The sequence below is a fragment of the Paenibacillus sp. MT124 genome (genome assembly GCF_058792755.1).
Genome location: NZ_CM179500.1, coordinates 5696954 through 5927639 on the forward strand (window position 1 = coordinate 5696954; position 230686 = coordinate 5927639).

Below are 230686 nucleotides of genomic sequence, written 5' to 3' on the forward strand. Positions count from 1 at the left end.
TCTACCGGATTATGGGAAGCCGAAATCATGACTCCTGCGTCGGCTTTAAGCAAACGAGTAATATAGGCCACTCCCGGAGTGGATACAACGCCCAGACGGATGACATCTGCACCGATGGACAATAGACCTGCAACCAGCGCAGATTCCAGCATCAGTCCCGAGATCCGGGTATCCATCCCGATAACCACTTTGGGTCTCTCTACGCCGCCAGCAAGCACGTAACCGCCACATCGACCGATGCTGTAAGCCAGCTCCGCCGTTAATTCTTTATTGGCAACACCTCTTACACCGTCTGTACCAAAATATTTCCCCATGATCTAACTCCTTTTATTCGCATCATATAAGAGCATCAAATATTTATTTTATCAAATCAATCTGAATCATTACGGATTTGAGCCATTGGTACCGCCGCTACCGCTGCTGTTACCCGAGTTCCCTTTATTCGTTGCATTACCTTGCTGGGTTTGCTGCTCCTGATTGTCCGTATTCGATTCTGTCGTTTCCCCTTCATCAGGTGCAGGATCCGTTTCCCCGTTCTCCACTTCTGCAGGCGAAGGCTCCGGGCCGGCATTGCCTTCATCCGTGGGCTCTTCGCTTGGGGGAACCGTCGTGTCCTCTGCTTTTTCACTGATCTTGACTGTAGCGCTCAATGGAGTAGAGTTACCATCCAGCTCAGCAAATCGGGGCAATTCAGCATCCAGCTTCACATCATGTGTCCCGGCGGTAAGCCCCTGAAGATCTGCCGTCAGCTTGATATCCTCTCCACTCAGACCTTCGAGCATACTCGGAGAACCCTTCAGTGTAAGATTTACACCGCCGCTCTTTGGCGTGACCAGTGCAGCTTCCAAACCGTTCCCCACACCCGTAATGGTTATGGGGACATTGGGAAAGACCTTTGTTGTCTCCTCTGTCTCATCATAAGGTGACACAGTAACCTTGATCTGAATCGAACTAGGCTCGATTTTCTCAAAACCCGGAGGCGGCGTCAAGTCCACGTTAACTGTCGATGTACCTGCCTCTTCAAATTGTGTCAGATCCAAGGTAACTTGGTCGTAGGCCTGTATACCCGCAAGCGCCTCATCCGTACCGTAAACCGAGACTTCTTTCACGTTTGGTTCCACACTGGACAGTACCAATCCCTCCGGCAGCTGTCCTGAATATTTGATTCTTAAGGGTACTGATTTATAGGGCTGATTAACCGGAATGCGAACTTCAACGGTCTGTGGCGTAATGACTGCATTTTCAATTACTTTGCCTTCTGCATCATATGCCTGCAGTTTCACCCTTTTCTGCGTCACATCATCCTTTGCATCCTTCACACTCACACTGCCCTGTACCTTCGCTACAGCATCCAACTGCCCTTCCGGCAGAGTTACCTTAACCGGGCCTGTTGGCTCAACGACAGGCGTCCCAAGGCTGTAACCAGCGGATGGATCTCCTTCGGGTACAATATTCACATTGAAGGATTTGGTGCCCAATTTTTCAACATTGACTGTAACCATGGAAGGCTCCATGCTAACCACCTCGACACCAGAAGGCAGATCGGGAACGAGCGGCAGCGTATTGGAGCCATCTTTGACCTGGCTCAGGTCAACGAGTACCTTATAATCATCATTTGTAAATATGGAAGTTAACATGGAACGCTGTCCTTTGATCTCCAGTCGTACCTCGTCCGTACTTAATGAAGTGAGCACATACGAGTTGCTGTCAAGGCCATAAGGCTGAACGGGTACGGTACGCTCTACCACCTTGTTGGTTGTTCCAGTAGCAATCGTTGGCGTGGTAGGAACTTCATCCAGATGAATCATAAACCAGAGCAGCAAACTGACTGCAAGCGCAAGGATCTTGGCAAAGTTATTATTGTTGAACCATTTATCCATTACTTCGTTCCCCCCTTCCGTTTCCAGAAAGAAGTCCAGTTATTCTTCTTGTTTAGATTGGATGTTGGACGAAGCTCTTCATATAACTTGGCAATCAGCGACTCTTCCTTAATGTCACGAACGACCTGTCCATTCATCGCCAGCGATACTTGTCCAGTCTCCTCCGAGACAACCAGACAGATCGCATCAGCTACCTCCGTAATACCAATTGCGGCACGGTGGCGTGTTCCAAGTTCCTTGCTAATAAACGGATTCTCGGATAAAGGCAAATAACATGCCGCTGCAGAGATCTGTTTGCCTTGGATAATAACAGCCCCATCATGGAGCGGTGTATTCGGGATAAAGATATTGATCATCAGCTCCGAGCTAACCAACGATTGCATCTGAATCCCGGATTCCGTGTAATCGTTCAAACCCGTTTCCCGTTCGAAGACAACAAGCGCACCAATTTTACGACGAGACAAATAATTGACAGACTTAATAATCTCGCCAATTAACACCGTTAATTCTTCATCGCTGGCTGCTGTGGAGCGTCCGAACAATTTACCACGTCCCAGCTGCTCCAGACCGCGGCGCAGTTCCGGTTGAAATATAATAAAGACGGCTACTACACCAAATGTAAACATTTGGTTCATGAGCCATTTGAGTGTATACAGGTTTAGCCACGTGCTTAGTGCCCAGATCACCACAAGGAACAGAATGCCCTTGAGCAACTGTACTGCACGTGTACCCCGTACAAGCAAAATCAGTTTGTACATAATATAGGTAACAATCAATATATCGATAACGTCCTTAATGGACTCTTTCCACGTTAAGTCAGCAAAATAGTTCATAAGCTAGCCCCCGCTATCCCCATTGATGAGTAAACCCTGATCTCATATTAACCCATTAGGATTTTATATAATCCCTGGTCTTAGCTTTTGCACATCCCACACAGACAAGCTTCCGGCCGTATTAGTTGGAGGGAAAGAGTGTTCCCCCGTAACAACAATGTATAGACGAATATAACCAGTTCATTCTATATCTTGCCGCTTGGAAGACCGCCCTTGGATAGATGCAAAATGCTTTTCTATATGTAGTAGTATGTTCTCTTTAGTATCTAGGTTATAACGATAACGTTCAGGTTGCAAGTTACGGTGGTCACAAACTGCGCAGAAACAACACAAATACCATAAATTACAATCTCACCAATAAAAAAAGAGTACCCCATGCAAACTGGAGGTACCCTGCTTGGTATATACCATTGAAGAATTCACCCTGTGCTAGCGGTAAGCCACTTCATTCACCATATTGGTTATTTTGTACCAGAACCAGTCCAGCGCCTGATCAATGCTTTTCACCTGACCGGAAATATGCGCCGTCGAAGCTTGATACAGTTGTCCGTCGATCACCGTCAGATTGCCATCTACATCACCATATACCTGGGCGGTACCATTCTCTATCGTAAGATCGCCCGCAATTGACTTGCCTTGAGGAACAATTACCGTGTTTCCTTCAATGACGATCTGGTCCAGATTATTCCCCTTAACGACCATTTCGTTATTCTGATCCCAGAAGCTCCAAGCGCTAAAGAGCATCACGACCAAAAAGAAGGCTGCCGCCGTCAGCGCGGGATGTCCTTTGACCCATTTGAGCCATACCTGTTGTCTCTTGGGCTGGGGCAGAGCATTCATAATACGATTGGTCAGCTCATCCGAGGCAGACGGTGAATAATGTTTCATGGCAAAGAGCAGCATTTCCGTCTGTTCCAACTCTTTAAAGCGCATGCGACACTCCGGACAGGTAACAAGGTGACCTTTCAGTTCTACCTTCTGGGCCGGGGACAACGACTCATCCAAACATTCATGCATTAAAGAGACGGCCGAGTTGCAATCCATATGAGAGCCAATCCTTTCTTAGATCACTTAGTCCATGCATCTTCAAATACCACGCATAAGACTTGCATACATTACATACGCATCCGTTTCAGATATGTTTCAAATAATTTCGCCTAAAAAAATTGAAATCGATTTACAGCTTATATTCCAGTTTTTTACGCAAAAAGTCACGGCCCCTGTGCACACGTGTTTTGATCGTTGTTACGGGCATGCCTGTGACATCACTGATTTCCTGCAGCGACAAGTCCTGTAAATATCTCAAAATCATGACGGACTTATACTTGGCCGGCAGACTGTCAATTGCCTCACGAATGAGCGTCTGTGTTTCTGACAATAGTGCTTCGCTCTCTGGTGTACGATCATCACTGGGAAGCATGGCATAACCATCGGATCCTTCCTGATCATTCAACTCGGCATCCAAAGAGTAAGATGGTTTCTTCCTCCGTAAACGGTCGATACACAAGTTGGTTGCAATCCGGTAGATCCAGGTTGAAAACTTCTGGTTCGGATCATATTTCTCCATATTACGAAACACACGCAAAAACGTCTCCTGTACAACGTCTTCAGCTTCATGACGATTGTTCAGCATCCGGTATGCCAAATGAAATAGTTTGTCTTTGTATAGTTCTACGATTTCTGCAAAGGCCCGCTGATCACCCTTTAGGACCAGCTTAACCAGCCTGTTCTCCAAATTGTCCACCTTTATTCCCCCAGACATGCTGATGGGTCTTCCGCCTTCTGATACCCGTCCACACTTGTAATTCACCAATCAAATCGTAAATCAACTTTGGTCAAAAATCAAGACTGTGCCGGAAAATATCCACCAAAAACAGTAAAAACGGGAACTCCTACTGGAGTCCCGTTTCATCTCTCACACAATACTGCGGAGAGAACCGTGCATTTTAATGTCCAATTCCATTAACTATTCACTACATGAATCATATGGGCCAGGTAATGCATCAGCCTGTATTGCGAAGTCCTGCAGCAATACCGTTAATCGTCAGCAGCACTTCACGCAGCAACTCGGTATCATCTTCCCCGCGCTCACGCATGTCTCTCAGCTCGCTAAGCAGCTGCACCTGCATATAGGACAATGGATCAACGTAAGGATTACGCAAACGAATCGATTCCTGAATTACCGGTACATCATCCAAAATCTCTTCTTCTCCGGTAATTTTCAGAATCAGCTCTTTTGTCAGTTTGAATTCAGACTCAATCTGACCATAGATACGATCACGGGCTTCCTTGTTGGAGGCCATTGCGGAATATTCTTTGGCAATTACAAGATCTGCCTTGGCAATAGCCATCTGTACCGTATCAATAAGTGTACGGAAGAATGGGAAGTTCGCATACATGTCTTTGAGGACAGCCAAATTTTCCTCTTTATTCTGGTAATAGCTTTGCAATCCTGTTCCAGCTGCATACCATGCAGGGAGAAGATAGCGGCTTTGAGTCCAGGCAAATACCCATGGAATTGCTCTCAGGTCTTCGAATTTATCACTGTTTTTCCGTTTGGATGGTCTTGAACCAATGTTGAGCTCTCCGACCTCCGGCAGCGGTGTTGATTCCTTGAAGAATTTGAAGAAGTCCGGATCACGAAAGATCAAATCTTGATACTTCGTGAGAGATACCTCGGAAATATCCTTGATGATGCTATCCCAGTGTTGTTCAGAGACTGATTCTTGCGGCTCCATTCCGTTCAGTGCAGCTGTGAGCAATGCCGATGTCGCTTGCTCCAGACTGCGGTAAGCAATACCTTGAAGGGAATAACGGGATGAAATGACTTCGCCCTGCTCGGTAATCTTGATACCCCCACCAATGGTATGAGGTGGTTGTGCAAGAATACTGCGGTTAAGCGGCATACCTCCACGTCCCAATGCACCGCCACGACCATGGAAAAACTTCAGCTTGACGCCATGCTTATTACCCACAGCAGTAATGGCGTTCATGGCTACCCGAAGCTCCCAGTTAGCCGTTACCACTCCGCCATCCTTGTTGCTGTCTGAATAACCAAGCATGATTTCATGCAGCTCATTCCGGGCAGCTACGCTTGCGCGGTATACCGGAAGATTGAAGAGCTTTTGCATGATGTCAGAAGCTGCATGAAGGTCATCAATCGTTTCAAACAGCGGCACAGCCTGAAGTGTCGAAATAATCTCTCCACCCTGCCCTTTACGGAACAATCCTACTTCCTTGGCAAATACCATGACTTCCAGCAGATCACTTGCTCCCTGCGTCATACTGATCAGATAACTTGTTATACATCCTGTACCAAACTCGCTCTGTGCACGTTTGATTGTACGGAATACATCCAGACATTCTTTTGTTCCCTCACTGTACTGGTGATATGGAGAAGTCAATGGACGTGGATCCTCGAGCAGGCGGGCCAGCAAATCAATTTTACCGTCCTCTGTCAGACGAGCATAATCTTCAACAATGTTCATCTTGGCCAAAATTTCAGCCATCGCATTCTCATGTTCCTGACTATGCTGACGAACATCCAGCGCAGCCGTGTGGAATCCGAAAAGCTCCACTTGGCGAATCATTTTGCGAACCGTCGTATCCGCTACATAATCTGCAAAATGATGGCGCAGGCTGCGGTCAATAATCATCAGATCATCGATCAATTCCTGAGCGCTGTCATAACGGTCCGGCTGTCCGACTTTATTTTCATCAAGTACATTATTCATTTTGGCAATCATGTATGCCAGTTTGATCCGATAAGGTTCTTTCTCATTGCGCCAAATGTCTACTTTTCTCAAAGTGACACAGCTGCGGTCCTGCTCAATGGATTGAGCCAATTCATCCGACACGTGGATGATGTTCGTACTGAAGCTGAGATGCCCCATGAGCTCAATCATAATCCGCTGATATTCACGCAATGCGAGCTTGCGCTGCATTAACAGCGTCTGCCACGTTACATCTGAAGTTACCGAAGGATTTCCGTCCCGGTCTCCACCGATCCAGGAACCGAAGCGCAAATACGTCGGCACATGCCAGTCGTGGTCAGGATAAAATTTATTCAGACAGCGTTCAAGCTCCTGATATACATCCGGAAGTACGTGGAACAACGTTTCGTGAAAATAATACATCCCGTTCCGTACTTCATCGAGTACAGTCGGTTTGCGGTCACGAAGTTCATCTGTTTGCCAGAGTGTAATAACTTCGTTCAGCAGCTTTTCCCGCAATTGTTCACGTTCACGCAACGTCAGCGTAGGATTATCAAGCAGCATGACATCTTCAGATATCCGTTTGTGGATATCCAGAATAACCCGGCGCATAGCCTCGGTTGGGTGAGCTGTCATAACCAGTTCCAGCGACAATTCGTCCAGAATCTGCTCTACTTCGGTATGAGACAAACCGCGTTCCTTCAGATCCTGTACGGCCTTCTCGATCGAACCAGGCTGTACTGCATCCCCTGCAGATCGTTCATAATCCCGTTTACGCCGGATCCGATGGTTTTGTTCAGCAATATTAACTAATTGAAAATAAATTGCAAAAGCTCGAATGACCTGGTGACGATTTTCAGAATCTAATTCCTGGATCATCGTTTTGAACTCTGTATACAGTTCAGGCAAAAATTCTGCACGCAACGATTTGCTCGTTTCCCGAATTTTCTCAACGATATCGAGAAGCTCCGTGCCCCCTTGATGGACAAGAACTTCTCCGAGTATATTGCCCAGGAACCGCACGTCTCGCCGGAGCAGGTTGTTAGATTGGCTTTTGCTGGCGGTTACCATAGTTTCAGTCATGCTTATCCTCCCATCTGATCGTTCACATTCGTACACGTAAATTTGACACCTTCATAACATCATACAATAAAATGGTACGAAAATCTTTATTTTTCTATTAGTAAAAAAGGGGATTATCCCCGATTTTCCGCACAAAAACGCACTTTATTATTCATTTTCTTAATTTGCTTCATTTAATGAGCAAAAGCTTGTCGCATGATACCTTTTTCACATGCTATATATAAACAAATATATTATACATATTCGTTTTAATTTATAAATATACAGCAGCGTTAAATTTACTCAAACAGAAGAGCATAATATCATTTCCATGATTTAAGCAGTTCAATCTCCATGCAAAAACATGACCGGCAAAGCAAGCTTTTGTATACTTTACCACAGTGATGTAATAAATTAAAGTATCAATTTAAAAATTATTATCATTTGCTACCTCCCCTTATGGAAACGACAAGTTGGAGGCTTTAAGCGAAGATGATTTGTGATGTAACCAAGCCAGAATTGATGCCTGATTATGTGCTTCAATGCGTTTCAATGATCAGAATAGTTTCTTTAAGCTGTTTAAAATGATTCTTCAATAAAGTTCATTCAGGATTTCGAAAGGTTTGAGGGTAAATCGAATTCTTGGCTAACTAATATTAGTGGCTTTTTATGTAACATGATCACTTATGCCAGAGGGATATTTTAACGTAAGAACAATTACATAAATTCATTTAGTAAAAGGCAGATTAGATATAGTTCAAACAAAAAGGAGGCGACATCTGATGAAGAAAAAGGTATCTACACTTATTGCTTCTACACTTCTAGTGGCAGCATTGGCTGGTCCTGCCGCGGCGAATGGTTCTGCAACCCAAGGTATGGATCAAAACCGTGGTACACAAATGAACAGCACAAACTACAACACGGGTGACTACCGTACGAACAATGTTCGTGCAAATGCTGCAACTGACCGAGACAATGATATGGACTGGGGCTGGCTCGGTTTGCTCGGACTTCTTGGCTTAGCAGGTATGCGTAGAAAAGTTTCTGACCGTCACGAACGTTAATAGCTATCCGAAGGTCCCTAAACGCAACTAAAGTGTTTAGAAGCCCTTTAAGGCTGTCTCGTTGGATGTATTAAGTGATGCACAGAGCATAACACAAGAAGTCAAGACCTTCTACACATGGAGGCCTTGGCTTCTTTTTACGTTTTTTATATTTCCCTAAACGTTGCCGTATAGAAAAAACAGTCTCTACATGATGTAGAGACTGCTCTTAAAATCATATAAGCGGGTGATGGGAATCGAACCCACGCTATTAGCTTGGAAGGCTAAAGTTCTACCATTGAACTACACCCGCGTAATCATAAAATCGGGATGACACGATTTGAACATGCGACCCCCTGGTCCCAAACCAGGTGCTCTACCAAGCTGAGCTACATCCCGATATTGATGAAAAAATGGCGCGCCCTGAGAGATTCGAACTCCCGGCCTTTTGATTCGTAGTCAAACGCTCTATCCAGCTGAGCTAAGGGCGCATATATATTGGAGCGGACGACGGGAATCGAACCCGCGACCCTCGCCTTGGCAAGGCGATGCTCTACCGCTGAGCCACGTCCGCTTATAAAGGATGCGCGTGGAGGGACTTGAACCCCCACGTCAAAGACGCTAGATCCTAAGTCTAGTGCGTCTGCCAATTCCGCCACACGCGCATATAACAAGTGAGCCATGAAGGGCTCGAACCTTCGACACCCTGATTAAAAGTCAGGTGCTCTACCAACTGAGCTAATGGCTCTTAATAAATGGCTGGGGATATAGGATTTGAACCTATGCATGACGGAGTCAAAGTCCGTTGCCTTACCGCTTGGCTAATCCCCAATAATCAAGATGGTGGAGGCTGAGGGGCTCGAACCCCCGACCCTCTGCTTGTAAGGCAGATGCTCTCCCAGCTGAGCTAAGCCTCCATCCTATGACCCGTAGGGGATTCGAACCCCTGTTACCTCCGTGAAAGGGAGGTGTCTTAACCCCTTGACCAACGGGCCCCATTTCCAAAGCTCTCAACCGGGATCGAACCGGTGACCTCATCCTTACCATGGATGCACTCTACCTACTGAGCTATGAGAGCAAATGGCTCCCCGAACAGGACTCGAACCTGTGACAACTCGATTAACAGTCGAGTGCTCTACCAACTGAGCTATCAGGGAATAATATGCATTTGCAGGGCAAATGCAATTCATCGTACAACGCTAACATGCAGAGCCTGTTTTCTATGTATGATGAAAGAGTTCGCTTGGCAGCGTCCTACTCTCCCAGGACCCTTCGGTCCAAGTACCATCGGCGCTAGAGGGCTTAACGGTCGTGTTCGGGATGGGTACGTGTGGAACCCCTCCGCCATCGCCACCAAACGTGATTTGTCGAAGCATGTGCTTCTTAAAATCAAAAGTGGAACTGAAAATCATACACACACTAGAGTGTTGTACCAATTTTCATTTCAGAGATTATTCTCTGAAAACTAGATCCGAAACGAAACTTGCGATCAGAACCTGCAATTTGGATAAGCCCTCGACCGATTAGTACTGGTCAGCTCCATGCATTACTGCACTTCCACCCCCAGCCTATCTACCTCGTCGTCTTCAAGGGGTCTTACATACTGGGAAATCTCATCTTGAGGGGGGCTTCACGCTTAGATGCTTTCAGCGCTTATCCCGTCCGTACATAGCTACCCAGCGGTGCTCCTGGCGGAACAACTGGTACACCAGCGGTACGTCCATCCCGGTCCTCTCGTACTAAGGACAGCTCCTCTCAAATTTCCTACGCCCACGACAGATAGGGACCGAACTGTCTCACGACGTTCTGAACCCAGCTCGCGTACCGCTTTAATGGGCGAACAGCCCAACCCTTGGGACCTACTTCAGCCCCAGGATGCGATGAGCCGACATCGAGGTGCCAAACCTCCCCGTCGATGTGGACTCTTGGGGGAGATAAGCCTGTTATCCCCAGGGTAGCTTTTATCCGTTGAGCGATGGCCCTTCCATGCGGTACCACCGGATCACTAAGCCCGACTTTCGTCCCTGCTCGACTTGTAGGTCTCGCAGTCAAGCTCCCTTATGCCTTTGCACTCTTCGAATGATTTCCAACCATTCTGAGGGAACCTTTGGGCGCCTCCGTTACTCTTTAGGAGGCGACCGCCCCAGTCAAACTGCCCACCTGACACTGTCCCCGTACCCGCTAAGGGCACCAGGTTAGAACCTAGATACGATCAGGGTGGTATCCCAACGGTGCCTCCACACAAGCTGGCGCTCATGCTTCAAAGGCTCCCACCTATCCTGTACAGATCGTACCCAAATTCAATATCAAGCTGCAGTAAAGCTCCATGGGGTCTTTCCGTCTTGTCGCGGGTAACCTGCATCTTCACAGGTATTAAAATTTCACCGGATCTCTCGTTGAGACAGCGCCCAAGTCGTTACGCCATTCGTGCGGGTCAGAATTTACCTGACAAGGAATTTCGCTACCTTAGGACCGTTATAGTTACGGCCGCCGTTTACTGGGGCTTCGGTTCACAGCTTCGGGATTACTCCCTAACCGCTCCCCTTAACCTTCCAGCACCGGGCAGGCGTCAGCCCGTATACTTCGCCTTACGGCTTCGCACAGACCTGTGTTTTTGCTAAACAGTCGCTTGGGCCTTTTCACTGCGGCCCCCTCGTGCTATTCACACTACCGGGGCACCCCTTCTCCCGAAGTTACGGGGTCATTTTGCCGAGTTCCTTAACGAGAGTTCTTCCGCGCGCCTTAGAATTCTCTTCTCGCCTACCTGTGTCGGTTTGCGGTACGGGCACCTTCATCTGGCTAGAGGCTTTTCTTGGCAGTGTGAGATCATGACCTTCGCTACTGTAATTTTCACTCCCCATCACAGCTCAGCCTTACGATGTGCGGATTTGCCTACACATCAGCCTTACTGCTTGGACAGGCATCCATCAGCCTGCGTCACTACCCTACTGCGTCCCCCCATCGCTCGTAACGATTTACGGTGGTACAGGAATTTCGACCTGTTGTCCTTCGACTACGCCTTTCGGCCTCGCCTTAGGTCCCGACTTACCCTGAGCGGACGAGCCTTCCTCAGGAACCCTTAGGCTTTCGGCGGATCAGATTCTCACTGATCTTTTCGTTACTCATACCGGCATTCTCACTTGTATAATGTCCAGCGCTCCTTACGGTACACCTTCAACCCTTATACAACGCTCCCCTACCCCTGATGCAAGCATCAAGCCATAGCTTCGGTGGTGTGTTTAGCCCCGTTACATTTTCGGCGCAGAGTCACTCGACCAGTGAGCTATTACGCACTCTTTCAATGGTGGCTGCTTCTAAGCCAACATCCTGGTTGTCTGTGCAACTCCACATCCTTTCCCACTTAACACACACTTGGGGACCTTAGCTGATGGTCTGGGCTGTTTCCCTTTTGACAATGGATCTTAGCACTCACTGTCTGACTCCCGGAAGTAAGTCTATGGCATTCGGAGTTTGACTGAGCTTGGTAACCCTTGCGGGCCCCGCACCCAATCAGTGCTCTACCTCCACGACTCTGTTTTCCGAGGCTAGCCCTAAAGCTATTTCGGGGAGAACCAGCTATCTCCGAGTTCGATTGGAATTTCTCCGCTACCCCCACCTCATCCCCGCACTTTTCAACGTGCGTGGGTTCGGGCCTCCAGTGCGTGTTACCGCACCTTCACCCTGGACAGGGGTAGATCACCCGGTTTCGGGTCTACGTCCACGTACTATGTCGCCCTATTCAGACTCGCTTTCGCTGCGGCTCCGGCTCTTCACCTTAACCTTGCACGGGAACGTAACTCGCCGGTTCATTCTACAAAAGGCACGCCATCACCCCTAAAATGGGCTCTGACTTCTTGTAAGCACACGGTTTCAGGTTCTATTTCACTCCCCTTCCGGGGTGCTTTTCACCTTTCCCTCACGGTACTGCTTCACTATCGGTCGCTAGGAAGTATTTAGCCTTGGCAGATGGTCCTGCCGGATTCATACGGGGTTTCACGTGCCCCGCACTACTCGGGATCCGTCTCGGAGGGAACAGACTTTCAATTACAGGGCTTTTACCTTCTTTGGCGGGCCTTTCCAGACCTCTTCGTTTAACCGGTTCCTTTGTAACTCCATGTGAGACGTCCCACAACCCCAGAGAGCAAGCTCTCTGGTTTGGGCTGTTCCGCGTTCGCTCGCCGCTACTGACGGAATCACTATTGTTTTCTCTTCCTCAAGGTACTTAGATGTTTCAGTTCCCCTGGTATGCCTCTACACAACCTATGTATTCAGTTGTGAGTAACTGGATATTACCCCAGCTGGGTTTCCCCATTCGGACATCCCCGGATCAAAGCTTGCTTACAGCTCCCCGAGGCAGTATCGTTGTTCGCCACGTCCTTCATCGGCTCCTAGCGCCTAGGCATCCTCCGTGTGCTCTTAGTAGCTTAACCAATTGCTCAAGTTGAGCAATGCAGTATCACTATTATTTGAAACTTGTTTGTACACAAGTTCAGCTAAAAGGAATGTTCTAATTCGCAATTTTCGTTTCGATATCTAGTTTTCAAAGAACAAGCTTGAAATCTTGTTGGTGGAGCCAAGCGGGATCGAACCGCTGACCTCCTGCTTGCAAGGCAGGCGCTCTCCCAGCTGAGCTATGGCCCCATATCAAATTATGAAAGTGTAAATGGTGGGCCCTGGTGGACTCGAACCACCGACCTCACCCTTATCAGAGGTGCGCTCTAACCAACTGAGCTAAGGGCCCGTATATTAATATTGAAACCCAATAGGGTTTACGCTTGGCGGCGTTCTACTCTCCCAGGACCCTGCGGTCCAAGTACCATCGACGCTGAAGGGCTTAACGGTCGTGTTCGGGATGGGAACGTGTGGAACCCCTTCGCTATCGCCACCAAACGTTTGAGAGTTTGAGCTCTCAAAACTGAGCAACGAGTGAGTTAAAAGCTTTACGAAGTAAAGCTCGCTTCGGAAGCATGCTTCCTGAAGACTTTTTGAATGTTTCCGCTACGGGAAACGATTCTCCATAGAAAGGAGGTGATCCAGCCGCACCTTCCGATACGGCTACCTTGTTACGACTTCACCCCAATCATCTATCCCACCTTCGGCGGCTGGCTCCTTGCGGTTACCCCACCGACTTCGGGTGTTATAAACTCTCGTGGTGTGACGGGCGGTGTGTACAAGACCCGGGAACGTATTCACCGCGGCATGCTGATCCGCGATTACTAGCAATTCCGACTTCATGCAGGCGAGTTGCAGCCTGCAATCCGAACTGAGACCGGCTTTTTAGGATTCGTTCCACCTCGCGGCTTCACTGCCCGTTGTACCGGCCATTGTAGTACGTGTGTAGCCCAGGTCATAAGGGGCATGATGATTTGACGTCATCCCCACCTTCCTCCGGTTTGTCACCGGCAGTCACCTTAGAGTGCCCATCCGAAATGCTGGCAACTAAGATCAAGGGTTGCGCTCGTTGCGGGACTTAACCCAACATCTCACGACACGAGCTGACGACAACCATGCACCACCTGTCTCCTCTGTCCCGAAGGAAAGCCCTATCTCTAGGACGGTCAGAGGGATGTCAAGACCTGGTAAGGTTCTTCGCGTTGCTTCGAATTAAACCACATACTCCACTGCTTGTGCGGGTCCCCGTCAATTCCTTTGAGTTTCAGTCTTGCGACCGTACTCCCCAGGCGGAATGCTTAATGTGTTAACTTCGGCACCAAGGGTATCGAAACCCCTAACACCTAGCATTCATCGTTTACGGCGTGGACTACCAGGGTATCTAATCCTGTTTGCTCCCCACGCTTTCGCGCCTCAGCGTCAGTTACAGCCCAGAGAGTCGCCTTCGCCACTGGTGTTCCTCCACATCTCTACGCATTTCACCGCTACACGTGGAATTCCACTCTCCTCTTCTGCACTCAAGTCACCCAGTTTCCAGTGCGATCCGGGGTTGAGCCCCGGGATTAAACACCAGACTTAAATGACCGCCTGCGCGCGCTTTACGCCCAATAATTCCGGACAACGCTTGCCCCCTACGTATTACCGCGGCTGCTGGCACGTAGTTAGCCGGGGCTTTCTTCTCAGGTACCGTCACTCCTTGAGCAGTTACTCTCAAGGACGTTCTTCCCTGGCAACAGAGCTTTACGATCCGAAAACCTTCATCACTCACGCGGCATTGCTCCGTCAGGCTTTCGCCCATTGCGGAAGATTCCCTACTGCTGCCTCCCGTAGGAGTCTGGGCCGTGTCTCAGTCCCAGTGTGGCCGATCACCCTCTCAGGTCGGCTACGCATCGTCGCCTTGGTGAGCCGTTACCTCACCAACTAGCTAATGCGCCGCAGGCCCATCCTCAAGTGACAGATTGCTCCGTCTTTCCAGCTTCCTTCAGGCGAAGAAAGCACATATTCGGTATTAGCTACCGTTTCCGGTAGTTGTCCCAAGCTTGAGGGCAGGTTGCCTACGTGTTACTCACCCGTCCGCCGCTAACCATCAGAGAAGCAAGCTTCTCATCAAGTCCGCTCGACTTGCATGTATTAGGCATGCCGCCAGCGTTCGTCCTGAGCCAGGATCAAACTCTCCAATAAAGTATTGAAAAGAGCGATTAGCTCATTTTGAATCTGACGAGATTAAAAATCTCATTTTGCTTCGAAATCATACAGTCAGATGACTTGTACCGATTTCTCAGCTTTTCGATCTTGCAAGCAAGATCGTTACTCACTCGTTGTTCAGTTTTCAAAGATCAAACATTCAATTTATCGCTGTTTTTCATGTTGTCGTCGTTTTCAGCGGCGACTTTTATAATATATCATGTTCAGTTCCACTTTGCAAGTACTTTTTTTCAGAAATGTTATTCGTTCCTTTTGCTGCAGGTACTTGTTTTGGTGGTTTGTCCTAAAAAGGAACGAAAATTAATTTATCATATCTAAACCAATAGGTCAACCCTTTTTCGACAATTTGTTATCATTCACGTTATTCCATTCATAGATTCGTCCTAAGTAGTTATGGAGGTACAGCGTTGGCTGTAGCGGGCCGCACCTCGCTCATCAATTAATACTGCATGTTTGTAGCTCTGTACCATGCTTCTTACGGTTTAGACTTTTTGAGTTTGCCACTTCTTGCGTATTTGGACAGCTCCTTCGGCGGAGCGAATCGAGCATACATGCGGAATACTGTTTTGTATCTACTCGCTATAGCGTATTTGATCTCCTGGTCGAGGCGATTATCACTGAGGTCAAACAACATCTCATCCAGCTCTTTACGTAACACATAATCGAGTTCCTTACATTCCTTCTCGTTAAACAGCATACCCAGCATTAAGAGTTCTCCTTTTTCTGCATATGGATAAGGCGCGCCTTTATATTTGTATATTGAATCCCACACTCTCTAAAGTCAGGGTTATATTAGTCGCGCCGATTTCAGCCCCTATGGGTTATAAAATTCTCTTACCTAAGGGGTTGCTGAAACCCGTTTTATTGTTATGGTCAACTTTCTGAAAATTTATGAATGTCATTCCATACAAATTTATCCACGCACAATACTGAAGGTAATCGTACTTTCGATAATGGCTGCAATAAACAATAGGATAATAACCCAGAACGACGCAGTTAATGTCCTCTTCAAAAAAGTCTCCCACTGTTTTCCTAACCCCTGACGTTTCGCACTTCCAAGTTCAATGAGGCTTCTGGATGCCAGTCCCCCAAACTTGAGACCAAAAGCACAGGCAATGATAATGACGGGAATTTCTATAATTCCGTGCGGTAAAAGTCCCTTTACCACGATATCAAAAAGGCTTGATCCATTATCTGTGGTGATATGCACTAGAAAACCAATAACCATTCCGTTAATTACTAGAAAAATAACAGGCAATATTCCAAAGAAAATTCCTGCATAGATCACGAGCACACTCTTGATGGCATTATTAAAAAAGATAAAGATAAAGAAATTCCATTGCACATTTCCGCTCTGTTCGAGCTGTCTGCTTACCTCTTGAAGTCCGCCTATCTGGTTCAATAATATGTCCTGCAGTGGCCCTGTACTTACCCATCCAGCTCCTATCCCTGCAACAAACAATATGACCGACCAGATTAATGCATTACGAATGGATCCCAGATCCCTTAGAAATGTACTGAATTTTAACATGATAACCTCCTAATGACTGAAGTTGATGGACAAACAAATTTCTCATGCGAATAACTGCGCTGTACGAGCATACATTGGAGAGTAAACAAGCATTTCTTATGGGAGAGGGGCGCTTATTGAAATGAACTCGTTCTATGTATTTAGCGGCAAAAAGATTAAACGTTTCCTGATTGTGCTGGCTGCTGCCGTCTTTGCTATCGGGATTATTTATCTGGAAAGCGGCAATGTTTCAGTATTCTCGGAGGATGCACCGTCGGCTGTCTACAACGTACCCACAGAGAAAAAAGTAATTGCACTCACATTTGATATTAGCTGGGGCGATAAGCGCACGGAACCCATCCTTAAAGTGCTGCAGGATAACAAAGTAGAGAAGGCTACCTTCTTCTTATCCTCCCCTTGGAGTAAGACACACCCCGAGATTGTAACCTCGATCAAGGAAGCGGGATACGAAATTGGCAGCCACGGACATAAGCACGATAATTACAGCACCATGACTGAAGAAGAAATTCGCAAGGAAATTTCGACAGCTCATAGCATTTTAACCGATTTAACGGGAAAAGAACCGAATCTGCTTCGTCTGCCCAATGGGGATTTTGACAAACGCGTACTTCAAGTAGCCAGCAGTCTTAACTACCAGGTCGTTCAATGGGATACCGACTCACAGGATTGGAAGAATCCAGGTGTACAAACCATCGTAGATCGGGTAGTCAGCAAAGCTCACCCTGGAGATATCGTACTTCTACATGCGAGTGATTCTTCCAAACAAACTCATGAAGCACTGCCAGTCATTATCGATAAATTAAGAAATCAGGGGTATGAATTCGTAACCGTCTCCGAACTGCTGAATCATTCCAGTGCCAAGGGTACAGAAGTCCGGGATCAAGCCAGTGCTCAATAACACTAGCAAGATTTACTGCATCACATTGGCAGCATAAATGAAAAGAGCTAACCAGGTTAGCTCTTTTTCGCGTTTTATTAAAAGATCCTCAATAGCGGTCTTCCTTATGCTTGCTCCGTTCTCCCGCTCACGGCCTGCTCTGCAGAACCATCCACCAGCTTATGTAATATTAGCATTTGATATGCATTACATGCCAGCAACGGGACCACAATAAAGGTGGTAGCGGCATTTACATCAATTCGGAGCACACCGATCGTCTCCACCACGGTTACTGCAATCATGAAAAAGAGCGTTGGGACCATTGCCGAAATATGTGTCTTTTTCACTTTCACGTAAGCGGTAACAATTGCAGCTGCCAAAATAATGATGCCAAGTACGATATCGGACAGACGCTCTCGTCCGCCTCCGACGAACAAACGCAAAAACATGACGTCAAGCAAAGCGAGCACGGTTAAAACAAGCTGAACGATCTGCCATCCGCGTTTCGGAAATACACCTTTGCCCATGTAATTCAGTATCAAGTAAGCGAAAAAACCCATCTGAGAATACACACTAATCATCACCCCTGAACCAAATAAAATCAGGAGATACAGCAGAAAATCGATAATTCCGTTCGTTCTCTCCCCGTTCACCAGCATCATAATGAGACCTGTTACTAGCGATCCGGCTGCTCCGATAAGTAAGGCTGTCCAAAATAGGAAAAACCATTTACGTAAATTCAAATGTTTTCCACCCCCGAGAGTTTATTTTACCAACCTTCTCAGCAAAAAACCATCACCATTCAACATATTTAGTGCTTGCCCATCACATACTACATGCAGTATCTAATCAAGGAGGGGTTATGCACATGAAACGGCCTTTGTGGCAGCTAAGCTGCGCCGTATTGGGGCTATCCGTCATGCTTGCCGGCTGCGGTTCAGATCAAAATTCTTCGCCTCCTCAGGGCAGTTATAAAGAGATGAAAACGATGGTCGTGGATATTCTGAAAAGTGATGAAGGCAAGAAGGCTGTAGAAGAAGCTCTAACTGGCCAAAGTTCCTCCGGGGGTGGCGGCGAAGGTGGAGATTCCGAACAAAGTGGCGGCGGATCGGGTGGCGGGTCTGGAACCATCGGTATGAAAATGTTAATGCCCATGCAATCTTCAGAACAAATACGTATTGCTGTTAAAGATACCATCACGGCTCCCGAGTACCAAAAGGAATTCGAGAAAATCATGACAGATCCACAATTTGCAAGTGAATTTGCCAAAGCCATTAACTCGCAAAGCAAGCAGCTGCATATGCAGTTGATCAAAGATCCCACTTATCAAAAATCGGTTGGGGATATCATGAAATCACCGGAAGTGTCCAAAATGTTTATGGACATGACCAAAACTCCAGAGTATCGTAAACAGACCATGACCGTAATGCAAGAAGTCATGCAGAATCCGCTATTTCGGATGGAAGTGCTCACGCTGCTCAAAAAAGTAGTACAGGAAGAACTACAACCAAAAGTTGAATCCGGCGGTCAAGAACAAGGCGGACAGCAGGAGGGCGGCGGCGGCCAAGAAGGCGAAGGTGGTGGCGGCGGCGACAGTGGAGATGGCGGAAGTGGTGGTGACTCCGGAAGTGGCGGAGGATCATAATCCCTGTCGAGACAGTTAATCCTGATTTCAGGAACGGAACCATGTTATACGTTATAAAAGCCCGCATCCGATGGATGCAGGCTTTTTGATGTTGTGCTAATTGTTTCAATATGCTAAAACTTAGTCTCAATTGTCTGCGCTACTTCATCGTATATGGCACCGATGCGTGTATCAGCCTTATATACAGATGGCGAGAAATCAGGCTCCGATGGATGATTGTCCGGTGAACCGAGAGGAATCTGTGCGAGCAGCTCTGTGTGCAGGCTTTCCGCAAGACGTCCACCGCCCCCACGACCAAAGACATAGTCTTTCTCTCCACATTTGCCACATTCGTAATAAGCCATGTTCTCTACAACACCCAGCAGCTCATGCTCGGTCTGAATCGCCATTGCACCCGCTCTCGCGGCTACAAATGCTGCTGTTGCATGCGGCGTTGTCACGATGATCTCCTTGCTCTGTGGCAGCATTTGATGCACATCCAGGGCTATGTCACCTGTGCCTGGAGGCAAATCAAGCAGCATGTAGTCCAGTTCTCCCCAATTTACATCTGTAAAGAACTGACGCAGCATACGACCCAGCATAGGACCACGCCAGATTACAGGGTTATTTTCACGAATGAAAAATCCCATCGACATCACTTTCACACCGAAACGCTCGACCGGCTGAATGATTCCATCCTCTACAACTGGGTATTCTTCAATCCCCATCATATCAGGTACACTGAAACCATAGATGTCCGCATCAATTAATCCAACTTTTTTACCTTGCCGAGCGAGGGCAGCAGCCAGATTCACTGTGACTGTAGATTTACCTACCCCACCTTTGCCACTTGCTACTGCAATATAGCGAACACCCGATTCAGGGCTTAATAACTCATGACCATCCAGACCTGCTGCGTGGCCTTTTACAAGCACTTCTTCGTCATTCTGCTCATTCCCAGGTTGTCCTGCATTCACAATCTCTCGTTCATGTTCTGATGCTGCACGCAGGCGTATATGTACATCCTGAATCCCATGTTGAGACAATAGGTTACGTGCGGCATCACTAAGAGCAGTTGTATCCTCAGTCTGATTGTCCAATGTAACAATGGTCAATGCCACATGATTTTCTTTTACCATGACATCACGAATCCATTGAAGCTCGGTCAGACTCACTCCCAATTGTGGTTCCTGTAAAGGTTGCAATAGTTCAAGTATCTGTTCTTTTGATATCATCAGACAGCACCTCAGCTTTATCTATTGGCATGTAATTAGGTATGCTGTGTTAATTATAACATTCTCCTTCTCTTTGTAACTAACTTTTGGGACGTTCCCCTGAGGAATACCTCAATATTCCATTATAGATGGAAGCGGCTACTTTACGCTGATATGCTTCATCGGCAAGAAGACGTGCCTCATCCGGATGAGATAAGAAACCAACTTCTACGAGAGCAGACGGAATTTTCAATGCTTGAAGCAGATATACGGTATTTACCGTTTTTGCAATTCGATCTGTATTTTCAAGATTACGAATCATCTCTTGCTGCAACAGATTGGCCAAGCCTTCATTGTCGGGGTGGTTGGGTGTATAAAAGACCTGTGCGCCACTCCAGCGGTTCGAAGGGACACTGTTCATGTGAATGCTGATAAACAGATCTGCCTGCTTGTCTTCAATTCTTCTTACTCTTTGCTTAAGATCTTCTGTCTTCCGTTTGGAATATCCTCTGGTATCTGCCTCTGCAAGATCTGTGTCAATCTCTCGTGTCATGACCACCAGTGCTCCAGCTTGCTGCAGATAGTCCCGTACATACAAAGCAATCGACAAGTTGATATCCTTCTCGATGACCCCCTGCTTGCTCACAGCCCCCCCGTCTGGTCCACCATGCCCTGCATCAATCGCGATGACTTTACCTGCTAACGGCAGCCCCCAATATCCGGACGTCTTCGATGAAGGAAGTTCATACGTCACCACAGCTACCAACATCGCAAGAAGACATAGGCTTAGCAGCACACGCTTTACTGTACGCAACCGGATCCATACCACAAAATGCTTCTCCATATTTTTACGCATAAAAAAACCACCTCGTCCCTATAAATGACTCTAATCATCTATATGGGACAAGATGGACAAATATACCGTTAGGAGCGGACTTGCTCCGCCATTCCCTCAATCAGCACTTCAGCTACCTCAGGACGAGTAATTCTGGTGGCGGGTACTCCTCCATCACGGAGCTGACCACGCACTTTTATACCGAATAACGTCATAGAGGCAGAAGCGATGTCATTTTGTCAGCTCCCTAAATTCTCTTCATAGTGGAGGTTCGATAGAGAAATGTTCAAAGCTAAGATGTAAGGGCTAAGGATGTTCCCGCTATTTCGAACACTTTATTTATGAAGTCCGCATTCTGTTTTATCATTACCGGACCATCGTCCTGCACGCGGATCTTCACCTGGCATAACTTGACGGGTGCAATATTCACAACCAATGCTCGGATAGTTCTGATCATGGAGAGGGTTATATACAACGTTATTGGCCCGAATATAGTCCCACACATCCTCAGAAGTCCAATGAGCGATCGGGTTAAATTTCATAAGTCCAAACTTCGTATCGTATTCCACCTTCTTCGCATTAGCACGAGTCGGTGCTTGATCTCTGCGAATTCCCGTGATCCAAGCATCATACTTGGAAAGAATACGTGTCAGCGGCTCAACCTTGCGAATATTGCAGCAAGCATTAGGATCCGATTTCCACAATTCCTCTCCATGTTGGGCCGCCTGTTCTTCAGGCGTAATTTTGGGAGAGACACGCACAAAATCCATATTGTATTTCTCTTTCATAAGATCACGAGTCTCATACGTTTCCTTGAAGTGAAAATCAGTGTCGAGATAAAAAACATCCGTAGATGGACTTACCTTCTGCAGCATATCTACAAGTACAACATCTTCCGCACCAAAGCTGCATGCAAAAGTGATATTTGGGAATGTCTCAACAGCGTAACGGATAATATCCTCAGGGCTTGCGTTTTCCAATTCTTCTGCTTTCGTCCGAGCAAGGTTTTCTTTTTCCAACAAGTTCATTCTGAATTTCCCCCATTCTGCTTTTCCCGAAAACTTTAATGCCGACCAATCTAATAAGAATTATGTATAGTATAAATCTTTCAGGGGGGATGTCAATGCCTGCCACATGGTAAAATGATTCATTTGCAGCCCATTTTTGTGAGTGGATTACCAAGCATTTTGTGAATACTTAGATTCTCTTTAGGTTCTCTTCAAATAAGTCCATTGCAATTAACTTAAGCAGGAAAGAAGGTATTAGAGTCCAATTTGCTGTGCTAATCGTGAAATCCTTTGTCCCTACAAGGTTATCAGGATTAAACTGCACTAAAATCCAGAATGATAATGCTTGTGCTAAGACCAAATATGAAATGCAAAGGAACCAAGCGTGCATGAAAAAATTTGAATTCTCTGTGCATACATGTAAGTGACTTTTATTGAATTCATAAGAAAAACTGATGATTGGGGTCTCGCGTAACCCTGTCCGAAATGATCTATCTTCATCCAAATCTAAGATGAGAAATAAGGCATGTTAGATCATATACATATGACAAACTGTTTGCGCAATCCTTGGAACAACTAATCCACGTTTTATAGACAACAAAAAACCTCTGGCCGAGGCCAGAGGCTTGTAATACATATTAACGTTTGGAGAACTGAGGAGCGCGACGAGCGGCTTTGAGACCGTATTTTTTACGTTCTTTCATCCGTGGGTCACGAGTCAGGAATCCTGCTTTTTTCAGGGAAGCACGGTATTCCGGATCTGCTTTGAGCAGAGCACGGGAGATACCATGACGGATTGCTCCAGCTTGACCGGAGATTCCGCCACCATGAGCGATAACCAAAACGTCATAGTTGCTAAGCGTTTCTGTCAAAGTCAGTGGTTGTTTTACGATCAGTTTGAGTGTTTCCAAACCGAAGTATTCATTAATATCACGTTTGTTGATGACAATGCGTCCTTCACCCGGTACAAGGCGAACACGAGCTACCGAATGTTTACGACGACCTGTCCCATAGTATTGTACTTGTGCCATGAAACTGTCCTCCTTTTAATTAACCGCGAAGTTCGTAAACTTCTGGTTTTTGTGCTGCATGTGGATGCTCAGTGCCTCTGTACGCTTTAAGTCTCAGCTTCATTTTTTCGCCCATGCGAGTTTTAGGAAGCATACCGCGAACAGCCAATTCCAACATACGTTCCGGTTTGTTTTTAACCATATCTTCTGCAGAAGTTACTTTCAAACCACCTGGGTGCATCGAGTGACGGTAGTATTTCTTGTCTTGCATTTTTTTACCAGTCAATACGATTTTCTCAGCATTGATGATAACTACGAAATCGCCAGTGTCCACATGTGGAGTGAATTGTGGCTTGTGTTTGCCGCGGATCAAAGCAGCTGCTTCGCTCGCCAAACGTCCGAGCGTTTTGCCTTCGGCATCAATGATGTGCCATTGGCGCTCAACTTCGTTAGGCTTCGCCATGTACGTTGTACGCATGAAAAGTTCCTCCTTAAAATGTTCAAAATCTCATTTTCATTTATCTTCGTTCATTAAGTGATAACTTTAGGTGTTGATGGATAGTTGTTGCGATGTGACCCTCTTAATTGGGGCTGTGGGAAAGCCATTAAGAAAACACAACTTTTATATTACATGATAGGAGGTTAAATCGCAAGTGTTAATTAAGCTTTTCACTCACCAAATTTAATCTTTTTTGTATTCAAGATCCCAGAGCATTAAACCGCAACTTACCGCAGTTGGTCCTGCAGCAGAGCGATTACATGCGGCAATCATATTCGGTACATCAGAGGCTTTCCGTTTGCCCTCTCCGATCTCCAGCAGTGTACCTACAATAATGCGAACCATATGCTGCAAAAAGCCGTTGCCGCTCACATAAATATGAATGACTCCCTGATCGCGCGGATGATCTCTGCACATTGAACGGTCAACCTCTATCCATGCGTCGTATACCGAACGTATATGATTGTCTTTCTGAGACTTGCGAGAAGCAAAGGAGGTGAAATCATACGTACCAATAAAATGACGAAGCCCCTCCTGCATTGCAGTTACGTCTAACCTAGCATGATGATGATATTGCAGCCTTCTGTTGAATACATCCGGAAATTGATTTGCATTGATCGTATAGCGGTACGTCTTCGTTTTCGCTGCATAGCGAGAATGAAACTCAAGCGGTACCTCTATCGCATCAATAACAACAATATCAGAGGGTAATCTAGAATTAAGTGCAATACACCACCGTTCAATCGGGATTTGAGATTCGGTAGCAAAGTTGAAGATCTGCCTGCGAGCATGAACACCCGCGTCAGTTCTACCTGACCCCGTTATCTTGACCGTCTCACCTGTCAATGCACGAATGGCATCTTCAAGATGATCCTGAATCGTATTCCCCCCCGGCTGTACCTGGAAGCCATAATAAGCAGTGCCATCATAAGCAAGCGTCATGCACAAGTTGCGCATCATTACCACACCTTTGTTCCATACTATACATACCCTACCCCGAACAGCAAAAGAAGCCCCTTCCGGAGCTTCTATTACAGCACGAATTCCGAAATGAAGTGAAAAAAAGGGTTAATCCAGAATCAACGACTCTGTCCCCTTTCCTCATCTCATCTGTTTTACGCGCGGTCAACCAGTTCCAAGTAAACCATAGGCGCTGCGTCACCACGACGAGGTCCCAGTTTAAGGATACGAGTGTATCCACCTGGACGCTCAGCGTAACGACCGGACAATTCGCTAAACAGTTTTTGGATTGCATCTTGCTCACCATCGATAGTTTCGCGGCGAACATAAGCTGCCACTTGGCGACGGGCATGAAGATCTCCCTTTTTCGCTTTAGTGATCAGTTTTTCAGCAATAGAGCGAACCTCTTTTGCTTTCGCTTCAGTTGTCTGAATGCGCTCGTACAAGAACAGGTCGGTTACCAGGTCACGGAACAAAGCTTTACGCGCGCTGGAATTACGGCCCAACTTTTGGTATGCCATTGTTTTCCCTCCTTCACTTCAAGCACTCAGCTGTCTATTCTTCTGTACGGAGTCCCAGACCCAATTCTTCGAGCTTCTCTTGAACTTCTTCCAAAGACTTGCGTCCGAGGTTACGGACTTTCATCATGTCTTCTTCCGTTTTCGTAGTCAGCTCTTGCACGGTATTAATACCGGCACGTTTCAGGCAGTTGTAGGAACGAACAGAGAGATCCAGCTCTTCGATCGTCATTTCGAGTACTTTTTCTTTTTTGTCTTCTTCTTTTTCGACCATGATCTCAGCATCTTTCGCTTCGTCTGTAAGACCCACGAAGAGCATCAAATGCTCGGTCAAAATTTTAGCGCCGAGGCTTACAGCCTCTTCAGGACGAATACTTCCGTCTGTCCAAACTTCCAACGTGAGCTTGTCATAGTTGGTTACTTGGCCAACACGCGTATTTTCCACAGCGTAGTTAACGCGACTGATCGGGGTGAAGATGGAATCGACTGGGATGACGCCGATCGGCTGGTCATCGCGTTTATTCCGATCTGCCTGGACGTAGCCGCGACCGCGATTGGCAAAAATACGCATGTGAAGTCTCGAACCTGGTCCGAGCGTAGCAATGTGCAGATCCGGGTTAAGGATTTCCACATCGGAATCAGCACGGATATCTCCAGCCGTGATTGCTCCTTCGCCTTCAGCATCAATCTCGAGCACTTTCTCCTCATCCGAATGAATTTTAAGCGACAAAGCTTTCAGGTTAAGAATAATCTCCGTTACATCTTCCATTACGCCAGGAACTGTAGCAAATTCATGCAGAACGCCATCGATTTGAACCGAAGACACTGCCGCACCCGGCAGTGACGAGAGCAAGATTCGGCGAAGCGAGTTTCCAAGCGTCGTTCCGTATCCGCGCTCCAGCGGTTCTACTACGAATTTCCCATAGGTGCCATCATCGTTGACGTCAACCGTCTCAATTTTCGGCTTTTCGATTTCAATCACTGCAATACCCCTCCTTCAAAACGTCGGTCCTCTATGAAACATTTACCTTCTCTTGCGAAAACATGTAGTAGTATGCCTAAACAACCATTATTAGCAGATTGTGCTGGATTTATACCACACGCAGGGGCAAATCTCATTAGACACGACGACGTTTTGGAGGACGGCATCCGTTGTGTGGGACTGGAGTTACGTCTTTGATCAGGTTAACTTCCAGACCTGCAGCTTGCAAAGAGCGGATCGCTGCTTCACGGCCTGCGCCTGGTCCTTTAACCATAACCTCAACGGCTTTCATCCCATGTTCCATTGCAGCTTTGGCAGCAGTCTCAGCAGCCATTTGTGCAGCAAACGGAGTCGATTTACGGGAACCTCTGAATCCGAGGCCGCCGGAGCTTGCCCACGAAATTGCGTTTCCGTGAGGATCCGTAATGGTAACGATAGTGTTATTGAAAGTGGAACGGATATGTGCCACGCCAGATTCAATATTTTTACGGTCACGACGTTTAGTACGTACGACTTTTTTCGGTTTAGCCATTTTCTCTTATCCCCCCTTATTATTTCTTCTTGTTCGCTACTGTACGACGAGGACCTTTACGAGTACGAGCATTCGTTTTCGTACGTTGTCCACGAACAGGCAGACCACGACGATGACGAACTCCACGGTAACAACCGATCTCCGTCAAACGTTTAATATTCAAAGAGATTTCACGACGCAGGTCACCTTCTACTTTGACCTCTTTGTCGATACTTTCACGCAATTTGCTGACTTCATCTTCCGTCAAATCACGAACACGAGTGTCCGGATTGATGCCTGTAGAGCTCAGAATTTTCTGGGAAGTCGTTTTACCGATTCCGAAAATATAAGTCAAGGCGATCTCAACGCGCTTATCACGTGGCAAATCCACACCAGCTATACGTGCCATTTTACGCTACACCCCCTTCATTAACCTTGTTTTTGTTTGTGTTTCGGATTTTCACAGATAACCATAACATTCCCTTTGCGGCGAATGACTTTGCATTTTTCGCAAATCGGTTTGACCGAAGGTCTTACCTTCATGTGAATTACCTCCTCAAAGTTCTGCTTAGCAAAACTCTCTTCGTAAGCATTGACCTCGTTTTACCATTGTAAAACCGGCTTCGAAGCTTTCGCAAGTTTTGCCGGGCAAAACCCGCTTCAAGCTTCACAGTTCATTGCAACTGTCTACTACTATTTACGGTAAGTTATACGTCCTTTTGTCAGATCATAAGGCGATAACTGAACAACTACTTTGTCACCAGTCAGGATACGGATAAAGTGCATCCGCAGCTTGCCGGAAACGTGAGCGAGAATTTGATGACCGTTCTCAAGCTCAACCTTGAATGTTGCATTCGGCAGCGGTTCAAGAACCGTGCCTTCCACTTCAATGACATCTTCCTTGGCCATTAGTCAGTCTCCTTTCTCTTCAGCTTGAATGTTGGTGGATTCCAGAAACGAATGAACCGCATAGCGGAGCTTTCCGTTTGTCACCCGACCACTCTCGTTTAAACTGTTTACAACCTCGCTGCTGATCATCGGCTGGAGCTCCAGATGAAGAATATTCTTCTTCTTGGGTTGATCAAACTTACGTTTGTCTCCATCCGCTATATACACGAACCTACTGTCCGCTATAGCAACAATTACCGCGGCTTGGTCCGCATTGCGGCCTTTACGGATCTTCACAAGTTGACCGAGCTGCGGATTAGACTGATTATTCATGCCTCATCACCTACGCATTCAGTTTTGTGAAAATTTCCATGCCATCTGGTGTAACTGCTACGGTGTGTTCAAAGTGGGCACATAACGATCCGTCAACAGTAACGACAGTCCAGTTATCTTCCAACGTTTTCACATACCGGCTACCTACGTTAACCATCGGCTCTATGGCCAGCACCATGCCCGCTTTAAGCCGTGGTCCCCGATCAGGAAGACCATAGTTCGGAATTTGGGGTTCTTCGTGCAGATCCGCTCCTATGCCGTGACCGACATATTCCCGAACTACCGAAAAACCGGCATCCTCAATATATTTCTGAATCGCATGAGATATAGTAAACAAGCGAATGTCCGGTTTAACCAGCGCCAGACCTGCGTATAACGAAGCCTCGGTAACGTCCAGAAGACGACGGGCTTCTTCGGAAATACGGCCGACCGGATAAGTCCAGGCAGAATCTCCATGATACCCCTGGTACTGCGCGCCAATGTCAAACGTAACGATATCGCCCTCGTTCAACTTGCGTTTGCCGGGAAATCCATGCACCAACTCTTCATTTACTGAAGCGCACACACTGGCAGGAAAACCGTTATAACCTTTGAAAGACGGCACAGCTCCTTGACTGCGGATGTATTGATCGGCCATATGGTCAAGTTCTCCAGTCGTAATACCGGGAGCGATATGCTCTGCCAAGAGACGATGCGTTTCCGCAACGATTCTCCCTGCTTCCCTCATCAAGCCCAGTTCCGTTTCGGACTTACCAATGATCATTCAATTAACCTCGCAGTAAGGACACGATCTCTTGAGAGACTTGATCAATATCCTGTTCTCCGTTCATTTGACGAAGAAGACCTTTGTTCTCATAAAACGTGAGGAGTGGTGCTGTTTTGTTGATATATTCGTCAAGACGGGTTCCTACGCTCTCTTCGTTATCATCCGAGCGCTGGTACAACTCGCCGCCGCATTTATCACAAATACCTTCCTGCTTAGGCGGATTGAATACGACATGATAAGTGGCACCACAGTTTTTGCAAATACGACGACCCGTCAAACGAGCCAGCAATTTGTCGCGGTCCACTTTCAGGTTGATTACATGATCGAGACCTGAGTTCAGTCGGTCCAGGATGCCATCAAGCGCTTCTGCTTGAGACAGGGTTCTTGGAAAACCATCCAAGAGGAATCCTTCTCTGCAGTCAGGCTGCTGCAACCGTTCTTCAACGATGCCGATGGTTACATCATCTGGTACAAGCAATCCTTGATCCATATATTCCTTGGCTTTCAGGCCAATGGGAGTTCCCTGCTTAATCGCCAGACGAAATGCATCGCCTGTTGAAATGTGGGGAATACCGAACTCTTTCACGATGACGTCTGCTTGTGTTCCTTTTCCTGCCCCCGGAGGGCCCATGAATAGGATGTTCACGTTATGTCACTCCCTCCAAGACTACCCTACATCAACAAACAGCACAATAGGTGCCGGCAAGTAAATCTTAGCTTGACCGGTACCTATTGCCTATTTATTGATAAAACCTTTGTAGTGGCGTTTGATCAATTGGCTTTCGATTTGCTTCATGGTATCGAGCGCAACACCGATAACGATCAGGAGAGACGTTCCTCCAATTTGCGCCGATTGAGGCAAACCAGAAAGTGCCCCTAAGAATACAGGCAGAACGGAAATGACTGCCAAGAAGATGGCTCCGGCCATTGTCAAACGAGTCATGACACGGGTCAGATATTTCTCGGTTGCTTTACCCGGGCGAATGCCTGGGATGTAACCGCCGTTCTTTTTCATATTATCAGCCATCTGCTGTGGATTCATCTGTACAAAAGTATAGAAGAAAGTGAAACCGAAGATCATCACGACATACAATAACATACCCAGAGGTTTGTGAGTAGTCAGATTTTGTCCGATCCACTGTGCCCATAAACGATCAGCCCAGAAGTTGGCGATAATCGTTGGGAACATCAACAGAGATGAAGCAAAGATGACAGGGATAACACCTGCTGCGTTAATCTTCAGCGGGATATGTGTATTCTGTCCACCGTACATTTTGTTACCTACGACGCGTTTCGCGTACTGCACAGGAATTTTCCGAATCGCCTGCTGAATGTAAATGACACCGATGATAATCAACACAATAACAATCGCGACGATTACACCTTTAAGGATGTTCATGAACAACTGATCAGGTTGAATGAAGTCGGACTCGATTGTCTGTTTGATAATGTTAGGCACCGTTGAGAGGATACCCGCAAAGATCAAAATCGAAATCCCGTTTCCTATGCCCTTCTCGGTGATCTGCTCACCAAGCCACATCAGGAATGAAGTACCGGCCGTAAGTACAATCGCGATCAAGATATAATCAGCAAAAGTGGCGTTAGGCACCATCTCTGTATTGTACAAGCGGTTGAATCCGATCGACGTACCAAACGCTTGAATTAATGCCAGACCGATCGTTAAATAACGAGTCAGCTGAGCTGATTTTTTCTTACCTTGTTCACCTTGCTTAGCCCATTCCGCTAACTTAGGGATAACGTCCATGGAAAGCAACTGTACTATGATAGACGCAGTGATGTAAGGTACGATCCCGAGTGCAAAGATCGAGAACTGGAACAGTGCTCCACCCGAGAACGTATTGAGAAGTCCAAAAACTTCTTTACCCGCAGAATTTGTCGCTTCGAAAACCTCTTTGTTTACTCCAGGTACTGGAACGAAGGATCCGATGCGGTAAATGATCAGTACAAAAAGGGTAAATAATACCCTTTTGCGCAGATCTTCAACCCGCCAGATATTCTTTAGGGTCTTGAACATTAAATCACCTCGGTTGTACCGCCGGCAGCTTCAATTTTCTCCACCGCAGATTGAGAAAACTTGTTAGCTTTAACAGTCAGCTTCACAGTGACTTCACCGTTACCCAGGATCTTGATTCCGGATTTAGCGTTTTTAACTACGCCGTTCGTCATCAAGAATTCTGGAGTTACTTCAGTACCCGCAGCAAAACTGTTCAGGTCTTCAATATTCACAACCGCATATTCCTTGCGAGTTGGGTTTACGAAACCACGTTTTGGCAAGCGACGATACAATGGATTTTGTCCACCTTCGAAGCCCGGACGTACACCACCGCCGGAACGAGCGTTTTGTCCTTTGTGACCGCGACCTGATGTTTTACCCGTACCACTACTTGGACCGCGACCAAGACGTTTACGCTCTTTGCGGGATCCAGGAGCTGGGGAAAGCTCATGTAACTTCATCGTTCGTTGCACCTCCTTAAAGATTTATGGGAATATCCCGTATTAAGCTTCTACTTCTTTAACAGCTACCAAGTGACTTACTTTGTTAATCATACCACGAATGGCTGGATTATCGTTTTGAACCACTTTGCTGTTGATTTTGCGCAAGCCCAATGTTTTCACAGTTGTTCTTTGCGTCTCCGGACGTCCGATCAAGCTGCGGACGAGGGTAATTTCCAATTTAGCCATGAGATTCCCTCCTTAACCCAGAAGCTCTTCGACGGATTTTCCGCGCAGTTTAGCCACGTCTTCAGCACGCTTCAAACGGGACAAACCTTCCAAAGTCGCATTGACCATGTTCATGGAATTCGAAGAACCCAGAGATTTTGTCAAAATGTCACCTACACCAGCAAGTTCGAGAACCGCACGTACAGGACCACCAGCGATAACACCAGTACCTTCAGATGCTGGTTTCAACAGAACGCGTCCTGCGCCGAACTTACCTGTTACCAAGTGAGGAATCGATGTTCCTACGAGTGGAACGTGTACAAGGTTTTTCTTAGCATCTTCAATACCTTTGCGAATTGCATCAGGTACTTCGCCCGCTTTACCGATACCAGCTCCAACCCAGCCGTTGCCGTCGCCGACTACAACCAGTGCGCTAAAGCTGAAACGGCGTCCGCCTTTTACTACTTTAGCTACGCGATTAATATTTACAACTCTTTCAGTCAGTTCCAAAGTATTCGGATCTACACGCAAGTCGTTAACCTCCTTTTGAAAAATATCTTAAAACTCAAGTCCTGCTTCACGAGCCGCTTCAGCCAATGCTGCGATACGACCATGGTACAGATATCCGCTACGGTCAAATACGATGTTAGAAACGCCTTTGTCTTTCGCACGTTTTGCAACGAGTTCGCCAACTTTACGAGCTGACTCAACAGAGGCGCCGTTTTTGATGTCGCTGCTCAGTTCTTTGTCTACAGTAGACGCGGAAGCGATCGTTACACCAGCTACGTCATCGATAATTTGAGCGTACATATGTTTACCAGAACGGAATACGTTCAAACGAGGACGTGCTGCCGTTCCTTGGATTTTCTTACGAACACGCAGGTGTCTTTTCAGACGAGCCTTGTTTTTATCTTGTTTCGTAATCATCTCAGGGATTCACTCCTTTCAGGTTACCTCGCTGGCTTCAAACCGGAAGCCACGGGGTATATTAGAAACACACGAAGCAAGCAAGCCGAAAGCCGCGCAAAGGCGGTAAGAGAAATCTTATTTCTTCTTACCGGCTTTACCTTCCTTACGGATGATACGCTCGCCTTCATATTTAATACCTTTACCTTTGTACGGCTCAGGTTCACGAACGGAACGGATTTTAGCAGCGTAAGCACCTACGCGCTCTTTGTCGATCCCGCGAACGATGATTTTTGTATTCGAAGGAACTTCGAATTCAATTCCCGCTTCCGGTGTAATTTCAACCGGGTGAGAGTATCCAACGTTCAGAACGATTTTATCTCCGGATTTGCTTGCACGATATCCGACCCCAACCAACTCCAGAGATTTTGCGAATCCTTCAGTAACGCCGCTCACCATGTTGCTTACAACGCTGCGCGTTGTGCCGTGCAAAGAACGGTGAGTTTTGTTATCGGAAGGACGCACAACTGTAATTTCGTTGTTCTCAACTGTAACCTTCATGTCTTTATGAAGTTCACGAGTCAGAGTTCCTTTTGGTCCTTTTACCGTAATAACGGTGTTGTCCAGTGTGATGTCCACACCACTTGGTACTGTAATTGGTTTGCGACCAATACGAGACATATGTTGCACCTCCTATCTTGTGACGTTATATTACCAAACGTAGCAAACGACTTCTCCGCCGGATTTCGATTGACGAGCTTCTTTGTCCGTCATAACACCTTTGGATGTCGAGATGATCGCGATACCCAGGCCACCAAGTACACGAGGTACTTCGTTGCTTTTCGTGTAAACACGAAGACCAGGTTTACTGATTCTTTTCAGACCAGTGATAACGCGCTCGTTATTTTGACCGTATTTCAGGAAAACACGGATAATCCCTTGTTTGTTATCATCGATAACTTCAGCGTCACGGATGAAACCTTCACGCTTCAGGATATCGGCGATTTGTTTTTTCATTGTCGAAGCAGGCATTTCTACTGTTTCGTGACGAACAGTGTTCGCGTTACGAATACGAGTAAGCATATCTGCAATTGGATCAGACATAGTCATTGTGAGTTAACCTCCTTCCCGTTCAGGACTTTTTACCAGCTTGCTTTTTTCACGCCAGGAATCTGGCCTTTATAAGCTAATTCACGGAAGCAAATTCTGCAAATTTTGAACTTTTGCAGCACCGAATGTGGACGTCCGCAACGCTCACAGCGTGTATAAGAACGCACTTTAAACTTTGGTGTACGTTGTTGTTTAACTTTCATCGAAGTTTTTGCCACTTTAGCCTGACACCTCCTAAATAATTTCGGAGAAAAGGGAGTCCTTCCAGACACCCGGAAACGTTATGCCAACTTTATTTTACGAAAGGCATTCCCAGTTGCGTGAGCAACTCACGGGACTCTTCGTCTGTTTTCGCCGTTGTTACAATAACAATGTCCATACCGCGGACTTTGTCTACTTTATCATACTCGATCTCTGGGAAGATCAATTGTTCTTTCAGACCCAGTGTGTAGTTACCACGTCCGTCGAACGCTTTGCTCGATACACCGCGGAAGTCGCGGACACGAGGCAATGTAACGTTGAACAATTTATCGAGGAAGTAGTACATACGCTCGCCGCGCAATGTAACTTTCACACCGATAGGCATGTTCTCACGCAGTTTGAAACCTGCGATAGATTTTTTAGCACGAGTGATTACAGGTTTTTGACCTGCGATCAGTTGCAAATCGTTTACTGCGGAATCCAACACTTTGGAGTTTTGGACAGCGTCGCCCACACCCATGTTGATAACGATTTTCTCGATTTTAGGCACTTGCATTACCGTTGTATAGTTAAACTTCTGCATCAAACCAGGAGCGATTTCTTGCAGGTAACGTTCTTTCATTCTTGATGCCATGAATCATAGCCCTCCTTTCTCATTCGGTTCAATTAGTCGATAATTTCTCCGGAACGTTTAGCAACGCGCACTTTCTTTCCGTTATCCAACACTTTGTAACCAACACGGGTTACTTTTCCGCTCTTTGGATCGATGTGCATCACGTTGGAAACGTGAATCGGAGCTTCCTTCTCGATAATGCCGCCTTGCGGATTTTGCTGGTTAGGCTTCTGGTGTTTTTTAATCATGTTAACACCTTCCACAAGGACGCGGTTCTCACGAGGATAAGCAGCGATGACACGGCCTTTTTTACCTTTGTCTTTACCGCTGATCACCATAACCGTATCTTCTTTTTTAACGTGAAGTTTGTTGTTATGGGATTCCAGAACTTTTTTCACTCTTGGCATTTCGTACACCTCCTGTTTCTAAACATCACGAGCTTAATCTATTAGATAACCTCTGGGGCCAAGGAAACGATTTTCATGAAGTCTTTCTCGCGAAGTTCACGAGCAACAGGTCCGAAAATACGTGTTCCACGTGGGCTTCTGTCGTCTTTTACAACAACAGCTGCATTTTCATCAAAACCGATGTAGGAACCGTCTTTACGACGTACAGAACGTTTCGTACGAACGACAACCGCTCTAACTACATCACCTTTTTTGACAACGCCGCCTGGTGTTGCTTGTTTTACAGAACAAACGATCAGATCACCGATTTGTGCTGTACGACGTCCCGTACCGCCGAGTACGCGGATACACATCAGTTCCTTCGCACCGGAGTTGTCGGCTACAGCCAAACGTGTAAATGGTTGAATCATTTAGTATTCCTCCTTCCAGCTATGCTGATAATGCATTAGATGATAACCGCTTTTTCTACGATTTCAGTAAGTCTCCAGCGTTTATCTTTCGAAAGCGGACGAGTCTCCATGATTTTCACCGTGTCACCGATTTTCGCAGTGTTTTCTTCGTCATGCGCTTTGAACTTTTTAGTAACCTTGATGCGTTTATGGTACAATTTATGGTTTTTGTAAGTTTCTACAGCAACAACAATCGTTTTATCCATTTTATCGCTAACAACTTTACCAGTTTGCACTTTACGTGCGTTACGTTCTTCGCTCATTGTTGGCCTCCTTCCTGATTACGGACGGAATGTATATCCGACCTCTAATTAACCGATACCCAGTTCTCTTTCACGGATGATGGTTTTAGCACGAGCTATTTCTTTCCGCACATCACGGATTCGAGTCGGGTTATCCAGCTGACCGGTAGCGAGTTGAAAGCGGAGGTTAAAGAGTTCTTCTTTAAATCCGGCAATCTTTTGCTCGATTTCAGCAGAGGTAAGGTTGCGAAATTCACTAGCTTTCATTTGCTTCACCACCCAATTCTTCACGTTTCACAAACTTCGTTTTGATTGGCAGTTTGTGAGCGGCAAGACGCATCGCTTCGCGTGCGATCTCCTCCGGTACACCAGCAAGTTCAAACATGATCTTACCTGGTTTCACAACTGCAACCCATTTTTCTACGTTACCTTTACCGCTACCCATCCGAACCTCGAGAGGCTTTTGAGTGATTGGTTTGTCAGGAAAAATTTTAATCCAGACTTTACCACCACGTTTGATGTAACGAGTCATCGCAATACGAGCCGCTTCGATTTGACGGTTCGTAATCCAAGCCGGTTCCGTAGCTTGCAGACCGTATTCGCCAAAGTTCAGCGTAGTTCCGCCTTTTGCTTGGCCTTTCATATGTCCACGTTGTTGCTTACGGTGTTTTACACGTTTTGGTACCAACATGATTAGTTGCCTCCTTCCTTAGCAGCTTGTTTCTTAGCCGTAGGAAGAACCTCTCCACGATAGATCCATACTTTTACGCCGATACGGCCGTAAGTTGTATGAGCCTCTGCTGTACCGTAGTCGATGTCGGCACGAAGCGTGTGCAGTGGAACAGTTCCTTCGCTGTAGCCTTCCGAACGTGCGATCTCAGCTCCGCCAAGACGTCCGCCCACTTGAGTTTTAATACCTTTTGCACCAGAGCGCATAGTTCTTTGAATAGCTTGTTTCAGAGCACGACGGAAAGAAACGCGACGTTCCAGTTGTTGTGCAATGCTTTCTGCTACCAGGATTGCGTCCAGGTCTTGGTTCTTAATTTCAGAGATGTTGATGTGTACTTTTTTACCGCCAGCAATTTTCGTAATTTGGTTACGAAGATTCTCAACTTCAGATCCACCTTTACCGATTACCATACCTGGTTTCGCTGTGTGAATCGTTACGTTCACGCGGTTAGCCGCTCTCTCGATTTCAACACGAGACATAGCGGAGTCTTTCAATTTATTTTTCAGGAATTCACGAATTTTCACGTCTTCCATCAAAAGATCACCGAAGTCTTTGCCTGCATACCATTTAGATTCCCAGTCACGGATAACTCCGACACGGAGTCCGACCGGATTTACCTTTTGGCCCACACGTTTTCCCTCCTTCTACTTTTCAGATACCACCAAAGTGATGTGGCTAGTACGTTTGTTAATACGACTTGCACGTCCCATTGCACGAGGGCGGAAACGTTTCATTGTCGGTCCTTGGTTCACGTAAGCTTGCGAAATGACCAAGTTATTAACATCCATAGAATAGTTATGTTCCGCATTCGCAATAGCGGAGTTAAGCAACTTCTCAACGATTGGAGAAGCGGATTTCGGAGTGTGACGGAGAATGGCAACCGCCTCACCAACTTGCTTGCCGCGAATCAAGTCAACAACGAGTTGAACTTTACGAGGAGCAATCCGGATAAACTTAGCATGTGCTTTTGCTTCCATTGTGTAACCTCCTCTCAAACATTAAAGATGTTCATTTATCTTCTTGTTTTCTTGTCATCATCAGTATGGCCTTTGTACGTACGGGTTGGAGCGAACTCACCCAATTTGTGTCCGACCATGTCCTCAGTCACGTATACTGGCACGTGTTTACGTCCGTCATATACGCCGAATGTGTGTCCGATGAATTGTGGGAAAATTGTAGAGCGACGGGACCAGGTTTTGATAACGTTCTTTTTACCGGAAGCGTCCATCTCTTCTACCTTTTTCAGCATGTAGCCATCAATGAATGGCCCTTTTTTCAAACTGCGACCCATGTGGAGATCCTCCCTTCAAACGTAGCGTTTATGCATCCGCAGATGCCTCACGAAGTTATGCACAGTGTGTATTACTTCGTGCGGCGGCGAATGATGTATTTATCAGAAGCTTTATTTTTCTTACGCGTTTTGTAACCAAGAGTAGGTTTACCCCATGGTGACATTGGCGATTTACGTCCGATTGGAGCACGACCTTCACCACCACCGTGTGGGTGATCGTTAGGGTTCATTACTACACCACGAACTTCAGGACGTTGTCCCAACCAACGGCTACGACCGGCTTTACCGATTTTGATGAGCTCGTGGTCTTGGTTACCAACAGACCCGATTGTTGCACGGCAAACTTTCAGAATACGACGAACTTCTCCGGAAGAGAGACGAACGGAAACGTATTTTTCTTCTTTACCAAGCAATTGAGCTTCTGTACCAGCAGCACGAACCAATTGTCCGCCTTTACCTGGTTTCAACTCGATGTTGTGGATAACGGTACCTACTGGAATGTTTTCAAGTGGCAGTGCGTTACCGATTTTGATGTCGGATTCAGGACCGGAGAAGATTTGATCTCCAACTTTCAATCCTTTAGGAGCGATGATGTAACGTTTCTCACCATCAGCATAGTGGATCAGGGCGATGTTCGATGTACGGTTCGGGTCATACTCGATCGTAGCAACGCGGCCCGGTATTCCATCTTTAGTACGTTTGAAGTCAATGATACGGTATTTACGTTTATGTCCACCACCGTGGTGACGAACTGTAATTTTACCTTGGTTGTTGCGGCCAGCCTTTTTGCTCAGTGGGGCCAACAACGATTTCTCCGGCTGATCTGTGGTGATTTCCTCAAATGTAGATACGGACATGTTCCGTCTTGCCGGGGATGTCGGTTTATACTTTTTGATTGGCACTGGGTTTCCCTCCTTACTTCAACAATTTCAATTATACAGTTTCAAAGAACTCAAGCGTTTTGCTGTCTTGTGTCAGTGTTACAAACGCTTTTTTCCATTCGCTAGTATATCCGGAATAACGTCCGTACCGTTTAGGCTTAGCTGGAACACGAAGAGTGTTCACGTTTTTCACTTTTACGTTGAAAATAGCTTCCACGGCTTTTTTGATCTCGGTTTTGTTTGCACGGATATCGACTTCAAATACATATTTCAAGTCATTCATCATGTCAGCAGTACGTTCCGTAATAATCGGACGTTTAACAATATCACGAGGATCCTTCATTACGCGAGCACCTCCTCTACCTTCTGAACTGCTTCTTTCGTAATGATCAGTTTGTCGTGCGCAAGCACGTCAAGAACATTAATGCCGTCAGCTGCTACGAATTTCACGCCAGGAATATTCCGTGCGGAAAGAGCCACATTATCATCATAGCTAGGAGCTACGATCAAAGCTTTGCGTCCAACTTTCAAGTTGTTCAAGATGGCTGCAAATTCTTTTGTTTTAGGTGTGCTCAACGAAAGAGCGTCCAAAACGATAATGTCATTGTCGAGCACTTTGGATGAAAGAGCTGATTTGATCGCCAGACGGCGAACTTTCTTAGGCAGTTTGTACGCATAGCTCCGTGGTGTCGGACCAAATACGATACCGCCGCCTTTCCATTGTGGAGAACGAATCGAACCTTGACGAGCGCGACCTGTACCTTTTTGTTTCCAAGGCTTACGTCCACCGCCACGTACTTCAGAACGTCCTTTTACTTTGTGGGTACCTTGACGAAGGGAAGCGCGTTGCATAAGCACTGCATCGTACAGAACGGAAGTGTTCGGCTCTACTCCGAATACTGCATCGTTCAGTTCAACTTCGCCCACTTGGCTACCATCTACATTGTAAACTGATACTTTTGGCATTTTGTGTTCCTCCTTTCTTCAGTGGTTATTTTTTCACCGTTTCTTTAACTTTTACAAGACTGTTTTTCGGTCCAGGAATGGAACCCTTCACGAGCAACACGTTACGCTCAGCGTCTACTTTAACAACTTCAAGACGTTGGATTGTAACAGTCTCATGACCCATGTGTCCTGGCAAGTGTTTGCCTTTAGGAACGCGGTTAGCTTGGATCGAACCCATCGAACCCGGGCCACGGTGATAACGAGAACCGTGAGACATAGGTCCAGTGCTTTGTCCCCAACGTTTGATTACGCCGGCAAAACCTTTACCTTTAGAAATACCCGTTACGTCAACGAATTCGCCTTCTGCGAAAATGTCAGCTTTCAACTCTTGGCCAACTTCATATTCCGCGATGTTGATGCCGCGAAGTTCACGAACGTAGCGCTTAGGGGCAGTATTCGCTTTTTTAGCGTGTCCTGCTTCTGGCTTATTGGCATTTTTCTCTTTCTTATCGGAGTAACCGATTTGAACTGCTTCGTAGCCATCGTTCTCAAGATCTTTCTTTTGCAAAACAACACAAGGTCCTGCTTCGATAACTGTTACTGGTACTACGTTACCTTCAGCGGTAAACACTTGAGTCATTCCAAGTTTTTTTCCTAAGATACCTTTCATGTTGACACCTCTTTTCCTTTATACATGGTCTTGTTGATTTATATTACAGTTTGATTTCGATATCTACACCGGACGGCAGATCCAAGCGCATCAAGGCATCCACAGTTTGTGGAGTCGGGTTAACGATGTCGATCAAACGCTTATGTGTGCGTTGCTCGAATTGCTCCCGAGAATCCTTGTACTTGTGTACCGCACGAAGAATAGTAATGATTTGTTTTTCAGTTGGAAGCGGAATCGGACCAGATACACCAGCACCCGAACGTTTTGCTGTTTCAACAATTTTCTCCGCGGATTGATCAAGAATTCTGTGGTCGTAAGCTTTCAAACGAATACGAATTTTTTGCTTTGCCATTTTAGTCCCTCCTTCTATCGCCCAATTTATTATCGGACATACTCCGTGAAAATTTTCCGACATCCCTCCCATGGCAAAGGGGCCGGGTGTGTCAGTAACCTCTCACATCATCGCAACGTCTCAGAACAACATTCATTATTATATAGAAAAAATGGGCGTATTGCAAGCATATTTAAGAAAAACATTTAAACTAATCTTTTCATATCGAAATGACGTTGTTTAATGTGTTGTTCCCTTGTTATGCAAGCTGCCTTAACCGATCTTTTATATACATCTGATTGCTATTCACAGTATGACGCAGGTTCCGAATCTCTTACACATAATAAAAGAGTTCTTTATCCGATGTCGGATAAAGAACTCTTCCGAAGCTTCGTTACAGTACAATGTTACTCGTTCCAGTACACTGTTGCATATGCTTACTCAGCAGAAAGCTGAATTATTTTTGGATGGATGCTACTGCACCGGCACCAACTGTACGTCCACCTTCGCGGATCGCGAAGCGTGTACCTTCTTCAATCGCAATTGGATTGATCAGTTGTACAGTTACTGTGATGTTGTCGCCTGGCATTACCATTTCAGTACCTTCTGGCAGGTTGATGATACCTGTTACGTCAGTTGTACGGAAATAGAATTGTGGACGGTATCCTGTGAAGAAAGGTTTGTGACGTCCACCCTCTTCTTTAGTCAGAACGTATACTTGAGCTGTAAATTCTGTGTGTGGTTTAACAGAACCTGGTTTAGCAAGTACTTGTCCACGCTCGATGCTTTCACGGTCAACACCACGCAGCAATGCGCCGATGTTGTCACCCGCTTGAGCGGAATCCAGCAATTTACGGAACATTTCAACGCCCGTAACTACGGATTTTTTAGTTTCTTCGTGGATACCCACGATTTCGATCTCTTCACCGACTTTAACAGTACCACGCTCTACACGACCTGTAGCAACTGTACCACGACCAGTGATGGAGAATACGTCCTCAACTGGCATCAAGAAAGGTTTGTCAGTGTCGCGCTCTGGAGTTGGGATGTAAGTATCGATTTCTTTGAACATCTCAACGATTTTTTGAGCCCACTCACCATCAGGATTTTGCAGAGCTTCACGAGCGGATCCACGAGTGATTGGAGTATCGTCACCTGGGAACTCATATTCGTTGAGCAAGTCGCGAACTTCCATTTCAACCAGTTCCAACAACTCTTCGTCTTCAACCATGTCGCATTTGTTCAAGAATACAACGATGTAAGGTACGCCTACTTGACGGGAGAGCAAGATGTGCTCACGAGTTTGTGGCATTGGGCCGTCAGCTGCGGATACTACCAAGATAGCTCCGTCCATTTGTGCCGCGCCAGTGATCATGTTTTTAACATAGTCGGCGTGACCTGGGCAGTCAACGTGAGCGTAGTGACGAGCGTCAGTTTCGTACTCAACGTGAGCTGTGGAGATTGTGATACCGCGTTCGCGCTCTTCTGGAGCTTTGTCGATTTGATCGAAAGCGATCGCTGCGCCACCGTAAGTTTTGGACAATACAGTAGTGATTGCAGCAGTCAGAGTTGTTTTACCATGGTCGACGTGACCGATAGTACCAATGTTAACGTGTGGTTTATTACGTTCGTATTTAGCCTTTGCCATTTGAACGTGGCCTCCTTAAAATGTTAAATTTTATGTTTTCACTGGACGTTAGCATCTAGAAGATTATATCCCTATGCACTAGCGTCCAGTGTGAGAAAACTACTCGGTGCCTTTTGTTTTGGCAACGATCTCTTCAGCGATGCTCTTAGGAACTTCTTCATAGTGAGAAAGCTCCATGGAGAATACGCCGCGTCCTTGAGTACCGGAACGAAGAGTTGTAGAGTATCCGAACATTTCGGACAAAGGTACTTTAGCACGAATGATTTGAGCTCCACTACGGGAATCCATACCTTCAATGCGGCCACGACGGGAGTTCAACATACCCATAACGTCACCCATGTACTCTTCCGGAACGGTTACTTCTACTTTCATGATTGGCTCAAGCAGAACTGGACTACATTTGTCTTTTGCTGCTTTCAGCGCCATCGATCCGGCAATTTTAAATGCCATCTCGTTGGAATCGACATCATGGTAAGATCCGTCTACAATTGTAGCCTTAACGTCTACAAGCGGGAAGCCTGCAATAACGCCGTTTTTCATTTGCTCTTCAATCCCTGACAGTGCTGGTTGAATGTATTCTCTCGGAACCGAACCACCGACAATCTTACTTTCGAACTGACTGCCTGTACCTGGCTCGAGTGGTTCGAACTCAACCCATACGTGACCGTATTGACCACGACCACCGGATTGACGAACGAATTTACCTTCAACACGCGCTGGAGCACGGAATGTTTCGCGGTAAGCTACTTGTGGTTTACCCACAGTAGTTTCAACCTTGAACTCACGACGCATACGGTCGATGATGATATCAAGGTGAAGCTCACCCATACCTGCCAAGATTGTTTGACCTGTTTCTTCGTCAGTGTGAGCGCGAAGAGTTGGATCCTCTTCTGTCAACTTACCGAGAGCAACACCCATTTTATCTTGGTCAGCTTTGGTTTTAGGTTCAACGGCGATTTCGATAACCGGATCAGGGAAGTTCATCGATTCCAAGATAACCGGGTTTTTCTCATCACATAGTGTATCACCTGTACCTGTATCTTTCAAACCTACGGCAGCTGCAATGTCACCGGAGTAAACTTCAGTGATCTCTTGACGGCTGTTCGCGTGCATTTGAAGGATACGACCGATACGCTCACGTTTGTTTTTAGTGGCATTCAATACGTAAGAACCGGATTGAAGAATACCGGAGTATACGCGGAAGAATGTCAATTTACCAACGTAAGGGTCAGTCATGATTTTGAAGGCCAATGCAGAGAATGGCTCTTCATCGGAAGACTTGCGAACTGCTTCTGTTCCGTCTTCAAGGAGACCCTTGATTGCTGGAACGTCAACTGGAGCTGGCAAGTAGTCGATAACAGCGTCCAACATCAGTTGAACACCTTTGTTACGATAAGAGGATCCACAGATTACTGGGAAGATCTTAACTTCTACTACACCTTTACGGAGAGCGGATTTGATCTCTTCAACAGTGATCTCTTCGCCTTCCAGGTATTTCATAGTCAATTCTTCGTCCAGTTCTGCAACCCGCTCAATCAATTCGTTGCGGAGTTCTTCAACTTGATCAGCAAATTCCGCAGGAATTTCGGTTTCTTCGATATTTTGTCCAAGGTCATCTTTGTACATATGAGCCTTTTGTTCAACGATATCGATGATACCTACAAAATCATTTTCAGCGCCGATTGGCAGTTGAATCGCAACTGCGTTCGCTTGAAGGCGATCACGCATGTCAGCGACAACGTTCAAAAAGTCAGCACCGATGATATCCATTTTATTTACGTAAGCGATACGAGGTACGCCGTAACGGTCAGCCTGTCTCCATACAGTTTCAGACTGAGGCTCAACGCCTTCTTTCGCACTGAATACACCAACTGCTCCGTCCAATACACGAAGGGAACGTTCAACTTCAACAGTGAAGTCAACGTGTCCCGGGGTATCAATGATATTAACGCGGTGGCCTTTCCAAGCAGCGGTAGTCGCAGCGGAAGTAATCGTAATTCCGCGCTCCTGTTCCTGTTCCATCCAGTCCATTGTCGCAGCGCCTTCGTGAACTTCACCGATTTTGTGCGTACGGCCTGTGTAGAACAAGATCCGCTCAGTTGTCGTGGTTTTACCCGCATCAATATGAGCCATGATCCCGATATTACGTGTATTTTTCAAGGAGAACTCTCTTGCCATGAAATGGGTCTCCCTTCAAAATTGAAGTTTTTATTGTGAACTGAATCCTACCAACGGTAGTGAGCAAACGCTTTGTTCGCTTCAGCCATTTTGTGCGTATCTTCACGTTTCTTAACGGAAGCGCCTGTGTTGTTGGAAGCGTCGATGATCTCAGCCGCCAAACGCTCTTCCATTGTTTTCTCACCGCGGTTGCGGGAGTAGTTCACGAGCCAACGTAAACCCAAAGCAGTACGTCTCTCTGGTTTTACCTCGATTGGTACTTGGTAGTTGGCACCGCCGACACGGCGAGCTTTAACTTCCAGGACTGGCATGATATTCTTGATTGCTGTCTCAAATACTTCCATCGGGTCATTACCCGTGCGTTCTTGGATCAACTTGAACGCATTATACAGAATGCTTTGAGCAACACCGCGTTTTCCGTCGAGCATGATGCGGTTGATCAAACGAGTAACCAACTTGGAGTTGTATACCGGATCTGGCAACACGTCTCTTTTCGTAACTGGACCTTTGCGTGGCATGGATATCCCCCTTTCTTTCTTGCTAAGCTGATCCTGTACCCTGGACATTAAGCCAGAGAATATTCAGGATCGCTTCTTATAATGTGTTAGGCTTTTTTAGCTTTAGGACGTTTAGCACCGTATTTAGAACGAGCTTGCATACGGTTGTTCACGCCTGCAGTATCGAGTGCTCCACGAACGATGTGGTAACGAACCCCTGCAAGGTCCTTAACTTTACCTCCGCGAATCAATACAACACTGTGCTCTTGCAAGTTATGTCCGATACCCGGGATATAAGCAGTTACCTCGAGACGGTTCGTCAAACGAACACGGGCATATTTACGAAGTGCAGAGTTCGGTTTACGTGGAGTCATTGTACCTACACGAGTGCAGACACCACGTTTTTGTGGGGCACTGATGTTAGTAGATTCACGTTTCAAAGCGTTGAACCCTTTTTGCAATGCTGGTGATTTGGACTTTTCAACTTTAGCTTGACGTCCTTTGCGTACCAGTTGGTTAATAGTTGGCATGTGATTGCCACCCCCTTCCTCAATTGTTCATGTTTCTTTATAAACCTCTTATCGCTAAGTCCACAGACCCAGGCGGTTCATAAAAAGACAAATGAAAAGTTTTTGCCTTGGAGAATCCCTAAAAAGTTCTCGGACAAAAACGTTCCTTACCCTATCATTTTGCGACAGCAGCCATTGCTGCTCCCACTCCAATCCCGCAAGCTTTGCCGAGATTTTTCATTGTGTCCACTTTCGTGTACTTCACATTGTGTTGTTCACACAAGGCAATGATTTTGGAAGTGAGCTGCGGATCACTATCTTCGGCCACATAGACCTCAGCAGCCATTCCTGACTGGACCATCCGCATGGTCTGTTTTGTACCTATTTTGACATGAGCATCTTGCAGGCCTTTTTCATTAGACATTGTTCATTCCTCCGAATAGGACATATACAATCAGCTGCTCACGCACCTTTGATATATTAGCATCTAGCGCAAGCAATGTCAATGCTAATCGTAAAACATTTTTTCATAGTTTTCGCACATCAGGAAATGTCCGTCTGCATTAAACAGACGTCCATCCCCTGACATACAAAACTTTATATTCACCCTAAACAGGGGGAATCTATTTAATCAACGGAAACGGGCTCAAGTTCTTCAACTGAAGACTGACCATCTTCCGGCTCAGCAAATTTGATACTGCGGTAACGGTTCATACCTGTACCTGCAGGGATCAGTTTACCGATGATTACATTTTCCTTCAGACCGAGCAACTGATCGACTTTACCTTTGATCGCTGCATCTGTCAGTACACGCGTAGTCTCTTGGAACGATGCCGCAGAGAGGAAGGAGTCTGTTTCGAGAGATGCTTTTGTGATACCGAGCAAGATTGGTTTCGCAACCGCTGGCTCTTTATCACTAAGAATCGCTGTTTTGTTAGCTCTTTCGTACTCATGCGTATCCACGAACGATCCTGGCAGCAGCGTTGTATCTCCTGCATCAACGATGCGGATTTTACGCAGCATTTGACGGATCATAACTTCAACGTGTTTATCATTAATTTCTACGCCCTGGTTACGGTATACGCGTTGTACTTCCTGCAGAATGTAGTTCTGTACACCACGTACGCCTTTGATGCGCAGCATTTCTTTTGGATCGATGGAACCATCAGTCAGCTCGTCGCCTGCTTCGATCTCCATGCCTTCGCTTACGCGAACACGGGAACCGTAGGTAACGGAGTAAACTTTGGATTCCGCTTCACCTTGAATTTCGATTTCGCGACGGTCTTTTGCTTCGCGAATCTCTTTGACAATACCGTCAATCTCACTGATCGTTGCTTGACCCTTAGGATTACGAGCCTCAAACAACTCCTGGATACGCGGCAAACCTTGCGTGATATCGTCTCCGGCTACACCACCGGTGTGGAACGTACGCATTGTCAGCTGTGTTCCTGGCTCACCAATGGATTGTGCAGCGATGATACCAACTGCTTCACCGATCTCCACGTGTTTACCAGTCGCCAGGTTGCGACCGTAACATTTTTTGCAGACACCATGACGAGCACGGCAGCTGAGTACGGAGCGGATTTGCAATTTGGTTACACCTGCTTTGATGATTGCCTCTGCTTTGTCGGAGTCAATCAGCTCATTGCGATGTGCAATAATTTCTTTTGTTTCCGGATGACGAACTGTTTCGAAGCAGTATCTTCCTTCGATACGGTCGTAGAGATCTTCAATAACCTCTTTACCATCCTGGATACGGCTAACCGTAAATCCTTTATCTGTACCACAATCATCTTCACGCACGATCACATCTTGTGCCACGTCTACGAGACGACGAGTCAGGTAACCTGAGTCGGCTGTACGCAAGGCCGTATCGGCCAAACCTTTACGGGCACCGTGTGTCGAGATGAAGTATTCGAGTACCGTCAGACCTTCACGGAAGTTCGATTTGATTGGGAGTTCGATGATACGACCAGACGGGTTGGCCATCAGACCACGCATACCGCCCAATTGGGTGATTTGCGATTTGTTACCCCGTGCTTTGGAGTCAACCATCATCATGATGGAGTTGTAACGATCCATCGACTTCATCAGAATCTCGGTGATATCATCTTTCGATTTAGACCAGATATCAATGATGCGGTCATAGCGCTCTTCATTCGTAATCAGACCACGACGGTACTGGTTCGTAACGATTTGTGCTTTTTCTTCGGATTGTCTGAGGATCTCTGTTTTCTCATCTGGTACCACAACGTCCGAAACCGCAACCGTAATACCGGCACGAGTCGAGTACGTGAAACCAAGCTGTTTGATTTTATCCAGAATAACGGCTGTTTCCGTTGTATGGTAAATTTCAAAACAACGAGCGATGATTGTACCCAGATATTCCTTACCAACACCACCTGCTTGAGGTGCGTTCATGATTGCTTCTCTCAGGTCAGTCCCCTTCTCATACACAAAGAAATGCTCTGCAGTACCTTGATAAAGGTTTGCACGAGTTGCATCGTTAATGTAAGGGAAACTTGCTGGGAAGATTTCATTAAAGATGATTTTACCGACAGTTGTCAGCAACATTGCATCTTGTTGTTTTTCAGTAAAGCTAGTTTTACCCAGAGCTTTAACCGGAATCGCTACGCGTGCATGCAAGCCGGCAGTACCACGTTGATACGCAGATACAGCCTCGTTCACTGTACGCAGGATCATGCCAGTACCCTTTTCTTCCTTGTTGTCCATAGTCAGGTAGTATGAACCTAGGACCATATCCTGGGAAGGGGTAACAACTGGTTTACCGTCTTTCGGGTTCAAAATGTTACCAGATGCAAGCATCAGGATACGCGCTTCCGCTTGTGCCTCAGCAGACAACGGAACGTGCACGGCCATTTGGTCACCGTCAAAGTCGGCATTGTATGCCGTACATACGAGTGGGTGAAGACGAATGGCTTTACCTTCAACCAGAATTGGTTCGAACGCTTGAATACCGAGACGGTGAAGCGTAGGGGCACGGTTGAGTAGAACCGGATGCTCCTTAATTACTTCTTCAAGAACATCCCATACTTCAGGACTTACACGCTCAACTTTACGTTTTGCGCTCTTGATATTGTGGGCAAGCCCTTTATTCACAAGTTCTTTCATTACGAAAGGCTTGAACAGTTCAAGTGCCATATCTTTTGGCAGACCACACTGATACATCTTCAGGTAAGGTCCGACAACGATAACAGAACGACCAGAATAGTCAACACGTTTACCGAGCAAGTTTTGACGGAAACGTCCTTGTTTACCTTTCAGCATGTGGCTGAGAGATTTCAATGGACGGTTACCAGGCCCCGTTACCGGGCGTCCGCGACGACCGTTGTCGATCAATGCGTCAACAGCTTCCTGCAGCATCCGTTTTTCGTTCTGCACGATGATGTCTGGTGCGCCCAGATCAAGCAAGCGTTTCAGACGGTTGTTCCGGTTAATTACACGGCGGTACAGATCATTCAAGTCAGACGTTGCAAAACGTCCACCATCCAATTGTACCATTGGACGAAGCTCCGGCGGGATAACAGGAAGTACATCCATGATCATCCACTCAGGTTTGTTACCTGAGTTGCGGAAAGCTTCAATAACTTCCAAACGTTTGATTGCACGGTTACGACGTTGTCCTTGTGCAGTGCGGAGCTCTTCCTTCAGGAATTCAAGCTCTTTGTCTACATCAAGGTCTTGAAGCAGTTTTTTAACCGCTTCTGCACCCATGCCAGCTTGGAAACCATATCCGTATTTTTCACGGTAGCTGCGGTATTCTTTCTCGGACAACAGCTGTTTTTTCTCCAGTGGAGTTTCTCCTGGATCAGTTACTACATAAGATGCAAAATAGATAATCTCCTCAAGTGATCTTGGAGACATATCCAAAGCGAGACCCATGCGGCTCGGAATACCTTTGAAGTACCAGATGTGCGATACCGGAGCAGCGAGCTCAATATGGCCCATCCGTTCACGGCGTACTTTGGCACGTGTTACTTCAACACCACAGCGGTCACAGACAACGCCTTTATAACGAACGCGTTTGTATTTACCACAGTGACATTCCCAGTCTTTCGTAGGGCCAAAAATCTTTTCGCAGAACAGCCCTTCTTTTTCCGGTTTCAACGTACGATAGTTGATCGTTTCCGGTTTTTTCACTTCTCCGCGGGACCAAGAACGAATTTTTTCTGGGGAAGCAAGCCCGATCTTCATGTATTCGAAATTGTTGACGTCCAACAAGGAGCAACCCTCCTTAACCAATTCCTGTATTCTAGGTTACGCCTTCTCCGGCCGAAGCCGGAGCAAGACGCGAGCCTGATGAAAAACGCCGGTCATCATGCGCCCGAAGTGGTTACTCCACTCCGACCTCTGAACCCTCAAGGTTGAGGCTGAGCTTATCGCTCGCAGCGTCATCTTCATCGTCCATTTCTTTCATTTCAATCTCTTGTTCATCTTCACTCAAAATCTTAACGTCCATACCCAAGCTTTGCAGCTCTTTGATCAATACTTTGAACGATTCAGGAACACCCGGCTCCGGAACATTCTCACCTTTGACAATGGACTCATATGTTTTCACCCGACCAACAACATCATCGGACTTAACAGTCAAGATTTCTTGCAGAGTATAGGCAGCGCCGTATGCTTCAAGCGCCCAAACCTCCATCTCCCCGAAACGCTGTCCACCGAATTGGGCTTTACCACCCAGCGGCTGTTGCGTAACGAGTGAGTAAGGACCTGTGGAACGGGCATGGATTTTATCATCAACCATGTGCGCCAGCTTGATCATGTGCATGACGCCGACAGTTACTTCACGTTCAAACTCTTCACCCGTACGGCCATCGTACAGAACGGTTTTACCATTACGCTGCATGCCTGCTTCTTCCATCGTATCGAAGACGTCATACTCTTTCGCTCCGTCGAATACAGGAGTAGCTACGTGGATACCGAGCTGCATAGCAGCCATACCCAAGTGAACTTCGAGCACTTGACCGATGTTCATCCGGGAAGGTACGCCCAGCGGGTTAAGAACGATTTGAACCGGTGTTCCGTCCGGCAGGAATGGCATATCTTCTTCCGGCAGGATACGAGCTACGACCCCTTTGTTACCGTGACGTCCGGCCATTTTATCACCCTCGGAGATTTTCCGTTTTTGAGCGATATAGACACGAACGAGTTGGTTAACACCTGGAGGCAGTTCATCACCGTTTTCACGGGTAAATACTTTCACGTCTACGACGATCCCGTCAGTACCGTGAGGCACACGCAAGGATGTATCACGAACTTCGCGTGCTTTCTCACCGAAGATTGCATGCAGGAGACGTTCTTCCGCAGTCAGTTCAGTTACACCTTTAGGCGTTACTTTACCAACCAGGATATCGCCAGCAGCGATTTCGGCACCAATCCGGATAATACCACGCTCATCGAGGTTACGCAGCGCTTCTTCCCCTACGTTAGGGATGTCACGTGTGATCTCTTCAGGTCCGAGCTTGGTATCACGCGCTTCTGACTCATACTCCTCGATGTGGATGGATGTGTAGACATCTTCCTTCACGAGTTTTTCACTAAGTAGAATCGCATCCTCGTAGTTGTAACCTTCCCAAGTCATGAAGGCAACAACGACGTTGCGTCCCAAAGCCAATTCTCCCATTTCCGTCGAAGGACCGTCAGCGAGGATGTCGCCAGCTTTGACAACAGCACCACGTTTGACAATCGGACGTTGGTTAATGCATGTTCCTTGGTTCGAACGCATAAATTTGTGTAATTTATATTTAACGATATCGCCTTTAACTTCTTGGCCATCTACCTCTTCCACACGACGGAGCCAGATTTCATTCGCAGAAGAACGTTCAATAATCCCGTCATATTTGGAGACAATACATACACCGGAATCTTTTGCAGCTTTGTGTTCCATACCTGTTCCTACAAGCGGAGCTTTAGGAATCAAGAGAGGAACCGCCTGCCGCTGCATGTTGGATCCCATCAGTGCGCGGTTGGAGTCATCGTTCTCAAGGAACGGAATGAGCGCCGTAGCGACGGATACAACTTGTTTAGGAGATACGTCCATGTAGTCAACGCGCTCGCTCGGCATCGTAAGGATGTTATCCGATTGTTTGTTGTAACGTACAATGATCGCTTCTTCTGCAAATGTTCCATCTTCATTCAGTTTCGCGTTCGCTTGAGCGACAACGTAGTTGTCCTCTTCGTCTGCTGTCAGATAATCGATTTGCTCGGTTACGACACCAGTCTTCGGATCGACCCAGCGATATGGAGCTTCGATGAAACCATATTCGTTCACACGGGCAAATGTAGACAAGGAGTTGATCAAACCAATGTTTGGTCCCTCTGGAGTCTCGATTGGACACATCCGGCCATAGTGGGATGGATGGACGTCACGGACTTCCATGCCTGCACGCTCACGTGTCAAACCGCCCGGTCCGAGTGCGGACAGACGACGTTTATGCGTCAACTCACCCAGAGGGTTCGTTTGATCCATAAACTGTGACAATTGGGAGCTACCGAAGAACTCTTTAATAGATGCAATTACAGGACGTATGTTAATCAATGCCTGTGGCGTGATCACGTTAGCATCCTGAATGGACATTCTCTCACGAACAACACGTTCCATACGGGACAAACCGATACGGAACTGGTTTTGCAAGAGTTCACCAACCGAACGCAGACGACGGTTACCCAGGTGATCGATATCATCTGTGCTTCCGATGCCGTGCAGAAGGTTAATGAAATAACTGATTGAAGAAATGATATCTGCCGGTGTTACGTTCTTCACTGATTTATCAATGTTAGCATTGGCAATCAGTTTAACGACTTTACCATCTTCAATCGGCGAGAACACATCAATTGTTTGCATTGGAATATCATTCGCATCCAGAACTCCGTTAGCTACGTGATACGTACGGAAGCCAACACTCTTCTCCAGATATGGCATGATTTCATCGAGCAAACGACGGTCAACCATTTGACCTGCTTCGGCGATAATTTCGCCAGTTTCAGTATCAACGAGAGACTCAGCCAAACGTTGATTGAACAAACGGTTTTTGATGTGGAGCTTTTTGTTGATTTTGTAACGACCTACGTTAGCCAGGTCATAGCGTTTTGGATCAAAGAAACGAGCTACGAGCAAGCTTTTCGCGTTATCCAGCGTTGGTGGCTCGCCCGGACGAAGACGCTCATAAATTTCAATCAGCGCTTTCTCCGTGGAATCCGTATTGTCTTTGTCCAGCGTGTTGCGAATATATTCGTCATTACCGAGCAGATCCAGAATCTCAGCGTCTGTGCCAAAACCAAGAGCACGCAGTAGAACCGTAACTGGAATTTTACGTGTACGGTCGATCCGGACGTATACAACATCCTTCGCGTCCATCTCCAGTTCGAGCCAAGCGCCGCGGTTAGGAATAACTGTAGCGGTATACGTTTTTTTGGCGTTCTTATCTACTTTGGTACTGAAGTAAACGCTAGGAGAGCGAACCAACTGGCTGACAATAACCCGTTCCGCACCATTAATAATAAATGTGCCGGTTTCGGTCATCAGCGGGAAATCTCCCATGAATACTTCCTGCTCTTTGACTTCGCCGGTTTCCTTATTAATGAGCCGGACTTTGACCCGAAGCGGTGCTGCATAAGTAACGTCACGCTCTTTCGCGTCGTCTACTGTATACTTCGGTTCACCGAGACTGTAATCGATAAATTCCAAAATCAAGTTGCCTGTAAAATCCTGGATCGGCGAGATATCCTGGAACATTTCGCGCAACCCTTCCTCCAAAAACCAATCGTAAGATTTTTGTTGGATCTCAATCAGGTTCGGAACTTCGAGTATCTCGTTAATTCGTGCATAACTGCGCCGAGTGCGTCGACCATATTGAACAAGATGTCCTGCCAACTTAAACTCACCCCTCAATGTCTACTCACTTTAAAAATTTCGTTGCGAACCTCTGTTTGTAACCTTATAATGGTACACATACAGAGCAAAGCAATGCATCCACAAATAAAGAAAAGCCCTTACTCGAATGTCGTTCGAAAAAAGAGCAACTTTGATCGGCGGATGTCTTCCAAAATCATACTTATCCCCAGTTTGCCCAAAATGTACATATTATACGCCAAACGTAGGCATAATAAGCCCGTTCGGCGTAAAAAAAGATTGACATTTTTAGTTAGCTAAAGCCAAGTAGGGCATCTTAATACTGACATTTTACAATAATACCACGACCTGAATTTCAAGTCAATAGTCCTATTGCAAAAAAAATGCTCCCCTGCTTACTTTACAAATCGGAAACTAGCCTTCGGACGAGTCCTCCGTTTTCACCGCTTTGAAAATCCGGTAGCCTTTATCTTTCGTTACTTCTTCCACTCTGCCAAACAAGGATTCCAGCTTCGCTTTTGCCGAAGGAGCCCCTTGCTTTTTCTGAATGACAATCCACAACGAACCACCTACCTTCAGATGCTGATACGCCTGCTCAAAAATGGTATGAACGGTTTCCTTCCCTGCTCGAATCGGCGGGTTGGTTAGAACTGCGTCAAAATCCTTCTGGTTCACTTCAGAAAGTAGATTACTTTGCATTACCGTTACATTCGTGATTCCATTTGCTTTTGCATTCTCTCTGGAAAGCTCAACCGCTCTCTCGTTGATATCAATCATGGTGACATGTCCCTCGGGTACAAGCTTGGCTGCCGTAAGACCAATTGGTCCATACCCGCAACCCACATCCAGAACATGAGCCCCAGCAGTTAACTCTATTGCATCAATCAGTACTCTGCTGCCGTAATCGATTCCGCTCTTGGAAAATACACCTGCATCGGTAACGAATCGCAATTTCCATCCACGAAGCTCCGCTTCCGTTGCCCGTCTGTCATGTGCGACCTGCGGTTTGTCCGAATAATAATGATTGGACATGTCCTCACTCACTTTCCATATACAATTACAGCAACAAACCCCTTGATATAAGTCAAGGGGTTTGTTGTTTTGTTCATTCAGCTTGTAAAAGCCAAATTATTTAACTTCGATTGTAGCGCCTGCTTCTTCCAATTTAGCTTTGATGGATTCAGCTTCTTCTTTGCTAACTTTTTCTTTCAATGCTTTTGGAGCATTGTCAACTACTTCTTTAGCTTCTTTCAGGCCAAGACCTGTGATTTCGCGAACTGCTTTGATAACGTTGATTTTGGAAGCGCCAGCGCTTGCCAAGATTACGTCGAACTCGGATTGCTCAGCTTCTGCAGCTGCAGCGCCGCCACCTGCAACAGCTACTGGAGCTGCAGCAGTTACGCCGAATTCTTCTTCGATTGCTTTAACAAGATCGTTCAGTTCCAGTACAGTCATGCCTTTGATTGCTTCCAAGATTTGCTCTTTACTCATGATTGAACCTCCATATATAATTTTATTTTTTTGTCATTCAATGCTGCCTAAGCAGCTATCAGATCAAGTAGCTTACGCGCCTTGTTCTTCTTTTTCCGCAACAGCTTTAACCGCAAGCGCGAAGTTGCGCACTGGCGCTTGAAGCACGCTGAGGAGCATGGAGAGGAGACCTTCGCGGGATGGCAGTTCTGCCAATGCCTTAACTTCTTCTACTCCGATTACACGACCTTCAACAACTGCACCTTTCAATTCCAGTGCGTCGTTCTTTTTAGCGAAGTCGTTCAGAATTTTGGCTGGAGCCACAGCATCTTCGGCGCTGAATGCAATTGCAGTAGGACCTGTAAGAACGCTATCGAGTTCTGTCAGTTCTGCTGCAGCAGTCGCACGGCGAAGCAATGTGTTTTTCAGCACTTGGAATTCGATTCCGGCTTCACGAAGCTGCTTACGCAGCTCAGTTACTTGGGCAACGTTCAGACCGCGATAGTCAACAACAACTGTCGTAGCGCTCTCGCGCAATTTCGCTGTTACTGCATCAACGGACTCTTGTTTTGCTTGAATCACTTTTGCGTTTGCCAAACTGTACACCTCCTGATCAAATTTATCCCATTAAGAAAAGCCTCCGTAGAATCACGAAGGCTTGATATATACTCATAATCGATTTACATCGTTCTAAGTTCTATAATCATACCTCGGTAGGAAATTAAGCCTGATGGCACCTACTGTCTACGGCAAGCATATTCAAATGTCAACGGTCAGTCACTCGGACTCACAACTTTTATATCATATCAAAACAGAACAAGTCTGTCAATAGATATTATCTAAAAGATGCTGCGTTCACGCGTGCGCCAGGGCCCATCGTGGAAGAAAGAGAAACATTCTTCAGATAAACACCTTTTGCTGCCGCCGGTTTAGCACGGTTCAGAGCGTCCATGAGAGCTTTCAAGTTCTCGTTCAGTTGCTCTGCAGAGAAAGATGCTTTACCGATCGGTGCATGAATTTGACCTGCACGATCCAGACGATATTCGATTTTACCGGCTTTAATTTCTTGAACAGCCTTGGATACATCGAAAGTTACCGTTCCGGCTTTAGGGTTAGGCATCAGACCTTTACCGCCGAGCAGTCGGCCCAATTTACCTACTTCACTCATCATATCTGGTGTCGCTACGCAGACGTCGAATTCGAACCAGCCTTGTTGGATTTTGTTGATCATGTCTGCATCACCAACATAGTCCGCGCCAGCCGCTTCCGCTTCTTTCGCTTTGTCACCTTTTGCAAATACCAATACGCGTTGTGTTTTACCTGTGCCGTGTGGCAAGACAACTACACCACGTACAGCCTGGTCTTGCTTACGAGGGTCAACGCCCAAGCGTACTGCTGCTTCGATCGTTTCATCGAATTTTGCAGTGGCTGCCTTTTTCACAAGCTCTACAGCTTCTGAAGGCTCGTAAGTTGCTTCGCTGTCGATCAGCTTAGCAGCTTCCAGGTATTTTTTACCGTGTTTAGCCATGTTATATTCCTCCTTTGTGGTTTTAGCGGATATACCTCCCACATCAACCGGCCGCGAATCGGCCGGCTTTACGAAGCCATGTTTCAGATGAAAAATTAGTCTTCGATGGTGATACCCATGCTACGGGCAGTACCTTCGACCATACGCATTGCGGACTCAACGTTCGCTGCATTCAGGTCAGGCATTTTTTGTTCTGCGATTTGACGTACCGCATCACGTTTAACAGTAGCAACTTTTTTCTTGTTCGGTTCGCCGGATCCTTTTTCCACTTTAGCTGCCACTTTCAACAGAACTGCTGCTGGTGGAGTTTTAGTGATGAAAGTAAAGGAACGGTCCTCGAATACTGTGATTTCAACAGGAATAATCAATCCCGCTTGATCGGCTGTACGAGCGTTGAACTCTTTACAGAATGCCATGATGTTGACACCTGCTTGACCCAAAGCTGGACCTACCGGAGGCGCTGGATTCGCTTTACCTGCTGGAATTTGCAGTTTTACCATTTTGATTACCTTTTTTGCCATGATTGACACCTCCTTGCAAAATAGTGGTTAACGAACCTTTCGGTCCTCCCACAAGAAACTTGAAGAGACTATATCTTCTCCACTTGTGTATATTCCAACTCAAGCGGCGTTTCCCGTCCAAACATGTTCACATGCACTTTCAACTTGCTTTTGTCTACCAAAATTTCTTCCACGGAGCCCACAAAATTCGCAAAAGGACCAACTTTAATTCGTACGGATTCCTTAATGTCGAATTCAATTTTCGGCTTCGGCTCAACCATACCCATATGCTTCAGAATTTGTTCCACTTCTTCAGGCAACAGAGCAGTTGGTTTGGACCCGGAACCTGTCGAACCGACAAATCCCGTAACACCCGGTGTATTGCGAACAACATACCAAGAGTCATCCGTTTGGATCATTTCCACCAAGACATAGCCGGGGTAAACTTTACGCATAACGGTCTTTTTCTTACCGTCCTTGTTTACCACTTCTTCTTCCATAGGAACAAGAACGCGGAATATCTTGTCTTCCATGCCCATGGACTCTACGCGTTTTTCCAAATTGGCTTTGACCTTATTCTCATACCCTGAGTAGGTATGAACGACGTACCATCTTTTTTCCATATCAAGCCACCTGGGACCCTTCTTAAATAATCGCTTCGATCACAGCGGAGATGCCGATATCAACGACCCAAAAAAACAGCGTCATAACCACAACAGTACCAAGAACGATCAATGTGTAGTTGGTCAGCTCTTTACGATTAGGCCAGCGAACTTTTTTAAGTTCAGCCCAGCTTTCTGAGAAAAAGGAAATCAGAGATTTGAAACTACGTTTCACGCCGACTACACCTCCCAAAAACTATCTGGTTTCGCGATGAGAAGTCTGCTCGTTACAAAACTTGCAAAATTTCTTCATCTCCATGCGGTCGGGGTGATTACGCTTGTTTTTTGTCGTAGTGTAATTTCTTTGTTTGCAGTTTGTACAAGCCAAAGTAATAATTACCCGCATGATGTACACCTCCCGAAGACTTCCACTTTAAAGCAGAGTCTCTAAATTGATCCTAAAAAAAAGCCGCGAATTTAGGCCTACCTAAAACACTTTATCATAAGGGTATAACCATGTCAATGAAAGAATAGCCTTTCATCACTGGTAAAAGTTCCGTTCGAAAAACGTGTAGTTCGGGCGTCTCTGATTTTTCTCTTCTCCTGCTTGGACCAAGCGATTACTAGTATTATCAAACTTTTGACTTATAAACTTAGAGCAGCAAAAAAAGACTCAAACTCCGAGCCTTTTCCGTCAACAGCAACATTGTTCAATTATCTCGAACTTCCAGGTACTTTTCAAGTTTGCGCTTCACGCGCTGCAGTGCATTATCAATGGACTTCACATGCCGGTCCAAATCTACTGCAATCTCTTGATAAGATCTCCCGTCCAGATACAACATCAATACTTTTCGTTCCAAGTCACTTAGAATCTCCGACATCTTATCTTCCAGACCCACAAACTCTTCCTGGTTGATGATAAGCTCTTCCGGATCACTGACCTGGGTTCCACAAATCACATCGAGTAACGTACGATCGGATTCTTCATCATAGATTGGCTTGTCCAACGATACATAGGAATTAAGCGGAATATGTTTCTGACGTGTTGCCGTCTTGATTGCCGTAATAATCTGTCTGGTGATACACAGCTCGGCAAAAGCTTTAAACGAAGCCAGCTTGTCTCCCTTAAAATCGCGAATGGATTTGTAGAGACCAATCATTCCTTCCTGAATGATATCTTCCCGGTCTGCCCCAATCAGAAAATAAGATCTTGCCTTGGCGCGTACAAAGTTGCGATATTTGTTAATCAAAAACTCCAGCGCTTCGCTCTCACCTTCACGGACCGCTTCGACAATGTCTTCGTCACTTTGGTAATCATACTTTGATAACATGATATCTTTGAGGTCGACACTCACAGACAATCCCTCCGGCTGCAACGCAAGGTACACCGTTACTCTACTCTATGAAATATACGAACAGTATATATGATGGCACCTCACACAGTCAACCACGCTATCCCTAAAAAAGAACATCAATAACATAATTGTCAAGACTTTCAAGATTGAAATATTTGTAAAACAGTTTCCCTATTCACGCCGCCAGCGCTCGAATTGCTTCAACACATCCGGGCTAAGCTTGGCTCCCAGTGTATTGCGTGTGGACTTGGCCTGATCCTCCTCCAGACGTTTCTGCAATTCTTTCTCATTCTGCTCCACTTCGATCAGCAGTTCCCTGGCAGATACACGTAATGCTCCCTGTCCAAAAATGACATGCTGTTCTACCATATCGCTTGTGGCTACATAGATTTGGCGTCTCCGCGAGCTTAGTTCCCGTACGAGTCTCTCAATGCATTCGTCAGCCGTCTCTTTTTCCTTAGTAAAATAGATCTGTACCTTGCTCTGTGTGTATGTTTTACCAAGTCCGGGTACGAGATAGGCATCAAAAACAACGATGACCTTGCGACCGGAGAACGCCTGATAGTCGGCAAGACGGAAGAGAAGACGATTCCGCGCCTCCTCGAGCCCACTCTCTGCCAGTCTGGACAGTTCTGGCCAGTCACCAATCATGTTATACCCGTCTACCAGAAGCACATCCCGGGAATCAGCCATACCATCTATCCCTGTGCTTGGCGCGAACGAAGCACTTCGTACATGACAACACCCGCTGCCACGGAAGCATTCAGGGAGTTAATCTGTCCCTGCATCGGCAATTTGACCAGTACATCACACTTCTCACGAATCAGTCGGCCCATACCTTTGTTTTCGTTCCCGATAACCAGGGCTACCGGTCCTGTGAATACACCATTGCCAAATACCGGCTCACGTGCAGTCACATCCGTACCCACAACCCACACGCCCTCTTCCTTGAGACGATCAATCGTCTGAGCCAGGTTGCTAACCCTAGCAACCGGTACATATTCAGCCGCACCTGCAGAAGTTTTTGACACCGTTGCAGTCACTGATGCTGAACGCCGCTTAGGGACAATAACACCGTGAGCCCCCGTGCAGTCAGCTGTCCGCAGAATGGAACCCAGGTTATGCGGATCTTCAATTTCGTCCAGTAAAATCAAAAACGGATGCTCATTCTTCGATTTTGCCGCTTCCAAAATATCCTCTACCTCAGCATAAGCATAAGGGGCCGCTTGCGCGACAACACCCTGATGCTGAATGCCCGGCACAGTTTGATCCAATTTGCGCTTGTCCACATGCTGAATTACGATACCCAGTTTTTTGGCTTCCGCGATAATTGGTTGGGTCAAGTGTTTCTGTGCTGTATCAGCGATCCATATTTTGTTGATGGTACGTCCTGAACGCAGCGCCTCCGTCACGGAGTGCTTACCAGCAATCCATTCTTCTTCCATATTGCTTCGGTCCTCTCTATTACGTCCTGCATATACCTCCTAGTTGGCTTGTACCACAGGAACGACTAAGTTGTTATTTTTATTTTTTGTTTGGTGGCGGTGATTGCTGTTCTGCATGCTCAATTCCCTGCGTAATCAGTTGGATCATGCGCTCATGCCGACCACTACTGTACAGGTAACCTACAAGGCACTCTAAAGCAGTGGCATGTCTGTATTCCAGCACATCGGCGTTCTTGGGAATACTGCCCGACTTCGCATTCCGCCCCTGTCTTACAACGTCGCGCTCTTCTTCGGTCAATTGTTCCTCGATCCCTGTAAGGATACGACTCTGTGCCTTGGCTGATACGAGACCCGTCGCACTGCGATGCAAGTGATTCGGACGCATATTGGCTTTGGACAACAGATACTGCCTTACCGCTACCTCATACACTGCATCACCGATATAGGCAAGTGCAATCGGAGGAATCAATCTTGCAGGCCGGGAAGGCGGGTACGGAAACCACCCTCCCTGTGACACAGCCTCTGTCTGTTCTTCAGCAGGCCGTTCCCCCTGCTCCGAATGATCGACAGAATCAGACAAATTCTTCAACTGGTCCTCGTTCATTTGCGCCGCCATCTCATCCCTTGAGCCGTATCTTCAAGCAGGATGCCCTGCGCTGACAATTCGTCTCTAATTTCATCAGCCCGTGCCCAGTTCTTGGACTTGCGCGCTTCCGTACGCTCTTCAATCAGGCGTTCAATCTCTTCATCCAGGAGCTCCGGTTCTGCTTCCGTATAAATGCGAAGCACCGCATTCAACTCACCAAACAGCTCAAGCAATGCACGAATTTCCGCAGCGTTTACGACTTCCTTTTGCAGCAGCTGGTTTGCTTCCGCAGCCCATTCGAACAATGCAGTAATGGCATCCGGAGTATTGAAATCATCCTGCATTTTCTCGTGATACTGCTGGCGAATCTGCTCCAGTTTAGCAGCGAACTCCGCTGTAATATCCTGATCTACTGTTACTGACTTCAAACGATGCTTCAGATTGCCAACGGCATTCGCGATCCGATCCACACTGTTTTGTGCTTGCTCCATTGTATCTTCGGTAAAGTTAAGCGGATTGCGGTAATGTGTCGACAGCATGAAATAACGAATGGCTTCACGTTTGTACTGGGTTCGAAGGTCTTTTACAAGCACTCCGTTACCGAGTGATTTCGACATTTTTTCGTTATCGATACGGATAAATCCGTTATGCATCCAGTAGTTGGCAAGCGGTTTGCCCGTCAGCACCTCGGATTGTGCGCATTCGCACTCATGGTGAGGGAACTGCAGATCCTGTCCACCTCCATGGATATCAAGCGTATCTCCCAAGTATTCACGAGCCATAGCAGAGCATTCGATATGCCAGCCCGGACGACCATTGCCCCAAGGACTGGACCAGTAGATCTCACCTGGTTTAGCTGCTTTCCAGAGCACGAAATCTTCGGGATGTTCTTTGCGCTCATCTACACCAATCCGGATACCGAACTGCAATTCCTGCAGATTCTGCTTCGACAGCTTGCCATACTCTTCGAATTTGCCTGTGCGGTAATATACGTCCCCACCATTTTCATAAGCAAAGCCCTTTTCAACCAACTCACGGATAAAATCGATAATGAGCGGCATATTCTCTGTAACTCTCGGGTTGCTGCTGGCTTTGGGAATCCCCAATCCCTCAAGATCCTCGTAGTACGCAGCAATAAACTTCTCGGCAACATGAGGAACGTCAGTACCCAGCTGTTCGGCTTTGCGAATCAATTTATCATCAACATCCGTGAAGTTTACAACGTAGTTCACTTCATGTCCTGTCTGTTCCAAGTAGCCGCGAACGGTGTCGAAAAAAATAACCGGACGTGCATTCCCGATATGAATGTAATCATACACTGTCGGTCCGCACACATACATTTTTACCTTCCCCGGTTCTTGGGGAACGAAATTCTCTTTGGTACGACTCATCGTATTGTAAATTTGAAGCGTCATGGTCACTTTCCTTTCATTCATACTTCCCTATTTATTTATTGTATCACGCGAAGTCTCATTCTTACGGCTATCCTGTAGTGTACGCACTTCTTCACGCAATCGTTCGATCTCTTGCTGCATACTGCGCAGAGAGTCAATGACCGGATCGGGCAGCTGCTGATTCAGACGATCCACCCGGCGTCCGTCCTGCTTGACGATTCTTCCCGGTATGCCTACAACTGTACTGTTGGATGGCACTTCTTTCAATACGACCGAGTTGGCTCCAATGTTACTTTGATCACCAACGCTGAATGAACCGAGCACTTTGGCTCCCGATGAGATAACCACATTATTGCCAATCGTCGGGTGCCTCTTTCCTTTTTCTTTCCCTGTTCCGCCAAGTGTAACCCCCTGGTAAATAACAACATCATCGCCAATCTCACAGGTTTCACCAATAACTACACCCATTCCGTGGTCAATAAACAGCCGATTCCCTATGGTCGCTCCAGGGTGAATCTCGATTCCTGTCATAAAACGGCTGATCTGCGAGATGAACCGGGCAACCGAGAACCATTTGCGTTTATAGAAAAAGTGCGCGATCCGATGAGCCCATATCGCATGCAGCCCCGAATAGGTAAATACAACCTCGAACCATCCCCTGGCAGCCGGATCGTTTTCAAACACCGCCTGGATATCTGATCTGATCTTCTTGAACATGCTCGTTCCCCTCTTGTTCAGGTCTTCGTCCTCCGGCATACCGGACGGCGCAGCCCTCTTGGTAGTGTACTGCTGACTCGCCCCAAACAAAAAACGCCTCTGCAGCATAATGCTGCAGAGGCGTTAATCGCGGTCCCACTCTGCTCGGCCCAGCCTTACGTATCAGAATTAGACAGTCAGCAAATGGCTGCCACCTGTTCTGACAAAATAAGAATGAACCCTCAAGCGGTTCGGTAACGGAAACCAACCGTCACAACCTATCCTGACGTTTTCCTCTCCTACACGTACAAGAGGCGGGGCCGGATTCGGCTATGCAGCTCACGGGCGCATTTCGACCGACGGACAGTGGATGGCTCACAGCCACCGCAGCATAAGAAATTTATTCTTCGTTGCGGGACCATCCTCTCTGGAACTGTCCAATTCGGTTTACTCCTCCCGGTCTTTGCTGTTCTATGATGAATGCTGAAACATGTCATTTAACCTTTGTGTTGCTATTATAGCGAAAAGGTACTGGACTGACAACAACCTTGCAATAACTTCATCCCCAGGCGATAACGACCCTCACCGGCGGCAGTACCAGGATGTACAGCGTTCCTGGATTACGCGCCTTTCACCTGTGCATGCAGACGCTCAACAACCGTATCCCGGCCGAGCAGTACAATGGTTTGATTCAGGTCACGTCCATGGGTCTGTCCAGTCAGTGCTACACGGATAGGCATAAAGAGCTGCTTGCCTTTAAATCCGGTTTCCTTCTGTACTTCCTTGATCAATGCGGCCATTTTACTTGGGGTAAACTCTTCACTCGCCTGCACTTTGTCGGCAAAGGCCTTCAGAACAGTTGGCACCTGCTCTTCTCCAAGCACGGCAGTCGCTTCTGCATCCAGCTCCAGATGGGAGCGGAAGAACACTTCAGACAGTTCCACAATGTCGGAGGCTGCAGTCATTTGCTCCTGGTACAGATGAACGAGTGTATACGCCCATTCCTTCTGCTCAGGGGACAGCTCAGCTGCAATGCGTCCTGCCTTTTGCAGATGCGGAATCGCCATTTCAGCAATACGTTCCGGGTCTGCATGTTTAATATAGTGATTGTTCAAATGCGCCAGCTTATGCGTATCAAATACAGCCGGGCTCTTGGACAAACGTTTGGTATCAAAGATGGAGATCAACTGTTCCTGCGAGAAGATCTCTTCTTCCCCTTCCGGTGACCAGCCAAGCAGGGAAATAAAGTTGAACATCGCCTCTGGCAAGTAGCCGAGCTGATCATATTGTTCGATAAACTGAATGACGGACTCATCACGTTTACTCAGCTTCTTGTGATTTTCATTCACAATCAGGGTCATATGACCGAATTGCGGCGGCTCCCAGCCGAGCGCTTCATAGATCATCAGCTGACGCGGCGTGTTGGAGATATGATCTTCCCCGCGAAGAACGTGAGAGATTTTCATGAGGTGATCATCCACTGCAACGGCATAGTTGTACGTGGGAATGCCGTCTTTTTTCACAATGACGAAGTCCCCGGATTCCTTGCTGTTAAATGAAATGGTGCCTTTAACCATGTCATCGAACGTATATGTGCGCTCTTCCGGTACACGGAAACGAATGCTCGCAACGCGGCCTTCCGCTTCAAAAGCACTGATCTGCTCTGGCGTCAGGTCACGGTGTTTGCCCGAATAACGCGGCGTTTCTCCACGTGCCGTTTGCTCCTCGCGCTCTTGCTCCAGCTCTTCTTCCGTGCAGAAGCAGCGGTAAGCCAGACCTTTGTCCAGCAGCTCCTGGGTGTATTTGCGGTAAATATCCAAACGTTCCGTCTGACGGTAAGGTCCGTATTCCCCGCCTACATCAATGCTCTCATCCCACTCGATTCCGAGCCATTTCAAATATTTAAGCTGGCTTTCCTCGCCACCCGCAATGTTCCGTTTTACGTCAGTATCCTCAATACGAATGATGAATTTCCCGTTATTATGCTTGGCATACAAGTAGTTAAAGAGCGCCGTACGGGCATTCCCGATATGCAGGTGTCCCGTTGGACTCGGTGCGTAACGCACACGAACTTCTGTGCTCATAAAAGATCCCCTCCGTATACTAGTTGGTTGATAATATCACACACGAACAAGGCAAACAACCGATTGGGCCGCAATCCCCTCTCCCCGTCCAGGGAATCCGAGCTGCTCCGTAGTCGTTGCTTTGACATTGACCTGATCAACATCCGCTTCCAGCGCCTTGGCAATAACCTCGGCCATCTGTGGAATGTAAGGTGCCATTTTCGGTTTCTGCGCAATAATGGTGGAATCAATGTTGCCCAAACGATATCCGCGATCTTTCACGAGCTGCCATACATGCTCCAGCAGTTTGAGGCTATCCGCGTCCTTGAACTCCGGATCGGTGTCCGGAAAGTGTTTCCCAATGTCCCCAAGTGCAAGTGCACCCAGAATGGCATCACTGATGGCATGCAGCAGCACATCTGCATCCGAGTGACCAAGCAGTCCTTTTTCATAAGGAATCGTTACCCCGCCAATGATGCACGGACGTCCCTCCACCAATTGGTGTACATCAAATCCCTGTCCTACACGTATCATCGCTTCTTCTCTCCCCCAAGCAAAAACGCGGCATATTCCAAATCTTCCGGCGTCGTTAATTTGATGTTGGTATAACTTCCTTCCACAACCTGGACGGACATACCCTGGCGCTCAGCCAGCATGGCGTCATCCGTCCCCAGAAATCCGTCCCTTGCGGCCGACTCGTAAGCAAGCAGCAGTGAAGAAAGACGAAAAGCCTGCGGGGTTTGAATACTCCACAGACTGCTGCGGTCAGGCGTCGCCGTAACGATTCCTTCCGCATTCACTTGTTTAATCGTATCTTTAACGGGAACGGCAAGTACAGCGGCTCCCCCCGACATCGCGGCCTCCATGCAACCTGTAATCTGCTTACGGTCAACAAAAGGACGTACCCCGTCGTGAACGAGAACCCAATCCGTCTGTAAAGCCTTCAGGCCTTCATGCACAGAATGCTGTCTCTCTTTCCCTCCGGGGATGACACGGACACGCGACTCCAGTCGGTATTCTTTTACCCAATCCAGGCAGCGTTCAACATCTGCGGCTCCGGTTACCAGCACGATCTCGCTGATCTCGTCCAGAGCGGCAAACACTTCAAGCGTATGTATGAAAACGGGCTTGTCCTGCAGCAGCAGAAACTGCTTGCTCTCGGTTGTTCCCATTCGGGTTCCCCGACCTGCTGCCACAATGACGACACCCCACCCTTTATCCATGCCGTAATCCCTGCCTTGTCTGTCAGTTTATCGTTCTACGATACTGAATATCTTCAAGCGATATAAATATCGGTGAACGATACACTACCCATCATACCCCTTTATTGGGCTTTTTCCAACAGTTTAGGCTTGGCAAAAATCATTCTTCCCGCGGAAGTCTGCAGCACACTGGTCACCAGCACTTCCATCATCATGCCGATATACTCCCGTCCGCCTTCCACGACAATCATCGTACCGTCATCCAGATAAGCTACACCTTGGCCATGCTCCTTGCCATCCTTGATGATCTGCACCATGATCTCTTCACCAGGCAGCACCACAGGCTTCACCGCATTCGCCAGATCGTTGATGTTCAGTACAGATACACCCTGGAGCTCGCAAACCTTGTTCAGGTTAAAGTCATTGGTAACGACCTTGCCCTGAAGCACTTTGGCAAGTTTGACCAGCTTGCTGTCCACTTCCGATATTTCTTCGAAATCCCCTTCGTAAATGAGTACCTTCACGTCGAGTTCTTTTTGGATTTTATTCAAAATGTCGAGTCCGCGCCGTCCTCTATTCCGCTTCAGCAGATCCGAGGAATCTGCAATATGCTGAAGTTCTTCCAGGACGAATTCCGGAATTACGATTGTACCTTCGATAAACCCGGTCTTGCATATATCTGCAATACGGCCATCAATAATGACACTGGTATCCAAAATCTTGTGTTCTTCCATCCGTCTGTCTTCATCCAGCTCGGGGTGCCCCCATCGCCCAGACATCCAGAATGCAGCGAGGTCGTCTTTCTTCGCCATGGCTAGCATGTACCCTGAATAACCGCTCACGGCCGTCAGAGCCACCTGAAGCACCTCTCCTGCTGCTCCCAGCCAAGTCAGACATGGATAGAGCAGCAAGGCTACCAGTAACCCTGCAACGGTACCTGCTGCACCAGCAGCCAGTTCGTTCATCGGTATTTTAGCCAAAGCATCAATCCCATTTTGCAGTCTGCTTGCCAGCAAGGTTCCACCAATATTACATACAGCCATAAACAATACAGCGCCCAGTGCCGTTGCTACTCCTGCCCCCAGCAGCCCTGCTGACTGAATCCATTCAGCCATCCACGGGACGGATTTTCCTGCCAGATGATATGCCGTGTAGCCAAACCATGCACCGCACAATCCTGTAAAAGTTAAAATGCCTTTTTTCCACATATGTCCCTGCACCTCCTTTAATTGTCCTTCATCTTCATATCCAGTATGATCCAATTGTTGGATTGCTAATCCCGGTTGCAAGAACTTTTTGGAAATGTTTGCAATCGTCAGTTGAAAGAAGGTAAATTATTGGCATATAATGAATTCAATTCATATCCCGAGGTGAGTAGCAAAATGAGTACGCTAAGTTTACAGGCTTTTCAGGATCAGGTTTCCGAGCTGTTGCTGCGTCATCGAAGTCTGATTGACGTACTGTCCAAAACAGGACAAGCCGGAGCTTCTGTCAATCGTGCCGTGTCCAAGGCCATTACCGAATGCGGCTGCATTGAGCTGCACGCCACCAAGCAGAAATATGCCCCCGAGAGCGGTATGGCTCAAACCAAGGGCCTGCTGGAAACGCATGTGGAAGGTGAATTGTGCGAGAATTGCAAAGAGGTCATCAGCTCCGAATTGGGGCGGAACCTGTTTTATATGTCAGCTCTCTGCAATCTGCTGGATATCAACATGGAAGAAGTCGTGAATCACGAGTCACAGAAATGTTCGACGTTAGGGATGTTCAATTTGTCGTAAATGATTGGCGAAGTTGCCGTACAAGAGCAGGTACCGTATAGATTCGAATCAACAAAAAAAGCACGTACGCTCCTAAAAGGAGAATGCGTGCTTTTTCTTATTCATCCAAGGCAAGTATGCCAATCAATAAACCATTACCGATCGGAAGGACGAGAAGACTTCTCTTCCTTGCGCTTCTTCGCCCGATTGCGGGAGGCTGCCGTTCGCATATTATGCTTCATTCCATATAGAGCGTACAGTACCAGTGGAATAAAGATTAGCTTCGACAGCTGTTCCGGAAAAATGACAGCAACCGCTACAGCGAATACAACAACCCAAGGGGCGATCCAGATCGCTTTTCGCGGCAAACCGACCTTTTTGAAATTCGGATATTTAAGCGAGCTGACCATCAGATAGGATAATAACAATGTAGCTATCATCATGCTCACGGGACCAATATCCTTGTTAAACAACGTCAGCGTTGCAAGCACACCTCCAGCTGCCGGAATGGGCAGGCCTGTAAAGTATCCGGGAATTCCGGGTCTTACATTAAAGCGTGCCAGCCGAATGGCTCCGCAAATGGGGAAGCTTGCCGTAGCGATCCAGGCGAGAACCGGTGATGCATCCTGGAAGGAAACCATAAACATAATGAGTGCCGGGGCTGCACCAAACGAAACCATGTCAGACAAAGAGTCAAGCTCCTTGCCAAATTCACTTTGGGCATTGAGTGCACGCGCTACCCGGCCATCCAACCCATCCAGCAGCATCGCCACAATCACCATAATCGCAGCCAGGCTATAATTCCCATCAATTGCAAGCAGTATCGCCATCATTCCAAGAAACAGATTACCCAAGGTAAAGAGGTTCGGAATGAATCTGGTTAACATGGTTGTTTCACCTCATCATCTTCAGGGCCGTTATAGGCTAGGCAAACCTATACTGATAGCTCTGGATTACATTTGTCTGTCGATAAACATTTGCTCCTGCAGACGCTTCAGCCCTTCTTTAATGGTCCGGGCGCGTACCTCACCAATACCGTCGACTTCATCCAGCTCTTCAATCGTTGCCATGATCACATGCGGCAATTGTTCAAATTGGTCCACAAGGTTATGAATAATGACATTCGGAAGGCGTGGTATCTTATTCAATACCCGATATCCGCGCGGTGCAACCGAATCTTCCGATGTAGCAGCCGATGAAGGATAGCCGAGCAGACGGACGATGTGATGTGCATCCAGCAATTCATCATCCGACAGTCGCTTGAGGCCCACGATAATTTCGCGAATCTTCTCGTCACTATCGTCTCGTGCATAGTCCTTGTACAGCAACCACGCTTCTTCTTCCGTTGTTCCAACCAGTTCCTCCATTTGCATGGAGATCAGTCGTCCTTCATTCCCAAGTTCATGGATGTAGCGCTTGATTTCCGTTTTGATGCGCATCACCATTTCCGTACGCTGAATGACATTTACCACTTCAGGGATCGTGACAAGTTCTTCGAACTCCGAGGCACTTAGATTCGTAAGGGATTGGGTAAGTACAGCTTTGTACTTCTCCAGCGTTTGAATCGCCTGGTTAGCCTTCGTCAGAATAACTCCAATTTCCTTGAGCGAATATCTAAGCGTTCCCTGATATAAGGTAATAATATTCCGGCGCTGCGAGATGGATACGACCAATTTGCCTGTTTGCTTGGCTACACGTTCTGCTGTCCGGTGACGAATCCCTGTCTCAGAGGAAGAGATGGAGGAATCCGGAATAAGCTGGGTGTTGGCATACAGAATACGCTTTAAATCCTCGCTAAGAATGATGGCACCATCCATCTTGGCAAGTTCATATAGATAGTTGGGGGAGAAATCGCAATTGATCGAGAACCCCCCGTCGACCACTTCCATTACTTCAGGGCTGTATCCTACAACAAGCAGTGCCCCCGTCTTGGCGCGCAGCACGTTCTCCAGACCTTCGCGGAAAGGTGTACCTGGTGCGATCAGCCTCAACAATTCATTCATATTATCCAGTTGGCTCGAATCTTTCATCTTGTTATGCCCCCTAATCTAAAGCAACCGCTAGTGCATCTGCCACGGTATTCACACCGATCAGTTGTATCCCGCGAGGATGTTTCCAGCCCTTTAAGCTTTTCTCCGGTAAAATGACTCGTTTGAAGCCCAGTTTCTCGGCTTCCTTCACACGTTGTTCAGCCCGTGATACGGCCCGAACCTCACCTGTCAAACCAATTTCGCCAAATATTACGTCATCTGGCTTGGTCGGCACATCCCTCAGACTGGATGCAATGCTGACGGCAACCGCCAAATCCACCGCCGGTTCATCGAGCCGAACTCCCCCGGCCACATTCAGGTACGCATCCTGCGTTTGCAAAAACATGCCCATCCGCTTCTCAAGCACGGCAATAATCAGGTTCAGCCTGTGATGATCTATCCCTGTTGCCATACGGCGGGGAGACGGGAAATGTGTTGCAGAGATGAGTGCCTGCAGCTCAACCAGCATCGGTCTAGTGCCTTCCATACTTGCAACTACTGTAGAACCCGCTACACCGAGCGGTCGTTCCGACAAAAAGAGTTCGGAAGGATTGCCCACTTCACGCAAGCCATCTTCGCCCATTTCGAAAATACCAATTTCATTGGTTGAACCGAAACGGTTTTTAACCGCACGTAACAGTCTATACGTATGATGACGTTCCCCTTCAAAGTAAAGAACACAGTCCACCATATGTTCAAGCATACGGGGACCAGCAATAGCCCCTTCTTTCGTAACATGCCCCACAAGCACGGTTGCAATGCCTCGGCCTTTGGCGATCCGCATAAACCGGGAAGTACATTCCCTTACCTGTGCTACGCTACCGGGTGCACTGGTGACTTCTGGAAGATAAACCGTCTGAATAGAGTCGATGACAAGAAAATGCGGCTGGATCTGCTCCACCGCTTCCTCAACACGTTCCATATTTGTTTCACACAGCACATACAGTTCAGGAGAGAGTGCATCCAGACGATCAGCCCGCAATTTGGTCTGTTTCACCGATTCTTCACCCGAAACATATAACACGCGCAGACCCGAATGCGTTAGAGCATGCGAGGTTTGCAGCATCAGCGTTGATTTTCCGATTCCTGGATCTCCGCCTACCAGCACGAGAGAACCCGGAACAATTCCACCGCCCAATACCCGGTTCAGCTCTCCGATTCCAGTCTGCACTCGCGGTTCCTGACCGCTATCTATATCTATGATGGGAAGCGGTTTATCTTTACTGTCAAAGAGGGGGGAATTTCTCCCTTGTGTTTTGACAACCGTTTCAGTTTCTTCCACCATGGAATTCCATGACTGACACCCCGGACATTTGCCGTACCATTTGGGGGCTTCATAACCACATTCCGTACATTGAAACTTGGTTTTAACTTTGGCCACTTCAGCACTCCTAGGATTTATTTTATAACAGCATTTTGCATTTTTCGACGAATTTTGCCCTGAATTTCTGACGTGCAGGGTTAATAAAAGTTTACCATTGTTTGAGATTTTTCGTAAAGGATTATCGTAAACTTTACAGATGTTCCTTGAACAACAATAAAATAAAAAATCCTCTCCGGCCGAAGCCGGAAAGGATCATAAACCATTTCTCAGGTTTGAAATTTGCTTATTTGGTTTCGATTTCCTCATTGGAAGGAACAACAGCTTCCTTTTTGGTTACAGACAGTGCACCATTCTCTTCGTCGATCAACAACGAATCGCCTTTGGTTACCGTACCTGTAAGCAATTCTTCAGACAATTTGTCTTCGATATGCTTCTGGATTGCCCGGCGAAGCGGACGAGCACCGTAAGCTGGATCGAAGCCAGCTTTGGCCAGGAAGGCCTTGGCGTTGTCTGTAAGCTCGAAGTCGACTTCGTATTCACGCAGACGTTTCCGGAGCTCCTCGCTCATGAGGGAGACAATCTCAGCAATGTGTTTCTCTTCAAGAGAGTGGAATACGATGATCTCATCAATCCGGTTAAGGAACTCTGGACGGAAGCTTTTCTTCAGCTCATCCATGACTTTACCCTTCATGTTATCGTAATCCGCACCTGCATCTACAACTGCTGTGAAGCCGAGTGTAGAGTTACGTTTAATCGCTTCGGCACCCACGTTGGATGTCAGAATGATCAATGTGTTGCGGAAGTCCACGACACGACCTTTGGAGTCTGTCAGACGACCATCCTCAAGCACTTGCAGCAAGATGTTGAATACTTCCGGATGTGCTTTCTCGATCTCGTCGAGCAGGACTACGGAATACGGTTTGCGACGAACTTTCTCTGTCAACTGACCGCCTTCTTCGTAACCAACATATCCTGGAGGCGCTCCAACGAGTCTTGAAGTCGAGTGCTTCTCACCATACTCGGACATGTCGATCCGGATCACTGCATTTTCATCGCCGAACATCGCTTCGGCAAGCGCACGAGCCAGCTCCGTTTTACCTACCCCTGTAGGACCGAGGAAGATGAAGGATCCCATTGGACGTTTTGGATCTTTCAATCCAGCACGAGCACGGCGAACCGCACGGCTGACTGATTTCACGGCTTCATCCTGACCGATGACACGTTCATGCAGGATAGATTCCAGATTCATCAGGCGTTGAGTCTCTTCTTCTTTCAGCTTGTTTACCGGAATTCCTGTCCAGTTGGCTACCACTTGTGCGATATCCTCAGGCGTTACTTCGGAATCGGTACGACCTTGTTTTTCTTTCCATTGGTTCTTCGTTACATCCAGCTCTTCACGGATTTTTTGTTCCGTATCACGCAGAGCTGCTGCTTTTTCGAACTCCTGGCTTTGGACCGCTGCGTCTTTTTCCTTACGGATATCTTCGAGACGGCTTTCCAGTTGTTTAAGGTTCGGCGGAATGGTGTATGAGTTCAATCTTACTTTGGAACCCGCTTCATCAATCAGGTCAATCGCTTTGTCTGGCAGGAAACGATCTGTGATGTAACGGTCAGACAATTTAACCGCCTGTACAATCGCTTCATCCGTAATTTTCACACGGTGGTGAGCTTCATAACGATCACGCAATCCGTGCAAAATTTGAATGGCTTCTTCCGGAGAAGGCTGATCTACGGTAATCGGTTGGAAACGACGCTCAAGCGCTGCATCCTTCTCGATATATTTGCGGTATTCATCCAAGGTAGTTGCACCGATGCATTGCAATTCTCCACGAGCCAGAGCCGGTTTCAAAATGTTTGAAGCATCAATGGCGCCCTCAGCTCCGCCTGCACCGATCAGGGTGTGCAATTCGTCGATGAACAGGACAATGTTACCTGCCTGACGAATCTCATCCATGATTTTTTTCAAGCGATCCTCAAACTCACCACGGTACTTCGTTCCGGCAACAACAGAGCCCATATCCAGGGTCATGACACGTTTGTCGCGCAATGTCTCCGGAATTTCGTTGGCGATGATTTTCTGTGCAAGACCTTCAGCAATCGCTGTTTTACCTACACCAGGTTCACCGATCAATACCGGGTTGTTCTTGGTACGACGGCTCAATACTTGAATGACACGCTCAATTTCTTTACTGCGGCCGATAACCGGATCCAGGTTGTTCTCCTTCGCATATGCGGTAAGATCACGTGCCAGACTGTCCAGTGTTGGTGTGCTTACATTAGCAGGCGTTCCATTATGACTGGATACAGCCTCACTGCTGCCAAGCAATTGCAGCACTTGTTGACGTGCTTTGTTCAAACTAATACCAAGGTTGTTCAGCACGCGTGCTGCAACGCCCTCGCCTTCTCGAATCAATCCGAGCAGGATATGCTCTGTTCCTACATAGGTGTGGCCTAATTTGCGAGCCTCATCCATGGACAGTTCAATTACTTTTTTCGCACGTGGCGTATATGCAATGTTCGTAGGTTGCTCTTGGCCGCGGCCAATCAGCGTTTCTACTTCATCTTGAATTTTTTCCAATCCGAGTCCCAGGCCGATCAGCGCTTTGGCTGCGATGCCTTCGCCTTCACGAATGAGGCCGAGCAAAATGTGCTCTGTACCGATGTTATTATGACCGAGACGGACAGCTTCTTCCTGCGCGAGTGCGAGCACCTTTTGGGCCCGTTCCGTAAATCTTCCAAACATCATATCTCCTGCACCTCCATGGTTTTGGATAAAACGTGGGCCTTGATCAAGATCCCGCCGTATAATTCATATCATTCTTGTTTGCAGCCATGCTGCGAATAAAGTCATTTGGCATTTAGTCCAATGCCCGTTTTATATAAAGCCGCAGATGCGGCATGAAACCTTTAATATTAAATCTGAAGAAAACAATTACTAGGATTGATTGGCTGCATTGATCGTATCACGAATCAACTGAGCCCGGTAGATGTCACGCTCATCTGTGCGCATATCTTCTCCGAATGTTTTCTGCAAAAAGCCTGGTTGTGTCATCACGTTTAACTCGTTCATTACCGTAATGGACAATCCATTCAACAGCCCCAGATCTACACCTAAGCGAACATCCGAGAGACGCTGCGCAGCTTCCTTGGAATCCATAATGGCGGCGTGGGACAAAATCCCATATGAACGCATCACTCTATCGGTAATCCGTAGTCTGGAGTCGGAAATCAACCGCTCTCTGGCATTACGTTCATGCCCAATCATCTGAAGCACTACGCTATGCAGATTATCGATAACCTCTTGTTCCGTCTGTCCAAGCGTAATCTGATTGGAGATTTGGAAAAGGTTGCCCATCGCTTCGCTGCCTTCGCCATATATCCCACGCACGGTTAACCCCACTTGAGAAACAGCTGTCAAAATGCGTCCAATCTGCTGTGTCATCACGAGAGCAGGCAGATGCATCATTACAGATGCTCTTACCCCTGTACCTACATTGGTAGGACAGCTGGTCAGGTAACCTCTGCGATCATCAAAAGCATAATCCACATGCGCTTCAAAAGCATCGTCTATGGCGGAAGCTTTCTCCCAGGCTTCTTTTACCTGAAACCCCGGATAGAGGCATTGGATACGAAGATGGTCTTCTTCGTTAATCATAATACTGACGGATTCATCCTCACTAAGAATAACCGCACCATTTTTTGATTCGTTCGCAAGACTGGGGCTAATCAGATGTTTCTCCACCAACACCCGCTTATCGAGATCATCAATATCCATCAGGTCCAAGGTGTGGAAATCTCCAAAGGCATGAACGTCATCATATTGAAGTACTTCGCTCAGCTTATTCAGCACTTCTTCCGATTGCTCATTGGAAGCAAGCATTGGAAATGGGTAATGCTGAAGATTACGTGCGATCCGGACACGGCTGCTAATGACGATTTCGGAATCAGCCGCTTCACTGCGCATCCAGTCGCTGAGCGCCTTCTCTGTAAAGCGCAGATTAGGCATTACGCGTCCCTCCTACTCATGACAAACTCTACTCCTGAGCTATTTCTTTTTCAAGTTCCCTGATCTGGTCACGGATCTGAGCTGCCTCTTCAAATTCTTCCTGGGCGATACTCTCCTGAAGATCGCGCTTCAGGTCGGCAATCTGCCGCTTCACTTTAATGCGACCACCAGCTCGTGCAGGCACTTTGCCCACATGGGTTGTGCTGCCATGAACCCGTTTGAATAACGGATCCAGACGACTGTCAAAATATTTATAACAAGAACTGCAGCCGAATCGGCCGATTTTGCTAAACTGTGAGTAAGTCATGCCGCACTCTTCACAGCGAAGAGTCTGAGCAGGGGGAGCCCCGGCATTTCCATTCTTAGGTTCGAAATCAAGCAACCCGGACAACAGATTGTGAATGGAAAATCCATTCGATGTTCCCGGAATCATTTCTCCCTTTTCACGGGCACATGTCTCACAAATATGGAATTCCGTCTTTTCTCCATTCACGATTTTGGTGAAATGAAGAGTTGCCGGACGTTTGTCGCATTCTTGGCACAGCATTTAGGATGTACCTCCTTGATCCCGATAGGTTTTCATTTACCGAGCAAAGATATTAACATCGCCTTTAACATTCTGGCACGAATTTGATCCCGGTAAGGAAGTTTGACCAATAAAATTTCTCTTGATACAGCTGCACGCATCAACCCGGCTTCCCTTTTACTCAGGAAACGTGCTTCTTCCAGTTGATATATCAAGCCTTCGGCAGCTGTCTGTCCAATCTCATCCCCGATGCTATGGTGCAGATGATTATGCAGAGCAGAGTGGGCCGGCAATTCGATCCGCTGTATACGAACATAACCGCCGCCACCACGTTTACTCTCGACCAAATATCCTTTTTCAAGAGTAAAGCGTGTGCTTATTACATAGTTGATCTGGGATGGTACGCATGAGAATTGATCTGCAAGATCATTGCGCTGAATTTCAACCATTCCTTCGGGACTTTCATGCAAAATACTCTTCAGATATTGTTCGATAATATCAGAGATATTACGCATCCACTCATCCTCCACTGTCTGAAACGTTAAGTCAATAAGGACCCACACGCCCCCACAGAGTACACCTTCTCAACCCATTTAACCAAACAGGGAAACGACGAATCTTGATTTCCACTGGCTTATTCGGGAGAGCAAGGACGCACGAAGGTCCTCTTGGTACTGCCTCTTTCCGATGATATGCATCGTTCATGAAATGTGTCTCATCACCGGAATGTAGAAAGAAAGCTACGTAAGTATTTAACCTTCAGTTGACTTTGACTTTCTTTGACTTTATATACATTATAGCATATTTTGTGGTTTTGCCAAGTGGGGGCACTATTCATTTTTTACGATTTTACACGAAATATTCCCCGGACACAAAAAAACCTCTCCAAAAAAGCCGGAGAAGTTCGTTTGTCTCACTGTAGCACTGTTTTTCTGAAAATATTGAAAGAAACAACAAGCTAATTAAAATTGACGTTAGATATAAGCAATTCAAGCAACTCAGAAAAAATCAAGCAGATAAGTTTCCCGTTCAGGGATTGCCTTCTCCAATGCATGAATTACTTCTGCCGGGCCATGGATTCGACCTATCTGGGCCATCTCCGATGGTCGGCGATATCCCATAAGCATTGCTGTAAGTGCTTGAATGCTGACCTTAAGTGTCTGATCTTCCAAGACGGCTTCGGATGTTTTCCAAATGGAGGCTGTCCCATTCATCGCAACATTCAGCTGCCAAACGCCTTCATTCCAAGGAGCATGGGCATCTTCCACCTGAAGATTAATCTGTACCGGTGAATCCTGGCTTGCAAAAGGATATTGCGAAATAAATTGCTCCACACTTACAATCCGCGCCATAAAATACGGTACGATCTCCTGCTGTATTCGTGGATTATCCAGTTGAAAGGCAAGTGTATCACTCGCTGGTGCCTGCAGCGTCACCTCTTCAATCATTGAATCATGATTTGCAATAAAGGTCCAAAGTGCTTGTCTGGCTTCTTCATTGAGATATACGATCTCATCTATGGCAAACTTGCGTTCCTTAACCTCATACAGAAGATACCCCTGAGCTTGTCCCGACCCATCAAGATATACAGCCTTCTGGCTGGTTCCATCCGTGAGCACCGAGTTCTCCCACCAAGAATCATCACGGACGAGGGTTCCGTTATAACGTTCCGCATAGGCGCTGTATACTTCTTTCAATATTGCAAGACCAGGATTACCACGCCGGATGGTACCTGGTGTAGTTTTTTTCGCAGGCAAGTGAGCGGTAGGAACTTTATATTTTTTAAATTCAATGTACGTTTCCCATCCATACTTCCGGTAAAAGGCAAATGAGAATGGATGCAAAAACGAAATGCTTTGTTTATTCCGGTTCATCTCTTCCAGCGCATGATTTAAAAGCCCAGCAACCCAACCCTTGCGTCGATACTCTGGCCAAGTCGCCACCCCAGCAATCCCACCCATCTCAAAGGCTCTGCCATGAATGTAGGTTTGAAAAGGGATGATATGCAGCTTGGCACCAAGCTCGGCTTCCTCATATACGCCCCAGATATCCTGTGAAGCGAATCGATGCCGCTGTCTTTCTTTGCGTTCCTCACTTAATACATACTGAAAAGCATACTGGGAGAGGGCAATACTGGATTCAAAATCCTCTGCGGTCAACTTGCGAATGTCCATGTTAATTCTGCACCCCGTTCTCTAGAATAGTAAGTGGCTCCAATCGTATCCTGAAGTGTGATGTATGTATCTTCTATGAGTGTGTCAGAGGTATGATACAAAGTCAAATAAGAGATGCGCATGCATCTCCCGGAAAGAAACTATGTAATTAAATCTATTAAAGTAAAAGCACCAAAGAAAAACAAAAATAAAAACCACCACCGAATTTCATCGGCAGTGGTTCTTTGCTTGGCAGCGTCCTACTCTCCCAGGACCCTTCGGTCCAAGTACCATCGGCGCTAGAGGGCTTAACGGTCGTGTTCGGGATGGGTACGTGTGGAACCCCTCCGCCATCGCCACCAAACGAGCATTTGTCTACCAAATGCGTTCGCGTTCCATTCGGTCCTACACATCGGTGTGGATGAATGGTTCAGCGTCTGTGGAACTGAAAATCATACACACATTGGAGTGTTGTACCGATTTTCATTTCAGAGATTATTCTCTGAAAACTAGATCCGAAACAAAACTTGCGATCAAAACCTGCATATTTGGATAAGCCCTCGACCGATTAGTACTGGTCAGCTCCATGCATTACTGCACTTCCACCCCCAGCCTATCTACCTCGTCGTCTTCAAGGGGTCTTACATACTGGGAAATCTCATCTTGAGGGGGGCTTCACGCTTAGATGCTTTCAGCGCTTATCCCGTCCGTACATAGCTACCCAGCGGTGCTCCTGGCGGAACAACTGGTACACCAGCGGTACGTCCATCCCGGTCCTCTCGTACTAAGGACAGCTCCTCTCAAATTTCCTACGCCCACGACAGATAGGGACCGAACTGTCTCACGACGTTCTGAACCCAGCTCGCGTACCGCTTTAATGGGCGAACAGCCCAACCCTTGGGACCTACTTCAGCCCCAGGATGCGATGAGCCGACATCGAGGTGCCAAACCTCCCCGTCGATGTGGACTCTTGGGGGAGATAAGCCTGTTATCCCCAGGGTAGCTTTTATCCGTTGAGCGATGGCCCTTCCATGCGGTACCACCGGATCACTAAGCCCGACTTTCGTCCCTGCTCGACTTGTAGGTCTCGCAGTCAAGCTCCCTTATGCCTTTGCACTCTTCGAATGATTTCCAACCATTCTGAGGGAACCTTTGGGCGCCTCCGTTACTCTTTAGGAGGCGACCGCCCCAGTCAAACTGCCCACCTGACACTGTCCCCGTACCCGCTAAGGGCACCAGGTTAGAACCTAGATACGATCAGGGTGGTATCCCAACGGTGCCTCCACACAAGCTGGCGCTCATGCTTCAAAGGCTCCCACCTATCCTGTACAGATCGTACCCAAATTCAATATCAAGCTGCAGTAAAGCTCCATGGGGTCTTTCCGTCTTGTCGCGGGTAACCTGCATCTTCACAGGTATTAAAATTTCACCGGATCTCTCGTTGAGACAGCGCCCAAGTCGTTACGCCATTCGTGCGGGTCAGAATTTACCTGACAAGGAATTTCGCTACCTTAGGACCGTTATAGTTACGGCCGCCGTTTACTGGGGCTTCGGTTCACAGCTTCGGGATTACTCCCTAACCGCTCCCCTTAACCTTCCAGCACCGGGCAGGCGTCAGCCCGTATACTTCGCCTTACGGCTTCGCACAGACCTGTGTTTTTGCTAAACAGTCGCTTGGGCCTTTTCACTGCGGCCCCCTCGTGCTATTCACACTACCGGGGCACCCCTTCTCCCGAAGTTACGGGGTCATTTTGCCGAGTTCCTTAACGAGAGTTCTTCCGCGCGCCTTAGAATTCTCTTCTCGCCTACCTGTGTCGGTTTGCGGTACGGGCACCTTCATCTGGCTAGAGGCTTTTCTTGGCAGTGTGAGATCATGACCTTCGCTACTGTAATTTTCACTCCCCATCACAGCTCAGCCTTACGATGTGCGGATTTGCCTACACATCAGCCTTACTGCTTGGACAGGCATCCATCAGCCTGCGTCACTACCCTACTGCGTCCCCCCATCGCTCGTAACGATTTACGGTGGTACAGGAATTTCGACCTGTTGTCCTTCGACTACGCCTTTCGGCCTCGCCTTAGGTCCCGACTTACCCTGAGCGGACGAGCCTTCCTCAGGAACCCTTAGGCTTTCGGCGGATCAGATTCTCACTGATCTTTTCGTTACTCATACCGGCATTCTCACTTGTATAATGTCCAGCGCTCCTTACGGTACACCTTCAACCCTTATACAACGCTCCCCTACCCCTGATGCAAGCATCAAGCCATAGCTTCGGTGGTGTGTTTAGCCCCGTTACATTTTCGGCGCAGAGTCACTCGACCAGTGAGCTATTACGCACTCTTTCAATGGTGGCTGCTTCTAAGCCAACATCCTGGTTGTCTGTGCAACTCCACATCCTTTCCCACTTAACACACACTTGGGGACCTTAGCTGATGGTCTGGGCTGTTTCCCTTTTGACAATGGATCTTAGCACTCACTGTCTGACTCCCGGAAGTAAGTCTATGGCATTCGGAGTTTGACTGAGCTTGGTAACCCTTGCGGGCCCCGCACCCAATCAGTGCTCTACCTCCACGACTCTGTTTTCCGAGGCTAGCCCTAAAGCTATTTCGGGGAGAACCAGCTATCTCCGAGTTCGATTGGAATTTCTCCGCTACCCCCACCTCATCCCCGCACTTTTCAACGTGCGTGGGTTCGGGCCTCCAGTGCGTGTTACCGCACCTTCACCCTGGACAGGGGTAGATCACCCGGTTTCGGGTCTACGTCCACGTACTATGTCGCCCTATTCAGACTCGCTTTCGCTGCGGCTCCGGCTCTTCACCTTAACCTTGCACGGGAACGTAACTCGCCGGTTCATTCTACAAAAGGCACGCCATCACCCCTAAAATGGGCTCTGACTTCTTGTAAGCACACGGTTTCAGGTTCTATTTCACTCCCCTTCCGGGGTGCTTTTCACCTTTCCCTCACGGTACTGCTTCACTATCGGTCGCTAGGAAGTATTTAGCCTTGGCAGATGGTCCTGCCGGATTCATACGGGGTTTCACGTGCCCCGCACTACTCGGGATCCGTCTCGGAGGGAACAGACTTTCAATTACAGGGCTTTTACCTTCTTTGGCGGGCCTTTCCAGACCTCTTCGTTTAACCGGTTCCTTTGTAACTCCATGTGAGACGTCCCACAACCCCAGAGAGCAAGCTCTCTGGTTTGGGCTGTTCCGCGTTCGCTCGCCGCTACTGACGGAATCACTATTGTTTTCTCTTCCTCAAGGTACTTAGATGTTTCAGTTCCCCTGGTATGCCTCTACACAACCTATGTATTCAGTTGTGAGTAACTGGATATTACCCCAGCTGGGTTTCCCCATTCGGACATCCCCGGATCAAAGCTTGCTTACAGCTCCCCGAGGCAGTATCGTTGTTCGCCACGTCCTTCATCGGCTCCTAGCGCCTAGGCATCCTCCGTGTGCTCTTAGTAGCTTAACCAATTCGCTCGTGTTCGAGCTGTCTCTTCCCTTGGTTTGCTGGCGCAAATCCAAAAGTCGTTCCATTCGATCACTCGCTCATACAGTATCACTAATATTTGAAACTTGTTTAACACAAGTTCAGCTAAAAGGAATGTTCTAATTCGCAATTTTCGTTTCGATATCTAGTTTTCAAAGAACAAGCTAAATAGACGAAATCTTTGGTGGAGCCAAGCGGGATCGAACCGCTGACCTCCTGCTTGCAAGGCAGGCGCTCTCCCAGCTGAGCTATGGCCCCTCAAATTCCATCAAAACTGAACAAATGGATAAGTAACGATGCTGCTGTCGCAGGTTCAATGAACCTGCGTATTTGAATGTCTTCGTTACAGAAGACGATTCTCCATAGAAAGGAGGTGATCCAGCCGCACCTTCCGATACGGCTACCTTGTTACGACTTCACCCCAATCATCTATCCCACCTTCGGCGGCTGGCTCCTTGCGGTTACCCCACCGACTTCGGGTGTTATAAACTCTCGTGGTGTGACGGGCGGTGTGTACAAGACCCGGGAACGTATTCACCGCGGCATGCTGATCCGCGATTACTAGCAATTCCGACTTCATGCAGGCGAGTTGCAGCCTGCAATCCGAACTGAGACCGGCTTTTTAGGATTCGTTCCACCTCGCGGCTTCACTGCCCGTTGTACCGGCCATTGTAGTACGTGTGTAGCCCAGGTCATAAGGGGCATGATGATTTGACGTCATCCCCACCTTCCTCCGGTTTGTCACCGGCAGTCACCTTAGAGTGCCCATCCGAAATGCTGGCAACTAAGATCAAGGGTTGCGCTCGTTGCGGGACTTAACCCAACATCTCACGACACGAGCTGACGACAACCATGCACCACCTGTCTCCTCTGTCCCGAAGGAAAGCCCTATCTCTAGGACGGTCAGAGGGATGTCAAGACCTGGTAAGGTTCTTCGCGTTGCTTCGAATTAAACCACATACTCCACTGCTTGTGCGGGTCCCCGTCAATTCCTTTGAGTTTCAGTCTTGCGACCGTACTCCCCAGGCGGAATGCTTAATGTGTTAACTTCGGCACCAAGGGTATCGAAACCCCTAACACCTAGCATTCATCGTTTACGGCGTGGACTACCAGGGTATCTAATCCTGTTTGCTCCCCACGCTTTCGCGCCTCAGCGTCAGTTACAGCCCAGAGAGTCGCCTTCGCCACTGGTGTTCCTCCACATCTCTACGCATTTCACCGCTACACGTGGAATTCCACTCTCCTCTTCTGCACTCAAGTCACCCAGTTTCCAGTGCGATCCGGGGTTGAGCCCCGGGATTAAACACCAGACTTAAATGACCGCCTGCGCGCGCTTTACGCCCAATAATTCCGGACAACGCTTGCCCCCTACGTATTACCGCGGCTGCTGGCACGTAGTTAGCCGGGGCTTTCTTCTCAGGTACCGTCACTCCTTGAGCAGTTACTCTCAAGGACGTTCTTCCCTGGCAACAGAGCTTTACGATCCGAAAACCTTCATCACTCACGCGGCATTGCTCCGTCAGGCTTTCGCCCATTGCGGAAGATTCCCTACTGCTGCCTCCCGTAGGAGTCTGGGCCGTGTCTCAGTCCCAGTGTGGCCGATCACCCTCTCAGGTCGGCTACGCATCGTCGCCTTGGTGAGCCGTTACCTCACCAACTAGCTAATGCGCCGCAGGCCCATCCTCAAGTGACAGATTGCTCCGTCTTTCCAGCTTCCTTCAGGCGAAGAAAGCACGTATTCAGTATTAGCTACCGTTTCCGGTAGTTGTCCCAAGCTTGAGGGCAGGTTGCCTACGTGTTACTCACCCGTCCGCCGCTAACCATCAGAGAAGCAAGCTTCTCTTCAAGTCCGCTCGACTTGCATGTATTAGGCATGCCGCCAGCGTTCGTCCTGAGCCAGGATCAAACTCTCCAATAAAGATGAATTTCAGCAGCGCGATTAGACACTATGAAAATCAACTGAGGTATTGAAAAGAGCGATTAGCTCATTTTGAATCTGACGATTCATTGTAAATCATAAGTTACTTTCCATTTGTTCAGTTTTCAAGGAACTTGTTGTCCGTTTTTGTTGATCGATGTCAACCGGACAGGATATTTATCTTATCATGTTAACCAACTAACTGTCAACACTCTTTTTTCGTCATCATTCAAACTCTTTCGACAATCACTCGTTTTAAGCGACAAGAAATAATATACCATGTCTGAATTTAGATAGCAAGCATTTTTTAATCTTTTTTTCAAAGAGCATTTAATATATATAAGCAGCCATAAACCTTTCTTCTCATTTTTAATTGGATGGGCATTACCTTTATAACGTACTCTAATGGAGCTGTTTGATGTGAGTGATCCAAAGATTCTATAATGAGGTATATACAATAAAGAGAAAGCAATGACATAGCATCATTTAATACGTTCTTTATTTTCACCGCTTACTACATAAGGAAGATTTACTGCTTATAACTTTATTTGAGGTGATCACTCTTGGAACAGTGGCTAAAAAAACTTCGTAAAGGGTACGGCAAGAAACTCGTGTCTCTCCACTTCTGGAATGCCTGGATCGTGGTGATCCTCGCTGTAACGGGACTAATGCTAGTCGGTGGATTCTGGCGTGAACTACTCGGTATTGGGCGGGTATGGCTAAAATGGCTGCATATTATTGTCGGGTTGGCTATGCTAGCACCTGTTGTTTATTACTTGATACTAGCGAGTAAACACTGGAAACAGCTCCGGAACAGACCTTGGCAAAAAGTGAATACAATCATCGTGCTTGTTCTGCTGGTTGGCTGGTTAATCTCTGGCATTGTATTGTGGCAATTTAAACTAGCAGGACCGAGATGGTCAAATGCTGCACTTTTGACTCATGATTTGTTGACCTGGGTGGGTCTGCCTTATATTATCTACCACTCCATTACCCGTACCAAATGGTTGAAAGATTCGACACGCCGCACGGTGAGTGCTGCCACATCGACGAAAGACTCCAGCGGCACAGCCGATTCATTGGGTACATCTGGAGAAAATACTGCTGCTGCAATTGCAACTCCTAGATCGGATCGTGCTGCTGCGACAAAATTACCTGACCAACCCCAGAAACCCGAACCCGTGTATACACGGCGTGCGTTTATTCGGTCTGCTGTAGGTGTGGGGTTAGCCGTTACACTCGGCCCTACCTTTGTCTCCTGGGTTGGACGTAATCTCAGGATCGATAACAGCATCGACAGTATGCTGGAGAACGACCCCAATCGGATGAGTCCGTTGCCGCAACCTGCGGCTGCCTCTTCCCCTCCCATTGGAGGAGGAGCTGAAGGTCATTTCCGAGTATACACGGTTACGCCCATCCCTTCCTTTTCGAATGAGAATTGGTCATTCCGGATTGATGGGCTTGTCGAACGCGCACAGGTCTGGAATTGGGAACAGTTCGTTAAGCTCGCGCGTACTGTACAGGTTAGTGATTTCCATTGTGTAACTGGCTGGTCCGTATACAAAAACACCTGGGAAGGTATTCCCCTTAAACAGCTGCTGACCCAAGCCGGAGTTAAGCCTGGTGCACACAGTGTCAAATTTTACTCTGGAGACGGGGTATATACGGATGCCATTACGATGGATCAAGCACAGATGGATGATATTATTGTCGCTGTCATGCATGATGGCAAACCCATCCCAGCAGATCTCGGTGGTCCCGTACGACTTGTCATCCCCCAGATGTATGCCTATAAGTCAGTTAAATGGTTGAATCGCATTGAACTCATCGACAGCGAACATATCGGTTACTGGGAGGAAAGAGGATATGACAAGGATGCATGGCTTACAGGCGCAGCTCAGCGTATTCCCAATATCAGTTCCTAACGTTTCACCTCCAACCCATGTGGAGAATATGAATTGAAAAACATCCTACAGATGCATAGCAAAAACCCCCGATCCACCTAATGTGGCTAATCGGGGGTTTCTTCATTTCCTAGCTTATAGGTCAGCCCTACTGATTCAAAAGACGAACGAGTTCATCCTCATCCTCAATGGTTGGGATGCCCAGATCATGCGCTTTGGCCAGCTTGCTGCCTGCCTTCTCTCCGGCAATGACAAGGTCGGTCTTTTTCGAGACACTGCCTGTGACTTTTGCTCCAAGTGCTTCCAGTCTTTGCGTAGCCTCGTCACGCGTCAGTTGATGCAATGTTCCTGTCAGCACGACCGTTTTACCACTAAAGAAGGAATCTTCGACTACCACTGCTGGTGCCTCAGGTGCCTGTGCTTTCACGCCCAAGTCCAGCATTTTTTCGATCGCAGCCTGGGTAAACGGATCTGCGAAGAATGTTACAATACTCTCGGCCACAATGCCGCCAACGTCAGGAAGTTCAACAAGTTCCTCTACGGTTGCATTCATGATGGCATGCAGATCACGATAATGGTCGGCGAGCATACGTGTCGTTGATTTACCTGTATTCGGGATGCCCAGCGCGTACAGGAACGATGCAAGGTCACGATCCTTACTATGCTCCAGCGCAGCGAGAAGGTTGTTAGCTTTCTTTTCACCAAACCGTTCCAGCTTCACCAGATCATCAAATTGCAATGTATACAGATCAGCAGGCTCACGCACACTGAGCTCATCATACAGCTGAATCGCTGTCTTCTCACTGAACGTCTCAATATCCATGGCATCACGGGAAGCAAAATGGGAGATTCGGGCCACAGTCTGCGGTTTACAAGCCAATTTGTTATTACAGAACAGATGCGCTCCCCGCTGCTCCAGTGGGAATCCGCAAGCCGGACACTGCTCTGGATATATGATCTCCTCGCCATCGCTCTCTTCCGTCACTTTACCCAGGATTTCAGGGATGACGTCATTGGAACGGCGGATAAAGACACGTGTGCCCAAGGCAAACTTCAGATTTTTACGCTCAATATCGCCCACATTGTTCAATGTACAGTTCGAAACCGTTACTCCCGCCAGTTCAACCGGTTCTACACGTGCCAGCGGAGTTACTTTGCCGGTACGGCCCACATTCCAATCAACGGATTTGAGCACAGTTGTGGTCTCTTCTGCTTCGAACTTATAGGCTACAGCCCAGCGTGGGAACTTGTCCGTATAACCCAGCACTTCACGTGTGCGCATGTCGGTGATTTTGATAACGGCCCCATCAATCAGGTAGTCCAGCTGTCCCCGATTCTCCTGAATGGCGGCAAGCTGTTCCATCACATCATCAAATTCATGGAAGTACGTAATCGACGGGTTCACTTTGAAACGGTTCTCACGCAGAAAATCCATCATCTCTTGATGATTGGCGAACTGAATGTCGTCCGAGTACCCTACATTGTAAAAATAGGCATTGAGCCTGCGCTCTGCCGTCGTTTTCGGATTCAGGTTGCGCAGTGCTCCGGCAGCTGCGTTACGGGCATTTTTGAGTGGCTCTGCTGCTGTTTCATTGTACCGGTTCAGAACGGACAGATTCATGATACCTTCGCCTTGTACTTCAATCGTACCGTCGGTATACGGAATTCGGAGCGGTACGGATTTGATCGTTCTAACCTGAGCCAAAATCCCTTCGCCAACCGTTCCGTTCCCGCGAGTAGAAGCCTGTACCAATTCACCATTAGTGTATGTCAGGTTCAAGGTGAGCCCATCAAACTTCAACTCAATAACGTAGCCAGGTTCCGGTAAAGGGTTGCCTGGATTTTTACTGTTGTAGTCATTCACGAGCTTCAGTACACGAGTATTCCAGCTCCGCAGCTGCTCGATGTTTTGGGCTTTGTCCAAGCTCCACAATGGAGACAGATGGCGATGCGGGGTAAACCCCTTCAGCAGTTCGCCACCGACACGCTGGGTTGGAGAATCAGGCAAAACCATCCCGCTCTCCTGTTCCAGGGTAACCAGTTCGTCATACAGGAGATCATATTCCTTGTCACTGATCTGCGGCTGATCCATCGTGTAGTACTGATAATTATGCTGGTTCAGCTCGGTAACGAGTTGCTCCATCCGGTGCATCGGGTCCATACAGGGCCATCCCTCCGTTAATTTAATCTATGTAGAACGAACACTCAAATCGCAATTGAACTAAGCTGACAGAACAACTTTCCGATCGCTGTTATCCCCGGATTTCTTTATTTACTTACTTTTTAAAGGGGGAAATCCGAGGATGAAAGGCTAACGGTATGCTTTCGAAGCAGCTTTCCTTAGGAAAGCTTTTAACTTCGTTTCTTCAAGTTATTTCTGCCCTCTTAGTTATTTTGCAGTATTGAAGTTTCGTTCTTAATCTATTCTACTTTGGTTATAGGGGCAAAGCCGGCAAGCAGGCGTTTCACACCGACCGGAGCCGGGAAGGCAATTTGCAGTTCCGTGTCATTGCCGGAACCTTTTACCGCTACAATGGTACCCGTACCCCATTTGCCATGCTGCACTTTATCTCCTGCTTTGAAGCCTGCTTCACTATTCGAAGCTGCGGGCTTGGAGGCAGATGATGGGGTAGCATATGTTGGACGCGAGGTACTTGTGGTCACACGGGAAGTTGGCGTGGACGAAGTAGCCGAGGAGCCACCTCTGCTCTGCTGTTCAAAGAGCTTGGCCGCACTTCCACCACCAAAGTTACTTCCTCCACTGGAGCCAAGTCCACGTCCTCCATAGGAACCTCCTGCATTGGCACCACGACGGTAACGGTCACGGGCAATGGATGTATCTTCTTTTAGCTCATCCGGAATTTCATCCAGGAAGCGCGAAGGTGGGTTCGCCGTTGTGCGTCCGAACAAGGTACGCATCTGGGCACAAGACAGGAAGAGCTGTTCTTCTGCACGGGTAATCCCTACATAAGCAAGTCTGCGTTCTTCCTCCAGCTCTTCATTATCCATAAAGGCCCGGCTGTGCGGGAAGACGCCTTCCTCCATACCCACGATGAACACCACAGGGAATTCCAGACCTTTGGCACTGTGCATCGTCATCAGGGTAACCGCGTCGCTCTGATCCTCTTCATCATCGTTCATGCTGTCGATATCTGCAATGAGTGCCAGATCGGTGAGGAACGAGACGAGCGTTTTGTCTTCATTATTTTTCTCAAATTCCATGGTCACGGAAAGGAACTCTTCAATGTTTTCCAGACGTGCACGGGATTCAAGTGTATTTTCGTTCTGCATCTCAAGCCGATATTGACTCATCTCCAGAATCTTCTCGGTCAGCTCTGTTACAGACAGATACTCCACCATCTGATGCAGTGCAGCAATCATGTCGTAGAACTCCACCAGCGCGTTCCGCGTGCGGCCCGCAAAGCCGAGATCGTCCACAACCTGAAGCACACGGAATATGGATACTCCACGTTCTCCTGCTGCAGCTGCCAGCTTCGCCACCGTTGTATCACCGATGCTGCGCTTAGGCACATTAATGATCCGGGTGAGGCTAATATCGTCGTCAGGGTTAGACAGCAGGCGCAGATACGCCAGAATGTCCTTGATCTCTTTACGATCATAGAACTTGATGCCGCCGACAATCTGATACGGAATATCAGACTTGATCAGAATTTCCTCTATAACCCGCGACTGGGCGTTCGTACGGTACAAGATGGCATGGTTTTGATAGGATTTGCCGTTCTTCACGTTTTTACTAATCTCGGAGGTAACAAAATACCCCTCATCATGCTCGGAGTCCGCACGGTATACCTTGATCTTCGAACCGCCTTCCTTATCCGTCCACAGCTTCTTCGGCTTACGTCCGGAGTTGAGGCCAATGACCTCATTCGCTGCATTCAGGATGTTGGACGTCGAACGGTAATTCTGTTCCAGCAAGATGGTCTGTGCCTCTGGATAGTCTTTTTCAAAGTTCAGGATGTTGCTGATATCCGCTCCACGCCAGCGATAGATCGACTGGTCACTATCCCCTACGACGCAGATCCGGTGATGACTGTCAGCCAGCATGCGGCACAGCATATACTGCGCACGGTTCGTATCCTGATACTCATCGACGTGGATGTATTGGAATTTCTTTTGGTAAAAGTCGAGGACTTCCGGCACTTCTTTGAACAGTTGAATGGTTGCCATAATGAGATCGTCGAAGTCGAGCGAATTGTTGGCTCTCAGACGTTTCTGGTACATTTTATATACCTTCGCCACAATGCCTTCGAAATAGTCTCCAGCCTGCTTCTCATACTGGTCAGGACCGATCAATTCATTTTTCGCAGTACTCATCATGGCCTGAACGGCTTTTGGTTCGAATTTCTTGGTGTCGATATTCTGGTCTTTCATACAACTGCGAATAACGGATAACTGATCGGATGAGTCCAAGATACTGAAGTTCGAAGTAAAACCAATGCGTTCAATGTCACGTCGCAGGATGCGCACACACATGGAGTGGAACGTGGATACCCAAATGTCGCGGCCCTGTGAGCCACCAACGAGCTGGGATACCCGGTCCTGCATCTCACGAGCGGCTTTGTTCGTAAACGTAATCGCCAAAATGCCCCATGGAGGTGTCTTGCGTGTTGCGATAAGGTAAGCAATCCGGTGTGTCAGCACCCGGGTCTTACCACTGCCCGCTCCGGCCATAATCAGTAACGGTCCATCGGTTGCCTCGACGGCTTGCCGCTGGGGGGTGTTAAGCCGTGCCACGGCATCATGTATATTTACAGGTTGCATGCATGCATGCTCCTTTCGTTGGTTGATCGATTAAGCAAAATCAGAAGGTTACACTTGTCACTCCGATGGCAGTACCATCTTCCGATCGTTGTTATCCCCGGATTTTTTTGATTCCCTTCTTCAAAGGGAAAATCCTGTGATAAACACGAACACTTCGTTTCTTCAGATTGGTTCTGCCCTCTCCGTTGTTGTGTAAACGTAATTGTGCTTAATATAAATTTTATATTTATATTAGTAGGGCAAAGTTCTATTTTAACAGATCATAAGGGGAAATTGGGGGAATGGTAAACTAAACCGATTAAACGGTTCCTTTTACAGCTTGTACCGTCTCAAGTGCCTTCTTCAAATCGCTGTACACAATGTTACCCACGACGACGGTGTCTGCAACTTCAGAGGCTTGTGCTGCTTTCTCGGAATTGTCGATTCCCCCTCCATAAATGAGATGTGCGCGATCCAGTTGTCTATGTGTCTCGCCGACCAGCTCCATATCTCCAAACGCTCCGCTGTACTCCATATATACAATAGGAAGATTGAGCAGCCGCTCTGCAGCTTGGGCATACGCCACCGCCGCACCCGTCGTCAGCTCTGTATCTGCTCCGGTCAAACGCGCTACGGTGGAGTCAGCATTCAGCACGATATACCCCTCGGCAATTAGCAGATCCCACGGTATGAGGTAACCAAATCGTTCGATGGCCTGTTGGTGGTGCCCAATCATCCATTTGCTATCCGTGGCATTCAGCACCATCGGGATCAGATATCCGTCAAAACCAGGGACAACCGCCTCCAGATCGGATACTTCCAGCACACAGGGCAGCTCGTAGCGACGCACGCGGGACATCAGGTCTACCGTGTTGTCATAGGTGATTCCCGAAGATCCTCCAACGATAATCGCATCGGTCCCCGACATACATACCAGATCGAGTGCTTCATCCGTGATTTCCCGGTCCGGGTCGAGCTTAAATACGTGTCTCCACTGCTTAATCATGTCTATCAACGAACATTCCTCCAGAGGTTCTTCTGCATCCTAAAAAGCTTGTAAACTAAGTCTAAGTCAGTAGGCAGTGAGTGTCAATGTTCGCATAAAAAGGGGAACAAAAAATCACAGACTTTTCCCTGTAAAGTGTAGGGATCGGTCTGTGATTTTGGGAGGAATGAGTATATCGAATTAATTAAATCATGGCTCGAGTAATAATGAAGGGCTACTTTTCTAAGGTGTGATTTTCCACTTATAAGTATTATGGCTTCCAGGCAAAACGTGTATTCATCTGATCCAGCTCTTCTTCCGTCAACACATCTGAATAGACGCCATATACGCCCCACTTTTCATAGTTGGCCACCTGGTCGGTGTCATTGATGGTATGCACGTAAGTAACAGCGCCCGCCTTCTTCAGTTTGGCGACGAAATTTTGATTCACCTTATATTCCGGCATGGTTACAGCATCAATATCATTCTTTTCCACAAAATCAACGACCTGTGCTTCCGTATCCTGCGTTGCATAGAGGGTATATATAACGGACGGGAACGCATAGATTTCTTTCACAGTTTCCAGCATGGGCTCATTATAAATCTGCACGACGATGCGACTCAGTACAGATGGATCTTTCTTTTTGGCAGCGTTGACGAGAGAAGATAGCACCTGCTGAATATCCTCATCTTTCTGCTCCTTCGTATCCGTTACGATATACATATCGGGATATTGCGACAGCACATTAATGATGCCATCCGCGTCCATGGGTTGGTAGATGCCCAAAATTGGGGTGTTCATAAATTCATCGTGCGTAAGTGCACCAGCCTGTTTGTCTTCAGGAAGTTCCTCTTCCTGGCCCAGCAGTTTGCTCATATTGGCAGTCCATTCATGTCTGGCTACAGCTACGCGATCGGAGGTGAGCATGAAGTCGATCTCAAACACTCTTGTGCCCTTCTCGTAATTGGCGATCATCGCTTCATAGGCATTGGTATAAGGCTGATCACGGATACTGCCCATGGCGTGGGCAATCAGTCGGTAGGCTGTAAATCCATCACGCTGTTCCTCACTTTGACTCTCATAGGCAAAAAAGAGGGTACCCACGGTAACGATCAATAGTGTAATGACGGCAGCGATTCGTTTCATATGATGTTCACATCCTTTAGGAGTGATATTGGAGGTAGGAAGTGTATAGCTAATAAGATATGACAGTGTATGTGCGGGATTTCCTTTTTGATAGCTAACTACCCGAATTGATGAGGTGTAAAACAAAAAAGCCGCCCGGAGGCAGCTGTTAAATGGTGGTACGGTTGATTAGTTTGTATCATGTTGTATTCTTATCGCTCTGGCTCAACTCTTTTAAGAAGGCGATGAGCGCCTCTCTCCACGGCCTTAAGGGCACTAAGCCATTTATACGAATGGCCATATGATCCATCACAGAATACTGAGGACGTGGTGCAGGACGAGGGAACTGTTCTGTTGTGCATGGAACGAGTACAGCAGTCGGTGTGAAGACTGTCTGTTTTATTCCTTCTTCAGCGATAGCGTGGGCAAACTCATACCATGTACACATCTCTGAATTGGAAGCGTGGTATATGCCATACTTTTCACTCAGGGATAGTTTACTAATGAAGTGAGCGAGGTCTACTGTATACGTGGGTGATCCCTTTTGATCATCGACTACCTGCAGTGTCGGACGGCTCTTTAACAAATGAATCATCGTTTTCACAAAATTTTCTCCATTTATACCAAAAACCCAAGACGTTCTTACAATAAACCACTGTGAACATAAACTCTGAACCAGAAGCTCTCCGGCCAATTTCGACTCGCCATACACAGTTTTGGGATTAGTCACATGATATTCGTTATAGGGTTGATCAGCAGTACCATCAAATACATAATCCGTACTGATGTATATGAGCTTAGCCTTCACCTTCTCTGCAGCAACTGCAATATTCCGTGTACCTATTGCATTCACTGCATAAGCGGCGTCTACTTCAATCTCCGCTCGATCCACTGCTGTATAAGCAGCACAATGAATAATGATATGCGGCTTAAACGAGAGAATAATTTTATTACATTCATGCTGATTTGTAATATCCAGCTGTTCCCTGTCACAAGCCATCACATCATGGCCATTTCGCCTGAATGTCCTTACTACATCCATTCCAAGCTGCCCAGCTGCTCCAGTAACGATCACCCTATACTTCATTTCTTTGATTCACCCAATCGGTTGCCGTACTGGAGCTGGACATAATCTTTATAGACTCCGGACTGTATACGTGCCCACCACTCCTCGTGATTTAGATACCACTGGATGGTTTCGCGTATCCCTGTTTCGAAATTATGAGCCGGTTTCCAGCCCAGTTCTGTTTGGAGCTTAGAAGAGTCAATGCCGTAACGGCGGTCATGTCCCAAACGGTCCTGGACATATTGGATCAAGCTGGTAGGTTTATTGAGATGTTCAAGAATAGTTTCTACGATATATAGATTGGTCCGTTCGTTATTTCCCCCAATATTGTACACTTCCCCGAGTCGTCCATTATGGATGACCAGATCAATGGCGCTGCAGTGGTCTTCTACATAAAGCCAATCACGGATGTTAAGTCCGTCTCCGTAAATAGGAATAGCTTCATCGTTTAAAGCTCGTGAAATAATAAGCGGGATGAGCTTCTCTGGAAACTGATACGGTCCATAGTTGTTTGAACAGCGTGTAATGTTTACAGGAAACCCATAGGTTTCATAGTACGCTCTTACGAGCAGATCTCCTCCAGCTTTACTAGCCGAATACGGACTGTTAGGCATTAATGGCGTTTCTTCAGTAAATAAACCAGTAGGACCTAGAGAGCCATATACTTCATCAGTAGACACTTGCACAAATTTGGTTACGTTATATTTCTTCGCCGCATCCAACAGTACCTGAGTTCCAAGAACATTAGTACGCACAAAGATATCCGGATTTAAAATACTTCGATCCACGTGTGACTCGGCTGCAAAATTAACTACGACATCAATCCCTTGTGACATCAAATTCTCGATTTGCTGTACACTTGTAATATCAGCGTGAATAAAGGTGTAGTGGGGGTTAGATTCAATAGACTTTAGGTTCTCTAAGTTACCTGCATACGTTAAGGAGTCGACGTTGATAACTTCATAATGTGGATGTTCGCGAAGCATATACATCACAAAGTTGCTGCCGATAAATCCAGCACCACCAGTAACAAGCAATTTCATGCTGTATCTCTCCCTTTCCTTCTCAGATCATAACCAACATGTCTATCTAAGATAAACTTAATTAATTAAAATTTAGTTCAGCATCTTTTAGTAAAGGATGCTTACGGTCTTTCTCCGAAAGAACCGGTGTTGTCACAGGCCAATCAATAGCCAAATCAGGATCGCTCCATAGGATTCCTCGATCATGTTCTGGCGAATAATATGCATCAACCTTGTAAGCCACCTGTACATGAGGTACAAGAGTACAAAATCCATGCGCAAATCCTTGAGGAACCAGCAGCTGACGCTGGTTATACTCACTAAGAATGACCCCTTGCCATTTCCCAAATGTCGGGGATGAAGCACGGATATCTACAATAACATCATATATGACCCCTGATATTACTCTCACCAGTTTTGTCTGTGCCTTTGGATTGAGCTGGTAGTGAAGACCTCTAAGAACACCAGCTTCGGCAGATAAAGATTGATTGTCCTGAATGAACGTGTGTTGAATTCCATTCTTGGATAAAATCTGTTCGTTATAACTTTCCATAAAATAACCTCTATGATCACCGAACACCTGGGGTTCCAAAATTGCTGCGCCATCCATGAGCAGCGGAATCACCTTCATGTCATCCCTCCGTTTGCTGCTGACAGCATTTCATCATATTGACTATATATATGTAAAGTGTAGGGCAAGTGATCGGTTATTGGCCTGTATAGAACTATATTTTCGACTTTTTCTTCTATAATATAGGATGGAGCCCAGCCAAATTTAAGTCAGGCTGGGCTCCACAACAAAGCTTTTATTATTTATTTTGAATAACCCGCTTTAAATAGTCCAACAAATCGTCACGCAAATCCGGGCGCTGCAGCGCATAATGAATAGTCGTCTCAATAAAGCCTAGCTTCTCCCCAACGTCATGACGCAGACCATCAAAATGATAGGCAAGGATCTGCCGCTGGTCGTTCAAGCGGGACAAAGCATCCGTTAACTGGATTTCTCCGCCTACACCAGCAGATTGCTGACCAAGAATATCGAAAATATCGGGTGTAAGAATATAACGTCCCATGATGGCTAGGTTCGAAGGTGCATCTTCTGTCTTCGGTTTCTCGATTAAACGACGGGCACGAAATACACGATCATCCGTTGGAGATACGACCTCTCCGTCTACGATTCCATAACGGGATACTTCGCTCCAGTCCACAGGTTGTACCCCTACAATCGGGGATTGCAGCTCGTCATAGACTTCCATCATCTGCCCCAAACAAGGTTGCTTGGATTCCACGATGTCATCCCCGAGAAGGACAGCGAACGGTTCGTTCCCGATAAACTTGCGAGCGCACCAGATGGCATGGCCAAGGCCCTTCGGTTCTTTTTGCCGAATATAGTGGATATCTGCCATATCCGAAGGTTTGCGAACTTCGTTCAGCAAGTCCCACTTCTGTTTGCCTGCCAGATTCTGTTCCAGCTCAAACGAATAATCGAAATGATCCTCGATGGCCCGCTTCCCTTTACCTGTAACGATAATGATATCTTCAATACCTGAAGCTACCGCTTCTTCGATAATGTACTGAATTGTCGGCTTGTCGACGATGGGCAGCATTTCCTTCGGCATGGCCTTGGTTGCAGGCAGAAACCGGGTACCCAGCCCGGCAGCCGGAATAATGGCTTTGCGGATTCGCAGCAGAACCCACTCCTTTGCTAGATAGAGTCATATTTTAATATATTTAATGATGGAAAACTCCAATATGATTGGACTTCATTATACCATCAACAGCTCTCGGATATCCTGCTCAGATAAAGTCGTTGATCCCCCATCCCCCGGTTCGATCACTTCCGCGATCAAATCCTTCTTTCGCTGCTGTAGTTCCAAAATCTTCTCTTCGATCGTACCTTCCGTAATCAGACGAATAACCTGAACGACTTGCTTCTGCCCCATCCGATGGGCACGTCCAATAGCTTGCTCTTCGACTGCGGGGTTCCACCACAGATCATATAATATGACGGTATCTGCACCCGTTAAGTTCAGCCCAGTACCGCCAGCTTTCATTGAGATCAGGAACAGCTCGCCTTCCCCCTCGTTGAATCTGCGGCACATGTCGACGCGGCTCTGAGACGGTGTCTGGCCGTCCAGATAGAACAGATTCCTGCCCTGCGCGGCCAGTGTCTGCCGAATCAGATTCAGCATGCTTGCAAATTGGGAGAAGATCAGGATCCGCTTGCCTGCCGCGAGACAATCCTGAACCGTTTCGAGCAGCTGCTCCATTTTGCCTGAGTCTCCCTGGTAGCCATCCACAAACAGAGCCGGGTGACAGCACAGCTGACGTAAACGGGTGATGCCTGCAAGTATTTTGATCCGATTCTTCTGGAAACCGTTCTCTTCCATATCCTTGGATGTCTCATCCTGAAGCTGGGAGAGGTAGGCGGCATACAGTTTCTTCTGCTCCACCGTTAGCTCCGAGCGCTGTACCGTCTCAATACGATCCGGCAGTTCTTCGAGCACGTCCTTCTTCAGGCGGCGGAGAATGAACGGACGAACCATCCGGGCAATGCGCTCCGGCGGCAGGTCTCGGAATCTGCGATAGCTTGGAAACAGACCGGGAAATATCGCTTCAAAAATGGACCACAGCTCATCCAGCGAGTTCTCTACAGGCGTTCCTGTGAGCGCAAAGCGCCGTGGTGCCTGAATCTGCTTGACGGCCTGAGCCGTCTGAGAGGAAGAATTTTTGATCGCCTGAGCCTCATCCAGAATAAGCGTATGGAATGTTCTCCCCAGATATGTTTCGAGATCTCGACGCAGCAGCGGATAGGATGTTACTATTACATCCGCCTGGTCAATGTCAGCCAGCATATTGGCTCGTTCTTCTTTTTGCCCTGCAGCGATAAGAACGCGTAAATGCGGGGCAAAACGCGCAAATTCATTCGCCCAATTGTAGGTCAACGAAGCAGGTGCGACGACAAGCACAGGGGGATGGGTCGCTTGGCTTCGAATGGTTAAGCCATCCTGCGATATTCCCGATGCACGGGAATTGTCCCCTAGCCCCACCAGAGAGGCCTCATCCCATGGTAATCCAGTTACAGGATCAATTCCTGAATAAGCTGCCTCTGAAGCGCCGTCTCCCAATATCCCGTTCTTCCCGTAGCTATCTGGTCCTCCAACATCTCCATTTAAAATCGGCTTCTCGTTCAGTTCAGCCGTGATATAGGCGATGCTTTGCAACGTTTTGCCGAGTCCCATATCATCTGCCAGGATCCCGCCAAAACGATAAAAGGCAAGTGTGCGCAGCCACTGATATCCACTGGCCTGATAATCTCTCAACACGGGAGCCAGCGCATTCGGCAGCGCAAAATCCATCCGCTCAGGATCACGAAGATCATCCAGGAAACGCTTCAGGGAACCTCCCCACTTCACATGTCCGGAAACCTCATCCCGGCCCGGAAGCTGTAACGCTCGCACGGCTGGCAGCCGAATGTGGCTGCCCTTGATATCGCCCGCTCCAAGTCCCAGCGAGTCCGCCATGTGGGCGAAGCTGTCTGCTCCTTCATTTTCAAGCGATAGAAAGACACCGCTGCGCAAGCGGAAATACGGTTTCTTTTCCACAATGCTGCGCATGATTTCCTGAAGTTCCTGCTCGTTCACGCCTTCCATTTCAAACGAAATCTCCAGCCAGTCCAGCCCTTTCCCGAGATCTGCTCGAACTTTGGGTGGGGTCGGGTAGGATTGCATCATGGCCTTTACGGCATTCGGGACATAGATGTCCACCTGTTTCTCCAATTCAGGCACCAAATGATACATCACATCATAGATGGCATCTTCACGTTCACTTGCCCACACGCTGCCTTCCCGTTCCAGGAAGGAACGATCCAGTCGCTCAATAAGGTTCCGCTCGGCATGACGATCACGCACCAGGATAACCTTTTTCTCTTCTTCATCGATCAGATACTCCGCCAGCGGGTTAATCACCATTACACCATAATCAAACTCCAGACGCGCAGTGATCCGCTCCCGATAAAAATCAATATAGAGCTTCGGCGCAAGCTCCGGCTCTGCAATTCGTTCACGCACCTGGGCGTCGATCGACAGATGTCCAAGCGTACGCAGTTCCGGCACCACATGCTGCACGAACTCATCGACTTGCTGGGAGGAAATATCGATGCTTTCCTTAATCCCATACGAAGTGAGTGCCCTGCTCAAGTCTTCCAGACTGCGCATCTGCATCGGCTCCAGCATGTGAAGTTGTCCTTCGACTACAGCAGCATCATAGGCCGGAAGTAGAATCAACTCGCGTAAACCTGAAATCTCAAGCTGGTACCCCTCATTGTCCCCTTGGGCAATCCGATAAAACAAAGGCAGTGCACCTTCACCCAACGCGAGCGGTCCGTTCGCGAGTCCGGTACCTTCCATCCGGCTGTCGGCCTGAAGCAGCAATTCCAGCAGCGGTTTCCACACCAGCGGCGCAATCAATATATCCCGGCCATCCGAAGCACCCAGATAACCGGAGATGGATTCACGATACGCTTCCTCGCTCTGCCTCATACGAATCAGCATGGATAGAATCTCCTGATCCTGGGGGCTGAAATAATGCATGGAAGGATCATAGAAAAACAGTTTGGTAAACGACATCGGCTCGCCCTTCTCGACGCAGTTCAGGAATTGCTTCACCTTTTGCACCACGTATAGCCGTTTACTTCCGACCTTAAGCTCCAGCGCGAGCTTGGCTCCCCCTTTGTGAACCTGAACGAGCTTGCATATAAACTGAACCTGAAGCTCTTCTCGCAGCGATGAGCGGGTGACAGGTGCCGTATATTTACGTTCCCCCGCATGTAAGGGACTGCGTTCCTTGGCAAAGATGGACAGAATCTGGTCAGCTGTGCGATACGAAGGCTTATCTGCCGAACGACCCCACCCCGGGGCTGAGCTTGGGCGGCCTGCCTGGACAAAATGGGCAACCGGTTGATGATCCGCATCAGCAGCGGAATTAAGCCCGAAAGCGGAGGTTCTATTCTTTTGTGCAAAAGAATGAGATGTTGTACTCGTACTGGACTCCGTATACCGTTTTGTACTTGGACCTTCGTGTCGTTCCGGATTGTAATCCCTAGCCGAGTCTAAGGTTGAAGGAGAGTTGGGACGCTCCCACTCCTTCTCTTCCACCAACGTACCTACCCTGGAAGCGGAGCCTTTACCGAACCCAGAAGGATTCCCTGAAGAAGGTTTGGATGACTCCTGAGAACTACTGGTACCGGCAGCTTTAAGCTCCTGCTGCTCACCCCATTCATGAATCGCCAGCAGAACTGCAGCGACATGTTTGCAATAGTCATAATACCGGCCATCGCCTGGACAGGTGCAGCCTGCCTCAACTTCCCCTTTTTCGTCCAAATCCACCTTCACCTGATATCGTTCCGTGCCACGCACCATGGCTTCATAATGACGCTGATCGTCACTTACAATCAGATTGCTCACCCTGCCGGACTGGTTATAGGCTTCCCCTCGTTTAAATGCCGTGACCCCGCACAGCAATTTGATATCCATCATGGTGAATGGCGCCACGTATTTCGCCTCCTTATGCGTTCTGACGGGTATGATATCTCTCAATCCACCTGTCCCTTTTACAGAAAAAACCCCAAGAGCTCCGTAAAGCAGAGTTTGGGGTTGCTTCATGCTTGTAACCTGTTACTTGCTATTATGCTTGCCGTCCTAATCGTTGCAGCCTACGATCCTATTATTTCACCAATTGACCACGCGTAACGCCCAGTTGGTTGGTTGCTTTCAATGTTTTCCACACTTGTGTACCGCTGATCTCGCCGCGAAGTGCACGGTTGTACAGATCAATAACCTCCATAACCTGCTCCGGCGTCTCTTCCAGGAACTCGACGCGGTAACGGGATACACCCAGGTCCATGAAGTTGGTCAGGTACTCGGCACCCGACTGTTCCACTGCGTTATAAACGGTATTACGGCAGCCTTCATCCACACGTACCGGGTGAGACATGCCAATCCGGTCTTGCAGGGATGCACGCTGTTCTTCACAAGGCCGTCCACAGTTCGTGTAATCCGTTCCTTCACTCATAAACGTACAGTACACACAGTGCTCTGTATGGAACATCGGCAGATGCTGATGAATAACCACTTCGGTCTGGCTTGTACGGGAATTACCAAGCAGATCAACCATTTGTTGAATGTTCAGGTCATAGGATGGCGTAATCCAGTCACAGCCTGCTTCCAGGAACAGTTCAACAGCCTTATGGTTGGCAATGTTCAATGAGAAGTCACCAATCAGTTCCGGATGAATCGCATCCGGGTTCTCCATCCGGTGGCGCAGGTAGAAGTACAGCGCACCTGTATTACGTACCAGCACAGCGTCCGGCTTCAGACGCAGGATGTTGTTGTGGTATCCGTTCTCGCCAGGCATGTGAATACGCGGTGTTGCCAAGGCAATCTTGCGGCCAGCGGCATGTACGGCTTCTACGGCTGCCGGGAACTGCTTGATAAACTCGAAGTCGGCGTAGATCATGCCGACACCCGCTTCCAGCGCTGCCTCGACTTGAGGCAGGCTGCGGCAGAGCGCGGTCAGCTCCGCTTGACCGCGAGCCACTGGCGATGCCGGTTTAACCGCATCGCCGTAAACTTCTACCGCCCGTTTCACGTAGACGGGCGGTTTAGGGCGCTCGCCTGCGAGCTGTTCCACCGCCTGACGGCGAATGTTATTCAGCTCGCGCATCGGGATGATGACGTCACCGTGCAGGTTGACGTCAAGCTCTTCCAGCTGGAACACGGTGCCGCCCAGACGTCCGAATTGCTCCTCGAGCAATTCATAGGTCATTGGACGCTTCTGGGCAATGTCCAGTTCCATCTCGGAATCGATCCGGACGGTCGTGCCCTTCTGCACGTCTGTCCACCAAGTACTAAGCGGCTGCCCCGGGCTGCCGATCACTTTTACTTTTACCGGGAATACACGGTACGGTTTCTCGGTTTCGAAGCTCTGACGCAGACGTTTGTCCAGCGCAGGGTCATTCGTTTTCCATACTTTGTCGCCAACCTTCACGCGGCGCAGATCCACGTCACTGCGGCCTGGGACGATGTCCACGATCCAGCCTTCACCGGCTTCGCCTTCGATTTTCACACCTTTGCGACGTACATCGTATACCCGTCCGCCTTCTTCCTTCTGCGTTGGGTCTCCAGCATCGAATACAATGCCGTCTCCACGCTTCACAGGTGCATCCAGCTTCAACACAACACCGTCACGCAGAACTTGATCCACACGACCGAGGTAGACACCACGGCTTTTCGGGAATGTACCGTCAACCAGCTGTTTGTTGTTCGTACCGTCCAGGAAACCATGTGTGAATCCGCGGGAGAAGCTTTGCTGCAGCTCACGGATTTCTTCCTTGCTTGGTGGCGTATTGTCACCGTCGAAGTAACGGTCAATTGCTTTGCGGTATTTGCTAACCACGTTCGCCACGTATTCCGGGGTTTTGAGACGACCTTCGATCTTGAAGGAAGTTACGCCTGCTTCGATCAGTTCCGGCATCAGGTCAATGGCAGCCAGATCCTTCGGAGACAGCAGGTATGCGACATCACCCATCGGCTTATGCTCTCCGTCGATCATCAAGTCATATGGCAAACGGCAAGCCTGTGCACATTCACCGCGGTTGGCAGAACGTCCGCCCCACATCTCGGAGGTCAGACATTGTCCCGAATAGGATACACAAAGTGCACCATGCACGAATACTTCCATTGGAAGCTTCGCCTGTTCACCAATCTTCTGAATTTGCTTCAGGTTGTTCTCCCGTCCAAGAACGACACGCTCCATATCAAACGGCTTCGTAAACTCGACCGCTTCCGGTGATGTAATCGTCATTTGAGTGGAACCGTGAATCGGGAAATCCGGTGAGATCTCGCGAATCAGTTTCACCAAGCCCAAATCCTGTACGATCACGGCATCTACACCAGCATCGACACATGCGTCGATCAGTTCCTTGGCATCCGTCAATTCATTTTCAAAAATCAATATATTAAAGGTCAAGAACCCTTTTACGCCATAACTGTGCAAAAACGCCATAATCTCCGGCAATTCTTCCATCCGGAAATTGTTCGCGCGTGCCCGTGCATTAAACTTTTCGACTCCGAAGAAAATCGCATCCGCGCCATTGGCCACCGCCGAACGCATACAATCCCAGTCACCTGCGGGTGCCAGAAGCTCGACGTCTTCTCTTCGTAATGTTGCTGTTTTCATGTAGATCCTCCCCATAACCAGCCTTCGCCGGATTTCATCCCTGTTTCCTCATACGTTTAACCTGTACCTTCATCCCGTACGCCTGCATTGTCACTGTATCGCTATATCTATACATTATGTCTGTATTGCCTGATTCCCAAGCCTACAGTCATCTTAATTTATCAGATCAGCAGTCATAACTCCTGAACTAAGATATTGTACCACTTCTGCACTCACTCTTCTACGCTTTCCTGAAAAAACCGTTTACCATTTTCATTTCCATCTCACAACAAAAAACCGGAAGGTCTCTGACCCTCCGGCATAAACTTCATTATTTTGTAAAAGTAAATGATTTCACGGCTTTTTCCAGCGCTGCGGTCTGCACATCCGTTTTGTTGGCATCATTCAGTCCTGTCGTAATCGTATACGTCATTCCATTCTGTTCAAAGACGATCTGCTGCCCGGTATACGGTACGCCATTGTCTAGTTCATGATACGTGAAGGAGAACGCCGGAACACCAGCAATGGTCGTCTCCCCACTGTTCAGCAGCTTGAAGTTTTTCCGCGTTTTCGCGGCTTCCTCATAAGCTTCTCTTAGCTGGCTGACCGTCATTTCGACCGATTGATCCTCGTTCACGCCAATCGAGAACTGGCCACCTGTGAACGTATAGACAACGGGAGAATATTCGAATCGGTCGTTATACGCCGTCCAGTAACGCGGAATGTCGACGCTATAATGGTACCGTTTGGACGTGCGTGTTAAAGTCTTCGTTTTATCCGTCAGATACGGATCTTCATCCAGTTGTCCGAAGTTATCGGATACGGTATCAAAATCAATCACAACACTATTCATCACCCGCTCAAACCATTCCCGATCCTGAGTCTGCTCCTCAGGGAATGTGTATTCGGCATAATACCGATAACCGTTCTTCTGCAAAAGTACATCGAACTCGGTCTGCCATCCGTCACCGAAGTTATAACGGAACTCATTGACCTCCGCCGTTTCGCCGGAAACTTCAATGGTATACGAACGAATCGGTTCGTAACTTTCAGGTGTGAACGTTTCTCGCATCCACTTGTCCAGTTGGCCGCTCCAGTCTTTTACGGTTGCGCCTGCTGGCGCTGAGGTCACGCGCATTTGCAGAAACGCACCATCCTTGGACTCATAAGTCATCTGTGTATTATCCATGGACCAACCTGCCGGGACATTCAGTTCGATGCCGTAATCGTCATTCCATGCGGAACGCATGCCATTATCGACCGTGGACAGATCCTTAATGGTCCGGTCCGATTGCACGTAGGTAGGCTGGAATGAGTTGAGGAACGCGGCACGTTTGTTCAGATCCTTGTAGTTCATCGCATCGTAATCCGCCAGGTAAACGTCATATTGACGCCCATTATTAATGTACTGGCGCATCTCCCATAACATGCCGTCCGTATCTTTAACCACGATCCGGGCATAAGGCGTCTTGCCTTTGGCAACGGATTCCCGGTCCAGCACCGTATCCCCCGATTGCTTGGCCTCCTGCACCAGCTGCTGCAGCATGTCATCCGAATCCAGAGCTACATCCTGGTCGCTAACATACACCTCAAGATAATAGCTGCTGTCTGCCGAGCCAAACGTCATCATCCGCTCCTGTTCACCCGTTTGCAAAACCATAAGGTCTGCCGGGTAATTAATGGACCAGCCGTAATAGCTGTTGCCGATTCTTGTTTTGCCTGCGTCGAGATCGATACCGCCCTCATCCTCTTCCACGGAATCGTCGGTTTGCAGTAATCGAATGACCACTTCCCCGGAACTGCTTGGAGCGAGCGTCGCTCCAATGCCGGCAGCTACCGGACGAAGGGGGACCATAAGCACGCCATTCACCATTTTGGGAGCGGCACCCATTTCCTTTTTGACCCCATCCACCCAGGCAATAGAGCTGCCAATCGTTAACGTGACCGTATGCGGACCTTCCTTCACTTTGACGACATCATTATTCTCCAGCCGAATTTCGCTGCCAAACGCCTTCTTGAACACACCGACAGGCACCATCGTCACACCTTTAACCTTATACGGTTTGGCGATCGCTTGCTTGCTGCCGTTGATGTAGGCGCTCGTGCTTCCCGCTTGGATACGCAGCTCGTTCGTCGTATATTCAGCTGCCCATACTGGCATTACAGCGCCCATGGTCAGCATCCCGGTTAACACCCCTGTGCTCAGCACACGTAAAAATGACTTCTTCATTCCGTTCCATCGTCCTCTCTGATCCGGGTCGTTCACCGGGCTTTATTGTTCTTCATCTACCGGAAACAGCTCTACATCCTCATCTTGGATATCTGCACGATCCGCTAGCACCAAAGTACGTGTGACGATATCACCATCGGTTTGCATCAGCAGTTTCACTTTTTGCCCGGGTACATATTTCTTGAGCAGCTCATTAATATCCACAACGGAAGAGACACGCGTACCTGCTACGCTGTATAACACGTCTCCTTCCTGGATCTTGGCCTTCTTCGCTTCACTGGACAGCACACCCGTGATTGTGAGTGGATCGTCTGTAGGCAGACCTACAATCGCAGACCAGCTCTCTTCGAGCTGCAGACCGAGACTTGCCCGTTTGATTTTGCCGTATTCAAAAAACTGATTGATAATATATTGAACGGTATCCACTGGAATCGAAAATCCCATATTCTCGACACCCACCGCTGAAAACTTCATGGAATTAATGCCAACAACCTCCCCCTTGAGGTTAACGAGAGGTCCCCCGCTGTTCCCTGGGTTAATGGCTGTATCCGTTTGAATCAAACGATAGGTTGCCTCCACTCCGCGATTCAGGCCACTAATGACACCCACAGTTGCCGAATTTCGCAGGGAGAAGGAGATGGGTGTACCAATAGCGACAACTGTCTCGCCGACTGAGGTTTGAGAAGCTTTGGCGAACGTCGCCGGTTTAAGCGATTTGGCATTGATTTTGATCAGCGCCAGATCACTCAGTGGATCGCTGTATGTTTTCGTAATTTTATATGTATTACCATCGGTCGTCACAACCAATGCGTTGCTTAATCCATCCACTACATGTGCGTTGGTCACAATCCAGCCATTGGAGCGTATAATCACGCCGGTCCCATGAGCCAGGTTATAGCGGTCTGTCGTGACCCCTTCCTGCCCTGCATCCGCTTTGCCAATGATACCAACAACAGATGGTGACACCTTCTCGATTACTTTAGGAATGGCTTCATTCCCCTTGTACTGATAGGTTCCCGTTTCTGCATCATACTGGCCATTCCCACCGATGGACTTGACCAAATCAGCTGCACTGACATACACTTGTCCGTCGACGACTTTGGCCTTCATGCCAGCTGACGATTCTGCTGCTCCAGCCGTAGACGCAACACTCACCCCGAGTACAGCAGCCATATACACTGCCATGCATTTTTTCCCCAACGATCTCATCTTTTCACCTAACCCTCTCCATATATCCTCCGTTATGCGACATCCCAGCATCCAACTCTATGGATTTCTTGTCTCTATCATCTGCTATACCGGTATCCTCCAATTTAACATACATATTCTTCCTGTACAAATGTTTTCAGTCCTACTTTTACTCGCAAAAACATGGCTTTGCACATGCCCACCAGCACACAAAAAAAACACCCTCCACCATTACCTAGGAAAGTGTTTTGTCTGATTCCGTTTGCTATTTTCTGAACACCCTAACTAAACCAGTTCTTAATCATTGCATAGTCCGTCATTAGGAAGACAAGCAGACTGACTACTGCAAATCCGATCGCAAACAAATTCTTCTTCGGTGCTCGAAGAAGACGAACCACACCAATAAAAATAATGATTGTAAACAGAATGACAAAAATATCAAATGCATTAAAATTGGATGTACTCGCCGTGGCAGCTTCTGCAAACAGCATGGATAGACAGACCCCCTCACCATAGTTGAACAGCTAACGCATACCCTAATATCTTCCTCTATGTTATCTGTCCCCTGCTAGTAATGCAAGCCCTATCATCCAGAAAAATGAAAAAAATCCAGTCCGAACTCGGATTGCTGTAATGCCTGCCCTACCTCATATGTAAACACTTTCAATGAAATAACTATTATGCTAACTTCAGTGAAAAAGGAATAACCCCTCTTTTGAATGGAGCAAGGCACTCATCGGAAAATAAATACCTCGCCCTTCATCAAAAGAAGGGTTATTGATTATAGAGATCTATCCACCCTAGTTAGCTAGTCAACAATTTACGTTTCGGTCCAGCTTGAAGCCAGGACTGAGATAAGTAAATAGTACTTGAATCAAGTAAGGTGGATGTTCACTCCTGTTTCATTTGATTTCAACGACCCATAAGGCGCTACCTACTCCGTCAATTGCAGCGTCTTGCTTCGTTCCGTATCGCGTTCCAATACCGGTTTAAGGTACCTGCCTGTATACGAAGCTTCCACCTTAATAATATCCTCCGGTGTCCCTGTCGCCACGATCGTTCCGCCGCCACTACCACCTTCAGGACCCAAATCCACGATATAATCAGCGGTTTTGATGACGTCGAGATTATGCTCGATCACAAGTACCGATTCACCCGAATCCACCAGACGGTGGAGTACATTAAGCAGACGATCAATATCATCAACATGCAGACCTGTTGTAGGCTCGTCCAGAATGTAGATTGTTTTGCCTGTACTGCGACGATACAGCTCGGAAGCTAGCTTCACACGCTGTGCTTCACCACCAGACAAGGTCGTTGCAGGTTGACCAAGGTTAATATAGCCCAGACCTACATCAAGCAATGTCTGCATTTTGCGGTGAATCTTCGGAATGTTCTCGAAAAATTGTGTAGCATCTTCCACTGTCATTTCGAGTACATCCGCAATATTTTTGTTTTTATATTTAACTTCAAGGGTTTCCCGGTTGTACCGTTTCCCTTTGCAGACTTCACAAGGGACGTAGACATCGGGCAGGAAGTGCATCTCGATCTTGATAATTCCATCCCCGCGGCAAGCTTCACAGCGTCCGCCCTTGATATTGAAGCTGAACCGGCCCTTTTTGTAACCACGAACTTTCGCTTCATTCGTCTGTGCAAACAGATCCCGAATATCATCAAAGACACCGGTGTACGTAGCCGGGTTGGAACGCGGTGTACGGCCGATTGGCGACTGGTCGATATCAATGACTTTATCAATATGTTCCAGACCCCGGATCTCTTTGTGCTGTCCGGGACGCACACGTGCACGGTTCAGATCCCGTGCGAGCGTTTTGTACAGAATCTCATTAATCAGTGTTGATTTACCTGAGCCGGATACCCCTGTGACTGCAGTAAATACACCCACCGGAATTTTCACATTCAGGTTCTTCAGGTTATTTTCCTTCGCCCCGCGCACTTCCAGCCAGCGATCTCCTACACTGCGGCGTTCCGTCCGTACAGGAATAAACTTGCGTCCGCTCAGATACTGCCCCGTCAGCGAGTTCTCGTCATTCATGATCTCTTCCGGTGTACCCTGTGACATGACGGTACCGCCATGAATACCTGCGCCTGGGCCGATGTCGATAATGTAGTCGGCTGCCAGCATCGTGTCTTCATCATGCTCCACGACAATCAGCGTGTTACCGATATCCCGCATGTGAGCAAGTGTGGCGATCAGACGATCATTATCCCGTTGGTGCAGACCGATACTCGGCTCATCGAGAATGTACAGCACGCCCATCAGACTGGAACCAATCTGGGTCGCGAGACGAATCCGCTGCGCTTCACCACCGGACAATGTTCCGGCAGCACGGCTCAAGGTCAGATAATCCAGACCGACATTGACCAGGAAGCCAAGACGGCTGTTAATCTCCTTCAGAATCAGTTTGGCAATGGCTTGTTCCTTCTCGCTAAGCTGCAGCGATTCGAAGAAACGTCCTGCTTCTCCGATGGACAGGCCGGTCACATATGCCATGTTGTGGTCATTGATGGTAACAGCCAAGCTTTCCCGTTTCAATCGGTGCCCTTTGCAGGTACCACAAGGCTTCGCACTCATGTAACCTTCAATAAACTCCCGGATCCCCTCGGATGCCGTCTCACGATAGCGGCGTTCCAGGTTATTAACGATCCCTTCAAAAGTCACCATGGCTTCCTTGCGCTGCCCAAAATCATTCTCGTAACGGAAGCGGACCTTCTCCGAACCTGTACCATTCAACAGCTTGTTCATCTGATCCGCTGGCAGATCCTCCACAGGTACATCCTGTGGAATGTTGAAGTGTTCGCATACCGACTTTAGGAACTGCGGATAGTATGTGGACGTACCACCTGTCCAGGCGTCAAACGCACCTTCTTCAATCGTTTTACTGCGATCCGGAACGAGCAGATCCGGGTCTACGATCATTTTTACGCCGAGTCCATCACAATCAGGGCAAGCTCCAAACGGACTGTTGAAGGAAAACATCCGTGGCGCGAGCTCTTCAATACTGAACCCGCACACCGGGCAGGCAAAGTTGGAACTGAAGCGCAGTTCTTCTTCACCCATAATGTCTACCAGCAGTTGTCCTCCCGAGAGATTAAGTGCCGTTTCAATGGAATCAGCCAAACGTGCTTGCACATCTTCCTTGACTACAATCCGGTCTACGACCACTTCAATGGTATGCTTTTTATTTTTCTCCAACTGAATATCTTCAGACAAATCACGCAGTTCTCCGTTCACCCGCACACGGACGAAGCCTTGCTTGGATACATCGGCAAATACACTTTTGTGCTCGCCCTTACGGCCGGAGATAATCGGTGCCAAAATCTGCAATCGGGTACGTTCCGGGTACTGCATTACGCGGTCTACCATCTGCTCTACGGTCTGGGATGTAATCTCTACACCATGATCCGGACAGTGAGGATGTCCCACACGTGCAAACAACAAACGCAGGTAGTCGTAGATCTCCGTAACCGTTCCTACCGTGGAACGCGGGTTGCGGCTTGTTGTTTTTTGGTCGATGGAAATGGCCGGTGACAGGCCCTCGATCGAGTCGACATCCGGTTTTTCCATCTGCCCGAGAAACTGGCGTGCATAAGCAGATAATGATTCCACATAACGCCGCTGTCCTTCGGCATATATCGTATCAAAAGCCAGCGAGGACTTGCCTGAGCCACTCAGACCGGTCAATACGACAAAACGGTCACGCGGGATGGTAATATCAATGTTCTTTAGGTTGTGCGCTCGCGCACCTTTAATGACAATGTTCTCGCTCGCCAATGGTTATCCATCCTCTCAATAATGTAATCCAACCTTTTTAAAAGGCTTTTCAAGCGTTTCGATCCCACCCAAACCCTCCCTTCCAAGGGAGGGCCCCATAGGGCGCAGCCCTCTGGACACCCGAAACAGGCTGTGCTTGGTGTGAGGTCGGGTCTTGCTATGTGAAGGTGTGTCGTGTGCCCGCAGCTTCTTCCAAGATTCCGGCCTGCTGCCGGTCTCTTGGAAGGCTGCTCTACTGCGAGAGGGCGCTCACGGCTCTGCCCCGCTCGCGGTATGTCGCCATTGCCTTTGGCTCGGCTCCACTGAACACCAAGTCGCTCACGGCTCCGCCTCGTTCGCGGTAAGTCGCCATTGCCTTTGGCTCGGCTCCACTAAACACCAAGCGCTCACGGCTCTGCCTCGCTCGCGGTGGTCGCCATTGCCTTTGGCTCGGCTCCCCTCTACACGACTTCCAAATGCTTTCCTATAAACCTCTTAACCAATTTCAACATTTCTATCAGTATAGACCTGATTTCAGGTTTTCAACATGACTAATTATCGGTCATTCCTTGCCGGTTCTTTACTCAACAAGAGAACGGCCAACTGGCCGTTCTCTTGTTGCATATCTATTTATCAATTTACTCCGCACGCAGCTCCAGCAACGCATCACGAAGCTCTGCTGCACGCTCAAACTGCAGGTTCTTCGCGGCGTCCTTCATCTCAGCCTCAAGACGCTGAATAAGCGACTGACGCTCCTTCTTCGACATCTTCTCGGCAGCGCCAGTAAGATACTCGTTCTTGGATTCGGCAACCTTGGTTGCCTCGATCACATCGCGCACTTTTTTGCGGATCGTCTGTGGAGTAATTCCATGCTTCTCGTTATATGCGATTTGAATTTCACGACGGCGTTCGGTCTCTTTTATTGCTTTATCCATCGAATCGGTCACTTTATCACCGTACAAAATAACCTTACCGTCGCTGTTCCGTGCCGCCCGGCCGATCGTTTGAATCAGGGAGCGTTCGGAACGAAGGAAACCTTCCTTATCGGCATCCAAAATGGCAACAAGCGAAACTTCCGGTAAATCGAGACCTTCTCTTAGCAGGTTGATCCCGATAAGCACATGGAATGTTCCCAGCCTCAAATCACGCAGAATTGCCATACGTTCCAATGTCTTGATCTCAGAGTGCAGATAGCGCACCTTGATTCCGATTTCCTTCAGATAATCGGTTAAGTCCTCGGACATTTTCTTCGTCAGCGTTGTAATAAGCACACGTTCGTCCTTGGCAATCCGGTCGTTAATCTCGCCGATCAAGTCATCGATCTGTCCCTTCGTTGGGCGAAGTTCAATGACTGGATCAAGCAGACCGGTTGGACGAATAATCTGCTGTACCATCGTATCCGTATGCTCAATCTCATACGGTCCTGGCGTTGCCGATACATAGATGATCTGGTTCATCTTCTCTTCGAACTCTTCGAATTTCAGCGGACGGTTATCCAGTGCTGACGGCAGGCGGAATCCATGATCCACCAGAACAGTCTTCCGTGCCTGGTCACCATTGTACATGGCACGGATCTGCGGCAGGGTCACGTGCGACTCATCGACAACGATCAGCATGTCGTCCGGGAAGTAATCCAGCAGCGTGTAAGGCGTATCACCGCGTTCACGGAATGTCAGCGGGCCTGAATAGTTCTCGATCCCCGAACAGAATCCAACTTCCTTCATCATCTCAATATCATAACGTGTACGCTGCTCCAGTCGCTGCGCCTCCAGCAATTTCCCTTGTTCGCGCAGTACTTCAAGCCGCTCTTCCAGTTCACGCTCAATGTTGACTAGTGCGACCCGCATCGTTTCTTCCTGGGTTACGAAGTGAGATGCCGGGAAGATGGCAATATGATCGCGCTCACCGATCAGTTCTCCGGTTAACACATCAATTTCCGTAATTTTCTCAATTTCATCTCCGAATAGCTCTACCCGAATGGCATGTTCACCCTTGGATGCCGGGAAAATCTCTACGACGTCGCCACGCACACGGAATGTTCCCCGTACGAAGTTGATGTCATTCCGCTGATATTGAATCTCGACCAATCGGGACAAGATCTGATTGCGCGGCTTCTCCATCCCTACGCGCAGCGACAGCAGCATGCTGGAGTAGTCATGCGGCGATCCCAAACCGTAGATACAGGACACACTCGCTACAATAATGACATCACGGCGTTCAAACAGCGAACTGGTCGCCGCGTGACGCAGCTTGTCAATTTCCTCGTTGATGCTGGAGTCCTTCTCGATATACGTATCGGAAGACGGAATATATGCTTCTGGCTGATAGTAATCGTAGTAACTGACAAAATACTCAACCATGTTGTTTGGAAAGAATTCTTTGAATTCACTCGCAAGCTGTGCTGCCAGCGTTTTATTGTGGGCAATAATCAGCGTGGGACGTTGCAGCTTGGCAATCGTCTGCGCAATGGTGAAGGTTTTACCCGTTCCCGTTGCACCCAGCAGCGTCTGATATCTTTTCCCTTCCTGAACACCCTGCACCAGTTCTTCAATGGCAGCAGGCTGGTCACCTTGGGGAGAAAACTCGGACTCGATCTCGAACGTTTTGTCGCTCATTATAATATCGCTCATTGCCGTATCTCACCCTATCGTCTAAAATAATAGTCACTATATATTGTCGAAGTTCCCCGAATTTTCATATGGGAAAACTTATAGTAATAGGAATATTTGTTCCCGTATAATTATACCTCGTTCGTACATGTGATGCAAACGTGAAGTAAAGACAGGAGTGGGTTAATTTATGGATATTGCGACACTTATCGGCATTATAGCCGGGATTGCCGCAGTGATCAGCGGTTTTTTGTGGGAAGGCGGCCAATTGTCCGGCCTCGTGCAAAAAACGGCTGCTCTGATTGTATTCGGTGGAACAATTGCTGCAGTGGTTGCCAGCTTCCCGTCTCATCGGCTGCGTACCATTCCGGCAGCACTGCGCATGGCGTTTGGACGTAATGACAATGATCCTCGCAAGTGGATGGAAGAATTGGTGGACATGTCCTCAATCGCCCGCCGTTCAGGCGTGCTTGCACTGGAACGCCAGGTGATGGATCATCCGCATCCATTTCTGAAAGACGGTATCCAGATGGTTGTCGATGGCACCGATCAGGATGTGATCCGTCAGATCATGGAGCTGGAGATCGATTCGGTAGAACAGAAGCATGAGGGCTATGCCAAAATCTTCGAGTCCGCCGGAGGATACGCTCCAACCATGGGTATTATCGGTACGGTCATGGGACTGATTCAGGTTCTAGGTAGCCTGACGGATCCTACCGGACTGGGCCCGGCCATCGCGGTTGCCTTTACGGCAACCTTATACGGGGTAGCAAGTGCCAATCTTATCTTTTTGCCCATTGCCTCCAAAATTAAGTCCAGAGGTGCTGAAGATATTCAGATGATGGAGATGCTGCTTGAAGGTGTGCTCGCCATTCAGAATGGGGAGAATCCTCATCTTGTACGGAAACGGCTTGAGTCCTTCACACTCACACATCGTCAAATCTCACGTTCTGTAATGAAGGAGGGATTGGATGAGTCGGCGCAGTAGAAGGCGCGGAAAACGTGAACCTGGTGACCATCGGGATCGATGGATGATTACCTATGCCGATCTCATTACGCTGCTTCTGATCTTTTTTGTCATCATGTACGCCATGAGCAATCTGGACTCCGGCAAATACGACGTGGTAACCCAATCACTGCAGAATACATTTAATCAATCTGACTCCATTCTTGACCTTGGCAATGGAATCGATGAAACCGCAGGTCAGACCATCACTGAAGTCCCTCCAACCGAGGTCCAGGGTGAAGATACAACATCTCCCGAAGAAGGTCAGCCACTGACCGAGCGGGAAGAACAGTTTCGATCCCAGGAAGAGGAGCTGCAGAATCTGTTCAATGTGATTACCCAGTATATCGAAGATAATAAACTGGAAAATCAGATTTTTGTAGCAGATAATCCGCAGGGGATCTCCATCACCCTGAGTGACCGCTTTCTCTTTGATCAGGGACAGGCTGCCCTCAAAAGTGACGCTGCACCTACACTCAGCAAGCTCGCAAGCCTGTTTCGTGACCTGAGCACTGTCGTCAGCATCGAGGGACACACCGACAATGTGCCTGTCGGCGCGAATTCCACATACAAAGACAACTGGGAACTTTCCGGTGAACGCGCACTATCTGTGCTACGGTTTTTCCTGGACAAAGAAAATCTGGACCCTGACGGGTTTCAGTACGCAGGCTATGCAGACACACGTCCCACAGGTGATAATTCCACCGCAGCCGGTAGGCAAAAGAACCGCCGGGTCGAAATCACCGTACTGCGTCAGCTGCAACCCCAAACCTAAGTTCCAATCGGACGAGGCATCCCGTCACTTCACCAAAAAAGCACGTTCCTGCTGAACCGAATTCAGTAGAACGTGCTTTTGTGTTTCTATTTTACTTTAGGGACAAATTCAAATTCCAGTCCACTTTGTTATAAATGCTGTTCGATTGCACGAACAAATTACGCACATAATTCACCTGACGCTGAACGAGCGGCTCGGCCGTTTGCTCCAACCAGTACAATCTGCCTGCCAGGAAAGCAACCGCGTACTCTTTCCACGAAGAATAAGCTGATTGCGCTTCAAGGGCCGCCTCCAAGATCAATTGTTCTGCCTCCACTTCAGTGATAAACCCGACATATGCACTCTTCCGGCACAGGTTGGCGTACCTCCCCCAATCCCAGGCTGCAATGCCGGCAGGGGGCAGTTTGTACATATACGTTTTGACCACCAGGTACTCATGATATCGGCCCGTTTCCGGATTAAGGGAGTGTATGCACTTCCATTGATCAGCTTCCGATAATGCGTTCATAAAAGTCCTCATTTGTTCAAACGCAACCCGATGCCCGCCTTCCCGGATCCATTCCAGACCCGACAGAAGCTCTTCCCTGTTATGAATACGCCACTCTTCTTCCAGAGAGGTACGGAATCGATCTTTTTCCTCTTCATTCTCATCATGTTCGTAATCGTTGCGTATATCCAGTCCATTCATCTCATCCATGATGGCGCTCATGCCCCGAAACCACAGCTGTTTATCCGTAACACCCTGCACAGCCTGAGCCGCTCCTCTGTCCTGTCCCATGATCCTTGTCCTCCTTCCTATGTAAAATGCAAGTCCATGACTTCATCTGGCTCCAGATGCTGAAGGGGTACAGCCGAAGGCCACAGTTCATACGCCGGCTTGGATTTGCGAAGCTTTTTCAAAAAGGAAAATCCCCGTTCTGCAGCACGAGCAGCAATAGCGTCACGACGCGCAACATAATCCGGGTGGTCTGGCTGACTGTGAATAGCCTCTTCGGCATAGGCGAGCGCCTGATCCCAATCATGTTTATCGTAATACACCATGCTCAGAGCACTGCACACATCGCCCCGCAGACCTGCGCCGTAGGCTTTGCCCAGTTCAAGAATGGCTTGGTCCATATCCCCCGCATGATAGGCTGCAATCCCGGAATACAACCAGATATGAGGATCAATATCCTCCGGTTCTTCTCCGTCTATATAAGCTTCCACATATGCTCGGACACTTGCCCAGTCTTGGGCTTCTACCAGATATCGTGTAATGAACAGCAATCCCCACGTTTCGACCGTCTCCATGTTAGACATCATTTCTGCAAGTTTGTTTAAATGTGGATCCTTGTCCTGCATATCAGACTCCATCACGCAAACGACCGCCATTTTAGCAAGCTCATATACGTTCGGATGTTCATTTAACCCGTTAACGTATGTATCGTGTGCCGGCATAAGCTGCCCCTGTAAACGGAGGATATCTCCTTCAATCAGAGGGCCGTCCTGGTCCTCCGGATTCTCGCTCCGGAATTGCCGGATATCCTGCAGTGCCTGTTCCATCTCCCTCAGCTTCGCCCTTGCAATGGCCAAATAATAATAAATGACCGCTTCATGCTCATGGACCAAAGAAGTTTCAAGGGATTGTACGGCCTCGGCATACTGCCCCAGTTTCAGATGTGCGAACCCTTTCCGGTACCAGGCATTTGCAAAATCATGCTCCTTAACCACAACAATCTCATAATCGGCAAGCGCTTCTTCATAACGTCCCATTCTAAAATAACAAAGTGCCCGCAGCGAATAATATTCATAGGGCTCGGGATTGAGCTCAATCGCCTGACCGGATAGTTCAATGGCAGGCTCAAGCTGATCTTCTCTCTGGTAAGCACTCGCCAGCAAATGCCTGACCTCGGCATGGGACGGATCCATTTCTGCTGCTCTGCCCAGATCCTCTATGGCAGCCGTATTATGGTCCATGCGCAGATGCAGTTGGCCCCGTTCAAGCAATATCGGAAAGCTGCTGGTCCCTTCCCTGCTCGCAGCAGCTTCAGCATACTGAAGGGCTTCAATCCCTTCCTCGCCTTTGCCTATTCGAACAAAGCCCTGGGCCCAGAGCAGATATAATGCCGCATCCAACTCCTCGTTTACATTAATTTCACCGAGATACTGAACAAGCTGCTCATCGTTCCACAGTTCAGCATACCCCTCGGCAGCTTCACGCTGCTGCTTGCGACGAACGACCGCATCCGCTTCCTGCTCAGCCGCTCTGATCTTTTGCTCAACCCGTTCCTGTTTCAGCTCCAGCAGCGTAATCTGCATCTCCAGATCATGAGGATACTGAGTAACGATCTGCTCAACCATGTGGAGTGCTGTCTCCAATTCCCCCTGCTCCTGATAGAACAAGGCCAATCCATTCCATGCATCCAGTTGGTGAGGTTCGCGTTCCAGTACCTTGCGGTATAGCTGCTCAGCCTGCCCCCTCTGCCCGGCGGCATGCAGAAGTCTTGCGCTATGCAGCAGCCCGTCCACTGCATCTGGTTCGAGTGCAGCCAGCCTTTCAAACAATACCAAAGCGGCGTTTTCCTCCTTGTTCCAGAGGCGGAATTTGGCGGCCAGCCGGACCAGGTCCGGGTCATCCGGATACAGTGCCATACCTGCATCAATGTGTGATGCGGCTTCCGCAATATCACCTCGAAGCATCAGTTGGAATGCAGTTTCACGCAAACGAATGAAGGTTTCATAGTCTACGTCTCTTCCCTTATCAAACGTGTCATAACGAAGCTCCCACGGACGCCCCAGTTCCATGCCTGGATAGTCTGCGATTTCCTCCGGAAGCACCTCTTTCAGCTCTTCCCGCTGTTCCGTCCAGCTGAAGAAGTCATTCAACCGTCCCCAGACGGCTTTCGGTAAAAAAGGACGTTCATACAGCATCCGCAGCAATTCCGTTCCCGTATAAAATTTCACGTCCAGCTGCCATAGTTCCTCGCTCTGCAGCCAGTCCTCCCATACGGCGGAATCTGCCCGTTTGAATACATCCTCTACAATAGAACGTGCTCGTTCAAGCAAGTGGACTGTGTCATCCACGGAAGCTGCATCTTGAAGCGAAGTGGCTGCTGTCTCAACAGGAGCATCCCAGTGATCCACGGTAAAGTAGACGGGACCTTCTTCGGATTCGGAAACAGCTTCCTGCAGAGAGCCTTCCGCCTGAACAGAGCGGAGCTCCATATCGGACTGATTCTGTGCTTGCGGGCTAGCCTGCGCCGTAAGCTGCTCCTGATCCGGCATCGGTTCTTTCGCAGCCTTCAGGGCCTGCTCGTAAGCTGACCGCAATTCCTGGAACCCCTCCGGATCATCTTCCGGATGTGTACTTCGCAGCTGCTTCGCATACGCACGTCTTATGACTACCGTATCCTGCGTAGGCTCAAGCCCCAATCTTGTCCAGATGTCCATTCACATATCACTCCCGCACTCTTTCAATTTGATCCAGTACTTCCTTCAACTTTTCTGCTTCTTTCCTGATTTCACGGTCGTCCTGACGTTTGAGTGTCTCTTCGAACTGCAGCATGGCCTCGGCAATAATCGTACGGTAGTCGGCCAGTGATTCTTCATACATCCGTTCTCCACGAGCCAGAAGCAATCGGTTCTCCATCCGGTCCCGCGGATGGATCTTGATCGCTTCCAGTGCTTTGAATCGCTCGGCGATTTCCTCCTTGGACAGGTCACTTTCTTTGCCCTGTATGATCGCTACCTTTTTCTCCCCTGTCTCTACCGAAGACACTTCCACTTCGAGGATGCCGTTAATATCGTACGTGAAACGGATATCTACGGCCTGTTGCCCTGCAGGTGCAGGTGGTACCGAGATGGTCAGTTCCCCCAGCTTGACATTGTTCTTCGCCAGCCGGCTCTCTCCCTGATATATATCCGCAGTAATGGATGCCTGATTGTTGTGCATCGTATAGTACCGCTCCACCTTACTAACGGGAATGACTGTATTCCGTTCAATGATCGGTGCAAACATGCCTGATTCGAAACGTCCATTGCCAAGCGACATCGACACAGAGGTTCCCAGTGTATACGGGCATACGTCTGTCAGAATCACTTCCTCCAGATCGGCATGGCGTTCCTTCATTGCGGCCTGAATTCCCACACCGAGGGCAACAGCCTCATCCGGATGCAGATGGTTCGCAGGCAGTCTGCCGAATAATTTACCTGTAAACGAATAAATAAGCGGCATACGCGTAGCCCCGCCTACCAGGATTACGGCATCCAGCTCATTGAGTTTGACTGAAGCATCGCGCAATGCACGCTCGACTGGTTTTTGCAATCTTGCCAGTAGCGGTTTAGCCGCCTGATCAAATCTTGCACGGTCAACACGAAGTTCCCTTACTCCCTCTTCCAGCGTTAAGGACATCGTACCTTCTCGTCCATCAACAAGCGCACGTTTGCAAGATTCGGCCTGCTTCCAAAGGGCTGACTGTGCCTTGCCTGACAACGTATCCTGCTCAATCTGATGCTCCTCGGCAAACATGTCTGCCAGCAGTCTTGTGAAATCCTCGCCCCCGAGGAAGTTATCTCCGGCAACCGACTTCACTTCCATGATCTGATCAAACAGTTCCAGGACAGATACGTCAAATGTACCGCCGCCCAGATCAAATACCAGAAATTTCGTCTCTGGCTGCTGCTGATGCAGACCGTATGCTATAGCTGCGGCTGTAGGCTCACTGAGCAAGCGCTCCACCTTGAGGCCAGCCAGTTCTCCTGCTCGCTGTGTAGCCTTGCGCTGGGCATCATTGAAATACGCAGGCACGCTAATAACCGCTTCGGTCACGGACTCCCCCAGATAGGCTTCAGCATCCGCCTTCAGCGATTTTAATATAAAAGCCGATAATTCTTCCGGCAAAAAATGATATGTACCCAAATGAAATGTTCGCCCGGTCCCCATATACCTCTTGAAGACAGAAGCTGTCCGCTCGGGATGTGTTATCAGCCGCTCTTTGGCCACTTCACCAACGAGCATCTCCCCATTGTCGTCGACACTGACTACGGAAGGCGTCAGGCGGTTGCCGAGTGCATTTGGAATAATAACGGGTTCTCCGCCAGCCCAGCAGGATACCAAGCTGTTCGTTGTTCCCAGATCAATACCGATGATTGTCATGGAGTACTTACCCTCTTTCTGTTCAACATCTATAAAATGTACAGGACAATCCCACAGGCCTTGTTATATGCTGGCATATACAAGTACGGCATACCGGATGGACCTGTCTAATTCATTCCTTAACGAACAATTTATCATAGATTAACAACCTGAGGACATAGGTATAACTTCACTGATTTACCCAAAAGCAGGCACCACGAATCAGACCCTTGGCACCTTCCCTACCTGATTACAGCCCAAAAACCGGATACACAAATGTGCACCCGGCCGTTCGAATTTATGGAAGTCTTTCTAGTGATTAAATGAACCAATCCTGAATGGTCGCAGTAGATTTACATTGTTATGCGTCCACACCAGGCTGATTGGGACGGAGAATAACCGATCCAACCGTCAGCAATATGGCAGCCATGCCACACAGAATGAGCAGCGGCAGTTTGATGTCGGACAGCGTGCCGCCTGCAGAGATCGTCTCAACGGCTTGGATCGTCCATTTTTGCGGGACAAAGTTCGCCAGCTTTTGCATATAATCCGGCATAATCGACAGCGGCCAGAAGCACCCTCCGATCATGCAGGTTGGCGTGATAATAAGCGAATTCAGGACGTTTGCGTTTTTGGATTCACGGATCAATCCGGCCACCGTACTCGCAATCCCCATGGATACCAGCATAAACGCAGCCAGGATGAGGAAATGTACGCCAAATGGAATACCTGCGTCATAGTGCAGCACCCACCTGCTGATCCCCAGCACCAGTAAAATCTGAATCATGCCGATGGCAAAGCTGCCCAGGAAGTTGCCGAGAGCAATTTCATATGCACGAACAGGAGCGGTGTACACTCTGGCCATCGTCCGCTGCCTGCGGTCTTCCATAATGACAGCTACTGCGCTGGTCAGCAGCCCCATCATGAACATGATTGTAAATCCGGTCACATTGTTCAGTCCTGGTTTGGGATACATCTGCAGGTCGGTAGCTTCGCCGGAGATCTGATGTTCCGCCGTTTTCTGCAGCAGCTGTTCGAATGGCTCTTGAGTTGCTGTCAATTCTGCAATCTGTTCTTGACTTGAAGCTGCACTCGTTGCTGCCATCACAACCTGGGCCGACTGATGCAATCCGCTAGCCATCCCTTCAACTGCAGCCCGCAGCGTGTAGGAACTCTCACTGACACGAAGTTCAACCAGTTCGATCGATACGTTCTTCCCTTGCAGCAAGTCATCCGTATAATGAGCAGGTATGATGATTCCCGCATTCCCCTTTTGCCGGGTAATGGCTTCTCGCAGTTCTGCCTCCGTGTTCATCGGCTTGAGCAGATATTCTTCCTTGCCCCTAAGTTCATTCACAATCCATGTACCCGCTGCCCCTTGATCCTCGTTTACATAAGGAATAACCGCCCGCGTGGCTTGCTCACTCCCAAATAACGCAACTGCTCCTGTGACAACAAGGCACGGAAGCAGCAGGAAAGCCATAAATCCCCGTTTGCGTCCTATGGTGCGTTTGATCATTAACCAGGCAATATTCAGACTATTCATAGCGGTATCCCACCTTCCCGTAGATCACAGCTGCAATGGCAAGCAAGACGGCACTCACAACACCGAGCATGAGGATATTATGCATAATCTCGCTCATCGATGCGTTCAGCATCATGCGCAGGAAACTTTGCAGAGCCCAGTGATTTACCGTAAATTCACCAACCCGCTGTACAAAATCAATGGCAATCGGCGTGAAGCCACCGCTAATAAATGTCATGGCAATGATGATGCCCTGCATTAACGCACTAGCAGATGCCGCACTTTTGCTCACGAGTGCCACAATCACACCAATCATCATTGAAGATATGGTGATCAGAACGCAGATCAGAACAATCAACCAAGGATGTGTCCCCCAATTCACGCCGTATAACCAATAGGTCATCAGAACAATAATCAGCGCCTGCATGAAGGCCAGGAGGCTGTTACCTGCAATTTTCCCTGCGAAAATGACACCATTGCCTACGGGAGCAGCCTGCAGACGGGTTAAGGTTTTCTTGTCCCGCTCACTAAAAAGGCTGTTGCTCGTCGTCATGCCTGCGTATAACATAAACATGGCCAGCATGGATGCAGCATAATATTGAGAGGCATTGTATGAGGTACCTGCGGTTCCAGGATTGCTAACGTTAACATAAGAGATATTGGCTGCGCCCTCATCAACCGTGGATGCCACGGCCATACTTGCTTCCGGTCCCAACACTTCCACTGTTGCCATATGCCTGTTCAGTTCATCCGTGAAGCGGGTAAACAACGTCTCACCTACGATGTTCAGTGTGCCGTCTTTCCCCATAATCCATTGCAGCTTCGCCTCTTCCCCCTTCGTCATCCGTTCCTCCAGATCGGGCGGGATCAAGACTGCAAAATCGAGTTCACCTTGCCGAAGATTACGCTCTGCTTCCCCCTCGGTCGTAAAGTGCTGTACTTTCATCATTTCGGATACAGCCGGAGCCGCCACAAATGCGTTCAAGGCTTCTGTGACTGAACCTGAATTCGAACCTGTCTGAATCACTCCCACGCGTACCTGTCCAGGCACGTTGTCCTCCCCCGTATCCATCGTACTGGATAACGCAGCTCCCAAAATAAAGATCAGCAGCAGCGGCAGAACAAACAGGTTCAAGAGAACAGATCGGATTCTCAGAATCCTCCTTATTTCAAACATGCAAATATGCCAAATGTTCATCCATGCCACCTCCTAATCCCGCAGCGTTCGACCGGTCAGATTGAGAAACAATGTCTCCAGATCGGGCTCTTCAACCTTGAGCGACTGAATGGCAATCTCGTGTTTGCTGCAGATGAAAAGGATATCCTGCAGGTCCTGCTGTGCCGAAGGCAGCGTAATGGTCAGGGTATCTCCTGCCACTTCTACCGCACGTACACGCGGATGAAGCCTCAGTTCCTCAACGGCACCGGGTCCAATCCCCGAAGCGCTTAGCACGATTTTCTCCTCGGACGCTACCCGCTCTCTCAGTTCCGCTTCGGTGCCACAGGCAATGATGTGCCCCTGATCCATGATCGCCACCCGGTTACTGATCGCCGCGACTTCCTCCATGTAATGGCTTGTATAGATAATGGTTGACCCCATCTTGTTAAGCGTGCGCACAGATTCCAAAATATGATTTCTCGACTGGGGATCAATTCCTACCGTTGGCTCATCCATAATAATCAGATCCGGCCGGTGCATAATGGCACATGCGATGTTCAGCCTGCGTTTCATCCCGCCAGAGAACGTGGATGGAGCATCCTTTGCTTTATCCTGCAGCCCGACAAATTCGAGCGATTCCTGTACCCTCTCCTTCAACAGTTTCCCGCGAAGTCCGTATAGCCTGGCAAAAAAAGTGACATTCTCCGCAGCAGTCATCGCTTCGTACAGCGCCAGATCCTGCGGCACAAGTCCAATCTTGCGTTTGACTTCAAGCGGTCGCTCCTTCACTGAGATGCCATTCAGCCGGATTTCGCCCTGATCGATGCTGAGCAGTCCTGCAATCATACTGATGGTGGTGCTTTTGCCTGCTCCGTTCGGCCCCAAGAGTCCAAATATCTCCCCCCGCTCCACACTCAGATTCAAGTGATCCACTGAAAGTTTGCTGCCGTACCGTTTTACTACATGTTCCATTTCAAGAATAGCCATCGCTCATACACTCCTCTTCCACTCCAGCATCCCGCCGCCAGATTTCATATCTGTATTGTATCGAATCCCATGGTCCCGCGAAGGTACGAAAGGTCATAAGATGAAGGTGACTTAAGTCATCTCCTGCATAAGAAGCAGGCTGTGCTATAATCAGGGGTGCATTACCCGTAATTTCCCATTCTATTTTAAAAGGATGTTTCTTACTTATGCCGATGCGTATTCTGCAGTACGGTTTGATCCTCGTTCCTGCGGTCCTGTACCTCTTGATGCAGCCCTTGGACCGGGATGATTTATATACGCTGTATATCATCATTGCCCTCGGACTCGCTGTCTGCAAGGACTTTGCCCGTTCTCGTGCTCGGTATGTGCTGCTCATCCTGGCTGAAATGCTCTGGAGCTGCTGGCTGATTGCTGTATACGGACCCTTCATGTTGTTTTTGTCCTTATCCATACTTTATGTGTATATGTATCGACTTGAAGGGACAAACCGCTGGTTGATGTTGGGGGCTCAGCTTATCGCCACAAATATAGCGTTACATTGGCAATACACTCCGCCTCAAGAGCTGCTTCCTTGGTTTGCCTCCTTCCCTACCCAACCTAAATTCCCCTTCCTGGAGGAGACAGCGGGAAGAATGGTGGGAAACCTGATCCTTGTCCTTACCGCCGCACTCTCCTGGCAGGGTTCCAGAATGGCAAGCAGTCGCGGACAGCTGGAACAGGTATATGACGAGCTTCGCAGTAAACATTACGAGCTTCAAGACGCTCGTGCACAATTGCTGTTGTTCACGAAGCAGCTTGAGGGAGTAGCTCAGGAGGAAGAACGGACCCGGATTTCACGGCAGCTTCATGATGATATCGGACACCGCCTCATTCGTACAAAAATGATGTCCGAGGCTGCCCTGTTAACCCTTCCTCTGGATACCGAAAAAGGTACGGAAATGGTGAGACAAATACGCGATCAATTGGCAGCAAGCATGGATGACATGCGTTCTACGCTTCACCAACTGCGTTCCAGTTCGTATGTATCCGAAGCCTATGCACTGGATCTTCTTCTGGAAGAGGTAGGTAGGGAGACGGGGGTGAAGACGAGTTATGAAGTCCGCGGTTCATCCCGTGAGCTGTATCCAAGCATGCAGATCGTACTATATAAAAATGCCAAAGAAGCGCTAACCAATGCCCTCAGACATGGAAACGCCAGTACGATTACGGTGGAAATGGAGTACGGGGAACGCGAAGTCTCCATGTCGGTCAGCAATGATGGAGTAATCAAAGCGGAGCAGTCAGCAAGAGCCCAGCCTGAGGGCATGCAATCGAACCGCAGCACAGCAGCAGATTCGGGCCCATCGGGAATGGGGCATGAAGGAATGCGACTCCGCACAGAATCCATTGGAGGCCGGCTTGAGATCCGGCAGGCTTACCCTTACACCGTAACTACACGTTTGCCCATGATGAAGAAAGCTGATTTGATCTGAGAAAGGAAGTAATTTTGCTCATGTCTGAACGAATGGAAACAAGTAAACATAAAGAAGCTGATCAAATCCAGCCCATTCGGCTGATTCTCACCGATGATGACTCTTTTATTCGCGAGAGCCTGAAGGTCCTGCTCGGACTTGATCCTGGCATTATTGTCACGGGCACGGCCTCCAATGGACGTGAGGCACTTGAACTGCTGGAGTCAGGAACCGCTGCCGACGTTGTATTAATGGATATCCGCATGCCGGACTGCAATGGCGTGGAGGGTACCCGTATCATCAAGTCCCGTTTCCCTGACATGCGTGTACTGATGCTGACGACATTTGACGACGACGAATACATTATCCAAGCTCTGCAGAACGGTGCTAGCGGTTATTTGCTCAAAAATGTACCTCCCGACCGAATTATTCAAGGCATCAAAACAGTACATAACGGTGATATGCTGATTCACCCCGATATTGCCCGCAAGCTTGCGGGGCTGCTTCGTCCGTCTGCGGCTCCCCAATCACATCCACAACCACCTCTTGATGCTTACGGTCTGACACGAACGGAACTGGCCGTTGCAGAAGCGATATCTGAGGGGCTGTCCAACAAGGAAATTGCGGCTAAACTATTCTTGAGTGAAGGTACAGTCAAAAACTATGTCACCGAGATTCTTGGCAAACTAAGCCTGCGCGATCGGACGCAGATCGCCATCTTTATGTTGAAGAATTAGCTTCACATCGCACAAAGGGTACTCCCTCGCTTTCCAAGCGGTGAAGTACCCTTTATTGATTACATTTCTACTGATCCTTGTTCATTCACGGTCGGAGCCGGCAGAGCCAGCGGAGCTTCATCATTATGATTATTTTTGCGACGGGCAAATAATTTGAGTGTGATGATATGGAACAACGTCAGCGGACGCAGCTGCACTGCCCAAGCTTCATGGTTGACCGGAGCCATAAGCACACCTAGCTGATGATGTTCACCTTCATAGATGGCCCGCTGCATAAATTTGCTCTCACCTTGATGGTTACGAACTTCCAGTTTGCAAAAGGCTGGATTCATCCGCAGTGCACGATGCAGTTCTTCTGGTGAGTCTACCATCACACCGTTCACCTTATAGAGTGTCTCTCCTGCTTCGATGCCCAGCTCTGCAGCAGGGCTATCCGGAATAATGCCAAGCACCTTCAAGCCATGGACCGGATGAACAAACACCGGACTGCGGTGCTGTTCCTCGAACCCACTGTACCACACCAGAAATTCATGGCCGATAAATGCTGCCAGAGCAGCAACCACCATAAGTGGTGACCACCACGCCGCCAAGAGACTGAGCACAAGCAGGCCTGTCCCGTAGAGCAAGAGCCGCTTGGCGGATATCTGTACCTTTTGCCCAGGAAGCATACTCTGCGTAACTTCGCCGAATCCAAGCAGGATCGGAAGTGCCATTAACATATAGCCACCACCTGCATTCAAGAGAGGACTCCAGGCGAGTTCTGCTCCGCTCCCCGTTACTGGTACCAGAATCAGCATCGGAATCGGCCAGAAATGCTGCAGCTGGTATCCTCCGACCAGCTTGCCGCGCTTGCCTTCAAAGAGCAATGGCGAAGCCATGGATACCCCTTGCAAGCGAACCAGCATCGCTTCACCTAGATGCAGTAAGGCAGCCATTACCAATAAAGCAGGCATGTCCAGCGCACGCAATGCATCCGTGACACTGCCTAGCCATCCCGCCGGCTGCCAGCCTGAGGCCAGGTTCAGCCCAAACTGCACTACGCCAAGCAGCCCTGCCGCGTAGGCAAAACAAAGATAGCGAATACGGAACAACGCCAGAATTAACGTTGCGGCCCATATGCAAATGACACTAGCGAGTGTAAGATGCGTCCCCAGGAAGATGGATATCACCGAGACAATGATACCAATGACGATCCCTCCGAGTAAGGCACGGATCGTCTGGGTGATGGAGCTTTGCAGACGAACATGAAACAACCTACGTTCCTGTAATAATTGACGATGATAGATCAGTGCAATCAAAATGACCGCAATATAATAAAACGGCTGAGCAAACAACTGCAGCACTGCTTCTCCTAATGTTGTTAACCATGGCCAAGCCCATTCCATGATGGCCCGTCACCCCTCTCCTACAGCCGGTTCAGAAAAAAAGAAGGCTGATAATCAGCCTTCTTAATGGCTTCGACACGACGGTCTAAATATCCTTCGAGACATTTTCGATCGCGCGCTTCAGCTGTGCATCATATTGAGGACTGGCAATACGTTCAATCAGTGCCGCTTCCAGTGATTCAGCGGTTTTCTCATCGATCTCACCTGTGGCCTCAATGCCTTTCTGCTTTTGGAATGCTTTGACCGCTTCTTCCGTCTTCTGGTCATAGTATCCATCTACACGATCCGGCTTGAAGTCAAGTCCTCTCAGCATCGTCTGCGCACTTTTCACATCCGTGCTATTGCTGTCATATTTCAAAGGTAATTTCTCTTTGTTGATCGGTGCCACCGAGAAGTAATCCGGCTGGTTCACCGCAATATCCGGTTTGATGCCTTTTTCATGAATCCAGTCTCCATTTGGAGTCAGCCATTTCGCGATGGTGATTTTCAGCAGGCTGCCATCACCCATTTGCTTATCATAGCTCGTCTGTACCGTACCTTTACCAAAGGAGTTTTCGCCAACCAGTGTTGCGCCAGCAGACTGCTGCAATGCACCGGCCAAAATTTCCGACGCACTCGCGCTTCCTTTGTTCATCAGTACCGTAATCGGGTACGACTTACTGGAACCATTCGATTTGCTTTGCTCACGTTTGCCATTTTTGTCCTCGACCTGCACGATCACTTTACCTTTCGGAACAAACTGCTCGGCAATGTCGATAACCACTTGCAGTACGCCGCCCGGATCATTACGAACGTCAATGACCAGACCCTTCATGTTCTGTTTCTCCAGATTGGCCAGTTCTTCCTTGAAGCGTTCTCCGGTATTCAGCGAGAATTGAGTGATGGTAATGACACCTACACCGTTATCCTCCATGTGGGCGTACACAGTCTCCAGATCAATATCATCACGCACAATGGTAAATTCAATCAATTCTGTCGAACCGGCGCGCTTCACTTGTACCTTGGCTTCGCTGCCCTTTGGACCTCTGATTTTGTTAACAGCCTTGTTTAATTCAAGACCTTGCAGAGATTCGCCATTCACAGACATGATCATGTCTTTCGCCCGTATGCCTGCTTTCTCGGCAGGTGATCCTTTGATCGGGGAAACGACAACAACGTTTCCATCCTGCGAGGACACCTCGGCCCCAATTCCGGTAAAGGATCCTTCGATGGATTCCTCGAACTGGGCAGCCGTTTCCTGTCCCATGTAGTTGGAATATGGATCGCCAAGGGATTCCATCATACCGTTGATCGCACCATCGATCAGTTTGGTCTTATCGACATCTTTATAATAGTTGCTTGAGATCAAATCCATTGCGGTTTCAATCTTCTTCAAATCGTTCTTCTGCTGCGTATTGCCGGTTACACTGGCCAGCAGGCCCTCACCCGAAGTGGTCTGATTGGCCACACCGGGATAACTCATCAGTACCAGCGTAAGCAGGCTCCCTCCAAGGAGGGCCACAATGGCAAGCAGCAGCGCCGATCTTTTCTTCATCATCCGTTTGCTCACCGCCTTTTGTTTTGAAGCGTGTCAGATTCCAAGTGCCCGAATCCATTCCCTGAACATGCCAGCTTAGTATATGTCTAGCTTGTACGGAATATGTCTTTTCCATTCCCTCACAGTCAATCCATTACAGGTAATTCATCGGATTCACCGCTGCACCATTTTCACGAACTTCGAAGTGCAAGTGAGGTCCAGTTGAATTTCCCGTGTTGCCTGACTCGGCAATAAGGTCGCCTTTGCTCACCGTATCTCCCTTGCTCACCTTAAATCCGCCTTCACGCAGGTGACCATACAATGTCCAGAGTCCGCCACCATGGTCTACGATAACGGTATAACCGTAACCACTGTACCACTCCGCCATGATGACGATACCTCCTGATGCCGCATGAACCGAGGTTCCCACAGGTACAGCAAAATCGATACCATTGTGCATTTTGCCTACCTCACCCGTAATTGGGTGTGTACGACGACCGAATGGCGAAGAAATGCGTCCGCCGGATACCGGTTTGGAGAAAATTCCATTGCCCGCGGTATACACGGTTTCACTGCTGCCTGTGCTGACTTTCGTTGGTGCCTTTGCTGCTGCTGCAGCCCGAGCTGCTGCGGCTGCTTTTGCTTTGGCGGCGGCAGCTGCCTGCTGCTCACGCAGTTTGTTTTTTTCCTGAAGCAGCGCCGAACGCTTGCTGGCGATCTGAATCAACACATCTTCCTGCTCCTGCGTCAGCTCTTCCGACTCTTCAATTTTAGCATCATAGGAAGCCAGAAGCACCTGCTTCTCCTGTTCCTTCTCATTTAACTGGGCTTTACGTTGTTTCTTTTGTGCGTAAAGGCTTTTGGCCTCTGCATACTGCTTGTCCAGTTCAGCCTTTTTGTCGACAACGAGCTGCTTGTCCTTTTTATGCTCATCCAGCAGATGCTGATCCTGATCCACAATGGTTTTCAGCGAATCTGCACGGGTCAGGAAATCCGAGAAGCTTGTTGAAGACAGCAACACATCCAGATAGGATACTGCTCCATCGGTATACATCAGACGTACGCGCGATTCCAGCAGCTTCTCCCTTGCGACAATGCGCTCCTCTGCAGCCTGGAGATCTTTTTTCGTCGTGCGAAGATTTTCTTCCGTATTCTCAATTTCCAGGGAAACGTTCGCCAGCTCATCACTGACAACATTGATCTGCTCCATGACAACCTTCAGATAGGCATTGGTTTTGTTCTTGTAATGCTGGGCTTCCTTCTTGTTGGCAGCAGCCTTTTTCTGTTCCTGTTTGGCTGCAGCCGCCTTGCTCTCCAGCTGGCTAATCTGTTGATCGATGTCGCTAATGCTACTCTTGGCATATCCGTCCGAAGGTTGAAGCGTCAATCCGGCCAATAACGTAAAGGCCAGCAGCGAAGCTGTTTTTTTCAAAATGGTGATCCCCCATCCTATGAATTCACAAGAAAGCAACCTGCACAGGTGGTGAACATCATGTTCTTATGCTTGCTTTCTTCCATCTAATTAAGAGTGCGTCTTCCCTACATATCGTCAAACAGCGTCCAATTGTGAACCTGCTTTGTCATTCTATTTCGACAATTTCTGCAATTTCAGTAATAAAACATTAAACCTTAAGTGACTTGCGAATGGATAGTGTACTTCCCAAAATACCTACCAGCACACCGAGTCCGATCAAAAGGGTTCCAAACAGCAACCAAATGTCGCTGAGCGGGATCAGGTTGAGCATCTGCATGAATACATCCTGACCAATGGTAGCCAGCAGGCGGCTGTAACCGAAGAACAAAACTGCTACCGTAATCATGGAACCGATGAATCCAATCAGCGCACCCTCAATAAAGAAAGGCCAGCGAATGAATGTGTTCGTTGCACCGACGAGCTTCATGATGCCGATCTCCCGGCGACGGGCCAGAATCGTTACGCGAATCGTATTCGAGATCAGGAACATGGACATCAGAGCCAGTCCCCCGACAAAAATAAATCCGATATTCCGTACAAGGCGTGTAAATTTGAACAGCACTTCGACCGTTTCCTTGCCGTAGTTCACTTTCATGATCGGCTTCTCCGGGTGCTTTTCGTTCAGGGCTTCAATTTTTTGCGCCACAAAAGTGACGGTTTCCGGTTCAATGACCTCCACTTCAATGGTCTCCGGCAGCGGATTATTATCCACATCAAAACCGTCCAGCACATTATTCGCACTGTCACCGAGACGTTCCCGGAACTCCTTGAGTCCCTCTTCCTTGGAGACAAAACGAATCTCGCTTACTTCCGGCATGGCACTGATCTCCTGCTGAAGCGTATTGCGCAGACTCTCATCCACATTCAGCTCCAGAAATGCACTGATCTCCACCTGGCTGTCCACCTGGTTAGCCATGGAGTTCACATTCAGCACGAGCAGCATGAATACCCCGAGAATGAGCAGTGACACGATGATCGACATGATGGATGCTACAGACATCCAGCCGTTGCGGAATACGTTTTTGAATCCCTCCCGCAAATGGCGCAAGAGAGTACTAAAATTCATAACCGTATTCCCCTCTCATCTGATCCCGTACAATCTGGCCGCGCTCAATGGCGATAACCCGTTTGCGCATCGTGTTCACGATATCCTTGTTATGGGTTGCCATGACAATCGTCGTTCCCCTGAAATTAATCTCATCCAGCAGCTGCATAATGCCCCATGACGTCTCGGGATCAAGGTTACCCGTAGGCTCGTCCGCGATAATCACCGACGGATTGTTTACAATCGCCCGTGCGATGGCAATACGCTGCTGTTCCCCTCCGGACAATTGCGAAGGTTCACGATTCGCCTTGCTGCGCAATCCCACCAGATCGAGCACTTCCATGACCCGTTTCTTGATGTGACGCTTCGGTGCCTCAATAACCTCCATGGCAAAAGCCACATTCTCAAACGCCGTCATCTTGGGCAAGAGACGGAAGTCCTGAAACACTACACCGATGTTGCGGCGCACATAAGGAATCTTGCGTGGTTTCAACTTGCCGATATTAAATCCATTGATGGATATTTGTCCTTTGGTCGGAATTTCTTCTCTGTACATCAGTTTCATAAATGTTGATTTACCTGCGCCGGACGGACCGACGATATACACAAATTCATTGCGGTCGATCTTCACCGACACCCCTTGTAATGCGTGGGTCCCATTGGCGTAGGTCTTCCACACGTCCTGCATTTCTATCACATCATCACTTCCTGCTCACATAGTTAGCCATTATCATTTCGACACAATCCCGGCAATTCCTTTAAAAAGACCTGAATTTCATCAGCAGCAATCCATTTCACCCTTATTTCGATCCTTTGGATGGAAACATATAAAATATATTGTAACAAATTTGTTACCTATTGAGTACCCGAAAGTTTTCCTGCATTGGATCATATATATAGAAAGTGTTACGAAATGCGGAACATCAGAAGTATAAAGGAGCGTACGGATATGAAAAAAATACATTTGGCCGTCATTGTCGTGTTTTCGATTCTCTTTATCGGCTCCGCTTCCTACGGATTGTTGTATATGTATGTGAACCAGCCCGCTTTGCCGAGTAAGGTGCAGGTTGGCGGCTGGCAGGTCGGCGGCGTGAATCGGAGCGAGGCACTGCTGGGACTGGACGAACGTTTGAAAAAGCTGGAGGACTGGCCTGTTACGCTGGAGGTGGATGAGCCCTCCCTGACGCTGAACATGACTGCGATCGAAGCCGGTGCGGATTACAGTGCGGACACCTTTCGTGCAGCGGTGCATAAGCTGGAGGAAGGGAATGTGTGGGAACGTGCGTATGCCCGTTATCATTTCGCGGAGGAATGGCCTCTCGAACAACGGTACAATATCCAATCCCTTAGAACACGTTTGAGCCCTGAGTGGGAAAAGGAAACCTTCGGCACCCCCGCAGACGCTGTCCGGCGGATCACCGCAAACGACAAGGTCCAGTACATCCCGGAGAAGGGCGTCCGGCGGATCGCCTGGGATGAACTGGAGGCTAGACTGCTGGCGAAGCTTCCCCATGATTTCACCGTGCTGGACAATGCGAACACACCTGCTTCACTGTTAATTCAGCTGCCGCTATACACCCAGCAGCCTCAAGTAACGCTGGAGTCTTTACGCAAGGAAGGCATTGAGCGGAAGATCATCCAGTTCTCCACAGGGCTGGGAAGCAGCACGGAAGGACGCATACATAATGTCAGTGCAGCAGCACAATCCGTGAACGGCATGATTTTGAAGCCTGGCGGCATGTTCGACTATGAAAAGATCATTCGACATGCCGAGAAGGAATACGGCTTTCGCGAGGCTCCGGTCATTGTGAGCGGACGTCTGACCCCGGGGGTTGGCGGAGGCATATGTCAGGTGTCCAGCACTGTATACAATGCGGCCTTGTTAACCGGACTCGATATCGTCGAGCGGCGTAACCATTCGATACCCGTCAAATATTTGCCAAAAGGACTGGACGCCACTTTTGCTTCTGGCGCTATCAATTTCCGTTTCAAGAACAATACGGGCAGTTCCCTGCTGATCCTTGCTGAAGTGAAGAATCACCAATTAACCGTCAAATTTTTTGGTACTTTTCCCGAGAATGTCAGCTACGCACTCGAATCCCACACCATCGAAACGTTAAGCGCCCCTGTAAAGTATGTATCCAGCAACGCGCTGCCGGATGGCGCCCAGCAGGTTTTGCAAAACGGACAGCCTGGCTACATTGTGGAAACCGTACGTATCAAGAAGGTGGATGGCAAAGTGGTGGAGTCCAAAACCATTTCGCGAGATACCTACAAAGCTCAGGATCGCCTTATCGCACGTTCAGGTCATAGCAGCCTGCCAGATCCGCAGGAGCCTTCTGTTGTAGAGGACGGTGTGAGTGATACCAAACAGCCATAAGAGTTGGACAAAGTAGAAGACACACCTCTCTATTGCTCCGCGTGGAGATAGAATGGTGTGTCTTTGTTGTTCACTTCAAATTAATGCCCTGCTGTGTATTCTCCCTGTTCCTCGCCGATAACCATCTTTTCTTTTCCCATAAAGAAAGCAGCAATCAGAGCCAATGCCGCTGGAATGGCCGCCCAGGCAAATAACTGCACGATCGAGGAGGACAACGCTTGAGTGATCGCTTCCAGCACCTGAGGCGGAATCGCCTGTCTAAGCTCCGGGGAAAGCAAGGCATGCGGATCGCTCAGATTCAAGCCCTCAGGCATGCCGCCTGCCGGTACTCCAGTCCCTGACCCGCCTGCTTCGGCAGCAGCTCCGGCGAGGGCATCGTTCATTTTGCGTGTAAATACCTGGCTCTGCACGATCCCAAAGATCGTAATCCCCATCGTCATTCCAAGCGATCGCAAAAAGTTAAGCGTGGAACTCGCGGCACCACGTCTCTGTGGTTCGAATGCATTCATGGCCGCATTGCTGAGCACCGAGAACGAGGCACCGACACCCAGGCCAACCAGAACCATAAATACACGAATTGTCCAGAGGGACGAATCGGCATCCAGTGTGGTTAATAGGCCGAGACCGAGAACCAGCAGCGCCAGTGTTGGAATCATGATGTTCCGATACTTGATCTTGGTCATCAGCACCCCGCCCATCGAGGCGGTTACGACAGAACCCAGCATCATGGGCAGCAGTACAAGACCCGAATTGGTCGCTTTACCCCCAAGCACACCCTGAATGAAGATAGGAATGTACACTGACGCCGTGATAAATGCCGCACCACTGAACATGGCAATGACATTACTGGACCAGTACACGCGATTGCGGAACATGTTAAAGGATATAATCGGTTCCTTCGCTCTTGATTCGGCAAATACGAACAGCAGCGCCAGCACTGCAAATCCTGCAAACAAACCGAGAATTTGCCACGAGTTCCAGGCATACGTTTTACCACCCAGTTCGAGGCCAAAGATCAAACATACTACAGCACCAATCAGCGTCACGGCACCCAGCCAGTCAATCTGCTGGGATTGATGCTGATGTGATTCCTTGTAGAAAAACGCAATAAACACAAACGCAATCAGTCCGAGCGGCAGGTTAATATAAAATACCCATTCCCACGTGGCGTACTGTGTGATGTACGCACCCAGCAGCGGGCCGAATACGCTGGATAATCCAAAGACAGCCCCAAACAATCCGCCCAGCTTGCCCCGCGCTTCCGGTGCAACCACGTCAAACATGATGGTAAACGCAATTGGCACCAAGGCACCTGCACCAATCCCCTGAATGGCTCTGTACATGGTCAACTCCACAATGGATGTTGCTGTTCCACATAACGCCGACCCAAGCATAAACACGATAATTCCAAATACAAAAAACTTCTTCCGTCCATACATGTCGGACAATTTACCGAAGATCGGCATCCCTGCCATCTCGGCGACCATGTAAGCTGAAGTAACCCAAACGAATTTGTCGAGGCCACCCAGCTTCCCGACGATATCCCCCATCGCCGTTGCCACGATGGTGTTATCCATCGAAGCCATCAGTATGCTGAGCAGCAGCCCTGCCAGCACCAATCCAATACTGTTTTTACGTGCAACCATTGTACTCAATCTCTCCATTCACGCTCTATTCATATGACTGAAATAGTATATCCGAAAAGCCGTCCCCAATAATCAGTCCACGGACCGATTGCGCTGAACCAAAACTTCGGATTGTGAATGGATCTGCAGAGATGAACGGTATTCAACTGTACCAATTCGGCAGCCTGGGCCAATTTTTATTTTATCTCCCCGGACAACCTCGGCTACCGTGTTCTCTAACTCAATGTCATCTCCTTCAATCATGTTTGCCGTGAGTATCGATTGGTTACTCGCATTACTCGAGAACAAACCTTCAAGCAGCTTCCCCCGGCCACTCTTCACAGCGATGATTGAACCACCAATTTCCCTCGCTTCAGACGGACCCATGATTTTAAGTGTCATTTCTTCTGCGGTAAGCATACCTCCGACCGTAAAACGACCATTGAGTTTGAGATTCTCCGCCTGGCAATCACCCGGTAGATGAAACTCACCTACCACTTTCATTTTTTCAGCTTTTGCATGTAAGCCGGATACGCCACTCCCACTCTCATCTTCAGGGTCGACAGCTCGTTCTGTTAGGGTTAGCGTTCCCGTAATTTTAATATCGTCTGATTCAAGAGATCCGTAGATGACCGACGTGCCCGTACATTTGAATTGATCACAATACAAGTTATTGTTAAAGGAAGAATCTCCTACAACCTTGACCTTGCCGTAAACACCGCCAGCGGAGCTTCCTTCACCGATAATGCTGATGTCATTTTTCTTGTCTGATGGACTAACGTTATGGTTATTCAAGTCGCATCCCATTCCTTTCTCTATAAATCCAACTTAAATGCGCTGGCTGCTGCCCACCTTGGCATCAGGATCAATCTCAAGCTCGCCTGAGTATTCAACAAGTTTGATGCTGCAGCCACGGCCGATATACACTTTGCTGCCACGTACAATATCAGCCTCCGTATCTTCCAATACGATCTCATCCCCTTCAATTAAAGATGTTTTGAAGGAGGGTGTACCGCCCAGACCGATACTTTTCCAAAAGCCACTTTGTTCCTTACGGCGAATATCAATACGTTCTCCGCCAATCTCTTTGGCTGAAGAAGATGTATGCAGCTTAATCTCAACAGATCCTGCATTCAGGAAGCCACTAATTTTGATGTTGCCCTGTACATTCAGGGACTCACACTGTACGTCACCATCAATCGTGATCATGCCGCCAATATCGATGCGTTCTCCATCCACTCGTCCACGTACGGTACACTTGCCGTTTACTTCAAGCTCAGGACTACTGAGGTTTCCATGAATGGTTGTCAGGCCATCCACACGAACACGGGAGCTGTTCAGGGGGCCATTCAGCGTGCACATGCCGTTAATGGTTGCACTTTCCGCACTTAAGGCTCCATGCATCTTCAACGTCCCATTCACGTTCAAGGAGGTACAATCCAGATTGCCGTTTACTTTAGCCATGCCATCAATGGAAACCCGGTGAAAAGCTCCACCTGCTGTTTGGCTCAAGCCTGATACATTCAGATCATTTCTCAAATGACGTTCTTCCATGTCCATTCTCCCCTTTATCCCAATTTAAGTTTCAGCTCTTCCATAAACGTGCCCAGCGGAATTCTCAGTACCACTTTGACGCTCTGATCAAAATAAAGCTCTGATCCTGAACCAGTAAGCATGAATGTCGGTACGCCCATCTTGCGAATTAGCAGCAGCTCACTTGCTCTGTTTGCAAAACGGTAATAATGCTCAGACATAACATCTATCAGCAATGAGCCCTCCTGACGGGTAATATCCCCGCTAAGCAGCAGCTTCTCGAGGACATAGAGCATCATAATCTGCTCCAGAGCATACATGGGTTGTTCCCGTCCTGCCTCTTTTACCAATTCAAGCGAAGGTAATGAAACAATGTTTCGATCCATTAATTGCTCTGCAGACATTTCAACCTCACCCAGTGTGGGCGAAAACACATCTGCCAGCTCATCCAGTGATAATCCATCCTTCATATTGAGAATCTTATCGATACGTGTCAGAATCTGCTGTTTAGGAAAAAAAGTTTCCTGACCCGTGTATGAAGACTTTCGAATAAACCATTCCTCCGGAATAAGGTTTTTCCGCTTCCAGCGGTATAACTGACCATAGGAAATCCCCGTAAGGTCCAGCAAGTCTTTTTTGGAGATCAATTCATCCGTCATATATGGTCCCCCTTTGTGTTGAAGTCAGTGTAACATAACATTGTTACGTTGTGAAGCATAGAAATCATTTTGCTCAACATGAACCTCAATTAACCGCTACCTACCTAACTTTTTATTGAACGCTCTGTGAGCCTAGTTAAACCATCACTTTGTTTAGCTATGAATGTTGTTGTTGCAATGGACGGGGTTTGGGTATAACCTGTGTGATAGAAACGAAGGAGCCATTAACTGTGACCGCATTCAACTCAGGCAGGACATTCAGTTAATGAATTCATGAAAGGGGTTACTTTGTAGAGATGGCACTCATTAAATGTGATTTTTACTCCGACACGCTAGGACTCAGCACGAGCATGCACGTTATTCTGCCACAGCAGACCCATAATCAGATTGGAATGGATAATGTTTCGGGCAAAGGACTTCATCCTACGCTGTATTTGCTGCATGGCCTATCGGATGATGATTCCATCTGGCTGCGCCGGACATCCATTGAACGTTATGTGGCAAACCTCGGAATCGCTGTTGTCATGCCGCAAGTGCATCGCAGCTTCTATACGGATATGGCCGAAGGTGGACGTTACTGGACGTTCATCAGCGAAGAGCTGCCTGCCCTGGCACGCTCCTTCTTCCCGCTGTCTTCCAAACGGGAAGACAACTACGTTGCCGGCTTGTCCATGGGTGGTTACGGAGCATTCAAACTGGCCCTGCGCAAACCGGAGCAATATGCCGCAGCAGCAAGCTTATCAGGGGCTCTGGATATGGCTGCACATATGGATAACAAAATTCTCTCCGCACTGCAGCAGACCGAAATGGAGCGCATCTTCGGATCAGAGATCAAGGGCTCGGAGAATGATCTGCTTCATTTGCTAAAAGAAAGTCAGGCTAGTCAGGCACCACGTCCACTTCTATATCAATGCTGCGGCACGGAAGATTTCTTATATGAAGAAAACCAATCTTTCCGTGAGGCTTGTGGACAGACTGATTTTCAGTTGACCTATGAAGAAGAACCTGGCGGACATGACTGGGCATACTGGGATGAGAAGATTCAGAATGTGCTGCGATGGCTGCCACTGCCTGAACGGAACTAAAGGGAAGCGCTTGGTGCAATGTGATTTGAAATTAAAAAAACGAAAAAAGAAGCAGACCATGGAGGAATCTCCACTGGGCTGCTTCTTTTTTATATAATTCAACTTTTGTACTACCGGGACAGCTTTGGCGTTAGCCGCGGCTTGTGATCCATTGCGCCGTAATTTCCAGCACCTTTTCACTGCGTCCAATAGCTTCAGCCACTTGTCCAGAGGCTGTGCCACCATAGACGTTACGTGCGTTAACCACCGCTTCCGGTTGGAGCACATCGTAGATGCGGTCGTCGAACAGCGGGGAGAACTGACGGAACTCATCAATGCTCAGATCCAGCAAATACTTGCCGTTCTGGATGCAGTACAGCACCGTTTTACCGATGACTTCATGCGCCTGACGGAATGGCAAGCCTTCACCCACGAGGAAGTCTGCAATATCCGTTGCGTTGGAGAAGTCCTGGTTCACCGCTTGGCGCATCCGGTCCTTGTTCACTTTCATCGTTGCAATCATCGGTGCGAACAATTGCAGCGCGCCTTCCAGCGTAGCAACCGTATCGAACATGCCTTCCTTGTCTTCCTGCATGTCTTTGTTGTAAGCCAAAGGAAGAGATTTCAAAACCGTCAGCAAACCGATCAAGTTGCCGTATACACGTCCGGTTTTACCACGAACAAGCTCAGGTACATCCGGATTCTTTTTCTGCGGCATAATGCTGCTGCCTGTGCAGAACGCATCGTCCAGCTCAACAAAACCAAACTCGGTACTGCTCCACAGCACCAGTTCTTCACTCAGACGGGACAGGTGAGTCATGATCAGGGAAGCAGCTGCCAGGAACTCTACGATAAAATCACGATCACTAACCGCATCCAGGCTGTTCTCGTACACACCGTCGAAGCCGAGCTGCTCGGCCACGAAGTGGCGGTCAATCGGGAATGTTGTTCCTGCAAGTGCACCTGCACCCAGCGGCAGAACGTTAATCCGTTTGTAGCTGTCCATCAGACGCTCCGCATCCCGTTGGAACATGGAGACATACGCCATCAGGTGATGGGCGAACAGAATCGGTTGTGCACGTTGAAGATGGGTATAACCCGGTACGATTGTATCCAGATTGTCCTTGGCCTGTCCGATCAACGCCTCCTGCAGCGCATGCAGCATACCGACAAAACCAACTACACGCTCACGCAGGTACAAGTGCATGTCTGTTGCCACCTGGTCATTCCGGCTGCGACCTGTGTGCAATTTGCCACCGACAGGGCCAATGGTTTCGATAAGGTTTTTCTCAATGTTCATGTGGATGTCTTCATCTGAAACAGAGAATTCCACTTCGCCTGCACGAATTTTGTGCAGTACTGTAATCAAGCCTTCCTTGATCGTTTCCACATCTTCTACAGGCAAAATGCCGCACTTGCCCAGCATCGTTACATGGGCGAGACTGCCTTGAATATCTTCCTCAGCCAAAGCTTTGTCAAAGTTAATTGATGCCGTGTATTCCTCAACCAGATGATTGGTTTGTTTGGTAAAACGTCCTCCCCACAGCTTGCTCACGGTGAGTTCTCCCCTTTCGTTCATGGACAAAGCCGCCCCTGCCCGATGTGCAAGAACGGCCTGCCCTGTAAAGTGATATTGGTCATGATATGAGGCTATTTTAAAGAATTATTTCTTGTTTTGTTCGACGCCGGAATTAACTTTCAGACGCAGGGCGTTCAGGCGGATAAAGCCGGTTGCATCCCCTTGATCATATGCTTGTGTTGGATCAGCTTCCATCGTAGCGATGTCCGGATTGTACAGGCTGACAGGGCTTTTCACGCCTGCCCCAATGATGTTGCCTTTGTACAGTTTCACACGTACGGTACCTGTTACGTTTTTTTGGCTTTCGCTTACGAGCGCTTGCAGTGCCAGACGTTCCGGTGCGAACCAGAAGCCATTGTACACGAGTGTGCTGTAACGGGTGATCAGACTATCACGCAAGTTCATGACCTCACGGTCCATCGTGATGGATTCCATTTTACGATGTGCTGTAAACAGGATCGTTCCACCCGGTGTCTCGTATACGCCGCGGCTCTTCATGCCAACAAAACGGTTTTCGACCATGTCGACACGGCCAATTCCGTGTTTACCACCCAGCTCGTTCAGTTGCTCCATCACTTGCAGCGGGCTCAGACGTTCACCATTCAGGGCTACGCAGTTGCCTTGTTCAAATTCCAGTTCAACGTATTCCGCTTGATCGGGTGCATCTTCCGGTGCATTGCTGAGCAGGAACATGTCTTTGTTCTCGTCTGTACTTGGGTCAAACCAAGGATCTTCAAGCACACCGCTCTCATAGCTGATATGCAGCAGGTTACGGTCTGTGGAGTAAGGCTTAGCTGCGGATGCCGTTACCGGAATACCGTGTTTCTCTGCATAAGCAATCATCTCGGCACGTCCCGGGAACTGGTTGCGGAATTCTTCCAAACGCCATGGCGCAATGACTTGAACGTCTGGTGTCAGCGCAGCTGCGTTCAACTCGAAACGAACTTGGTCATTCCCTTTACCCGTAGCGCCGTGAGCGATGGCAGTAGCACCTTCTGCACGAGCGATGTCGACCATGCGTTTCGCGATCAGCGGACGAGCGATACTTGTACCGAGCAGGTATTGTCCTTCATACAGAGCACCCGCTTGGAACATCGGGTAGATGAAGTCTTTGGCGAACTCGTCGCGCAGATCGTCGATATATACTTTGGATGCGCCGGTAGCGAGTGCTTTTTCTTCCAGGCCGTCCAGCTCATCCTTTTGTCCGATATCTGCAGTAAATGCGATAATCTCTGCATCATAGGTTTCTTTCAGCCATTTCAAAATTACAGATGTGTCCAACCCGCCGGAATAGGCGAGTACAATTTTTTCCTTAGCCATGTTCGTTGGTCCTCCCCAAATTCAATTGCCAATAAGTTAAACAAGCTATGCATCTGCTAAAAACTACGAGCCAGAAAACCCTCCGATCGCTCTTACCCCCAGATTTTTTGATCCCTTCTTAAAGGGTAAAATCCGGGGATAAAGGCGAACACTTCGTTTCTTCAAGTCTTTTCTGTCTCTCCGTTTTTGCGAATGCACCAATTTATCTTATTTTAGAGTATAAATAGATGAATCTATCATCGCTAACCCTGCGCCTAAAATCAACTCATTTAGGCAAACAGCGGCTATTCGCTCATTAACGCGGCCATCAAGGCCTTTTGTGCATGCAGCCGGTTCTCTGCCTGATCAAAGATCAGGGAGTTAGGTCCATCAATTACACCCGCGCTTACTTCTTCCCCGCGGTGTGCCGGCAGACAATGCAGGAACATGTAATCTGGCTTCGCACCTTTCATCAGTTCCTCATCGACCTGGTACGCAGCAAAGGCCTGCTCACGAACCTTTTGCTCCTCTTCAAAGCCCATGCTTGCCCAGACATCGGTATAAACGATATCCGCATCCTTCACAGCTTCCTGAGCACTGTACGTCACAGTCACTTCAGAACCACTTTCCTTCGCAATGCTGCGCGCCTGCTCTACCACTGCGCTATCCGGCTCATAACCTTTTGGGGTCGCTACAGCAACATGCATTCCCATCTTCGCTGCACCCAGCATGAGAGAGTGAGCCATGTTGTTACCATCACCGACATAAGCCATTTTCAGGCCAGCCAGTTTGCCTTTGTGCTCCAGCACGGTTTGGAAGTCCGCGAGTACTTGGCACGGATGAGCGGCATCGCTCAGGCCGTTAATGACCGGGATATCGGCATGCTCCGCCAATTCAGTTACATTATGGTGTCCAAAGGTCCGAATCATGATGCCATCCAGGTAGCGGGACAATACTTTAGCCGTATCATGGGTTGTTTCCCCGCGACCAAGCTGGATATCGTTTTTGCTCAGGAAGAGTGCGTGTCCACCCAGCTGAAACATGCCTACTTCGAAGGATACACGCGTACGTGTGGATGACTTTTCAAAAATAAGTCCAATCGTTTTGCCCTTCAGCGGCTGATAGGCTACGCCGTTTTTTTGCTTGCCTTTGATCTCAATGGCCAAGTCCAGCAAGTAGCGGATCTCTTCGGCTGTGTAATCCGTAAACTCAATAAAGTCACGGCCTCTAAGATCAATCTTCTGGATTTTCTCCGTTTGTTGTGCTGTCATGTGAATGTTGTCCTCCTTATATCCGGTTCCCTGCACCCGCTCGGGCAGAAGAGAGCAGCCGTGGCAGCCCATGCTCAGGCAGCCTATGGCGCTTACTTTAATCTTCCGCAGGTTCTCCGCGCGGCTACAGGGATTCATCATCTAGTTCTGCGCCAGGGCCATGAAAGGCCCCGGTACAGCAAGCTTTCATTTTGTCAAAATGGATTAGGCCTTCTTCGCTGCTACGTGCTCTTCAATCAACGTTGCTACCAGGGATACCGCTTCATCAATCTCTTCCTTGCTCACATACAGATTCGGAAGCAGACGAATGACATTCGGCCCTGCGTTGACGAACAGGATGCCGCGTTTCTGTCCGGCCAAAACAATATCGCCTACCGGTTCTGCACATTCGATTCCGACCAGAAGCCCCAATCCGCGAACTTCCTTCACAAATGAATTGCCTGCCAAACGGTTCCGCAGGGAGCTCATCAGATAGTCACCCATCTCAGCAGCGCGCTCAGGCAAGCGATCTTCCAGCATCGTTTCAATCGTGGCAATCACCACGGACGAAGCTAGTGGCGTACCCCCGAATGTCGTTGCATGGCTGCCTGGCGTAAACGCATCCCGCAGGAAACCTTTACCCAGCATCGCGCCTACCGGGAAGCCGCTGCCGATCCCTTTGGCTACCGTAAACACATCTGGCTCAATGCCATAGTGTTCATGTGCAAACAGCTTGCCTGTACGTCCCATTCCGGTCTGTACTTCGTCAACGATCAGCAAGAGACCATGCTCGTCACACAGTTTCCGCACATGCTTGACGAATTCCGGTTCGACCGGATATACACCGCCTTCGGCTTGAACCATTTCCAGCATAATTGCTGCTGTTTTAGGGCCAATTGCTGCCTCCAAAGCTACAATATCATGCAAAGGAACAGTCACGAATCCGGCTGGCAATGGCAAAAATCCTTCTTTCACCTTATCCTGCCCTGTTGCTGTCAGTGTTGCGAGTGTCCGTCCGTGGAAGGACTGGGCAAACGTAATCACTTCATAACGGTCGTTCCCTTTCACCTTCTGATGATAGCGACGGGCTACCTTAATAGCCGCCTCATTGGCTTCCGCGCCACTGTTGCAGAAGAACACCGCATCCGCGCATGTATTGGCCGTCAGCAACGCGGCTGCTTTCTCCTGACCCGGAATTTGGAACAGGTTGGAGACATGCCACAGCTCATCAATCTGAGCCTTCAGCTTGGCTCCCACTTTCTCCGGTGCATGGCCAAGGCTCGTTACAGCGAGTCCGCACATGAAGTCGAGATAACGGTTGCCCTGATCATCCCATAACCAGCTGCCTTTACCCTTGACCAGACTGATTGGATAACGCGCATACGTTTGGAAAAGAGAGCTTTCCGTCTGTGCCGCTGCACCTGTTGCTGCTGCTCCCGCTACTGCTGTGCCAGAACCTGGCTGTTCATTGCCTTTTGCCATCACCTTTCACACTCCTATTCCTTTTTTTGAGTATACCGGTACTCCATATAAGACAAACCAACCTACACAGAGCCACTCCAATTGCAGCACCATCTTCCGATCGCTGTTATCCCCGGATTTTTTTGATCTAATTTTTTTAGAGGTTAACATCCGGGGATAAACGCGAACGCGCTGCTTCTCCAGATTGGTTCTGCACTCTACGTTCTCGTGTAACGTTGTTATTCAACTTATATAAATCCGTACATAATATTAATCTATCTGTTTTGAAATTCCCCTTATTGCATGCGGATAATTCGGGTTCCGATCGTTTCGCCCTTCAGCACGCGGCTCAGGATCTGTGGCTCGCTTCCGTCCACGATGATCACTTCACGTACTTTGCCATGAATGCAAGCAATCGCTGCGCGTACCTTCGGGATCATGCCGCCGTAGATTTCTCCGGTTTGAATCATGTCTTCGATTTCTTGTACAGAGACCGATGGCAGTACTTTTTTCTCCCCGTTAACGGTCTTCATAATACCAGGTACATCCGTCACAACGATCATCCGGCTTACACCAAGGTGGGAAGCTACCGCACCTGCAGCTGTATCTGCATTGATATTATACCGTTGTCCGTTTGCATCCACGCCCACCGGCGCAATCACAGGCATATACCCCATGTTCACAATGCCTTGAATGATTTCTGCTTGAACTCCCGTTACGTCTCCAACCCAGCCGATCTCTGCATGATTCGCCACAGGTTTGGCTTGGATTAGTCCACCGTCTACGCCGGACAAGCCCAGCGCATGTCCTCCGACACGCTGGATCAGGCGCACGATCTGTTTATTGATACTCCCGGCCAGCACCATCTCCACGACATCCAGCACGGGTTCGGTCGTTTTGCGGAGTCCATTCACGAACTCGGTTTCAATGCCCAGCTTCGCCAGATTCTCTGATATTGCCGGACCTCCACCATGCACGATGACGGGCTGAGTTCCCTGGGACTGCAAGTCACGCAAATCCGCAAAAAAGGATTCTGGCAAAGCCGCGAGCGTACTGCCTCCGCATTTCATAACAAACGTCTGCTTCTCTGCACCTTTTTCCACTCCGGCACTCTCATTTTGCAATGTTGAATTCATGAGGGTCACTCCTTTCGATTTTCTTAAAATGACTATAGACCGTTACACTTGACCACTCCGATTACTGAACCATCTTTCGATCGCTGTTGTCTCCAGGTTTTTCCGAATCCCTCTAATAGGGGAAACCCAGAGACAAAGGCGAACGCTTCGCTTCTACAGATTGGTTCCGCACTCTCCGTTAACATGTAAATGTAGTTATATTTTTTATAAAATGAAAAGCGTATTAAGTGCGGTATGCCGCATTGATTCGAACGTAATCGTATGTCAGGTCACAGCCCCATGCTGTAGCCTCTCCTTCGCCGTGGTGCAGATCCACCACAATCCGGACTGTATCAGTTTGCAAGTAAGCTAATGCAGCCTCTTCGTCAAATACCACTGGACGGGACTGCTCAAGTACCGAGATATCTCCCAAACGGATATCTACGGTTTCCGGGTTAACCGGCTGTCCTGCACGCCCTACGGCTGCAATAATCCGTCCCCAGTTTGCGTCCGCACCGAACATCGCTGATTTCACCAGGCTGGAGCCGATAACCGTTTTGGCAATCGCCTGTGCCGATTCATCACTCACTCCACCCGTAACCTGCACCTCAACCAGCTTGGTTGCTCCTTCACCATCACGTGCAATTGCTTTGGCCAGCACTTCACACACATAAGTGAATCCTGCAGCAAAAGCGTCCCAGTCCGGATGATCCGTGGACAATTCTTCGTTCCCCGCCATCCCACTGGACATTGCAACCAGCATGTCGTTTGTGCTCGTATCTCCATCTACGGTGATCATGTTAAATGTATGGTTGGTCGCCTGACGCAGCAAACTTTGCAGTGCTTCTGCGCCAATAACCGCATCACTCGTCATAAATGCGAGCATCGTCGCCATGTTGGGATGAATCATGCCAGATCCTTTGGCTGCACCTGCAATCGTAACGTTCTTGCCGTTTACAACGACAGATACGCAGGCTTCCTTTTTCACCAAATCGGTCGTCAGGATCGCTTGGGAGAATTGCTCTGCTTCATTGGCATCCTGCCCCAAGCTTGCCGGCAATGCTCTGATGCCCGAATGTACTGCGTCCATCTTCAACAACTCACCGATTACACCAGTCGATGCCACTGCAACATCCTCTTCAGCTACGCCAAGTTCACGTGCTGCTGCCGAACGCATTGCATACGCATCCTTTTCACCCTGCTGCCCGGTACAAGCATTGGCATTACCACTGTTGACAACAACGGCCTGAAGGCGTCCATTGCTCAAGCTCTCGCGAGTTACCTTCAGCGGTGCAGCCTGGAATACGTTCGTTGTATACACGGCCGCTGCCGTGGCTGGCACTTCACAACGGATCGCTCCGATATCGTTGCGTGATGTTTTTTTCAATCCGCAATGAAGTCCGCCAGCAGCGAACCCGCGCGGGGTTACAATCGTTCCGTTTTCCACTACGGTATAAGCCTGTTGCTTCACATTTGTTCCCATATGTTATCCCCCGTGTGCGTTCGGCTGCATGCCGATTAACCGCTTGCTAATCCCGAATCCGATGGTCTCCTGAATGGTTCAGGAAGTGCAGCAGCGTGCTCTCCCGATCCCCTTCCTTACGGATATACCGGCGTCATGTTCAGCCCGAGGTTTTCCTCCCATCCCATCATCAGGTTCATATTTTGAATCGCTTGCCCGGAAGCACCCTTCACCAGGTTGTCGATGACCGATATGATTGTTAAACGTCCGGTTCTTGGATCAACTGCAAATCCGATATCACAGTAGTTCGATCCTTGCACTTCTTTGGTCGAAGGCCAGATGCCTGGTTCACGTACCCTTACAAACGGTCGATTCTCATAATACTTACGGTACAGATCTACCAGATCCCGATCACTATGATCTCCCACCAGGCTTGCGTACATCGTACTCATGATCCCACGTGTCATTGGCACCAGGTGCGTCGTAAACGTCACCGTTACCGGACTTCCGGTAATATTGCCAAGCACTTGCTCAATCTCAGGTATATGTTGGTGTTTGTTGAGTTTATAGGCTTTGAAATTTTCGTTCATCTCTGCATAATGATTTGTCAGACTCGTTCCCCGTCCAGCACCGGATACACCGGATTTGGCATCAATGATAATCGTAGATGGATCGATCCAGCCTGCTTCCACTGCAGGAATAAGTCCAAGAAGGGTAGCTGTAGGATAACAGCCCGGGTTGGAAATAAAGTTTTTGCCATTTACTTCATCCCCGTACACTTCGGCCATCCCGTATACAGCCTGTTCCAGCAGATCACTCGGCGGAGCCGGGTGTTTATACCACTGTTCATATACGGCTCCATCCTTCAATCTGAAGTCCCCAGAGAGATCGATCACCTTCAGCCCTGCTTCGAGCAGGCTTGGAACGAGCTTCGCACTAACTCCGGATGGGGTAGCCGTGAATACCAGATCTGCACGTTCTGCAATCTCAGCCGGAACTACGCCATCCAGTGGCCTGCGAATCACATCCGTCAAATGCGGAAATCCGTCTGCAATAGACTCGCCGCTGCTGGATGAAGAGATCACCGAAGTGATTTCAACCTGTGGATGGTTCTGAAAAAAACGAATCAGCTCCACCCCGCCGTAGCCGGTGGAACCGACAATTGCCACTCTCAATTTGTTACTCACTCTCGCTCCCCCAATCCTGTTGTATGCGATACTTATACGATGCTTACGCCCTCAAACGGCCCTCACACTGTAATTCCGTCGCTTCTATGCATATTTGTGTATTATTATACGACTCTAGTTATATAAATACAACACTCTACCATCAATTTCACATGGATTCTTATCAAATCCGAACATATCTTTCCAATATCTGCGGACGAACCCGAATACTTCTGCTAAAATACGTTTTATAGGAAACATTACATACCAAGGTCTTATTCATAACAAATTCTACACGAGGAAGGGTTTATGAATGGATTCACGTTGGTCATTACGAGACATGGGGGACTACAGTGCATATCGAATCCATTTTACTTATGGTACTCCTGGGCCTGAATATTATCTTCGCTGCAGCAGTCGTGTTCTTCGAACGCAAGGATGCCAGTGCATCCTGGGCTTGGCTGCTTGTATTGAACTTTATTCCTGTGCTTGGGTTCGTACTTTATCTACTAACAGGTCAGAATCTGACCCGCTACCGGCTGTTCCAATGGAAAGAGAGAAAGAAGCTTGGTCTGGAGGAACGCATTGCCGCACAGCTCGAACAGCTGCATGATAATCGGACGCCATTCAACAACAGAGCCACCGAAAGCAGCCAGGACATGATCTATATGAATCTGAAACAAAACGGCGCTCTCCTTACGGAAGACAATGCTGTAGAGATCATCACTGATGGAACGGACAAATTCCAACGGTTACTCGATGATATTGAAGCCGCGCAGGATCATGTTCACGTGCAATATTACATTTACCGGGGCGACCGGCTGGGTAAACGCATTCGGGATGCCCTGATCCGCAAAGCGCGGGAAGGCATCAAGGTTCGTCTGCTGTACGACGCGCTTGGATCGCGGCGGGTGTCGAATCGCTTTTTCAAAGAACTCCGCGAAGCAGGCGGTTTGGTGGAAGTCTTTTTCCCATCGAAATTTAGCCTGATCAACCTGCGTATGAACTACCGCAACCACCGTAAAATCGTCATCATTGACGGTAACCTCGGTTATACCGGCGGATTTAATGTGGGTGATGAGTACCTCGGATTGAATTCCAAATTCGGTTATTGGCGCGATACCCACCTGCGGATTCAGGGAAATGCCGTTCATGCGCTTCAGACGCGCTTCCTTCTCGATTGGAATGAGGCATCCAAGCAGCATGACACCCCTTATGTTCCTGAACATTTCCCGCATATTGAGGGTACAGGAACGACGGCGATGCAGATTGTGTCCAGCGGACCGGATGCAGAGACGGAGCACATCAAGAACAGTTATCTGAAGATGATTAATGGAGCCAAACATTCCATTCTGATTCAGACGCCTTACTTTATCCCGGATGCCAGTGTATTCGAAGCCATACGTCTCGCGTGCCTGTCAGGTATTGATGTGCGCATCATGATTCCTAATAAACCGGATCACGCCTTCGTATACTGGGCTACGCTGTCTTACATTGGTGAACTGTTAAAAGTCGGAGCAAAAGTATTTATATACGATAACGGCTTCATCCATGCCAAAACGCTCATTATTGACAGCATGGTCGCATCGGTGGGTACCGCCAATATTGATTACCGCAGTTTCCGGTTGAACTTTGAGGTGAATGCCTTTATGTATGATGAGGTCATCGCCACGGCATTAGTCGATACCTTCGAGCATGACCTTAAGGTGTCCCGTGAGATGACGCAGGAGGAGTACAACAAGCGCAGCCTGAAGATTCGTTTCAAAGAAGCGATCTCCCGCTTACTTTCTCCCATTTTGTAACAGTAAAATAGGGTAATTTAAAACGTAAAAAGCAGGGACATCCTCCGCCATGTTGGCTGGAATGGACATCCCTGCTTTTTATTTTATAGCGAAACTTTAATGGGCACTAACTGAAATTATGCCTCGTCTCGCTTAAAGCCCTCGCCGAGCACTTCGTGCGCATTACTGATAATAACAAAAGCCTGCGGGTCCACGGACCGGATCAGTGCTTTTAGTCTTGGCACCTCATTTTGCCCAACCACAACCATCAATACGGTACGCTGGTCGTCCGTGTAACCACCCTTTGCCTCCAGCTTCGTTAATCCACGATCCAGATCTGCAAGAATGACTTTGGTGATCGGTTCCGTTTTGTTGGAGATAATGTATGCAACCTTCGAGTAGCCAAGTCCCATCTCCACGGCATCAATGACTTTACCAGTAACGTATAGCCCAATCAGTGCATAAAGTGACTGTTCCAACGACAATACAAACGCAGCCATAATAATAACCGTAGCATCCATAATCACAACGCAAAGAGAGTAACTGAGTCCACTGTATTTCTGTACGATTCTGGCGAGGATACTCATCCCACCTGTTGAACCTCTTCCCCGGTATACAATACCGATGCCGAGCCCCACACCAATACCTCCATACAGAGAACCAAGCAAAGGATTCGTCGTAGGAATGGCCCAGTCTTTCGTCAAATAAACAAACAGGGGCAGTACAATGCTTCCGAGTACCGAACGGATCCCGTACTGTTTACCAATAAGCAGAAAACCTGCGATGAGAAGTGGAATATTGATGGCCCACTGCGTGTATGCGGGTTCAAGCCCCAGCCACTCTTTTCCGAGAATAGACAGCCCGGATACTCCACCTGAAGCGATCTGATTAGGTAATAAAAATAAGTTAAAGGCTACTGCAATGAGAAACGAACCAATAATAATGGATGCTGTATCCACTACGTTTCTCCAGGGTCCGTTCAGAGGGATAAGGGTGGCTAACCTCTTTTTGCGGTTTGGAACGAAATGCTGATGCTCTTGCATGGTTGTCGTGCTCTCCTTTTATATGACTGATAAGTTGCTGAACTCTCTTCCCTATTTGGGCTCAAAAAAAAGCCCCTGTATACACCAGCATACGCCTACACGTATCCGGTCCATACAGGAACTTTGATTACTCGGTTTCTACTTTAATCTGGCTGCGCAAATAACCGTCGATGAATGCATCGAGGTCGCCGTCCATGACTGCACCTGTATTCCCTGTCTCTACGCTCGTACGGTGATCCTTTACCATACTATAGGGATGGAATACATAGGAGCGAATCTGGCTTCCCCATGAAATATCCGACTGATCGCCTCGGATTTCATCCAGCTGTTTTTGCTGCTCTTCAATTTTACGCTCATATAATTTGGAACGAAGCATGGTCATCGCCCGCTCACGGTTCTTGATCTGTGAACGCTCGTTCTGACATGTTACCACAACCCCTGTAGGGATGTGTGTAATCCGAACGGCAGAGTCAGTGGTATTGATGTGCTGTCCGCCCGCACCACTCGCACGGTACGTATCGATCTTCAGATCTTCTGTTCGGATGTCTACCTCAATCGTATCGTCAATCTCTGGAACAACATCACAGGATACGAAGGACGTGTGTCTGCGGCCTGAAGAGTCAAAAGGAGAGATCCGCACCAATCGATGGACACCCTTCTCTGCTTTCAGATAACCGTAAGCATTATGTCCTTTGATGGATAACGTAACACTCTTAATCCCTGCTTCATCGCCTGGCAGATAATCCAGCACCTCTACCTTGAACCCGCGCTTCTCTGCCCAGCGAGTGTACATCCGGAGCAGCATTTGTCCCCAGTCCTGTGACTCGGTACCACCCGCACCGGGGTGAAGCTCGAGAATGGCGTTCATTTTATCGTACGGTTGATTCAGCAGGAGCTGAAGCTCAAACTCTTCTAACTTGCTCACGATGGCCGTAACGCTGCTGGCAACCTCGGCAGCCAGGTCTTCGTCGCCTTCTTCATCCGCAAGCTCAACCATCATTAGGGCATCGTCATAGTCCTGCTGGAGTTTGGCGTATTGATCAACCGATCCCTTCACCGCATTCAGCTCGGCAATCACCGACTGTGCCTTCTCATTATCATCCCAGAAATCAGGAGCCGACATCTTCTCTTCAAAGTTCTCAATCATTTCCTGCTTGAGATCTAAGTCAAAGAGACCCCCTAAGGTTTGTTAGTTTCTTGCCTATTTCACGCAGGTCCTGCTTCACGCTTGGATCAATCATGTGCAATTCCTCTTTTCATTAAGATAAGCTCCCCGCAAACCGGGCACTTCTCCAGATCGGGTGTCAGATGCTTCACCTCGGTGTCCAGATTACCATTATAGCGGCAATTCTCTTCACCTGGATCATGACTGCATAGTTATAACTATGCACCAATCACCGGTTATGCATCCTTCATTTGATCATTTGAAATGCCCGGCTGCAAGGAGCCGTTCATGTATTCTATAGGTTAATCCAGGAAACTCTTACACCATAGGACTCCGATTTGCAGTAGCATCTTCCGATCGCTGTTATCCCCAGATTTTTTTGATTCCCTTTTATATAAGGAACAAATCTGGTGATAAAGGCGAACACTTCGCTTCTCCAGATTGCTTCTGCAATCTCCGTTATGGTGTAAGAGAATATCGCTTAACTATTCTTGGCCGTGGCAGTGTTTATACTTTTTGCCGCTGCCGCATGGACAAGGATCGTTGCGGCCGATTTGGTCGGAGACTTTTACCGGACGCTTCTCAGCAGGTTCTCCGCTAGTCGAGATTTGGCTCTCTTCCACTACCGCTTGACGTTCCTGATTGCTCTCGATTTGAGCTCTCATCACATAAGTTGCCACTTCTTCCTGAATCGAAGCAATCATCTGATGGAACATTTCGAAGCCTTCAAATTGGTACTCACGCAGTGGATCTGTACCGCCGTATGCACGCAGGTGGATACCTTGACGCAGTTGATCCATCGCATCAATGTGGTCCATCCACTTGCTGTCGACTGCACGAAGCACAACGACTTTCTCGAACTCACGAACCATTTCTTCACCGATACGCTCTTCGCGTGCATTGTACTTCTTCTGCACTTTATCAAACAGGTACTCGATGATTTCTTCGGCTTCCTTGCCCCACAGCTCGTCTTTGGTAATCGCACCGTCATCCAGCAATTTGCTGTTCATATAGTCCGCCACTTCCTGCAGCTCCCAGTTCTCTGGAATATCGTCACTGCAGTGTGCTTCAACAATACGTTCAATGGAAGGCTTAATCATATCCATAACGATCTGTTTGATATTTTCGGATTCAAGCACCTCGCGGCGCTGTTTATATATAATCTCACGTTGTTGGTTCATGACATCATCATATTGAAGAACGACTTTACGTACGTCAAAGTTGTTTCCTTCAACACGCTTCTGTGCGGACTCAACTGCACGAGTAATCATGCGGCTCTCAATCGGTTGGTCCTCTTCGAAGCCAAGACGCTCCATCATGTTCAGTACGTTGTCTGCACCAAAACGTCTCATCAGCTCATCACCAAGCGACAGATAGAACTGTGTAGAACCCGGGTCACCCTGACGTCCTGCACGTCCGCGCAGCTGGTTATCGATCCGGCGTGATTCGTGACGCTCTGTACCGATGATATGAAGACCGCCGACTTCGGCTACGCCTTCACCCAAGATAATATCCGTACCCCGTCCAGCCATGTTGGTTGCGATCGTAACCGCACCTGCTTGACCAGCTCCAGAGATAATTTCTGCTTCTTCCGCATGGTACTTGGCGTTCAGTACCTGGTGTTTGACACCACGGCGTTTCAGCATATCGGAGAGACGCTCGGAGTTCTCGATCGAGACCGTACCCACCAGAACTGGCTGGTTTTTGCTGTGGCGTTCCACGATCTCTTCAACAACAGCTTTAAACTTGCCGTCGATGCTCTTATAAACGACATCTGCCATGTCATTCCGTTTGTTCGGACGGTTGGTCGGAATCTGCAATACTTCGAGGCCGTAGATTTTCTTAAACTCTTCTTCCTCGGTTTTCGCTGTACCCGTCATCCCCGCAAGCTTGCGATACATCCGGAAGTAGTTCTGGAATGTGATTGTAGCGAGCGTCATACTCTCGTTCTGTACCTCAATGCCTTCCTTCGCTTCAATCGCCTGGTGCAATCCGTCACTATAACGGCGGCCAGCCATCAGACGGCCTGTGAACTCATCGACGATCATGACTTCTTCTTCGCTGACTACGTAGTCGACGTCACGACGCATGATTACATTCGCCTTCAGTGCCTGTACGATGTGATGGTTAAGCGTAACATTGGCGTGATCATATAAGTTCTCAATGCCGAATGCTTTCTCCGCTTTAGCCACACCGCCTTCAGTCAAGGCAACGGATTTCACTTTGATATCTACTGTAAAGTCATCTTCCGGCGTCAGACGTTTCACAAAACGGTCTGCTGCATAGTACAAGTCCGTGGACTTCTGAGCTTGTCCGGAAATGATCAGAGGCGTACGCGCCTCATCGACCAAGATGGAATCCACCTCGTCAATGATACAGAAGAACAGCGGACGTTGTACCATTTGCTCCTTGTAGAGCACCATGTTGTCACGCAGATAGTCAAACCCGAATTCATTGTTCGTTCCGTACGTAATATCACAAGCATATGCATGCTGTTTCAGCGCATGGTCCATGCCGCTCAGGTTAACCCCAACCGTCATGCCCAGGAATTCGTAGATCTGTCCCATTTCCTGGCTGTCACGCTGTGCCAAATAGTCATTGACGGTAACGACGTGTACCCCTTTGGACATCAATGCATTCAGGTAAACCGGGAGAGTTCCCACGAGGGTTTTACCTTCACCCGTTTTCATCTCGGAGATGCGGCCCTCATGCAGAGCGATACCACCCAGCATCTGTACGTCATAGTGACGTTTGCCCAGAACCCGGCGAGATGCTTCACGTACCGTTGCGAATGCTTCCGGCAGAAGCTCGTCCGTTGTTTCCCCTTTTTCGATACGGGCACGGAATTCCTCGGTTTTGGATTTCAGTTGCTCATCAGACAATGCCTGAAATTGTGGTTCCAGTTTATTGATCACATCGACCGTCTTCATCAGACGTTTAACATCACGTTCGTTCATGTCGCCGAAGATCTTTTTGACAAGTCCTAGCATGGTATACCCCTTTCGTGCAAAACAGAATAGACCCCCTGCTGCCGCCATGCGACACCATCGGATGGATACGTGCATCCACTTGCCCGGGGGTGACAAATGATATAAAACATTAATATAGATGAATCAACTCCAGGCTTGACCAAGGTTACTCATGAAGCTGATTCGATATTCACGGACTCGCTCCTTGCATAATAAGGGCAATTCCAAACCTTACGAATCATGTTCATGGTGCTGTGCCTGTCATTGATTATGATTAGCGATCATTCGTTGACAATTCCTCATCAGGACAATGATTCTCTTGCATAAATTGTAACAGTTTGTAAGGGTCGCCGCAACACGCCGAGGCATACTTCTTGGAACTTCTGGAGCCCCTTCGTACACGTTTAAGTGCAAAAAATCATAGCCGTTAGCAGAAGCCTTTCTTTTCGCTGTCATATTTTCAGATCATATGGTTAATTCAAGAAAATGTTCATGGTAAAATTGGAACCTTTTCTCAGTTTACTGAGTCTATCATAAAACTCCATTATTTACACATTAAGAGTGTAAAAGTTCAACTTTTTAGTGGGCAGCACTCCTGCTTCCTACTCTCTATTAGACGCAGCTGCATGGGAAATAGTTTCATAAACTTACTTGCACAAATTTTCCCGGCTGCGTCCATGCAGAAAAGAGCCCCATCCCGTATGGGACAGAGGCTCTTGTTAGTTTGTTCATTTAATCATACAGGATATCGAAGATGTCCTCCTGTAGTCCAATTTTCGTAAGTACTCATTTTAACTTTTAATGGTTCAATCAGAGTCATTTGTACAAGGTGGTTAACCTTGCTCGATTAGACCATATTTCCCATCGTTCCGTTTGTACACGACGCTGACTTCTTCATTCTCAATGTTGGAGAATACGAAGAAATTGTGGCCGACCATGTTCATTTGGAGGATTGCCTCTTCCACGTCCATCGGTTTCAACATAAACCGCTTGGTCCGTACCACTTCCAAATCATCGTCCTCTGTATCCATATCCAGTTCAGCAGTAGCTACTGTACCTGTCGGATCTTCAACGAAGAGTGTTTTCAAGCTGCCTTCCTGGCGGAATTTCCGGTTAACTTTCGTTTTGTGTTTACGGATCTGACGTTCCAACTTGTCCACCACAGCATCAATGGAAGCGTACATATCGTCGCTCTCATCTTCAGCGCGGAGCACAATGCCTTTCAAAGGGATCGTCACCTCAACCGTATGCAAGCCTCTCGTCGTGCTCAATGTAACAGCACCGTCAGAGTTAAGGGGTGCATCGAAATACTTCTCGAGTCTACTCAACTTTTTGTCGACATAATCTTTCAAAGCATCGGTAACCTCGATTTGTTGACCTCGAATACTTAAATTCATAGGGCACTCCTCCTTTTCCTTTGCCACTTCATTATAACACGAATGTAAGCGCCATGTAAAAACTCCCGGTGACCGAATCATGACATCTGTTCAAGTCACATCTGCCCACCTACGTGTAACGCCATATTTCGCGATATTTCATCATATTTAGGCGAAATTCCGTATTTACATGATGTTGATATAGCGCGCTTGAAGAAGTAATTAACCGTTTTCCTCATTTCTCAATCTATTATGTAATATCTTAAAATGAATCTATTAGAAAAACAAAAAAAGACCCCGGAAAACCGGAGTCTATTGCTAGCGATAATTCAATTGGTAACCATCTAACCATATATGTAGGTCGGATTGTCCGGATGATTATAATTTGATTACGTTAGCGGCTTGAGGTCCACGTGCGCCTTCGACGATGTCGAATTCTACGGATTGACCTTCTTCCAAAGTTTTGAAGCCTTCGGATTGAATTGCGGAGAAGTGTACGAATACGTCGCCGCCATCTTCAGTCTCGATGAAACCGTAACCTTTTTCTGCGTTGAACCATTTTACTTTACCTTGCATGCACTAACATTCCCTTCGTCATCAAATGAAGTGAAGCTCTGGCCAAGACCTTAGCCCACAATTCAGACTATACCATCCAGACTTATCCATTGTCAATTGGTAAAGAAAATGTTTTATTGGTATTATTTTGTAGATTATTGAGGAGTGATGTAGAATAATGAGATATTACTATTAGAATACTGCCATTGGAGTTTTTTGCCAATATATTGCTATTCCTATAATCACAAGGAGGAAAGGCCATAGATGTTCTTATAATATTTTATGATTAAAAATCATAACTACTCAATCTAGTCTATATGTACATAGAGGCCAAAATTATTTAGTCTATGCACATTTAATCTAAAAAAGCGACTTCCCCCAATTAGTTTAGGAAGAGCCGCCTAAAATTTATTATTTTCTTTTATCCATTAAATAACTATCCACAGCATATTTTGTTTCATATACACTACGCTGATTGCGGGCTGCATTACGTTGTACCAGCCACTGTTGAGCCTCGTTTTTCAAGTATAACATGTGGTCCTGAATCTTCTCATCGTATTCAAGTATACTCTTAAGCATTCTATGCTGTTCTTCATTCAACCTCCGAGAGTCACTACTGTACAATAATTGTTGAATTAGAGTCTGACGTAGTTCAACAAACGCTTCAACCTCATCAGATGTTCTATGATTTAGTTCGGCCACAAATGAGACTGTTGCCTTTAATAATTCATCTAAAAGTATAGTTGTTTCCGTATCACTGCTCATTTATAACGTTCCCGCTGCTTGTCTATTAGCAAGAACCCAAGTCTCACGCAGCTCCTGCAAATAGTTTAGTGCTTCTTCCCCGGGCACTCTTTCCTTCTTAATATTTGCTTGGAGCAACAGATGATTCATATATTCATACAAAGAAAATAAATTCTGTGCTACAGGGTAAGAAAGATTTAAGGTTGACATCAACTCACTCAAAATGGTTTGTGCCTTCCCCAAATTTAAATTTGCCTTTGAATAATCCTTGCTCTCAATTCCTTCTAAACCCGCTTTAACAAAACGTATAGCACCATCATATAACATGATCACCAGTTGACCAGGAGTAGAAGTCTGTACTGAGTTTTGTTTATATTTCTCATAAGGAGATGTAATCATATCTAATTATTCCTCCTATATTATTTACTGAAAATAACTTGCTAAGCTTGAAGATTGCGACTGGAATTGACTCATTGCTGTTTCCATTGCAGTAAACTGCTTGTAATAACGGGTTTCCCAAACCGTCATTTTTCGTTCTAGATCGGATATTCTTTTGTTATAATTCTTTAGTTGGTCTCCCATTATACTCTCTGTCTTAAGTGACATCGTAGCGTCTGTATCAAACTTTGATGTACCGACTTTTTTTGTAAACAAATCTAAAGTATCGTTTAATTTTGTTCTTAACTCACTAAATATAGGTTTACTATTCACATCTGAAGCAGAACCTTGAAAAATACTCAAAACTTTATCCGGGTTACTCGTGAGGGCTTCTTTCAACTTATCTTCATCTATCTTCAATTGGCCTTTTTCGTAATATTGCCCTGTTGTTATCCCTGCTTCACTTAAACCCTTCAAATTATTGGTAATAATCAATCTCATTGAAGTTACAGTCGAACTTAGTAATGTGTCATTCTTCAAAATACCGCTTTTGGCCTTATCTTCCCACTTTTTGATATCATCCTCGTTCATTGCTTCACGTTGATCATTTGTAAGAGGTTTGAAATCGCGATATTTTTCCTCTGAAATCTTTGAATTCATTAGGCCCAGTAATTCATTATAACTCTCAACAAAAGACTTAATAGTTTCTACAGCTTTAGTGGGATCGGATTGCGTTGTTATTTTAGAACCAGTATCCCCTGTAGTCTCCAGAATGGTTAATTTTATTCCATTTACCGTAAGAGTATCGCTTGTCGTAGTAAAATCTTGACTACCACCTAAGTCACTTGTAATCGTCACCTTACCGGTAGTATATTGAACTTTTCCACCGCTTCCGAAATCAGTTGGTACATTAAATTTCAATAGCGTTGTCAAAGAGCTAGATTTGGAATTTTTATCCGTGCCCGTATCCGTGATTTCTTTACCAAACTCCTTATGAGTAATTGTAAATTTCCCACTAACTTCATCAAAGGCAGCATTGACAGTGGGGATTGAAGAATTAATTCGGCTAATAACAACATCAATTGAATCATCTTTGGTAAATTTCACCGTCACATTATTAATGTTCAACTCATATTCATCTTGAACAGCATCTCCAGCTATTTGCGCCAAAGTTGTCCCTTTCGATGCTTTAACTGTAGGATCACTTGCTGTAGTTAAAGAAACTGCGCTTTTCATTACAGCTTTTTGAGCAAGTTCTTCTACTTTAACTGTCATTGGGACAGAACTCGCATTAGAATTAGCATCAGCTCTAACCGCAGTCGTGTTTCCACTTACTGTTGATTTTTGCGTGTTCATAGTTTCTGATAAACTCATGTTTTGGAGTTTATTCGTTAATTGAACAATTTTGCTGTTAAACTCTCTATAGCTGTCCCGAGTCCATTCCAGAATCTGTTTCTGTTGGCTTAATTTATCTAATGGAACTCGCTTGACTTGCATAAGAGATGTAACCATACTATCAATATCCATACCGGAAAACCCGTTTATTCTTGTAACCATTTCCCATCCCCCCTATACCTTTTGGTCTATCATGATTCCTGCAATTTCCATCATTTTGGCTACAAGATCCAAAGTCTTCTCTGGCGGTATTTCGCGAATTAGCTCTCCTGTTTCCTTATTGAGAACTTTTACTAGAATTTGGTTTGTTTTTTCATGCACACTCATTTCCAAAGTGGTTGTTGGTCCCTGTAGTGCCTTAACCGCTTTGTCTATCGCCTTTATGATCTGTTCATCGCCTGGTGGAATGTGCATTCCTTGTCGTTCAAGTTTGGACAAATCCGTTCCGTTTCTGACCGTTTGCAATAAATCGCTGTCCTGACTGCTACGAGCTTCGCCCTGAGTTCCACTAGCAGCCGAAGAAGTCCCGGTTACACTGGTAGAAAATGAAAACTGTAGATTCATCTTTCATCCCCCGCTGGAATTATTTATTATATATATCGGTTAGTATGTTGTGAGAATTAAGAGATTGGGTTTGAACTTTCAGAATTCAGATTGTATGACATTAAAAAATCAGTTATTACGTTACATACTCTTTCTATTTCTTCATTTGAAAGATATGGATGCATAGGTAGAGACAAAACAGTCTTACTCAATATATTGCTGACCGGATATAAACTGTCATCCAAATCCAAATAGGAAAAGGCTTGTTGTTTATGCATAGGCTTCTCATAATAAATCATACTTGGTATAGAGTAATCTTTTAATCTTTGTTGAAGTTCATTCCGTTGCTCATGATTTCCTAATTGAATGGTGTATTGCGCGAAGCTTGAATAATAACCAGTAGGAATCACCGGAGTTTTAACCACCTCAGATAGCAAGGCGGTATACCTCTCAAATACGTGATTAACATGATTAAGTTCATATTCTGTAAAAGCTTTGAATTTAACAATTAAGATAGCAGCCTGCATGGTATCTAATCTTGAATTCAAGCCAATTCTGCAATTGTCATACTTGTCTTTCCCTCTGCCATGAACCTTTAATGACCTCACCAATACATCGAGCTCATCATCATTAGTAAAAATAGCTCCACCATCTCCGTAGCACCCCAATGGTTTAGCAGGAAAAAATGAAGTTGTTGCTGCATGCCCGAAACTACCCGCTCTTCTTTCGTAGACCTTTCCACCAAAGCCTTGTGCAGCGTCTTCTAGGACTAGCATACCGTACTTGTTTGCTATTTCCGCAATGCTTTCATGATCAGCAGGAAGACCAAATAGATCTACAGGGATTACTACCTTGGGCACTAGATTTCCTTCTTCAATAACAGCTTGTACTGCTTTCTCTAACTTATCGGCATCCATATTAAATGTATCTGAACATACATCAACAAATACTGGAGTAGCTCCACACAAAGATACAATCTCTCCTGTAGAAAAAAATGTGAAGTCCGGAACAAAAACAGCATCACCCTCTTTTATGTCCCATGCCATCATCAACAAACTCATAGCATCTGTACCATTGGCGCAGGTGATACAATGCTTGACTCCAACATAATCCCCCAAAATACTTTCTAACTCCCTAACCTCGTTACCCTCAATGAAATTTGCCTCATTTATTGTTCTTTGAATAGCTAGATCAATTTCTGATTTATTAATTTCATATTGTGTCTTTAAGTCACGGAAATACATTTTCATCCCTCTTTCCGTCCGTTTAAACAGAGAGCGCCCTCTAAAAGCTCATACATTCTCCCACAATGACAATTAAAAGAATGATCAAGAGAATTTCCGCATTCGCATACCCAACCAATCTGCTTTGCAGGTACACCTGCATACAACGCATAATCAGGGACATTCGAAACCACAACTGCCCCAGCGGCAACTAAAGACCATTGTCCCAATCTTATTCCACAAACTATTGTGGCATTTGCTCCAATAGAAGCTCCGTATTTAACTTCCGTTTTCTTGTACGCATCCCGCCCTTTTGGATACATACTTCTAGGTGTCAGATCATTAGTAAAAACCACCGATGGACCACAAAATACATAATCCTCTAGAGTGACTCCTTCATAAATAGATACGTTATTTTGTATCTTTACATTATTTCCAATCCTAACATTATTGGAAACATTTACATTTTGGCCTAATGAACAATGCTTTCCTATAGCTGCTCCCTTTTGAATATGGCTAAAATGCCAAACCTTGGTGCCTTCACCTATTAAAACACCTTCATCTATATAGCTACTTTCATGAACAAAGAAACTCATATTGAAGTGACCCTTTCAAAATCAGTTGTTTTAGTTTGATACAGTGGCAAACGGATGCTTCGTCCTTCTGCAGCAGAAGTATAGATAGCGAGTACGAGCTCCAATGCTCTTCGACCATCTTCTGCAGTTACATATGGTTGTGTATCATTGTATATCGCTTTTTGGACATCAGCATAAAGGGCCTCATGGCCAAAACCATAGACATCAGTAGGATATTCACTATTGGACTGCTTGACTTCCTCATAATTATCTTGATTATCCGCGAAGTTCCATTCTTCTATTAAATTTACAGACTTTCCACCTGCTTTTGCAGTTCCCTTTTCTCCAAAAATATATAAAGTTTCCTCCAGGTTTTTTTGGAAGACATTCACTGTACCTTCAATCATTCCATATCCACCGTTTTTAAATTTCACTATTGCCAGTCCCAAATCTTCAGCTTCTATATAATCATGCTTAAGGTTATCAGTGATTCCTATTACTTCGGTAATCTCGTCCCCCATAAGCCAGCGCAGTAGATCTATATTGTGAATGCACTGATTCATCAATGCCCCACCATCATGAGCCCATGTCCCTCTCCACTCAGACTGGCTATAATACGCCTCTTCCCGGTTCCACCTTACATGGGCTGTACCATGAAGTAGCCTGCCAAAACGCCCCGAGTCAATGGCCTCCTTTATTTTTTGAACAGATTTATTAAAACGATTTTGGTGGCAAGCGCTCACTTTCAAACCTTTATCCTTCGCCAAATCAACGATAACGTCGGCTTCTTCTAGAGATAAAGCTATTGGCTTCTCAATAATCAAGTTGATACCCGCGTGCAAACAGTTGATAGCAATTTCACCATGAGATCCACTTTCAGTACATATCGCAATTAAATCTATATCTTCTTCTTGTAGCATCACCTGGTAATCCGTGTAACGTCGAACCGTTTCTGGTAAACTATGTTCCACGAGAAGCCGATTCATATTATCAGGAACTAAATCGCACAAAGCAACGATTTCAATCCCATTCCGAACCGCAGCGGCAATATGATTTGTTGAAATGCGCCCACAGCCAATAATGGCATACCTGATCCCCATTCCTTTTCCCCCTATAGCAGTTCAATATTCGTTCTATTCTCTATATCTTTCATTGCATTCTTCGTATCAAAGATAGCAATAGCATATTTTTGGACCATATGATAATCAATAGATGTATGAGCTGTGGTGATTACTACCAAGTCAACGCTTCGTACTAATTCTTCTGTTAAAGACAATTCACTGTATCGTGTACTGCCTCCATCACTATATTCGGTAACATGAGGATCATAATAAATCACACGGCTTCCTACTCTTTCAAATTCATTTAAAACCTTTATAGCGGGGCTTTCCCTATAATCACTAATATCCTGCTTATACGCTACACCTAATATTAGAACTGTCGATCCGTTGAGCGGCTTCATATGTCGATTTAAAATTTTGCTAGAACGTTCTACACAGTATTCAGACATTCTGTCATTAATCATCATGGAGGATTCAATCATTGAAATATGAAACCCATATTCACGGGCTTTCCAGGATAGATAATAGGGATCCAGTGGTATGCAGTGACCACCTAACCCTGGGCCAGGATAGAACGCTTGGAAACCATATGGTTTCGATTTTGCAGCATCAATAACTTCCCAGATGTTTATCCCCATTTTATTGGACAACATAGCCAATTCGTTAATTAATCCAATATTAATATTTCTATAGGTGTTCTCCAATATTTTCTCCATTTCGGCAATGGCAGGGGAGGATACTCGGTGTATAGGCGCTTCCAATATGCTCTCATAAAGAATAGCCGCAATATCCGTACATTTCCTAGTTATTCCTCCAACAACTTTTGGAGTGTTTTTGGTTTTGTAAATTATGTTCCCCGGGTCCACTCTCTCCGGAGAGAATGCTAGATAAAAATCCTCGCCACAAACCATCCCTGATTTCTCAAATATCGGCTTTAATAAATCTTCGGTAGTACCAGGGTAGGTGGTAGACTCAAGCACTATAAGCATTTGTTTATGCATATATGGAACTATGGATTCAGCAGACTTTCTAATGTAGCTTAAATCCGGTTGTTGATGATCATCAAGCGGAGTTGGTACACAAATACAAACACAGTCTGCTCTTGCGACCTCCGAAAAATCGGTTGTAGCCGATAAAAGTCCAGAATCTATAATGGATTGCAAATCTTCGTTAACGACATCACCTATATAATTCACGCCTGCGTTAACCAGTTCCACTTTCGAAGACTGAATATCAAAACCAATGGTTTTAAACCCTGCTTTCGCTTTCTCAACGGCTAGCGGCAAACCTACATACCCCAGTCCAATTACTCCTAGTACAGCAGTTCTATCTTCGAGTTTCTTTCTGAGATGCTCCATTTATTAAATCCTTTCGTTTGTTATAATTCGGTGTATAGCCTCAGCAGCATTTCCACCTCCGAAGGGTTGTGTAGAAATTGTTTCTAACTTATCTATCCTTCTGCTTGCTTTCTCTAGGATCTCACTACCTTTTATTTGACACAGGATATTCCAGCTATTTTCCAATGTCTCGATCCATTCAGTTTCCTCTCTAAGTGTCACGCAAGGAGTTTTTAAAAAGTAGGCTTCCTTTTGTAGACCACCCGAATCCGTAAGGACCATAAATGCATTTGCAGTCAAATATAACATTAACAGATACCCTACAGGCTCTGTAATAATTACGTTTCGTAAGTTCAAACCCAGTTTCGCAACTGCATTTTTAGTTCTGGGATGTAGCGGAAGAATTACCTTTTTCTCCAATAATTCAAAAGCTGTTAAGATTTCTCTTAACTTCTCTACATCATTTGTATTCTCAGCACGATGTATAGTAGAAAGGTAATAATCCCCCTCTTCTAAATATGGAAATTCACTATTCATTTTTTGCAGTTCGGAAATCCAGGCTCCATTTGAATACTTTATTTGAGATACGTTTCTATTTTGAAGAACCGCATCAAACATAATATCTCCTGTATTATGAACCCCAGAAACTATTCCCTCTTTACTGAGGTTCTCAACAGCTCTTTGTGTTGGGCATAAAAGCAATTTCGAAACGTGATCAGTTAATATCCTGTTCTGTTCTTCAGGCATTTGTTTATTGTAGCTTCTTAAGCCAGCTTCTACATGAAATACGGGAACATTTAATTTACTAGCAGCAAGCGAGCCCGCCAACGTTGAATTTGTATCCCCGTAAACAAGTACACCATCAGGCTGTTCACTAATTATGATCTTTTCAATACCCTCAAGCATTCTCCCTGTCTGGTATCCATGTCCGCCTGATCCAACATTAAGGTTATAATCAGGTTTTGGAATAGATAGTTCTTGGAAAAACACTTCAGACATATTCGCGTCATAATGTTGACCAGTATGAATCAAAATTTCGCTATTTTTTTTTCTGAGAACTTTTGAAATAGGTGCAGCTTTTATAAACTGTGGCCTAGCACCAATTACTGTTAAAATTTTCATAAAAAATCCCCTTCAAAAATACAACTATAAAAGTTTCTGATTCCTTTCAGCGTATACTAAAAAGATCTTATTATTTGCACCAACATCAAATGTAATAATATTCTTAATATCTACTAGACCGTTATAACGCATTGCTACATCCATTCTAGATTTGAACCATCTAACATGTCCTTCAGAGTAAAAGTTAGGTACGGAAAACAGAATGTTGGTTCCTGATTTTAGTCTATTTAGAATTTCCAAATCTCCATCCAAGTGCTCTAATATTTCAAACAGTATTGCAACATTGTAATCTAGTTTGAATAGTTCCGTCTTGTAAACATCATCAACATAAAATAATGATCTCAGTTTATCATTCCGGATTTTTGCGTGTTTGATAGCTTCCGAACTAAAATCCATACCTATATAACTAGTGATTTGATTATCAAATAATAAATTTGCAAACTGTCCCGGTCCACATCCAATGTCAAATACTCTAGGGTTTTCATAAGAATTAATTATTGCAACTGCTGTTTTCCATATATCATAGTAATGAATCTCACTATAGTGCTTATAGTAAGTTTCGTTCCAACCTCCCAATTCAAAAGCCTTATCATAGAATTCACTGTTCATTTCTGTTAACTGTAGATTTTGTTTTTTTTGGTGGCAAGGAAACTAATTCATCAAAAACTTCACTTAATTTTTTGGTTAACTGCTTCCTCTCGTACATTTCAATTTTCTCTGTAGTCATCAAATCCTTGTATTCATCTTCCTCCCATTGCTTATACATTTGGAAAATATAGTTCTCTATCGTATCTATGTCATGAAATTCGCAGTTTATCCCACGTTCAGTGTTCTTTATCAATTCGTCTACAAGGCTTCCTTTAGGTGAAAGAGCAAGAATTCGTTTACCAAGCCGTAAATATTCAAACACTTTGCCTGTATAAACAGATTTATTTCTTTCTCCCGGACCTACGATCAGAAGTAAAAGATCAGAGTTATTGGCTTGAATAAGACTAGTTCGATGGTCTAAGTAACCAAGGAATTTAACATTACTTTCTATACCCAATTCGCTTGAGAGTTTTCCCCATTTTATATCATCATCTGTTTGAGTAAATAAAATCTGAATTCGACTTTCGGGTATTAAACCTTTTTCCACCAGATTAGCAACTGCCTGTAAAAATGTTTCAGGGGTTCTAATCATGTACAAAAGTCCATTATGCATGATTGTAAATTTCTTACTAGAATTAAGGGATACTCTTTCATCAAACAAATCCTCAAAATCTTCTTCATCATAACCATTAGTTATTGTCAGAATTTTCTGTTCATCGATCCCAAAATCATTAACATAATTTGACTTAGCATGGGAAGTAATAGAGAGAACTTTCTCGCTGCTTTGTAAAATGTTCTTTTCCATTTCGCGAAATATTGTATAGATTAAATCGCTTTTGTTGTACTCAATGTAAGGGTTGTTAGTCCACTCATCCCTGAAATCCACGACCCACTTTTTCTCATATTCAACTTGTAATAGATAACCAAGTATATGATCCGAGTATGGACCGGAAGTTGAATATATAAGATCAATTTCATTAAAATCAATCAGATCCCCTATCTGATCAAACGCTTCTTTCACAAATACAATTGCTGGATCCGGCAACAAGCCATATTGGTTCATTAGCTCTGGATTTGAGTTAAGAGCATCAACGTATTTGGTCATAATCTCGTTATTGTTCACGACAATTTGATAAATCCCCACTAACCTATTCATAAACGCAAGGTCTACATCCACTTGTTCTGATATCCGAATAATCTCTAATTCGTTAGGAATCTCTTTTTCCAAGGTAGGATCCATTAAATTGGATTGAGTATCACCTACTGTCAGTACAACAGGTTCCCATCCATAATCCCTTAAATACTTCACAAATTTAAGTGTTCTTTGTACTCCTGATCCACCTAGAGGCGGGAAAATATACGCTATAAACAGCACTTTTTTTCTAGCTTTATATTCTTTCACATGTGACATAGATTCAAGTTCCAACATTTTCAATTCTGCTGCCTCTAGTATTTCTCCTGATGCTAATTCTTTTAACTTTTTATATTCTCTATAGGCACAAATGTACTTTTCTTGAACTTCGTATAAATACGCGAGATTATAGATAAGATGAACATCATATGGCTTTTGCTTTAATCCATCTTGGAAAAATTGTTTAGCTTGGCTGAAATCACCTTCATGAATTGAAATTATACCTTTTATCGAAAATAAATCATGATCATTGCTTTGAAGAAGCTCATATTCTTGTACATACTTCTTTGCCTCGTTCAAATAGCCTTTTGTAATGAGTTCCTCTATATTCTTTTTAAAAAGAAGAGAATAATTATGCATACTTTCGTTATTCATAAAACAGCTCCGTTCTGGAATCAAATTGTTGATCTAACATGTAACGAATATGGAAAACGCTCATTTATAGCTGTTTTTGTTTTATTTATTCCTTCAACGTCTTTTACTTTTTCATAGTAATTCAAACTTCTTTCATACGATGGGTATTTAGGATCCAAATCTATAAGTTTGGCATAAAATAGTTGTGAATCTTCAAAATAGTTGTTACGTAAGCACAAGTCACCTAAAAGTCCAACAACTTCAACATTGTTAGGTTGATTTTTGAAAACTGAGATTAGTAGATCAATTGCAAGCTCATCAAAGCCAAATTCACTTAACAGCTTACTCAGTCTTACTCTAATCTCCGGCTTAGATTCAATTAATATCTCGGCTAGCCACTGAAAACGATCAAATTCCTCCAAAATAATTAAGTACATACAAGTTTCCACTAATATATGTTCAAGTTTTGTAGTAAGCACAACTTTCCCATTTTGAGCAGTAGCAATAAGCCGAACGGTACCTATTTCTTTATTACTAAGGTTAAATAATTGCTGAATGTCTTTCAGAAAACAATCTTCTGATAGTAGAATAGAAAGTAATAATAAATCCTTCCCATTTTCCTCTTCCTTGTTATTTATTAGAGACCAGAGCATCCTCGCTTCTTCATACTTTTTACTATATATTTTCGCTGTTGCCGCTATATTAGGCTGAGCATTGATAGTGTATCGAATTAGATAATAATCGAGTAAGGGGTTTCGCGAGCCGTATACGTTATTAAGCAACAATTGCAAATCATCCACATTCTTAATTGAGTAAATATGTGTTAAGACATCTTCAAAGTCGCTAAACTTTATCTTTAACTTTGGAAATAATTTTAAATACTGCTGAATAGCCGGTATAAAATTGTTTTTCAACTCTAGAGCTTTGACAACTTCCGCTAAGCTATCTTCAAGGCGTCCAAGTTGCTCGTAAAGTTCTGCTAACCTTAAGTGAGCCAAATATCCCCCGCTACCTTCAGTAACGTAATACCCTTGGTCTCCAATATCAATACATCTGCGATAGCACATCTCGGCATCACGATAATAACCATTGTTTTGGTAGATAATACCCAAAATATAGACCATTTCAGTTTCTTTTGGAAAAAGCATGATTGAGTCTGTCAAAATTGAAAGTGCTTCATCCGTTTGTTTTAGTTCAGCCATGGCATAAGCAAGTTTAGTTAAAAGCTCCGGAAGAAAAACTCTATTCTTACTTAGAGGATAGGACTTTTTATAATATTTGGAGGCTTCCTTATAATTACCTATGCCAAAATAGGTTTGCCCCATGTTATAAAGATTGTAAGCAGTGGGGTTTTCTTTCACCTCAAGCTCCATCAATGGTAAATTCCTATTTAGTTTTTTCTCTTCAAGACGTGCTCCATCCGCATAGCCGACATGGTAAATCACATTACTTGATGTCCCATTAGTGTATTTTGTATGATCTTCTATTATATTCAAATGTTCATGTAGTCTATTCTCATAAAATAAATTCAAAGATCTTTTAAACAACCTCACGGCTGTATGGTCAAACGACATTCCTAACCCTATATGATTCTTTATATTAAATGCATAATAATCGTAATCAAAAATTAAATCTCTTTCTAAGTCTGCGTGTTCATCTAAATACTCATCAGCATCCAACACTAGGATATAATCCGATGTAGCATATTTAATAGACTCATTTCTAGCGGCAGAAAAATCGTTCACCCATTCAAAATAATATATTTTATCCGTATATTTACGAGCAATTTCTAATGTAGAATCGGTTGACCCGGTATCAATAATAATAATTTCATGAACAATATTTTTGACACTTTCCAAGCAGCGCGCCAACACACCTTCCTCATTTTTAACAATCATACATAATGATATTGTATTGTTCATAATATCCTCTCGTCTCTTTAGTCTTACTATATATGTCGGTGCAGAATACAATTTTTATTAGTCGTTTCAAAAACAAAAGGTTAGAAAATATATCCATATAGAGACAACTAAGCACAAAAAAACCTGCCAGAAAAACTGACAGGTTTTTTGTGCTTAGAATTAACGAAGCAATTGCAGAACTGCTTGAGGCTGTTGGTTAGCTTGTGCCAACATAGCTTGGGAAGCTTGAGCCAAGATATTGTTTTTCGTTTGGTTCATCATTTCTTTCGCCATGTCTACGTCACGAATACGGGATTCAGCTGCAGACAAGTTCTCGGAAGTAGTTCCCAAGTTGTTGATTGTGTGTTCCAAACGGTTTTGGTAAGCACCCAATTTAGCGCGCTCTGTAGAAACTGTTTCGATAGCATTGTTGATTGTTGTGATTGCTGCATCAGCAGACTTTTGAGTAGAGATAGCAATACCAGAAGCAGTTGTTGCTGCAGTTGTTCCAGTAGCAGAAGCTGCAGTGCCACCAGCAACTTTCAAGCTTGCTGCGTCCATTGCAGTAATTGAAAGAGTGATATTTTGACCAGCATTGGCACCAATATGGAAAGTAAGATCTGCTGCACTTGTTACACCGGATCCTGTTTTAGCAGAACCATCCAACAGTTTCTTTGTATTGAACTCAGTAGTGTTGGAAATACGAGTGATTTCTTTTGCCAGCTCGTCCACTTCGTTTTGTAGTGCTTCGCGGTCTTTATCTGTGTTAGTATCGTTGGAAGATTGAACAGCAAGCTCACGCATACGTTGCAGGATGGAGTGAGTTTCGTTCAATGCACCCTCAGCTGTTTGGATCAAGGAAATGCTGTCTTGAGCATTTTTAGTAGCCATATCCAAACCGCGGATTTGTCCACGCATTTTTTCGGAGATTGCCAAGCCTGCAGCGTCGTCACCAGCACGGTTGATACGCAGACCGGAAGACAATTTTTCGATCGCTTTGTTAGTGTTAAGCGTGTTAGTACCCAGTTGACGATGAGTATTCATCGCAGCAATATTGTGGTTGATAATCATTTGGAATTTCCTCCCTGAAAATAAGTTAGTTCCACATCCATGTGGTAAACGCCGCGACATTAAGGTCGGCCGCCCTGCCGAAGCAGCGTCTAAAATATATATCGACAGTTAATGAGGAACTGTTTATAGCAAATTGGAATTTTTTTATTTTTTTTTATTTTCTGTTCCTTGGAGTAATTCCATAAACGCAGCAATACTCGGACCATGTAGCATTGCAGACTCCCGGTTCGCTTCTTGAATTGACGCATAGACCTCTTTCCGAAAAATATCAATGTGTTTGGGTGCAGATATACCAATCCTTACTGTATCTCCTTCAACAGCGAGTACAGTTACCTCGATATTATCCTGAATGATAACAGATTCTCCCTTTTTACGTGACAAAACTAACATTCAGACCCCACCCTTCATCGAAGTTGTCTCTTCTGTCCAAATAAGATGTTTGGTCACATAACCCGATTGTTGAAGTACTACTTGTTTTCCTACCCTTTTCACTGGATTAATTACAACTGGAGCCAAAAGGTTCATTGTTGATTTAATCGCTTCTGAGTGTACAGTGACTATGGAATATACTATAACTTCCGATTCAATTGCGAGTTCCTCTCTATCTTCTTCACTCAGTTCAAAACTATAGTCTAGTTTAAATTCAAAAGGACTTACAACTAAGAAAGTGAGCGACTTTTCTTTTAGGGACTGCAAATAACTAAAAGAGGTGCCTTCCCAAGGAATCAAAGCAAAATTGGTTTCACTCTCGAAACCTGGTAACCCTTTTGGAAAATGATATATATTTTGTTCTTCTACTTCAATTTCATCCCACATACTTGTCTGAATTAAAATGATAAACGCCTCCTTGGCGGAAATTTATGCAAAAAAGCTATAGTAGGCTCAAATATGACCGTCTATAGCTTCATTATAACTTATAATTCTATATCTACAGCAGGAGGAGTAAATTCAATGGAAGCATACTGTTTAACATATATATCGAGCTTTCCACGAATATATTCAATCTGAGGTTTGTTAACGTTGACGTTTAATTCAGATACAGCTGATTCGAAATGAATAGTCGGTGCACGAGTCTCAATTTTTATATCGACATTATCCATTGAAGCAGGTGTTCTTGTTTCTGGGAAAGGCTTTGACTCCCAATTAGTGCCCACAATGTTAGCAATAGTGTTTCCAGGTTTGTGAATAGCAGCCAGTTGATTCCCTTGTTGAACACGTTCTGCCATATTCTCCATAAATTTTTTTTCAATGCCTGAATAGATTCGTGCATTCATATCAATCATGTTTCCACCAGTATAAGCGGATAGTGCTCTGCTCTGGTCTACCTCAAATCGGATGGGGTGACTCTCCACAGTCAGTTTTGACGGACGTGTCTTCATCTGGACATCTGCCTGCGGCTGACGAATAGAATACTGCCCTGGATCAGCATCAATATGCAATAAGGATGGCTTTGCATAAATTTGTACAATGGGAAGAGTTTTCATCGCTCTCCCCCTTTTATCTAAGGAAATCAACTAGAGATTGAGATATAATTTTAGCACCTGTTGAAAGGGATGCATTATATATATTTTCCTGTATCTTTGATTGGATAGCCAATTCGGCAAAATCTGCATCTTCCACTTTGGATTGCAACTCTGTTAGGTTGACTTCAAGATCACCCAATCTACCTTGCATCAGGTCAACCCTGTTGGTTTTAGCACCAATCTCAGAACGGATTGCCAGCATCTTGTTGGCACGAGTGTCAATTGTGTTAAGTTGATTAGATAACTCTTCAATATCTCCATCCGCAAGTGCCTGACTAATTGTATTAAAGATCACAAACAGATTGTCAGCTTCTGTTGAGTTTCCAAAAACCTCATTTCCAGTCACATTAATTGGCAATTGTATGCCTTCTCCAACGATAAAATTAATCTTTCCGGAATCGGTGACAATGTTAGCGGCATTGGTTGTATCAAAAGAGCCATCCGTATTTGTTGGAAAATCATACGGTTTTTGATCATAGGTTTCACCGTTGAAAATATATTTACCATTTAAAGTACTATTTGATATATCCACGAGTTGCGCCTTAAGTTGTTTAACTTCCTCATTAATACTATCCAATGCCTCTTGGGGATTCGTTCCTGTAGCAGCCTGCACTGTCAGTTCTCTCAACCGCTGAACTACACTGCCTGCTTGATCCATTACAGTATCATTAAAATCTAGCCATGAAATTGTGCTGTCCACATTCTTTTGATACTGTTCGTTAGATGACAGTTCCGCACGGTAACGAAGCGAGTACGTAATCCCTACAGGATCGTCAGAAGGCTTGTTAATTTTCCGGCCTGTTGCCATCTGCGTTTGTGTATTGTTCATTTGCTGAGCATTCCGGTTCAGGTTAAGAATCAACTGTGAGCTAAGCATGTTATTCGTTATTCTCATGGTCTTCTAGTCACTCCCCTCTATTATCTGCCTACCGTACCAGTTGAGTTAATCAATTTATCAAGTAATTGGTCATATGTGGTCATAAAACGTGCTGAAGCACTGTATGCATGCTGGAATTTAATCATGTTAGCCATCTCTTCGTCCAGGGAAACCCCACTGACGGATTGGCGTCGTGTATCAACCTGTTCAACAAGGAACTCCGAGTTAGATGTTTGACGTGCAGCTTCCTGAGATTGAACACCGAGTTGCCCCACAATGGCACTGAACTGTGCACCAACCGTCGCATTACGCAATCCATCAGCTGACTTCATTGGAGTATCCTTAAGGTTAGCTAGCAGATTAGCCAAGGTATTATTACCTTTGATAACACTCTCTGTTCCAGAAGCATCGGTTACAGTACGTAAAGAAGTTGCAATTTTATTGGGATCAGCCAAAATCTCAGCATTTAATGAGATATTTCCTGCTGTGATGGCTGTACCACCATCTGAGGATGTAAAGAAAGGCAATCCAGGAGAAGTTGTTCCATCCATACTGTATCCAAGTTGATGCAGACCATTGAGACCTTTAACCGTAACAGTTAGGTCAGCAGTCAATGTGCGGGCAGCCCCTGTGTAAGTGACACCGTCCAAAACAGTATTGTTCGGCAGAACCGAGCCTGCTGGTAATGTAATCTGAATATCTCCGTTGGCAAGTGTATTCGCTAGGTCATCCATTTGCTTCTGGTAGTCACTGACCAAGGTATCCCGTGACTTAATCATACCGTGAACTTCACCATTGTTTAGATTACCTGCAGTATACGCGGCATTCAGGAAGGCTGGATCTACAACGGCCTGGACAGCTCCTCCTGTAACAAGTGCTTGTCCATTCATTTGAATAGAGTAACCTTGCGGAGAATCTGTGACCGTAATATTCATGATTTTGGATAACTTGTCCGCCATCAAGTCACGTTGGTCACGCAAGTCGTTGGCATTGTCACCAAGAGACTCCACCTTAACTATAGCGCTGTTAAGATTCGCAATGTTCCCAAGATACCCTTGAATTTCACTGCTCTTCACTTCAATGTTATTGTCCAAATCCCGGCTGAGTGCATCCAGCTGCCGACTGATCTGGTTCATAGCATCCGTCAAAGCCAGTGTAGTTTCCTTAACAATCCTGCGTGCTGTAACATCCTCCGGATTTTTACTCAGATCAGACCAAGATTTGTAGAAGTTATCCATAACTGTCCTGAAACCTGTATCGGATGGTTCGTTCACAATGGCTTCCAGCTTCTCCAACGTATCACGCTGGATGGACCAACTCCCGAAGTTGGTGTTTTCATTACGATACTGGTCGTCTAGAAACTTCTCACGGACACGGGTAATGGAGTCAAATTCCACCCCTGTACCGAGTTGTCCGGGGGTTGTACTGTGGAGAAATGCAAAAGGCTCCATTGGAATGGAAGCCTGCATATTTACCTTTTGACGTGAGTAGCCTTCCGTGTTGGCATTCGCTACGTTATGTCCCGTTGTACTTAGGGCCGTTGTTTGTGTAAACAAGCTTCGTTTAGCCGTTTCGATTGAATGAAATGTAGATGTCACCTGGTTTCCCCCTATTTAATCAAGCACGTGTATCAAATAGTCCGATTCGTCCTGGATTCCCGTTCTTATCAGCAGGATGCTGATAAGTGGCATCCTGTTCTGGCCGAGAAGCAAATATGTCCATGGAAAGATCAATGAACATTAGTGATTGCTCGATCAGTTTTTGATTCAATTGATTAATTTCCTTTAGCTCCTGCAGTGTTCCCGCCAGCTTCTTCTGAACTTCGAGCAATCGCTGCTTGTCAGCCGGATCAAAAATCAGCTTAGAGATCTCGGTAACGTTCAAATTCAACATGGATTTGATCCCGCGTTCCTGAAGAAGTTCGTGAACCGCACTAAGCCGTTCACTCTCAAGTGGCTCCTGCTGCTTCATAAACTTGGATTCCTTGTTCATCAGGGCAATCAGTTGATCCACATCGTTTTTGACAATAACCTGCCTTTTGATCTCGCTAAGTGCCAGCATCTCGCGGTGACTTTGTTCCATTTGCTGCAAAACTGCAATTAATCTGTCCAGTGCTGCCATTACGTGATCACCTATTCCTTATCAAATGACTTAAAGTACGGCAGTAACTTGTCAGCAAGTTTACTGCTGTCTACCTGGTAAGTTCCCGTACTCACCTGTTCCTTCAGTTCCTGTATACGTTGTATGCGTGCTGCATCCTGTGTACGACTTTGATCTTCAAGCATCTTCATTGCCTCCGGAGAAATGGATACTTCGTCCTTACGGCGGCTTTTCTTAGCGTCAGCCTGCTGATTGGATTCAATGTTCCTTTGATAGGAATTAATAGCACCAATTCTATTCGGTTCATTGATTTTCATACGAAATACACTTCCTTCACCTTGGGATTTTTACATTATCTTTATCATTGCGAACAATTCGGATAATAAAAAAAACCGATAATCTTTAATAAGTTTATCGGTACATTCCAAAACATTTGTTATAGCAAGAGCTGCATTTAAGCCCTCGTTCCTATGAATCCCGGAGTTTGTCGACAGCATTGTAGGCTCGTCCGCCTATATTGCCATTATCCTTCTGACCTACCTCACGTGCTGCCCCAGCCAAGTCTTTCGTTAAGCGATTACGGCATGAGTCACACATATGCCCTTCACGAATTAGCGTTCCGCATACCTCACAAGGATACATCATATTCGGGGCGTTTTCGATGGAAATCCGTCCCTCCCGGATGAACTTGGTGATCTGCTTAATGGAAATCTCCGTTGCATCAGATAGTTCCTGTATGTTAGTGCCTTTATTCTCCCGTAAATAATCTACGCAAGTCTGATATTCCTGTTCTATTTCCTTAATGCAATTCGAGCATACATCCCGAAAGTTCAATGCATATAACCTGCCACAGCGAGGACAATTACCCAGATTCATCGCTTAAACGCCCCTCTCAAACTTCCTCATTCCGATGGATAATACCTATACATTACCTTATTTTCTCACATCTAGTCCATAGTCTATTTGCGCACCAGGAGGACCAAGAATGCGTACATACGCAAATTTTCAGAAGATATTTTATGGCTATAATTGAATAATTCCTATACTTTCCTCATTGTGAAAAAGATTTTTTTCTTTTATCTCATGATAATCTATTACATCTCTGAAATTCAAACTCTCCTGTAATCATAAATATTGCTATGATCGCGCCAATGATAATGTATAGATTTCTACTGGAATATCACTTGAGACAGCCGCATTTAAAATAACCCTACCACACGCATCCAAAGTACTCCCCGTTGTGTAAATATCATCGATTAATAGCAATTGTAGTGGACAAGAGTGCTCTCTAGCAGAATTAGATCCTGTTTTGCCTATGTAGAGGTCCCTTAAAGTATCCATTACACCGGGGCTTATTGAAAAAGCTTCCTTCATGGTCTCAATCCGTTCGCTGCGCGTCTTGAAGCTCTGCTTCGTGGTGTTGATCCGGCGCTGCAGCAGATCAACTACGGGTAGGCTGTAGGCCGCGGCGAGTCCTGAAGCAAGCCGCTCAGCTTGGTTGAAGCCGCGCTCGGCAAGGCGCTCGCTGCTGACGGGAACGTAAGTCACCGCGTCGGGCCGCCATCGCGGCTTTGGGGTTTGGAGCAGCGACTTCGGTTGGCTTGTCGCTGCTTGAGGGTCGGCGCGCACGGCTGTTGATGCGTGTGCGCTAGGTGGTTGAACGCGCGCGTAAGTTGACGCGCGCGGATTCGGTGGATGCAAGCTGGCATCCACCGGAGGTGAAGCAGAGGTGGCGGAATAAGCCACAGAAGCTTGGGTTTCTTTTGCGGCAACCAAACTCAGTTCTTCACTCATGGCTTGAAAGGCTTGAATGAGAATGGATGTTAACAGCGGTCCGTAGCGCTCGTGGCCCCTGAATTTGTACATGCCAATCCATTCTTTCATAAGAGCATTGTATTGAACGGAACTGCGGTTGCAGATAAACGAACGATTGGCCATATGTGGACGGCTGCAGTCCGGACAACCGATGGCCCGGCCACAACGCAGACAGCGGATGGAGCGAATCCAGGGGATCTGCTGAGCGCAGCATGCACAAATCCCCGGGTAGATTGGAGATAGTACGGCACGAGTGCCACATGTCAAGCAGGTTGCCCCAGGCGGGGCAAACAGGTTATGTATGCGATGGGTCAGTTGGTGAAAAAAGTCGGTTATATTGTTAAGCGGATTGAACATAATGCCAGTACCTCCTTAAATGGAGCGGATTTATCATTGGGTCTGCTGGTGCAGATAACCCTTGCGATGGGCGATAGTGTTCATTTTCCGAATCTGTGCCACCGCCTTAACCTGGGAACGGGTGCGCCTAGAGGATGCGAAGACGACTCTGCCGGCGGGATCATCCATGGAACGCCCTGCTCTGCCCGCCATCTGTACCAATGAGGCCTCGTCGAAGAGCCCATTATCTGCATCCAAAATAAAGACATCGCTGCGCGGAATGGTCACTCCCCGCTCCAGAATGGTGGTCGTCACCAACAGACGGATGTCTCGTTCGCGGAATGCCATGACTTTACTCGCCCGGTCCGTATCTTGGGATGATGTCCCTTGGATATGGATTTGGGGAAATATGCGCCGCATCAGGTTAACAAATGCCTCGATCTGGGCAATGCGCGTTACGAATACGAAAACCTGGGCATCACGCTGCAAGGAGGTTTGGATGCTATTCTTCAGAGTAGCGGGAAGACTTCTTTTTTTGATACATTCTGCAACGGTCGGCATCTTGATCAACTGCGGAACGGGCAGTGGATAGCGGTGAAAGCGTACCGGTACCCTCGCATGAGCGAGTTTTCGCTGTGATACTTCTTTTTGCAGCCGGGCTGGCGGGGTAGCCGAGAGATATATGAAATTCCCATCTGGTTTGCAGGAAGCGGCCGCGGCATGAGCGAGCATGGGATCATTGTGATAGGGGAAGGCGTCAAGCTCATCAATGATGACCAGATCGAACCCTTGGTAAAAACGCATCAACTGATGTGTAGTGGCTAGGGTGAGCTGTGCGTCTTTCCAGCGCTCGGTACTGCCCCCGTATAAGGTGGCTAGCGTAACGTCAGGAAAGGCTTTGGCCAAACGTGGCGCAAGCTCCAACACCACGTCTCTACGCGGCGTTGCTACAAGCGCTCTCCCTCCGCGGTCTAGCGTATGCTGGAGCAGCGGGAAGATCATCTCGGTCTTGCCGGCCCCGGTCACGGCCCACAGCAAGAACCGCCCCGGCCCATCCTCAGCGGAGGTGGGCCGGGCCAAATACGCCAGCGCCGCAGAAGCTGCCGCGCTCTGCGCTGCGCTAAGCCCCCACCGGGCGAGCCCGCCGCCGGTGGCAAGAGCGGCCGTGCCCCGCACGGCCGCAGGCGCTGCGCTGCGCAGCAGCAGCGCACAGGCACGGCTGCGCCCCAATGCGAGGCATACCTCGCAGTAGGCGCACGCCGCCAGGCCGCAGGCAGCGCAGGGCACGCGCTGCCTGGCAACGCTGCCGCACCGGCGGCAGCGGGGCGCGCCTTGCGCGCTGAGCCACGCGGGCCGGCGGCGCGTGGGCAGTTCCAGGGCGGCTGTGATGCTCAGCCGCCCGTGCAAGCGCGCGAGCTGCGCAGCCGCGCGCCAGGAGGCCAGCTGCGGGACGGTGTCCGCCAGCAGCGCCTCTGCCTCGGCCGCCAGCAATTGGCGGCCGCGAAGCCGCTCAGCCAGCAGAGCTGCGCCCTGCTCCAGCTGAGCCCACGCATCGGCGGGATAAGCAGCTGGCATCCCGCCAACCCCAGCTCCCCTGAAGGCAGCAGCAATCCCACTTGTCCCAGCCCTACGTTCAGCGGTAAACATCCCCGCTTTTCCCGCCAAGCCTGCATCTTCTTTTCTGGCTGCCTGTTCTCCCGACAGCTTGTCATACTCCTCCACTTTACGGCGCATAAATGCCAGCCAATGTCCCTCATTCCACTGATCCATTCCGCGCTCCGGCTCAAAATGTTCAACCAGCCATGACGCCTGACTCAGCGGCAACGCTTCATCCAACAACAACCAGCTCAGCACCTGCTGATTACACGCGCCTTCCAACCACCAAGTGACATCCACCCGTAGATCCAAGGACAATAGCATGTTCCACCTATCCCTGACTCGGCACACATAGAGCGCAACTCTCATCCAATTCCCTCCTCAAACTGAACTTCCATGAACGCAAAAAAAGCACACGCTTACCCGGCTTTCTGCCGGAGCATGTGCTTCATGTCCTGATTTCATTCAATGTCTTATCTTACTTGTCTTTTCACTATATCAATTGCTCCCGTGCAGGACAAGCATTAGGAATCTAAAATTCATGTTTTAGGCCCATTTTACCAATTTAACGAATACCCCAAATCAATCTCATAAAATGCGAAACTTTTCCCAATCGGTACCGTCTATACTTTTAAGTTAAGATGTACGGTTTCAAATCGCTTCTTACTTCAAACTCGGCAGCTCCACATTCAAACAATAACCATAGATTGCATAAAAACCCATTTTTAATTTAACAGCAGACTTGGCTACAATGAACAAAAAAAGATTACAGCTATGCTGTAATCTTCATGTGGATCTATGGAAAACAATTCGATTCAGGCTTTAACTAAAATTAATGCTCAGGCTCACGCAGATCAATAAGTCGAAACGTACGATCTCCATTTGGTTTCGGACGTTCCATATCGGGTGGTACAGCTGCCAGGTATGAAGGCTCCAACCCCTGCTTGCGCATCAGCTTTTCAATAATCCGAACCGTTTCCGATTCCATACGATCAGCAACAACTGTCAATGTGAAGCTCTTTCCACGGTAAAACAGCTCCCGGCAAAGTGCTCTTACAACGCCTTCGATCCGCTGCTCCTGATTGGAAGGAATGAGCAGAATCTGCTCGAAACCCTCGGGTTCCGGACGAGAAAGATGACGCTGGTGCATGGCATGTACGGCCACTGCCGCCAGGAAGTATATGAGCAGAATCATAGTCAAATGAGCAACCATGGCAACTGCACCTCCTCGGAAGGTCATGCTCACCCATGGCGAACATCCCTGTATACGACAGTATATGCCGTACTCCCGAAAGGGTTACACCTGCACATTCCAGGCGCCATATTTCTTTCTGATGACATTCGGCAAGAAAACGACAGGCCAGGTCATTCATCCACTCATTCATACCAAGCTTGAACAAATTTTCCGCACGATCCAACACTCTGTTCCTATGCAGTAATAAAGTCCATTAACCCGCAGACCAATCCGGGCAATCGGGAAGGGTGCGAGTGAACAGAAATCTATGGTACCATTCTTATTTTATTAACAGGAAATCTTATACTTGTATTAGAGCGTAACCCAACCATACTTGATCGAGTTGATAACGGCTTGTGTACGGTCATCCACTTCCATCTTCTGCAGAATGCTGCTGACATGGTTTTTCACCGTTTTCTCACTGATGAACAGGAATTCACCAATCATTTTGTTACTCTTACCTTCAGCCATCAGACGAAGCACTTCTGCTTCACGACGAGTGAGCGGATTGTTATCACCAGCGACAAATTTAACCCCAGCTTCTTTTGAAGCACCTTCGCTCATCGCACCTGTTTCATTAAGATACGTCATACGCCGCAGCTGCATGATCAGTTTGCCTGTTACTTTAGGGTGAATGAACGCATGCCCCTCATGAACGGAACGAATCGCATTGATTAGGGATTCAGCTTCCATATCCTTCAGCAAGTATCCGTTGGCACCTTTACGCAAAGTCTCAAATACATAACTTTCATCATCATGAATGGATAGAATAATAACTTTAACATCTGGGAACAGCTCACGCAGTTTCTCCGTCGCTTCAACCCCGTTCTCCACAGGCATGTTGATATCCATTAGAACGATATCCGGCTTCTCCTGGTTGCAGAATTCAAGCACCTGAATCCCATCGCCACATTCGCCGATGACCTCAATATCGTCCTCCATGTTCAAAATGCGTTTTAGCCCTTCACGGAACAGCTGATGATCGTCAGCCAAAAGAACTTTAATTGATGTATTACCAGTATCACGGTTTTCCATCCTGCTACTCCTTTCCCTTATCCACGTTTGTCGGGATATGAATCACGATTTTGGTTCCTTGATTTTCTGCGGATTCAATCTCTATTCTGCCTTCCAGCAGTTCAACCCGTTCTCTCATCCCAATCAGACCGAAATGGTTGTGATCCTTGCTCTTCTTCGCAAGAAGCTCCGGTTTGAAGCCAAGCCCATTGTCCTGAACGACAATTTTAACGAGCTGAGCCTGGTATGTAATTTCCACTACAACATGAGTGGGATAAGCATGCTTTGCAGCATTGGACAGACCCTCCTGCACGAGACGGTAGATTGCAGCCTCCATTGCAGAAGACAAGCGGTGTTCCTTGCCTCTTGTTTCAAAAATCGAGCGAATTTTTGTTTTTACTTCAAAATCCTGCACGTATTTCCGAAGCGTTGGAATCAATCCCAGGTCATCCAGTGCCATAGGACGCAAATTGAATATTACTTTTCTCATTTCTTCAAGACTGGAACGAACCTGGCCTTTCAAATCTATTATTTCGGCCTGGACCATCTTAAAATCCTGCTTAATGAGCATTCTTTCTACAATTTCCGTCCTAAGTACTAGATTGGCGAGCATCTGCGCAGGCCCGTCATGTATCTCACGTGCAATGCGCTTCCGCTCTTCTTCCTGGGCCAAAATTATTTTCAAACCAATCATTTGTCGATTCTTGGCGGACTCAATGATCCGGGTCACTTGACCCAGCTCACCTGACAAGTACTCCAGTACGACCCCCATCTGCGAACCAATCGTTTCGGCACGCTCCACAGAAGCCTCCACATTTTTGGCACGCTTCTGCAGGTCATCCCGACGGGCCTTCAGATACATTTCCTTCTCACGATAAATCATCAGGTCCAGCTGCAACTGCGTCGCTTTCTCATACGCCTGCTTGATATCATGCTCGGAATAACGGACGAAGTCACGGCTAACCTCAGTCAGACGGATCCGGGAGCGGCGGTAGTTGAGCTCCAATTGATCTACTTTCTCGATCGTTTCCGCCGTCTCCTTCAGAACCGACTTCAACTCCTCATTTAGAGTTTTTAGCTCCTCACGGGTTGAGTCCATGATTTCGAACATTTGATATTTGCTGTTTTCCATGACTTGTATGGCGTTTTTAATGACGCGGTCTATGGCATCGGCTTGTAAATCCACGTTAGTTCGACTCCATTTCTATCGTTTCCGGTATATATCATACCATATCACGATGAGATGGTAACGGTCTTCGTTTTCTGTTCCCATTTTACAGTCAATCCAAGCTGCTCGGAAACGAGTCGAAGAGGGACTAAAGTCCTACCTCCAGATACATATGGGGCTACTGTTGCGCTCTGTCTTTTTCCATTCAAGATGAATTCTTTCTGTCCCACGACCAGATCAATCAGTTTCCCGCCACGAATAACGGTGATCCGCTGATTTTTGCTATCCCAGCTTGCCTGTCCGCCAAAGGCATCCAGTACATGCTTGATTGGGACATATGTTGTACCATTTTTCAGCACGGGTGCTGCATCAATTGCCTTTTTCGTTCCGTTCACGGTCATCGACTTCTGTCCAAGTACCAGGGAAGCTGTTCCTGTAGGCAGTCCCACTTCACTGGATTTCGATGGCATGGTGAAGGCAATGTTATCAAATGCAACGGTACCTGTCATAGCGCGCTCATCCTGGCCCTCTTCTACATTGACTACATAGACACGTTTCAGCTTGGCTGGATATGCAATGTTCATACCGCTCAGGTCCACGTTCACTTTTTTCCACCCGCTCCAGTCAATGGCCTTCGCAAGATCGGCATACACGGTTTTCCCATTGGCATCCGTAAACTCTGCACGGAGCCAGTTTAGGCTCTTGTCACCCATTACATCCATCGACATGGACGTTGCGGCTGAAGATACTTCTCTGCCTGTTGTCCCGTTCAATTGGGCATAAGCATACATTTTCCCTGTACCTGCAGTCATGTCGTAGCTCAGCTGAAGCACTTTGGAGCCAGCCTTTTCACCTGTACCCGCCGTTACGGCTGCTGAACCAGTTACGCCAGTGGCATTCGTTGTAAAGTTGATTGGATAACTTACATTCTCGAAGTTCTCCCAGGTGGTTTCGCTGTCCGCAGTCGTAAGAACAACGACCGTACTGTAGCCGTCATAACGACCGATTGCATATCCAACCTGTGCTCCTGAATTTACGGAAGATACCGTTAATTGATCGCCAGCCACTTTACCTTTGAAACCGATAAATTCCCATGTCAGCGAATCAGCCGGAACGGTTACACTTTGCCCATTTTTCGTCTTCGCAGTCACTGGGATCGACATGGTCGTTCCCGCTTTCAGCGAGCCAAGACCAGAACCTGCTGTCAGAGAGGACAGCTCGCTTCCACCGAGCACCGTTACTTTAATGGTAGAAGATGCTCCGTTGCTTGTTGCTGTGAGCGTAGCCGTTCCTGGTTTAACACCCTTGATCACACCATTGCTTACGCTGACGATACCATTGTTGCTTGATTTCCAGGTCAGCTTGATGTCTCCGGTCGCAATCGGGTTGTAATACGTGTCATACCCTTTGGCTGAATACTTGCCCTCTTGTCCTACCAGCAGCGTTTGACTGCCACTTACAGCAAAGCCTTTCAGCTTGCCTTCCGGAGCGGTAGAGAATACGCCCAGCGTGTTTACGACCTGACGCTGCTCTGTGCCATATTCTGTATTGAAGGTCAGACTAGCATTTTCTTCCCCGAGCGGACGTGTCACCATGGTGGTAGAGCCGCCGCCGTCCAGGTTCATGCCTTTCCATACGCCGATACTGGTCATGAAGGATTGCAATTCAGTCAGCGACATGCCGCTGCTGTTACTGTTTTTCTCAGCTGCAATAATATATACATATCGACCATCCTGCGAATAACCTACCGCTGTTCTCGCACGAATACCTCCAATGCCGGAAGAGGCGATATCACGGGAGAACGTAGCTGCTTTGCCTCCATTGACAAGGATCGTATGACCACCAATCATCATCTCAAGATTACTCGGATCAACCGATTGTCCCGTTGTTTTGGCTACGAGCTTGTAGTCCGCACTAAGCGTCTGTCCCACGGATAGATGGGTCATGATCCAGGTAGCTGCCGTTCCGTGTGCACGCAAAATGTACCCGTCTTCAGGTACCGTCATGTCCAATGCTTTTTTGTCGGAAATTTGCGTAATAACACCGTTCTGTACCAGTACCTCGGTTGGTGTGGTAGAAGGGTCATTCGGACGTTTGGTTGATGTCCAGGCTGATGTATAAATATACATCGAGTTGGCGTGACTGTATTTGACCGAGCCTGACTCTACCGTATAGTCCTCCTTGTTCATTCCGCGCAGAGCAAACGTTGAACCGTCATCGGCCTTCACCGTACCATCGAAAGAGTATTCGTCGATCATCGGTTTACCATCTTTGGTCACGGTGAGGGCATACATACCCTTCAGTTCCGAAGGTGTGGAGATGAGAACCCCGTCAGAGACCTGTCCACCGATTGGAGCAAGTTCCCCAGATACGTTAAAATAATCACCGTTCACGGCAGCAACTGCACCGTTTTCCTTGGCCATGCCGCCTGTGCTTTGTTTGCTGTTCAAGTTGCCGCCCTTACCTGTCATCACATCGAGTTTCACATAAGGGTTTTGCAGATCTACTTGAATTACGTCTGCTAGCACATTCACTTTCGAACCGGATCTTGTGGTTGTATATTTGTATTTCATGAGCTTCGCGCCGGAAGTCAGAATTTCCTCACTTAACTTGCTTGTACTTGTAGATGCCGCAGCAGCTACCGACTGCCACGTCGTTCCCGACCAGACCTGCTGCCCTGCTCCCAAGACCGGTGCAATCCAGATCACACCTGCCAGTGTCACAATTGCCCATTTCTTCGCCTTGCTGCCCTTCACGTCTTCCAGCGGTTTCCCGTGTTTCCCCAGCATGTTTGAAACGTCTCTCCCATCTTGTATATCAATCTTAGACATCACGTGTCCTGCCGCCAGATGGCAGAGAACAGCCAGATCCCTAGTATACTCTACTATTAATAGACTGCTTTTCGTGGAAAAAGTTACGCCCGCAGCCAACTTTGAGGGTATTCCGCACAAAAAAAGACCCCAAGCATGGCATGGAATTGCCATACTTGAAGTCGCATTGATATATTTATCTACGTTCCAAATTACAAGTAACCCAGTTGATTCAACACTCGCTTCAACATTACTGCAGCTTGTGCACGAGTTGCATTACCTTGAGGTTCAAATGTTCTGGATGTCATCCCCTGGATGATACCCTCCTGAACTGCTTTGGCTACCGAATCCTTGGATTGAATTTTGCTGCTATCCTTGAACTTGGACAATGTTGAAGCCGCTGATGATTGAAGTGATACTGGCTTTCCACCGTAGCTCAACGCACGAACCATCATAATAGCCATCTGCTCACGGGTGATCAGACTATCTGGCTTGAAGGTTCCATCTGTATTCCCCGTAATGATTCCTGCTTCTGCAGCTGCACCAATGTAGGCGCTCGTCAGGTCACCACCGCGAATATCACGGAAGCGACGCGCTGCGGTCTGATCACCTTTCAGTCCCAACCCCTTGGCTACCAACTCGGCAAACTCGGCACGTGTGATTTTCTGATTCGGTCCATAGAATGAACCATTCGTTGTACCAATGATCCACTTGGATGCGAGTTCTTTGATCACTGGGCCAGCCCAGTGGTTGGCCGTATCCTGGTAACTAACAGAATGATTGACCGGAACTACCGTCTGATTACCATTCAACTGTCCTTTGAGAATCACTCCACCAGATGTCGTTGAGAACGTATGTGGTACATTTGCCAAGACCAGCGTTACCGGATCAATATAGGTCAGACCAGAAGTCAATGTAGGTGTATTGGTTGGAAGCTGCATCGACAGTTGACTTTTGATATTCTGCTCGGCTCGTTGGTTTGTATTTCGGTTAAACGCAGAGAGATATACCTCTGTAACATTTCCCAGCTTCTGCGCTCCGGCACTGATTAACATACCGTCTATGGTTCCCGAATTGGACACTGGCACAGTCTCCACTTGCACGTAAAGATAGGAAGCATCAGTACTTGTCGTATTGCCTCCTACACTTTGAAGCAAGCCAGTTACATCAAGATTGGACAGCGGAACCATCCACAAGCGATCTCCGAACTTGACTCCGATGGAGCTTGTTCGATTACTGGAAGCAACCTGAGCAAGAGTATTCAACGGGAATCCAATATATGCAGAAGAGTCACTTCCCGGAATTTCCAATACAACCGGTTGTCCCGTTTTCCCACTGGTCGTGGCGTATTGATAAGCTTGCAAAAGCTTTGCCCCATCTACATTGTATTGCTGCGTGGAACGGTTATTGCGTGACATCGTAGATGTTGCAGTAGCGGTATCGTTGCTCATCACATACAATGCCTGTCCATAGCTCGAAGCATCCAGCTCGGTCAACCATGAAGGACGCCCGTTTGTCTGACTGCCGGTTGAACTTCCACTTTGTTGTAAGGCCAGTGGTCCAAATGCAGCAATCGTATTATTCAACGCATCCCGTAATGGAACAGCCCCTGGCGTATAACTGACTGTACCCGTTTGACCTGCTGTAGCAGCAGTTGAGAGATTTAACGTAACCACTGATCCAGTGATTGAAGCAGAAATTACGTTTGTTGTTGTGCCCCCAAGCTGAATGCTGAACTGGGAAGCCGTAAGAGCTGTTTGAGCCTGGAGTGCATCACGGAAGTTAATATATACCTTATCCCCTTGAAGGGTAGCTGATAGGATCTTTCCATTCCCATAAGTGTACGTTACTGGAGCCAAGTTAACATAACCAGCAGGGTTTCCATTCAGGTCAGTTAAACGCAGTGTACCTGGTACATAAGAAAACGTGACGTTTTGTGTACTGGCTACAGTATTGGCCAGCGTCAAAGTAATCAAATCATCCTCAATTTCCGTATCATTCACATAAACGGCCTTACCATCGACCAGTACGGAGTATTGACTCTTGAGTGGTTTATTCGTCCGACTAAGTGGCTCATTGTATCTGATCCACATGGTCGTGCCGCTCACTTCTGCACTTTTGAATTCAGGCGGCTTCGTATCAATTGTATTACGAACATAGAATCCGCTGAATCCGGCAAGTGCCTGTCCGCGGCTATCTTTTACAGGCCAGGATCCCGGCGCATAAGACACTCGCAAGACTTCACCGTTTTGGATGGAACGACTAAGAGTTAGCGTAACTACCGAACTGTTATACGTTGAAATACTGTTAATCCCGATAGCTGATCCATCTGCCATAACGCTGAATTGTCTCACTGCGTCACTGGAACTGATGTAGACCGTCTCCGGATAGTAAAGTGTGATGGTATTGTTGTAGGCACTGCCTTCACGAGGCTTCGACATAATGGAGTCCAGACTGTTCTCCACATCTCTAGCCGAGAAGGCAGCAGCAGCGTTTAGAGATAAATCCTGAATTTTGCGTGTTCCCGTTCCAGGAGCATACGCAATTCTAACGACCTGACCGACGGCTACCCCCGTATCCAGTACAACATATACACTGTCTCCCGATACATAGGAGGTGCTTACGTTCCGATTTTCCCCATTCACCGTAACCGTGAAGCTGGAAGCAAGCGGATCCAGAGTTGAGAGCAGCTCGTCATATGTCAATCGAATAATTGTATTGCTGTACATTTTTGCAGTCTTGAGTACAGGAGGTGTGGTATCCACCGTTAACGTTCTGAAGGACCAGGATGTCGCTCCATTCAAGCCTGTAAACAAGTTCCCTGATTTATCGCGAAAAACATTCGCTGGAATATCCACAGTATACGTTGTGTTGCTTGTCAAACTCGCTTGTGGAATAATTCGCAGCTGCCTTGGGTTGGAGGTATTGATAACTGTGGTTGAAGCCACAATCCCGCCGTTGGCATTCTTCAAGGTAGCCGATCCTTTATAATTGGTATCCAGCTCGTTGCTGAAGGTTAGGGTAAATTCATTCGTAAGTGATACGCCTGTTGCTCCATTCGAAGGAGACAGGGATGATACGGTTAGTGCAGTTGGATCGGATACAACAGTGAAGCCCCATGTGCTCCGCTGAATAGATCCCGTATCATTGTTCTGATCATCGCGCAGGAATCCTTCCGGTATATCTATGTACATCGTACTGTTACTGGTCCAGTTTTGGGCCGGGTCAATCGTCACCGTAGTTCTAGCTGCATTAAAAGTAAGCTGCGATGAATTGGCATCGATTTCCTCCACCACTGTACTTCCCTGATAGATTCTCAGTTTGCCTGCTCCCTTGTTCACTGCACGGTCAAAGGTCAGCTGAATATTGGCCGAAGGCGATACATTCGTTGCTGCATTAGCAGGAAACTGTCCTGTTAATCGCGCTGAACTGACTCCCGCTGTGCGAAATGTCCATTCCTTGTTCAATCCACCGAACAGCTGTCCATCGGCATATTCAAATGATTGGTTGCCCACTGTGACATAAAAGGTGCCCCCTGGCAGCGGTGTTGGCAGCTGAATTCGCACGACTTTTCCCAGATTAGGATCTACTGTTGAATCAACTGGATTAACCGTTACAGCTTCACTGTTTACGAGAACCTCTGTAACCACAGAGTCATCCTGAATTCTGCGTATCGAGATTTTATCCGTAGTATCTGCTACTTTTTTGACAGGTTTAATAAACTCCATCATCAGCGGCACAGTGCCATCTGCCTGTGTTGCGTTTAGTGTCGGTGCTGTTGCATTAATTCCATTTGTCGTAAGGTCGTCAGCTGCATACGCAGATTCCAATCCTGTCCATCCGGTTAACCCACCTTGTATAACTAACATCATAATCATCAGGCTAATGAATCCCTTACGGGCCATTTTTTTCACAAACACCCATCCTTCCTCCTATCAACCCATTTTCCTATTGTCTGATATACAGACCTCTTTATTTATGTCGGTCACCGGAGGAATTTTGTTTAATAGAATGGAAATAAAAGGTGTTATTTTATCATTGTACGCAAAAAAGCCCCTGATTCCTGATCGGAACCAAAGGCTTTGATCTATCGCAATGAAACTTACAGACCCGCTTGAGCTTTCAAAGCATCCGCTTTGTCCACTTGCTCCCAAGGTACATCCAAGTCTGTACGGCCGAAGTGACCGTAAGCAGCCGTTTGTTTGTAAATTGGGCGACGCAGATCCAGCATACGGATGATGCCAGCTGGACGCAGATCGAAGTTGTTACGTACCAACTCAACCAGCTTCTCTTCGCTGACTTTGCCAGTTCCGTATGTATCCACGTTGATCGATACCGGGTTGGCTACACCAATCGCATAAGCGAGCTGGATTTCCACTTTGTCTGCAAGACCTGCAGCAACGAGGTTTTTCGCTACGTAGCGAGCCGCATAAGCAGCGGAACGGTCTACTTTTGTTGGATCTTTACCGGAGAAAGCACCACCACCGTGACGTGCATAACCGCCATAAGTATCTACGATGATTTTACGTCCAGTCAGGCCTGCATCTCCTTGAGGTCCGCCAATAACGAAACGTCCTGTTGGGTTGATGAAATATTTAGTCTGCTCATCCAGCAATTCAGCTGGAACGACAGGCAGAATAACTTGTTCTTTAATGTCTTTTTGAATCTGCTCAAGGGTAATCTCTTCAGCGTGCTGAGTGGATACCACAATTGTATCGACACGAACGACTTTGTCACCGTCGTATTCGATCGTTACTTGAGTTTTACCGTCCGGACGGAGGTAATCCAATGTACCGTTTTTACGTACCTCAGCGAGGCGGCGTGCGATACGGTGGGACAATGCGATTGGCAATGGCATGAGTTCTGGTGTTTCATTCGTTGCAAACCCGAACATCAGACCTTGGTCACCCGCACCGATGTTTTCTGTTTCGCGAGCGACTTGAGCCGGATCACGGTTCTCCAGTGCTGCGTTAACTCCTTGCGCGATATCCGCAGACTGCTCATTCAGAGAAGTCAGAACGGCACAAGTGTTATAGTCAAAACCATATTTGGCACGTGTGTACCCGATTTCCTTAACCGTGTTACGTACAATGGCCGGAATGTCTACGTATTCAGAAGCTGAACTGATTTCACCGATGACAAGCACTAAGCCTGTAGCCACGGAAACTTCGCACGCTACGCGAGCGTTTGGATCATTCGCCAGAAACGCGTCCAATACGGCGTCCGAGATCTGGTCGCAAATCTTATCCGGATGTCCTTCGGTTACAGACTCCGATGTGAATAGATGTCGGCCTTTAACAGACATGAAGTTTCAACCTCCCATAACTAGTAGTATGGCGATTGCCCGAACAAAACATTTACGGTGATTCGTTCACTGTACCCTCGAAAGCTTTCCGGGCGGAATAAGGACGCAGGGTCCGCAGTTACGAAGATAAGGATTTTTCAGGTAATTGCCTTAACAAAAAATCAACCTTTTCCTCCTGGAAAAGGTTGCATACCTCAAATGCCATCTTATCGCATTTGTCAAGCCGTGTCAAACCAAGTGGGATAAGGAAAAACCCTATAATAACTGCTTTTCTGCCTGACGAATCAGCCTTTTCGTGATCTCGCCACCAACCGATCCGTTCTCACGGGAAGTCAGATGGCCCCAACCTTTGTATTGACCATAGGAATGATCACTCACTGCGCCAAACTCAGAACCAAACTCAGTATCAGCACCAGCAAGGGCACTTTGACCATACCCTACATTCAGACCAAATTCGGCAGCAATCTCATATTTCATCTGATCCAGCATCTGACGACTTTCCGGTACCACTCTGCGGTTACTTCTAGCCATGATTCCTGCACCTCCGTTAATTGGTTTTGTACAATTATAGAGTGAGCAGGAACCCTCATGCCTAGCCGTATAAATGTTTGTTAGAACTGGTTAATCTACACAAATGAAATGAATAAAAATGCGAATAAATGCTTAACCTATTTCAAAGAATATCCGCCGCGAACCATAACTGTCAGGCTGTACTTATTACCATCCAATACCGTAATACCACGTCCATCCCTTGGAAAAGAGAGCAGGTGATTGGTCGGCGCAGCCTGTCCATTCGTCAGGTCAACCCCGTCCGTCAGATCAGCTACACCGTTCGTACCTTCACTGACGATCACAGCCTTGCCGCTGCGTACAATGAACTCCGCGCCAGAAGCACCGATCAGCTGTTGACCCGGCTTCACGGTAACGATCTCTACCGCATCAGATGCTCCGGATACCACCGGTGGAAGCGAGGTGTCACCACCTGTACTGCCTGTCCCGGTAGATCCGCTATTATTGCCTGCGGAGCTTCCCGATCCGGCATTAGTACCTCCGTTTAAGGCCTTTTGAATCTGTTGATCTACATAGCTCTTCGTCACAACCGGATCATCGGCTGTGCCTGGTTGAATGGTTCCTGCACCGATAGCTGTATTGCTGTATACAGACCCAACCCACACGCCAACACCAATAGCCAGCGCAGCCAGGGATACTTTCATATAAGGTTTCATTGCTTTGTTTCCTCCTCTGGTAATCTATCTATTATTTACTATAGAGAAAAATACCCAGTGCGACAAGCAAAACCTCGTTCCCGTAGATTTGGAAACGAGGTTTTCTAGTAGCATTATTACGAGATAAATGGTTCGGAGCTTACCTAAAATCTTCTGGTTCTTCCTTTGGTAGCTTGGTCAGATCGTATCCATATCCCTGTTCAGCTAGGCGAATACGCTGTCCTTGGAATTGGTCGTATACGGTTAAGCGATACGAACCACCACGCAATTTCTCGAAGAAGCTGTCTTCTATACCCCAGCTTAACGTTTGATTGGTACCAGCCTTCAGATCCGTTCCTATGGCCAGCTCTTTCTCAAATGTTTTACCAGCCTGATCAGTTAATGTAAGAATGAGTTTGTGTTCATTCTCACCCATCTCAATCTCTTCGTTACGCGACAAACTGTAATTCATCTCAACCTGAACTGACGAACTGCCTGCCAGATATGCACGCACACTGTTCGCAGTGAATGTATATGGATACAGATCAATATTCGTTAATGTGCCCAATACATTAATGGACGTTGGGGGCACTTCAAAGGCCAGTGCATTCACATAGGCAGTTGCCTCTCCTTCACCCGTAACAAACTTGCTATCCGCAATGCCCTCTCCTACGATCAGACGCATATCCGAGAAAGTGCCTGATTTCGGAACCTTGGCCCAGAACGTAACAATCGACTTTTGCCCAGGTCCAGGTAATCGTTCAGATTGTTTGGCGGTTGCTCGGTAATATTGACCGTCCGAGGTTTTGAAGTATCCGACCAGCTTGCCAAGACCACTCTGACGGAGTGATTTATTGGTCATCTCGAATTCGGTATACACAATATCTGATGATGTGCCCGGATAACGAATGGTTCTTCGCACGCCCATCTCCGTCTCTTTATCCGCTGTACCGGACGTATATGTCTTACCTTTGCCTACATAAGAAATCGGCTGAATTAGCCCTGATGTATTCAACGTAATCCATTCATTTGTTTCTTCTTCGCTAACTTTCTCAATTAAACTTACTTCCAGGCGGCTCATACGAAGCTCAGAAGGAATCTTGGTTAACAGATAGGCTTCCGTCGTCATACCCGCTCCCAACAATTTGCCGCTCTGCGTATAGATTAGCTTCTTATCTCCATCAATTTGAGCGGAGTCAATAGTAAACATGGCTTCCAGCTCAGGTAGCTGTACTGTTTTGGTACCTGCATTACGGATGGTTACTTTGGCTGCGACAATGTCACTGTCCAACCAAGGCAGACGCTGTAAAGACCCTAGAGAAACACCAAAGGTTCCTTTATTGTTTTTGATTACACTTTCTGTAGTTAACCCATCACCACTTGAAACAGCTTGTGGGATGGCATAAACACCAACAGGGTAGGAAAATTCAAAGCTATTAGATGGAGTCGTTGATTCCGTGCCTTCACTTTTATTCATCGGACTCATCGCATACAGCTTGATTTTGCTCGTATCTCCGTCTCCCTGCAGACTCGTATTAAGCTTTATCGTTTTAATATCTCCAGGATTTAGCTTCAGAGCATCCAATGCTTTTGTTTCTATTGGATATACTGTTCCATCTGCGGTACGGACCTCAAAAGTATATGTTGGTACGTTGATCGCTTTCTTACCTTCATTCTTAAGCATCAGCTGCATGTTGAGATCGTATGCTCCATCATCTACTCGGACCTTGGCCGACTCTAGAAGTGTGGACAACCGTTGTCCTTCAACCGATATGATATTCGGCTGATTCGCAGCCACCTCCACGTTCGTTTTACTGGCTTCTGGCAGTTGTAATGCAGCTACAGGTAATACCGTTTTCTCCTCACCCTGTTCTTCAACTAAAAGGAGTTCGGATTTTTGCAGTTTAACCGAAGTTGGTAGTGATGCCATCAAGCTGAGAGCCTTATTGGCCTGCGCCTGAATGCTCACGCTTGTACTATCCTTATCTGGAGTAAGCGGATAATTGGTTCCGCTCGGTGTACGCAAAATCCACTTGATGTTCGGGTTTTCAAGTAATTTGTAACTAATATTGTTTAAATTCACACCAATTTTCACATACTGATTCTTATCTTCCCCTGGGAATACCTTAATACCGGCGACCTTTACCTTTACAGCTGAGTCACTAAGTCGAACGGTTTTCGTTTTCCCTACGGGTGTCGTAATACTATAGGAAGCGGGCACATTAAACTTACCCAGCGTTCGTTCATAGTTCGCTTGACTGAAATCCCATTTAACGATCAGAAAGTTCAGATCGCTCAGCTTTACTTCGCGTCCAACTTTCATAACGTACGTCAGATCTACGGTGGATCCAGGGGCAACGGTTTTCTTCTCCTGATCCTTCGCAATCAGTTTAGGTGAGAAGAGCGTTCCGCCTTTCGATTTCACTTTGCTCCAGTAATCCAGCATTACCATTGGCGTGCTGTCATTATTTTTGTAAGTCAATGTATACGTAACCGCGTTACCATCATCCTGAGACAGAATGTTCACATCCGTTAATTTCACGGTGCTGCGTGAGGTAACTTTAACAGGAGATAAGTTACTTAGTGTATGTACAACCTTGTTCGTTGTTGTTGCTTTCTTCGTTGAGGTGCTGTTTGAACTGTTGGCTGCTGTTTTATTGGTTGTACTCGCGGCCATCGCAATCCCAGCGGTTGAGCTAATCAACACGGCGCTTGCGAGCAAACTTACAAACATTTTTCTTCGATTCACATCCAAACCTCCCATAAGTTGCTTGTTGCACTTATAGTATAAACGTTTAATAAGGAGAGAAAGTTACGATGTTGTTGCTAAGATTAATTAGATCCATTCTTTAAACAACCCTTTAAACAAACATGGAAAACAAAGAAAAACAGAGGGCTATATGCCCTCTGTCTCTTGAAAAAGATAATTATGGAGTTACTGTTGTAGCTGTAAATTTAGTAGTAGTTTCTCCAGCGGAATCAGGGATAACATTTCCACCTTTATCTTTAACATATTGCGCACCCTTAACTTCAACACGGTAGTTAGAATCAACAGTTCTGCCTGCATCATCTGTCAAAGTGATTACTACTGTGTTATCAGTTACAGCAACGGAATACTCTGTACGAGCATCAAGAGTTTCGTAATCGAACACTCTAATTACTTTAAAGTCAGCAGCATTCAAGTTACCACCAGCATCAACCAAATCTTCTGAGTAAGTCAATGTGATTGTTTTAGCTGTGTCATTAACTTTGTAAGACTCAGCAGTAACAAGGTTAGGAGCCAAAGAATCGATCAGGTTTGCAGTATTGACTGTCAGAAGAGTCGAACCAATTGCTGGAGATCCAGCAGTAGTAATCAACTTAGTTGGATCAACTTTCAGATCCAGACCAGCTGCATCAGTTTTAAGGTCATTGTTAAATTTAACTGTGACAACTGAAGTTCCGTTAGTTTCAACGCTAGCAACTTGTTGTACACCATCTACTTCGTAAGAGAATGCACCTGCATAAGCATCAGTGATTCCTGCGCTCAGCTTAACTTTAACAGTTCTTGCATCTACAAGTTCTGCATTTTTCGTAGGGTTAGAGCTGTTATATGCTACTAACTCCAAGTTTTTGTTCACATTATCAACGAGATCAACTTTGTTACCTGCACTAGTTGTGAATTCTTTCAACGGGTTACCAGCGGCATCTTTAACTGCAAGGATTGTCAAAGATTTCACAGAACCATTAGTGAAGGATACTGTTTTGCCATTGAAAGTTTCTGCGAACTTGATTGCTACAGCAGATCCATCTTGCAGTACAGTAATATCAGCGATGTTAGCAGTCAGAACGCGAGTTGTTCCTTCTACTTCAACCAAATAGTTATTGTAGTCAGCCAAAGATGCTGGATCCATTTTTTCGCTGAAAGTGATAACTACACGGCGATCAGTAGCACTAGCAACTTGGGAATCAATAGTTGGAGCTGTAGTATCACCTACAGTTACAGCACCGCTGTAATCCAACATTGTGTTTTCCAATTTAGTAGCATCTTTGATGTTTTTAATAACAATGTTATTGTTACCAGCGGACAAGTTAGTGTACAGGGTTACCAGTACAGTTTTGTTGCTGGAATCAGCAGGATCAAGTTTAGCGCTTTGAACAGAGATTACTTTACCATCTTTATCAGTTACAGTGTAGTTGCTAGTCACTGCTGCGGAAGCAGAAGTTACAGCTTTATTGAAAGTAACTTTGATAGTTTTTTCATTTGTGGATGTTACTTTTGTTACTTCTGGACGAGTTTGATCGATTGAAGGGGATACCACAACAGATGTTCCACTCGCGATTTGGTTACCAGAGTAATCTTTAACTGCATCTACATATACTACTACGGAACCTGTTGGCAAAGATTTGTCTTGAGTACCAAAGTAGAATTTGTATTTGTTGTCAGCCAAAGCTTCGTAGCTATTTGCTGCTTTCTTGTCATTTCCGGATTTCCAGTAAACGTTGGAAGCCGAAATTGTAGATACATCTACATCTTCAGAGAAAGTCAAAGTGACACTTTCCAAAGTAGCTTCAGCAGATGCTACTGTTGGAGCTGTAGTATCTTCTACAACTGTAAAGTCTACAGTTTTAGACAAAGATACAAATGCAGCGAAATCTTTAACACCAGAGATTGTCAGTTTGTGGTCACCAACCGCCAGTGAAGAAGTGCTGTATGGAGTCAAGATTACAGAACGGTTGTTAGCACCTACGTCTACTTTACCGAAGTATTCTTTTCCATCCAGGTTGAAGTTGGATTGTCTCAAGTCAGTAACTGGCTCAGAGAATACAACTTTAACGGATTTAGTACCCAAAGATTTAACGGATTCAACTTCTGGCAATTGGTTGTCAGAAACATTGAATTCTACATTGGAAGCACTAACTGTTTTGTCCCCAGCTTTAACATTAGAAACTGTTACAGCTTCTGTTTTGTTGTTAGTAAGGGATCCTTCAAGGTAAAGAGTAGCCGTTTTAGCATCTTCGGAAAGAGCTACGGATTTGATCACTTTACCAGATTTCAAAGAATAGTTAACTTTATCAGTTGCAGTATCTTCGTCTACTTTACCATCGAAAGTAACAATAACTTCTTTAAGGTTAGAAGCTGTTACACTTTCAACTTTAGTAGCTGATGTTACTACATAAGTAACTTTCTCAGTGAACTCTTTATCTTTGTAAGTGAATTTTACTTCAGTTTCTTTGTTAGCTTCGAGAGCTTTATCCAAAGTTACTTTTACAGTTTCTCCGTCGCTGATTTTAAACTCAACTACTTTACCAGCTTCAGATACTGTGTAAGATTCTACTTTCAAGCTTTGAGCTTGATCGATGGAGTAAGCTGCACCTACCAACAATTCGCGGGAAGCGTTAGCGCTGAAGTTAGCGTTAGCGTCGATCAGACCAGCATTGATCGCTGCTTGAACATAACCTTTAGCCCATGCTGCTGCGTTGTTGTTAGTTTCAGTTGGGATTTCCAGATCCAGTGCACGAGTCAGGATTGTAGCCATCTCAGCGATAGTTACTTTACCGTTGAAGTCGAAGATTTTCTTCTCAACGTTTTTACCTTCCATGATGCCTGCAGCTGTTACCGCTTCAATGTAAGGAGCAGCCCAGTTTTTAGCGTTGTAGTTTTTGTCGTTGTAAGAGTACACACCAGTGATCTCTTTCAAACCGAGCAATTTAGTGATAACTTTTGCGAACTCAGCGCGAGTCATCTCTTTGTCCAGACCAGCTGTGCCATCTGGGTAACCATTGAAGATACCTTTAGCTTTCAATGCATCAAATTGTTGTTGTGGTGTAACTGCTGTATCACCGAATGCTACAGATGCAAACATCGAGAATGCCATTGCTGTAGACAAAGCGACGGATAAAATTTTCTTCATAACCTTTTTTTCTCCTCCTTGGGCGTTCATAACATGGGAATTTTCTTTAATAGGGTCGCTCGTGTTCCTCATTCTATTGTCGCACCCCCTTTCCAGAGTCATGAGCAAGTTAATATAAATGATGTCTGTGAGCAAATCACAGAAACTTGTAAACTAGAATAATAATAGAATCATACGAAAATAGAGTAGTTTCCTAATCCTACCTTACGTATTATACAATGGGTCTCTCGTGCCGTAAAGCAATTTTTTCTAATAAATAGACAAGATTCTTCAAGAGGTCAATCTTGGTAAGAGGCCCAATGTTTTTGACTCTACATCTTAAACGCAGTAGATTTCAAAAAGTTGCGGATTCTTCAAAAAAAGTTTTGAACTAATTTATGTATTGATACAACGCGGGTCCGAGACAGTTCAAAACCCATGAATTCCTTATCAAATCAGCTGCGGTTATGCTTTTACTCTGTGTTTATTTTGATGAAGACGTTTATTTATACCCTTAATTTTCCTCCATGAAGCGACAATTTGTATGATATGTAAAAAAAATAAAAAGCACCCCTACAGGGATGCTTAAGTAATTCCTCGTTCTATGGCTTAACGAATTTTCATCGCAAGATCAATAATTTGAGCACGCATTTTGGGATCACTGTTCAATTTCAGATACATATCGTCAATGGCCAAACGATTCTCCCGGTATGTCTTCTCATGCTTCATGGTGGTGTGAGACCATTCAATCAATTCATTCTCAGCCAGCACCAATTGGTTATATGCATCATGGAAGCCAGTCGTCTGTACGAGCCCTTCCATAACCTCTTGAGAGATTTCTTGCGTCTTGCGTGTATCTTCCAGCTTTTTCTCCAGAATGACTGCCTGCTTCTCGAACTGAGTCTTTGCCTTCATGTAGCCCAGCTGGGCCTTCGAATAAATCGGTTTCATTAGCTAACTTCACCCTCTAGATCATTGTGTATTTACCGTTATTGTATCTTAAACTCTAGCAAATTACAAAAATAGTTATTGGTAAAAATCATCTTTCTTCTATTATAAAAGTGATCTTCACCAGTCCATTAACACTCGTAAAAAGAACCCGCCCCTTTTAGCAAAAGGGACAGGTCCTTCCTAAAAAATGTGAAACTCTGACAGTTTAGCTCAATGTTTTAGGGAATAATTTGGTGCTTTTCTTGAGCAGCTCTACAGCAATTTTGGCTGCTTCTGCACGAGTCATGTTACCTTTAGGATTAAATTGGTACTGCGGTTTGGTTGCTCCTGGAATCGTCACAGGGCTTCCTTCCATGATTTTTGCCTTGGTCACGGCCTGGATGGCAGGACGCGCATAGAAATCAATGGAGCTTGAATCCAGGAACGACTTCGCCAATGCTGCAGACAGCTTGCTGTCATTAGCCGCCAGCTTCGCGTTCATGGCACGAGCGATCATCACTGCTGCCTGTTCACGTGTAACCGGCTGATCCGGTCCGAAGAACCCGTCACTGAGACCTTGGACAATACCTGCTTTTGCCGCTGTCTCAATGGCCTCATAGGTCCAGCGATCAGATTTGGTATTCTCAGAAACATCGGTGAAGGTTGCCTTGGTCGTTTTGACCAACGGAATGTCCATGCCCTTCACGAGCAGGGTAGCGAATTCCCCACGTGTCGTCTGGTCATCGGCACCGAACGCATTGGTTCTGAGCGGATTCATAATACCTTTGGAATACATGGCATTCAGTAAGTTACGCGCCCACGGATGGTTCGTAATGTCCGGATAGCTTTGGCTTTGTTTCATGACCTTGTAATATCCGAACTCATCAAATGGAACGGTAATGGTGTGTGATTTGGTATCAACAACACCACCAATGGAAACCCATTTACCTACGTTTGAATTATCCGAATAACGGTACACTGTAATCGTGGAGCCTACATCATCAACTATAGATGGATCATACTTCAGAGTTAAGGTTCCGCGTTGGGAAGGTGTCAGAATACGCTCTTGTGCATATCTAGTGAACTCCCCTTCAATGGAGTATGGCGTAATGCCGTTAGTTCCCGCTTTGTACCCATTGGTTCCACGGTCTCCAAGTTCACCCAGACCACCATTAATCCAGTAAATATCAGATACTTGTGTAAAGTTGTTCGTGTTAATTACCGATGCGAAGAAGCTCGACAGCTCGGTTGGAATCCGGATAACGCTGGCGCCATTGGTACTTCTGTCATCTGGATTGACACCAATCACGTTACCATAGTCGTTTTTACGTTCTACAACACCATCTTTTGGATCAGCAATACCAAACAGCAATTTGTTGTCCGGATAGAACTTCACCATACCGCTTGTCGTAGTAGACTGCAGCACAGTCCCTTTCGGGAAGGACAGAACGAGATCCTTGTTAAACACCGTGTACTTCGTGGCTACCTTTGGAGCCATATACTGCGAGTCAATGGCGATGGCACTGGTGTAATACACACTTACTGTATCCGTGATGGTGCCTCCGTCACGAATAATCTCAATTTTAATTTTGTTGTCTTTGTCAGCTTTCAGTCCAACATAATCGAGAACAAAACGATTGTTCATGTCCGTACGTTTAACCGCAGGCTCTTTGCCAATCAATACTTGTGTTGCACCTTCTGCTTCAATGTCGAAGCGAACGAAGTTTTTGTTAACCACAATATTGCTGCCTACTGTAGGCTGTGGTGACAGGATACGATAAGATGCTGGCTCACGCACAATTTCAAGACGCTGAGTCGTTCTCGCACCTGTGCTGTTGATCAGCTCCAACGTGTACACATGTGTTCCTGGTGCATCAAACTTCAAGTTTTGAATCCGTGCAATGAATAGATCACTATTACCTGTAATATCATAGCTCGGCAGTCCGTTCGCCACAGGTTGGTTTACTTCATAGATCGTTGTAGATGTCAGGTTCTTGGTGAAGATCTTGTCTGAACCGAAATAGACATTGACGATATCAGCTCCACCACCGTTAATAACCAGGTCGTAGGTTTCTTCACTTGTTACATACTTGTCTTCTTTGAACGCAAATTCAGGTGTAACCGAGAAAATACGTTTCATTTCTTCATCTTCATATTGTGTAATTGGTTTGTTAATAAACTGCTGACGCGAATCCTTAGGAATCAACGTTGGCATGAAAGACGTAATCGTCGATTGATTCTGGTCAATTACATTAATCTTCAATGTGGTCGAGATTGTAATCGGGAGATTGTTCGCATCCTCATCCGTTGCACGAATGATAATCGTGTTCTCACCGTAAACAATCGGACCTTCTTTCAATACTGGTAGTTTAAGACTAAAAGTCCCGTCATCCTCAGGGAACGTGCCGGTATTAAACTTCTTACCGTTTACGAGAACTTCAGCTACAAAATTATTACCCTTTAATGTTTTAAAACCGATAAATCGTCCCTTTAATGGAAGGGTCAATGTACTGTCTTTAGAGTTAAAAGTGTATGTTTGCCCATTCTGTAAACTCTCTACATAAATCGAACTAGCCGTTACATAGGAAATTTTCACAACTTTCGGTAAGTTGGTTGGGCTTCCATAATAGAAGCGAACTTGTTGATCGCCTCCCAGGAAACCTGTAATCTGATAGATTTTTTGGTTGTCTTTCAATTTCATTGCATCAACTGTATTAATAGGCTTGATCGTCAGTTTGGTTGTGCCTGTTGGCAAATATTCTCCTACAAGTGTGCCTGAAATGGGCTCACTGGATTCCACCATAATGTAGAAAGAATTGCTTTGCAATTTGGTTCCATCCAGTTTTGTTTGTGAATCAATGGCTTTTCCTTCGACATAATCAGGAAGGTAATAGATTTCTGTGATATCCTGTGATCCTGCAGAATACATATAGCTGGCATTGTAACCTGCGCTAAAGTTCCCATAGGCAAGCCGAAGACGTAACGATTGATCTTTTTTCGCCTTACCATCTGTAGCAAGTTCTAGATTGTATGGTGTTTCCACTTCAAAGTTAACTAACCGATATTCAATTGTTACGCCATCTGAACCTGTAATTAACGCTTCTTCGGTGCTATCAAAATCAAAGGTAGTAGGTTGTGTCAAGTTTCCATTGGATAATGTTATCTCACCATTGGTTGGACCAAACTTCTCAGCACTGGCTGAATAAGGGAGAAGCACCTGTCCCGTTACAGTTGCAGTCGTTTGAGCAGTTCCCGTAAATGTCGGATTCGTTCCCAGAATGGACTTATCCTGTCCGCCTAGCTGTACTTTCAGATCAGTAAATGGCTGATCCTTGTCGAAATAATAAATGGAGCGTTCTGTTTCAATGGCATTGCTTGCACTTGAAATCTTGAACTTCAGATTGTTCAGACCTGCCTTCAATTGAAGCTGTGGCAGGAAGAATGATCCATCTTGAAGCATGGAGGCATTGATCTCGTCTCCACCGTTCACCTTCACACTAACAAGCGTGGAGTTCTGAACTTTACCTTGAATAGATACACGTTGTGTGTCTACCACCGTCTTAGAACCCTCATTCAAGTTGTAAGACTTATTGCCACCTGTAGCTGAGCTATCCGTAAATACCTGGAAGCTTTCAATAAAAGGAGCTTGATCATATAATACATAGAATGTATCCGATCTTTCCACAGATCCTTGGTTACCCAAGAATGTGATCCGGTTGAAGCCTGGGAACAGATTCAGGTTATTAGCCGTAAATTTGTTATTACCGCTAGGGTCTGCAGTAACAGCAGTTGTAATTGCTTTGGTCGCATCAGCTACCCACTTGCTGTCTGTACCGTCAGTTACCAGATTTAATTGCTCTACCTTAACCTTCAAGCTTGTATTCGATACAAATGCATAAGAGCCTGAGATCGTGATAGATGAGGTTGAAGTCGTATATGCATTGGAACGCGTCAAGAAAGGCTTAGTTGCATCCGGCAAGATTGAAAGTCCCGCCGTTTCACGCAATGTTCTAAGATCTGGCGTAAAGTATGTTGTATAAGCATTAGATCCATTCGTGTCGTCATCCGCAGCGGATGCAATGGACCCACTGAACAGACCCTGTGGGAACAATGAGAGCACCATGGTGACCAGCATGATCCATACCAACGGTCGTTTCTTTTGTTGCATTAAGTATCATCTCTCCTCTTTTTAAGTCAGTTACCTCTTATATCGGTGCCTAGGTTCCAATTATTTAGTAAAAACAGCAAATTAAACAAAAAACCTTATCCATAACGGATAAGGTTTGGGGCTTGGATAATATTCAAGAATTGCAGTAAACGAGCGTTTATCTTTAGGATTTCGAGCGAGTCTCCGGATTAATTTTGACACGCATGCGCATCAGGAAATTAATAACCGGTCTTCTGGTTTTACTTACAAGTCCAATCACTTCTGCACCAACCTGGAGGAAGAACATCATGATACAGATCACGACAAATGTTACCCAGTTGGCTTCAAACATGGCTGCCGATGATTGAATAATCGCCAGTACACCGAAGAATGCGGCAATACCGTAGATGATCAGCACCGTCTGGCGGTGGCTGAATCCAAGTTCACGCAGGCAGTGATGCAGGTGACCTTTGTCTGGTGAGAAAATCGGTTTCCGTTGTACCGCACGACGAATGATCGCGAAGAAGGTATCCGAGAGTGGTACACCGATAATGATCAGCGGCGTGATGAAGGACACGACTGCAATTTGTTTGAACCCGAGCATGGACAGCATCGCCAGAGAGAACCCAAGGAACAGTGATCCCGTGTCTCCCATGAAGATTTTGGCCGGGTGGAAGTTGAAGAACAGGAAGCCGACAATACTACCCAGCAACACAAGGCACATCAAGGCAATCATCATATTGCCCATCAGGAAGGACATCACGGCAATGGTACCAATCGCAATACCGGATACACCGGCAGCGAGACCATCCAGACCGTCGATCAGGTTAATCGCATTCGTTACACCAACGATCCACAGAATCGTCAGCGGAATGGATACCCAAGCTTCCAGTGAGGAATAAGAATCCTGAAAAGGAATGTTAACGAAATCCACTCGGATATTAAATCCGAATACGACTACAGCAGCAGCAACGAGCTGCCCAAGCAGTTTTACTTTAGCTGACAGTTCGAAACGGTCATCCAGTGCGCCAATCAGAACGATAATGGATCCACCGATCAGAAAGGCACTGACAAAGCTCATATCTCTTGTTGTAAACCATGCAGATACAAATGGGAGAAGTGCAGCTACTGTAATTATAAAAGCAAGAAAGATTCCCAAACCACCGAGACGTGGCATGATCCGAGTGTGCACCTTACGTGCATTCGGTGTGTCCATTGCACCTATTCTAACCGCGAACTTTTTGACAAGCGGTGTCAGGGCAAGAGCCAGTCCCATCGACACGATAAATCCAATGATAAAGATCGCTACCATTTGAACATTCGACCCCCAATTATAATACCCATACGAAATTATAAATCCCCTGATCTCTTTTTTATATATAAAGAAATATTGTTAGCCATATTTAATGAATACACTTGCACTACAACGGAGAAGTCAGAAATAACCTGTAGAAGCGCAGCGTTCGCCTAAAAGCTTTCTGAAGGAAAGCTACTTCGAAAGCATAAGCTATCACCGGATTTCTCCCTATCTAAAGGGAATAAAAGAAATCTGCGGATAACAGCAATCGGAAGGTTGCCTTGCAATCGTAGTGCCAAGTGTAACGGTCTAATTCATTCTTTGAAAACATACATGTAATCCGGAATGAATTATACGCTGATCACACGCGAAACGCCAACCTCAATTTTTAGCAAAAACGTGCATTTTTCTCGTAATAGCCTGTATTTAACGGGCTTTAGTCACGTTTTCTTTGTCCTGGATCACTTTAATCGCGAATTTTGGAAGCGCAAGCATGCGGCCTGCACGACTTGGTTCGCGAAGCAGTCGGTAAAACCACTCCAGTCTTAGATTCTGGAACAGTTTTGGGGCACGTTTACTTTTGCCGGAAATGACATCAAAACTGCCTCCAACGCCCATGGTTACGGGAACCTGTAGCGCCTCCTTATACTTGTGAATCCAGGGCTCCTGCGTATCTGCGCCGCGTGCCACAAACAGCAGATCAGGTGCAGCTTCGCGAATGGAAGCCACCACCTCTTCGTCCTCAGCCGGGCCAAAATAACCGTCGCGATAGCCTACAATACGGATCGCCGGATACTGCTGTTGTAACCGAACTGCCGTTTCTTGAATCACTTCAGGGGTGGAACCGAGCAAATACACACCCCAACGATAGTTTTCTCCAACCCGCAGCAATTCATGTAAAAGCTCAAATCCGGGTACTCGCTCCGCTACAGGATCCCCACAATAATTAGCAGCCCACACGACGCCTGTACCATCCGGTACAATCAATTCGGCAGATTGCATCACTTGCATCATGGACGGATTCTCCAGTGCTGCCATCACCATGATCGGGTTCGCTGTAATAACCTGATGCGGCTTCTTCGACAACACGGCTTCCCGGAGAGTCTCCACCGTTTCTTTCATCGTCAGTTTGGAAAAAGGAATGCCATAGATCGAAACGGTAGGTATTGGTCCGGTCTGATTCATCTTTATCTCACCCTTTGCGGCCTAAATAGTTAATAATTTGCTGTGCAGGCACTCTGGCCTCCTGCTTCAGTTCGGTAATGCGATCTTCGTTTTCCTTCAACCACTGTGAACGCTGATCCAGAAGAGAGGCTACGCTCTTCGCCAGCTTGTCCCCATCGAGTGCAGTCGTGCTTCCTACAGGCTCACTATCCAGACGGAGCATGAACTGATCGATTTTGGGGTCGTATGAGATGGCCACAGGTGGCACATACTGCGATGCGGCATAGATCAAACTGTGCAGACGCATGCCAATGACAACATCACACTTGCTGACTTCCTCCAGCATGAGCTGTGGATCGGTCAGATTCGGAGTTATGCTAACCTCGCTGCCTTTACTAGTAACGTCTCCGAGCATCTCCATAATAAAACGGGAAGCCTGTTCGTCTTTTGGCAAATGAAATGGCATAAAACGCAGATGCACTGCCTTTTTGGCACATAGCTTCTTCAGTCCTGAGGCAATCGCCGTCAGTTCCTTCCGATCAGACTCCCAGAAACGCACGGATACACCGATGACCGGAAGTTTGCTTTGCCCCGCAGATGAACCATCGCTCGCTTGATCCGGCGCAGTCCCCGTCGTAACATCCTTTTCCCTACTACCCTCAGGCAACGGCAGTCCCATAACTGGGTCAGGTACAACGTGAATCTGATTCCACTGCAGTCCAAGTCCACGCAGATAATCTGCGGATTGTTCATCCCGAACCGATATATACTTACAACCCTTGAACACGGAGCGGATCATCGGATTGAAGAATTTACGGTTAACAGGCCCGATTCCCTGAGCATAAATAAACGTAGGTTTTTTCAGCCACTGGGCCAGCTTGATTACACCCAAATAGTAGGGAATGGATTTCAGTCCGGTTGCATCCTGCAGCAAGCTTCCGCCGCCGCTGATCAATCCGTCACTTTCCTTGATTGCTTCGCGAACTTCCTTTAATTTCATGCGGTGAACGGAACGTACCCCATACATGGAGGTCGTCGACTCTGGATCAATGGAGAGCACGATCGGCTCAATGTTGACGCCAGATCTGTGACTCTCCTCTTCCAGTGCAGTCAGAATCGACTTAAGTACCGCTTCGTCTCCGCTATTGCGGAATCCGTAATATCCCGAGATGACTAACTTTTGAGAAGTGGTGACCATTTTTTCCAACATCCTTCCGCTACTTGCCACACACCCACAGCAATGATACCGAAGATTAAGCCAATTCCGAGTCCCATCACTCCGCGAATGAGAGATAATACAGCCGGTGTATGGATATGCGCGAACGTATCCACCATGGACAACTGTCCAATCGCTGCAATAATGAGCACAAAGATGACTTGACGATATTTTAAAGCGGCGAACACGCCAACGATAAACAGCGGGTGTCCCAGCACAAATTCTTTGAACCTTGGTCTTACGCCAAATGTATCTTCCAGCGTTGTACGCAGGAACATCTCAAATGGGGTCACAGAACCCGAGTTCCCTGTACGTGTCAAATAATAATATCCAGCTGCGGCTGCAACAACCGCCAGAACAACCATCAGTACATTAACCGGTGTACGCAGAATTCCTTTGAGCTGCTTGATGGAAATCGTACCCGATCCACGATAAAACAAGATATAAATAGCTACCAGTCCCATTGGAGCAAAGTGCAGCAGGCTCACGCCCCTAAACTGGTTAATGACCAGACTATACGTAATGCTGTTGAGCAATGCGATCATAAACGGCACAGCAAGGAACGACAGAATTGACGTTCTTACATATAAGATCAACGTTTGTGCCAATCGACGACCCGCAGACGCATTGGGTTGACGCTGCTGCTGATAATTCACGGTTCTCACCGCAAGCACCATCGCGATGGTTGGTGCGGAGATCGCAACGAGCAAGGCAATCCCCTGCTCAAGCAAGGTTGGTTTCAGGAGGAACAAGCCCGCACTTCCAACCAAACCTAACACAAACACAAGCAAGGTCAACAGTGGTACGAAGTATGACACCATCAAGGTAATCATGGCAATTGCACCAACTAGCGCAACCAGCTTGGCATAACGCTGAATCGAAGATTCTTTTACTGTAAATGCCTCAGCCTGTCCAAGCTCGAATCCGCGCTTCTCCATGCGTTCAATGGCATGCCCTGGCTCACCCAGACTGTTAATCAGGTTCTCAATCGGATCCGTAATCATGGCTTTGGCCGTGTTCCGGCTAGGACCTGCATTCAAATAGAGCATGCGGATGTTACGGTCCTTGGTAGCGAGCACAAAACGGTCCGCAATGACATCTACATCCAGATTGGCATCTCCCTCACTTAACGAATACAAACGAGCAACGTTGTAGTCCGTTTTATAGGCAAGGGTTTCAAATCCGGATTGAGATTTCTTTAAGTTTTCAATCGCTGCAAGTCCAATGTCATGTTTGTTCAACAATTGTGCGAACTGATCGAGACTCTTCATCTCCGCATTATCATTGTACCCTTTCACCGCATCGCCATCAAACAGGATGCGTTTCACGCCATTCTCTTCGAAGAAGGTAAGCAGACGCTCCATGGATTCCTGGCTGTATGGCACACTATCTGCGATCCTTGGCAAAATGTAAAACCCTTTATCACGCAGCATCTGGATGGCAACCGGATCCGGCTGCATCGGCTGCATGTTGGCATTCTCCGGAGGAGTCTGCAAAATCAAGCCGCTTCGACCTTCAAATTCCCATGGAACAACTGGAATCTGACGATCCGCGAACGTTTGTTCAATGATGGGTGTATAGGTTTGGGCATTTTCTTCGGATGTGAACAACACATACGTGAAGTTCTCGTTAGGAGAAACCACGTTCTGAGTCAGGTTAGCAACATCCTGCCCGTTATATACGGTCAGTTTCCGTGACTTTCTAAGCTCATCCAGTGTACTTTCGAATACGGCCATCGTTGTAACGCCGGCATCTTTCAAGCGAGTCAATTGCTCATTCATAAAATCTTGGGGATGAGCTTGATAAGCCGATATATCCAACAGACCTCTATAATTGAATACAAGCTCCACCTTTTTGGCGGACGATTCCGTCTGTACCCGATCACTGATGACAGGGATGGAAGCGATCAGTCCTATAATGACAACAAGCCACAGCCACTTCCGGGAAGCGGTATTCCAATAAAGCCATTTTTGACGCACTACATGTACCTCCTCAAGTGTTGGAACCAAATCCATGTTCAGCTCAAGCAATTCATTCAAATAATTAACGGGTATATACACAGCTTGTGTCAACAAGCCTTCGAATATCCGATCAATGTGTTTCAACCTCTGCAAAAAATCACACCTAAAAGAAAAGCCCCTCCGCCAACCAACCTTACGGTGCGGAGAGGCTTTTAACCATTCGTGCTTTGTACAACAATCGTACTTATTGTGCGTCTACTCGCGACATTACTGTGGAAGCCAAACGTTCAATGCGGCCTTTCGCATCTTCCAGGCTCTCACCACGTACTGCGAAGTACACTTTGATCTTCGGCTCTGTACCGGAAGGACGCAGGCAGAACCATGATCCATCTGCCAAAATGAACTTCAGGACATTTTCTTTTGGCAAGCCATCCAGACCAAGAGAGTAATCAAGCACATCCTGTACCGCGATACCCGCTACTTCTTGTGGCGGGTTGGAACGCCAATCCGTCATTTTCGCCTGGATTTGCGCTACACCGTCCTTGCCTTTCAGCGTACGGGACTCCAGCTTCTCGAGGAAATACCCGAACTGGCGATAGAGCTCCTGTAGGACATCGTACAGCGTTTTACCTTGGTTTTTGTAATATGCAGCAGCTTCTGCAATGAGCATCGAAGCCAGGATGGCGTCTTTGTCACGTGCGTAACTGCCTGCCAGATAGCCATAACTCTCTTCATATCCGAACAAGAATGTATGACTGCCAGTTGCTTCGAACTGGTTCATTTTTTCACCAATATATTTGAAGCCTGTCAGGGTGTTCATCACTTCTGCACCGTAATGCTCCGCAATGACCGCGCCCATCTCGCTCGTTACAATCGTTTTGACCACTGCGCTGTTGCTTGGCAGCTTGCCTGTCTCTTGCAGACGGCTCAGCACGTAGTGCACCATGATCGCACCGGATTGGTTACCAGACAGCACGAAATACTTGCCATCATTGTCTTTCACAACTGCACCCATGCGGTCTGCGTCCGGATCGGTACCAATCAGAATGTCAGCACCTACGGATTCACCCAGTTTCATGGCAAGTGTGAATGCTTCGCGTTCTTCCGGGTTAGGAGACTTCACGGTGGAGAATTCAGCATCCGGCTGTTCCTGTTCTTCTACCACGTGTACCTGCTCAAAGCCGATTTGTTCCAATACACGGCGAACTGGAATGTTTCCTGTGCCGTGCAGCGGCGTAAAGACGATTTTGAAGTCACGGCCTACACCGGATTGAATCAGGTCACGACTCAGACTTACGCTGGCAACCGTATCGACAAATGCCTGATCTTCCTCTTCACCCAGCCATACCAGCAGGCCTTGCGCTTCAGCTTCTTCCTGGGTCAGCTTTTTCACATCGGCGAGGGAAGGAACTTCCTGAATATATTGGATGACTTTCTCTGCTTCGTGCGGTACCAGTTGGCCACCTTCATGGTTGTACACTTTGTATCCGTTATACTCCGGTGGGTTATGACTTGCCGTTACCACAATACCGCCCGTCGCTTGCAAGTGACGCACACTGAAGGACAGCTGCGGTGTAGGGCGCAGGGATGTGAACAGCTTGGCTACAATGCCGTTTCCGGCAAGAACCAACGCAGCATCCAGCGTAAATTCAGGCGAGTAGTGACGGGAGTCATGGGCAATAACCACAGAAGGTCTGCCCTCCTTGTCCCCATGCTGTTCGAGCAGATAACGTGCAAAACCTTGAGTCGCCCGACCAACGGTGTACTTGTTCATCCGGTTGCTCCCGGCGCCAATGACCCCGCGCAATCCACCTGTACCAAACTCCAGATTTCGATAGAAACGATCCTCCAGCTCTTTCGGCTGATCCTGCAAATCACGAAGCTCCTGTTTCGTCGCTTCATCAATCGAAGCATCCTCCAACCACTGCTGTAACGTCTGTGCTGCTGTTCCGCTTAACTGTTCCATTCCTATAAACCCCTTCCGTCTATATAAATTCAATGGTTTGCTGAGCTGCTTCAGCATTTTGCATTAATCCGTTTTAGACACACTCTGACTGATGCAAATGCTCATGGTTGTAATCAGCTTGGGTCAGACAGGGCAAACATGATTTCGCCTTCAGCGACGACTTTGTCTTCCACACGGGCTGTCGCTTTGCCTTTACCGATCGAACCTTTCAGACGTGTAATTTCCACTTCCAGCATCAACGTATCTCCGGGCACAACTTGTCCACGGAATCGGAAATTATCCAGTCCCGCCAAAAAGCCGATTTTGCCTTTATTACTCTCCACGTTAAGAATCGCCGCTGCGCCTACTTGAGCCAGTGCTTCGGTGATCAACACCCCTGGCATTACCGGATATTCAGGGAAATGACCGATGAAGAACGGTTCGTTAATCGTTACGTTCTTCAGACCAACGGCACGTTTGCCATCCTCCATTTCTACAATCTTGTCCACCAGCAGAAACGGGGGACGGTGCGGGATAATGGCTTGAATCTGTTTGCTATCGAGCACAGTGTAATCTCCTTTCAGGGTCATTTATTATGAGACTCTCCATAATGGACTGACCATGTGCGAGCTTGCGACCGTTACGGTTACGGATCGTTCTTTCGATCGCTGTTGTTTCTCGAATGTGTACTGAACTATTTATTAAATGGTATACATTCGAAAACAAAGGCGAACGCTTCGCTTCTTTAGAATCGATTCCGTTCCCTCCACTAGTTCTCAGCATGAAATGGACAACCCAACTATTATAAAGTCGAGCTCATATAAATGTGGTTATTTTTATTTGGTATGAAAAACGCATATTCAGTTAACACTACTAATATCCTTCATGACTGCAGTAGTGAAGGTTGAGATAAGGGGTCTCTCTTCGCGATGACAATCGTCTTTCGCAGGGGAGGCCTCTTTTGACGTCAAACGTCATCCATCATTATACTGTTTTCAACGCGAAAAAGAAAACTCCTGCCTGCGCAGGAGTTTTCGCTATTTCACGATCATGAAGCGAACACCAGATCATATACATGTTTCCAGGTACTCCACTGGAACACGGAGCCAATATCCTGTTTGCCCAGTACCACATAACCAGCGACCATGCCGCCAGCGAGGGCAAGAACAAGCAAGACCGGGATCAGGAACCATCTGGCAACCCGCCATCCACTCTTTTTCTTCTTCTTGACTTCCTTCTTCTCCGGCTTGCTGTTCTGCTTCTGTGTATCTGTCATCGCATTCACCTTTATGCTCTTATAGTGTTGGCAAGACCTGCCATCGAATCACTTGATGTCAGTGCACGTGCTGCCAGCTGATAGGTCCGCTGTCCTTGCATCAATAGTGCCATCTCCTGTGTCAGATCCACGTTGGATTGCTCCAGATAGCCCGCACGAATCGTAGCTACTGCATCACGTGTAGCCGCATTAGCGCCAAACACATCATCCTCGGTCAAGCCGGCATCCAGACCAAACAGATTATCTGCGTATTGCACAAGGCCTTCCGGACGCTCGATGTCTACAAGCTGCAGCTGGGCTCCAATCGTTGCATTGGCTTCATTCCCGCGACGAATCAATAGGTTACCCTTCTCGTCGAAGGCCACTTTACTATTGTTCGGAGCCGTGATCCGATTACCTTGACGATCCAGCGCGAAGTAGCCTTCCCCATCAACCAGCACCATCATCTGCGGTGCGTTAGGGTTCGGGTTAGGTGTTGGATCAGGGACAAAGTGGAATGCTCCCTGACGTGTCCACATTTTCTGACCATTCGCTTCAACGGCAAACATCGCATTGCCTTCGATTGCCAAATCCGTTGGACTGCCTGTCTCATTCAGTGTCCCCTGAGACATATCCTTCGTCACGCTCGTCAAACGGGCACCAAATCCCAGATTATATCCCATTGGGGTGGAACGTCCATCGAGCTTATACTTGTCCGGTTGCTGCTGCACCCGGGTCAGTACATCCTCGAACGCCGCCTGCTTGCTTTTATAGCCTGCCGTATTCACGTTGGCAATATTATCGGAAATGACATCCAGACGTTGCTGTATCGCGGTCATCGAGACCTTCGCACTAATCATGGAATTATTCATTTAGTAATTCATCCTCTCTATTGCCGCGCGTTATACACGACCTACATCATTGACAGCTTTGTCCAAACTTCGATCATAGAACTGCACAACCTTCTGATTCGCTTCATATGCACGATAAGCGGCATTCATATCCACCGTAGCTTGGGAAGCATCGACGTTCGATCCTTCCAGGTAGCCCTGACGGATCTGCACATTATCTCCCGCAGCCATCATTCGCGCTGTAGCACCTTCCTGGTCATACAGACTAAAATTACCATCACCCTGACGAACCAGTTGGTTAGGCTGATCAATGACGCTGATTCCAAGCGTAACCCCCGTCGGTGCACCCGTGACTGCATCCACTAGACGGCCTTGCTCATCCACTTTAAATTGGTCCACTGAGCCTGTCAACACAACGGGCTGTCCATTATTATCCAGAACCTGAGCTCCCGTTGAGCTTAATAGTTCTCCCGTTCCGGTAACCTGGAAGTGGCCATCACGTGTATATCTTGTATTGCCTTCCGCATCCCGCACCGTAAAATACGCTTGAGGCTGGTAAATCACCGTGCCATCAGCTCGTACAAATTTGCCTGAACCGTCAAAGGCGACAGGTTGTCCCGTCTGCGGATCATTTAAGGACAGATTGGACGAGATGGCAAAATCACTCTTTTGACCACTCTCCATAATCGCTCCCTGCAAATTCATGGACAAGCTCTCTTCCGCGAACACCCCTGTGTTCAGCCTGCCCAGCCGCTTTGTCGGAACATTGGCATCTCCACCGACCAACGTAATGAGCATTTCCGGGAAAGAACGGCTTACGCTGTTCACCTGTTTATATCCCGTCGTGTTCGCATTAACAATGTTTTGAGTCGCTGTGTCATGGCGGCGTTGCTGCGTAATCATTCCCGCGGTAGCGGTGTACAAACCTCTTAGCATGAATTAACCCCTCTCCTCAAGCGCTTGTCCTGCACTGCAGGATCAATGCTTGTCCGTTCTAATGCCGAGCATAGGCGAACCTTTGATACTTATATCGGCAGATCAGAACTTTTTCTTAACCACTTGATCCAAATTATTGAGCATAATGCCTGTCCCTTTTACGACACAATGCATCGGATCCTCTGCAACCCATACCGGTACATGCAGTTCATTGGACAAAAGCTCGTCCAGCCCATTAAGCAAAGCGCCTCCGCCTGTCAGCACGACACCCCGGTCAATAATATCCGCCGACAGCTCTGGTGGCGTCCGCTCCAATACCGATTTTGCTGCAACGATAATGGATTGCACGGAATCCCATAGCGCTTCCTGTACTTCACTTCCCGACACCGTTACCGTAACAGGCAATCCGGATACCATATCCCGTCCGCGAATGTCCATCTCGGTTTGGCGTCCAGCCGGGTTTACGGAACCAATCGCAATTTTCAGATCCTCGGCAGTGCGTTCACCGATCATGAGTTTGTACTTGGCTTTGATAAACTTGATAATCGCTTCGTCGAACTTGTCCCCTGCGACTTTAATAGAAGAGGCGGTGACTACGTCGCCCATAGACAGGACTGCAACGTCAGTCGTTCCGCCGCCGATATCCACGACCATATTGCCGCTCGGCTGAAAAATATCCATTCCTGCACCAATGGCTGCCGCTTTTGGCTCTTCTTCCAAAAATACTTCTTTGGCACCGCTGCGCTCCGCAGCCTCACGGATCGCCTTCTGCTCCACGGAAGTAATATTCGTCGGTGCACAGATCAGAATACGCGGGTGGCTGTACCAGCTTCTCGCCCCCACACGATTAATAAAATGTCTGAGCATCGCTTCCGTAATTTCGAAGTCCGCAATAACGCCGTCACGCAGCGGTCGGATGGCAACAATGTTACCCGGAGTACGCCCCACCATACGACGCGCTTCTTCCCCAACAGCAAGGACCCGCTTCGTATCGCTTTCAATGGTCACGACGGAAGGTTCATCGAGGACGACCCCACTTCCTTTCACGTGAATAAGCACGTTCGCCGTGCCAAGATCAATACCGATATCCTTGCTTAACATAAAAGAGCCCCCAAAGTGATATTATTTGGTCAGCGTATCCTGTGAAAAAAGAGTCCCTTATCACGTCACCGCTCGTTCGACAAAGTGCAACATATATATGTAAAAATCGGGCTGATAAGATGTCATAATTCGATCCTGTACCAGCTTTTAACATATCATACTTCAGGGGAGGGATTCAATCCATGTTTGAGCTTTTTGGCCTACGTCTTTTCGCGATGGTTACGATTTAGCGGAAGCCAGTACTTCACGCTTTTTGCCGCTTGTTTTTTTGTATTTGATTTTGGTCGCTTCGCCGCCCCGCAAGTGGCGGATGGACTTGTGGTACTCCAGGATATGTTTCACCTGGTCAGCAAGATCAGGGTTGATTTCCGGCAGACGCTCCGTCAGGTCCTTATGCACCGTACTCTTTGACACGCCGAACTCTTTGGCAATGGTACGGACCGTATTCCTCGTCTCGACAATGCAGCGACCTATTTTTATGGTCCGTTCCTTGATGTAATCGTGCACGCTCCCGCCTCCCTACTGTGTGGATAGTTTGGTACATTATATGAGGAGCATGCCTATATATTCGCGGTTTAGAGGTGTGACAAGCTTCGGAGGTCCCAATAATTTCTGAAAAGCACAAAAAAAGCAGAGGGGATTTCCCTCTGCCCTTTTCATTCTGCGTTAAAAATCATTTATTTTTCCGGAAGATATCCTTGCGGGTTAACCGGTTGACCGTCTTCGTATACTTCGAAGTGCAGGTGGTTGCCGAGCGTTTTTTCCAGTTCATTTACGCCAGCGGATGCAATTGCATCTCCCTGTTTCACTTCATCATCCTGTTTCACTTTGACGTCAGACAGGCTTTGGTATACGGTTTTGAGGTTATCACTGTGTGTGATTTCCACAACTTGACCCGTCAGCGGATTTTGCTCCACCCGTGTCACTTTACCGCCGAGTGCTGCTTTTACTTCAAATGACTTGTTATCCCCACGCGCCAGGTCTACGCCTGTGTTTGGAATAAACGTATCGTTGTACTGCACCATTGCGGCTTCATGTTCTTCGGTAGAGCCTTCGTTCTCATAGAACGGTTTAACAACAGAGATTTCCGACGGACTTGCTACTGGCCATGCAAAACTTTCCGACTGGGCGACAACTTCCACACTTTCTTCTCCACCAACTGCTGTTTCTTCTGTACCCGATGCTCCCGTTTCTACTACTCCACTAGCAGGATCGGAGTTCAGCGTTTTCTCGCCTGTACCCTGATAGACCCACACTAATGTTAGTATAATGCCTGCTGCTGCGATGTAGGCTGCCGGGAAGACCCAACGTTTGGACATTGCTCTTTTCCACGAAGAGGGCTGGCTGGCCGGTACTCCTTGAGTTGTTTTAGGAGTTTCTTCTTGGACTGTTTTTTTGTTTTGTTCATTCATCTTGATCACCTCAGTAACAAGTGTTACCGGGTGCAACTCTTTTATACACGCGCGACTCTAATTTTTTTCACGGAGGTTTCAGAGACTGCTATATATGTGGATGAGTGGTTAGTGCGTGTGCCGCTTCGGTGCCAGAAAACCTTTCGACCGCTGTTACTCCCGGATTTCTTCTATCACCTTCTTCAAAGGGAGAAATCCAGGAGTAAAGGCAAGCTTATGCTTCCGAAGCAGCTTTCTTTCAGAAAGCTTTTAGCTTCGCTTCTACAGGTCTTTTCTGCGCTCTCCGTTCCGGTGTAACTATGGTTCAGACTGATATAGCCAAGTCTTAAAAGCTCCAGAATGGGTGGTTGGTAGAAAAGCCCGGATTGGCTGCATTGGCCAATCCTTTTATAAAGTGAGTTTATCGGCTGATAGCGATGCGACACGATATAGGACGGATTGGATAAACCGATTTATTGCGCTCTAGGCTCGTTATAGTGAGATGAGAGAATGGTGAGGCCCCGGCACTAATGAGTGTTCCATCTAACCTCGAGATTAGATTAATGGAATACTTCTAACGAACCTGAGTGGTCTTATTAGAGAGAAATTCACAGCTTGGGAATTCTAACGAATTGTTGACACTCTAATTAATCTTTTGGTCAAAGTATATCGGTTTAATTGCGTATATGTCTTGATATAACGTGTCTGAGATTCGTTAAAGTTTCCAATCGAATAATATGGCCCAATAAGGTATCTCAGATTCGTTAGAGTTAATGGTGTATAGGAAGCACAGCCTAACCTTCTCATCTCCGTACACTTGTATTTATTCAATTCATTCAATTCATTCAATTCATTCAATTCATTCGAATTCATTTGGATTAACTCGCATTTATTCGGATATCTCCGGATTACTTCAGATTGATTCACATTTATTCATCCGTCTTGTCTCTTATTTCGAGGCCAGCATCTTCGATGCCTGTCCAAATGAGATACCTGTGTAGTAGTGTTTCAGAATCTGTGTCGCGGTGTGTCCCTCCTGCGCCATGCCATTCGCTCCCCACTGGCTCATTCCCACGCCATGTCCGTAACCGTAGGTCGTAATCTGCACCTCGTCACCCTCTGTCGTCCAGCTGAATTGACTGGATCTCAATCCAAGCAGCTTGCGCACCTCTGGTCCACTGAACGTTGAACCTGCGATCTGCATCTCCTTAATCCGGTGACCTTCTGTTGTAGACAACACTTCCATCCAGGAGCCGCCCTCCTGGGCAGTGACCGGGATAGCAGTGGCACTCAGATTCAGCTTCTGGAGAATTTCGCTGCGCTTCATTGTGACGGTCTCCTTGAATCCCGGAGCTAACTTCTGGTCCCATGGACTTGCTACACTTTTCAAATAGGGTACGACATTTCCCCATACATCCTCAGCGTTCTCCGTATAACCGTTACTTGTAGAAAAAAAGGATGCAGTAATGGCCTTACCCTGATATGTCATCACGGCGTCCCGGCTTTCGCGGATGGCCTGCTGTAACTTCTCCCATTCCTCCGCTTTCCCCAACCGTGTCCACTCCTTCTCCACCTGATCCGGTGGAATAAACACCTGATGACTGACCGTATCCGTTACATCTGCATTACCTGAAGGTACACCGCTGGTATCGTGCGCTGCCAGCCTTCTGACGATAAAGGTCCGCGCGGCAATGGCCTGTGCCTTCAGTGCCTCAAGCCTGAACTCGGCAGGCATCTCCGCAGCAACAACACCCGTCACATACTCCTCAAGCGGAAGACTCATTGTTGTTCCCGTTGCCGACAGATACACTCTTACATTGGGTTCTGGGTATGTCACTGGCACAGCTGGGACTGGGATGGTGTTCGTTACACTGCCTGTTGATGGTGTAACTGGGATCGGCTTCACCGGATCACTTGCCCGGGGCCACACTAATATAGCAGGGATCAGGAGTGCCAGCGCCAAGAGCCCTGATACAGCAGCAGCTGGTTGCCAGCGCCTGGATCCGCTTGACCACCTGCGTCCTCTTCCGAATGTCCTCATCCGGCGTCTCTTTACTCGGCGGAACTGATCCAGTTCTATGACCGGTCCGCGAATTCTCCTTGCCTCACGCTCAGACTGGTCTGATGCTCCTGTTGGGTTTGGATTGAGTGTTCTTTTGGCCTCTGCAGCTGCATTTCTGGTACTCATCGCCGTGGGCTTGTCTTTCTCCATTCCGGTATCCGCAGTCTGCTTGGACTCCTCCATCATTGGACGGGGGACAAGGGGCACTTTAACCTGTATACGAGCTTCTTTCATTTCGACATACCCTCCGTTGTACATAGGCCGTCATAGACCGGTCCTTTTGTTCAAATCCATAGTTTAGGGTATGAGCTGTTTCGATCTGATAGAACCTGATTTGAGAGAAAGAAAGAGCTTCTGCTTCTTTTTAATGTTAGATTAACATTGCTCTGCTATAGTGGATAAACCGCCGCTATACAGCCATTTTTGACATGCCTAACCATGCACCGCATTCTCTATTGATGTTCTTTTATTCAATTGTATATATTCAAAATTTGGACCCACAGTTCTTCCATTAGGACCAGCTATTAATAGAATCAGGTACTGAATCTCGGCTTGCATCTTGTAGCGTTATATGTAAAAAAAGAGCACAAAAAAAGCCAAGCCAGATGGCTTAGCTTTTTGCAATTCATGATTTAAGCCCAAGTCGGTTGTACCTTGAACATCGGCACTTCTTCCTCAGCTTTTTCGGTTGCAGGCTTAGCTGCGTCCAGTTTCGGTTCTTCAACCGAAATACGGTAAATGTCGGCTCCCAGTCCATTCAGCTTTTCAGCCAGGTGAACGTAGCCACGGTCGATGTGATGAACACCGCCGACTTCAGTTGTGCCTTCAGCAACCAGACCCGCAATAATGAGTGCAGCACCCGCACGCAAATCGGTAGCTGTAACTTTGGCACCCTTCAGTTTGGCATTACCTGTAATGATGGACGAACGGCCTTCCACTTTGATCTCCGCATTCATCAACTGGAATTCATCCACATGCATGAAGCGATTCTCAAATACCGTCTCCGTTACGACACTTGTTCCTTCTGATGCCAGCAAGAGCGCCATCATCTGGGACTGCATGTCAGTAGGGAATCCAGGGTATGGTAATGTTTTCACATCTACTGCCTTGAGTGGACGGTCCGCAATAACACGTACCCCATTCTCATCTGGCAGGATGGTCACTCCCATCTCTTCCATCTTCGCAATAACCGAACCCAAATGATCGGAGATTGCACCTTCGATGTAGACGTCGCCACCAGAGATAGCAGCAGCAGCCATGTAGGTACCCGCTTCTACCCGGTCAGGAATCACGGTGTGCTTCACTCCAGTGAGTTTCTCCACACCTTCGATGCGAATAACTCCTGTACCCGCTCCACGAACTTTGGCACCCATTCCGTTAAGGAAGTTGGCCAGATCCACAATCTCAGGTTCTTTTGCTGCATTCTCCAGCACGGTAACACCGTCAGCCAGCGTTGCAGCCATCATAATATTTTGAGTAGCTCCGACAGAGGCTACATCCAGATAAATTTTTGCACCACGCAACCGTCCTTGGCTGCGAGCTTCGATATAGCCTTGGCCCAAGCTGATCTCGGCACCCATGGCTTCAAAACCTTTCAAATGCTGATCAATTGGCCGTGTTCCGATGGCACATCCACCAGGAAGCGAAATTCTTGTATGACCCATACGCGTCAATAAAGGCCCCATGACCAGAAAAGACGCCCGCATTTTACTTACCCATTCATACGGGGCTTCGCAGGAAGTAAGTTTTTCCGCATTCACGGTAATCACTTCGTCCCGGTATGTAACACCCGCTCCCAGCGATTCCAACACTTTGTTAATCGTCATCACATCGTCTAGAGGAGGCGCGTCAATAATAACGCTTTGTCCTTCTTCCCCTAGTAGAGAGGCAGCGATGATCGGAAGAACAGAATTTTTAGCGCCGCTAACTTTGACACTTCCGGTCAACCTTTTGCCACCGCGGACGATAAATTTGCTCATCATGGTTCCCTCCGCGCTTTTATTCCCTTTTCTTCATTCCGGAATACGTAAGCCCTCTGTGTTAGAAAGGACTGTTGCTGTGTGTGGAATTTCGACATTACCCGGCAAAAAACGCCTGATGTCTGTTCAGAAAAGAATTGGTTTATAATCCAAAATTGATGATAACACTTGCCGTGCTGATTGCCTGCAAACTTGTAATTAAGGCTTACAGGTCAGCAAAACATCAGGACAGACGGATTGGGATGATTATTAGCCGGTAAACTACCGGGGATCCCGTTTATAACCTAAGGTTAAAGTGAACAATAGTTAATTCCCTAACTTCCATCATAACATTTTTGAATTGTACGATACAAGCATTTTTACATAAAACATCTCAATTCAACCAATTACATGTCACACATTTTTCTTAATTGTTAACAGGTTGGTCATACTCTAATTGTTGACACAATCAATCGATGTTATTCGACAATCAGGCTGCATGAAGAACCTAACAGATGATTAACCAACCATCTCAACATTAAAACAAATGACGCAACATTTGGGTCCACGATAAATAATCAATAACGAACCCGGATACGGCATGACCCAGAATAATGGCAAGCAGCAAATGCAGCAATCTTCCTTGAGCACCCTTCGGCTGTCTGATAATCAGATCAAGCTTCAGGTTTTGCAGCGCCCACCATGCGAGTGCTATACACAATAGCGAAACGACAATCGAAACTAACCCATTTGTGCTTAATGACTGGTTCAACTGATTCGTCAGATCAATATCCATATATTCATTACCTCCACATTTGTTGCAGCAACCAGCGTAATTTTGCTTGTCATCCTTAATTTAAAAGTCATAAGAATGGTTTGTTCCAGCAGAACACAACTGATTCACCGCTGAAGTACCCCATATGGAGATCCTTCGTGTTGCCCATTCATCGAGCAGCACAATCTGGCTGAGAATGATCATGGAATTCATCTTCGCAGCTGCAATCTCTGCTGACTCTATGGAATATAGGCTCTTTCATCATACATTGTCAATTACATTGATTTCCACTTTGAAAATATTTTAATTTTAAACCATCGGGATTTTGTGACTAAAACGACATAAAAGAGCGCTATTTCGATATCGATCTTGTCATTTCCTCGGAAATAATTTGGTTTGATGTGGCCAAAAATGGGTCTATTAGTGGTAACTATCACCACTACTATAGTCCTATACTATATTCAATATCACACCAACGGTGATCATTGTTTACAAAAATTAACGAAGAATCTACATAAAATCATCCAGTAAATCACGATTACTTCACATAAATATGGAAGTCATTTCTGCAAAACACAGCAAAAAAAGCCCGGCAGACCAAGCCGCCGGGCTTCCTTTAATCGTTTATTTGCCGTATACATTGATCCGGTTAACCGCTTTTTGCAGAGCAATCTCTGCCCGGCGGTGATCAAAGTGGTCCTGGTTGCTTTGGCTGCTGAGACGGCGTTCTGCCCGTTCCTTCGCTGCACGCGCACGATCCACATCGATATCTTCCGGGAATTCGGCACTTTCTGCGAGAACAACAACCTTATCTTTGCGGACTTCGATAAAGCCGCCGCCAATAGCGACCTGCTTGTTCTCTTTTCCGTTTTTGATAATTATCGGTGCAATCTGCAACGGAGTAACCATAGGGATATGACCTGGCAAGATCCCCAGTTCCCCTTCAACACCACGAGCGATGATGCTATCTGCTTGCGCCGAATAGACCAAACGCTCAGGCGTTACGATTTCCAACAAAAAGGTGCTCAATTCCATCCCTCCTGAAACTATCCGAAGGATAGCTCGCTTCATAAGGACAATCCTGGATTCAGATTATACCAGTGTTTTAGCTTTCTCCACTGCCTCTTCAATCGTACCCACGAAGAGGAATGCTGCTTCCGGCAGATCGTCATGCTTGCCTTCGAGAATCTCTTTAAAGCTGCGCACTGTTTCTTTAACCGGAACGTATTTACCCGGAATACCGTTAAATGCTTCAGCAACGTGGAAAGGCTGGGACAAGAAACGTTGGATTTTACGAGCACGGTAAACGAGCGCTCTGTCTTCTTCACTCAGCTCGTCCATACCCAGGATCGCAATGATATCCTGCAGCTCATTATAACGCGCCAAGATGCGTTTAACGCCTTGAGCTACGCTATAGTGTTCTTCGCCTACAACTTCTGGTGCCAAGATCCGGGAGCTGGATGCAAGTGGATCTACCGCAGGGTAGATACCCATCTCGGAAATTTTACGCTCCAGGTTCGTTGTTGCATCCAAGTGAGCAAACGTTGTTGCAGGAGCCGGATCCGTATAGTCATCCGCAGGTACGTAGATCGCCTGGATAGATGTAACCGATCCTTTCTTCGTGGAAGTGATACGCTCTTGCAATTGACCCATTTCTGTTGCCAGCGTAGGCTGGTAACCTACCGCGGAAGGCATACGTCCGAGCAAGGCAGATACTTCTGAACCTGCTTGGGTGAAACGGAAGATGTTATCGATAAAGAGCAACACGTCACGGCCTTCTTCATCACGGAAATATTCCGCCATCGTCAGACCTGTGAGGGCTACACGAAGACGTGCGCCTGGAGGCTCGTTCATTTGTCCGAAGACCATTGCGGTTTTGTTGATAACGCCGGAATCACTCATCTCGTGATACAAGTCGTTACCTTCACGTGTACGCTCACCAACACCGGCGAATACGGAGATACCACCGTGCTCTTGCGCAATGTTGTTGATCAATTCTTGGATTGTAACGGTTTTACCTACACCGGCACCACCGAACAAACCGATTTTACCACCTTTGGCGTAAGGAGCCAGCAAGTCGATAACTTTGATACCTGTCTCCAGCATTTCTGCTTGAGTCGTCAGTTCATCGAATGCAGGAGCAGAGCGGTGAATCGGATTTTTATGTTCAGCAGCAACAGTACCACCAGTATCAATTGCTTCGCCGAGTACGTTAAATACACGACCCAGTGTCGCTTCCCCAACAGGTACAGAGATTGGAGCTCCTGTATCTACTGCTTCCATACCACGTACGAGACCGTCCGTGGAGGACATCGCGATACAACGTACCCGGTTGTCACCCAGATGTTTCGAAGCTTCGAGTGTAAGACTTACACTTACGCCGCTTTCGGTTACTGTAGTGATCGTAATGGCATTGAGGATTTCCGGCAGACCGCCGCGTTCAAACTCGACGTCAACAACCGGACCCATGATGCTCACAACGCGTCCTTTGTTCATCTTAACGTTCCCCTCCTACAAGCCTGCTACTTTGACAAAAATAAAGTTCCGTTCGTTTATCTTTGCAGTGCAAGCCTTCATTAAATAAATAACGGTTAGCCTTGTGCTGCGTTGGCACCTGCCACAATTTCCGTAATCTCCTGCGTGATCGCTGCTTGACGGGCACGGTTGTAAGTCAATGACAAATCATTAATGAGTTTGGATGCATTTTTGGTTGCATTACCCATCGCCGTCATTTTCGCGCCGAGCTCACTCGCCTTACCGTTCAGAAGAGCACCGTAGATCAATGTCTCCGCATAACGCGGAAGCAGAACCTCCAGTACAGCCTCAGCTGACGGTTCGTACTCGTAGCTTGCAGTTGGTCCATTCGCAGCAGATACCTCAGGTGTATCCATAGGAAGAAGACGTTCTACCGTAGGAATCTGGGTCAACGCATTTACAAAGCGGTTATAACAAATGTACAATTCATCAAATTCAGCCAGTTCAAATCCACGAACAGCTTCGTGTGCAATGGATTTGATATCTGCAAATGAAGGCGAATCCGACAGATCCGTTGTCGTGGAAGCCATCGCAATTTCACGCCGTCTGAAGTAATCGCGTCCCTTACGTCCGATTACGAACAACTCATAATCATTCTGGGAGTTATGGCGTTCCTTCAGTGTCTGATTAACCTGACGCAGAATATTCGCATTGTATCCACCTGCAAGTCCGCGGTCTGATGTAATGATTAGATAAGCTGTCTTTTTGACCGGACGGCTCTCTAGCATCGGATGCTGGATGCCTTGTGTGCTGGATGCAATACTAGCCACAACTTCTTTCAGTTTCTCCGAATAAGGACGGGCTGCCTCAGCTTTTTCCTGCGCTTTACGCAGTTTTGCAGCTGCAACCATCTCCATTGCTTTGGTGATCTGCTTGGTGCTCTGTACGCTTTTAATTTGCCGCTTAATTTCGCGCATGCCTTTTGCCATGATTTCACCACCTTCAAGTTTTGACATAGTCAAAACTACTTCGTAAGCATTATCTTACTTTGAAAGCATCAAAGTTTTACATGCAGACATGCGGAATCGGTTAAACAACTCCGCAGCTGCAATCATCTATTTAGACAGAGACAGCGAAGCTCTTTCTGAACTTCTCGATTGCACCTTTCAGTGCATTTTCGTTGTCTGCAGTCAATTCTTTAGTATCACGGATGGACCCGAGAATTTCCGGATGGTTGCTCTCCATGAACGCAAGGAACTCACGCTCAAAGCGAGTAACGTCACCTGTTGGAATTTCATCCAGGAATCCTTTAACCGCTGTATACAAGCTCACAACCTGCTGTTCAACAGGCAGAGGCTGGTTTACACCCTGCTTCAGGATTTCCATCATGCGGGCACCACGATTCAGGCGGGCCTGAGTCGCTTTGTCCAGATCGGAGCCGAACTGGGAGAACGCTTGAAGCTCACGATATTGAGCGAGGTCGAGACGCAGGGAACCTGCAACCTTTTTCATCGCTTTGATCTGAGCAGAACCACCGACACGGGATACGGAAATACCTACGTTGATCGCCGGGCGTTGTCCAGCATTGAACAAGTCGGCTTCAAGGAAGATTTGTCCGTCTGTGATCGAGATTACGTTCGTTGGAATGTAGGCGGATACGTCGGAAGCCTGTGTTTCAATGAATGGCAGAGCGGTTAAAGAACCACCACCAAGTTCATCATTCAGCTTCGCTGCACGCTCCAGCAAACGGGAGTGCAGGTAGAATACGTCACCCGGATATGCCTCACGGCCCGGAGGTCGACGAAGCAGCAAGGAGAGCTCACGGTAAGCTGCGGCTTGTTTAGTCAAGTCATCATAGATAACGAGAACGTGCTCGCCTTTGTACATGAAGTACTCACCCATTGAACAACCGGAGTAAGGCGCAATGTACAAGAGCGGGGATGGATCAGATGCTGCTGCAGTTACGACGATCGTGTACTCCATTGCGCCTTTACGACGAAGAGTTTCCACAACTTGAGCAACCGTAGATTGCTTCTGACCGATAGCAACGTAGATACACTTCATGCCGCTGCCTTTTTGGTTCAGGATGGCATCGATCGCGATCGATGTTTTACCTGTTTGACGGTCACCGATGATCAACTCACGTTGTCCGCGGCCAATTGGAACCATAGCGTCAATCGCTTTGATACCAGTTTGCATTGGCTCATGAACCGATTTACGATCCATAACGCCTGGTGCTTTACCTTCAACCGGACGGAATTCCGTAGTAGCGATTGGCCCTTTGCCATCTACAGGAATACCGAGCGGGTTCACAACGCGTCCAATCAATGCTTCGCCAACAGGCACTTGCATGATTTGACCTGTACGTTTTACTTGGTCGCCTTCACGGATGTCAGAGTAAGGTCCCAGGATAACGACACCGACATTGCTCTCTTCCACGTTCATGGCGAGGCCCATAACACCGCTTGGGAATTCAACCAACTCGTTGGACATGACATTCTCAAGTCCGTATACACGGGCGATACCGTCACCAACCTCAATAACCGTCCCGACTTCGACTACATCGATATCGTTCTTGTATTGTTCGATCTGGCTCTTAATTAATGTACTGATTTCTTCTGGTTTGATACTCAAGTGTCCTCACCCCAATCTACTGTACTCGTCTGTTAAAAGACTGCTCAAGACGTTCGAGCTTGCCAGCCAAGCTGCCGTCATAGATCGTATCGCCAATGGCGACTTTCAATCCGCCCAGCAGAGTCGAATCGACAATGTTCTCGATACGGATCTTTTTATTCACACGGCCTCCGAATTCACGGGCTACCGCTTCTTTTTCTTCATCATTCAATGCATAAGTCGAGTAAACGCGAGCATCGGCAATGCCGAGCGAGTCGCCCTCGATCTTCAGATAATCACTCAAAAGAGCTTCCAGCAGTTCAACACGGCCACGCTCAATAAGGAGCAGAACCGTGCGCAGAACAGGTTCGGACACTTTGCCTTCAAGGCTCGCATGAAGCACGTTCCGCTTGGCTTCATCAGAGATGTTAGGAGATACGATGAACTTGATGATCTCGGCATCCCCAGTCAATCCGCTGACAACCGCACGCAGTTCCTGTTCAACTTCAAGTACCTGCTGCTGCTGGAGAGCGACTTCGAACAATGCTTTCGCATAACGCTTGGCAACTATCGTATCGCGGCTCATTGTCGGCCCCCTACCTCATTGAGGTATTGGTTCACAAGCTCTTCTTGTGCTGGACCGTTCTCAACTTCTTTTTTGATCAATTTGGAAGCAATCTGAACGGAAGCTGTACCCAGTTCGCTGCGAAGCGCTGCAACTGCTTTGTTCTTCTCACTTTCAATTTCACGTACCGCATCGTCTTTCAGACGATTAGCTTCAGCTTTTGCGTCAGCCAGAATTGACTCAGCCTGTTTGCCGCCCGTTTGTTTGGACTGTTCAATGATGTCGTGAGCTTCCTTGCGCGCTTGCTCCAGAGCTTGTTTTTGTTCCTCCACATAGGCAATGGCCTGTTCCCGAGTCTGAGCAGCCTCATTCATCTGCGTCAGCACGAGTTCGCGACGTTTTTCCATGATGGAGAACAAAGGACCGAAAGCATAACGGCTAAGCAGCCAATATAAAATTGCAAATGCGATAATCGCAAGAAGCGTATTTTCCCATACGAAACTCAATCTGTTCACTCCTTCCTGGAGGTATCCTTGAAACGTTCATCCGCATGAACGGACATTACCTAAAAAGAAGGCGCGGATGGCTATGGCCTTCCCCGCCAAACCTTATCAATTTAATTAAGCCGCACCGTAGAACATGAACGCGAGTACCACACCGATGATCGGCAATACCTCGATCAGACCTACCCCGATAAACATGGTTGTTTGAAGAGTGGATTTCGCTTCTGGTTGACGCGCGATTCCTTCTACTGTCTTGCTGATTACCATACCGTTACCGATACCTGCGCCAAACGCGCCCAGTCCTGCAACAATTGCTGCTGCGATTAATGCCATTGCTCCCATTTGTATATCCTCCTTAAAATTATAAATCGAATTTTTTTATTGTTCAGCCTGGTGAAGAAATCTTCGTCGGGCTTGGAACTTAATGTTCGTCGTGCGTCTCGATGCTCTGTGAAATGTACACCATCATCAAGATTACAAAAACAAATGCCTGGATCGCGCCGATAAAGATACTAAAGCCTTGCCACACCATCAGCAACGGAATGGCAGCTATTGCGCCAAACACTTTAAACGTAGTTAGCTTCAGGATCGTTGCGATCAGTACCTCACCCGCGAAGATATTCGCGAATAGACGCATACCGTGTGTCAGCAGCTTGGATGCCGTTTCAATCAAGTTGATGGGCAAGAACAAGGCGAATGGCTGAAGGTAGTGCTTGAGATAACCTCTCGTGTTGCGGAACAATCCGAGTCCATGAGATACCATGAACGCAACAAGTGCTAGTCCCATCGTTACCGACAAGTCAGCGGTAGGTGATTTCCACCAAGCCAGCTCAACGTGTGGATGTGCTTCAGGATCCTTGGCATGCGCTTCTTCAAACGCATCGACCGCTGTAACGATCGGCTGATTGAACACCTGTGCCTGACTAACCTCTGTAACTTCCGTAACTGCCTGGAATGGAAGCCCCAGCATGTTACCGACAAAGATGAACATAATCATGGAAAGCGCGAGAGAGATAAAATGTTTCCCTTTCTTCATATCCATCGTGCTGGAAATCAGATTGCGGACGAATTCGACTGCCCACTCCATAAAATTTTGCAGCTTGCCGGGGTTCTCAACGGACAATCTCCGTGTAGCCAGGACAGCAAAAATAAAAACGAGGGCACCTGTAACGACCAACATTAACACAACCGATAGATCCAGTCGAAATCCGCCAAGCATAATAATTGGAGCTTCATGCATATTTTTCTCACCCCTTTCTCGACTTGAAAGCTGCAGCACCTAACTTCATTCTGCTCTGCGGGAATAGACGATCCCTATAATCAGTAAGGAAAATTGCGCAATGACCAGACCGCCTGCAACCGCATATGTATTGAAATACTGCGGAAAGCGCATCGATATGTATATACCGAGCACAGCGAGTGCCGCTCTTGTCAAAAATCCCAGGTTCACACGCTTCAAGTTACCTTCTGCCGCATCATCAGACATTTTCCTTACTTTGTAGCCCAGGTAAAATGCATTGATCCAGCTAATTCCTGTACCCAGGGCCAGTCCCAAAGCAATTGTCTCCACACGTGGCATAAAGGCCGCTGCGAGAAAACAAATCATAAGAAAGTACATGATGGAAACAGTCATCCATCTGCGGTATCTGGTTAGTTCACTCATCACTTTCCCCCATGAATTTTTTCGCGATAAAGTAGATGCTCACGCCACCTGCCGCCAGAAAAAAGAGAACGCTTACGGCGATCCATATTCCGTTACCTCCAATGGTCTTGTCCAACCAGGAGCCAGCGTAATATCCGGCAACAGCGAGAACGGCAATCTCGATCCCAAAAGCTGTCACGAGCCCCATCGCTTTCCATACATTGTTGTCATGGTTACGGGATGAATTTGGTTTGTTCGAATCGGCCATTTTCCACGCCACCCTTGCAATCCCAGTTAATTTTACTGAATGATGAGAGCCTTTGTCAATTGATTGATTTTAGCGTTTTAAAGGGTAAAACGACGGGTTTACAGGCCCCCGGGAGCCCATAAACCCGCGTAAACCGTACAGTTTAACTGTATGCTGTACCCTTTATGATTCAGTCAGAAAAAAACGAATTATTTTTTGAATTTTCTGTGAAATGATTCCGGACGCTCACTATTTACGCCAAAATGGTGCAAAATCGCATTGACAATTCTTTCCGATGCATGTCCATCACCGTATGGATTGGCAGCTTGACTCATGCTCGCATACAGCGTTTCATCTGTAAGCAGAGCTTTGGTCCGTTCATAAACACGTTCCTCATCCGTACCCACCAGTTCCAACGTTCCAGCCTCGATGCCTTCAGGGCGCTCCGTTGTATCCCGCAGAACCAGCACGGGCACACCAAACGAAGGCGCTTCTTCCTGCAAACCGCCTGAATCGGTCAAAATCAAGTGAGTATGCGGATAAAAGTTATGCAAATCCACCACGTCTAGTGGATCAATTAATTGAATACGGGGGTGATTCCCCAAAATCGCGTGAGCCGGCTCCTTCACAGCAGGACTTGGATGCACCGGGTACACGATGGCAATATCTTCGAACTCGTCGGCAATCCGTTTGACGGCCTGGAAAATGTTGCGGTGAGGCTCGCCTTGGGATTCACGGCGGTGAGCTGTCATCAGCACAAGACGTTTGCCCTGTGCCCATTCAAGTACCGGATGTGTGTAATCCTGCCGTACTGTATATTGAAACACATCTGTTACCGTGTTGCCTGTGACATAGGTACTAGACTCCGGTTTATTTTCTTTGGCAAGGTTGGAGAACGACCAATCTGTCGGTGCAAAATGCAAGTCTGCAAGTACGCCGGTCAACTGGCGGTTCATTTCCTCCGGATACGGAGACAGCTTGTTCCACGTACGAAGGCCTGCTTCCACATGGCCCACCTGAATCTGCTGCAGAAACGCTGCATAGCTGGCTACAAACGTAGTCAGCGTATCCCCGTGAACAAGCACGATATCAGGTTTTGCTTCGCGCAGTACAGGCTCCAGGCCACCAAGCACACGAATCGTGATTTCATTCAGCGTTTGGCGATCTTTCATCACGTCCAGATCATAGTCCGGTTGAATGTTAAACACTTCTAGAACCTGATCCAGCATTTGACGATGTTGTGCGGTCACACAGACGATGGATTCGATAGATTCGGGATGTTTCTGAAGTTCCAAAATAAGCGGAGCCATCTTGATGGCTTCCGGACGAACTCCGAATATCGTCATGACTTTAATTTTCTTGGACATTCAAGCAAAGCCCCTTTTCTATTCAGCATGCAGCATGCTTATTTAGTGCCGTACAGTCGGTCTCCTGCATCTCCCAGTCCTGGGACGATATAACCGTGATCATCCAGACGATCATCCAGTGCAGCCACGTAGATGTCCACATCCGGGTGCGCGTCCTGAACTGCTTTTACACCTTCAGGTGCTGCCACAAGGTTCATCATTTTGATTTGGGTGCAGCCGCGTTTTTTGAGCACGTCAATTGCAGCAATGGCAGATCCGCCAGTTGCCAGCATTGGGTCGATGACAATCAACTCACGCTCCGTAACATCCGTAGGAAGCTTCGTGTAGTATTCAACAGGTTGCAGTGTTTCCGGGTCACGGAACAAACCAACATGTCCTACTTTTGCCGCAGGAAGCAGTTTAACAACGCCATCCAGCATTCCCAGACCTGCACGCAGGATTGGTACCAGACCAAGCATACGTCCAGAGATGACTTTTCCTTGTGTTTCAGCTACAGGTGTTTGCACATCAATAGATTCGAGCGGAATCTCTCTTGTAATCTCGTACGCCATCAGCGTGGCCACTTCATCCACCAATTCGCGGAAATCTTTCGTATTCGTACGCATGTCGCGTATAAACGTCAGTTTGTGTTGAATCAAGGGGTGATCACATATTACTAATTTTCCCATCTAATTTGTCCCTCCGGTAAGTTCTTCATGTACAGCATTACCAATAATGCCTAATTATCATTCATAGGCCCGATAAATCCTGTATATTATATCATCACCTACACCGAATTACACCATCAAAGGACATGTAATCATTACAGAAAACCGAATACTATAAAAATAGGACCGGAAACTTGGCATGTTCCGGTCCTTTTTGCTCTAGTTGTACAATAATTCCATGTGTAGATGGACTAGTATTTCAGATCTGTGTACAGCGGGAATTGGTCTGTCAAAGCCGTCACTTCCGCACGAGCTTCATCCAGTTTCGCTGTATCTTTAGGATTTTTCAAGGTTTTGGCAATGATTTTACCAATAGCAACCATGGCTTCCTCGTTCATGCCACGGGAAGTAGCTGCCGGAGTACCAATACGAATGCCGCTCGTTACAAACGGGCTGGTCGGATCAAATGGAATTGCATTTTTGTTCACGGTAATACCGATGGAATCGAGGACATGCTCAGCTTCCTTACCTGTGATGTTCACGCTGCGAGTGTCGATCAGCATCAAGTGGTTGTCTGTACCGCCGGATACAATGTTCAATCCTTCGGCAATCAGTGTTTCAGCCAAAACCTGAGCGTTTTTCACTACGTTTTGTGCATAAGTTTTGAACGAAGGCTGCAGGGCCTCACCCAGTGCTACCGCTTTGGAAGCAATAACGTGCATCAAAGGTCCACCTTGGGAACCTGGGAATACCGCTTTATCAATTGCAGCTGCCCAGGATTTGCGGCACAGGATCATACCGCCACGAGGTCCGCGCAGCGTTTTGTGTGTTGTCGTTGTTACGAAATGGGCATGAGGAACCGGGCTCGGATGCAATCCGGCAGCAACCAGTCCTGCAATGTGGGCCATGTCCACCATGAACAATGCACCTACATCGTTTGCGATAGAAGCGAGTTTTTCAAAATCAATCGTACGCGGGTATGCACTTGCGCCTGCAACAATCAGACGAGGACGGTGCTTGAACGCTGCTTTGCGCACTTCATCGTAATCGATCAGGAAAGTATCTTCCTGTACGCCATAGGCCACGAAATTGTAGAGCAAACCAGATGCATTCACTGGGCTACCGTGAGTCAAGTGTCCACCATGAGCAAGGTTCATGCCCAGCACCGTGTCACCAGGTTTCAACGCTGCAAGATATACTGCCATATTCGCTTGTGCTCCCGAGTGAGGCTGTACGTTTACGTGCTCAGCGCCAAACAGTTCCTTCGCGCGGTCACGTGCGATATCTTCCACAACATCCACATGCTCGCAGCCACCATAATAACGTTTGCCTGGGTATCCTTCAGCGTACTTGTTTGTCAGTACAGATCCAAGTGCCTCAATTACCGCTTCACTTACGATGTTCTCGGATGCAATCAGCTCAATGTTGTTCTGTTGGCGTTTCAACTCCAAATTCATCGCTTCAAGTACTGCAGGGTCATTCTTACGCAATTGTTCCATGTTTAAATTCCTCCCAGTATATTAGTGAAGTTATAAAGCAAAATTAAAAGGTTACACTCGCCACTCCGAACGCAGCACAATCTTCCGATCGCTGTTATCCCCAGATTTTTTGAATCCCCCTTTAAAGGGGAAATCCGGTGATAGC

The 230686-nt window shown here is 47.1% G+C and carries 196 protein-coding genes, 14 tRNA genes, 7 rRNA genes, 1 pseudogene and 1 other annotated feature (1 of these 219 only partly in view); of the genes and pseudogenes, 12 read left to right on the plus strand and 206 right to left on the minus strand.

The window, feature by feature from the left end:
• The 6 genes from glmM to ppc form a co-directional block, all read right to left on the minus strand.
• A protein-coding gene (gene glmM / locus AC3RCI_RS25770) for a phosphoglucosamine mutase (protein ID WP_492472875.1) crosses the window boundary here: on the minus strand, positions 1 to 314 show its start. Its footprint begins 1027 nt before the window's first position; the window shows 314 of its 1341 coding nt (coding positions 1–314); its start codon is at positions 312 to 314; the stop codon falls past the left edge of the window.
• A 69-nt stretch (positions 315 to 383) separates the two neighbouring features.
• On the minus strand, positions 384 to 1880 hold the full coding sequence (locus AC3RCI_RS25775; RefSeq protein WP_492526928.1) for a CdaR family protein: 1497 nt from the start codon (positions 1878 to 1880) through the stop codon (positions 384 to 386).
• A complete protein-coding gene (cdaA, locus tag AC3RCI_RS25780) occupies positions 1880 to 2713 on the minus strand; it encodes a diadenylate cyclase CdaA (RefSeq protein WP_095292238.1) in 834 nt (277 codons plus the stop codon). The genes AC3RCI_RS25775 and cdaA overlap by 1 nt, the downstream gene beginning before the upstream one ends.
• Positions 2714 to 3142: 429 nt before the next feature.
• Positions 3143 to 3757, minus strand: coding sequence for a zf-HC2 domain-containing protein (locus AC3RCI_RS25785; RefSeq protein ID WP_095361676.1), 615 nt, complete (start codon positions 3755 to 3757; stop codon positions 3143 to 3145).
• Positions 3758 to 3890: 133 nt separating this feature from the next.
• Positions 3891 to 4457: an RNA polymerase sigma factor SigW gene (gene sigW / locus AC3RCI_RS25790; protein ID WP_017692117.1), complete on the minus strand. Its 567-nt coding sequence runs from the start codon at positions 4455 to 4457 to the stop codon at positions 3891 to 3893.
• Between the two features lie 259 nt (positions 4458 to 4716).
• Positions 4717 to 7509, minus strand: a complete 2793-nt coding sequence (gene ppc, locus AC3RCI_RS25795; RefSeq protein WP_492526930.1) for a phosphoenolpyruvate carboxylase — start codon at positions 7507 to 7509, stop codon at positions 4717 to 4719.
• A 761-nt stretch (positions 7510 to 8270) separates the two neighbouring features.
• Here ppc and AC3RCI_RS25800 point away from each other — a divergent pair.
• Positions 8271 to 8552 (plus strand): WGxxGxxG family protein, encoded by a 282-nt coding sequence (locus tag AC3RCI_RS25800; RefSeq protein ID WP_095361674.1) that lies wholly within the window; start codon positions 8271 to 8273, stop codon positions 8550 to 8552.
• Positions 8553 to 8773: 221 nt separating this feature from the next.
• Here the strand turns inward: AC3RCI_RS25800 and AC3RCI_RS25805 are convergent.
• The 19 genes from AC3RCI_RS25805 to AC3RCI_RS25895 form a co-directional block, all read right to left on the minus strand.
• Positions 8774 to 8844: transfer RNA gene (locus tag AC3RCI_RS25805), tRNA-Gly, on the minus strand.
• 12 nt (positions 8845 to 8856) lie between these two features.
• Positions 8857 to 8930, minus strand: a tRNA-Pro gene (locus AC3RCI_RS25810).
• A 15-nt stretch (positions 8931 to 8945) separates the two neighbouring features.
• Positions 8946 to 9022, minus strand: a tRNA-Arg gene (locus tag AC3RCI_RS25815).
• A gap of 8 nt (positions 9023 to 9030) precedes the next feature.
• Positions 9031 to 9105, minus strand: a tRNA-Gly gene (locus AC3RCI_RS25820).
• A 10-nt stretch (positions 9106 to 9115) separates the two neighbouring features.
• A tRNA-Leu gene (locus AC3RCI_RS25825) sits at positions 9116 to 9196 on the minus strand.
• A gap of 10 nt (positions 9197 to 9206) precedes the next feature.
• Positions 9207 to 9279 (minus strand) — tRNA-Lys (locus AC3RCI_RS25830).
• An 8-nt stretch (positions 9280 to 9287) separates the two neighbouring features.
• Positions 9288 to 9362, minus strand: a tRNA-Gln gene (locus AC3RCI_RS25835).
• 10 nt (positions 9363 to 9372) lie between these two features.
• Positions 9373 to 9448: transfer RNA gene (locus AC3RCI_RS25840), tRNA-Val, on the minus strand.
• A 6-nt stretch (positions 9449 to 9454) separates the two neighbouring features.
• A tRNA-Glu gene (locus tag AC3RCI_RS25845) sits at positions 9455 to 9526 on the minus strand.
• Positions 9527 to 9536: 10 nt separating this feature from the next.
• Positions 9537 to 9609 (minus strand) — tRNA-Thr (locus AC3RCI_RS25850).
• 3 nt (positions 9610 to 9612) lie between these two features.
• Positions 9613 to 9688, minus strand: a tRNA-Asn gene (locus tag AC3RCI_RS25855).
• Positions 9689 to 9772: 84 nt separating this feature from the next.
• A 5S ribosomal RNA gene (gene rrf, locus AC3RCI_RS25860) occupies positions 9773 to 9889 on the minus strand.
• A gap of 145 nt (positions 9890 to 10034) precedes the next feature.
• A 23S ribosomal RNA gene (locus tag AC3RCI_RS25865) occupies positions 10035 to 12961 on the minus strand.
• Positions 12962 to 13096: 135 nt separating this feature from the next.
• Positions 13097 to 13172: transfer RNA gene (locus AC3RCI_RS25870), tRNA-Ala, on the minus strand.
• A 23-nt stretch (positions 13173 to 13195) separates the two neighbouring features.
• Positions 13196 to 13272, minus strand: a tRNA-Ile gene (locus AC3RCI_RS25875).
• A 32-nt stretch (positions 13273 to 13304) separates the two neighbouring features.
• Positions 13305 to 13421 (minus strand): 5S ribosomal RNA (gene rrf / locus AC3RCI_RS25880).
• 131 nt (positions 13422 to 13552) lie between these two features.
• A 16S ribosomal RNA gene (locus AC3RCI_RS25885) occupies positions 13553 to 15104 on the minus strand.
• The 16S, 23S and 5S rRNA genes sit together here with 13 tRNA genes alongside, the layout of an rRNA operon.
• A gap of 499 nt (positions 15105 to 15603) precedes the next feature.
• A complete protein-coding gene (locus AC3RCI_RS25890; RefSeq protein WP_095293396.1) occupies positions 15604 to 15834 on the minus strand; it encodes a hypothetical protein in 231 nt (76 codons plus the stop codon).
• Positions 15835 to 16041: 207 nt separating this feature from the next.
• Positions 16042 to 16659 (minus strand): stage II sporulation protein M, encoded by a 618-nt coding sequence (locus tag AC3RCI_RS25895; protein ID WP_492526932.1) that lies wholly within the window; start codon positions 16657 to 16659, stop codon positions 16042 to 16044.
• A 121-nt stretch (positions 16660 to 16780) separates the two neighbouring features.
• On the opposite strand from AC3RCI_RS25895, the gene pdaB reads away from it, so the two are divergent.
• Positions 16781 to 17557, plus strand: coding sequence for a polysaccharide deacetylase family sporulation protein PdaB (pdaB, locus tag AC3RCI_RS25900; RefSeq protein WP_492526934.1), 777 nt, complete (start codon positions 16781 to 16783; stop codon positions 17555 to 17557).
• A gap of 104 nt (positions 17558 to 17661) precedes the next feature.
• Here pdaB and AC3RCI_RS25905 read toward each other — a convergent pair whose 3' ends face one another.
• Positions 17662 to 18279: a KinB-signaling pathway activation protein gene (locus AC3RCI_RS25905; protein ID WP_095293399.1), complete on the minus strand. Its 618-nt coding sequence runs from the start codon at positions 18277 to 18279 to the stop codon at positions 17662 to 17664.
• A gap of 125 nt (positions 18280 to 18404) precedes the next feature.
• On the opposite strand from AC3RCI_RS25905, the gene gerD reads away from it, so the two are divergent.
• Entirely contained in the window at positions 18405 to 19181 is a 777-nt protein-coding gene (gene gerD / locus AC3RCI_RS25910) for a spore germination lipoprotein GerD (protein ID WP_154896974.1), read from the plus strand.
• A gap of 113 nt (positions 19182 to 19294) precedes the next feature.
• Here gerD and AC3RCI_RS25915 read toward each other — a convergent pair whose 3' ends face one another.
• The 63 genes and pseudogenes from AC3RCI_RS25915 to AC3RCI_RS26225 all read right to left on the minus strand — a co-directional run bounded on the left by AC3RCI_RS25915 (position 19295) and on the right by AC3RCI_RS26225 (position 66901).
• Positions 19295 to 20395, minus strand: coding sequence for an Mrp/NBP35 family ATP-binding protein (locus AC3RCI_RS25915; RefSeq protein WP_336784367.1), 1101 nt, complete (start codon positions 20393 to 20395; stop codon positions 19295 to 19297).
• A 79-nt stretch (positions 20396 to 20474) separates the two neighbouring features.
• Positions 20475 to 21230, minus strand: coding sequence for an N-acetylmuramoyl-L-alanine amidase CwlD (gene cwlD, locus AC3RCI_RS25920; protein ID WP_492526935.1), 756 nt, complete (start codon positions 21228 to 21230; stop codon positions 20475 to 20477).
• 68 nt (positions 21231 to 21298) lie between these two features.
• Positions 21299 to 21424, minus strand: a pseudogene (gene sat, locus AC3RCI_RS25925) (sulfate adenylyltransferase); the annotation flags it as partial.
• Positions 21425 to 21544: 120 nt separating this feature from the next.
• Entirely contained in the window at positions 21545 to 22237 is a 693-nt protein-coding gene (locus AC3RCI_RS25930) for a phosphoadenylyl-sulfate reductase (protein ID WP_492474168.1), read from the minus strand.
• Between the two features lie 617 nt (positions 22238 to 22854).
• Positions 22855 to 23247: a 30S ribosomal protein S9 gene (rpsI, locus tag AC3RCI_RS25935; protein ID WP_056697740.1), complete on the minus strand. Its 393-nt coding sequence runs from the start codon at positions 23245 to 23247 to the stop codon at positions 22855 to 22857.
• Between the two features lie 19 nt (positions 23248 to 23266).
• Complete coding sequence (gene rplM / locus AC3RCI_RS25940; RefSeq protein ID WP_127540947.1) at positions 23267 to 23704, minus strand: 50S ribosomal protein L13; 438 nt, start codon at positions 23702 to 23704, stop codon at positions 23267 to 23269.
• A 204-nt stretch (positions 23705 to 23908) separates the two neighbouring features.
• Positions 23909 to 24682: a tRNA pseudouridine(38-40) synthase TruA gene (gene truA / locus AC3RCI_RS25945; protein WP_127540945.1), complete on the minus strand. Its 774-nt coding sequence runs from the start codon at positions 24680 to 24682 to the stop codon at positions 23909 to 23911.
• A gap of 158 nt (positions 24683 to 24840) precedes the next feature.
• Entirely contained in the window at positions 24841 to 25206 is a 366-nt protein-coding gene (rplQ, locus tag AC3RCI_RS25950; RefSeq protein WP_017692102.1) for a 50S ribosomal protein L17, read from the minus strand.
• A 34-nt stretch (positions 25207 to 25240) separates the two neighbouring features.
• Positions 25241 to 26185: a DNA-directed RNA polymerase subunit alpha gene (locus AC3RCI_RS25955; RefSeq protein ID WP_024633566.1), complete on the minus strand. Its 945-nt coding sequence runs from the start codon at positions 26183 to 26185 to the stop codon at positions 25241 to 25243.
• Between the two features lie 136 nt (positions 26186 to 26321).
• Entirely contained in the window at positions 26322 to 26717 is a 396-nt protein-coding gene (gene rpsK, locus AC3RCI_RS25960; protein WP_017692100.1) for a 30S ribosomal protein S11, read from the minus strand.
• 19 nt (positions 26718 to 26736) lie between these two features.
• Positions 26737 to 27105 (minus strand): 30S ribosomal protein S13, encoded by a 369-nt coding sequence (gene rpsM / locus AC3RCI_RS25965; RefSeq protein WP_095293406.1) that lies wholly within the window; start codon positions 27103 to 27105, stop codon positions 26737 to 26739.
• A gap of 20 nt (positions 27106 to 27125) precedes the next feature.
• Positions 27126 to 27239, minus strand: a complete 114-nt coding sequence (gene rpmJ, locus AC3RCI_RS25970; protein WP_003333770.1) for a 50S ribosomal protein L36 — start codon at positions 27237 to 27239, stop codon at positions 27126 to 27128.
• A gap of 150 nt (positions 27240 to 27389) precedes the next feature.
• Entirely contained in the window at positions 27390 to 27605 is a 216-nt protein-coding gene (infA, locus tag AC3RCI_RS25975) for a translation initiation factor IF-1 (protein ID WP_017692098.1), read from the minus strand.
• Positions 27606 to 27608: 3 nt separating this feature from the next.
• Entirely contained in the window at positions 27609 to 27917 is a 309-nt protein-coding gene (locus AC3RCI_RS25980; RefSeq protein WP_095293407.1) for a KOW domain-containing RNA-binding protein, read from the minus strand.
• Positions 27918 to 27927: 10 nt separating this feature from the next.
• Positions 27928 to 28680, minus strand: a complete 753-nt coding sequence (gene map, locus AC3RCI_RS25985; protein WP_095293408.1) for a type I methionyl aminopeptidase — start codon at positions 28678 to 28680, stop codon at positions 27928 to 27930.
• 4 nt (positions 28681 to 28684) lie between these two features.
• Positions 28685 to 29329: an adenylate kinase gene (locus AC3RCI_RS25990; RefSeq protein WP_095293409.1), complete on the minus strand. Its 645-nt coding sequence runs from the start codon at positions 29327 to 29329 to the stop codon at positions 28685 to 28687.
• Between the two features lie 90 nt (positions 29330 to 29419).
• Complete coding sequence (gene secY, locus AC3RCI_RS25995; RefSeq protein WP_095293410.1) at positions 29420 to 30718, minus strand: preprotein translocase subunit SecY; 1299 nt, start codon at positions 30716 to 30718, stop codon at positions 29420 to 29422.
• Positions 30718 to 31158: a 50S ribosomal protein L15 gene (gene rplO / locus AC3RCI_RS26000; RefSeq protein WP_095293411.1), complete on the minus strand. Its 441-nt coding sequence runs from the start codon at positions 31156 to 31158 to the stop codon at positions 30718 to 30720. Before rplO ends, secY begins: the two co-directional genes overlap by 1 nt.
• A gap of 42 nt (positions 31159 to 31200) precedes the next feature.
• Entirely contained in the window at positions 31201 to 31386 is a 186-nt protein-coding gene (rpmD, locus tag AC3RCI_RS26005; RefSeq protein ID WP_017692092.1) for a 50S ribosomal protein L30, read from the minus strand.
• A gap of 12 nt (positions 31387 to 31398) precedes the next feature.
• Complete coding sequence (gene rpsE, locus AC3RCI_RS26010; RefSeq protein ID WP_017692091.1) at positions 31399 to 31896, minus strand: 30S ribosomal protein S5; 498 nt, start codon at positions 31894 to 31896, stop codon at positions 31399 to 31401.
• 27 nt (positions 31897 to 31923) lie between these two features.
• Complete coding sequence (gene rplR, locus AC3RCI_RS26015; protein WP_095293412.1) at positions 31924 to 32292, minus strand: 50S ribosomal protein L18; 369 nt, start codon at positions 32290 to 32292, stop codon at positions 31924 to 31926.
• Positions 32293 to 32409: 117 nt separating this feature from the next.
• Complete coding sequence (rplF, locus tag AC3RCI_RS26020; protein ID WP_090924669.1) at positions 32410 to 32952, minus strand: 50S ribosomal protein L6; 543 nt, start codon at positions 32950 to 32952, stop codon at positions 32410 to 32412.
• A gap of 30 nt (positions 32953 to 32982) precedes the next feature.
• Positions 32983 to 33381, minus strand: coding sequence for a 30S ribosomal protein S8 (rpsH, locus tag AC3RCI_RS26025; RefSeq protein ID WP_095293413.1), 399 nt, complete (start codon positions 33379 to 33381; stop codon positions 32983 to 32985).
• A 32-nt stretch (positions 33382 to 33413) separates the two neighbouring features.
• Positions 33414 to 33599: a type Z 30S ribosomal protein S14 gene (locus AC3RCI_RS26030; protein WP_095362279.1), complete on the minus strand. Its 186-nt coding sequence runs from the start codon at positions 33597 to 33599 to the stop codon at positions 33414 to 33416.
• 74 nt (positions 33600 to 33673) lie between these two features.
• Complete coding sequence (gene rplE, locus AC3RCI_RS26035; RefSeq protein ID WP_095293414.1) at positions 33674 to 34216, minus strand: 50S ribosomal protein L5; 543 nt, start codon at positions 34214 to 34216, stop codon at positions 33674 to 33676.
• Positions 34217 to 34248: 32 nt separating this feature from the next.
• Positions 34249 to 34602 (minus strand): 50S ribosomal protein L24, encoded by a 354-nt coding sequence (rplX, locus tag AC3RCI_RS26040; RefSeq protein WP_024633578.1) that lies wholly within the window; start codon positions 34600 to 34602, stop codon positions 34249 to 34251.
• A gap of 41 nt (positions 34603 to 34643) precedes the next feature.
• Positions 34644 to 35012: a 50S ribosomal protein L14 gene (gene rplN / locus AC3RCI_RS26045; RefSeq protein ID WP_090905289.1), complete on the minus strand. Its 369-nt coding sequence runs from the start codon at positions 35010 to 35012 to the stop codon at positions 34644 to 34646.
• Positions 35013 to 35047: 35 nt separating this feature from the next.
• A complete protein-coding gene (gene rpsQ, locus AC3RCI_RS26050; RefSeq protein WP_095293415.1) occupies positions 35048 to 35314 on the minus strand; it encodes a 30S ribosomal protein S17 in 267 nt (88 codons plus the stop codon).
• A 48-nt stretch (positions 35315 to 35362) separates the two neighbouring features.
• Positions 35363 to 35560 carry a 50S ribosomal protein L29 gene (gene rpmC, locus AC3RCI_RS26055; protein ID WP_017692083.1) on the minus strand — a complete coding sequence of 66 codons (198 nt, stop codon included), beginning with the start codon at positions 35558 to 35560 and terminating at the stop codon, positions 35363 to 35365.
• The gene (rplP, locus tag AC3RCI_RS26060; protein WP_017692082.1) at positions 35550 to 35984 is read right to left on the minus strand and encodes a 50S ribosomal protein L16; all 435 of its coding nucleotides are present in this window, start codon (positions 35982 to 35984) and stop codon (positions 35550 to 35552) included. The genes rpmC and rplP overlap by 11 nt, the downstream gene beginning before the upstream one ends.
• A gap of 2 nt (positions 35985 to 35986) precedes the next feature.
• Complete coding sequence (gene rpsC / locus AC3RCI_RS26065) at positions 35987 to 36652, minus strand: 30S ribosomal protein S3 (protein ID WP_090924673.1); 666 nt, start codon at positions 36650 to 36652, stop codon at positions 35987 to 35989.
• A 15-nt stretch (positions 36653 to 36667) separates the two neighbouring features.
• On the minus strand, positions 36668 to 37000 hold the full coding sequence (gene rplV / locus AC3RCI_RS26070; protein WP_095293416.1) for a 50S ribosomal protein L22: 333 nt from the start codon (positions 36998 to 37000) through the stop codon (positions 36668 to 36670).
• 35 nt (positions 37001 to 37035) lie between these two features.
• Positions 37036 to 37314 (minus strand): 30S ribosomal protein S19, encoded by a 279-nt coding sequence (gene rpsS / locus AC3RCI_RS26075; RefSeq protein ID WP_095293417.1) that lies wholly within the window; start codon positions 37312 to 37314, stop codon positions 37036 to 37038.
• Between the two features lie 71 nt (positions 37315 to 37385).
• Positions 37386 to 38216: a 50S ribosomal protein L2 gene (rplB, locus tag AC3RCI_RS26080; protein WP_095293418.1), complete on the minus strand. Its 831-nt coding sequence runs from the start codon at positions 38214 to 38216 to the stop codon at positions 37386 to 37388.
• Between the two features lie 31 nt (positions 38217 to 38247).
• Positions 38248 to 38538: a 50S ribosomal protein L23 gene (gene rplW / locus AC3RCI_RS26085; protein ID WP_024633586.1), complete on the minus strand. Its 291-nt coding sequence runs from the start codon at positions 38536 to 38538 to the stop codon at positions 38248 to 38250.
• The gene (rplD, locus tag AC3RCI_RS26090) at positions 38538 to 39161 is read right to left on the minus strand and encodes a 50S ribosomal protein L4 (protein ID WP_095293419.1); all 624 of its coding nucleotides are present in this window, start codon (positions 39159 to 39161) and stop codon (positions 38538 to 38540) included. The genes rplW and rplD overlap by 1 nt, the downstream gene beginning before the upstream one ends.
• Before the next feature lie 25 nt (positions 39162 to 39186).
• Positions 39187 to 39810, minus strand: coding sequence for a 50S ribosomal protein L3 (rplC, locus tag AC3RCI_RS26095; protein ID WP_095362280.1), 624 nt, complete (start codon positions 39808 to 39810; stop codon positions 39187 to 39189).
• A gap of 43 nt (positions 39811 to 39853) precedes the next feature.
• Positions 39854 to 40162 (minus strand): 30S ribosomal protein S10, encoded by a 309-nt coding sequence (rpsJ, locus tag AC3RCI_RS26100; protein WP_017692074.1) that lies wholly within the window; start codon positions 40160 to 40162, stop codon positions 39854 to 39856.
• A 436-nt stretch (positions 40163 to 40598) separates the two neighbouring features.
• Positions 40599 to 41789: an elongation factor Tu gene (gene tuf / locus AC3RCI_RS26105; RefSeq protein WP_095362281.1), complete on the minus strand. Its 1191-nt coding sequence runs from the start codon at positions 41787 to 41789 to the stop codon at positions 40599 to 40601.
• Positions 41790 to 41888: 99 nt separating this feature from the next.
• A complete protein-coding gene (fusA, locus tag AC3RCI_RS26110) occupies positions 41889 to 43967 on the minus strand; it encodes an elongation factor G (RefSeq protein WP_153980060.1) in 2079 nt (692 codons plus the stop codon).
• A 47-nt stretch (positions 43968 to 44014) separates the two neighbouring features.
• Positions 44015 to 44485 carry a 30S ribosomal protein S7 gene (gene rpsG, locus AC3RCI_RS26115; protein ID WP_056697679.1) on the minus strand — a complete coding sequence of 157 codons (471 nt, stop codon included), beginning with the start codon at positions 44483 to 44485 and terminating at the stop codon, positions 44015 to 44017.
• Positions 44486 to 44571: 86 nt separating this feature from the next.
• Positions 44572 to 44994, minus strand: coding sequence for a 30S ribosomal protein S12 (rpsL, locus tag AC3RCI_RS26120; RefSeq protein ID WP_017692070.1), 423 nt, complete (start codon positions 44992 to 44994; stop codon positions 44572 to 44574).
• A 154-nt stretch (positions 44995 to 45148) separates the two neighbouring features.
• On the minus strand, positions 45149 to 45397 hold the full coding sequence (locus tag AC3RCI_RS26125; RefSeq protein ID WP_076292165.1) for a ribosomal L7Ae/L30e/S12e/Gadd45 family protein: 249 nt from the start codon (positions 45395 to 45397) through the stop codon (positions 45149 to 45151).
• Positions 45398 to 45600: 203 nt separating this feature from the next.
• Entirely contained in the window at positions 45601 to 49215 is a 3615-nt protein-coding gene (gene rpoC, locus AC3RCI_RS26130) for a DNA-directed RNA polymerase subunit beta' (protein ID WP_095293423.1), read from the minus strand.
• 112 nt (positions 49216 to 49327) lie between these two features.
• Positions 49328 to 52873 carry a DNA-directed RNA polymerase subunit beta gene (gene rpoB, locus AC3RCI_RS26135; protein ID WP_095293424.1) on the minus strand — a complete coding sequence of 1182 codons (3546 nt, stop codon included), beginning with the start codon at positions 52871 to 52873 and terminating at the stop codon, positions 49328 to 49330.
• A gap of 393 nt (positions 52874 to 53266) precedes the next feature.
• Complete coding sequence (locus AC3RCI_RS26140) at positions 53267 to 53884, minus strand: class I SAM-dependent methyltransferase (protein WP_492526936.1); 618 nt, start codon at positions 53882 to 53884, stop codon at positions 53267 to 53269.
• 96 nt (positions 53885 to 53980) lie between these two features.
• Positions 53981 to 54343: a 50S ribosomal protein L7/L12 gene (gene rplL / locus AC3RCI_RS26145; protein ID WP_095293426.1), complete on the minus strand. Its 363-nt coding sequence runs from the start codon at positions 54341 to 54343 to the stop codon at positions 53981 to 53983.
• A 72-nt stretch (positions 54344 to 54415) separates the two neighbouring features.
• Positions 54416 to 54919 (minus strand): 50S ribosomal protein L10, encoded by a 504-nt coding sequence (gene rplJ / locus AC3RCI_RS26150; protein WP_095293427.1) that lies wholly within the window; start codon positions 54917 to 54919, stop codon positions 54416 to 54418.
• Positions 54920 to 54943: 24 nt separating this feature from the next.
• Positions 54944 to 55090 (minus strand) — a sequence feature (ribosomal protein L10 leader region).
• A 67-nt stretch (positions 55091 to 55157) separates the two neighbouring features.
• Positions 55158 to 55850: a 50S ribosomal protein L1 gene (gene rplA, locus AC3RCI_RS26155; RefSeq protein ID WP_095293428.1), complete on the minus strand. Its 693-nt coding sequence runs from the start codon at positions 55848 to 55850 to the stop codon at positions 55158 to 55160.
• A gap of 95 nt (positions 55851 to 55945) precedes the next feature.
• On the minus strand, positions 55946 to 56371 hold the full coding sequence (rplK, locus tag AC3RCI_RS26160; protein ID WP_053779217.1) for a 50S ribosomal protein L11: 426 nt from the start codon (positions 56369 to 56371) through the stop codon (positions 55946 to 55948).
• 68 nt (positions 56372 to 56439) lie between these two features.
• On the minus strand, positions 56440 to 56973 hold the full coding sequence (nusG, locus tag AC3RCI_RS26165; protein ID WP_056697652.1) for a transcription termination/antitermination protein NusG: 534 nt from the start codon (positions 56971 to 56973) through the stop codon (positions 56440 to 56442).
• A 22-nt stretch (positions 56974 to 56995) separates the two neighbouring features.
• Positions 56996 to 57187, minus strand: a complete 192-nt coding sequence (gene secE, locus AC3RCI_RS26170; protein ID WP_024633600.1) for a preprotein translocase subunit SecE — start codon at positions 57185 to 57187, stop codon at positions 56996 to 56998.
• Between the two features lie 21 nt (positions 57188 to 57208).
• Positions 57209 to 57358: a 50S ribosomal protein L33 gene (gene rpmG / locus AC3RCI_RS26175; protein WP_072735843.1), complete on the minus strand. Its 150-nt coding sequence runs from the start codon at positions 57356 to 57358 to the stop codon at positions 57209 to 57211.
• 304 nt (positions 57359 to 57662) lie between these two features.
• The gene (sigH, locus tag AC3RCI_RS26180) at positions 57663 to 58307 is read right to left on the minus strand and encodes an RNA polymerase sporulation sigma factor SigH (RefSeq protein ID WP_024633601.1); all 645 of its coding nucleotides are present in this window, start codon (positions 58305 to 58307) and stop codon (positions 57663 to 57665) included.
• Between the two features lie 171 nt (positions 58308 to 58478).
• On the minus strand, positions 58479 to 59000 hold the full coding sequence (locus AC3RCI_RS26185) for an NYN domain-containing protein (RefSeq protein WP_095293429.1): 522 nt from the start codon (positions 58998 to 59000) through the stop codon (positions 58479 to 58481).
• A gap of 5 nt (positions 59001 to 59005) precedes the next feature.
• Entirely contained in the window at positions 59006 to 59752 is a 747-nt protein-coding gene (gene rlmB, locus AC3RCI_RS26190) for a 23S rRNA (guanosine(2251)-2'-O)-methyltransferase RlmB (protein WP_095293430.1), read from the minus strand.
• 79 nt (positions 59753 to 59831) lie between these two features.
• Positions 59832 to 60356 (minus strand): Mini-ribonuclease 3, encoded by a 525-nt coding sequence (locus AC3RCI_RS26195; RefSeq protein ID WP_492526937.1) that lies wholly within the window; start codon positions 60354 to 60356, stop codon positions 59832 to 59834.
• Entirely contained in the window at positions 60353 to 61753 is a 1401-nt protein-coding gene (gene cysS, locus AC3RCI_RS26200) for a cysteine--tRNA ligase (protein WP_492526938.1), read from the minus strand. The genes AC3RCI_RS26195 and cysS overlap by 4 nt, the downstream gene beginning before the upstream one ends.
• 27 nt (positions 61754 to 61780) lie before the next feature.
• Complete coding sequence (gene cysE, locus AC3RCI_RS26205) at positions 61781 to 62449, minus strand: serine O-acetyltransferase (RefSeq protein ID WP_154896980.1); 669 nt, start codon at positions 62447 to 62449, stop codon at positions 61781 to 61783.
• A 599-nt stretch (positions 62450 to 63048) separates the two neighbouring features.
• Positions 63049 to 64512, minus strand: a complete 1464-nt coding sequence (gene gltX, locus AC3RCI_RS26210) for a glutamate--tRNA ligase (RefSeq protein ID WP_336784373.1) — start codon at positions 64510 to 64512, stop codon at positions 63049 to 63051.
• Positions 64513 to 64548: 36 nt separating this feature from the next.
• On the minus strand, positions 64549 to 65025 hold the full coding sequence (ispF, locus tag AC3RCI_RS26215; RefSeq protein WP_095293433.1) for a 2-C-methyl-D-erythritol 2,4-cyclodiphosphate synthase: 477 nt from the start codon (positions 65023 to 65025) through the stop codon (positions 64549 to 64551).
• Positions 65022 to 65714, minus strand: a complete 693-nt coding sequence (ispD, locus tag AC3RCI_RS26220; protein WP_336784375.1) for a 2-C-methyl-D-erythritol 4-phosphate cytidylyltransferase — start codon at positions 65712 to 65714, stop codon at positions 65022 to 65024. Before ispD ends, ispF begins: the two co-directional genes overlap by 4 nt.
• A 101-nt stretch (positions 65715 to 65815) precedes the next feature.
• Entirely contained in the window at positions 65816 to 66901 is a 1086-nt protein-coding gene (locus AC3RCI_RS26225; RefSeq protein WP_336784376.1) for a PIN/TRAM domain-containing protein, read from the minus strand.
• 174 nt (positions 66902 to 67075) lie between these two features.
• Here AC3RCI_RS26225 and AC3RCI_RS26230 point away from each other — a divergent pair, with 174 nt between their 5' ends.
• Complete coding sequence (locus tag AC3RCI_RS26230) at positions 67076 to 67471, plus strand: nucleoside triphosphate pyrophosphohydrolase family protein (RefSeq protein WP_336784377.1); 396 nt, start codon at positions 67076 to 67078, stop codon at positions 67469 to 67471.
• Positions 67472 to 67605: 134 nt separating this feature from the next.
• On the opposite strand, the gene pssA is transcribed toward AC3RCI_RS26230, so the two are convergent.
• From pssA to AC3RCI_RS26290, 12 genes are all read right to left on the minus strand, one after another.
• Positions 67606 to 68337 carry a CDP-diacylglycerol--serine O-phosphatidyltransferase gene (gene pssA / locus AC3RCI_RS26235; RefSeq protein ID WP_095293436.1) on the minus strand — a complete coding sequence of 244 codons (732 nt, stop codon included), beginning with the start codon at positions 68335 to 68337 and terminating at the stop codon, positions 67606 to 67608.
• Between the two features lie 66 nt (positions 68338 to 68403).
• Positions 68404 to 69480, minus strand: a complete 1077-nt coding sequence (gene disA / locus AC3RCI_RS26240; protein WP_127540919.1) for a DNA integrity scanning diadenylate cyclase DisA — start codon at positions 69478 to 69480, stop codon at positions 68404 to 68406.
• 13 nt (positions 69481 to 69493) lie between these two features.
• Positions 69494 to 70861 carry a DNA repair protein RadA gene (radA, locus tag AC3RCI_RS26245; RefSeq protein ID WP_095293438.1) on the minus strand — a complete coding sequence of 456 codons (1368 nt, stop codon included), beginning with the start codon at positions 70859 to 70861 and terminating at the stop codon, positions 69494 to 69496.
• A gap of 226 nt (positions 70862 to 71087) precedes the next feature.
• Positions 71088 to 73550, minus strand: coding sequence for an ATP-dependent protease ATP-binding subunit ClpC (gene clpC / locus AC3RCI_RS26250; RefSeq protein ID WP_127540917.1), 2463 nt, complete (start codon positions 73548 to 73550; stop codon positions 71088 to 71090).
• Between the two features lie 189 nt (positions 73551 to 73739).
• Positions 73740 to 74810 carry a protein-arginine kinase McsB gene (gene mcsB / locus AC3RCI_RS26255; RefSeq protein ID WP_336784379.1) on the minus strand — a complete coding sequence of 357 codons (1071 nt, stop codon included), beginning with the start codon at positions 74808 to 74810 and terminating at the stop codon, positions 73740 to 73742.
• Positions 74811 to 74838: 28 nt separating this feature from the next.
• Positions 74839 to 75357 carry a protein-arginine kinase activator protein McsA gene (gene mcsA, locus AC3RCI_RS26260; RefSeq protein ID WP_127540913.1) on the minus strand — a complete coding sequence of 173 codons (519 nt, stop codon included), beginning with the start codon at positions 75355 to 75357 and terminating at the stop codon, positions 74839 to 74841.
• Between the two features lie 32 nt (positions 75358 to 75389).
• Positions 75390 to 75851 (minus strand): CtsR family transcriptional regulator, encoded by a 462-nt coding sequence (locus AC3RCI_RS26265; RefSeq protein WP_095293442.1) that lies wholly within the window; start codon positions 75849 to 75851, stop codon positions 75390 to 75392.
• 483 nt (positions 75852 to 76334) lie between these two features.
• Positions 76335 to 77510, minus strand: a complete 1176-nt coding sequence (locus AC3RCI_RS26270) for a GNAT family N-acetyltransferase (protein ID WP_492526939.1) — start codon at positions 77508 to 77510, stop codon at positions 76335 to 76337.
• A 226-nt stretch (positions 77511 to 77736) separates the two neighbouring features.
• Positions 77737 to 77853: ribosomal RNA gene (gene rrf, locus AC3RCI_RS26275) — 5S ribosomal RNA — on the minus strand.
• Between the two features lie 184 nt (positions 77854 to 78037).
• Positions 78038 to 80964, minus strand: a 23S ribosomal RNA gene (locus AC3RCI_RS26280).
• Between the two features lie 200 nt (positions 80965 to 81164).
• Positions 81165 to 81240: transfer RNA gene (locus AC3RCI_RS26285), tRNA-Ala, on the minus strand.
• 108 nt (positions 81241 to 81348) lie between these two features.
• Positions 81349 to 82900 (minus strand): 16S ribosomal RNA (locus AC3RCI_RS26290).
• 563 nt (positions 82901 to 83463) lie between these two features.
• Between AC3RCI_RS26290 and AC3RCI_RS26295 the strand changes: the two genes are divergently transcribed.
• Positions 83464 to 84825 carry a molybdopterin-dependent oxidoreductase gene (locus tag AC3RCI_RS26295; RefSeq protein ID WP_492526940.1) on the plus strand — a complete coding sequence of 454 codons (1362 nt, stop codon included), beginning with the start codon at positions 83464 to 83466 and terminating at the stop codon, positions 84823 to 84825.
• Between the two features lie 127 nt (positions 84826 to 84952).
• On the opposite strand, the gene ligA is transcribed toward AC3RCI_RS26295, so the two are convergent.
• From ligA to uvrB, 15 genes are all read right to left on the minus strand, one after another.
• Positions 84953 to 86965: an NAD-dependent DNA ligase LigA gene (ligA, locus tag AC3RCI_RS26300; RefSeq protein WP_336782084.1), complete on the minus strand. Its 2013-nt coding sequence runs from the start codon at positions 86963 to 86965 to the stop codon at positions 84953 to 84955.
• Between the two features lie 260 nt (positions 86966 to 87225).
• A complete protein-coding gene (pcrA, locus tag AC3RCI_RS26305; RefSeq protein ID WP_492526941.1) occupies positions 87226 to 89586 on the minus strand; it encodes a DNA helicase PcrA in 2361 nt (786 codons plus the stop codon).
• Positions 89587 to 89884: 298 nt separating this feature from the next.
• Entirely contained in the window at positions 89885 to 90580 is a 696-nt protein-coding gene (gene pcrB, locus AC3RCI_RS26310) for a heptaprenylglyceryl phosphate synthase (protein ID WP_492526942.1), read from the minus strand.
• 241 nt (positions 90581 to 90821) lie between these two features.
• Positions 90822 to 91697, minus strand: coding sequence for a phosphatidylinositol-specific phospholipase C/glycerophosphodiester phosphodiesterase family protein (locus AC3RCI_RS26315; RefSeq protein ID WP_492526943.1), 876 nt, complete (start codon positions 91695 to 91697; stop codon positions 90822 to 90824).
• A gap of 178 nt (positions 91698 to 91875) precedes the next feature.
• Positions 91876 to 92763 carry a dTDP-4-dehydrorhamnose reductase gene (gene rfbD, locus AC3RCI_RS26320; RefSeq protein WP_492526944.1) on the minus strand — a complete coding sequence of 296 codons (888 nt, stop codon included), beginning with the start codon at positions 92761 to 92763 and terminating at the stop codon, positions 91876 to 91878.
• Positions 92760 to 93785, minus strand: coding sequence for a dTDP-glucose 4,6-dehydratase (gene rfbB / locus AC3RCI_RS26325; protein WP_492526945.1), 1026 nt, complete (start codon positions 93783 to 93785; stop codon positions 92760 to 92762). Before rfbB ends, rfbD begins: the two co-directional genes overlap by 4 nt.
• Positions 93786 to 93846: 61 nt before the next feature.
• A complete protein-coding gene (rfbC, locus tag AC3RCI_RS26330) occupies positions 93847 to 94395 on the minus strand; it encodes a dTDP-4-dehydrorhamnose 3,5-epimerase (protein WP_492526946.1) in 549 nt (182 codons plus the stop codon).
• A 178-nt stretch (positions 94396 to 94573) separates the two neighbouring features.
• Positions 94574 to 95452 (minus strand): UTP--glucose-1-phosphate uridylyltransferase GalU, encoded by an 879-nt coding sequence (gene galU / locus AC3RCI_RS26335; protein WP_492530019.1) that lies wholly within the window; start codon positions 95450 to 95452, stop codon positions 94574 to 94576.
• 78 nt (positions 95453 to 95530) lie between these two features.
• Positions 95531 to 99316 (minus strand): DEAD/DEAH box helicase, encoded by a 3786-nt coding sequence (locus AC3RCI_RS26340; RefSeq protein WP_492526947.1) that lies wholly within the window; start codon positions 99314 to 99316, stop codon positions 95531 to 95533.
• A 172-nt stretch (positions 99317 to 99488) separates the two neighbouring features.
• Entirely contained in the window at positions 99489 to 102002 is a 2514-nt protein-coding gene (locus AC3RCI_RS26345) for a U32 family peptidase (protein WP_492526948.1), read from the minus strand.
• Between the two features lie 310 nt (positions 102003 to 102312).
• A complete protein-coding gene (locus AC3RCI_RS26350; protein WP_492526949.1) occupies positions 102313 to 104211 on the minus strand; it encodes a stalk domain-containing protein in 1899 nt (632 codons plus the stop codon).
• A 42-nt stretch (positions 104212 to 104253) separates the two neighbouring features.
• Positions 104254 to 105420 carry a S1C family serine protease gene (locus AC3RCI_RS26355; RefSeq protein ID WP_492526950.1) on the minus strand — a complete coding sequence of 389 codons (1167 nt, stop codon included), beginning with the start codon at positions 105418 to 105420 and terminating at the stop codon, positions 104254 to 104256.
• 260 nt (positions 105421 to 105680) lie between these two features.
• Positions 105681 to 105890 carry a DUF2759 family protein gene (locus tag AC3RCI_RS26360; protein WP_095291462.1) on the minus strand — a complete coding sequence of 70 codons (210 nt, stop codon included), beginning with the start codon at positions 105888 to 105890 and terminating at the stop codon, positions 105681 to 105683.
• A gap of 443 nt (positions 105891 to 106333) precedes the next feature.
• Positions 106334 to 109192, minus strand: a complete 2859-nt coding sequence (gene uvrA / locus AC3RCI_RS26365; RefSeq protein WP_492526951.1) for an excinuclease ABC subunit UvrA — start codon at positions 109190 to 109192, stop codon at positions 106334 to 106336.
• Between the two features lie 617 nt (positions 109193 to 109809).
• The gene (gene uvrB / locus AC3RCI_RS26370) at positions 109810 to 111801 is read right to left on the minus strand and encodes an excinuclease ABC subunit UvrB (RefSeq protein ID WP_095291456.1); all 1992 of its coding nucleotides are present in this window, start codon (positions 111799 to 111801) and stop codon (positions 109810 to 109812) included.
• Positions 111802 to 111970: 169 nt separating this feature from the next.
• Here uvrB and AC3RCI_RS26375 point away from each other — a divergent pair, with 169 nt between their 5' ends.
• Both AC3RCI_RS26375 and AC3RCI_RS26380 read left to right on the plus strand, forming a co-directional pair.
• Entirely contained in the window at positions 111971 to 112768 is a 798-nt protein-coding gene (locus AC3RCI_RS26375) for a flagellar motor protein (protein ID WP_154894940.1), read from the plus strand.
• Positions 112752 to 113561 carry a flagellar motor protein MotB gene (locus tag AC3RCI_RS26380; RefSeq protein WP_183526832.1) on the plus strand — a complete coding sequence of 270 codons (810 nt, stop codon included), beginning with the start codon at positions 112752 to 112754 and terminating at the stop codon, positions 113559 to 113561. The genes AC3RCI_RS26375 and AC3RCI_RS26380 overlap by 17 nt, the downstream gene beginning before the upstream one ends.
• A 91-nt stretch (positions 113562 to 113652) precedes the next feature.
• Here the strand turns inward: AC3RCI_RS26380 and AC3RCI_RS26385 are convergent, their stop codons facing one another.
• The 6 genes from AC3RCI_RS26385 to AC3RCI_RS26410 form a co-directional block, all read right to left on the minus strand.
• Entirely contained in the window at positions 113653 to 114339 is a 687-nt protein-coding gene (locus AC3RCI_RS26385; protein ID WP_492526952.1) for a DUF1266 domain-containing protein, read from the minus strand.
• 17 nt (positions 114340 to 114356) lie between these two features.
• Positions 114357 to 116990 carry a tetratricopeptide repeat protein gene (locus tag AC3RCI_RS26390; RefSeq protein ID WP_492526953.1) on the minus strand — a complete coding sequence of 878 codons (2634 nt, stop codon included), beginning with the start codon at positions 116988 to 116990 and terminating at the stop codon, positions 114357 to 114359.
• A 7-nt stretch (positions 116991 to 116997) separates the two neighbouring features.
• Positions 116998 to 118695, minus strand: coding sequence for a molecular chaperone HscC (locus tag AC3RCI_RS26395; protein ID WP_492526954.1), 1698 nt, complete (start codon positions 118693 to 118695; stop codon positions 116998 to 117000).
• A 340-nt stretch (positions 118696 to 119035) separates the two neighbouring features.
• The gene (locus AC3RCI_RS26400; RefSeq protein ID WP_492526955.1) at positions 119036 to 120220 is read right to left on the minus strand and encodes an ABC transporter permease; all 1185 of its coding nucleotides are present in this window, start codon (positions 120218 to 120220) and stop codon (positions 119036 to 119038) included.
• Positions 120213 to 121397, minus strand: coding sequence for an ABC transporter permease (locus AC3RCI_RS26405; RefSeq protein WP_492526956.1), 1185 nt, complete (start codon positions 121395 to 121397; stop codon positions 120213 to 120215). The genes AC3RCI_RS26400 and AC3RCI_RS26405 overlap by 8 nt, the downstream gene beginning before the upstream one ends.
• 12 nt (positions 121398 to 121409) lie before the next feature.
• Complete coding sequence (locus AC3RCI_RS26410; protein ID WP_221192849.1) at positions 121410 to 122345, minus strand: ABC transporter ATP-binding protein; 936 nt, start codon at positions 122343 to 122345, stop codon at positions 121410 to 121412.
• Between the two features lie 206 nt (positions 122346 to 122551).
• Between AC3RCI_RS26410 and AC3RCI_RS26415 the strand changes: the two genes are divergently transcribed.
• Positions 122552 to 123817: a sensor histidine kinase gene (locus tag AC3RCI_RS26415; RefSeq protein ID WP_492526957.1), complete on the plus strand. Its 1266-nt coding sequence runs from the start codon at positions 122552 to 122554 to the stop codon at positions 123815 to 123817.
• A 20-nt stretch (positions 123818 to 123837) separates the two neighbouring features.
• Entirely contained in the window at positions 123838 to 124533 is a 696-nt protein-coding gene (locus tag AC3RCI_RS26420; RefSeq protein ID WP_492526958.1) for a response regulator, read from the plus strand.
• 59 nt (positions 124534 to 124592) lie between these two features.
• Here AC3RCI_RS26420 and AC3RCI_RS26425 read toward each other — a convergent pair whose 3' ends face one another.
• The 5 genes from AC3RCI_RS26425 to ftsE form a co-directional block, all read right to left on the minus strand.
• Entirely contained in the window at positions 124593 to 125918 is a 1326-nt protein-coding gene (locus AC3RCI_RS26425) for a PDZ domain-containing protein (RefSeq protein WP_492526959.1), read from the minus strand.
• A gap of 85 nt (positions 125919 to 126003) precedes the next feature.
• Positions 126004 to 127455 carry a S41 family peptidase gene (locus AC3RCI_RS26430; RefSeq protein WP_492526960.1) on the minus strand — a complete coding sequence of 484 codons (1452 nt, stop codon included), beginning with the start codon at positions 127453 to 127455 and terminating at the stop codon, positions 126004 to 126006.
• Between the two features lie 133 nt (positions 127456 to 127588).
• Positions 127589 to 128866 carry a murein hydrolase activator EnvC family protein gene (locus AC3RCI_RS26435; protein WP_492526961.1) on the minus strand — a complete coding sequence of 426 codons (1278 nt, stop codon included), beginning with the start codon at positions 128864 to 128866 and terminating at the stop codon, positions 127589 to 127591.
• A 190-nt stretch (positions 128867 to 129056) separates the two neighbouring features.
• Positions 129057 to 129974 carry a permease-like cell division protein FtsX gene (gene ftsX / locus AC3RCI_RS26440; protein WP_492526962.1) on the minus strand — a complete coding sequence of 306 codons (918 nt, stop codon included), beginning with the start codon at positions 129972 to 129974 and terminating at the stop codon, positions 129057 to 129059.
• Positions 129964 to 130650, minus strand: coding sequence for a cell division ATP-binding protein FtsE (gene ftsE, locus AC3RCI_RS26445; protein ID WP_095291427.1), 687 nt, complete (start codon positions 130648 to 130650; stop codon positions 129964 to 129966). The genes ftsX and ftsE overlap by 11 nt, the downstream gene beginning before the upstream one ends.
• A gap of 252 nt (positions 130651 to 130902) precedes the next feature.
• On the opposite strand from ftsE, the gene AC3RCI_RS26450 reads away from it, so the two are divergent.
• Positions 130903 to 132333, plus strand: coding sequence for a VanW family protein (locus AC3RCI_RS26450; RefSeq protein ID WP_492526963.1), 1431 nt, complete (start codon positions 130903 to 130905; stop codon positions 132331 to 132333).
• An 80-nt stretch (positions 132334 to 132413) separates the two neighbouring features.
• Here AC3RCI_RS26450 and AC3RCI_RS26455 read toward each other — a convergent pair whose 3' ends face one another.
• From AC3RCI_RS26455 to AC3RCI_RS26470, 4 genes are all read right to left on the minus strand, one after another.
• Positions 132414 to 133979 (minus strand): MDR family MFS transporter, encoded by a 1566-nt coding sequence (locus AC3RCI_RS26455; protein WP_336782122.1) that lies wholly within the window; start codon positions 133977 to 133979, stop codon positions 132414 to 132416.
• A 72-nt stretch (positions 133980 to 134051) separates the two neighbouring features.
• The gene (locus tag AC3RCI_RS26460; protein ID WP_492526964.1) at positions 134052 to 134753 is read right to left on the minus strand and encodes a hypothetical protein; all 702 of its coding nucleotides are present in this window, start codon (positions 134751 to 134753) and stop codon (positions 134052 to 134054) included.
• 33 nt (positions 134754 to 134786) lie between these two features.
• Entirely contained in the window at positions 134787 to 135512 is a 726-nt protein-coding gene (locus tag AC3RCI_RS26465; protein WP_492526965.1) for a polymer-forming cytoskeletal protein, read from the minus strand.
• A gap of 14 nt (positions 135513 to 135526) precedes the next feature.
• Positions 135527 to 136150 (minus strand): YhbD family protein, encoded by a 624-nt coding sequence (locus AC3RCI_RS26470; protein WP_492526966.1) that lies wholly within the window; start codon positions 136148 to 136150, stop codon positions 135527 to 135529.
• A gap of 296 nt (positions 136151 to 136446) precedes the next feature.
• On the opposite strand from AC3RCI_RS26470, the gene AC3RCI_RS26475 reads away from it, so the two are divergent.
• Positions 136447 to 137235: an alpha/beta hydrolase gene (locus tag AC3RCI_RS26475; protein ID WP_492526967.1), complete on the plus strand. Its 789-nt coding sequence runs from the start codon at positions 136447 to 136449 to the stop codon at positions 137233 to 137235.
• A gap of 130 nt (positions 137236 to 137365) precedes the next feature.
• Here the strand turns inward: AC3RCI_RS26475 and argH are convergent, their stop codons facing one another.
• The 7 genes from argH to argC all read right to left on the minus strand — a co-directional run bounded on the left by argH (position 137366) and on the right by argC (position 146567).
• The gene (gene argH, locus AC3RCI_RS26480; protein ID WP_492473975.1) at positions 137366 to 138769 is read right to left on the minus strand and encodes an argininosuccinate lyase; all 1404 of its coding nucleotides are present in this window, start codon (positions 138767 to 138769) and stop codon (positions 137366 to 137368) included.
• A 108-nt stretch (positions 138770 to 138877) separates the two neighbouring features.
• A complete protein-coding gene (locus AC3RCI_RS26485; protein WP_095291411.1) occupies positions 138878 to 140113 on the minus strand; it encodes an argininosuccinate synthase in 1236 nt (411 codons plus the stop codon).
• 284 nt (positions 140114 to 140397) lie between these two features.
• Positions 140398 to 141363, minus strand: a complete 966-nt coding sequence (argF, locus tag AC3RCI_RS26490; RefSeq protein ID WP_095359908.1) for an ornithine carbamoyltransferase — start codon at positions 141361 to 141363, stop codon at positions 140398 to 140400.
• Between the two features lie 204 nt (positions 141364 to 141567).
• Positions 141568 to 142824, minus strand: coding sequence for an aspartate aminotransferase family protein (locus tag AC3RCI_RS26495; RefSeq protein WP_492526968.1), 1257 nt, complete (start codon positions 142822 to 142824; stop codon positions 141568 to 141570).
• A gap of 275 nt (positions 142825 to 143099) precedes the next feature.
• Complete coding sequence (gene argB / locus AC3RCI_RS26500) at positions 143100 to 143939, minus strand: acetylglutamate kinase (RefSeq protein WP_492526969.1); 840 nt, start codon at positions 143937 to 143939, stop codon at positions 143100 to 143102.
• Between the two features lie 223 nt (positions 143940 to 144162).
• Entirely contained in the window at positions 144163 to 145401 is a 1239-nt protein-coding gene (gene argJ, locus AC3RCI_RS26505; protein ID WP_492526970.1) for a bifunctional glutamate N-acetyltransferase/amino-acid acetyltransferase ArgJ, read from the minus strand.
• A gap of 116 nt (positions 145402 to 145517) precedes the next feature.
• Positions 145518 to 146567 (minus strand): N-acetyl-gamma-glutamyl-phosphate reductase, encoded by a 1050-nt coding sequence (gene argC / locus AC3RCI_RS26510; RefSeq protein WP_492526971.1) that lies wholly within the window; start codon positions 146565 to 146567, stop codon positions 145518 to 145520.
• Between the two features lie 332 nt (positions 146568 to 146899).
• On the opposite strand from argC, the gene cls reads away from it, so the two are divergent.
• A complete protein-coding gene (gene cls / locus AC3RCI_RS26515) occupies positions 146900 to 148348 on the plus strand; it encodes a cardiolipin synthase (protein WP_110758656.1) in 1449 nt (482 codons plus the stop codon).
• Between the two features lie 116 nt (positions 148349 to 148464).
• Here cls and AC3RCI_RS26520 read toward each other — a convergent pair whose 3' ends face one another.
• From AC3RCI_RS26520 to glyA, 68 genes are all read right to left on the minus strand, one after another.
• Complete coding sequence (locus AC3RCI_RS26520; RefSeq protein ID WP_095359914.1) at positions 148465 to 149370, minus strand: YitT family protein; 906 nt, start codon at positions 149368 to 149370, stop codon at positions 148465 to 148467.
• A gap of 127 nt (positions 149371 to 149497) precedes the next feature.
• Positions 149498 to 150611 (minus strand): peptide chain release factor 2 gene (gene prfB / locus AC3RCI_RS26525; protein WP_492526972.1). Its coding sequence is split into 2 segments (ribosomal slippage): positions 149498 to 150538 and positions 150540 to 150611, totalling 1113 coding nucleotides; the frame shifts between segments, so codons are not numbered across the junction.
• A 409-nt stretch (positions 150612 to 151020) separates the two neighbouring features.
• The gene (secA, locus tag AC3RCI_RS26530) at positions 151021 to 153525 is read right to left on the minus strand and encodes a preprotein translocase subunit SecA (RefSeq protein ID WP_492526973.1); all 2505 of its coding nucleotides are present in this window, start codon (positions 153523 to 153525) and stop codon (positions 151021 to 151023) included.
• An 812-nt stretch (positions 153526 to 154337) separates the two neighbouring features.
• Positions 154338 to 154901, minus strand: a complete 564-nt coding sequence (hpf, locus tag AC3RCI_RS26535) for a ribosome hibernation-promoting factor, HPF/YfiA family (RefSeq protein ID WP_127541020.1) — start codon at positions 154899 to 154901, stop codon at positions 154338 to 154340.
• Positions 154902 to 155258: 357 nt separating this feature from the next.
• Positions 155259 to 155456, minus strand: coding sequence for a cold shock domain-containing protein (locus tag AC3RCI_RS26540; RefSeq protein WP_024631599.1), 198 nt, complete (start codon positions 155454 to 155456; stop codon positions 155259 to 155261).
• A 390-nt stretch (positions 155457 to 155846) separates the two neighbouring features.
• Positions 155847 to 156200, minus strand: a complete 354-nt coding sequence (locus AC3RCI_RS26545) for a hypothetical protein (protein WP_492526974.1) — start codon at positions 156198 to 156200, stop codon at positions 155847 to 155849.
• The gene (fliS, locus tag AC3RCI_RS26550) at positions 156201 to 156578 is read right to left on the minus strand and encodes a flagellar export chaperone FliS (RefSeq protein ID WP_492526975.1); all 378 of its coding nucleotides are present in this window, start codon (positions 156576 to 156578) and stop codon (positions 156201 to 156203) included.
• Positions 156579 to 156602: 24 nt separating this feature from the next.
• Positions 156603 to 158114: a flagellar filament capping protein FliD gene (gene fliD, locus AC3RCI_RS26555; protein ID WP_492526976.1), complete on the minus strand. Its 1512-nt coding sequence runs from the start codon at positions 158112 to 158114 to the stop codon at positions 156603 to 156605.
• 12 nt (positions 158115 to 158126) lie between these two features.
• Positions 158127 to 158516, minus strand: a complete 390-nt coding sequence (locus tag AC3RCI_RS26560) for a flagellar protein FlaG (protein WP_492526977.1) — start codon at positions 158514 to 158516, stop codon at positions 158127 to 158129.
• Positions 158517 to 158572: 56 nt separating this feature from the next.
• Positions 158573 to 159739, minus strand: a complete 1167-nt coding sequence (locus AC3RCI_RS26565) for a DegT/DnrJ/EryC1/StrS family aminotransferase (RefSeq protein ID WP_492526978.1) — start codon at positions 159737 to 159739, stop codon at positions 158573 to 158575.
• A 2-nt stretch (positions 159740 to 159741) separates the two neighbouring features.
• Positions 159742 to 160314: an acyltransferase gene (locus AC3RCI_RS26570; RefSeq protein WP_492526979.1), complete on the minus strand. Its 573-nt coding sequence runs from the start codon at positions 160312 to 160314 to the stop codon at positions 159742 to 159744.
• A complete protein-coding gene (locus AC3RCI_RS26575) occupies positions 160311 to 161393 on the minus strand; it encodes a Gfo/Idh/MocA family protein (protein WP_492526980.1) in 1083 nt (360 codons plus the stop codon). The genes AC3RCI_RS26570 and AC3RCI_RS26575 overlap by 4 nt, the downstream gene beginning before the upstream one ends.
• A gap of 11 nt (positions 161394 to 161404) precedes the next feature.
• Entirely contained in the window at positions 161405 to 162712 is a 1308-nt protein-coding gene (locus AC3RCI_RS26580) for a nucleotide sugar dehydrogenase (RefSeq protein ID WP_492526981.1), read from the minus strand.
• A 3-nt stretch (positions 162713 to 162715) separates the two neighbouring features.
• Positions 162716 to 163813 (minus strand): non-hydrolyzing UDP-N-acetylglucosamine 2-epimerase, encoded by a 1098-nt coding sequence (wecB, locus tag AC3RCI_RS26585; protein ID WP_492526982.1) that lies wholly within the window; start codon positions 163811 to 163813, stop codon positions 162716 to 162718.
• 24 nt (positions 163814 to 163837) lie between these two features.
• On the minus strand, positions 163838 to 164422 hold the full coding sequence (locus AC3RCI_RS26590) for a class I SAM-dependent methyltransferase (RefSeq protein ID WP_492526983.1): 585 nt from the start codon (positions 164420 to 164422) through the stop codon (positions 163838 to 163840).
• Positions 164412 to 166187 carry a tetratricopeptide repeat protein gene (locus AC3RCI_RS26595; RefSeq protein WP_492526984.1) on the minus strand — a complete coding sequence of 592 codons (1776 nt, stop codon included), beginning with the start codon at positions 166185 to 166187 and terminating at the stop codon, positions 164412 to 164414. The genes AC3RCI_RS26590 and AC3RCI_RS26595 overlap by 11 nt, the downstream gene beginning before the upstream one ends.
• Positions 166188 to 166207: 20 nt before the next feature.
• Positions 166208 to 168088 (minus strand): glycosyltransferase, encoded by a 1881-nt coding sequence (locus AC3RCI_RS26600; RefSeq protein WP_492526985.1) that lies wholly within the window; start codon positions 168086 to 168088, stop codon positions 166208 to 166210.
• Positions 168089 to 168247: 159 nt separating this feature from the next.
• Positions 168248 to 169138: a flagellin Hag gene (gene hag / locus AC3RCI_RS26605; protein WP_492526986.1), complete on the minus strand. Its 891-nt coding sequence runs from the start codon at positions 169136 to 169138 to the stop codon at positions 168248 to 168250.
• Between the two features lie 144 nt (positions 169139 to 169282).
• Positions 169283 to 169528, minus strand: a complete 246-nt coding sequence (csrA, locus tag AC3RCI_RS26610; protein ID WP_492526987.1) for a carbon storage regulator CsrA — start codon at positions 169526 to 169528, stop codon at positions 169283 to 169285.
• Positions 169529 to 169954 (minus strand): flagellar assembly protein FliW, encoded by a 426-nt coding sequence (gene fliW, locus AC3RCI_RS26615; protein ID WP_492526988.1) that lies wholly within the window; start codon positions 169952 to 169954, stop codon positions 169529 to 169531.
• 98 nt (positions 169955 to 170052) lie between these two features.
• Positions 170053 to 170622, minus strand: a complete 570-nt coding sequence (locus AC3RCI_RS26620; RefSeq protein ID WP_492526989.1) for a DUF6470 family protein — start codon at positions 170620 to 170622, stop codon at positions 170053 to 170055.
• Between the two features lie 13 nt (positions 170623 to 170635).
• Positions 170636 to 171556 (minus strand): flagellar hook-associated protein FlgL, encoded by a 921-nt coding sequence (flgL, locus tag AC3RCI_RS26625; RefSeq protein WP_492526990.1) that lies wholly within the window; start codon positions 171554 to 171556, stop codon positions 170636 to 170638.
• A gap of 23 nt (positions 171557 to 171579) precedes the next feature.
• Positions 171580 to 173136 (minus strand): flagellar hook-associated protein FlgK, encoded by a 1557-nt coding sequence (flgK, locus tag AC3RCI_RS26630; RefSeq protein ID WP_492526991.1) that lies wholly within the window; start codon positions 173134 to 173136, stop codon positions 171580 to 171582.
• Positions 173137 to 173155: 19 nt separating this feature from the next.
• Positions 173156 to 173659, minus strand: a complete 504-nt coding sequence (locus tag AC3RCI_RS26635) for a flagellar protein FlgN (RefSeq protein ID WP_492526992.1) — start codon at positions 173657 to 173659, stop codon at positions 173156 to 173158.
• 11 nt (positions 173660 to 173670) lie between these two features.
• Entirely contained in the window at positions 173671 to 173955 is a 285-nt protein-coding gene (flgM, locus tag AC3RCI_RS26640) for a flagellar biosynthesis anti-sigma factor FlgM (RefSeq protein ID WP_492526993.1), read from the minus strand.
• 151 nt (positions 173956 to 174106) lie between these two features.
• Positions 174107 to 174514 (minus strand): TIGR03826 family flagellar region protein, encoded by a 408-nt coding sequence (locus AC3RCI_RS26645; protein ID WP_095291363.1) that lies wholly within the window; start codon positions 174512 to 174514, stop codon positions 174107 to 174109.
• A 261-nt stretch (positions 174515 to 174775) separates the two neighbouring features.
• Complete coding sequence (locus AC3RCI_RS26650; protein WP_492471387.1) at positions 174776 to 175576, minus strand: ComF family protein; 801 nt, start codon at positions 175574 to 175576, stop codon at positions 174776 to 174778.
• 267 nt (positions 175577 to 175843) lie between these two features.
• The gene (locus tag AC3RCI_RS26655; protein ID WP_492526994.1) at positions 175844 to 177754 is read right to left on the minus strand and encodes a helicase-related protein; all 1911 of its coding nucleotides are present in this window, start codon (positions 177752 to 177754) and stop codon (positions 175844 to 175846) included.
• Between the two features lie 463 nt (positions 177755 to 178217).
• Positions 178218 to 178598, minus strand: a complete 381-nt coding sequence (locus AC3RCI_RS26660; RefSeq protein WP_153980145.1) for a hypothetical protein — start codon at positions 178596 to 178598, stop codon at positions 178218 to 178220.
• A 333-nt stretch (positions 178599 to 178931) separates the two neighbouring features.
• Positions 178932 to 179654 carry a response regulator transcription factor gene (locus AC3RCI_RS26665; RefSeq protein WP_095291355.1) on the minus strand — a complete coding sequence of 241 codons (723 nt, stop codon included), beginning with the start codon at positions 179652 to 179654 and terminating at the stop codon, positions 178932 to 178934.
• Between the two features lie 4 nt (positions 179655 to 179658).
• The gene (locus AC3RCI_RS26670) at positions 179659 to 180819 is read right to left on the minus strand and encodes a sensor histidine kinase (RefSeq protein WP_095291353.1); all 1161 of its coding nucleotides are present in this window, start codon (positions 180817 to 180819) and stop codon (positions 179659 to 179661) included.
• Positions 180820 to 180866: 47 nt separating this feature from the next.
• Positions 180867 to 183590 carry a stalk domain-containing protein gene (locus tag AC3RCI_RS26675; protein ID WP_492526995.1) on the minus strand — a complete coding sequence of 908 codons (2724 nt, stop codon included), beginning with the start codon at positions 183588 to 183590 and terminating at the stop codon, positions 180867 to 180869.
• 233 nt (positions 183591 to 183823) lie between these two features.
• On the minus strand, positions 183824 to 187531 hold the full coding sequence (locus AC3RCI_RS26680) for a SwmB domain-containing protein (RefSeq protein ID WP_492526996.1): 3708 nt from the start codon (positions 187529 to 187531) through the stop codon (positions 183824 to 183826).
• Between the two features lie 182 nt (positions 187532 to 187713).
• A complete protein-coding gene (gene metK, locus AC3RCI_RS26685; RefSeq protein WP_127537226.1) occupies positions 187714 to 188916 on the minus strand; it encodes a methionine adenosyltransferase in 1203 nt (400 codons plus the stop codon).
• Between the two features lie 255 nt (positions 188917 to 189171).
• The gene (locus tag AC3RCI_RS26690) at positions 189172 to 189447 is read right to left on the minus strand and encodes an alpha/beta-type small acid-soluble spore protein (RefSeq protein WP_492526997.1); all 276 of its coding nucleotides are present in this window, start codon (positions 189445 to 189447) and stop codon (positions 189172 to 189174) included.
• Positions 189448 to 189584: 137 nt separating this feature from the next.
• Positions 189585 to 190142, minus strand: coding sequence for a hypothetical protein (locus AC3RCI_RS26695; RefSeq protein ID WP_188593806.1), 558 nt, complete (start codon positions 190140 to 190142; stop codon positions 189585 to 189587).
• A 139-nt stretch (positions 190143 to 190281) separates the two neighbouring features.
• Entirely contained in the window at positions 190282 to 192870 is a 2589-nt protein-coding gene (locus AC3RCI_RS26700) for a hypothetical protein (RefSeq protein WP_492526998.1), read from the minus strand.
• A 178-nt stretch (positions 192871 to 193048) separates the two neighbouring features.
• Complete coding sequence (locus tag AC3RCI_RS26705) at positions 193049 to 196015, minus strand: S-layer homology domain-containing protein (RefSeq protein WP_492526999.1); 2967 nt, start codon at positions 196013 to 196015, stop codon at positions 193049 to 193051.
• Positions 196016 to 196603: 588 nt separating this feature from the next.
• The gene (locus AC3RCI_RS26710; RefSeq protein WP_127537230.1) at positions 196604 to 196945 is read right to left on the minus strand and encodes a hypothetical protein; all 342 of its coding nucleotides are present in this window, start codon (positions 196943 to 196945) and stop codon (positions 196604 to 196606) included.
• 205 nt (positions 196946 to 197150) lie between these two features.
• Positions 197151 to 201092, minus strand: a complete 3942-nt coding sequence (locus tag AC3RCI_RS26715; RefSeq protein WP_492527000.1) for an S-layer homology domain-containing protein — start codon at positions 201090 to 201092, stop codon at positions 197151 to 197153.
• A gap of 163 nt (positions 201093 to 201255) precedes the next feature.
• Positions 201256 to 202383: a glycosyltransferase family 4 protein gene (locus tag AC3RCI_RS26720; RefSeq protein WP_367076544.1), complete on the minus strand. Its 1128-nt coding sequence runs from the start codon at positions 202381 to 202383 to the stop codon at positions 201256 to 201258.
• 411 nt (positions 202384 to 202794) lie between these two features.
• Complete coding sequence (locus AC3RCI_RS26725; protein WP_492527001.1) at positions 202795 to 203553, minus strand: WecB/TagA/CpsF family glycosyltransferase; 759 nt, start codon at positions 203551 to 203553, stop codon at positions 202795 to 202797.
• A 7-nt stretch (positions 203554 to 203560) separates the two neighbouring features.
• The gene (gene csaB, locus AC3RCI_RS26730) at positions 203561 to 204730 is read right to left on the minus strand and encodes a polysaccharide pyruvyl transferase CsaB (protein WP_221805732.1); all 1170 of its coding nucleotides are present in this window, start codon (positions 204728 to 204730) and stop codon (positions 203561 to 203563) included.
• A complete protein-coding gene (locus AC3RCI_RS26735; RefSeq protein WP_492527002.1) occupies positions 204706 to 206727 on the minus strand; it encodes a DUF5693 family protein in 2022 nt (673 codons plus the stop codon). Before AC3RCI_RS26735 ends, csaB begins: the two co-directional genes overlap by 25 nt.
• A gap of 226 nt (positions 206728 to 206953) precedes the next feature.
• Positions 206954 to 208675, minus strand: a complete 1722-nt coding sequence (locus AC3RCI_RS26740; RefSeq protein WP_492527003.1) for a phospho-sugar mutase — start codon at positions 208673 to 208675, stop codon at positions 206954 to 206956.
• 113 nt (positions 208676 to 208788) lie between these two features.
• Positions 208789 to 209220, minus strand: coding sequence for a 3-hydroxyacyl-ACP dehydratase FabZ (fabZ, locus tag AC3RCI_RS26745; RefSeq protein ID WP_095291326.1), 432 nt, complete (start codon positions 209218 to 209220; stop codon positions 208789 to 208791).
• 482 nt (positions 209221 to 209702) lie between these two features.
• Positions 209703 to 209930 (minus strand): DNA-directed RNA polymerase subunit beta, encoded by a 228-nt coding sequence (locus tag AC3RCI_RS26750; protein ID WP_095291325.1) that lies wholly within the window; start codon positions 209928 to 209930, stop codon positions 209703 to 209705.
• Positions 209931 to 209941: 11 nt separating this feature from the next.
• The gene (locus AC3RCI_RS26755) at positions 209942 to 210781 is read right to left on the minus strand and encodes a flagellar hook-basal body protein (RefSeq protein WP_492527004.1); all 840 of its coding nucleotides are present in this window, start codon (positions 210779 to 210781) and stop codon (positions 209942 to 209944) included.
• A 30-nt stretch (positions 210782 to 210811) separates the two neighbouring features.
• Positions 210812 to 211696, minus strand: a complete 885-nt coding sequence (locus AC3RCI_RS26760) for a flagellar hook-basal body protein (protein ID WP_127537237.1) — start codon at positions 211694 to 211696, stop codon at positions 210812 to 210814.
• Between the two features lie 102 nt (positions 211697 to 211798).
• Positions 211799 to 212797, minus strand: a complete 999-nt coding sequence (locus AC3RCI_RS26765) for a rod shape-determining protein (protein ID WP_095291319.1) — start codon at positions 212795 to 212797, stop codon at positions 211799 to 211801.
• A gap of 219 nt (positions 212798 to 213016) precedes the next feature.
• A complete protein-coding gene (gene spoIIID, locus AC3RCI_RS26770; RefSeq protein WP_024632710.1) occupies positions 213017 to 213304 on the minus strand; it encodes a sporulation transcriptional regulator SpoIIID in 288 nt (95 codons plus the stop codon).
• Between the two features lie 170 nt (positions 213305 to 213474).
• Positions 213475 to 214209 (minus strand): M23 family metallopeptidase, encoded by a 735-nt coding sequence (locus AC3RCI_RS26775; protein WP_095291317.1) that lies wholly within the window; start codon positions 214207 to 214209, stop codon positions 213475 to 213477.
• 928 nt (positions 214210 to 215137) lie between these two features.
• Positions 215138 to 216484 carry a stage II sporulation protein D gene (gene spoIID, locus AC3RCI_RS26780; protein WP_492527005.1) on the minus strand — a complete coding sequence of 449 codons (1347 nt, stop codon included), beginning with the start codon at positions 216482 to 216484 and terminating at the stop codon, positions 215138 to 215140.
• 398 nt (positions 216485 to 216882) lie between these two features.
• The gene (gene murA / locus AC3RCI_RS26785) at positions 216883 to 218229 is read right to left on the minus strand and encodes a UDP-N-acetylglucosamine 1-carboxyvinyltransferase (protein WP_095359959.1); all 1347 of its coding nucleotides are present in this window, start codon (positions 218227 to 218229) and stop codon (positions 216883 to 216885) included.
• Between the two features lie 517 nt (positions 218230 to 218746).
• Positions 218747 to 219004, minus strand: coding sequence for a DUF1146 family protein (locus AC3RCI_RS26790; protein ID WP_095291312.1), 258 nt, complete (start codon positions 219002 to 219004; stop codon positions 218747 to 218749).
• 603 nt (positions 219005 to 219607) lie between these two features.
• Positions 219608 to 220012 (minus strand): F0F1 ATP synthase subunit epsilon, encoded by a 405-nt coding sequence (locus AC3RCI_RS26795; protein ID WP_492527006.1) that lies wholly within the window; start codon positions 220010 to 220012, stop codon positions 219608 to 219610.
• Between the two features lie 63 nt (positions 220013 to 220075).
• The gene (atpD, locus tag AC3RCI_RS26800) at positions 220076 to 221479 is read right to left on the minus strand and encodes a F0F1 ATP synthase subunit beta (protein ID WP_127537240.1); all 1404 of its coding nucleotides are present in this window, start codon (positions 221477 to 221479) and stop codon (positions 220076 to 220078) included.
• 95 nt (positions 221480 to 221574) lie between these two features.
• On the minus strand, positions 221575 to 222447 hold the full coding sequence (atpG, locus tag AC3RCI_RS26805) for an ATP synthase F1 subunit gamma (RefSeq protein WP_153980164.1): 873 nt from the start codon (positions 222445 to 222447) through the stop codon (positions 221575 to 221577).
• A gap of 130 nt (positions 222448 to 222577) precedes the next feature.
• Positions 222578 to 224092, minus strand: coding sequence for a F0F1 ATP synthase subunit alpha (gene atpA, locus AC3RCI_RS26810; RefSeq protein WP_153980165.1), 1515 nt, complete (start codon positions 224090 to 224092; stop codon positions 222578 to 222580).
• A gap of 16 nt (positions 224093 to 224108) precedes the next feature.
• Complete coding sequence (locus tag AC3RCI_RS26815; protein WP_095291227.1) at positions 224109 to 224657, minus strand: F0F1 ATP synthase subunit delta; 549 nt, start codon at positions 224655 to 224657, stop codon at positions 224109 to 224111.
• Positions 224654 to 225142, minus strand: coding sequence for a F0F1 ATP synthase subunit B (gene atpF / locus AC3RCI_RS26820; protein WP_095291225.1), 489 nt, complete (start codon positions 225140 to 225142; stop codon positions 224654 to 224656). The genes AC3RCI_RS26815 and atpF overlap by 4 nt, the downstream gene beginning before the upstream one ends.
• Before the next feature lie 114 nt (positions 225143 to 225256).
• Positions 225257 to 225481, minus strand: coding sequence for a F0F1 ATP synthase subunit C (gene atpE, locus AC3RCI_RS26825; RefSeq protein WP_090922866.1), 225 nt, complete (start codon positions 225479 to 225481; stop codon positions 225257 to 225259).
• A gap of 79 nt (positions 225482 to 225560) precedes the next feature.
• Positions 225561 to 226379 carry a F0F1 ATP synthase subunit A gene (gene atpB / locus AC3RCI_RS26830; RefSeq protein WP_127537241.1) on the minus strand — a complete coding sequence of 273 codons (819 nt, stop codon included), beginning with the start codon at positions 226377 to 226379 and terminating at the stop codon, positions 225561 to 225563.
• 45 nt (positions 226380 to 226424) lie between these two features.
• Complete coding sequence (locus tag AC3RCI_RS26835; RefSeq protein ID WP_153980167.1) at positions 226425 to 226802, minus strand: ATP synthase subunit I; 378 nt, start codon at positions 226800 to 226802, stop codon at positions 226425 to 226427.
• A complete protein-coding gene (locus AC3RCI_RS26840; RefSeq protein WP_153980168.1) occupies positions 226795 to 227049 on the minus strand; it encodes an AtpZ/AtpI family protein in 255 nt (84 codons plus the stop codon). The genes AC3RCI_RS26835 and AC3RCI_RS26840 overlap by 8 nt, the downstream gene beginning before the upstream one ends.
• 188 nt (positions 227050 to 227237) lie before the next feature.
• On the minus strand, positions 227238 to 228395 hold the full coding sequence (gene wecB, locus AC3RCI_RS26845) for a non-hydrolyzing UDP-N-acetylglucosamine 2-epimerase (protein ID WP_095359964.1): 1158 nt from the start codon (positions 228393 to 228395) through the stop codon (positions 227238 to 227240).
• Between the two features lie 38 nt (positions 228396 to 228433).
• Complete coding sequence (gene upp, locus AC3RCI_RS26850) at positions 228434 to 229063, minus strand: uracil phosphoribosyltransferase (RefSeq protein ID WP_127537245.1); 630 nt, start codon at positions 229061 to 229063, stop codon at positions 228434 to 228436.
• A 230-nt stretch (positions 229064 to 229293) separates the two neighbouring features.
• Entirely contained in the window at positions 229294 to 230541 is a 1248-nt protein-coding gene (gene glyA / locus AC3RCI_RS26855; RefSeq protein ID WP_095291213.1) for a serine hydroxymethyltransferase, read from the minus strand.
• Positions 230542 to 230686: the final 145 nt, after the last annotated feature.

Bases quoted from the DNA above. Each gene is read 5' to 3' on its own strand.
- AC3RCI_RS25775 (WP_492526928.1), bottom strand. From the start codon at position 1,880: ATGGATAAATGGTTCAACAATAATAACTTTGCCAAGATCCTTGCGCTT.
- cdaA (WP_095292238.1), bottom strand. From the start codon at position 2,713: ATGAACTATTTTGCTGACTTAACGTGGAAAGAGTCCATTAAGGACGTT.
- AC3RCI_RS25785 (WP_095361676.1), bottom strand. From the start codon at position 3,757: ATGGATTGCAACTCGGCCGTCTCTTTAATGCATGAATGTTTGGATGAG.
- ppc (WP_492526930.1), bottom strand. From the start codon at position 7,509: ATGACTGAAACTATGGTAACCGCCAGCAAAAGCCAATCTAACAACCTG.
- AC3RCI_RS25800 (WP_095361674.1), top strand. From the start codon at position 8,271: ATGAAGAAAAAGGTATCTACACTTATTGCTTCTACACTTCTAGTGGCA.
- AC3RCI_RS25890 (WP_095293396.1), bottom strand. From the start codon at position 15,834: ATGCTGGGTATGCTGTTTAACGAGAAGGAATGTAAGGAACTCGATTAT.
- AC3RCI_RS25895 (WP_492526932.1), bottom strand. From the start codon at position 16,659: ATGTTAAAATTCAGTACATTTCTAAGGGATCTGGGATCCATTCGTAAT.
- pdaB (WP_492526934.1), top strand. From the start codon at position 16,781: ATGAACTCGTTCTATGTATTTAGCGGCAAAAAGATTAAACGTTTCCTG.
- gerD (WP_154896974.1), top strand. From the start codon at position 18,405: ATGAAACGGCCTTTGTGGCAGCTAAGCTGCGCCGTATTGGGGCTATCC.
- AC3RCI_RS25915 (WP_336784367.1), bottom strand. From the start codon at position 20,395: ATGATATCAAAAGAACAGATACTTGAACTATTGCAACCTTTACAGGAA.
- cwlD (WP_492526935.1), bottom strand. From the start codon at position 21,230: ATGCGTAAAAATATGGAGAAGCATTTTGTGGTATGGATCCGGTTGCGT.
- AC3RCI_RS25930 (WP_492474168.1), bottom strand. From the start codon at position 22,237: ATGAACTTGTTGGAAAAAGAAAACCTTGCTCGGACGAAAGCAGAAGAA.
- rpsI (WP_056697740.1), bottom strand. From the start codon at position 23,247: ATGGCACAAGTACAATACTATGGGACAGGTCGTCGTAAACATTCGGTA.
- rplM (WP_127540947.1), bottom strand. From the start codon at position 23,704: ATGCGTACAACGTACATGGCGAAGCCTAACGAAGTTGAGCGCCAATGG.
- truA (WP_127540945.1), bottom strand. From the start codon at position 24,682: ATGCGCAACTTGTGCATGACGCTTGCTTATGATGGCACTGCTTATTAT.
- rplQ (WP_017692102.1), bottom strand. From the start codon at position 25,206: ATGGCATACCAAAAGTTGGGCCGTAATTCCAGCGCGCGTAAAGCTTTG.
- rpsK (WP_017692100.1), bottom strand. From the start codon at position 26,717: ATGGCTAAACCGAAAAAAGTCGTACGTACTAAACGTCGTGACCGTAAA.
- rpsM (WP_095293406.1), bottom strand. From the start codon at position 27,105: ATGGCACGTATAGCTGGTGTGGATTTGCCACGTGATAAGCGCGTTGAG.
- rpmJ (WP_003333770.1), bottom strand. From the start codon at position 27,239: ATGAAGGTAAGACCTTCGGTCAAACCGATTTGCGAAAAATGCAAAGTC.
- infA (WP_017692098.1), bottom strand. From the start codon at position 27,605: ATGGCCAAGGAAGATGTCATTGAAGTGGAAGGCACGGTTCTTGAACCG.
- AC3RCI_RS25980 (WP_095293407.1), bottom strand. From the start codon at position 27,917: ATGAATAATCAGTCTAATCCGCAGCTCGGTCAACTTGTGAAGATCCGT.
- map (WP_095293408.1), bottom strand. From the start codon at position 28,680: ATGATCATTGGTAAGTCCGAAACGGAACTGGGCTTGATGAGGGAAGCA.
- secY (WP_095293410.1), bottom strand. From the start codon at position 30,718: ATGTTCAAGACCCTAAAGAATATCTGGCGGGTTGAAGATCTGCGCAAA.
- rplO (WP_095293411.1), bottom strand. From the start codon at position 31,158: ATGAAGTTACATGAGCTTTCCCCAGCTCCTGGATCCCGCAAAGAGCGT.
- rpmD (WP_017692092.1), bottom strand. From the start codon at position 31,386: ATGGCTAAATTGGAAATTACCCTCGTCCGCAGCTTGATCGGACGTCCG.
- rplR (WP_095293412.1), bottom strand. From the start codon at position 32,292: ATGATTACGAAACAAGATAAAAACAAGGCTCGTCTGAAAAGACACCTG.
- rplF (WP_090924669.1), bottom strand. From the start codon at position 32,952: ATGTCTCGTATTGGTCGCAAACCAATTACAGTACCAAGTGGTGTGGAC.
- rpsH (WP_095293413.1), bottom strand. From the start codon at position 33,381: ATGACTATGTCTGATCCAATTGCAGATATGCTTACTCGTATTCGTAAC.
- rplE (WP_095293414.1), bottom strand. From the start codon at position 34,216: ATGGCATCAAGAATGAAAGAACGTTACCTGCAAGAAATCGCTCCTGGT.
- rplX (WP_024633578.1), bottom strand. From the start codon at position 34,602: ATGCCAAGAGTGAAAAAAGTTCTGGAATCCCATAACAACAAACTTCAC.
- rplN (WP_090905289.1), bottom strand. From the start codon at position 35,012: ATGATTCAACCATTTACACGTTTGGCTGTAGCCGACAACTCCGGTGCG.
- rpsQ (WP_095293415.1), bottom strand. From the start codon at position 35,314: ATGAGCGAAGAACGTAACGCACGTAAAGTGCAAACTGGTAAAGTTGTT.
- rpmC (WP_017692083.1), bottom strand. From the start codon at position 35,560: ATGAAAGCTAGTGAATTTCGCAACCTTACCTCTGCTGAAATCGAGCAA.
- rplP (WP_017692082.1), bottom strand. From the start codon at position 35,984: ATGTTGGTACCAAAACGTGTAAAACACCGTAAGCAACAACGTGGACAT.
- rplV (WP_095293416.1), bottom strand. From the start codon at position 37,000: ATGGAAGCAAAAGCACATGCTAAGTTTATCCGGATTGCTCCTCGTAAA.
- rpsS (WP_095293417.1), bottom strand. From the start codon at position 37,314: ATGGGTCGCAGTTTGAAAAAAGGGCCATTCATTGATGGCTACATGCTG.
- rplW (WP_024633586.1), bottom strand. From the start codon at position 38,538: ATGAAGGATCCTCGTGATATTGTTAAACGTCCGATTATTACGGAACGT.
- rplD (WP_095293419.1), bottom strand. From the start codon at position 39,161: ATGCCAAAAGTATCAGTTTACAATGTAGATGGTAGCCAAGTGGGCGAA.
- rplC (WP_095362280.1), bottom strand. From the start codon at position 39,810: ATGAAAGGTATCTTAGGAAAAAAACTTGGAATGACTCAAGTGTTTACC.
- rpsJ (WP_017692074.1), bottom strand. From the start codon at position 40,162: ATGGCAAAGCAAAAAATTCGTATTCGTTTGAAAGCTTACGACCACAGA.
- tuf (WP_095362281.1), bottom strand. From the start codon at position 41,789: ATGGCAAAGGCTAAATACGAACGTAATAAACCACACGTTAACATTGGT.
- fusA (WP_153980060.1), bottom strand. From the start codon at position 43,967: ATGGCAAGAGAGTTCTCCTTGAAAAATACACGTAATATCGGGATCATG.
- rpsG (WP_056697679.1), bottom strand. From the start codon at position 44,485: ATGCCACGCAAAGGTCCAGTTACGAAAAGAGACGTGTTGCCAGATCCG.
- rpsL (WP_017692070.1), bottom strand. From the start codon at position 44,994: ATGCCAACTATTAACCAACTGGTACGCAAAGGACGTCAAGCTAAAGTT.
- AC3RCI_RS26125 (WP_076292165.1), bottom strand. From the start codon at position 45,397: ATGTCTAATGAAAAAGGCCTGCAAGATGCTCATGTCAAAATAGGTACA.
- AC3RCI_RS26140 (WP_492526936.1), bottom strand. From the start codon at position 53,884: ATGTCCAATCATTATTATTCGGACAAACCGCAGGTCGCACATGACAGA.
- rplL (WP_095293426.1), bottom strand. From the start codon at position 54,343: ATGAGTAAAGAGCAAATCTTGGAAGCAATCAAAGGCATGACTGTACTG.
- rplA (WP_095293428.1), bottom strand. From the start codon at position 55,850: ATGGCTAAACACGGTAAAAAATACCTGGAAGCTGCTAAGCTGATCGAC.
- rplK (WP_053779217.1), bottom strand. From the start codon at position 56,371: ATGGCAAAAAAGGTAATCAAAATGGTAAAACTGCAAATTCCAGCAGGT.
- nusG (WP_056697652.1), bottom strand. From the start codon at position 56,973: ATGGAAAAAAGATGGTACGTCGTTCATACCTACTCAGGGTATGAGAAT.
- rpmG (WP_072735843.1), bottom strand. From the start codon at position 57,358: ATGCGGGTAATTATTACTTTGGCTTGTACAAACTGCAAACAAAGAAAT.
- AC3RCI_RS26185 (WP_095293429.1), bottom strand. From the start codon at position 59,000: ATGGCTGATTCCCGGGATGTGCTTCTGGTAGACGGGTATAACATGATT.
- rlmB (WP_095293430.1), bottom strand. From the start codon at position 59,752: ATGGAAGAAGAATGGATTGCTGGTAAGCACTCCGTGACGGAGGCGCTG.
- AC3RCI_RS26195 (WP_492526937.1), bottom strand. From the start codon at position 60,356: ATGAACGAGGACCAGTTGAAGAATTTGTCTGATTCTGTCGATCATTCG.
- cysS (WP_492526938.1), bottom strand. From the start codon at position 61,753: ATGACGCTTCAAATTTACAATACGATGAGTCGTACCAAAGAGAATTTC.
- cysE (WP_154896980.1), bottom strand. From the start codon at position 62,449: ATGTTCAAGAAGATCAGATCAGATATCCAGGCGGTGTTTGAAAACGAT.
- gltX (WP_336784373.1), bottom strand. From the start codon at position 64,512: ATGAGCACAGAAGTTCGTGTGCGTTACGCACCGAGTCCAACGGGACAC.
- ispF (WP_095293433.1), bottom strand. From the start codon at position 65,025: ATGATACGTGTAGGACAGGGATTTGATGTACACCAATTGGTGGAGGGA.
- ispD (WP_336784375.1), bottom strand. From the start codon at position 65,714: ATGGATAAAGGGTGGGGTGTCGTCATTGTGGCAGCAGGTCGGGGAACC.
- AC3RCI_RS26225 (WP_336784376.1), bottom strand. From the start codon at position 66,901: ATGTGGAAAAAAGGCATTTTAACTTTTACAGGATTGTGCGGTGCATGG.
- AC3RCI_RS26230 (WP_336784377.1), top strand. From the start codon at position 67,076: ATGAGTACGCTAAGTTTACAGGCTTTTCAGGATCAGGTTTCCGAGCTG.
- pssA (WP_095293436.1), bottom strand. From the start codon at position 68,337: ATGTTAACCAGATTCATTCCGAACCTCTTTACCTTGGGTAATCTGTTT.
- disA (WP_127540919.1), bottom strand. From the start codon at position 69,480: ATGAAAGATTCGAGCCAACTGGATAATATGAATGAATTGTTGAGGCTG.
- clpC (WP_127540917.1), bottom strand. From the start codon at position 73,550: ATGATGTTTGGAAGATTTACGGAACGGGCCCAAAAGGTGCTCGCACTC.
- mcsB (WP_336784379.1), bottom strand. From the start codon at position 74,810: ATGCCTAATCTGCGCTTTACAGAGAAGGCGCTCAGCGACTGGATGCGC.
- mcsA (WP_127540913.1), bottom strand. From the start codon at position 75,357: ATGCTGTGCCAAGAATGCGACAAACGTCCGGCAACTCTTCATTTCACC.
- AC3RCI_RS26265 (WP_095293442.1), bottom strand. From the start codon at position 75,851: ATGCGTAATATCTCTGATATTATCGAACAATATCTGAAGAGTATTTTG.
- AC3RCI_RS26270 (WP_492526939.1), bottom strand. From the start codon at position 77,510: ATGGACATTCGCAAGTTGACCGCAGAGGATTTTGAATCCAGTATTGCC.
- ligA (WP_336782084.1), bottom strand. From the start codon at position 86,965: ATGGACCCGATGCACCGGATGGAGCAACTCGTTACCGAGCTGAACCAG.
- pcrA (WP_492526941.1), bottom strand. From the start codon at position 89,586: ATGCAACCTGTAAATATACATGATGCCGTGGCACGGCTTAACACCCCC.
- AC3RCI_RS26315 (WP_492526943.1), bottom strand. From the start codon at position 91,697: ATGAAACGAATCGCTGCCGTCATTACACTATTGATCGTTACCGTGGGT.
- rfbD (WP_492526944.1), bottom strand. From the start codon at position 92,763: ATGAAGTATAGGGTGATCGTTACTGGAGCAGCTGGGCAGCTTGGAATG.
- rfbB (WP_492526945.1), bottom strand. From the start codon at position 93,785: ATGAAATTGCTTGTTACTGGTGGTGCTGGATTTATCGGCAGCAACTTT.
- rfbC (WP_492526946.1), bottom strand. From the start codon at position 94,395: ATGAAGGTGATTCCGCTGCTCATGGATGGCGCAGCAATTTTGGAACCC.
- AC3RCI_RS26345 (WP_492526948.1), bottom strand. From the start codon at position 102,002: ATGAAAACAGCAACATTACGAAGAGAAGACGTCGAGCTTCTGGCACCC.
- AC3RCI_RS26350 (WP_492526949.1), bottom strand. From the start codon at position 104,211: ATGAAGAAGTCATTTTTACGTGTGCTGAGCACAGGGGTGTTAACCGGG.
- AC3RCI_RS26355 (WP_492526950.1), bottom strand. From the start codon at position 105,420: ATGAGATCGTTGGGGAAAAAATGCATGGCAGTGTATATGGCTGCTGTA.
- AC3RCI_RS26360 (WP_095291462.1), bottom strand. From the start codon at position 105,890: ATGCTGTTTGCAGAAGCTGCCACGGCGAGTACATCCAATTTTAATGCA.
- uvrB (WP_095291456.1), bottom strand. From the start codon at position 111,801: ATGAGCGATATTATAATGAGCGACAAAACGTTCGAGATCGAGTCCGAG.
- AC3RCI_RS26375 (WP_154894940.1), top strand. From the start codon at position 111,971: ATGGATATTGCGACACTTATCGGCATTATAGCCGGGATTGCCGCAGTG.
- AC3RCI_RS26380 (WP_183526832.1), top strand. From the start codon at position 112,752: ATGAGTCGGCGCAGTAGAAGGCGCGGAAAACGTGAACCTGGTGACCAT.
- AC3RCI_RS26385 (WP_492526952.1), bottom strand. From the start codon at position 114,339: ATGGGACAGGACAGAGGAGCGGCTCAGGCTGTGCAGGGTGTTACGGAT.
- AC3RCI_RS26390 (WP_492526953.1), bottom strand. From the start codon at position 116,990: ATGGACATCTGGACAAGATTGGGGCTTGAGCCTACGCAGGATACGGTA.
- AC3RCI_RS26395 (WP_492526954.1), bottom strand. From the start codon at position 118,695: ATGACAATCATCGGTATTGATCTGGGAACAACGAACAGCTTGGTATCC.
- AC3RCI_RS26400 (WP_492526955.1), bottom strand. From the start codon at position 120,220: ATGAATAGTCTGAATATTGCCTGGTTAATGATCAAACGCACCATAGGA.
- AC3RCI_RS26405 (WP_492526956.1), bottom strand. From the start codon at position 121,397: ATGAACATTTGGCATATTTGCATGTTTGAAATAAGGAGGATTCTGAGA.
- AC3RCI_RS26410 (WP_221192849.1), bottom strand. From the start codon at position 122,345: ATGGCTATTCTTGAAATGGAACATGTAGTAAAACGGTACGGCAGCAAA.
- AC3RCI_RS26415 (WP_492526957.1), top strand. From the start codon at position 122,552: ATGCCGATGCGTATTCTGCAGTACGGTTTGATCCTCGTTCCTGCGGTC.
- AC3RCI_RS26420 (WP_492526958.1), top strand. From the start codon at position 123,838: ATGTCTGAACGAATGGAAACAAGTAAACATAAAGAAGCTGATCAAATC.
- AC3RCI_RS26425 (WP_492526959.1), bottom strand. From the start codon at position 125,918: ATGGAATGGGCTTGGCCATGGTTAACAACATTAGGAGAAGCAGTGCTG.
- AC3RCI_RS26430 (WP_492526960.1), bottom strand. From the start codon at position 127,455: ATGATGAAGAAAAGATCGGCGCTGCTGCTTGCCATTGTGGCCCTCCTT.
- ftsX (WP_492526962.1), bottom strand. From the start codon at position 129,974: ATGAATTTTAGTACTCTCTTGCGCCATTTGCGGGAGGGATTCAAAAAC.
- AC3RCI_RS26450 (WP_492526963.1), top strand. From the start codon at position 130,903: ATGAAAAAAATACATTTGGCCGTCATTGTCGTGTTTTCGATTCTCTTT.
- AC3RCI_RS26455 (WP_336782122.1), bottom strand. From the start codon at position 133,979: ATGGTTGCACGTAAAAACAGTATTGGATTGGTGCTGGCAGGGCTGCTG.
- AC3RCI_RS26465 (WP_492526965.1), bottom strand. From the start codon at position 135,512: ATGGAAGAACGTCATTTGAGAAATGATCTGAATGTATCAGGCTTGAGC.
- AC3RCI_RS26470 (WP_492526966.1), bottom strand. From the start codon at position 136,150: ATGACGGATGAATTGATCTCCAAAAAAGACTTGCTGGACCTTACGGGG.
- AC3RCI_RS26475 (WP_492526967.1), top strand. From the start codon at position 136,447: ATGGCACTCATTAAATGTGATTTTTACTCCGACACGCTAGGACTCAGC.
- AC3RCI_RS26485 (WP_095291411.1), bottom strand. From the start codon at position 140,113: ATGGCTAAGGAAAAAATTGTACTCGCCTATTCCGGCGGGTTGGACACA.
- argF (WP_095359908.1), bottom strand. From the start codon at position 141,363: ATGACAGCACAACAAACGGAGAAAATCCAGAAGATTGATCTTAGAGGC.
- AC3RCI_RS26495 (WP_492526968.1), bottom strand. From the start codon at position 142,824: ATGGCAAAAGGCAATGAACAGCCAGGTTCTGGCACAGCAGTAGCGGGA.
- argB (WP_492526969.1), bottom strand. From the start codon at position 143,939: ATGAATTCAACATTGCAAAATGAGAGTGCCGGAGTGGAAAAAGGTGCA.
- argJ (WP_492526970.1), bottom strand. From the start codon at position 145,401: ATGGGAACAAATGTGAAGCAACAGGCTTATACCGTAGTGGAAAACGGA.
- AC3RCI_RS26520 (WP_095359914.1), bottom strand. From the start codon at position 149,370: ATGCAAGAGCATCAGCATTTCGTTCCAAACCGCAAAAAGAGGTTAGCC.
- secA (WP_492526973.1), bottom strand. From the start codon at position 153,525: ATGCTAGGACTTGTCAAAAAGATCTTCGGCGACATGAACGAACGTGAT.
- hpf (WP_127541020.1), bottom strand. From the start codon at position 154,901: ATGAATTTAAGTATTCGAGGTCAACAAATCGAGGTTACCGATGCTTTG.
- AC3RCI_RS26540 (WP_024631599.1), bottom strand. From the start codon at position 155,456: ATGCAAGGTAAAGTAAAATGGTTCAACGCAGAAAAAGGTTACGGTTTC.
- AC3RCI_RS26545 (WP_492526974.1), bottom strand. From the start codon at position 156,200: ATGAGCAGTGATACGGAAACAACTATACTTTTAGATGAATTATTAAAG.
- fliS (WP_492526975.1), bottom strand. From the start codon at position 156,578: ATGATTACATCTCCTTATGAGAAATATAAACAAAACTCAGTACAGACT.
- fliD (WP_492526976.1), bottom strand. From the start codon at position 158,114: ATGGTTACAAGAATAAACGGGTTTTCCGGTATGGATATTGATAGTATG.
- AC3RCI_RS26560 (WP_492526977.1), bottom strand. From the start codon at position 158,516: ATGAATCTACAGTTTTCATTTTCTACCAGTGTAACCGGGACTTCTTCG.
- AC3RCI_RS26565 (WP_492526978.1), bottom strand. From the start codon at position 159,739: ATGTATTTCCGTGACTTAAAGACACAATATGAAATTAATAAATCAGAA.
- AC3RCI_RS26570 (WP_492526979.1), bottom strand. From the start codon at position 160,314: ATGAGTTTCTTTGTTCATGAAAGTAGCTATATAGATGAAGGTGTTTTA.
- AC3RCI_RS26575 (WP_492526980.1), bottom strand. From the start codon at position 161,393: ATGGGGATCAGGTATGCCATTATTGGCTGTGGGCGCATTTCAACAAAT.
- AC3RCI_RS26580 (WP_492526981.1), bottom strand. From the start codon at position 162,712: ATGGAGCATCTCAGAAAGAAACTCGAAGATAGAACTGCTGTACTAGGA.
- wecB (WP_492526982.1), bottom strand. From the start codon at position 163,813: ATGAAAATTTTAACAGTAATTGGTGCTAGGCCACAGTTTATAAAAGCT.
- AC3RCI_RS26590 (WP_492526983.1), bottom strand. From the start codon at position 164,422: ATGAACAGTGAATTCTATGATAAGGCTTTTGAATTGGGAGGTTGGAAC.
- AC3RCI_RS26595 (WP_492526984.1), bottom strand. From the start codon at position 166,187: ATGAATAACGAAAGTATGCATAATTATTCTCTTCTTTTTAAAAAGAAT.
- AC3RCI_RS26600 (WP_492526985.1), bottom strand. From the start codon at position 168,088: ATGAACAATACAATATCATTATGTATGATTGTTAAAAATGAGGAAGGT.
- hag (WP_492526986.1), bottom strand. From the start codon at position 169,138: ATGATTATCAACCACAATATTGCTGCGATGAATACTCATCGTCAACTG.
- csrA (WP_492526987.1), bottom strand. From the start codon at position 169,528: ATGTTAGTTTTGTCACGTAAAAAGGGAGAATCTGTTATCATTCAGGAT.
- fliW (WP_492526988.1), bottom strand. From the start codon at position 169,954: ATGTGGGATGAAATTGAAGTAGAAGAACAAAATATATATCATTTTCCA.
- AC3RCI_RS26620 (WP_492526989.1), bottom strand. From the start codon at position 170,622: ATGAAAACTCTTCCCATTGTACAAATTTATGCAAAGCCATCCTTATTG.
- flgL (WP_492526990.1), bottom strand. From the start codon at position 171,556: ATGAGAATAACGAATAACATGCTTAGCTCACAGTTGATTCTTAACCTG.
- AC3RCI_RS26635 (WP_492526992.1), bottom strand. From the start codon at position 173,659: ATGGCAGCACTGGACAGATTAATTGCAGTTTTGCAGCAAATGGAACAA.
- flgM (WP_492526993.1), bottom strand. From the start codon at position 173,955: ATGAAAATCAATGAACCGAATAGAATTGGTGCTATTAATTCCTATCAA.
- AC3RCI_RS26645 (WP_095291363.1), bottom strand. From the start codon at position 174,514: ATGAATCTGGGTAATTGTCCTCGCTGTGGCAGGTTATATGCATTGAAC.
- AC3RCI_RS26650 (WP_492471387.1), bottom strand. From the start codon at position 175,576: ATGGCCAATCGTTCGTTTATCTGCAACCGCAGTTCCGTTCAATACAAT.
- AC3RCI_RS26655 (WP_492526994.1), bottom strand. From the start codon at position 177,754: ATGAGAGTTGCGCTCTATGTGTGCCGAGTCAGGGATAGGTGGAACATG.
- AC3RCI_RS26660 (WP_153980145.1), bottom strand. From the start codon at position 178,598: ATGGTTGCTCATTTGACTATGATTCTGCTCATATACTTCCTGGCGGCA.
- AC3RCI_RS26665 (WP_095291355.1), bottom strand. From the start codon at position 179,654: ATGGAAAACCGTGATACTGGTAATACATCAATTAAAGTTCTTTTGGCT.
- AC3RCI_RS26675 (WP_492526995.1), bottom strand. From the start codon at position 183,590: ATGCTGGGGAAACACGGGAAACCGCTGGAAGACGTGAAGGGCAGCAAG.
- metK (WP_127537226.1), bottom strand. From the start codon at position 188,916: ATGTCTGTTAAAGGCCGACATCTATTCACATCGGAGTCTGTAACCGAA.
- AC3RCI_RS26690 (WP_492526997.1), bottom strand. From the start codon at position 189,447: ATGGCTAGAAGTAACCGCAGAGTGGTACCGGAAAGTCGTCAGATGCTG.
- AC3RCI_RS26695 (WP_188593806.1), bottom strand. From the start codon at position 190,142: ATGAAACCTTATATGAAAGTATCCCTGGCTGCGCTGGCTATTGGTGTT.
- AC3RCI_RS26705 (WP_492526999.1), bottom strand. From the start codon at position 196,015: ATGAAGAAAATTTTATCCGTCGCTTTGTCTACAGCAATGGCATTCTCG.
- AC3RCI_RS26710 (WP_127537230.1), bottom strand. From the start codon at position 196,945: ATGAAACCGATTTATTCGAAGGCCCAGCTGGGCTACATGAAGGCAAAG.
- AC3RCI_RS26715 (WP_492527000.1), bottom strand. From the start codon at position 201,092: ATGCAACAAAAGAAACGACCGTTGGTATGGATCATGCTGGTCACCATG.
- AC3RCI_RS26720 (WP_367076544.1), bottom strand. From the start codon at position 202,383: ATGGTAGCGATCTTTATCATTGGATTTATCGTGTCGATGGGACTGGCT.
- AC3RCI_RS26725 (WP_492527001.1), bottom strand. From the start codon at position 203,553: ATGAATCAGACCGGACCAATACCTACCGTTTCGATCTATGGCATTCCT.
- csaB (WP_221805732.1), bottom strand. From the start codon at position 204,730: ATGGTCACCACTTCTCAAAAGTTAGTCATCTCGGGATATTACGGATTC.
- AC3RCI_RS26740 (WP_492527003.1), bottom strand. From the start codon at position 208,675: ATGGAACAGTTAAGCGGAACAGCAGCACAGACGTTACAGCAGTGGTTG.
- AC3RCI_RS26750 (WP_095291325.1), bottom strand. From the start codon at position 209,930: ATGACAGATACACAGAAGCAGAACAGCAAGCCGGAGAAGAAGGAAGTC.
- AC3RCI_RS26755 (WP_492527004.1), bottom strand. From the start codon at position 210,781: ATGAATAATTCCATGATTAGTGCGAAGGTCTCGATGACCGCGATACAG.
- AC3RCI_RS26760 (WP_127537237.1), bottom strand. From the start codon at position 211,696: ATGCTAAGAGGTTTGTACACCGCTACCGCGGGAATGATTACGCAGCAA.
- AC3RCI_RS26765 (WP_095291319.1), bottom strand. From the start codon at position 212,797: ATGTTAAGCAAGGATATCGGTATTGATCTTGGCACGGCGAACGTGCTT.
- AC3RCI_RS26775 (WP_095291317.1), bottom strand. From the start codon at position 214,209: ATGAATGAACAAAACAAAAAAACAGTCCAAGAAGAAACTCCTAAAACA.
- spoIID (WP_492527005.1), bottom strand. From the start codon at position 216,484: ATGAAAGAAGCTCGTATACAGGTTAAAGTGCCCCTTGTCCCCCGTCCA.
- murA (WP_095359959.1), bottom strand. From the start codon at position 218,229: ATGAGCAAATTTATCGTCCGCGGTGGCAAAAGGTTGACCGGAAGTGTC.
- AC3RCI_RS26790 (WP_095291312.1), bottom strand. From the start codon at position 219,004: ATGGATATTGATCTGACGAATCAGTTGAACCAGTCATTAAGCACAAAT.
- atpD (WP_127537240.1), bottom strand. From the start codon at position 221,479: ATGAACAAAGGACGCGTTGTGAGCATCATGGGTCCGGTTGTTGACGTC.
- atpG (WP_153980164.1), bottom strand. From the start codon at position 222,447: ATGGCAAAAGGCATGCGCGAAATTAAGCGGCAAATTAAAAGCGTACAG.
- AC3RCI_RS26815 (WP_095291227.1), bottom strand. From the start codon at position 224,657: ATGAGCCGCGATACGATAGTTGCCAAGCGTTATGCGAAAGCATTGTTC.
- atpE (WP_090922866.1), bottom strand. From the start codon at position 225,481: ATGGGAGCAATGGCATTAATCGCAGCAGCAATTGTTGCAGGACTGGGC.
- atpB (WP_127537241.1), bottom strand. From the start codon at position 226,379: ATGCATGAAGCTCCAATTATTATGCTTGGCGGATTTCGACTGGATCTA.
- AC3RCI_RS26835 (WP_153980167.1), bottom strand. From the start codon at position 226,802: ATGAGTGAACTAACCAGATACCGCAGATGGATGACTGTTTCCATCATG.
- AC3RCI_RS26840 (WP_153980168.1), bottom strand. From the start codon at position 227,049: ATGGCCGATTCGAACAAACCAAATTCATCCCGTAACCATGACAACAAT.
- wecB (WP_095359964.1), bottom strand. From the start codon at position 228,395: ATGTCCAAGAAAATTAAAGTCATGACGATATTCGGAGTTCGTCCGGAA.
- upp (WP_127537245.1), bottom strand. From the start codon at position 229,063: ATGGGAAAATTAGTAATATGTGATCACCCCTTGATTCAACACAAACTG.
- glyA (WP_095291213.1), bottom strand. From the start codon at position 230,541: ATGGAACAATTGCGTAAGAATGACCCTGCAGTACTTGAAGCGATGAAT.